This is a genomic window from Paraburkholderia sp. 35.1 (assembly GCF_050436525.1).
Taxonomy (GTDB): domain Bacteria; phylum Pseudomonadota; class Gammaproteobacteria; order Burkholderiales; family Burkholderiaceae; genus Paraburkholderia; species Paraburkholderia tuberum.
Window position 1 is genome coordinate 1,150,849 of sequence record NZ_JBNDMJ010000003.1, and the last position, 227,522, is coordinate 1,378,370.

Annotated in this window: 208 protein-coding genes, 1 tRNA gene, 1 other RNA gene, 5 pseudogenes and 2 riboswitches (2 of these 217 only partly in view); of the genes and pseudogenes, 114 read left to right on the plus strand and 101 right to left on the minus strand. The window is 64.8% G+C overall.

Annotated elements, in window-relative coordinates; genetic code table 11:
• Both OKW27_RS25350 and dut read left to right on the plus strand, forming a co-directional pair.
• On the plus strand, positions 1-159 hold the final stretch of the coding sequence (locus tag OKW27_RS25350) for an LLM class flavin-dependent oxidoreductase (RefSeq protein ID WP_429335216.1). The gene continues 858 nt to the left of window position 1, outside the view; only the last 159 of its 1,017 coding nucleotides appear in the window; the start codon falls outside the window, past its left edge; it ends in the stop codon at positions 157-159.
• A gap of 66 nt (positions 160-225) precedes the next feature.
• Positions 226-672, plus strand: coding sequence for a dUTP diphosphatase (dut, locus tag OKW27_RS25355; protein ID WP_429335217.1), 447 nt, complete (start codon positions 226-228; stop codon positions 670-672).
• 143 nt (positions 673-815) lie between these two features.
• On the opposite strand, the gene clpA is transcribed toward dut, so the two are convergent.
• Both clpA and clpS read right to left on the minus strand, forming a co-directional pair.
• On the minus strand, positions 816-3,113 hold the full coding sequence (gene clpA / locus OKW27_RS25360; protein ID WP_090801577.1) for an ATP-dependent Clp protease ATP-binding subunit ClpA: 2,298 nt from the start codon (positions 3,111-3,113) through the stop codon (positions 816-818).
• Positions 3,110-3,424 (minus strand): ATP-dependent Clp protease adapter ClpS, encoded by a 315-nt coding sequence (clpS, locus tag OKW27_RS25365; protein ID WP_008919570.1) that lies wholly within the window; start codon positions 3,422-3,424, stop codon positions 3,110-3,112. Before clpS ends, clpA begins: the two co-directional genes overlap by 4 nt.
• Before the next feature lie 555 nt (positions 3,425-3,979).
• Between clpS and OKW27_RS25370 the strand changes: the two genes are divergently transcribed.
• Positions 3,980-4,186, plus strand: a complete 207-nt coding sequence (locus OKW27_RS25370; protein WP_007180614.1) for a cold-shock protein — start codon at positions 3,980-3,982, stop codon at positions 4,184-4,186.
• Positions 4,187-4,368: 182 nt separating this feature from the next.
• Here the strand turns inward: OKW27_RS25370 and icd are convergent, their stop codons facing one another.
• Positions 4,369-5,625: an NADP-dependent isocitrate dehydrogenase gene (gene icd / locus OKW27_RS25375; protein ID WP_429335218.1), complete on the minus strand. Its 1,257-nt coding sequence runs from the start codon at positions 5,623-5,625 to the stop codon at positions 4,369-4,371.
• Positions 5,626-5,886: 261 nt separating this feature from the next.
• Between icd and OKW27_RS25380 the strand changes: the two genes are divergently transcribed.
• The 12 genes from OKW27_RS25380 (at position 5,887) to OKW27_RS25435 (ending at position 20,259) form a co-directional block, all read left to right on the plus strand.
• A complete protein-coding gene (locus OKW27_RS25380) occupies positions 5,887-6,456 on the plus strand; it encodes a pseudouridine synthase (protein WP_429335219.1) in 570 nt (189 codons plus the stop codon).
• Positions 6,457-6,951: 495 nt separating this feature from the next.
• A complete protein-coding gene (locus OKW27_RS25385; RefSeq protein ID WP_090801582.1) occupies positions 6,952-7,137 on the plus strand; it encodes a hypothetical protein in 186 nt (61 codons plus the stop codon).
• A 144-nt stretch (positions 7,138-7,281) separates the two neighbouring features.
• Positions 7,282-7,797, plus strand: coding sequence for a DUF192 domain-containing protein (locus OKW27_RS25390; protein ID WP_176078905.1), 516 nt, complete (start codon positions 7,282-7,284; stop codon positions 7,795-7,797).
• A gap of 317 nt (positions 7,798-8,114) precedes the next feature.
• On the plus strand, positions 8,115-10,220 hold the full coding sequence (fusA, locus tag OKW27_RS25395; RefSeq protein WP_090801583.1) for an elongation factor G: 2,106 nt from the start codon (positions 8,115-8,117) through the stop codon (positions 10,218-10,220).
• A gap of 202 nt (positions 10,221-10,422) precedes the next feature.
• The gene (locus OKW27_RS25400; protein WP_184006381.1) at positions 10,423-10,950 is read left to right on the plus strand and encodes a cupin domain-containing protein; all 528 of its coding nucleotides are present in this window, start codon (positions 10,423-10,425) and stop codon (positions 10,948-10,950) included.
• A gap of 38 nt (positions 10,951-10,988) precedes the next feature.
• Complete coding sequence (locus tag OKW27_RS25405; RefSeq protein WP_429335220.1) at positions 10,989-12,008, plus strand: HoxN/HupN/NixA family nickel/cobalt transporter; 1,020 nt, start codon at positions 10,989-10,991, stop codon at positions 12,006-12,008.
• A gap of 387 nt (positions 12,009-12,395) precedes the next feature.
• A complete protein-coding gene (locus OKW27_RS25410) occupies positions 12,396-14,069 on the plus strand; it encodes an ABC transporter substrate-binding protein (RefSeq protein WP_429335221.1) in 1,674 nt (557 codons plus the stop codon).
• Between the two features lie 41 nt (positions 14,070-14,110).
• Positions 14,111-15,139, plus strand: coding sequence for an ABC transporter permease (locus OKW27_RS25415; protein ID WP_184058192.1), 1,029 nt, complete (start codon positions 14,111-14,113; stop codon positions 15,137-15,139).
• Positions 15,136-16,032 carry an ABC transporter permease gene (locus tag OKW27_RS25420; RefSeq protein WP_184051565.1) on the plus strand — a complete coding sequence of 299 codons (897 nt, stop codon included), beginning with the start codon at positions 15,136-15,138 and terminating at the stop codon, positions 16,030-16,032. The genes OKW27_RS25415 and OKW27_RS25420 overlap by 4 nt, the downstream gene beginning before the upstream one ends.
• The gene (locus tag OKW27_RS25425) at positions 16,029-18,218 is read left to right on the plus strand and encodes an ABC transporter ATP-binding protein (RefSeq protein WP_429335222.1); all 2,190 of its coding nucleotides are present in this window, start codon (positions 16,029-16,031) and stop codon (positions 18,216-18,218) included. Before OKW27_RS25420 ends, OKW27_RS25425 begins: the two co-directional genes overlap by 4 nt.
• A gap of 420 nt (positions 18,219-18,638) precedes the next feature.
• On the plus strand, positions 18,639-19,469 hold the full coding sequence (locus OKW27_RS25430; protein WP_429335223.1) for a hypothetical protein: 831 nt from the start codon (positions 18,639-18,641) through the stop codon (positions 19,467-19,469).
• 328 nt (positions 19,470-19,797) lie between these two features.
• Entirely contained in the window at positions 19,798-20,259 is a 462-nt protein-coding gene (locus OKW27_RS25435; RefSeq protein WP_090801594.1) for a Rap1a/Tai family immunity protein, read from the plus strand.
• Between the two features lie 93 nt (positions 20,260-20,352).
• Here OKW27_RS25435 and OKW27_RS25440 read toward each other — a convergent pair whose 3' ends face one another.
• Positions 20,353-21,198, minus strand: coding sequence for an aldo/keto reductase (locus tag OKW27_RS25440; RefSeq protein ID WP_429335224.1), 846 nt, complete (start codon positions 21,196-21,198; stop codon positions 20,353-20,355).
• A 195-nt stretch (positions 21,199-21,393) separates the two neighbouring features.
• On the opposite strand from OKW27_RS25440, the gene OKW27_RS25445 reads away from it, so the two are divergent.
• Positions 21,394-22,140, plus strand: a complete 747-nt coding sequence (locus OKW27_RS25445; protein WP_013090333.1) for a GntR family transcriptional regulator — start codon at positions 21,394-21,396, stop codon at positions 22,138-22,140.
• 66 nt (positions 22,141-22,206) lie between these two features.
• Here the strand turns inward: OKW27_RS25445 and OKW27_RS25450 are convergent, their stop codons facing one another.
• On the minus strand, positions 22,207-23,616 hold the full coding sequence (locus OKW27_RS25450; protein WP_429335225.1) for a CoA transferase: 1,410 nt from the start codon (positions 23,614-23,616) through the stop codon (positions 22,207-22,209).
• A gap of 126 nt (positions 23,617-23,742) precedes the next feature.
• Between OKW27_RS25450 and OKW27_RS25455 the strand changes: the two genes are divergently transcribed.
• A complete protein-coding gene (locus tag OKW27_RS25455; protein ID WP_429335226.1) occupies positions 23,743-24,984 on the plus strand; it encodes a citrate/2-methylcitrate synthase in 1,242 nt (413 codons plus the stop codon).
• 35 nt (positions 24,985-25,019) lie between these two features.
• Here the strand turns inward: OKW27_RS25455 and OKW27_RS25460 are convergent, their stop codons facing one another.
• On the minus strand, positions 25,020-25,325 hold the full coding sequence (locus OKW27_RS25460) for a DUF2917 domain-containing protein (protein ID WP_090801599.1): 306 nt from the start codon (positions 25,323-25,325) through the stop codon (positions 25,020-25,022).
• A gap of 183 nt (positions 25,326-25,508) precedes the next feature.
• On the opposite strand from OKW27_RS25460, the gene OKW27_RS25465 reads away from it, so the two are divergent.
• The 3 genes from OKW27_RS25465 to OKW27_RS25475 all read left to right on the plus strand — a co-directional run bounded on the left by OKW27_RS25465 (position 25,509) and on the right by OKW27_RS25475 (position 30,126).
• A complete protein-coding gene (locus tag OKW27_RS25465) occupies positions 25,509-26,927 on the plus strand; it encodes a PLP-dependent aminotransferase family protein (protein ID WP_429335227.1) in 1,419 nt (472 codons plus the stop codon).
• A 129-nt stretch (positions 26,928-27,056) separates the two neighbouring features.
• Positions 27,057-28,517, plus strand: coding sequence for a multidrug transporter subunit MdtD (mdtD, locus tag OKW27_RS25470; RefSeq protein ID WP_429335228.1), 1,461 nt, complete (start codon positions 27,057-27,059; stop codon positions 28,515-28,517).
• Between the two features lie 334 nt (positions 28,518-28,851).
• The gene (locus OKW27_RS25475; protein WP_429335229.1) at positions 28,852-30,126 is read left to right on the plus strand and encodes an EAL domain-containing protein; all 1,275 of its coding nucleotides are present in this window, start codon (positions 28,852-28,854) and stop codon (positions 30,124-30,126) included.
• On the opposite strand, the gene OKW27_RS25480 is transcribed toward OKW27_RS25475, so the two are convergent.
• The gene (locus OKW27_RS25480) at positions 30,082-31,137 is read right to left on the minus strand and encodes a sigma-70 family RNA polymerase sigma factor (protein ID WP_429335230.1); all 1,056 of its coding nucleotides are present in this window, start codon (positions 31,135-31,137) and stop codon (positions 30,082-30,084) included. The genes OKW27_RS25475 and OKW27_RS25480 overlap by 45 nt on opposite strands.
• 24 nt (positions 31,138-31,161) lie before the next feature.
• On the opposite strand from OKW27_RS25480, the gene OKW27_RS25485 reads away from it, so the two are divergent.
• The 3 genes from OKW27_RS25485 (at position 31,162) to OKW27_RS25495 (ending at position 33,770) form a co-directional block, all read left to right on the plus strand.
• A complete protein-coding gene (locus tag OKW27_RS25485) occupies positions 31,162-31,350 on the plus strand; it encodes a hypothetical protein (RefSeq protein WP_184058213.1) in 189 nt (62 codons plus the stop codon).
• Positions 31,351-31,407: 57 nt separating this feature from the next.
• Positions 31,408-32,055, plus strand: coding sequence for an ATP-dependent Clp endopeptidase proteolytic subunit ClpP (clpP, locus tag OKW27_RS25490; RefSeq protein ID WP_429335231.1), 648 nt, complete (start codon positions 31,408-31,410; stop codon positions 32,053-32,055).
• 164 nt (positions 32,056-32,219) lie between these two features.
• Entirely contained in the window at positions 32,220-33,770 is a 1,551-nt protein-coding gene (locus OKW27_RS25495) for an NYN domain-containing protein (protein ID WP_429335232.1), read from the plus strand.
• 121 nt (positions 33,771-33,891) lie between these two features.
• Here the strand turns inward: OKW27_RS25495 and OKW27_RS25500 are convergent, their stop codons facing one another.
• The 3 genes from OKW27_RS25500 to xseA all read right to left on the minus strand — a co-directional run bounded on the left by OKW27_RS25500 (position 33,892) and on the right by xseA (position 37,236).
• Positions 33,892-34,443 (minus strand): glycine zipper family protein, encoded by a 552-nt coding sequence (locus tag OKW27_RS25500; RefSeq protein WP_090801611.1) that lies wholly within the window; start codon positions 34,441-34,443, stop codon positions 33,892-33,894.
• 618 nt (positions 34,444-35,061) lie between these two features.
• Positions 35,062-35,640 (minus strand): superoxide dismutase [Fe], encoded by a 579-nt coding sequence (gene sodB / locus OKW27_RS25505; RefSeq protein WP_013090345.1) that lies wholly within the window; start codon positions 35,638-35,640, stop codon positions 35,062-35,064.
• 216 nt (positions 35,641-35,856) lie between these two features.
• On the minus strand, positions 35,857-37,236 hold the full coding sequence (gene xseA / locus OKW27_RS25510; RefSeq protein ID WP_090801614.1) for an exodeoxyribonuclease VII large subunit: 1,380 nt from the start codon (positions 37,234-37,236) through the stop codon (positions 35,857-35,859).
• 549 nt (positions 37,237-37,785) lie between these two features.
• Here xseA and lpxK point away from each other — a divergent pair.
• The 6 genes and pseudogenes from lpxK to OKW27_RS25540 all read left to right on the plus strand — a co-directional run bounded on the left by lpxK (position 37,786) and on the right by OKW27_RS25540 (position 41,884).
• Positions 37,786-38,802 carry a tetraacyldisaccharide 4'-kinase gene (gene lpxK, locus OKW27_RS25515; protein ID WP_429335233.1) on the plus strand — a complete coding sequence of 339 codons (1,017 nt, stop codon included), beginning with the start codon at positions 37,786-37,788 and terminating at the stop codon, positions 38,800-38,802.
• The gene (locus OKW27_RS25520; protein ID WP_007180583.1) at positions 38,783-38,986 is read left to right on the plus strand and encodes a Trm112 family protein; all 204 of its coding nucleotides are present in this window, start codon (positions 38,783-38,785) and stop codon (positions 38,984-38,986) included. Before lpxK ends, OKW27_RS25520 begins: the two co-directional genes overlap by 20 nt.
• Before the next feature lie 208 nt (positions 38,987-39,194).
• Positions 39,195-39,650 (plus strand): annotated as a pseudogene (locus OKW27_RS25525) (cytidylyltransferase domain-containing protein); the annotation flags it as partial.
• Complete coding sequence (locus tag OKW27_RS25530) at positions 39,649-39,990, plus strand: cytidylyltransferase domain-containing protein (RefSeq protein ID WP_429335234.1); 342 nt, start codon at positions 39,649-39,651, stop codon at positions 39,988-39,990. The pseudogene OKW27_RS25525 and the gene OKW27_RS25530, both read left to right, overlap by 2 nt.
• A 211-nt stretch (positions 39,991-40,201) precedes the next feature.
• Positions 40,202-40,867: an adenylate kinase gene (adk, locus tag OKW27_RS25535; RefSeq protein ID WP_176121699.1), complete on the plus strand. Its 666-nt coding sequence runs from the start codon at positions 40,202-40,204 to the stop codon at positions 40,865-40,867.
• A gap of 258 nt (positions 40,868-41,125) precedes the next feature.
• Entirely contained in the window at positions 41,126-41,884 is a 759-nt protein-coding gene (locus OKW27_RS25540; protein ID WP_090805443.1) for a 3-hydroxyacyl-CoA dehydrogenase, read from the plus strand.
• A 127-nt stretch (positions 41,885-42,011) separates the two neighbouring features.
• Here OKW27_RS25540 and OKW27_RS25545 read toward each other — a convergent pair whose 3' ends face one another.
• Together OKW27_RS25545 and murJ are read right to left on the minus strand one after the other, a co-directional pair.
• On the minus strand, positions 42,012-42,854 hold the full coding sequence (locus OKW27_RS25545) for a SirB1 family protein (protein WP_429336598.1): 843 nt from the start codon (positions 42,852-42,854) through the stop codon (positions 42,012-42,014).
• Between the two features lie 5 nt (positions 42,855-42,859).
• Complete coding sequence (gene murJ, locus OKW27_RS25550; RefSeq protein WP_090801620.1) at positions 42,860-44,410, minus strand: murein biosynthesis integral membrane protein MurJ; 1,551 nt, start codon at positions 44,408-44,410, stop codon at positions 42,860-42,862.
• 508 nt (positions 44,411-44,918) lie between these two features.
• Between murJ and rpsT the strand changes: the two genes are divergently transcribed.
• The gene (gene rpsT, locus OKW27_RS25555; RefSeq protein ID WP_027198671.1) at positions 44,919-45,197 is read left to right on the plus strand and encodes a 30S ribosomal protein S20; all 279 of its coding nucleotides are present in this window, start codon (positions 44,919-44,921) and stop codon (positions 45,195-45,197) included.
• 158 nt (positions 45,198-45,355) lie between these two features.
• Here the strand turns inward: rpsT and OKW27_RS25560 are convergent, their stop codons facing one another.
• Positions 45,356-45,703, minus strand: a complete 348-nt coding sequence (locus tag OKW27_RS25560; protein ID WP_090801622.1) for a DUF3579 domain-containing protein — start codon at positions 45,701-45,703, stop codon at positions 45,356-45,358.
• Positions 45,704-46,208: 505 nt separating this feature from the next.
• Here OKW27_RS25560 and argF point away from each other — a divergent pair.
• The gene (argF, locus tag OKW27_RS25565; protein ID WP_090801624.1) at positions 46,209-47,138 is read left to right on the plus strand and encodes an ornithine carbamoyltransferase; all 930 of its coding nucleotides are present in this window, start codon (positions 46,209-46,211) and stop codon (positions 47,136-47,138) included.
• Positions 47,139-47,949: 811 nt separating this feature from the next.
• On the opposite strand, the gene murB is transcribed toward argF, so the two are convergent.
• On the minus strand, positions 47,950-48,990 hold the full coding sequence (gene murB / locus OKW27_RS25570) for a UDP-N-acetylmuramate dehydrogenase (protein WP_429335235.1): 1,041 nt from the start codon (positions 48,988-48,990) through the stop codon (positions 47,950-47,952).
• 284 nt (positions 48,991-49,274) lie between these two features.
• Between murB and OKW27_RS25575 the strand changes: the two genes are divergently transcribed.
• Positions 49,275-49,760: a YajQ family cyclic di-GMP-binding protein gene (locus OKW27_RS25575; RefSeq protein WP_429335236.1), complete on the plus strand. Its 486-nt coding sequence runs from the start codon at positions 49,275-49,277 to the stop codon at positions 49,758-49,760.
• 94 nt (positions 49,761-49,854) lie between these two features.
• Here OKW27_RS25575 and plsY read toward each other — a convergent pair whose 3' ends face one another.
• Both plsY and ybaK read right to left on the minus strand, forming a co-directional pair.
• Positions 49,855-50,490: a glycerol-3-phosphate 1-O-acyltransferase PlsY gene (plsY, locus tag OKW27_RS25580; protein ID WP_184023064.1), complete on the minus strand. Its 636-nt coding sequence runs from the start codon at positions 50,488-50,490 to the stop codon at positions 49,855-49,857.
• Positions 50,491-50,632: 142 nt separating this feature from the next.
• Entirely contained in the window at positions 50,633-51,124 is a 492-nt protein-coding gene (ybaK, locus tag OKW27_RS25585; protein ID WP_090801630.1) for a Cys-tRNA(Pro) deacylase, read from the minus strand.
• 151 nt (positions 51,125-51,275) lie between these two features.
• Between ybaK and OKW27_RS25590 the strand changes: the two genes are divergently transcribed.
• The gene (locus OKW27_RS25590) at positions 51,276-52,838 is read left to right on the plus strand and encodes a class I adenylate-forming enzyme family protein (protein ID WP_429335237.1); all 1,563 of its coding nucleotides are present in this window, start codon (positions 51,276-51,278) and stop codon (positions 52,836-52,838) included.
• Between the two features lie 33 nt (positions 52,839-52,871).
• Here OKW27_RS25590 and xerD read toward each other — a convergent pair whose 3' ends face one another.
• The 3 genes from xerD to queG form a co-directional block, all read right to left on the minus strand.
• The gene (xerD, locus tag OKW27_RS25595) at positions 52,872-53,828 is read right to left on the minus strand and encodes a site-specific tyrosine recombinase XerD (RefSeq protein WP_429335238.1); all 957 of its coding nucleotides are present in this window, start codon (positions 53,826-53,828) and stop codon (positions 52,872-52,874) included.
• Positions 53,825-54,295, minus strand: coding sequence for a methylated-DNA--[protein]-cysteine S-methyltransferase (locus OKW27_RS25600; RefSeq protein WP_090801634.1), 471 nt, complete (start codon positions 54,293-54,295; stop codon positions 53,825-53,827). The genes xerD and OKW27_RS25600 overlap by 4 nt, the downstream gene beginning before the upstream one ends.
• A gap of 337 nt (positions 54,296-54,632) precedes the next feature.
• Entirely contained in the window at positions 54,633-55,943 is a 1,311-nt protein-coding gene (gene queG / locus OKW27_RS25605) for a tRNA epoxyqueuosine(34) reductase QueG (RefSeq protein WP_429335239.1), read from the minus strand.
• 17 nt (positions 55,944-55,960) lie between these two features.
• Here queG and tsaE point away from each other — a divergent pair, with 17 nt between their 5' ends.
• Positions 55,961-56,557, plus strand: coding sequence for a tRNA (adenosine(37)-N6)-threonylcarbamoyltransferase complex ATPase subunit type 1 TsaE (tsaE, locus tag OKW27_RS25610; RefSeq protein ID WP_429335240.1), 597 nt, complete (start codon positions 55,961-55,963; stop codon positions 56,555-56,557).
• Positions 56,539-58,146, plus strand: coding sequence for an N-acetylmuramoyl-L-alanine amidase (locus OKW27_RS25615; protein ID WP_429335241.1), 1,608 nt, complete (start codon positions 56,539-56,541; stop codon positions 58,144-58,146). The genes tsaE and OKW27_RS25615 overlap by 19 nt, the downstream gene beginning before the upstream one ends.
• Positions 58,147-58,228: 82 nt before the next feature.
• On the opposite strand, the gene OKW27_RS25620 is transcribed toward OKW27_RS25615, so the two are convergent.
• Positions 58,229-59,137 carry an EamA family transporter gene (locus OKW27_RS25620; RefSeq protein ID WP_429336599.1) on the minus strand — a complete coding sequence of 303 codons (909 nt, stop codon included), beginning with the start codon at positions 59,135-59,137 and terminating at the stop codon, positions 58,229-58,231.
• 141 nt (positions 59,138-59,278) lie between these two features.
• Here OKW27_RS25620 and OKW27_RS25625 point away from each other — a divergent pair, with 141 nt between their 5' ends.
• Together OKW27_RS25625 and trxA are read left to right on the plus strand one after the other, a co-directional pair.
• Positions 59,279-60,154, plus strand: coding sequence for a pirin family protein (locus OKW27_RS25625; RefSeq protein ID WP_429335242.1), 876 nt, complete (start codon positions 59,279-59,281; stop codon positions 60,152-60,154).
• Between the two features lie 95 nt (positions 60,155-60,249).
• Positions 60,250-61,098 (plus strand): thioredoxin, encoded by an 849-nt coding sequence (gene trxA / locus OKW27_RS25630; protein WP_090801643.1) that lies wholly within the window; start codon positions 60,250-60,252, stop codon positions 61,096-61,098.
• Between the two features lie 68 nt (positions 61,099-61,166).
• Here trxA and tcdA read toward each other — a convergent pair whose 3' ends face one another.
• Positions 61,167-62,024 carry a tRNA cyclic N6-threonylcarbamoyladenosine(37) synthase TcdA gene (tcdA, locus tag OKW27_RS25635; RefSeq protein WP_429335243.1) on the minus strand — a complete coding sequence of 286 codons (858 nt, stop codon included), beginning with the start codon at positions 62,022-62,024 and terminating at the stop codon, positions 61,167-61,169.
• 266 nt (positions 62,025-62,290) lie between these two features.
• Between tcdA and pdxH the strand changes: the two genes are divergently transcribed.
• From pdxH to OKW27_RS25650, 3 genes are all read left to right on the plus strand, one after another.
• Positions 62,291-62,932, plus strand: coding sequence for a pyridoxamine 5'-phosphate oxidase (gene pdxH / locus OKW27_RS25640; RefSeq protein WP_090801646.1), 642 nt, complete (start codon positions 62,291-62,293; stop codon positions 62,930-62,932).
• A gap of 149 nt (positions 62,933-63,081) precedes the next feature.
• The gene (locus OKW27_RS25645; RefSeq protein ID WP_090801647.1) at positions 63,082-64,296 is read left to right on the plus strand and encodes an SAM-dependent methyltransferase; all 1,215 of its coding nucleotides are present in this window, start codon (positions 63,082-63,084) and stop codon (positions 64,294-64,296) included.
• Between the two features lie 96 nt (positions 64,297-64,392).
• Entirely contained in the window at positions 64,393-65,733 is a 1,341-nt protein-coding gene (locus OKW27_RS25650; protein WP_429335244.1) for a DUF72 domain-containing protein, read from the plus strand.
• Between the two features lie 63 nt (positions 65,734-65,796).
• Here OKW27_RS25650 and msrA read toward each other — a convergent pair whose 3' ends face one another.
• Entirely contained in the window at positions 65,797-66,336 is a 540-nt protein-coding gene (gene msrA, locus OKW27_RS25655) for a peptide-methionine (S)-S-oxide reductase MsrA (protein ID WP_429335245.1), read from the minus strand.
• Between the two features lie 199 nt (positions 66,337-66,535).
• Between msrA and OKW27_RS25660 the strand changes: the two genes are divergently transcribed.
• Both OKW27_RS25660 and OKW27_RS25665 read left to right on the plus strand, forming a co-directional pair.
• The gene (locus tag OKW27_RS25660) at positions 66,536-66,796 is read left to right on the plus strand and encodes a hypothetical protein (RefSeq protein ID WP_429335246.1); all 261 of its coding nucleotides are present in this window, start codon (positions 66,536-66,538) and stop codon (positions 66,794-66,796) included.
• Positions 66,797-66,847: 51 nt separating this feature from the next.
• Positions 66,848-67,357 carry a flavin reductase family protein gene (locus OKW27_RS25665; protein ID WP_090801653.1) on the plus strand — a complete coding sequence of 170 codons (510 nt, stop codon included), beginning with the start codon at positions 66,848-66,850 and terminating at the stop codon, positions 67,355-67,357.
• 73 nt (positions 67,358-67,430) lie between these two features.
• Here OKW27_RS25665 and OKW27_RS25670 read toward each other — a convergent pair whose 3' ends face one another.
• Positions 67,431-67,952, minus strand: coding sequence for an Lrp/AsnC family transcriptional regulator (locus OKW27_RS25670; RefSeq protein WP_090801655.1), 522 nt, complete (start codon positions 67,950-67,952; stop codon positions 67,431-67,433).
• 130 nt (positions 67,953-68,082) lie between these two features.
• Between OKW27_RS25670 and kynB the strand changes: the two genes are divergently transcribed.
• The 4 genes from kynB (at position 68,083) to OKW27_RS25690 (ending at position 71,492) form a co-directional block, all read left to right on the plus strand.
• A complete protein-coding gene (gene kynB, locus OKW27_RS25675) occupies positions 68,083-68,787 on the plus strand; it encodes an arylformamidase (protein WP_090801656.1) in 705 nt (234 codons plus the stop codon).
• Positions 68,774-70,024: a kynureninase gene (gene kynU / locus OKW27_RS25680; RefSeq protein ID WP_429335247.1), complete on the plus strand. Its 1,251-nt coding sequence runs from the start codon at positions 68,774-68,776 to the stop codon at positions 70,022-70,024. The genes kynB and kynU overlap by 14 nt, the downstream gene beginning before the upstream one ends.
• A 10-nt stretch (positions 70,025-70,034) precedes the next feature.
• Positions 70,035-70,961, plus strand: coding sequence for a tryptophan 2,3-dioxygenase (gene kynA / locus OKW27_RS25685; protein ID WP_429335248.1), 927 nt, complete (start codon positions 70,035-70,037; stop codon positions 70,959-70,961).
• A gap of 159 nt (positions 70,962-71,120) precedes the next feature.
• Positions 71,121-71,492 (plus strand): contact-dependent growth inhibition system immunity protein, encoded by a 372-nt coding sequence (locus OKW27_RS25690; protein WP_429335249.1) that lies wholly within the window; start codon positions 71,121-71,123, stop codon positions 71,490-71,492.
• A gap of 91 nt (positions 71,493-71,583) precedes the next feature.
• Here the strand turns inward: OKW27_RS25690 and OKW27_RS25695 are convergent, their stop codons facing one another.
• The 7 genes from OKW27_RS25695 to OKW27_RS25725 all read right to left on the minus strand — a co-directional run bounded on the left by OKW27_RS25695 (position 71,584) and on the right by OKW27_RS25725 (position 79,642).
• On the minus strand, positions 71,584-72,321 hold the full coding sequence (locus tag OKW27_RS25695; RefSeq protein WP_090801660.1) for an SDR family oxidoreductase: 738 nt from the start codon (positions 72,319-72,321) through the stop codon (positions 71,584-71,586).
• Positions 72,318-73,862 carry an FGGY-family carbohydrate kinase gene (locus tag OKW27_RS25700; RefSeq protein ID WP_429335250.1) on the minus strand — a complete coding sequence of 515 codons (1,545 nt, stop codon included), beginning with the start codon at positions 73,860-73,862 and terminating at the stop codon, positions 72,318-72,320. Before OKW27_RS25700 ends, OKW27_RS25695 begins: the two co-directional genes overlap by 4 nt.
• 31 nt (positions 73,863-73,893) lie before the next feature.
• On the minus strand, positions 73,894-74,982 hold the full coding sequence (locus OKW27_RS25705) for an alcohol dehydrogenase catalytic domain-containing protein (RefSeq protein ID WP_090801663.1): 1,089 nt from the start codon (positions 74,980-74,982) through the stop codon (positions 73,894-73,896).
• 40 nt (positions 74,983-75,022) lie between these two features.
• Positions 75,023-76,030, minus strand: coding sequence for an ABC transporter permease (locus OKW27_RS25710; protein WP_429335251.1), 1,008 nt, complete (start codon positions 76,028-76,030; stop codon positions 75,023-75,025).
• Complete coding sequence (locus tag OKW27_RS25715; protein ID WP_429335252.1) at positions 76,017-77,537, minus strand: sugar ABC transporter ATP-binding protein; 1,521 nt, start codon at positions 77,535-77,537, stop codon at positions 76,017-76,019. Before OKW27_RS25715 ends, OKW27_RS25710 begins: the two co-directional genes overlap by 14 nt.
• A gap of 62 nt (positions 77,538-77,599) precedes the next feature.
• Complete coding sequence (locus OKW27_RS25720) at positions 77,600-78,553, minus strand: substrate-binding domain-containing protein (RefSeq protein WP_429335253.1); 954 nt, start codon at positions 78,551-78,553, stop codon at positions 77,600-77,602.
• Between the two features lie 111 nt (positions 78,554-78,664).
• Positions 78,665-79,642 (minus strand): AraC family transcriptional regulator, encoded by a 978-nt coding sequence (locus OKW27_RS25725; protein ID WP_429335254.1) that lies wholly within the window; start codon positions 79,640-79,642, stop codon positions 78,665-78,667.
• A 378-nt stretch (positions 79,643-80,020) separates the two neighbouring features.
• Here OKW27_RS25725 and dalD point away from each other — a divergent pair, with 378 nt between their 5' ends.
• From dalD to OKW27_RS25740, 3 genes are all read left to right on the plus strand, one after another.
• Positions 80,021-81,442 carry a D-arabinitol 4-dehydrogenase gene (dalD, locus tag OKW27_RS25730; protein WP_429335255.1) on the plus strand — a complete coding sequence of 474 codons (1,422 nt, stop codon included), beginning with the start codon at positions 80,021-80,023 and terminating at the stop codon, positions 81,440-81,442.
• A 67-nt stretch (positions 81,443-81,509) separates the two neighbouring features.
• Positions 81,510-82,991, plus strand: coding sequence for a xylulokinase (gene xylB / locus OKW27_RS25735; protein WP_429335256.1), 1,482 nt, complete (start codon positions 81,510-81,512; stop codon positions 82,989-82,991).
• Between the two features lie 77 nt (positions 82,992-83,068).
• Positions 83,069-84,016, plus strand: a complete 948-nt coding sequence (locus OKW27_RS25740; RefSeq protein WP_429335257.1) for a sugar-binding transcriptional regulator — start codon at positions 83,069-83,071, stop codon at positions 84,014-84,016.
• A gap of 57 nt (positions 84,017-84,073) precedes the next feature.
• On the opposite strand, the gene OKW27_RS25745 is transcribed toward OKW27_RS25740, so the two are convergent.
• Positions 84,074-84,484 carry a hypothetical protein gene (locus tag OKW27_RS25745; protein WP_429335258.1) on the minus strand — a complete coding sequence of 137 codons (411 nt, stop codon included), beginning with the start codon at positions 84,482-84,484 and terminating at the stop codon, positions 84,074-84,076.
• A 14-nt stretch (positions 84,485-84,498) separates the two neighbouring features.
• Entirely contained in the window at positions 84,499-85,329 is an 831-nt protein-coding gene (locus OKW27_RS25750) for an RNase A-like domain-containing protein (protein ID WP_429335259.1), read from the minus strand.
• Between the two features lie 298 nt (positions 85,330-85,627).
• Between OKW27_RS25750 and OKW27_RS25755 the strand changes: the two genes are divergently transcribed.
• Together OKW27_RS25755 and OKW27_RS25760 are read left to right on the plus strand one after the other, a co-directional pair.
• Entirely contained in the window at positions 85,628-86,461 is an 834-nt protein-coding gene (locus OKW27_RS25755; protein ID WP_429335260.1) for an RNase A-like domain-containing protein, read from the plus strand.
• Positions 86,462-86,478: 17 nt separating this feature from the next.
• Positions 86,479-86,763 (plus strand): contact-dependent growth inhibition system immunity protein, encoded by a 285-nt coding sequence (locus OKW27_RS25760; protein ID WP_090801677.1) that lies wholly within the window; start codon positions 86,479-86,481, stop codon positions 86,761-86,763.
• Between the two features lie 239 nt (positions 86,764-87,002).
• Here OKW27_RS25760 and OKW27_RS25765 read toward each other — a convergent pair whose 3' ends face one another.
• The 6 genes from OKW27_RS25765 to OKW27_RS25790 all read right to left on the minus strand — a co-directional run bounded on the left by OKW27_RS25765 (position 87,003) and on the right by OKW27_RS25790 (position 93,073).
• A complete protein-coding gene (locus OKW27_RS25765; protein WP_090801678.1) occupies positions 87,003-88,112 on the minus strand; it encodes an ABC transporter ATP-binding protein in 1,110 nt (369 codons plus the stop codon).
• Between the two features lie 87 nt (positions 88,113-88,199).
• Positions 88,200-88,901, minus strand: a complete 702-nt coding sequence (locus OKW27_RS25770) for an HAD family hydrolase (RefSeq protein WP_187609898.1) — start codon at positions 88,899-88,901, stop codon at positions 88,200-88,202.
• Positions 88,898-89,773, minus strand: a complete 876-nt coding sequence (locus tag OKW27_RS25775) for a carbohydrate ABC transporter permease (protein WP_090801681.1) — start codon at positions 89,771-89,773, stop codon at positions 88,898-88,900. The genes OKW27_RS25770 and OKW27_RS25775 overlap by 4 nt, the downstream gene beginning before the upstream one ends.
• The gene (locus tag OKW27_RS25780) at positions 89,770-90,705 is read right to left on the minus strand and encodes a carbohydrate ABC transporter permease (RefSeq protein WP_090801682.1); all 936 of its coding nucleotides are present in this window, start codon (positions 90,703-90,705) and stop codon (positions 89,770-89,772) included. The genes OKW27_RS25775 and OKW27_RS25780 overlap by 4 nt, the downstream gene beginning before the upstream one ends.
• A gap of 168 nt (positions 90,706-90,873) precedes the next feature.
• Positions 90,874-92,196, minus strand: a complete 1,323-nt coding sequence (locus OKW27_RS25785; protein WP_090801684.1) for an ABC transporter substrate-binding protein — start codon at positions 92,194-92,196, stop codon at positions 90,874-90,876.
• A 97-nt stretch (positions 92,197-92,293) separates the two neighbouring features.
• A complete protein-coding gene (locus tag OKW27_RS25790; protein WP_429335261.1) occupies positions 92,294-93,073 on the minus strand; it encodes an L-iditol 2-dehydrogenase in 780 nt (259 codons plus the stop codon).
• Between the two features lie 298 nt (positions 93,074-93,371).
• Here OKW27_RS25790 and OKW27_RS25795 point away from each other — a divergent pair, with 298 nt between their 5' ends.
• From OKW27_RS25795 to OKW27_RS25810, 4 genes are all read left to right on the plus strand, one after another.
• The gene (locus OKW27_RS25795) at positions 93,372-93,869 is read left to right on the plus strand and encodes a Fur family transcriptional regulator (protein WP_090801688.1); all 498 of its coding nucleotides are present in this window, start codon (positions 93,372-93,374) and stop codon (positions 93,867-93,869) included.
• Positions 93,870-93,970: 101 nt separating this feature from the next.
• On the plus strand, positions 93,971-94,960 hold the full coding sequence (locus OKW27_RS25800; RefSeq protein WP_429335262.1) for a metal ABC transporter solute-binding protein: 990 nt from the start codon (positions 93,971-93,973) through the stop codon (positions 94,958-94,960).
• Entirely contained in the window at positions 94,957-95,907 is a 951-nt protein-coding gene (locus OKW27_RS25805; protein WP_429335263.1) for an ABC transporter ATP-binding protein, read from the plus strand. The genes OKW27_RS25800 and OKW27_RS25805 overlap by 4 nt, the downstream gene beginning before the upstream one ends.
• Positions 95,900-96,682, plus strand: a complete 783-nt coding sequence (locus tag OKW27_RS25810; protein WP_429335264.1) for a metal ABC transporter permease — start codon at positions 95,900-95,902, stop codon at positions 96,680-96,682. Before OKW27_RS25805 ends, OKW27_RS25810 begins: the two co-directional genes overlap by 8 nt.
• 82 nt (positions 96,683-96,764) lie before the next feature.
• Here the strand turns inward: OKW27_RS25810 and fghA are convergent, their stop codons facing one another.
• From fghA to OKW27_RS25825, 3 genes are all read right to left on the minus strand, one after another.
• Positions 96,765-97,616: an S-formylglutathione hydrolase gene (fghA, locus tag OKW27_RS25815; protein WP_429335265.1), complete on the minus strand. Its 852-nt coding sequence runs from the start codon at positions 97,614-97,616 to the stop codon at positions 96,765-96,767.
• 15 nt (positions 97,617-97,631) lie between these two features.
• Positions 97,632-98,738, minus strand: a complete 1,107-nt coding sequence (locus OKW27_RS25820; RefSeq protein ID WP_429335266.1) for an S-(hydroxymethyl)glutathione dehydrogenase/class III alcohol dehydrogenase — start codon at positions 98,736-98,738, stop codon at positions 97,632-97,634.
• Between the two features lie 155 nt (positions 98,739-98,893).
• Complete coding sequence (locus tag OKW27_RS25825) at positions 98,894-100,360, minus strand: xylulokinase (protein ID WP_429335267.1); 1,467 nt, start codon at positions 100,358-100,360, stop codon at positions 98,894-98,896.
• Positions 100,361-100,826: 466 nt separating this feature from the next.
• Between OKW27_RS25825 and OKW27_RS25830 the strand changes: the two genes are divergently transcribed.
• Positions 100,827-102,236, plus strand: a complete 1,410-nt coding sequence (locus tag OKW27_RS25830; protein ID WP_429335268.1) for a nucleobase:cation symporter-2 family protein — start codon at positions 100,827-100,829, stop codon at positions 102,234-102,236.
• 115 nt (positions 102,237-102,351) lie between these two features.
• Here OKW27_RS25830 and OKW27_RS25835 read toward each other — a convergent pair whose 3' ends face one another.
• The 3 genes from OKW27_RS25835 to OKW27_RS25845 are packed head-to-tail and all read right to left on the minus strand — an operon-like array spanning position 102,352 to position 108,346.
• The gene (locus OKW27_RS25835) at positions 102,352-103,872 is read right to left on the minus strand and encodes an efflux transporter outer membrane subunit (RefSeq protein WP_429335269.1); all 1,521 of its coding nucleotides are present in this window, start codon (positions 103,870-103,872) and stop codon (positions 102,352-102,354) included.
• Between the two features lies 1 nt (position 103,873).
• On the minus strand, positions 103,874-107,104 hold the full coding sequence (locus OKW27_RS25840; protein WP_090801699.1) for an efflux RND transporter permease subunit: 3,231 nt from the start codon (positions 107,102-107,104) through the stop codon (positions 103,874-103,876).
• An 18-nt stretch (positions 107,105-107,122) separates the two neighbouring features.
• Positions 107,123-108,346 (minus strand): efflux RND transporter periplasmic adaptor subunit, encoded by a 1,224-nt coding sequence (locus OKW27_RS25845; RefSeq protein ID WP_090801700.1) that lies wholly within the window; start codon positions 108,344-108,346, stop codon positions 107,123-107,125.
• A gap of 428 nt (positions 108,347-108,774) precedes the next feature.
• Between OKW27_RS25845 and OKW27_RS25850 the strand changes: the two genes are divergently transcribed.
• Entirely contained in the window at positions 108,775-109,416 is a 642-nt protein-coding gene (locus tag OKW27_RS25850; RefSeq protein WP_090801703.1) for a TetR family transcriptional regulator, read from the plus strand.
• A gap of 92 nt (positions 109,417-109,508) precedes the next feature.
• Here OKW27_RS25850 and OKW27_RS25855 read toward each other — a convergent pair whose 3' ends face one another.
• Complete coding sequence (locus OKW27_RS25855) at positions 109,509-110,147, minus strand: cysteine hydrolase family protein (protein WP_429335270.1); 639 nt, start codon at positions 110,145-110,147, stop codon at positions 109,509-109,511.
• A 170-nt stretch (positions 110,148-110,317) separates the two neighbouring features.
• Between OKW27_RS25855 and OKW27_RS25860 the strand changes: the two genes are divergently transcribed.
• Positions 110,318-111,313 carry a helix-turn-helix domain-containing protein gene (locus OKW27_RS25860; RefSeq protein WP_429335271.1) on the plus strand — a complete coding sequence of 332 codons (996 nt, stop codon included), beginning with the start codon at positions 110,318-110,320 and terminating at the stop codon, positions 111,311-111,313.
• Between the two features lie 107 nt (positions 111,314-111,420).
• Here OKW27_RS25860 and OKW27_RS25865 read toward each other — a convergent pair whose 3' ends face one another.
• The 6 genes from OKW27_RS25865 to OKW27_RS25890 all read right to left on the minus strand — a co-directional run bounded on the left by OKW27_RS25865 (position 111,421) and on the right by OKW27_RS25890 (position 117,130).
• A complete protein-coding gene (locus tag OKW27_RS25865) occupies positions 111,421-112,143 on the minus strand; it encodes a CoxG family protein (protein WP_429335272.1) in 723 nt (240 codons plus the stop codon).
• 34 nt (positions 112,144-112,177) lie between these two features.
• Positions 112,178-112,558 (minus strand): DUF427 domain-containing protein, encoded by a 381-nt coding sequence (locus tag OKW27_RS25870; RefSeq protein WP_090801710.1) that lies wholly within the window; start codon positions 112,556-112,558, stop codon positions 112,178-112,180.
• A gap of 147 nt (positions 112,559-112,705) precedes the next feature.
• The gene (locus OKW27_RS25875) at positions 112,706-113,200 is read right to left on the minus strand and encodes a carboxypeptidase regulatory-like domain-containing protein (protein WP_184058311.1); all 495 of its coding nucleotides are present in this window, start codon (positions 113,198-113,200) and stop codon (positions 112,706-112,708) included.
• Between the two features lie 278 nt (positions 113,201-113,478).
• Positions 113,479-114,996 carry a DegQ family serine endoprotease gene (locus OKW27_RS25880; protein ID WP_090805450.1) on the minus strand — a complete coding sequence of 506 codons (1,518 nt, stop codon included), beginning with the start codon at positions 114,994-114,996 and terminating at the stop codon, positions 113,479-113,481.
• Positions 114,997-115,164: 168 nt separating this feature from the next.
• On the minus strand, positions 115,165-116,463 hold the full coding sequence (locus OKW27_RS25885) for an ATP-binding protein (RefSeq protein ID WP_090801712.1): 1,299 nt from the start codon (positions 116,461-116,463) through the stop codon (positions 115,165-115,167).
• 4 nt (positions 116,464-116,467) lie between these two features.
• Positions 116,468-117,130, minus strand: a complete 663-nt coding sequence (locus tag OKW27_RS25890; protein WP_090801714.1) for a response regulator — start codon at positions 117,128-117,130, stop codon at positions 116,468-116,470.
• 264 nt (positions 117,131-117,394) lie between these two features.
• On the opposite strand from OKW27_RS25890, the gene dacB reads away from it, so the two are divergent.
• The 3 genes from dacB to OKW27_RS25905 all read left to right on the plus strand — a co-directional run bounded on the left by dacB (position 117,395) and on the right by OKW27_RS25905 (position 121,460).
• Positions 117,395-119,035 carry a D-alanyl-D-alanine carboxypeptidase/D-alanyl-D-alanine endopeptidase gene (gene dacB / locus OKW27_RS25895; RefSeq protein ID WP_429335273.1) on the plus strand — a complete coding sequence of 547 codons (1,641 nt, stop codon included), beginning with the start codon at positions 117,395-117,397 and terminating at the stop codon, positions 119,033-119,035.
• A 188-nt stretch (positions 119,036-119,223) separates the two neighbouring features.
• A complete protein-coding gene (locus tag OKW27_RS25900; RefSeq protein WP_429335274.1) occupies positions 119,224-120,141 on the plus strand; it encodes a sterol desaturase family protein in 918 nt (305 codons plus the stop codon).
• Positions 120,142-120,236: 95 nt separating this feature from the next.
• Entirely contained in the window at positions 120,237-121,460 is a 1,224-nt protein-coding gene (locus tag OKW27_RS25905) for an SGNH/GDSL hydrolase family protein (protein WP_090801718.1), read from the plus strand.
• Positions 121,461-121,611: 151 nt separating this feature from the next.
• Here the strand turns inward: OKW27_RS25905 and OKW27_RS25910 are convergent, their stop codons facing one another.
• From OKW27_RS25910 to OKW27_RS25950, 9 genes are all read right to left on the minus strand, one after another.
• Positions 121,612-122,661: an L-threonylcarbamoyladenylate synthase gene (locus tag OKW27_RS25910; protein WP_429335275.1), complete on the minus strand. Its 1,050-nt coding sequence runs from the start codon at positions 122,659-122,661 to the stop codon at positions 121,612-121,614.
• 10 nt (positions 122,662-122,671) lie between these two features.
• Positions 122,672-123,868: a 5-(carboxyamino)imidazole ribonucleotide synthase gene (locus tag OKW27_RS25915; RefSeq protein WP_090805452.1), complete on the minus strand. Its 1,197-nt coding sequence runs from the start codon at positions 123,866-123,868 to the stop codon at positions 122,672-122,674.
• Positions 123,869-123,972: 104 nt separating this feature from the next.
• A complete protein-coding gene (gene purE, locus OKW27_RS25920; protein WP_018421699.1) occupies positions 123,973-124,491 on the minus strand; it encodes a 5-(carboxyamino)imidazole ribonucleotide mutase in 519 nt (172 codons plus the stop codon).
• A 56-nt stretch (positions 124,492-124,547) separates the two neighbouring features.
• Positions 124,548-125,438, minus strand: a complete 891-nt coding sequence (locus OKW27_RS25925; protein ID WP_429335276.1) for a phosphoribosylaminoimidazolesuccinocarboxamide synthase — start codon at positions 125,436-125,438, stop codon at positions 124,548-124,550.
• A 133-nt stretch (positions 125,439-125,571) separates the two neighbouring features.
• The gene (gene fba, locus OKW27_RS25930; RefSeq protein ID WP_090801723.1) at positions 125,572-126,636 is read right to left on the minus strand and encodes a class II fructose-bisphosphate aldolase; all 1,065 of its coding nucleotides are present in this window, start codon (positions 126,634-126,636) and stop codon (positions 125,572-125,574) included.
• A gap of 187 nt (positions 126,637-126,823) precedes the next feature.
• Positions 126,824-128,260: a pyruvate kinase gene (gene pyk / locus OKW27_RS25935; RefSeq protein WP_429335277.1), complete on the minus strand. Its 1,437-nt coding sequence runs from the start codon at positions 128,258-128,260 to the stop codon at positions 126,824-126,826.
• 478 nt (positions 128,261-128,738) lie between these two features.
• Positions 128,739-129,932, minus strand: coding sequence for a phosphoglycerate kinase (locus OKW27_RS25940; RefSeq protein ID WP_429335278.1), 1,194 nt, complete (start codon positions 129,930-129,932; stop codon positions 128,739-128,741).
• A gap of 278 nt (positions 129,933-130,210) precedes the next feature.
• Positions 130,211-130,534: an AzlD domain-containing protein gene (locus OKW27_RS25945; protein ID WP_090801726.1), complete on the minus strand. Its 324-nt coding sequence runs from the start codon at positions 130,532-130,534 to the stop codon at positions 130,211-130,213.
• Complete coding sequence (locus OKW27_RS25950) at positions 130,531-131,286, minus strand: AzlC family ABC transporter permease (protein WP_184051416.1); 756 nt, start codon at positions 131,284-131,286, stop codon at positions 130,531-130,533. Before OKW27_RS25950 ends, OKW27_RS25945 begins: the two co-directional genes overlap by 4 nt.
• Positions 131,287-131,512: 226 nt before the next feature.
• On the opposite strand from OKW27_RS25950, the gene OKW27_RS25955 reads away from it, so the two are divergent.
• The 6 genes from OKW27_RS25955 (at position 131,513) to OKW27_RS25980 (ending at position 136,215) form a co-directional block, all read left to right on the plus strand.
• Positions 131,513-132,436, plus strand: a complete 924-nt coding sequence (locus OKW27_RS25955) for a branched-chain amino acid transaminase (RefSeq protein WP_429335279.1) — start codon at positions 131,513-131,515, stop codon at positions 132,434-132,436.
• A gap of 74 nt (positions 132,437-132,510) precedes the next feature.
• Complete coding sequence (locus tag OKW27_RS25960) at positions 132,511-132,705, plus strand: zinc-finger domain-containing protein (protein WP_008920434.1); 195 nt, start codon at positions 132,511-132,513, stop codon at positions 132,703-132,705.
• Between the two features lie 199 nt (positions 132,706-132,904).
• Positions 132,905-133,930, plus strand: a complete 1,026-nt coding sequence (gene waaF, locus OKW27_RS25965; RefSeq protein ID WP_018421708.1) for a lipopolysaccharide heptosyltransferase II — start codon at positions 132,905-132,907, stop codon at positions 133,928-133,930.
• A 165-nt stretch (positions 133,931-134,095) separates the two neighbouring features.
• Positions 134,096-134,542 carry a nuclear transport factor 2 family protein gene (locus OKW27_RS25970; RefSeq protein ID WP_018421709.1) on the plus strand — a complete coding sequence of 149 codons (447 nt, stop codon included), beginning with the start codon at positions 134,096-134,098 and terminating at the stop codon, positions 134,540-134,542.
• A gap of 52 nt (positions 134,543-134,594) precedes the next feature.
• Positions 134,595-135,647 carry a hydrolase gene (locus OKW27_RS25975; protein ID WP_429335280.1) on the plus strand — a complete coding sequence of 351 codons (1,053 nt, stop codon included), beginning with the start codon at positions 134,595-134,597 and terminating at the stop codon, positions 135,645-135,647.
• A complete protein-coding gene (locus OKW27_RS25980; protein WP_429335281.1) occupies positions 135,640-136,215 on the plus strand; it encodes a DUF2946 family protein in 576 nt (191 codons plus the stop codon). The genes OKW27_RS25975 and OKW27_RS25980 overlap by 8 nt, the downstream gene beginning before the upstream one ends.
• Before the next feature lie 30 nt (positions 136,216-136,245).
• Here OKW27_RS25980 and OKW27_RS25985 read toward each other — a convergent pair.
• Positions 136,246-136,632, minus strand: a pseudogene (locus OKW27_RS25985) (M48 family peptidase); the annotation flags it as partial.
• Positions 136,633-137,005: 373 nt separating this feature from the next.
• Here OKW27_RS25985 and moaC point away from each other — a divergent pair.
• Positions 137,006-137,485 carry a cyclic pyranopterin monophosphate synthase MoaC gene (gene moaC, locus OKW27_RS25990; RefSeq protein WP_018421713.1) on the plus strand — a complete coding sequence of 160 codons (480 nt, stop codon included), beginning with the start codon at positions 137,006-137,008 and terminating at the stop codon, positions 137,483-137,485.
• 31 nt (positions 137,486-137,516) lie between these two features.
• Entirely contained in the window at positions 137,517-137,867 is a 351-nt protein-coding gene (locus OKW27_RS25995) for a nucleotide pyrophosphohydrolase (protein ID WP_429335282.1), read from the plus strand.
• A 53-nt stretch (positions 137,868-137,920) separates the two neighbouring features.
• Here the strand turns inward: OKW27_RS25995 and OKW27_RS26000 are convergent, their stop codons facing one another.
• From OKW27_RS26000 to recA, 8 genes and pseudogenes are all read right to left on the minus strand, one after another.
• Complete coding sequence (locus OKW27_RS26000) at positions 137,921-139,705, minus strand: PglL family O-oligosaccharyltransferase (RefSeq protein ID WP_429335283.1); 1,785 nt, start codon at positions 139,703-139,705, stop codon at positions 137,921-137,923.
• Positions 139,706-139,866: 161 nt separating this feature from the next.
• Complete coding sequence (locus OKW27_RS26005) at positions 139,867-140,490, minus strand: pilin (protein WP_429335284.1); 624 nt, start codon at positions 140,488-140,490, stop codon at positions 139,867-139,869.
• A 157-nt stretch (positions 140,491-140,647) separates the two neighbouring features.
• Positions 140,648-141,353, minus strand: a pseudogene (locus tag OKW27_RS26010) (TerC family protein).
• 841 nt (positions 141,354-142,194) lie between these two features.
• Entirely contained in the window at positions 142,195-143,076 is an 882-nt protein-coding gene (sucD, locus tag OKW27_RS26015) for a succinate--CoA ligase subunit alpha (protein WP_013090441.1), read from the minus strand.
• Between the two features lie 130 nt (positions 143,077-143,206).
• Entirely contained in the window at positions 143,207-144,376 is a 1,170-nt protein-coding gene (sucC, locus tag OKW27_RS26020; RefSeq protein WP_013090442.1) for an ADP-forming succinate--CoA ligase subunit beta, read from the minus strand.
• Positions 144,377-144,431: 55 nt separating this feature from the next.
• A complete protein-coding gene (locus OKW27_RS26025) occupies positions 144,432-145,106 on the minus strand; it encodes a DUF2889 domain-containing protein (protein WP_429293887.1) in 675 nt (224 codons plus the stop codon).
• 130 nt (positions 145,107-145,236) lie between these two features.
• A complete protein-coding gene (recX, locus tag OKW27_RS26030) occupies positions 145,237-145,995 on the minus strand; it encodes a recombination regulator RecX (protein ID WP_429335285.1) in 759 nt (252 codons plus the stop codon).
• 7 nt (positions 145,996-146,002) lie between these two features.
• A complete protein-coding gene (gene recA, locus OKW27_RS26035; protein ID WP_018421721.1) occupies positions 146,003-147,079 on the minus strand; it encodes a recombinase RecA in 1,077 nt (358 codons plus the stop codon).
• A 251-nt stretch (positions 147,080-147,330) separates the two neighbouring features.
• Between recA and OKW27_RS26040 the strand changes: the two genes are divergently transcribed.
• The 4 genes from OKW27_RS26040 to OKW27_RS26055 all read left to right on the plus strand — a co-directional run bounded on the left by OKW27_RS26040 (position 147,331) and on the right by OKW27_RS26055 (position 151,735).
• Positions 147,331-148,137 carry a response regulator gene (locus OKW27_RS26040; RefSeq protein WP_429335286.1) on the plus strand — a complete coding sequence of 269 codons (807 nt, stop codon included), beginning with the start codon at positions 147,331-147,333 and terminating at the stop codon, positions 148,135-148,137.
• Positions 148,138-148,146: 9 nt separating this feature from the next.
• Positions 148,147-149,706 (plus strand): sensor histidine kinase, encoded by a 1,560-nt coding sequence (locus tag OKW27_RS26045; RefSeq protein ID WP_184066554.1) that lies wholly within the window; start codon positions 148,147-148,149, stop codon positions 149,704-149,706.
• Between the two features lie 207 nt (positions 149,707-149,913).
• On the plus strand, positions 149,914-151,572 hold the full coding sequence (locus tag OKW27_RS26050; RefSeq protein ID WP_429335287.1) for an MFS transporter: 1,659 nt from the start codon (positions 149,914-149,916) through the stop codon (positions 151,570-151,572).
• An 86-nt stretch (positions 151,573-151,658) separates the two neighbouring features.
• Positions 151,659-151,735, plus strand: a tRNA-Met gene (locus OKW27_RS26055).
• Between the two features lie 182 nt (positions 151,736-151,917).
• Here the strand turns inward: OKW27_RS26055 and OKW27_RS26060 are convergent.
• Positions 151,918-153,129, minus strand: a complete 1,212-nt coding sequence (locus tag OKW27_RS26060) for an MFS transporter (RefSeq protein ID WP_429335288.1) — start codon at positions 153,127-153,129, stop codon at positions 151,918-151,920.
• A 299-nt stretch (positions 153,130-153,428) separates the two neighbouring features.
• A riboswitch (guanidine-I (ykkC/yxkD leader) is annotated at positions 153,429-153,528 on the plus strand.
• A gap of 57 nt (positions 153,529-153,585) precedes the next feature.
• Here OKW27_RS26060 and OKW27_RS26065 point away from each other — a divergent pair.
• The 8 genes from OKW27_RS26065 to OKW27_RS26100 all read left to right on the plus strand — a co-directional run bounded on the left by OKW27_RS26065 (position 153,586) and on the right by OKW27_RS26100 (position 163,794).
• Positions 153,586-154,656, plus strand: coding sequence for a putative urea ABC transporter substrate-binding protein (locus OKW27_RS26065; RefSeq protein WP_090801749.1), 1,071 nt, complete (start codon positions 153,586-153,588; stop codon positions 154,654-154,656).
• Positions 154,657-154,731: 75 nt separating this feature from the next.
• A complete protein-coding gene (locus tag OKW27_RS26070; RefSeq protein ID WP_187609933.1) occupies positions 154,732-155,544 on the plus strand; it encodes an ABC transporter permease in 813 nt (270 codons plus the stop codon).
• The gene (locus OKW27_RS26075; RefSeq protein WP_429335289.1) at positions 155,541-156,332 is read left to right on the plus strand and encodes an ABC transporter ATP-binding protein; all 792 of its coding nucleotides are present in this window, start codon (positions 155,541-155,543) and stop codon (positions 156,330-156,332) included. Before OKW27_RS26070 ends, OKW27_RS26075 begins: the two co-directional genes overlap by 4 nt.
• A 13-nt stretch (positions 156,333-156,345) precedes the next feature.
• Positions 156,346-157,062: an urea amidolyase associated protein UAAP1 gene (locus tag OKW27_RS26080; RefSeq protein WP_429335290.1), complete on the plus strand. Its 717-nt coding sequence runs from the start codon at positions 156,346-156,348 to the stop codon at positions 157,060-157,062.
• Between the two features lie 15 nt (positions 157,063-157,077).
• The gene (locus OKW27_RS26085; RefSeq protein WP_429335291.1) at positions 157,078-157,719 is read left to right on the plus strand and encodes an urea amidolyase associated protein UAAP2; all 642 of its coding nucleotides are present in this window, start codon (positions 157,078-157,080) and stop codon (positions 157,717-157,719) included.
• A 172-nt stretch (positions 157,720-157,891) separates the two neighbouring features.
• Entirely contained in the window at positions 157,892-161,491 is a 3,600-nt protein-coding gene (uca, locus tag OKW27_RS26090) for an urea carboxylase (RefSeq protein ID WP_429335292.1), read from the plus strand.
• A gap of 17 nt (positions 161,492-161,508) precedes the next feature.
• Complete coding sequence (gene atzF / locus OKW27_RS26095) at positions 161,509-163,341, plus strand: allophanate hydrolase (RefSeq protein WP_429335293.1); 1,833 nt, start codon at positions 161,509-161,511, stop codon at positions 163,339-163,341.
• A 114-nt stretch (positions 163,342-163,455) separates the two neighbouring features.
• On the plus strand, positions 163,456-163,794 hold the full coding sequence (locus tag OKW27_RS26100) for a hypothetical protein (RefSeq protein ID WP_090801761.1): 339 nt from the start codon (positions 163,456-163,458) through the stop codon (positions 163,792-163,794).
• Positions 163,795-163,870: 76 nt separating this feature from the next.
• On the opposite strand, the gene OKW27_RS26105 is transcribed toward OKW27_RS26100, so the two are convergent.
• Entirely contained in the window at positions 163,871-164,314 is a 444-nt protein-coding gene (locus tag OKW27_RS26105) for a MarR family winged helix-turn-helix transcriptional regulator (RefSeq protein WP_090801762.1), read from the minus strand.
• Between the two features lie 187 nt (positions 164,315-164,501).
• Between OKW27_RS26105 and OKW27_RS26110 the strand changes: the two genes are divergently transcribed.
• Positions 164,502-165,989, plus strand: a complete 1,488-nt coding sequence (locus OKW27_RS26110; protein ID WP_090805458.1) for a DHA2 family efflux MFS transporter permease subunit — start codon at positions 164,502-164,504, stop codon at positions 165,987-165,989.
• Between the two features lie 23 nt (positions 165,990-166,012).
• Here OKW27_RS26110 and OKW27_RS26115 read toward each other — a convergent pair whose 3' ends face one another.
• Positions 166,013-166,726 carry a FadR/GntR family transcriptional regulator gene (locus tag OKW27_RS26115; protein ID WP_429335294.1) on the minus strand — a complete coding sequence of 238 codons (714 nt, stop codon included), beginning with the start codon at positions 166,724-166,726 and terminating at the stop codon, positions 166,013-166,015.
• A 172-nt stretch (positions 166,727-166,898) separates the two neighbouring features.
• Here OKW27_RS26115 and dgoD point away from each other — a divergent pair, with 172 nt between their 5' ends.
• Both dgoD and OKW27_RS26125 read left to right on the plus strand, forming a co-directional pair.
• Complete coding sequence (gene dgoD, locus OKW27_RS26120; protein WP_090801766.1) at positions 166,899-168,047, plus strand: galactonate dehydratase; 1,149 nt, start codon at positions 166,899-166,901, stop codon at positions 168,045-168,047.
• 246 nt (positions 168,048-168,293) lie between these two features.
• Positions 168,294-168,596 (plus strand): hypothetical protein, encoded by a 303-nt coding sequence (locus OKW27_RS26125; RefSeq protein ID WP_184006488.1) that lies wholly within the window; start codon positions 168,294-168,296, stop codon positions 168,594-168,596.
• 80 nt (positions 168,597-168,676) lie between these two features.
• Here OKW27_RS26125 and OKW27_RS26130 read toward each other — a convergent pair whose 3' ends face one another.
• Both OKW27_RS26130 and copC read right to left on the minus strand, forming a co-directional pair.
• Positions 168,677-169,606, minus strand: a complete 930-nt coding sequence (locus OKW27_RS26130; RefSeq protein WP_429335295.1) for a CopD family protein — start codon at positions 169,604-169,606, stop codon at positions 168,677-168,679.
• Positions 169,603-169,980, minus strand: coding sequence for a copper homeostasis periplasmic binding protein CopC (gene copC, locus OKW27_RS26135; protein ID WP_429336600.1), 378 nt, complete (start codon positions 169,978-169,980; stop codon positions 169,603-169,605). The genes OKW27_RS26130 and copC overlap by 4 nt, the downstream gene beginning before the upstream one ends.
• Positions 169,981-170,374: 394 nt before the next feature.
• On the opposite strand from copC, the gene OKW27_RS26140 reads away from it, so the two are divergent.
• From OKW27_RS26140 to OKW27_RS26155, 4 genes are all read left to right on the plus strand, one after another.
• Positions 170,375-171,106 carry a c-type cytochrome gene (locus OKW27_RS26140; protein WP_429335296.1) on the plus strand — a complete coding sequence of 244 codons (732 nt, stop codon included), beginning with the start codon at positions 170,375-170,377 and terminating at the stop codon, positions 171,104-171,106.
• 21 nt (positions 171,107-171,127) lie between these two features.
• Positions 171,128-172,429 carry a c-type cytochrome gene (locus OKW27_RS26145; protein WP_090801774.1) on the plus strand — a complete coding sequence of 434 codons (1,302 nt, stop codon included), beginning with the start codon at positions 171,128-171,130 and terminating at the stop codon, positions 172,427-172,429.
• 132 nt (positions 172,430-172,561) lie between these two features.
• Positions 172,562-173,182: a PAQR family membrane homeostasis protein TrhA gene (gene trhA / locus OKW27_RS26150; protein WP_035471054.1), complete on the plus strand. Its 621-nt coding sequence runs from the start codon at positions 172,562-172,564 to the stop codon at positions 173,180-173,182.
• Between the two features lie 225 nt (positions 173,183-173,407).
• Positions 173,408-174,964, plus strand: a complete 1,557-nt coding sequence (locus OKW27_RS26155) for a DEAD/DEAH box helicase (protein WP_429335297.1) — start codon at positions 173,408-173,410, stop codon at positions 174,962-174,964.
• A gap of 59 nt (positions 174,965-175,023) precedes the next feature.
• On the opposite strand, the gene OKW27_RS26160 is transcribed toward OKW27_RS26155, so the two are convergent.
• The 4 genes from OKW27_RS26160 to OKW27_RS26175 all read right to left on the minus strand — a co-directional run bounded on the left by OKW27_RS26160 (position 175,024) and on the right by OKW27_RS26175 (position 180,082).
• On the minus strand, positions 175,024-175,557 hold the full coding sequence (locus tag OKW27_RS26160; RefSeq protein ID WP_429335298.1) for a hypothetical protein: 534 nt from the start codon (positions 175,555-175,557) through the stop codon (positions 175,024-175,026).
• Between the two features lie 138 nt (positions 175,558-175,695).
• Positions 175,696-176,523 (minus strand): ferritin-like domain-containing protein, encoded by an 828-nt coding sequence (locus OKW27_RS26165; RefSeq protein WP_090801780.1) that lies wholly within the window; start codon positions 176,521-176,523, stop codon positions 175,696-175,698.
• Between the two features lie 362 nt (positions 176,524-176,885).
• Positions 176,886-178,256, minus strand: a complete 1,371-nt coding sequence (locus OKW27_RS26170; protein ID WP_184058388.1) for an MFS transporter — start codon at positions 178,254-178,256, stop codon at positions 176,886-176,888.
• 185 nt (positions 178,257-178,441) lie between these two features.
• Positions 178,442-180,082, minus strand: coding sequence for a gamma-glutamyltransferase family protein (locus OKW27_RS26175; RefSeq protein ID WP_090805460.1), 1,641 nt, complete (start codon positions 180,080-180,082; stop codon positions 178,442-178,444).
• Between the two features lie 319 nt (positions 180,083-180,401).
• Here OKW27_RS26175 and OKW27_RS26180 point away from each other — a divergent pair, with 319 nt between their 5' ends.
• The 3 genes from OKW27_RS26180 to OKW27_RS26190 all read left to right on the plus strand — a co-directional run bounded on the left by OKW27_RS26180 (position 180,402) and on the right by OKW27_RS26190 (position 182,533).
• Positions 180,402-181,181, plus strand: coding sequence for a DeoR/GlpR family DNA-binding transcription regulator (locus tag OKW27_RS26180; RefSeq protein WP_187609946.1), 780 nt, complete (start codon positions 180,402-180,404; stop codon positions 181,179-181,181).
• Positions 181,182-181,487: 306 nt separating this feature from the next.
• Positions 181,488-181,685, plus strand: a complete 198-nt coding sequence (locus tag OKW27_RS26185) for a hypothetical protein (RefSeq protein ID WP_167368606.1) — start codon at positions 181,488-181,490, stop codon at positions 181,683-181,685.
• A 194-nt stretch (positions 181,686-181,879) separates the two neighbouring features.
• On the plus strand, positions 181,880-182,533 hold the full coding sequence (locus tag OKW27_RS26190; protein ID WP_429335299.1) for a TetR/AcrR family transcriptional regulator: 654 nt from the start codon (positions 181,880-181,882) through the stop codon (positions 182,531-182,533).
• 28 nt (positions 182,534-182,561) lie between these two features.
• Here the strand turns inward: OKW27_RS26190 and OKW27_RS26195 are convergent, their stop codons facing one another.
• Complete coding sequence (locus tag OKW27_RS26195; RefSeq protein WP_184050855.1) at positions 182,562-182,936, minus strand: hypothetical protein; 375 nt, start codon at positions 182,934-182,936, stop codon at positions 182,562-182,564.
• Between the two features lie 198 nt (positions 182,937-183,134).
• On the opposite strand from OKW27_RS26195, the gene glpD reads away from it, so the two are divergent.
• From glpD to OKW27_RS26210, 3 genes are all read left to right on the plus strand, one after another.
• A complete protein-coding gene (gene glpD, locus OKW27_RS26200) occupies positions 183,135-184,664 on the plus strand; it encodes a glycerol-3-phosphate dehydrogenase (RefSeq protein WP_090801790.1) in 1,530 nt (509 codons plus the stop codon).
• A gap of 259 nt (positions 184,665-184,923) precedes the next feature.
• A complete protein-coding gene (gene glpK, locus OKW27_RS26205; RefSeq protein WP_090805462.1) occupies positions 184,924-186,423 on the plus strand; it encodes a glycerol kinase GlpK in 1,500 nt (499 codons plus the stop codon).
• A 123-nt stretch (positions 186,424-186,546) separates the two neighbouring features.
• On the plus strand, positions 186,547-187,233 hold the full coding sequence (locus tag OKW27_RS26210; RefSeq protein ID WP_184058398.1) for an HAD family hydrolase: 687 nt from the start codon (positions 186,547-186,549) through the stop codon (positions 187,231-187,233).
• Positions 187,234-187,327: 94 nt separating this feature from the next.
• Here OKW27_RS26210 and ribB read toward each other — a convergent pair whose 3' ends face one another.
• The 3 genes and pseudogenes from ribB to OKW27_RS26225 form a co-directional block, all read right to left on the minus strand.
• Complete coding sequence (ribB, locus tag OKW27_RS26215) at positions 187,328-188,047, minus strand: 3,4-dihydroxy-2-butanone-4-phosphate synthase (protein ID WP_429335300.1); 720 nt, start codon at positions 188,045-188,047, stop codon at positions 187,328-187,330.
• A gap of 148 nt (positions 188,048-188,195) precedes the next feature.
• A riboswitch (FMN riboswitch) is annotated at positions 188,196-188,379 on the minus strand.
• Between the two features lie 137 nt (positions 188,380-188,516).
• Positions 188,517-189,218: a helix-turn-helix domain-containing protein gene (locus OKW27_RS26220; protein WP_429335301.1), complete on the minus strand. Its 702-nt coding sequence runs from the start codon at positions 189,216-189,218 to the stop codon at positions 188,517-188,519.
• Between the two features lie 131 nt (positions 189,219-189,349).
• Positions 189,350-190,027, minus strand: a pseudogene (locus OKW27_RS26225) (MFS transporter); the annotation flags it as partial.
• Between OKW27_RS26225 and OKW27_RS26230 the strand changes: the two are divergent.
• The 7 genes and pseudogenes from OKW27_RS26230 to lnt form a co-directional block, all read left to right on the plus strand.
• Positions 190,018-190,674, plus strand: a pseudogene (locus tag OKW27_RS26230) (substrate binding domain-containing protein); the annotation flags it as partial. The pseudogenes OKW27_RS26225 and OKW27_RS26230 sit on opposite strands and share 10 nt — an antisense overlap.
• A 132-nt stretch (positions 190,675-190,806) precedes the next feature.
• Positions 190,807-192,192 carry a tRNA (N6-isopentenyl adenosine(37)-C2)-methylthiotransferase MiaB gene (gene miaB, locus OKW27_RS26235; RefSeq protein ID WP_429335302.1) on the plus strand — a complete coding sequence of 462 codons (1,386 nt, stop codon included), beginning with the start codon at positions 190,807-190,809 and terminating at the stop codon, positions 192,190-192,192.
• Between the two features lie 43 nt (positions 192,193-192,235).
• A complete protein-coding gene (locus OKW27_RS26240) occupies positions 192,236-193,318 on the plus strand; it encodes a PhoH family protein (RefSeq protein ID WP_090801798.1) in 1,083 nt (360 codons plus the stop codon).
• 83 nt (positions 193,319-193,401) lie between these two features.
• On the plus strand, positions 193,402-193,863 hold the full coding sequence (gene ybeY / locus OKW27_RS26245; RefSeq protein ID WP_429335303.1) for an rRNA maturation RNase YbeY: 462 nt from the start codon (positions 193,402-193,404) through the stop codon (positions 193,861-193,863).
• 41 nt (positions 193,864-193,904) lie between these two features.
• Positions 193,905-194,564, plus strand: coding sequence for a gamma-glutamylcyclotransferase (locus OKW27_RS26250; protein ID WP_090801802.1), 660 nt, complete (start codon positions 193,905-193,907; stop codon positions 194,562-194,564).
• Positions 194,565-194,783: 219 nt separating this feature from the next.
• A complete protein-coding gene (locus OKW27_RS26255) occupies positions 194,784-195,689 on the plus strand; it encodes an HlyC/CorC family transporter (protein WP_429335304.1) in 906 nt (301 codons plus the stop codon).
• Positions 195,690-195,807: 118 nt separating this feature from the next.
• A complete protein-coding gene (gene lnt, locus OKW27_RS26260; RefSeq protein ID WP_429335305.1) occupies positions 195,808-197,565 on the plus strand; it encodes an apolipoprotein N-acyltransferase in 1,758 nt (585 codons plus the stop codon).
• Positions 197,566-197,647: 82 nt separating this feature from the next.
• On the opposite strand, the gene OKW27_RS26265 is transcribed toward lnt, so the two are convergent.
• A complete protein-coding gene (locus OKW27_RS26265) occupies positions 197,648-198,262 on the minus strand; it encodes a glutathione S-transferase C-terminal domain-containing protein (protein WP_018421769.1) in 615 nt (204 codons plus the stop codon).
• Between the two features lie 211 nt (positions 198,263-198,473).
• On the opposite strand from OKW27_RS26265, the gene OKW27_RS26270 reads away from it, so the two are divergent.
• The 5 genes from OKW27_RS26270 (at position 198,474) to purH (ending at position 204,286) form a co-directional block, all read left to right on the plus strand.
• Positions 198,474-199,892 (plus strand): aminopeptidase P N-terminal domain-containing protein, encoded by a 1,419-nt coding sequence (locus tag OKW27_RS26270; RefSeq protein ID WP_429335306.1) that lies wholly within the window; start codon positions 198,474-198,476, stop codon positions 199,890-199,892.
• Between the two features lie 6 nt (positions 199,893-199,898).
• Complete coding sequence (locus OKW27_RS26275) at positions 199,899-201,170, plus strand: UbiH/UbiF/VisC/COQ6 family ubiquinone biosynthesis hydroxylase (RefSeq protein ID WP_429335307.1); 1,272 nt, start codon at positions 199,899-199,901, stop codon at positions 201,168-201,170.
• A gap of 188 nt (positions 201,171-201,358) precedes the next feature.
• Positions 201,359-202,435 (plus strand): tRNA dihydrouridine synthase DusB, encoded by a 1,077-nt coding sequence (gene dusB / locus OKW27_RS26280; RefSeq protein ID WP_090801809.1) that lies wholly within the window; start codon positions 201,359-201,361, stop codon positions 202,433-202,435.
• On the plus strand, positions 202,432-202,665 hold the full coding sequence (locus OKW27_RS26285; RefSeq protein ID WP_008919619.1) for a Fis family transcriptional regulator: 234 nt from the start codon (positions 202,432-202,434) through the stop codon (positions 202,663-202,665). The genes dusB and OKW27_RS26285 overlap by 4 nt, the downstream gene beginning before the upstream one ends.
• Positions 202,666-202,720: 55 nt before the next feature.
• Entirely contained in the window at positions 202,721-204,286 is a 1,566-nt protein-coding gene (gene purH / locus OKW27_RS26290; protein WP_429335308.1) for a bifunctional phosphoribosylaminoimidazolecarboxamide formyltransferase/IMP cyclohydrolase, read from the plus strand.
• 75 nt (positions 204,287-204,361) lie between these two features.
• Here the strand turns inward: purH and OKW27_RS26295 are convergent, their stop codons facing one another.
• Positions 204,362-204,601, minus strand: a complete 240-nt coding sequence (locus tag OKW27_RS26295) for a hypothetical protein (RefSeq protein WP_018421774.1) — start codon at positions 204,599-204,601, stop codon at positions 204,362-204,364.
• A gap of 131 nt (positions 204,602-204,732) precedes the next feature.
• On the opposite strand from OKW27_RS26295, the gene ruvC reads away from it, so the two are divergent.
• From ruvC to OKW27_RS26315, 4 genes are all read left to right on the plus strand, one after another.
• Positions 204,733-205,275: a crossover junction endodeoxyribonuclease RuvC gene (gene ruvC / locus OKW27_RS26300; protein WP_090801813.1), complete on the plus strand. Its 543-nt coding sequence runs from the start codon at positions 204,733-204,735 to the stop codon at positions 205,273-205,275.
• A gap of 76 nt (positions 205,276-205,351) precedes the next feature.
• Positions 205,352-205,933: a Holliday junction branch migration protein RuvA gene (gene ruvA, locus OKW27_RS26305; protein WP_184022945.1), complete on the plus strand. Its 582-nt coding sequence runs from the start codon at positions 205,352-205,354 to the stop codon at positions 205,931-205,933.
• Between the two features lie 30 nt (positions 205,934-205,963).
• On the plus strand, positions 205,964-207,025 hold the full coding sequence (ruvB, locus tag OKW27_RS26310; protein WP_090801816.1) for a Holliday junction branch migration DNA helicase RuvB: 1,062 nt from the start codon (positions 205,964-205,966) through the stop codon (positions 207,023-207,025).
• A 23-nt stretch (positions 207,026-207,048) separates the two neighbouring features.
• The gene (locus tag OKW27_RS26315) at positions 207,049-208,026 is read left to right on the plus strand and encodes an oxygenase MpaB family protein (RefSeq protein ID WP_429335309.1); all 978 of its coding nucleotides are present in this window, start codon (positions 207,049-207,051) and stop codon (positions 208,024-208,026) included.
• 36 nt (positions 208,027-208,062) lie between these two features.
• On the opposite strand, the gene OKW27_RS26320 is transcribed toward OKW27_RS26315, so the two are convergent.
• From OKW27_RS26320 to tyrS, 3 genes are all read right to left on the minus strand, one after another.
• The gene (locus OKW27_RS26320; RefSeq protein ID WP_090801818.1) at positions 208,063-208,731 is read right to left on the minus strand and encodes a histidine phosphatase family protein; all 669 of its coding nucleotides are present in this window, start codon (positions 208,729-208,731) and stop codon (positions 208,063-208,065) included.
• Between the two features lie 102 nt (positions 208,732-208,833).
• Positions 208,834-209,292 carry a D-aminoacyl-tRNA deacylase gene (gene dtd / locus OKW27_RS26325; RefSeq protein WP_090801819.1) on the minus strand — a complete coding sequence of 153 codons (459 nt, stop codon included), beginning with the start codon at positions 209,290-209,292 and terminating at the stop codon, positions 208,834-208,836.
• On the minus strand, positions 209,289-210,539 hold the full coding sequence (gene tyrS, locus OKW27_RS26330) for a tyrosine--tRNA ligase (protein WP_090801820.1): 1,251 nt from the start codon (positions 210,537-210,539) through the stop codon (positions 209,289-209,291). Before tyrS ends, dtd begins: the two co-directional genes overlap by 4 nt.
• 179 nt (positions 210,540-210,718) lie before the next feature.
• Between tyrS and OKW27_RS26335 the strand changes: the two genes are divergently transcribed.
• Positions 210,719-211,849 (plus strand): anhydro-N-acetylmuramic acid kinase, encoded by a 1,131-nt coding sequence (locus OKW27_RS26335; RefSeq protein ID WP_429335310.1) that lies wholly within the window; start codon positions 210,719-210,721, stop codon positions 211,847-211,849.
• 121 nt (positions 211,850-211,970) lie between these two features.
• Here the strand turns inward: OKW27_RS26335 and erpA are convergent, their stop codons facing one another.
• From erpA to rplM, 3 genes are all read right to left on the minus strand, one after another.
• Positions 211,971-212,336, minus strand: a complete 366-nt coding sequence (gene erpA / locus OKW27_RS26340) for an iron-sulfur cluster insertion protein ErpA (RefSeq protein ID WP_027198818.1) — start codon at positions 212,334-212,336, stop codon at positions 211,971-211,973.
• Between the two features lie 235 nt (positions 212,337-212,571).
• Complete coding sequence (gene rpsI, locus OKW27_RS26345; protein ID WP_011489810.1) at positions 212,572-212,964, minus strand: 30S ribosomal protein S9; 393 nt, start codon at positions 212,962-212,964, stop codon at positions 212,572-212,574.
• An 11-nt stretch (positions 212,965-212,975) separates the two neighbouring features.
• Positions 212,976-213,410: a 50S ribosomal protein L13 gene (rplM, locus tag OKW27_RS26350; protein WP_090801822.1), complete on the minus strand. Its 435-nt coding sequence runs from the start codon at positions 213,408-213,410 to the stop codon at positions 212,976-212,978.
• 1,313 nt (positions 213,411-214,723) lie between these two features.
• Between rplM and OKW27_RS26355 the strand changes: the two genes are divergently transcribed.
• Positions 214,724-215,146, plus strand: coding sequence for an OsmC family protein (locus tag OKW27_RS26355; protein ID WP_026226035.1), 423 nt, complete (start codon positions 214,724-214,726; stop codon positions 215,144-215,146).
• Positions 215,147-215,232: 86 nt separating this feature from the next.
• Here the strand turns inward: OKW27_RS26355 and rnpB are convergent.
• The 3 genes from rnpB to pyrC all read right to left on the minus strand — a co-directional run bounded on the left by rnpB (position 215,233) and on the right by pyrC (position 217,684).
• Positions 215,233-215,646, minus strand: an RNA gene (rnpB, locus tag OKW27_RS26360) — RNase P RNA component class A.
• A 35-nt stretch (positions 215,647-215,681) separates the two neighbouring features.
• Complete coding sequence (locus tag OKW27_RS26365; protein ID WP_429335311.1) at positions 215,682-216,611, minus strand: DUF3025 domain-containing protein; 930 nt, start codon at positions 216,609-216,611, stop codon at positions 215,682-215,684.
• A gap of 11 nt (positions 216,612-216,622) precedes the next feature.
• Positions 216,623-217,684: a dihydroorotase gene (pyrC, locus tag OKW27_RS26370; protein ID WP_090801824.1), complete on the minus strand. Its 1,062-nt coding sequence runs from the start codon at positions 217,682-217,684 to the stop codon at positions 216,623-216,625.
• A 163-nt stretch (positions 217,685-217,847) separates the two neighbouring features.
• On the opposite strand from pyrC, the gene OKW27_RS26375 reads away from it, so the two are divergent.
• A complete protein-coding gene (locus OKW27_RS26375) occupies positions 217,848-218,807 on the plus strand; it encodes a class II glutamine amidotransferase (protein ID WP_184050901.1) in 960 nt (319 codons plus the stop codon).
• Between the two features lie 100 nt (positions 218,808-218,907).
• On the opposite strand, the gene OKW27_RS26380 is transcribed toward OKW27_RS26375, so the two are convergent.
• The 6 genes from OKW27_RS26380 to OKW27_RS26405 form a co-directional block, all read right to left on the minus strand.
• Positions 218,908-219,633 (minus strand): amino acid ABC transporter ATP-binding protein, encoded by a 726-nt coding sequence (locus OKW27_RS26380; protein ID WP_090801826.1) that lies wholly within the window; start codon positions 219,631-219,633, stop codon positions 218,908-218,910.
• On the minus strand, positions 219,630-220,307 hold the full coding sequence (gene gltK, locus OKW27_RS26385; RefSeq protein WP_018421788.1) for a glutamate/aspartate ABC transporter permease GltK: 678 nt from the start codon (positions 220,305-220,307) through the stop codon (positions 219,630-219,632). The genes OKW27_RS26380 and gltK overlap by 4 nt, the downstream gene beginning before the upstream one ends.
• Complete coding sequence (locus OKW27_RS26390; protein ID WP_090801827.1) at positions 220,307-221,047, minus strand: amino acid ABC transporter permease; 741 nt, start codon at positions 221,045-221,047, stop codon at positions 220,307-220,309. The genes gltK and OKW27_RS26390 overlap by 1 nt, the downstream gene beginning before the upstream one ends.
• A gap of 89 nt (positions 221,048-221,136) precedes the next feature.
• The gene (locus OKW27_RS26395; RefSeq protein WP_429335312.1) at positions 221,137-222,030 is read right to left on the minus strand and encodes a glutamate/aspartate ABC transporter substrate-binding protein; all 894 of its coding nucleotides are present in this window, start codon (positions 222,028-222,030) and stop codon (positions 221,137-221,139) included.
• Positions 222,031-222,314: 284 nt separating this feature from the next.
• Complete coding sequence (locus OKW27_RS26400) at positions 222,315-223,637, minus strand: Glu/Leu/Phe/Val family dehydrogenase (protein WP_429335313.1); 1,323 nt, start codon at positions 223,635-223,637, stop codon at positions 222,315-222,317.
• Positions 223,638-223,799: 162 nt separating this feature from the next.
• A complete protein-coding gene (locus OKW27_RS26405; protein ID WP_184050911.1) occupies positions 223,800-224,756 on the minus strand; it encodes a LysR family transcriptional regulator in 957 nt (318 codons plus the stop codon).
• Positions 224,757-224,920: 164 nt separating this feature from the next.
• Between OKW27_RS26405 and purB the strand changes: the two genes are divergently transcribed.
• Positions 224,921-226,309 carry an adenylosuccinate lyase gene (gene purB / locus OKW27_RS26410; RefSeq protein WP_184058442.1) on the plus strand — a complete coding sequence of 463 codons (1,389 nt, stop codon included), beginning with the start codon at positions 224,921-224,923 and terminating at the stop codon, positions 226,307-226,309.
• 99 nt (positions 226,310-226,408) lie between these two features.
• Here the strand turns inward: purB and OKW27_RS26415 are convergent, their stop codons facing one another.
• Positions 226,409-226,903 (minus strand): gluconokinase, encoded by a 495-nt coding sequence (locus OKW27_RS26415; protein WP_429335314.1) that lies wholly within the window; start codon positions 226,901-226,903, stop codon positions 226,409-226,411.
• A gap of 10 nt (positions 226,904-226,913) precedes the next feature.
• Positions 226,914-227,522, minus strand: partial view of a gluconate:H+ symporter gene (locus tag OKW27_RS26420; RefSeq protein ID WP_090801835.1) — the final stretch only. Its footprint extends 795 nt past the window's final position; only the last 609 of its 1,404 coding nucleotides appear in the window; its start codon lies off the right edge, out of view — the gene reads right to left on this strand; its stop codon occupies positions 226,914-226,916.

The window sequence follows — 227,522 nt, forward strand, 5'->3', positions numbered from 1 at the left end:
CCGCCTGAGCGCGTGACCGAACGGCTCACGGATTTACAGCAGCAGTTCCAGGCCGACGAGCTGATGGTGCTGACCGTCGCCGGCAGCTATCGTGCGCGCTTGCGCTCCTACGAACTGCTCGCCGACGCGTTTCAGCTCGGCTCGAACCAGGCGGCTTGATCGCAAAGGCGTTGCCAGTCAGCCGCGTGCCCCTTCACCAATCTCACCCCCAACTATCGAACCTGAATGAAACTCGACCTGAAGATTCTCGATCAGCGCATGCGCGAACAGCTCCCCGCTTACGCGACGACCGGTAGCGCCGGCCTCGATCTGCGCGCCTGCCTCAACGAACCGCTGACGCTGAAACCCGGCGAAACCGCGCTGGTGCCGACCGGACTCGCGATCCACGTCGGCGACCCCGGTTATGCGGCGTTGATTCTGCCGCGCTCGGGTCTCGGCCATAAGCATGGGATCGTGCTCGGCAATCTGGTCGGCCTGATCGATTCCGATTACCAGGGCCAATTGATGATTTCGACGTGGAATCGCGGCGAGACGACATTCGTGCTGAATCCGATGGAACGGCTCGCTCAACTGGTGATCGTGCCCGTCGTGCAGGCCGGGTTCAATATCGTCGATGACTTCGAGGAAAGCGTGCGCGGCGCGGGCGGGTTTGGTAGCACCGGCAAGCATTGATCGATTGCTGCGACGCGGCGGCTGGCGCCTTCGGCGAGCGCCGTGAGAAAAAACCAGAGCATAAAAAAACGGCGCGGGATAAAACCCGCGCCGTTCTGCCTTTGATGTCCGGCCAGCTCAACGCAACGTCGGCCTAAGTGACATCACTCGACTTCCACCGCCTCCGGATTCGGATTGCGCGGCGCCGGATGCTCGTCGAAGGTCAACTGCACCTTGTCGTCGGCATCGACGTCGACCGTCACGCGGCCACCGTTCATCAGCTTGCCGAACAGCAACTCGTCGGCGAGCGCGCGACGGATCGTGTCCTGGATCAGGCGCTGCATTGGCCGCGCGCCCATCAGCGGATCGAAACCGTGCTTCGCCAGATGCTTGCGCAGCGCATCGGTGAACAGCGCATCGACCTTCTTCTCATGCAGCTGATCTTCCAGCTGCATCAGGAATTTGTCGACCACGCGCATGATGATTTCCTCATCGAGCGAACGGAAGCTGATCGTCGCGTCCAGACGGTTGCGGAACTCCGGCGTGAACATGCGCTTGATGTCGACCATCTCGTCGCCCGCCTCGCGGCGGTTCGTGAAGCCGATCACCGACTTGCCCATCGCCTCGGCGCCCGCGTTCGTCGTCATGATGATGATGACGTTGCGGAAGTCCGCCTTCCGCCCGTTGTTGTCCGTCAGCGTGCCGTGGTCCATCACCTGCAGCAGCACGTTGAAGATGTCCGGATGCGCCTTTTCGATTTCGTCGAGCAGCAGCACGCAGTGCGGCTTCTTCGTGATCGCCTCGGTCAGCAGGCCACCCTGGTCGAAACCGACGTAGCCCGGCGGCGCGCCGATCAGCCGGCTCACCGCGTGACGCTCCATGTACTCCGACATGTCGAAGCGGATCAGCTCGATGCCGAGCGTGAACGCGAGCTGCTTCGCGACCTCGGTCTTGCCGACGCCGGTCGGACCCGAGAACAGGAATGCGCCGATCGGCTTGTCGAGCTTGCCGAGGCCCGCGCGCGCCATCTTGATCGCGGCCGACAGCGCATCGATAGCCGGATCTTGACCGAACACGACGCTCTTCAGATCGCGGTCGAGCGTCTGCAGCTTGCTGCGATCGTCCTGCGACACGCTTTGCGCCGGCACGCGCGCGATCTTCGAGATGATTTCCTCGATCTCGTTCTTGCCGATCGTCTTCTTCTGCTTCGACTTCGGCAGAATGCGCTGCGCCGCGCCCGCTTCGTCGATCACGTCGATCGCCTTGTCCGGCAAATGACGATCGGTGATGAAGCGCGCCGACAGCTCAGCCGCCGCCGACAGCGCACCCGACGAATACTTGACGCCGTGGTGCTCTTCGAAGCGCGATTTCAGCCCGCGCAGGATCGCGACCGTCTGCTCGACGGTCGGCTCGGTCACGTCGATCTTCTGGAAACGACGCGACAGCGCCGCGTCCTTTTCGAAGATGCCGCGATATTCGGTGAAGGTGGTTGCCCCGATGCACTTCAGCGTGCCCGACGAGAGCGCCGGTTTCAGCAGGTTCGACGCGTCCAGCGTGCCGCCCGACGCGGCGCCCGCGCCGATCAGCGTATGGATTTCGTCGATGAAGAGAATGGCGTGCGGACGCTCCTTCAGTTCCTTCAGCACCGTCTTCAGACGCTGCTCGAAGTCGCCGCGATACTTGGTGCCCGCGAGCAGCGCGCCCATGTCGAGCGAATACACCTGGGCATCGGCCAGGATGTCCGGCACTTCGCCGCGCGTGATGCGCCATGCGAGCCCTTCGGCGATCGCGGTCTTGCCGACACCGGCCTCGCCGACCAGCAGCGGATTGTTCTTGCGGCGGCGACACAGCACCTGCACCACACGCTCGACTTCCGACTCACGTCCGATCAGTGGATCGATGCGGCCGTCCTTCGCCATCTGGTTCAGGTTCTGCGTGAACTGGGCGAGCGGCGTTTCCTTCTGCGCGGCTGCTTCGTCGGACTCGGCATTCGCATCGCTCGCCTTCGCGGCGTCCGAACTGCTCGTCTTGGCGATGCCGTGCGAGATGAAATTGACTACGTCCAGACGCGTGACGCCCTGCTGCTGCAGGTAGTACACCGCATGCGAGTCCTTCTCGCCGAAGATCGCGACCAGCACGTTCGCGCCGGTCACTTCCTTCTTGCCGTTCGAGGTGGACTGCACATGCATGATCGCGCGCTGGATCACACGCTGGAAACCGAGCGTGGGCTGCGTGTCGACGTCGTCCGTGCCCGGCACGGTCGGCGTGTTGTCATGAATGAAGTTGCGCAGGTTCTGGCGCAGATCCTCGATATTGGCCGCGCATGCGCGCAGTACCTCTGCCGCCGTCGGGTTATCCAACAGCGCGAGCAAAAGATGCTCGACCGTTATGAACTCGTGCCTTGCCTGGCGCGCTTCCATGAACGCCATATGCAGGCTGACTTCCAGTTCCTGGGCAATCATGCTTCCTCCATCACACACTGCAGCGGATGCCCGGCCTGCCGTGCGTGGGTAACGACTTGCTCGACTTTGGTCGACGCGATGTCCCGCGTATAGACCCCACAAACTCCCCTGCCCTCGCGATGCACCTTCAACATGACCTGCGTTGCGGTTTCACGATCCTTATTGAAATATTCCTGCACGATCATCACGACAAATTCCATCGGCGTGAAGTCGTCATTCAGCAGCACCACCTTGTACATGGATGGCGGCTTGAGTTTCTGCTCCTGCCGCTCCAGTACGGTGCCGTCCTGCTTGTCCGGGATAATCGCCATACACCCATTCTAAACAACTAGGACAGGCCCGCAATCCTGTCAGAACCCGGCCGCCCGGCCGATGAGCCCGTTCGCTGCCACCCGGCGGTCACGACGCTGTCATGTTCGGCCTGGCCTGCGCGTTTTCGACGGGCCGATTGCGGTGCCGGCCCCGATCCTGTCATGCGCGGCGCGTGCTGCACCGCGGTCGGATCGAGTATCGCACAACCTGCCGGTACTGGCTGCGAGCGCTCGCCGCGCTGGGCGTCGGCGCCGCGGGCACAGTCAGCATGTGAGTGGATTATGCGACTTTTCAAGCCACGCCGCTTGCGCCACCGCACATACGGAAGCGGTAAAAACCCTGGAAAGCGGCCTGTTTGCAACGCGACAACGACGTCTCAAAATTTTCTTGACACTCGAATAAAGAGCCCCAACAATCAAGCTGGCACTTTTTTCACCAAGCCATAATCTCGAAAAAATGCCGATGGTGAGCTTGTGAGGAGGGAACGACTGCCTCGCGTGGTCGTGGCTTTTCGAGGGCTCGTGGTAGTGACATGAGTTACAGGGGAAGTTGGAATGGCAACTGGTACGGTCAAATGGTTTAACGACGCAAAGGGTTTCGGATTCATCACGCCTGACGAGGGCGGCGAGGATCTGTTTGCACACTTCTCGGCCATCCAGATGAATGGCTTCAAGACGCTGAAGGAAGGCCAGAAGGTCACCTTCGAAGTCGTGCAAGGCCCGAAAGGCAAGCAGGCATCGAACATTCAGGCGCCAGCCTGAAACGTTTCGATACCCGTCCTTTTTGAAACCCGGCTCCGCGCCGGGTTTCTTTTTTGCGGCAGCTTTCTATTGCAACGGATTTTCCGGCCGGAAAGCCGCCCGAAAATTCCGGGTATAAAAATACCCCGGCCGTTTGCTGGCGCCGGAGGTTTTATGCGAAACGGATAATCCCGGCGCGTCAATTACATATTTTCGATCATCACTTGCCCAAATGCCGAGCACGACACCTGGGTCGCGCCTTCCATCAGGCGGGCAAAATCGTAAGTAACGCGCTTTTGCAGGATCGATTTTTCCATCGAGCTGATTATCAGATCCGCCGCCTCGAACCAGCCCAGGTGGCGCAGCATCATTTCCGCTGACAGGATTTCCGAGCCGGGATTCACGTAATCCTTGCCCGCGTATTTCGGCGCCGTGCCGTGCGTCGCTTCGAACATCGCAACCGAATCCGACAGGTTCGCGCCCGGCGCGATTCCGATGCCGCCGACCTGCGCGGCGAGCGCGTCCGAGATGTAGTCGCCGTTCAGGTTCAGCGTGGCGATCACGTCGAATTCGGCCGGGCGCAGCAGGATCTGCTGCAGGAACGCGTCGGCAATCACGTCCTTCACGACGACGTCGCCGCCGGTCTTCGGATTCCTGACTTTCATCCAGGGACCGCCGTCGATCAGCTCCGCGTTGAACTCCTTCTGCGCGAGCGCGTAGCCGTAGTCGCGAAACGCGCCTTCGGTGTACTTCATGATGTTGCCCTTGTGCACCAGTGTGACCGAGCGGCGTTCATTGTCGATCGCGTACTGGATCGCCTTGCGCACCAGACGCTCGGTACCTTCGCGCGACACCGGCTTGATGCCGATACCCGACGAATCCGGAAAGCGGATCTTCTTCACGCCCATTTCTTCGCGCAAGAACTTGATGATCTTCTTCGCCTGTTCGGATTCAGCTGGCCATTCGATGCCCGCGTAGATGTCTTCCGAGTTCTCGCGGAAGATCACCATGTTGGTCTTCTCGGGCTCGCGCACCGGCGACGGCACGCCCTTCAAATATCGCACCGGGCGCAGGCACACATAGAGGTCCAGTTCCTGGCGCAACGCGACGTTCAGCGAGCGGATGCCGCCCCCGACTGGCGTGGTGAGCGGCCCCTTGATCGACACGATGTATTCCTTGACCGCCTGCAGTGTTTCGTCCGGCAGCCATACATCCGGGCCGTACACCCGGGTCGCCTTCTCGCCCGCGTAGATTTCCATCCAGTGGATTTTCTTCTTGCCGCCGTACGCCTTTTCGACCGCCGCATCCACGACCTTGAGCATGACCGGCGTGATGTCCAGACCAGTGCCGTCGCCTTCGATGTACGGGATGATCGGCTCGTCGGAAACGTTGAGCGAGAAGTCGGCGTTGACGGTGATCTTATCGCCACCTGTCGGAATCTTGATGTGCTGATACGGCATGATCGGACTCCAGTGAAAGCTGTGCAAAAGCTGATGGGAGACTGCGAAAGAGACGCCCTCGCCGCGCAATGCCGAACCGCCGCGAGCGGCCTGGCCGCTATTCTAGCCCACGTCCCACGCGCGACGCGGCCGGCCCTCGCTCCGGGTTTTCCAACATAGACGGCCTCTCGAACGCGCCACGCTCCTCTATAAGATAGAAGAATCTGCGTCCCGGTTTATGCATTATCATCGCGCCGTATCGCTCTGCCGTATCGCTCTCCTATGCGCCTTCTCGCCCTCAACAAGCCGTTCGGCACCATCTGTCAATTTTCGCCACACGAGACGCGGACGTCGCTTGCCGACTGGGTCAGGCTACCCGGCGTCTATCCGGCCGGCCGGCTCGACTCCGATAGCGAAGGCCTGCTGCTGCTCACCGACGACGGCGCGCTGCAGGCGCGCATCGCCGAGCCGCGTCACAAGCTCGTCAAACGCTATTGGGCGCAAGTCGAAGGCGCGCTCGACGACGCCGCGTTGAAAAAGCTCGCACGCGGCGTCGATCTCGGCGACTACGTGACACGCCCATGTCAGGCGACCTATGTTGAACCGTCCAGCTCGCTGTGGGCGCGCACGCCGCCGATCCGCTATCGCGCCGCGATCCCGACCACATGGATCGAGCTGTCGATCACCGAAGGCAAGAACCGTCAGGTGCGTCGCATGACGGCGGCGGTGGGTTTTCCGACGCTGCGTCTCGTGCGCGTCGGCATCGGTACGCTTGACATTTTTTCACTCGGACTGCAACCCGGACAGAGCACCGAGTTGCGAGCGAACGCGCCATGGGATGGCGTCGCCTGAACATGATTTGACGATTGTTCGTTCATCGCCGCAACACCGCGTGCCGAACTCACGCACGCGCGAATCAGCCTGCACGTGCTCACTCCAAACCCGTTTCACGGCTGTGACAATCAAGCTAACCCGTTGTAGCAGCACGCAAAATAATGCGTGAAACGCAGGCCCGAAATGCGTGAAACAAGTGGGCTCGCCGCGAGCCTGCGCCACGCGGTTTGAGCGCGTGTCATCACGATCAAAATTTCCGCGCAATTCGCGTCAACCGCCGTACAACTCCACGCGTTATCCGACGCAGATGCCGCCGAAGCTATCCGGCATTCAGCCTTAAAGACATTTGCATACGCCGTTTTCGCGGCGAGTACGAAAGTCCGAACGCTAGCAGACGCGTCGAAAAATTTGTTCGATGCGGCTGTCAACCGAAAGGTGGATGGCACGTTTACCGACATGACTCTACATATGCCGGGTCATTTGGTTAATTAACTCAAGCTGAGGATTCACAAAATGAACAAACTGATCGCCGCTCTGGTCGCTGGCCTCTTCGCAACGGCAGCATTCGCACAAGCATCGGCACCGGAAGCAGCTCCGGCAGCTCCGGCAGCAGCTTCGTCGGCAAAGAAGACCACCAAGCACGCTCACAAGAAGTCGCACAAGAAGGCAGCAGCTGCAGCTTCGGCAGCTTCGGAGTAAGTTGCTTGTAAAAACGCAGTAAAGAACTAGCTTCATTGCCGTTCTTACGGCGTTGTAAGGCAGATCACCGCAAGGCGATCTGCCTTTTTGTTTTTGACGCGCTCGCGTAACATGCGCGAGTCAATTTCAGCAAGGAGTCTTGCCGTGCGATTTTCCATGCGCTCGTCGATGGCGCGTTTCGCCATTGCCGTAGCACTGCCGCTCGCGGCGCTGTCGTTCGTCGTCACCACGGCTCCCGCCCAGGCGCAGCAGATGCCGCCGGGCGCCAAGCAGCCGAGCGAGTTTCCGCGCGTCAAGCTGACCGCTGGCATGTTCGTGATCGACGCGGCCGTCGCCGCCAACGACGCGGACCGCGAACAGGGCTTGATGTATCGCACGAAGCTCGCGCCGAACGAAGGGATGCTGTTCGTGTTCAACGAGAACGCGGGCCACTGCTTCTGGATGAAGAACACGCTGATCCCGCTGTCGATCGCATTCATGCGCGCCGACGGCACGATCACCGACATCGACGAGATGCAGGCCGAGACCACCAACAACCACTGCCCAACGCACAACGGCGTGTTCGCGCTGGAAATGCCCAAGGGCTGGTTCTCGGCGAAGGGCATCAAGCCGGGCATGCAGGTCCAGGGCTTACCGCCGGTGCCGGGTATCACGCAGTAAGACCCTCACCGCCGGGCCGCGTGTCCGTGCAGCCCCGTAAATGGCCCCGGAGCGGCCTCTGAGCGGGGGCACCTTCCCGCCACGCTATCCCGCGAAAAGCCGGCGTCTCGACCCGAGGCGCCGGCTTTTTTTCGCCCGCTCAGCCCCGCGCCACCTGCCTTCGCGCCGGCTGGCAGGATTCATGCAAAAGACCAATCGACGCGCTATCCTTGTAATCTCGACAAGGTAACGCCAGATAAAGCACCACTCAGACTCCCCGGGCGGCCCACGCGGTCGCCCGGCATGCGTTTCAGGCGCGCCATTACAAGGAGATTCACGTGCCCCGCAAGACTCCCATCGAGCGCTACCGGAATATCGGCATCAGCGCTCACATCGATGCCGGCAAAACCACCACCACCGAACGGATCCTGTTCTACACCGGCGTGACCCACAAGATCGGCGAGGTTCACGACGGTGCGGCGACGATGGACTGGATGGAACAGGAGCAGGAGCGCGGCATCACGATCACGTCGGCGGCCACGACCGCGTTCTGGAAAGGCATGGCCGGCAACTATCCCGAGCATCGGATCAACATCATCGACACCCCCGGGCACGTCGACTTCACGATCGAAGTCGAGCGCTCGATGCGCGTGCTCGACGGCGCCTGCATGGTGTACGACTCGGTCGGCGGCGTGCAGCCGCAATCGGAAACCGTGTGGCGCCAGGCGAACAAGTACAAGGTGCCGCGCATCGCATTCGTCAACAAGATGGACCGCGTCGGCGCGGACTTCTTCCGCGTGCAGCGGCAGATCGGCGATCGTCTGAAGGGGGTCGCCGTGCCGATCCAGATTCCGATCGGCGCGGAAGAGCACTTCCAGGGCGTGGTCGACCTCGTCAAGATGAAGGCGATCTACTGGGACGACGACAGCCAGGGCATCAAGTTCGAGTACCGCGACATCCCGGCTGAACTCGCGGCCACCGCGAAGGAATGGCACGACAAGATGGTCGAGGCCGCGGCCGAGGCGAACGAGGAACTGCTCGAGAAGTACCTCGGCGGCGAACCGCTGAGCGAAGCCGAAATCAAGCACGGCATCCGCGCGCGCACGATCGCCAACCAGATCGTGCCGATGTTGTGCGGCAGCGCGTTCAAGAACAAGGGCGTGCAGGCGATGCTCGACGCGGTGATCGACTATCTGCCGTCGCCGGTCGACGTGCCCGCGATCACCGGTCACGACGAGCACGACAAGGAAATCGAGCGTCATCCCAACGACGACGATCCGTTCTCGGCACTCGCCTTCAAGATCATGACCGACCCGTTCGTCGGTCAGCTGATCTTCTTCCGCGTGTACTCGGGCGTCGTCAACTCGGGCGACACGGTCTACAACGCGGTCAAGGAAAAGAAGGAACGCCTCGGCCGGATCCTGCAGATGCACGCGAACGAGCGCAAGGAAATCAAGGAGGTCTACGCGGGCGACATCGCCGCGGCCGTCGGCCTGAAGGAAGCGACCACCGGCGACACGCTCTGCGATCCTAACCATGTAATCATCCTCGAAAAGATGATCTTCCCGGACCCGGTGATCTCGCAGGCCGTCGAACCGAAGACCAAGGCCGACCAGGAAAAGATGGGCATCGCGCTGAACCGTCTCGCGCAGGAAGACCCGTCGTTCCGTGTGCAGACCGATGAGGAATCCGGACAGACGATCATCTCCGGCATGGGCGAGCTGCACCTCGAAATCCTGGTCGACCGGATGAAGCGCGAGTTCGGCGTGGAAGCGACCGTCGGCAAGCCGCAGGTCGCGTATCGCGAAACCGTGCGCAACAAGGTCGAGGACGTCGAAGGCAAGTTCGTCAAGCAGTCGGGCGGCCGCGGTCAGTATGGCCACGCGGTGATTACGCTGGAGCCGTCCGAGCAGGGCAAGGGCTACGAATTCGTAGACGCGATCAAGGGCGGCGTGATTCCGCGCGAATTCATCCCCGCGGTCGACAAGGGCATCGTGGAAACGCTGAAAGCCGGCGTGCTCGCGGGCTATCCGGTCGTCGACGTGAAGGTCACGCTGACGTTCGGTTCGTACCACGACGTCGACTCGAACGAAAACGCGTTCCGCATGGCCGGCTCGATAGCGTTCAAGGAAGCGATGCGCAAGGCGAAGCCCATCCTGCTCGAACCGATGATGGCCGTGGAGGTGGAAACGCCCGAGGACTTCATGGGCAACGTGATGGGCGACCTGTCGAGCCGACGCGGCATGGTGCAGGGCATGGAAGACATCGCGGGCGGCGGCGGCAAGCTGGTGCGCGCGGAGGTGCCGCTCGCCGAGATGTTCGGCTATTCGACGTCGCTGCGCTCGGCCACCCAGGGCCGCGCGACCTACACGATGGAGTTCAAGCATTACGCCGAGACGCCGAGCAATGTCGCCGAGGCCGTGATCAACACGAAGAAACAATGACGCTGACGCGGCGGCGTTGAGCGCGACAAGCCGAAGCCCGCTCTCTGTGAGCGGGCTTTTTTTATGGCGCCGTTTGCATCGTCGAGCCACGCACCCGTTTTTTGAACGTGCCAGAATGTTGATCAGCCATGCGGCACGCGCCTGAATCGTAAGACCGAAGCGCACGACTCGAACGCGGCACGCCAGCCGAGGAGGAGACACGATGAGCCACGATCACGAACATCCGCATTACCGGGCCGAGCACGACGCCACCGAAGCCAGCCAGCAGATCGACTGGCGCGAACACGGCGTGAAGGTCATCCGCGGCGATCAGCTCGACACCAACACCGCGCAAACGCCGGGCATGAACCGCGCGGCCGCGATCAACGCGGCTCGCGTCGGCGCGCAGAAAATCTGGGCCGGCACCGTGACGATCCATCCGAATGCGAAGACCGGCGCGCATCATCATGGCGCGCTCGAAAGCGTGATCTACGTTGTGCGCGGCCAGGCGCGCATGCGCTGGGGCGAGCATCTGGAATTCACCGCCGAGGCCGGTCCCGGCGACTTCATCTTCGTGCCGCCCTATGTGCCGCATCAGGAGATCAACGCGAGCACCGACGAGCCGCTCGAATGCGTGCTCGTGCGCAGCGACAATGAAGCGGTCGTCGTCAATTTGAACATCGACGCGGTGGAGCAGCCGGAAACGGTCTACTGGGTCGATCCGATCCACAAGCATCCGCACGATCACTAAGCCGCTCATCAACCTATCCATTCATCCGCTCGTGCCACATGACGCCTAACGCCTCGCTGCGCCCTCGCCTAGTCGCGCTCTACGCGATGCTGCTCGCCGCCAACCTCGGCGCATGGCTGTGGGCGCTAATCGCGTTTCGCCACTACCCGCTGCTGCTCGGCACCGCGCTGCTCGCGTATGGCTTCGGTCTGCGTCATGCGGTCGACGCCGACCACATCGCGGCGATCGACGCCGTTACGCGCAAGCTGATGCAAACCGGCATGCGACCGGTCGGGATCGGGCTCGCGTTTTCGCTCGGCCATTCGACGATCGTGATCGCGGCGACGATCGGCATCGCCTGGACCACGCATTCGCTGAATGGGCGCTTCGAGAGCTTCAAGGAAGTAGGTGGCACGCTCGGGACACTGGTTTCCGCGTCGTTCCTGCTGGTGCTCGCGGCGGTCAATCTCGTGGTCCTGCGCGACGTGTGGCGCCGCTACCGGCACACGCAACGTGGCGACGCTGCGACCACGGCGTCAGCCGATGCGCTCGCCCCAGCCGGGCTGCTGTCGCGCGCATTGCGGCCGCTGTTTCGGCTGGTCACGAAAAGCTGGCACATGTATCCGGTCGGCGTGCTGTTCGGTCTCGGCTTCGACACCGCGACCGAGATCGGCCTGCTCGCGATCGCTGCGTCGCAGGCCAGCACTGGCCTGCCGCTCTATTCGATCCTCGTGTTCCCGGCGCTCTTCACGGCCGGCATGACGCTTGTCGATTCGACCGACAACGTGCTGATGGTGCACGCGTACGGCTGGGCGATGGACGACCCGAAGCGCAAGCTTTACTACAACGCGAGCATCACGTTCGTATCGGCGATGGTCGCGATCGTGATTGGCGGCGTCGAGGCGCTGGGGCTGCTGTCGGATCGCTTCGGCTGGAGCGGCGGGGTGTCGGATGCGATCGTCGGAATCAACGATCATTTCGGCGCGCTCGGCTATGCGATCGTCGCGGCCTTCATGGCGTGCTGGATCGGCTCGGTGCTGTTTCATCGCTGGAGACGGCCGGATACGGCGGCACGATAAGTGGCCTGGCCTACCGGGAAACCGATCTACACCGTAGGTTTCTTTGAGCGTTCCACCTTGTGGAGTTCGAAACCGCATTTCGCACCGTGTTGCTCCGCCAATCCGTCCGCAATCGCGGCCGCCCCTCGCGAGCACGCGTCCGGTAACCGTTGTGACGACGACACACCGCGCGTCATTTATCGGCCGATCGACTAGCGCGGCGCGCCCCCGGTGCGCCAGAGCCGCAAGCAATCGCTTACACTGAGATCGCTCTGCACAGCGTTGCCCTTTCGCGATAGCGGCCCCACCGCATCCCATCGCCCATCGGAAGGCGCGCTGCCCTCGCGCCGTCGCGCGGCTCGCGCGACGCCTCCGAACCAGCAATAGAACGGGTTGGACACGCCATCGATGAAAACGCCAGCGGACCGATTTCTCGCACCTGACGCATTGGACGCAGCCCGCCTCACAGCCGACGCCTACGGCAACCACGCCCTCGACGAGTTTGTCGCCGGCCGCATCACGCGCCGCGAGCTGCTACGACATGCGAGCGTGATCGGTCTGTCGCTCGCGGGTGGCGGCCTGCTCGGCGCGCCGCGAGCGCGGGCGCAAGGTGCACCGCCCACGTCGAACCAGACGATCCGCGTCGCGCATCTGACGCCGGCGGGCGCCGTCGATCCGCTGACGGTGACTGACGCCGCGAGTCTCGCGCTGCTGAACCAGACCGGCGAATTCCTGATCGACGACGACGGCGAGAAGCTGATGCTGAAGCCCGCGCTCGCGCTGTCGTGGAAGCCGAACGACAAGGGCGACGTGTGGACCTTCAAACTGCGCCAGAACGTGAAATTCCACGACGGCCAGAGCTTCGGCGCGAAAGATGTGGTCGCGACCTTCGACCGTCTCGCCGATCCCGCGAGCGGCTCGGCCGCGCTATCGGTACTAAAGGGCGTGCTGTCGAAAGGCGGAGCGAAGGTCGTCGACGAACACACGGTGGAGTTTCATCTCGACGCGCCGACCGGCAATTTCCCGTACTACGTTTCCTCGGATAATTACAACGCGGTGATCCTGCCCGCGAACTTCGCGGGCAACTACGAAAAGAGTTTCATCGGCACGGGTCCGTTCAAATTCGAAAAGTATCAGCCGAAGGTTGGCGCGTCGTTCGTGCGCAATCCCGACTACTGGGGCGAAAAAGCGTTACCGCAACGCGTACAGTTTTCGTTCTACGCCGACGAGCAGGCTCAACTGCTCGCGTTGCAAGGCCATCAGGCCGACGTGATGGGCACGTTCACCGTGCAGGGCGGCGCGGCCATCCTGAACAATCCGGACTACAAGGCGGTCGGCGTCAAGTCGAGCGCGCACCGCCAGATTCACATGCGCAACGACAGCCCGCTCTTCAAGGACAAGCGCGTGCGTCAGGCACTCGCGTTGTCGCTCGATCGCGACGTGATCGTGCGCGGTCTCTTCAAGGGTCGCGCACAACTCGGCAACGACAGCCCGTTCGCGCCGGTGTTTCCATCGTCGGATGCGGGCGTGCCGCAACGCAAGATCGACGTCGCGAAGGCGAAGCAGCTGCTCGCGCAGGCCGGCGTGCCGAATGGTTTCGACGTCACGCTGACCACCGAAAAATACATGGAGATCCCCGACCTCGCGGTCGTCGTGCAGAACGCCGCGAAGGCGATCGGCGTGCGCATCAATCTGAAGGTCGAGAGCCAATCGCTCTACTACGGCGCGGGCACGCCGGGCAAATCCGACTGGCTCGACTCGCCGCTCGGCATCACCGATTACGGCCATCGCGGCGTGCCGAACGTGTTCCTCACCGCGACGCTGACGAGCAACGGCACATGGAACGCCGCGCACTTCAAGAATCCGCAATACGATCAACTGGTCGCGCAGTTCGTCGCGGCGATCGATCTCGCCACGCAAAAGAAAATCTCCGGGCAGATCCAGACGCTATTGCTCGACGAAACGCCGCTGATCATCCCGTTCTTCTACGATCAGCTGATCGCGATGCGCAAGGGTGTGAACGGCGTGCGCTTCACTGCGCTCGCGCAACTGTATTTCGATCGCGCGACGCTCAGCGCGTAAGCAGCGCGCTGTCCGTCTCGCTTTTCGCAGGAGAACTCACGATGTCGGCTCCGGCGCCCTCTCCCGCCTCGAATACATCGCGTCCGCCGCGCGCGACGAATGGCAACGCGGGCCGCGTCGCGCGTTTTCTCGCGACGCGCGCGGGTCTTTCGCTAATCACGCTGTGGCTGCTGTCGGTGATCGTGTTCGCGGGCGGCCAGCTGCTGCCCGGCGATATCGGCCGCGCGGTGCTCGGGCCGCTCGCCGATGCGCGCGCGGTCGCCGCGCTCGATCATCAGCTCGGCGCCGACCGGCCGCTGCTCACGCAATACATCGACTGGATCACGCATTTCGTGCGCGGCAACATGGGGCTGTCGTACGCGTATCGCGAACCGGTCAGGCCGTTCATCGCCGATGCGCTCGGGCATTCGGCGAAGCTCGGTCTGCTAGCGTTCATCGTCGTCGTGCCGCTCGGCATCGCGGGCGGCGTGTGGTCGGCGATGCATGCGGGGCGCTGGCTCGATCGCACGATCAGCATCGCCGGTTTGTCGGCGACCGTGGTGCCGGAGTTCGTGTCGTCGATCGTGCTGATTCTCGTGTTCGGCGTGTGGCTGCGCTGGCTGCCGATCGAGGCCTCGTCTCCGCCCGATGCGAGCGTGCTCGAACAGCTGCGCCATCTGGTGCTGCCGGTGCTGCCGCTCGTCCTCGTGTTCTTCGGCTACATCGCGCGAATGGCACGCGCGGGCACCGTCGAAGCGCTCGACGCCGACTACACGCGCACCGCCATCCTCAAGGGCCTGCCGCGCCACGTCGTGATCTGGCGGCACGTGCTGCGCAATGCACTGCTGCCGACGATCACCGTCGCCGCCACCCAACTCGGCTACATGATCGGCGGACTCGTGGTGGTCGAGACGCTGTTCCGCTACCAGGGCATCGGCTCGCTGATCTACAACGCCGCCAAGGCGAAGGATTTTCCAATGCTCGAAGCGGGCGTACTGACGATCGGCGTCGTCTATACGCTCGCGAATCTGGTCGCCGATGCGCTGCACGTGCTGCTCAATCCGCGACTGCGGGTGAGGACCGCCGAATGAATACGACCGTGCCGCCGGCTTCATCGACGCCACCAGGCTCGCCCGCGCCCGGCGCACCGGGCTCCGAGCCGCGTTTCCCGCGCCTCCTCCTGCTGCTCGGTTCGCCGACCTTCATCGTGGGCGCACTGATCGTCGCGTGGTGGATCGTCTGCGCGATCGCCGGGCCGTGGTTCGTGCATCTCGATCCGTACGCGTCCGATCCGCTCAATTCGCTGACGCCGCCCGATCGCACGCACTGGTTCGGCACCGATCAGCTCGGCCGCGACGTATTCTCGCGCGTGATCGTCGGCGCGCGCGACATCCTGACGATCGCGCCGCTCGCGACACTGCTCGGCACCGCGGCGGGCACCGCGCTCGGCCTGGTGGTCGGCTACTTCGACGGCTGGGTCGACGACGTCATCGGCCGCATGATCGACGCGGTGCTCGCGCTGCCGCTCGTGATCGTCGCGCTGCTCGCGCTCGCCGCGGTCGGTGCGTCGAACTTCACGGTGATTCTCGTGATCGGCACCACCTTCACGCCGATAACAGCCCGCACCGTGCGCGCCGCCGTGTTCGCAGAGCGGCATCTCGACTATGTGGCCGCCGCGCAGCTGCGCGGCGAACGCGCGCCGTACATCATGTTCGCGGAGATCCTGCCGAACGTGCTGCCGCCGATCGTCGTCGAAGCAACGGTGCGGCTCGGCTATGCGATCTTCGCGGTCGCGACGCTGTCGTTTCTCGGCTTCGGCATCCAGCCGCCGTCGGCCGACTGGGGGCTCGCGCTGTCCGAGTCGTACACGTTGATGGCGGGCGGCGCGTGGTGGACCGTCGTGTTTGCGGCGGGCGCGATCGCGTCACTGGTGGTCGGCGTCAATCTGATCGCCGACGGCGTGCAGGGAGTGCTCGACCAATGAACGGCCCACCGCCCTCCTCGTTCGCGGCGTTCGACGTGTCGAAAAGCGATCGCACCGATGCGCTGACCGTGGTCGGCCTGACGGTCACCTACCGGATCCGCGGACGCGATCGCGAAGTGCTGCAGGACGTATCGTTTCGCGTGCGACGCGGCGAGGCGTATGGGCTCGTCGGCGAATCCGGTTGCGGCAAGTCGACCGTGGCAATGGCGACGCTGCGCTATCTGCCGCGCAACGGCAAGGTGAAGGCCGGCAAGATCGTAATCGCCGGTGAGGACGTGCAGAAGCTGGGTGCCGACGCGCTGCGCAGCATGCGTGCGACGACCGTCTCGATGGTCTACCAGGACCCGGGGCGCGCACTGAATCCATCGCTGACGATCGCCCGTCAGGTTTCCGAAGCATTCGAGGCGGCCGGCGTCACGCGCGACGAGGCGCTGCAACGCACGCTCGAGATACTCAACCGCGTCCGCATCGCGGCACCCGAGCGCGTGATGAACAGCTATCCGCATCAATTGTCGGGCGGCATGCAGCAGCGCGTCGTGATCGCGATGGCGCTCGCGTCGAACCCCGCGCTGCTGATTCTCGACGAACCGACTACCGGCCTCGATGCGACCGTCGAAGCGGAAGTGCTCGACCTCGTCGCACGGTTGCGCGAGGAACTCGGCACCGCGGTGCTGTTCATCAGCCACAACCTCGCGGTGATCGGCCGCATGTGCGAACGCGTCGGCGTGCTGTACGCGGGCAAGCTGGTCGAGGAAGGCGCGACCCAGGACGTGTTCGCACGGCCGCGTCATCCGTACACGGTCGGGTTGCTGCGCTGCCTGCCGACGGCCGGACGCAGCAAGGACAGCGAGCGGCTCGATACGATCGCGGGCGGCCTGCCTCTGCCGGGCTCGGTCACGCAGGGCTGCATCTATGCGGAGCGCTGCCGTCTCGCCGACGAGCGCTGCCGCCGCGACGCGCCGCCGCCCTATCGCCTCGGCGCCCGGCATGGCGATCAGATGGCGCGCTGCCACTATCACGAGCGTGCGATCGAACTGCCGCGTGCGACATCGAGCGCGGCGCCGGTGGCGGCCGCATCATCCAACGCGGCGCCGCGCGCGCCCTCTGGGCCGGTCTTGCGCGCCCGGAACCTGTCGAAAACATTCCACGTATCGGGCGTCCCGCTGCGCGCGGTCGACGACGTGTCGCTCGAACTCGCGAGCGGCGAGACGCTCGGCCTCGTCGGCGAATCGGGCAGCGGCAAGACAACGCTCGCGCGACTACTGCTCGGCCTGCTCGCACCCGATGCCGGCAGCGTGCTCGAACTCGACGGCGCCCCGCTCGCCGCGCGCGTCACGCGACGCAGCGACGAGCAGCTGAAATCGCTGCAGATCGTGTTCCAGAATCCGGACTCGGCGCTCAATCGCGCGCATTCCGTCAAGCGGCTGATCGGCCGTGCGCTCGCGCGCTTCACCGCGCTGCGCGGGCCCGAGATCGACGCACGGCTCGCCACGCTGACGGACGCCGTGCGGCTGCCCGAGCGCTATCTGGATGCACGTTCGCGCCAGCTTTCGGGCGGACTCAAACAGCGCGTCGCGATTGCGCGCGCGTTCGCCGGCGAACCACGCGTCGTCGTGTGCGATGAGCCGACTTCGTCGCTCGACGTGTCGGTGCAGGCCGCGATTCTGAACCTGCTCGCCGATCTGCAGCGCGAGCGCCGCGTCAGCTACGTATTCATCTCGCACGATCTGCACGTGGTCCGCTATGTGTCGGATCGCATCGCGGTGCTCTACCTCGGCAGGCTGCTCGAAATCGGCCCGGCGGAGGCCGTGTTCGATGGACCGCAGCATCCCTATACCGAAGCGCTGCTGTCCGCCGTGCCGACGCTGCCGGGCGACGGCGCGTCCGGCGAGGTGCATCAACGTACGCGTATCCGTCTCACCGGCGAGTTGCCCGGGCCCGGCGCGATGCCGTCGGGCTGCGTGTTTCACACGCGCTGTCCACGCAAGCTCGGCGCGATCTGCGAGCAGCAGGACCCGCCGTTTCTCGACGCGGACGACGCCGCCGATCCGTCTTGCGCGCACCGGATTCGCTGCCATATTCCGGTCGCCACACTTCGCGAGCTGCAAAGCGAGCCGCGCGACGACAACGCGGGCGACCCGACGAATGGTGGCACCTCCGACGATGCGTCGGAAAACGCCAGCTAGCGTCGACTCGAACCTCATCGACGCACACCGCCCCTCTTAACGAATCCCGCGTCGGAACACGCTTTTGCGTCCGCGCGTTTCATCGTCGCAACGTTTTGAGGCGTTTTTCCGGCGTGCGCATCGCACATCTCGATATCGCCCGTGTCGCGTCAAGGCTTTGCGGCGCGTGGCATGGATATCGCTAAATTAGCAGCCAGAGACTCGAAGCTAAACCGGGCGCGCAACGCCGCGCATATCCGCACGACGAGCGTCACCACGCGATGGCGCGACCTCGCGCGATCAGCACGGCAGCGACGCACGGACAACTTCGACACAACGGACCGGGGGTTCGACAAGACCCGCGTGCAGACAGGTCGGCCGCCGCTGGGGCAGCTCGCGAAGGCGGCAGCGAGGTACCGTCCTTCGCTCTGGAGACGCGCGATGAAGACCGGAAAATCAGATCAGTACTACTGTGCAATGATGCGCGGCGCGGTGGTCCTCGCGGGGGTCGCGGTGTTGGCGGGCGGGACCGCGTACGGAGCGTCGACGGACGTGATCCCTCGCTGGATTGTGCTGGCCGATGCGTTGCGGGCGCAACCCGGCGATTCAACGCCGCTGCTGCTCGCGCAGAACGACGTCGCGGCGACCGGCGCCGAGGCTGGCACGGCCACAGCCGCCGACGATGCCGCCTCGGTGTTCGCGCCGGCCGGCTGCGGCGGGCTCGGCGGTCCGGGCTGCGGGCGGCTCGGCGGCGGCATTGGCAACGGCGGCGGTAATGGCGGCGCGGCGGGTTCGAGCAATAGCGGTGCTGGCGCAAGCGGCAACAGCGGCGCCGGGGCGGCGGGTTCAGGGAGCGGAAGTGGGAGTGGCGGTGCGGGCACGGGCGGTAAGGGAAATAGCGGTGGTGGTGGCGGTGGTGGTGGCGGTGGTGGCGGTGGAAGCGGAGGCGGCGGAGGCGGCGGAGGCGGCGGTGGAGGCGGTGGAGGCGGTGGAGGCGGTGGAGGCGGTGGAGGCGGTGGAGGCGGTGGAGGCGGTGGAGGCGGTGGAGGCAGCGGCAGCGGCGGAGGCGGAAGCAGCGGCGGCAGCGGGAGCGGCGGCTGCGGTTGCGGAGGCTCCAGCGGTGGCCCTAGCGGTGGTTTCGGCGGTGCGAATGGTGGTGGCTTCGGTGGTGGCTTCGGTGGCGGGTTCGGCGGAGGCTTTGGCGGAGGCTTCGGCGGCGGTCACGGAGGCAAGGGTGGCGGCAGTGGCAACGGTGGCGGGAACGGGCACTAGGCGTCGCCCGTTGCCCCGGGTAGGGAGCCCCCGCGCCCTACCCGCCGGCGACATGTCCCGGCATACTGTCCGCTATCCGCTGGCAACGGCGGTGATGTCCCGATCCCCCGGTCGGGCGTCACCGCCGGAGGCCGGTCGGAGCGGCCCGCCCGCCTTCGGCGCGCGCTGACGGAATGGCTCGGAGCGCGCGCGAGCTGCGCCTCGCGCCATCGCGCGAACCGCACCGCGAGCGGCGGGAACACAACCTCCATTGCGTGCGAGTGTTATGGAACCAATCCGAGACGACCGCCTCATATCAAATTCATCGTTCGATATGAGGGCCCACAACATGCATAGAAGCGTCCCCCCCGCCGCGACCCGTACGGCAGCCGCCGTGCTGACCGCTGCCGCCCTGGGCCTCGCATCGCTCGCCAATGCGCAAACACCCGCGCAGCCAATGGCGCAAACCTTGTCGCAAGCAGCGCCACCGGTCGATCCGAGCTTCTCCGCCTACTCGCTCGTCCAGAGCTGCAAACAGCGCCACGACAACGTCGCGCAAGGGCAATGCGTCGGCGCGATCCGCGGCATCATCCACGGCTATCAATACGGCGTGCTGTTCCTCTCGCAACGAGCAACCCTCCCCGCCAACGAAACGCAGCGCGTGTCGCTATGCCTGCGCGACGTGGCGGTGTCGTCGATCGTCGACGACTTCCTCGCCGATGCCGCCCAGGTGCCGGACGACGCGCTGCAGCACACCCCCGCCGAAGTCGCCGTGCTCGGCTCCGTGCATCAGCACCATCCTTGCACCTGAGCGCCGCGTCAGCGCGAGCGGCATCATCGACGCCCACAGCGCTTCGAGCCTCGCGCGCCGCCGTTGCGCAACGGACGGCGGCCGCGCCGGCGCTTACAACATCTCCAGCGCACGCTTGCCGCGCGGCGGCTTGAAGTACGCGTCGAGCGCGGCGAGTTCGCCGGCTTCCAGCACCAGTTGCGACGCGCGATGGTTGTCGCGCACATGCTCGACGCGCGCCGCCTTCGGAATCGCGCACACATTGGGCTTGCCCAGCACCCACGCGAGCGCCACCTGAAACACCGAGACGCCGCGCGCGTCGGCGATATCGTCGAGCGGCGAGCGTTTCGGCAGCCGCGCATGATCGACCGGGCTGTACGCCATCGCCGGCATGCCGCGCGCGGCGAGCCACGGCAACAGATCGAACTCCGGCCCGCGCCGCGCCACGTTGTACAGAATCTGGTTGGTCGCGCACGCGTCGCCGCCTGGTGTCGCGACGAGTTCTTCCATGTCGTCGGTATCGAAGTTGCTGACGCCCCAGTGACGGATCTTGCCCGCGCGCCGCAGCGCCTCGAAGCCGTCGACGGTGTCCGCGAGCGGCACCGAACCACGCCAGTGCAGCAGATACAGATCGAGCCGGTCCGTTTTCAGACGCTTCAGGCTCTGCTCGCACGCGGCGATCACGCCGCGCCGGCTGGCGTTGTGCGGATACACCTTGCTGACCAGAAACACCTTGTCGCGCAAACCCGCGAGCGCTTCGCCGAGCAGCGACTCGGTCGCGCCGTCGCCGTACATTTCGGCGGTATCGATCAGCGTCATGCCGAGTTCGATGCCGCAGCGCAGCGCAGCGATTTCCGCCGTGCGTCGTGCCCGCTGCTCGCCCATTTCCCACGTGCCCTGCCCCAGTGCTGGCATGCGCTCGCCGCCCGGCAGGCTCACGCTTGCGATCTCGCTCGTCATGCTGACTCCTCGAAAGTGGCTCGATCCAGATGCGATGCGCTGGCCCGCCGCCTCATCGCGCAACGCATGCTACTCAAATCCTGGCGACGAGTTTAGCGGCTCCGCGGCCTCACAACGGCGCGCCTGGCAAAAGCCAGCTATAACAGGACGCGCCGATGTTTTAAAATTGCCGCTTGCCCATCTTGCGTGAGCCCCATGACCTCTGCCTCGGAAGACCGCTGGCGCGACCTGCGCCCGGACCCGGAAAACGACACGCCGCTCTATCTGCAACTTGCCCGCAAGCTCGGCAGCGCGATCCACGAAAACCGCTGGAACGCCGGCGAGGCGCTGCCTTCGGAGCGCGTGCTGTCGGAGGCGCTCGGCGTGTCGCGCATCACGTCGCGCAAGGCGATCGCGCTGCTCGTGGAGCAGGGTTTGATCCGCCGCACTCAAGGCGCGGGCAGCTTCATCACGCCGCGCTACGAAGATCCGTTGTCGCGTCTGTCGAGCTTCAGCGAAATGCTGCGGCGGCGCGGCTTCACGCCGAGTTCGAAGTGGCTGTCGCGCGAAATCTCGCCGGCCAATCGCGACGAGGTGATCCAACTGGGTCTGTCGCCGGCCGCAGCGGTCACGCGGCTGCGGCGGCTGCGGCTCGCCGACGGCATCGTGATGGCGGTCGAGAATTCGACGTTCCCGGCCGCGGTGATTCCCGATCCACAGGCAATCGGCGACTCGCTGTACACGTATCTGGAGAATCGCGGACTGACGATCGTGCGCGCGTTGCAGCACTTCCGCGCGGTGAACGCGAGCGACGAGATCGCGCAGCAGATGAGCATCGCGCCGAACGAGGCGTTGCTGTTGATCACGCGCGTGGGTTATACGGCGGATCAACGCGCGATCGAACTGACGGACACGTACTGCCGCAACGATTACTACGACTTCGTGGCGGAGTTGCGAAAGTAAGTTGCGACACGGTGGGCGGTTAGGTACGTCGCGTTCCCAACCTGAACGCGCCGCCCGCTCCAACCGTCACGTCCACCGGGCTTCGTGCGCGCCGATGCGCGCCGGCGGCAGCGCATAAAACGCAGGCGTCTGCTGCAGTTCCTCCGCCGGCAGCACGCCAAGCACACGCCCGAACTCCGATTGCACGCTCGCGACGCAATCGCGCACATCGTCGAGCGACACCTCGGGCGCCTGCTGCCCATCGGCCAGCAGCCCGAACGACCGCAGCCAACGCCCCGTCTGCGCAAGAGACACCTTCACATGCCAGCTGCCGCCCTCGCGAGCGCGCCGCGCGAGCGCGACCATCGCGCCGAACGCGGCCAGATAGCCGGTCGCGTGATCGAGCGCCTGACACGGCAGATGCCGCGGCTCGGCTGAACCCGCCGCCGCGCGCTCGGTCCACGCGATGCCGCTCGCCGACTGCACCAGACTATCGAAGCCGCGTCGCTGCGCCCACGGCCCTGTGTGCCCGTACGCGCACACCGAGACATAGACGATGCCGGGCCGCAGCCGTGCCAGCTCGTCCGGCCCGAAGCCGCGCGCCTCGAGCGCGCCCGGACGATAGGCCTGCAGGAACACGTCGGCATCGCGCGCGAGTCCGCGCAACGTGTCGCAGCCTGCCGCCTCGCGCAGATCGACGATTGCCGAACGCTTGCCGCGGCCGTTGTCGATCACGAGCGGTGCGATGTTCGGCAGATGCGGCCCGTTGATCGTCAACACGTCCGCGCCATGATGCGCAAGCGCGCGGCCGGCCACCGGTCCCGCGATGATCCGCGACAGATCCAGCACCCGCACACCCGCGAGCGGGCGGTCGATACCAGGCTCGGCGTCAGCGGCGGCGTGGCGCGGCGGCTCGGCCGGGGCGTCACCGATGCGCTCGATCTCGAACAGCGGCAAGCGCGCGATCGCTTTGGCCTGCTCGAGCGCAGCCCATTCGTCGGGCGTGCGAATCAAGGCGGCGCACAGGCCCGCGTCGGCGAGCGTTTGATCGAGCGTCGCGCCCTCCCAGCCGCGAATCGCGGCCGCCACCGAGTGCCGCCCATTGTCACAGCCGAGCACCTCGAGCACGCCCTTCAAGTGACGCGCAAAATTCGTATGCAGCTGGATCCAGCGGCCGTCGCCCGTTTCATAGAAGCCGGTGACCGGATCGCGCAGCGCGGGCGGCGGCCCATCGTCGATCCGCAAATAGCGTTCGCTGCGAAACGCCGCCAGCGCGCGACGCATCTGCACCGACACCTGTTGCAGGCGAGCGCTGCGCAAGCGCCAGTATTCGGCGGCGGCGAGGCCCGTCGCGGCGATGGTCGACGCCGCGAGGCTGCCGACACGGTAGACCGACGGCAAGCCGGGATCCGCGCCGGCGAGCGACACGGCGTGCAGCGCGACCGGATCGCAGCCGGCGAGGGTCCAGATGTGCTTGAGGGCGAGTTCGGGCGTCATGGGATCGGGCGCGCTGGCCGCGCGGACAGGAAGCAGGTACACCGAGTCTAAATTTGCACCTTCCCGCAATCAATGTTGATTATGATAATCAACATATATTGATTTCTTCGGTTTATACCCACTTTTATGCCAGCCCCGATTTACCTGAGCGCCGCCGAAGCGGCCGCAACGCTCGGCGTCAGCTTGCCGACGCTGTACGCGTATGTAAGCCGAGGCATGCTCGGCTCGTCGCCGGATGCGCAAGGCAGGCATCGGCTCTACGATGCCGCCGAGGTGCGCCGCCTCGCGCGTCGCAAGGCGGACGGCAAACGCGCCGGCAAGGTCGCGCAGAAGGTGCTCGACTGGGGCGTACCGGTGCTCGAATCGTCGATCACGCTGGTCGCGGACGGTCGGCTGCTGTATCGCGGGCACGATGCGATCGAGCTCGCGCGCAGTGCGTCACTCGAAGACGTCGCGGCGCTGTTGTGGGAATGCAGCGCGCGGCGCATCGCCGATGCGCCGGTCGTGCCGCTCGCCCCCGCGCAATGGGCCGCGTGGCTCAAGCTGTGGAGTGACAGCACGCCGCTCGATCGCGCGCTGGTGCTGCTGCCGGCCGCCGCCGCGCAGATGCCGCGCGTGTGGGCGCTCGGCCGCGATGCGCAGCTCGACACCGCGTGCGCCGTGACGCGGCTGCTGGCCGCCGCGATGCTGCCGGCGGCGCCGTCGAACGAACCGCTGCATCGGCAGATCGCGACGGCCTGGCGGGTGCGCAGCCGTCAGCAAAGCGGATTGCTGCGCGCGGCCTTGGTCGCCTGCGCGGATCACGAGCTGAACGCGTCGACGTTCACGGTCCGTTGTATCACGTCGACGGGCACGCACCTGTTCGGTGCGGTCGCGGGCGGGCTCGCGGCGCTTTCCGGGCCGCGTCACGGCGGCGAAACCGTGCGCATCGCCGCGCTGCTCGATGAGGCGTCGCGCTCGCCCGAGCTGGACCGCTACCTGGCGAACCGTCTCGCGCGCTACGAGCACGGCGCGCAAGGGCCGCTGCCGTCGGGCTTCGGTCATCCGCTCTATCCGGACGGTGATCCGCGCGCGCGGCTATTGCTGACGATGCTCGCCGACTGCGCGCCAGCCCGCTCGCCGCTCAACGAGGTGCAGCAGGTCGCGCGAGCGGTGCGCGACACGACCGGCGCGGAGCCGACGGTGGATTTCGCGCTTGCCGCGATCGAGCGCGTGCTCGGCTTGCCGAGCGGGGCCGCGTTCACGCTGTTCGCGCTCGGGCGGGTGGTCGGCTGGATCGCGCACGCGATGGAGCAGGCGCGCGATGGCCGGTTGATCCGGCCGCGGGCGCGGTATATCGGGGAGTATGAGGCGGGAGGTGCTGCTTAGGGACCGGGAAGAGGCGGCTCGCCGTTCGCCCTGCATCAGACCACGCCCGGCCGACGCGCCAGCCAAGCCGGCATCGGCCAGCCGAATAGCAGCCTCGGCAACCTGCGTTCCGAGCCGCTCGCCAGCGCAAAACGCGCCCCGGCCCGCCCGGCGCTGATCCATGCCACCGATCCACGCGCTAACTCGATCGACTGCCCCGCCGCCAGCCAGTGATCCTCATGCTCGCCCTCGACGGTCAGCCAGACGTTGCCGCTGATCACCTTGAAAATCGTCGGACGCGCAACCCGCCAGGCCGTGACGGGCTCGCCATGTTCCAGCTCGAAAACTCGCACTTCTCGCATCGCCGTTCTCCTCGATGAACTTTCTGTTGTACCGATTATTGACGTGCGATGATCGGAGACCCATGCACAGTTCCGAACACTTCCATCGGAACTGTTCAGTCAAAAAACCGAACAGTTGGCATCGCTCGCGCGGCGCAGGTTTAAAACTTTCGCGCTCGCAGGCCGGCGACAGAAGGCAAGCGTATGAAACTCGAAATCCAGCTCGATCGGGACAACGGCGTGCCGCTGACCGAGCAGATCGTCGCGGGCGTCTCGGCGTGGATCCGCTCGCGCAATGCGCATCCTGGCTCAAAGCTGCCGTCGATCCGCCAGTTCGCCGCCGACTTCGGCGTAAGCCGCTTTCCGGTGATCGAGGCATACGACCGGTTGGTGTCGCTCGGCTATGTCGACTCGCGCCACGGCTCCGGCTTTTACGTCGCCGATCGCCAACCGACCGACATGCGCTGCCAGGGCACTTCGGACCCGCGCCGCGCCGATGTCGAGTCGGACCATCTGCTCGAGCAATTCAACTTTCCGGGCGAGACGCTGAAGCTCAGCACCGGTTTCATCCCCGAAAGCTGGCGCGACATCGATGGCATTGCGCAGGCGATCCGCCACGTGTCGCGAACCGATCCGGCTAGCATGGTCGAGTACGCGACGCCGCTCGGCAACCCGGTCTTGCGCGAACAGTTGCGCGGCCGCATTGGCCAGTTGGGCATCCAGGCAGACGCATCGCAGATTCTAATCACCAATGGCGCGAGCCAGGCGTTCGATCTGCTGGTGCGCTACATGCTCAAGCCAGGCGACACGATCTTTGTCGAGGACCCCGGTTACTACAACCTGTACGGCCTGTTGCGCCTGCACGGCATGAAGCTGATCGGCATTCCACGCACCGGCAATGGTCCCGACCTCGACACGATGCAGGCGCAACTGAAGCTGCACCGGCCCAGATTGCTGCTCATCAACACCGTGTTCCACAATCCGACCGGCACCACGGTCGCACCGCAGGTCGCATTCCGTTTGCTGCAAATGGCGCGAGAGCATGGCTTCCAGATCATCGAGGACGATATCTACGCGGATTTTCAGACCGAGCTCACCGACCGCCTGGCCACCCTCGACCAACTCGAACAGGTGATCTACATCGGCGGATTGTCGAAAACGCTGTCGTCTTCGCTGCGGGTCGGCTACGTGGTTGCGAGTCACGCGATCATCAAGGACCTGGTCGACATCAAGATGCTGACGAGCATCGGCTGTTCGCGCTTTGCCGAAGCGGTGGCGGTGTCGATGCTGGAGCGCGGCGCATATCGCAAATATCTGGAGCGACTGCGCCGCCAGATGCGCGGCGCGCTCGGCTCGACCGTCCAGACACTCGAAGATACCGGCTGGGAGATCTTCGAAGAACCAGCGGGCGGCAAGTTCGTGTGGGCACGCGTGCCGCATGTCGCGGACGCCGAGCGGCTCGTTGAATGCGGCGTGCCCCTCGGAGTGACGGTGCTGCCTGGACAACACTTCAGGCCGAACCGGGAGGTGAGCCCGTGGATCAGAATTCATGTGGCGTTTGGCAACGAGCCACGTGCGCAGGCGTTTTTTCATGCGGCGGCGCAGTTGCCGCCTGATGCGTGAACACGGCGCGGAGCGCGGCCGTGACGCAGCACCGACACCCGCGCAACGCTGCGCCGCCCGCTGCGCCGGGACCCGCTTTTCCCTAGAATAGCGAGTCCCAACCCGACCGAGCGCGCCTAGCCACCTCATATGTCCACGACGACGCCTCCGCCCGCCCTCGCTCCCGATATCCCCTCGGGTCCTTCGCCCCGCTCGCTGACCGTGATGCTGTGGCTGGTCGCCACCGGCTTCTTCATGCAGACGCTCGATTCGACGATCGTCAACACCGCGCTGCCCGCGATGGCGACAAGCCTCGGCGAACTGCCGCTGCGCATGCAATCGGTGGTGATCGGCTACTCGCTGACGATGGCGGTGATGATCCCCGTGTCCGGCTGGCTCGCCGACAGACTCGGCACGCGGCGCGTGTTCTTCAGTGCGATCCTCGTGTTCGCGGTGGGCTCGTTGCTGTGCGCGAACGCGCATACGCTGAACCAACTGGTGCTGTTTCGCGTTCTGCAAGGCGTGGGCGGCGCGATGCTTCTGCCCGTTGGGCGGCTCGCGGTGCTGCGAACCTTTCCGGCTGAGCGCTATCTGCCGGCGTTGTCGTTCGTGGCGATTCCGGGGCTGATCGGACCGTTGATCGGACCGACGCTCGGTGGCTGGCTCGTCAAGATCGCGTCGTGGCACTGGATCTTTCTGATCAACGTGCCGGTGGGCATCGTGGGCTGCATCGCGACGTTTATCTTCATGCCGGATAGCCGCAACGAACACACGAGCAAATTCGACCTTGGCGGCTACCTGTTGCTGGTGGTGGGCATGGTGGCGATTTCGTTCGCGCTCGACGGCCGCACCGAGTTCGGCATTCAACATGCGACGGTGCTGGTGCTGCTGATTCTGAGCATGGCGTGCTTCGTTGCGTATGGGCTGCACGCGGTGCGCGTGCCCGCGCCGATCTTCCCGCTCGATCTGTTCAAGATCCACACGTTTAGCGTTGGGCTGCTCGGTAATCTGTTCGCGCGGATCGGCAGCGGCTCGATGCCCTACCTGATTCCTCTGCTGTTGCAGGTGAGCCTCGGCTATAGCGCATTCGAAGCCGGGCTGATGATGCTGCCCGTGGCGGCCGCGGGCATGGCGACGAAGCGCCTCGTGACGAAGCTGATTCTGAAGTACAGCTACCGGCGCGTGCTGATGGCGAACACGATTCTGGTCGGCCTGATGATGGCGAGTTTCGCGCTCACGAGCACGCATCAGCCGCTGTGGCTGCGGCTCGTGCAACTGGCGATCTTCGGCGGCGTGAACTCGATGCAGTTCACCGCGATGAACACGTTGACGTTGAAGGACCTCGGCACCGGCGGCGCCAGCAGCGGCAATAGCCTGTTTTCGCTCGTGCAGATGCTTTCGATGAGTCTCGGCGTGACGGTGGCCGGTGCGTTGCTGACAACCTTTACCGGCATCATGCAACGCGCGACTGGCGCCAATTCGCTGCCCGCGTTTCATGCGACGTTCCTGTGTGTCGGCATCATCACCGCATGCTCGTCATGGATCTTTGCGCAGTTGTCGCCGGAGATTCGCACGCCCGCGAAAAAGACCGATCCTTCGGAGCGTACTTGAAAGCCGCAGTAGCCAGGACGACGCATCCTCGTGCACTCGCGAACGGATTTCCGGGCATCGCTCCGCGCACGCAGCACGCAGCACGCAGCACGCAGCACGCTTGCACAGCGTCGCCGACCCGCAACAGGGCGCGTCCCGCACCAGCGAAGTGCGCGTTATCGCCTTCGTACCGCGGCGGGCGCACAACGATTTCCTCGGAGCATTGCTGGTGGACGCTCGAGCTTTGTTCGAACACGCGCATAGTTCTTGCTCGTCTATCCTGTAAACTCTTGGTCTGCGCGCGCGAACTCCTGCCTGGCCCAGCAAGCGCCGCCATTTCCACACGACTGACACGATGAGCATGATCGAACTCGATCCTCCCGGCTTCCAGCCACCACGCCCGATGGCCGGCGACGAAGGCTCCCGGCGTACCGTTCTCTATGGCGGCTACACCGTTTTCAGCGTGTTTCAGCCGGTCTTTTCGGTATCGCACCGGCGCGCGATCGGGTATCACGCGTCGCTGCGCGTGCACGACGAGCATGAGCGGCAAGTGCCCTCGCACGAAGTCTTTACGCAGGCCGCGCGACGCGGCGATCTGCTGGAACTCGGACGGCTGGCCGAATCGCTGCACCTCGGCAACTTCAACGCATTCGACAGCCACGACGAATGGCTCTTCCTCAGCCTGCATCCGGCCGCACTGATGGACACCAGCTACGGCGACGCGCTGCTTGCCAGCCTGAAGGCGCTCGGCCTGCCGCCGCAGCGCGTGGTGCTCGAAGTATCCGAACAGGCTGGCGGCGAAACCACGCGCTTCGCCGAAATCGTCGATTCGCTGCGCAAGGCCGGTTTCCTGATCGCGCTCGACGGCTTTGGCGCCAAGCATTCGAACATCGACCGGGTGTGGAATCTGCGGCCGGACATCGTCACGCTCGACCGCTGCATCCTCGCGCAAGCGAGTGAACACTCGCATATCGAGCGCGTGCTGCCGGGCCTCGTCTCTCTGTTGCACGAGTCTGGGCAACTGGTGCTGATGGGCGGTCTGAGCACCGAACGTGATGCGCTGATCGCGCTCGAATGCAATGTCGACTTCGTCCAGGGCGCATTTTTCGCGGGTCCGAGCGTCGAACCCGTCAAGCCGCAAGTTGCCGCTGGCCTGATGGATTCGCTCTCCGCTTCGCTGCGCGAACGCGTTGCCGCTCGAGAGAAAGCGCAATCCGCGCGGCTCGCGCCGTATGTCACGGCGCTCGAGGCAGCCGCCGCGCAGCTGGTTGCCGGGGAATCGATCATGCAGGCGACCGCACCTCTGCTCGCGCTCGGAGAAACGGCGCGCTGCTTTGTTTTGGACGGTTCGGGGCGGCAGATCGGCGACAACGTGCTGCCGCCGGGGCGCACATCGCAACGCGCAAAGCGCTTCAGCCCGCTGCTGCATTCCGAAGGCGCGAGTTGGGAGCGCCGCCCGTACTTCATTCAGGCGATGCGTCAACCGGGGCGGGTTAATCTGACGCCGCCGTATCTGTCGATCAACGAAGCGCATCTGTGCGTGACCGCCTCGATTGCCGCGCACACGTCGCATGGTACGCAGGTGCTATGCGTCGACATCAACTGGGAAGTCGCGGCTCACCGTAACTGACGCCCCCGGATGGTCCTTGATGCGGGCAAGCAGTTCCATGACCGCATCACGGCCCAGCATCCGGTTGGCCGCCCGCAGATGCGCGGCGCTGGTCAGGATGCGCAGCGAGACGATTTTCGCCGAAAGGTCCGTTTTGCCATCCGTCACCACGTCGATTAACCCGACGATCTCGCCGTCGCAGAACAGTGCGATGCACACCGCACCCGCCATCGACACCACCTCCGCATGGCTCGCCTGTTGCGCGAGCGATGTGACTACAGCCATCCACTTCGGACCTGAACCCGGTTCGCGGTCGCGTTGCGCTTCGGTTTCAGGCCTTGGCCCTTGTGCTCGAAGGGCCGGGTTGGCTGTGGGGAACGGAGGCGGCGGAGCGTACAAAGGCACGTCGCTGATCAGTTGCGGCGCATCGCTGAAAAGCTCTAGCAGGCCCGCCCGGTCTTGCGCTTCGAGCGCCGCGCGCAAACGCTCGACGATTCGCCCATGCACCGCCGGATCGGGCCGCTCCAACGGCGCCCCCGCACGTCTCAGACGCTCCTTGGCGCGATGAACCATTTGCCGGCAAGCGGCCGGTGTGCGCTCGAGAATCGAGGCGATTTCCGCATAACCGCACTCGAACGCTTCATGCAGGACGAGCGCCGCACGTTCGTCTGGTTTCAGATGTTCGAGAAGCAGCATCACGCCGTACGACATATCTGCCGCTCGCAACGCCAACTCCTCCGCCGATGGTGCGACCTCGTCGAGCCACGGCTCCGGCAACCAGCCACTAGCCTGTGACGCACGCTCGCGCTGTGCATGCCGCAGACGGTCGATCGCCGTGCGCGTGGTGAGCGTGGTGAGCCACGCGACCGGCGTTTGCACCGCCTGCGTATCGGCCAGGTGCCATTTGAGCCAGACATCCTGCACCACGTCTTCGGCCTCCGCGCGACTGCCGAGCATCCGATATGCGAGTGCCAGCAGACGGGCGCGCGCGGCCTCGAAACTGGATGCCTTGGCGATTCCCTGTTCCGTCATGCGTAGACCTCCCGATGGTGCGTGGTGAAGAAGCGGCTGCATACCGGCGGCATGGCTCAGGCGCGCGTCATGCTCGGTATTCCTGAGCTTGACGCATGGGCAACCGGTGATGTGACAGCGCGGCGCAAAAAAATTCGCTGTCACAACCTGTCACAACGCCAGCGGCTGCTTCGTCAAATGAGCAACAACCGGCGCATGTCACGCGGCTTCTGATCCGCGGCGGCCTGCGCATCCCGGAATGCCCGCGCCATCCATCTGAACGAGGAATCCATGCCTTCCAGTTACCCGTCTGTCTCCGGCCTCGGCCTTGTGCCCACGGTGATCGAACAATCCGGCCGGGGCGAACGTGCCTATGACATCTACTCCCGCCTGCTGCGCGAGCGCATCGTCTTTCTTGTCGGGCCCGTGAACGAGCAGTCAGCCAGTCTGATCGTCGCGCAATTGCTGTTTCTCGAATCGGAGAACCCCGACAAGGATATTTCTTTTTACATCAACTCGCCCGGCGGCTCCGTGTACGACGGCCTCGCGATTTACGACACCCTGCAGTTCATCAAGCCGGAGGTCTCGACCTTGTGCACGGGTTTTGCCGCGAGCATGGGCACCTTTCTGCTCACCGCGGGTCAATGCGGCAAACGGTATGCGCTACCCAATGCGCGCATCATGATTCACCAGCCGTCGGGCGGCGGTCAGGGCACCGCGGCGGACATCGAAATCCAGGCCAAGGAGGTGCTGTATGTACGAGCGCGTCTCAATGCGATGATGGCCGAGCGCACCGGACGCAGCATCGAAGAAATCGCGCGCGACACCGACCGCGACAACTTCATGTCGGCGCTCGAAGCGAGGGAATACGGATTGATCGATGACGTGCTGGAAGCTCGCGCGACATGGAACAACGCAGGCCGTCGCGACACCCTGTAACGGAACTGACATCGAGCCGCCCGCTGGACCACCGGTTGGACCGCAGGCTGCAAATTCGCACCTACCGATCGGTGCGAGCGCACCACAAAAGCTGCTCACCTTCGCTGGAATCGCTATCATGTCGCGATTCGTCGACTTCGACGACCGCTTCAATGGAGATACACATGGCGTCATCCAACGAAAACGTCAGCATGGCGCTGTTCTGCGACTTCGAGAATGTCGCGCTTGGCGTGCGCGACGCGAAGTACGACAAGTTCGACATCAAGCTGGTGCTCGAGCGCCTGCTGCTGAAGGGCAGCATCGTCGTCAAGAAAGCGTATTGCGACTGGGACCGTTACAAGAGCTTCAAAGGCGCGATGCACGAGGCCAATTTCGAGTTGATCGAAATTCCGCACGTGCGCCAATCGGGCAAGAATTCCGCCGACATCCGGCTCGTCGTCGATGCGCTCGATCTTTGTTACACGAAATCGCACGTCAATACGTTCGTCATCATCAGTGGTGATTCGGATTTCTCGCCGCTCGTGTCGAAGCTGCGCGAGAACGCCAAACAGGTGATCGGCGTCGGTGTGCAACAGTCCACCTCGGATCTGCTGATTGCGAATTGCGACGAGTTCTTCTTTTACGACGATCTTGTACGCGAAAGTCAGCGCGCAGTCGCAAGGCCCGAATCGTCGCGTCAGCAGCAGAACACCCAGCAGGCAGCCAAACGTGCGCCTGATGAAGAGAAGGCTCCGCCCAAGGAAGATCTGGAGAAGCGCCGCAGCAAGGCCGTTGAAATTGCGGTGCAGACATTCGACGCGCTCGCTTCCGAACGTGGCGACAGCGGCAAGATCTGGGCGTCCGTGCTGAAGAACGCGATCAAACGGCGCAAACCGGATTTCAACGAGACGTATTACGGGTTTCGCGCTTTCGGCAATCTGCTGGAAGAAGCGCAGGCGCGCGGGCTGCTCGAATTCGGCCGCGATGAAAAGTCAGGCGCGTACGTCTATCGAAGTACAGCCGTGAACGTTGCGAGTGAAGCGGCAAGTGAAACCATCGGCGAAACCGCGGCGGAGTCTGCCGAAACGGGGTCGGCTGAAGCGGTATCGGCCGAACAGGCGGCCGAACATTCGTATGAAGCGCAGGCGGCGCAAGCGGCCGCGTCCGAGTCGGGCGGCAAGCACAAGTCGCGGCGCAAGGAGCGCAACAACCGCAAGCTGGGGCGGGGTCAGCAGGAGGCCGCGCACGGCAAGCGCGGTCACCACGAAACGGCTGATGAAGAGCATGCGGCTACCGCTGCGGCTCTCACCGAACACGCGGAACCCGCCGAAGAGGTCGAGCGGCAGGAACCGCGTGAACACGCGCCGCTCCCACATGAGTTCGTCACTGAACCGATAGCTGAAGAGTCCAAAGCTCGCGCTGTAACAGCGCAAGCGGATACAGCCGCTGAACAAGTCGTATTCGGCCAAGGAACCGACCATTCCACCGACAGCGACCAACCCGCGCAGCGTCAAAGCGCCAAAAAGCGCGCATCGCGCAAAACGGCCGCGAAGAAAGTGAAGAAAAGCACGCCAGGCACGATCGAGGAAGTACCTGAGATCGCAGCGCCGGCCGCGCCCCCTGCTCCAGCAATCAACTCGGAAGAAGGGTCTGAGGCCGCGAGGAAGGCAGCCCGTAAAACGGCGTCCCGGAGCCGTCGCCCGCGCAAAGCGGCATCGACCGACAGCGCGGAATAAGGAGCGGCACGGATTCGACGATCGTCGCTAAAAGCTACCGCCCAACCGTCCTTCGGACTTGAAATGCAGTACCGGCCGACAATGCAAGACAAGCAAGCCGGCCGGCCTCAGCTATCGCCGCTCAGTAAGCCGGATAAGGCGCATACATGACGGGCGGAGGCGGCGCGTAATAAGGACGGGGCGCGACGTACACCGGCTGCGTCGAATAGTAAGGCTGCGGCTGAACGATCGTCTCACCCTTCGAGGTCATGCACTGGGCGTAGGCGGTGTCGTAGCGCGCCTGCATGCCGGCCGCCGAATACTGGGCGCCATTCGCGCCGTTCGCGCCCCCGATCAGCAGACCGCTGCCGGCGCCGATCGCCGCGCCCGCGCCGGCGTTGCCCGCCGCGGCGCCGAACAGCGCGCCGATCGCCGCGCCGCCGAGCGTGCCGAGCGCCGCGCTGTTCACGCTGTTCGTGGTGGCCGCCTGCGCAGCGCCGGACGGATTCGTTGATTGATTCGCGTAGTCGCGGCACGCGTAGTCGTTCTGCTGGAACTGGCTGAGCGGCTCGCCGCTGCGCGGCATCGCGGCTATGCTCGGGCCGCTCGGTGGCGCCACTGCGCAACCGCCTAACGCGAGCGCGATGACGGCGGCGGGAATCGCCAGGCTGATCGTTTTATTGCTGGGAATCATGGCGGTGCACTTCGGAGGATTGGAATTCAAACGTTAGGCTAGTCGCGAAATTCCGTGGTTACGGCTCAGTTACAGAAAGTTTTTTGCCCGGCTGGCTGGCCTCGACCTTGCTGCGAGTCGCTGCGGCGATTGGTACGTTATATCAAGTCATGCTTGTAGATGAGCTGGCAATCGATTGACACGACGCCGGCCGCGCCGAACGTCGTACTCCAGCAACCGGGCGCGACGACCTTCCCGAGCGCCGCGACCGCGCAGAACTTCCGGTATATGAACCATCCGCCGCCAGCGCCCGCCCTCGCCAGTTCGGCGAAGTCGACGGGCGGGGACCGGGCTCATCGGCATCGACAGATGTCCACGAATTCTGGCCCCGACGATTAGCCGCAGGGCAATTTCACTTAGCGCCGCGCCCCGCCAAACCGCAGTTACCAACTGTGACAAACTTCTTTCAGAAGCGCGTAAGAAGGGCATCCCTCGGTGGTAAGCAATACCAATTCCTCCCCTTCCAATCGCCTCCAGAAAGAAAAAGCCCTCGCGATGGAGGGCTTTCGCCTCTGGCTACCATCTTCAAACGCGACCGCAAGGATCACGACATCAGACGGCGAGCCGCAACCGGCAATCTCAAGCGAAGTTTTTCGCTGCGAAGTCCCAGTTGACGATGTTCCAGTACGCCTCGACGAACTTCGGACGCGCATTGCGATAGTCGATGTAGTAAGCGTGCTCCCACACGTCGATCGTCAGCAGAGCCTTCGCGTCGGTGGTGAGCGGCGTGGCGGCGTTGCTCGTCGACACGAGGTCGAGCGAACCATCAGCCTTCTTCACGAGCCATGCCCAGCCCGAGCCGAACGTGCCGACCGCGGTCTTCGCAAACTCTTCCTTGAACTTGTCGAACGAACCCCACTTCGCGTTGATGGCGTCAGCCAGCGCGCCGGTCGGTGCGCCGCCACCTTGCGGCGACAGGCTGTTCCAGAAGAACGTGTGATTCCACACCTGAGCCGAATTGTTGAAGATACCGCCCGACGACTTCTTGACGATCTCTTCCAGCGACAGGTTCTCGAACTCGGTGCCCTTGATCAGATTGTTCAGGTTGGTCACATAGGTCTGGTGATGCTTGCCATAGTGAAACTCGAGCGTCTCTTCCGACATGTGCGGAGCGAGCGCGTTTTTCGCAAACGGCAGCGGCGGGAGCGTATGTTCCATGGTGCTTTCCTTCTCTGTATCTGTTGTGGGGAGTCTGCGGATGACGCTATCGAGCACTCGATTGTAGGCGAGTTGGAATAACCCCGCAAACCAACGGCCTTTGTGTCCGGCATGTCGAACACGCCGTGCGCAAGGCCCATGAGAAGGGCGCGCATGGCGCGTGCCCGGCTCGTCGGAAGACAGTAAACAGGGCATCACGCGCCCACCGGTGAAACGTCAGAAACCGTCGGTCAGACGCGCCTGCACGTCGGCGAGCGCGACATCGGCCGAGCCTTCGGCGAGATGCATCGTCAGACGACGTCCAGGTTTCAGCGACGACGGCGTGCGAATCGCCCGACCGCTTTGCGCATCGAGCACGGCCGCATAACCGCGTTCGAGCGTGCGCTGTGGACTCAGCACTTCGAGTCGCGCGCTGAGCATGTCGATGCGCGCGACCTGTCGTTCATGCCGGCGCGATAGCGCCGCATTCAGACGCTGCGCCAACACGTTGACGCGCGTGCGCTCGGCCGCGAGATCCGGACGCCAGCGTTGCCAGCGCATCTGCAGCAGCGAAAATCGCGCACGAGCGTCGCGCACCGGCCGGGCGCCCGCCGACGCGAGCCGAACGCGCAACTGCTGCAGATGCGTGCGCTGCCGCGCGAGCCGCTCGGCGGGCGACACGAGCCGGCGCGCCAGCCAGTCGAGCTGCTGCGCGCGCCGCTCCATCATGCGGCCGAACGCGCGCGCGAGCGTCGCGTGCCGATGATCAAGTTCGCGCAGCAGCATGACGCGCTGTGGACTGACGAGTTCGGCGGCACCGGTCGGCGTCGGTGCACGTACGTCGGCGGCGAAATCGGCAATCGTGAAATCGGTCTCGTGACCGACGCCGCTCACCACGGGTATGACGCTTTCCGCAATCGCGCGCGCGAGCACTTCTTCGTTGAACGCCCACAGATCTTCGATCGAGCCGCCGCCGCGACACACGATCAGCACGTCGACCTCGCGGCGCGCGCCAGCCGCCTCGACCATCGCCGCGAGCTTCGCGCTGACGCCCGCGCCCTGCACCGGCGCCGGATAAACGATCACCGGAATATGCGGCGCGCGACGCGACAGCGTCGTCAGCACATCGCGCAATGCGGCCGCCTGCAACGACGTGACGATACCGATCGCGCGCGGATGCGTCGGCAGTGCGCGCTTGCGCTCCGCGGCGAACAGCCCCTCGGCCTCGAGTTGCGCCTTCAACCGCAGAAACGCTTCGTACAAACGCCCCTGGCCGGTGCGGCGCACCGCTTCGACATTAAGCTGCAGTTCGCCGCGCGGCTCGTACATTGTGACGAGGGCGCGCACTTCGATGCGATCGCCTTCGCGCGGCATGAATTCGGCGTACTGAGCTCGACCGCGGAACATCACGCAGCGCATCTGCGCCTGCGCGTCCTTGATCGAGAAGTACCAATGGCCGCTCGCGGCGCGCGTGAAGTTCGACACTTCACCCGCGACCCAAACAAGTGGAAACGAGCGTTCGAGCATCGTGCCGATCGCGCGATTGAGCGCGGAGACGGGAACGACGACCTCACCGCCAGGTGTGGCCGCAGAAGCAAAAGGATTTTCGGGGTTCATGCAAGGAATAAATAGCGCTGGCCGGACAGACGATAGACCGAGCGAAGAGCGGCGTCCAGCCGGAATCGCAGGATTGTTAAAAGTGTCCACATGGCGGGAACCGCCTGACGAATTCCGCCAGAACGCCCGCCAACGTCAATAAATTCCTGGCAGAGCCTTGATTTATATGGCGTTTGCATCTCGATAGCGAGCGAGTACTACGATCCAAAGCGCACGGAATGGCCCTTCGGGACGATCGGACGGCAGGTTCTCCACAAAGTTATCCACAGACTGTGAGCAACCGCACATAGCGTGGAGCGGCGCGCGTTGGACCTTACGCGACTTGCCGGGCGGGACGCCCGCGCGCTACAGTGCCGGGTTCGACGGTATGTCGCTCGCGCAGCGCGGCGGAGAGCTTGCCCGGCCCGAGGCCACTGGGCGCGGGCTCTTTCGACGCGCCGCTCGCACCTCATTTTTCGACCCGTATTCGCATTCGATTGCCCGGAGAACCGCGTTGATGTTGACCCCGCGCAGTGCGCACGGCGCGCAGTCCGTGCTCGCAACCCGCCCATGAGCGAACTCAGCGACCGTCTCGGAGCGCGCCTCGCGCGCGAATGGCAGCAACGTGGACCGCTCGCCTGGGCGCTGACGCCGCTCGCCTGCGTGTTCGGCGCAGTCGCGGCCGCGCGCCGCGCCGTGTTTTCGCTCGGCTGGCTGAAATCGGTGCGCGTCGGCGTGCCGGTGGTGGTGGTCGGCAACGTGACGGTCGGGGGCACCGGCAAGACGCCGACCGTCATCGCGCTCGTCGAAGCGTTGCGCGCCGCGGGCTTAACGCCCGGCATCGTGTCGCGCGGCTACGGCGCGCGCGTGAGCACGCCGACCCGGGTCACGCCCGGTTCGTCGGCACGGGTCGGCGGAGACGAGCCGTTACTGATCGCGCGCCGCACCGGCGCACCCGTGTGGGTCTGTCCGGACCGCGTCGCCGCCGCGCAGGCGCTGTGCGCCGCGCATCGCGACGTCGACGTGATCGTCAGCGACGACGGCTTGCAGCACTATCGCCTCGCGCGCGATGTCGAACTCGTCGTGTTCGATCACCGGCTCGGCGGCAACGGTTTCCTGCTACCGGCCGGGCCGCTGCGCGAGCCGCTGTCGCGCCGCCGCGACGCGACGCTGATCAACGATCCGTATGCGCGCACGCTGCCCGCGTGGCCGAACACGTTCGCACTGCAGCTCGCCCCTGCCGACGCGTGGCATCTCGACAATCCCGCACTGCGCCGCCCGCTTGCGCAATTCGCCGGTCAACGCGTGCTGGCCGCGGCCGGCATCGGCGCGCCGGAACGCTTTTTCGCGACAGTGCGCGCGGCCGGCCTCGCGCCCACGACGCGCGCGCTGCCCGACCACTACACGTTCGAGCGCAATCCGTTCACCGACGTCGACGCCGACGCGATCCTGATTACGGAAAAGGATGCGGTAAAATTGGGGGCTTGGCACGACGCGCGCATCTGGGTAGTCCCGGTCGAAGCCGCGCTTGATCACCGCCTCACTGCATTAGTTGTGGAGAAAGTCCGTGGACGCTCGCCTGCTTGAAATCCTCGTCTGCCCGATCTGCAAGGGCCCGCTCAGCTACGACCGCGCCGCGCAGGAACTGATCTGCAACGCGGACAAGCTCGCCTATCCGATCCGCGACGGCATTCCCGTGATGCTCGTCGACGAAGCGAGGCAGACCGTCGAAGGCACGCCGGTCGATCTGAATCCCGGCTCGGTCGCCTGACCCGCAGCGCCACTGCAGCGCGAGGCGTCGCGTCGTCTCGCTCGCGCGCGGGTCAAGGCAGGCTTCATCGATGCCACCGCCCCCTCCCCGCATGCGCTCCAAAATCGATCCGCAGCCGTTTTCGCCGCTCCGGCTCATGTCCGACTCTGCGTGAGCGTCGCGCGCGCAGCCTCTTCCTCCGGCCTGATCGCCGACCGTTCCTGATCCGATGATCCACACCACCCCTCATCCGTTTATCGCCGTCGTGCCGGCCCGCCTCGCGTCGACGCGTCTGCCCAACAAGCCGCTCGCGGACATCGGCGGCAAACCGATGGTCGTGCGCGTCGCGCAGCGCGCGCGCGAATCGGGCGCGCAACAGGTGCTGGTCGCGTCGGACGCGCAGGAAGTGCTCGACGCGGCGCGAGACCACGGCTTCGACGCGGTACTCACGCGCGCCGACCATCCGTCGGGCACCGACCGTCTCGCGGAAGTGGCGACGCGTTTCGGCTGGAGCGACGACACGATCGTCGTCAACGTGCAGGGCGACGAGCCGCTGATCGACCCGGCGCTCGTGCGCGGCGTCGCCGCGCATCTGGCAACGACGAGCGACTGCGCGATCGCGACGGCCGCGCATTCCGATCACCGATCCCGCCGAAATTTTCAATCCGAACGTCGTCAAGGTCGTGCCCGATGCGCGCGGCGTCGCGCTGTATTTCTCGCGCGCGCCGATCCCGTGGGCGCGCGACGCATGGCAACCGCACTGGCCCGACGTCGCGTCGATGCCGACGCCGGCCGCGCCCGCCGTCGTATACCGGCACATCGGCCTGTACGCGTATCGCGCGAAATTTCTGCGCACGTACCCGAGCCTCGCGATCTCGCCGATCGAGCAGGTCGAAGCGCTCGAACAACTGCGCGCGATGTGGCATGGCGAGCGCATCGCGGTCCTCGTCACGCAAGACGTACCGTTGGCGGGGGTCGATACCCCCGCCGATCTCGCGCGCGTACGGGCCTTATTCGGGTCTTGAGCGCGGGAAGCCGTGGCATAATCGAACGGTTATGCGCGCCTCCCAGCGCAGGCGACACTCGGGTTATCCCGGTCGCGCCGTGCGGATCTTGCAGCGCCGTCGTATTCGACGTGCAGCGCGAGGTAGCCAACGGTAGCCGATGCGCAACCTGCGAGAATCGCCGGGAAGCATGCCGCGTCAACAAAGAATTCACATAGATCTGGAGATATCCATGCGTTTGATCCTGTTGGGTGCACCGGGTGCCGGCAAAGGCACTCAGGCCAACTTCATCAAGGAAAAGTTCGGCATCCCGCAAATTTCGACCGGCGACATGCTGCGCGCGGCCGTCAAGGCTGGCACGCCGCTCGGCCTCGAAGCAAAGCGCTTCATGGACGCCGGCGAGCTCGTCACGGATGAGCTGATCATCAACCTCGTGAAGGAACGTCTGCAGCAGCCGGACTGCGCGAACGGCTATCTGTTCGACGGCTTCCCGCGCACGATTCCGCAAGCCGAAGCAATGAAGCAGGCCGGTGTCGCGATCGACTACGTGCTCGAAATCGACGTGCCGTTCGACGAGATCATCGTGCGCATGAGCGGCCGTCGCTCGCACCCCGCGTCGGGCCGCACCTATCACGTGACGTTCAATCCGCCGAAGGTCGAGGGCATCGACGACGTGACCGGCGAGCCGCTGATCCAGCGCGACGACGACAAGGAAGAAACGGTCAAGAAGCGTCTGGAAGTGTACGAATCGCAAACCAAGCCGCTGATCGAGTACTACAACAGCTGGGCGAAGAACGGCGATGCGTCGAGCTCGGTGAAGGCGCCCCAATATCGCCGCATTTCGGGCCTCGGCAGCGTCGATGAAATTCGCGCCCGCGCGTTCGACGCGCTGAAGTAAGCCGGCTTGGTCCAAGCATTACCGCTGTTTTCGTTTGACCAAAACCCGCCCACGTTGGGCGGGTTTTTTATTTGGCTCGGTGCAAACCAAAAGCGGCAAGCGGTGGGGAACGCCCAGCGGAACCAGTCAGGTTTCCATAGCGCTTGCATGCCGCCGCCCGCTTCGCTTTCCGCAGCGCAGCACAGCCGCTACAATCGATCGTCGTCGAAAAATGCTTCGCTCGAGACCGCACTGAACAACCGTAGCAAAGGAGAAGACATGGAAATTCGTGACAACGTGTTCCTGATCACCGGCGGCGCATCAGGGCTCGGCGCTGCCACCGCGCGCCTGCTCGTCGAGAACGGCGGCAAAGTCGTCCTCGCCGACCTGAATCTGGACGCGGGCGAGGCGCTCGCAAAGGAACTCGGCGGCGCTTTCGTCAAATGCGACGTGAGCCGGGAAGAGGACGCGCAACAGGCCGTCGAAGCCGCGACGAAGCTCGGTACGCTGCGCGGTCTCGTCAACTGCGCGGGCGTCGCGCCGGCCGCGAAGACCGTCGGCAAGGATGGCCCCCATTCGCTCGATCTGTTCACGCGCACGATCTCGATCAATCTGATCGGCACGTTCAACATGATCCGGCTCGCCGCGGTGCAAATGTCGAAGAACGAGCCGAACGCCAACGGCGAGCGCGGCGTGATCATCAACACCGCATCGGTCGCCGCGTTCGACGGCCAGATCGGCCAGGCGGCCTACTCCGCCTCGAAGGCTGGCGTGGTCGGTATGACGCTGCCGATCGCGCGAGACCTGTCGCGCAACGCGATCCGCGTGATGACGATCGCCCCCGGCCTCTTCGAAACGCCGATGCTGCTCGGCATGCCGCAGGAAGTGCAGGACGCGCTCGGTGCGATGGTGCCGTTCCCGCCGCGCCTCGGCAAACCGGCCGAATACGCGATGCTCGCCAAGCAGATCTTCGACAATCCGATGCTGAACGGCGAGGTGATCCGGCTGGACGGCGCGATCCGCATGCAGCCGAAGTGAGGATCGCTTAGCGATCGATCTGGTCGCCGATGCTAGGCCAAGGCCTGCATACGGCGATAAAAAAACGCCTGTGCATGTGCGACATGTGCAGGCGTTTGTGTTTTATGCAGCGTGAAAACGCGCGTCGCTATTCGCCGTCATCATGCCGCGTGCGCTGCCGCAATTCATGCAACTGCGACTCGACCACGGTGGCATCTTCCGCATCGGGGCGATCGCCGAGATAGCTTTCGAGGTCCTCGAGCGCGGGCCGCAGATAATCGAGCCGCGCATACGCGAAACCGCGATCCCGCACTTCCTCGATATTGTCCGGCAGCAGAATGACGAGCCGTTGCTGCACCGCGAGCAGACGTTGCCAACGCTCGGTCTGCAGATAGATCGCCTTCAGGTTGCGCAACATCCGCGCGACGATCTCGCGATGCGTGGCCGGTTGCAGCAGCATGCGTAGCGCGCGCCCGACCGAATCGCCAGCCGACGCGACGTACGGCTCGAGCATCTCGACCATCTGCGCTTCGGACAGCGAATGACCGGTGGTCGGATCGAGCATCACGTCGCCGTCGGGCATCGTCACGCGCAGCAGGAAGTGGCCTGGAAACGACACCCCACGCACCGGAACGCCGAATTGCCCGGCCATCTCCAGATAGAGCACCGCGAGCGAAATCGGAATGCCGCGGCGACGTTTGAGTACGACGTTCAGATGGCTGTTGTCGGGGTCGTAGTAATCGTTCAGGTTGCTCGCGAAACCGAGTTCGCGGAAAAAGAAACGGTTGAGGATGCCAACCTTCTGACGGATGTCGGCATCGTCGGGCATGCGGCGCCGGAGCCGCAGCACCAGCTCGTCGATCTCGGCGAGCACCGACTGCAGATCGAGGTCGGGATAGGCATCCTGCGCGATCGAGAGCGCCGTCTCGGTCAGCGGCAGGCTCTCGTCTTCGGCGACGAGCGTACTGAAATAATCGAGAACCCGCGACATGGTGATCACTTCACTCGCCTTCTGAAATACGCGTACTTGAAGCCCATCAGCCAAAGCATACCGAAATACAGCGCGGCGAACAGCACGAGACACGCACCGAGCAACACCATGCGGCTGACCGGCTGGGTATGCATGCCGATCCAGTCGAAGCTGATCGCGAGCCAGCGCATCACGCCGGCGAGCACGAGGCACGCCCCGAGCAACTGCACGAAAAACTTGAGCCAGCCGCTCGACGGCATATAAATGCCACGTTTGCGCAGACCAATGAATAGCAGCAACGCATTGACGCAAGCGCCGAGCCCGACGCTCAGCGTGAGACCCGCATGCGCGAGCACCGGCACGAACACGTAGTTGCTCAACTGCGTGACGACCAGCACGCCGATGCCGATCTTCACTGGCGTCTTGATGTCCTGCTTCGCGTAAAAGCCCGGCGCGAGGATCTTGATCAGGATCAGGCCGATCAGGCCGACTCCGTAGGCGGCGAGCGCGCGGCTCACCATCACGACCGCATTGCCGTCGAACTTGCCGTAGTTGAACAGCACCGCTGTCAGCGGCTGGGCGAAAAAGAACAGCGCGATCGCGCTCGGCGCGGCGAGCAGGAACGTGACGCGCAGTCCCCAGTCGAGCAGCGACGAATACTCATGCGAGTCGGCATCGACGTGCGCCTTCGACAGGCTCGGCAGCAGGATCGTGCCCAGCGCGACGCCGAGCAGCGCGGTCGGAAACTCCATCAGCCGGTCGGCGTAGTTGATCCACGACACCGCGCCGGGGCCGATGTGCGACGCGATGTTGGTGTTGATGATCAGGCTGATCTGCGCGACCGACACCGCGAACATCGCCGGCACCATCTTCGCGAGCACCCGCTTTACGCCGCGATGCGCGAGCGCGCGCAGCGGGTTCAGGCCGATGAGCGGCACCATGTCGATCTTCTTGAGGCCCGGCAGCTGCACGACGAATTGCAGCACGCCGCCGACGATCACTGCCCAGGCGAGCGCATAGACCGGCGTTTGCAGGCGCGGCGCGAGGAATACGGCGGAGGCGATGAACGCGACGTTCAACAGCACGGGCGCAAACGCGGGCAACGAAAAGTTCTTGTACGTATTCAGCACGCCCGACGCCAGCGACGTCAGCGAGATGAAAATGATGTATGGGAACATGATGCGCGTCATCGCGACCGCGAGCTGGTACGCGTGGCCCTCGTGCGCGAGGCCCGACGCGACGACGAACACGACGCCCGACGCGCCGACCACGCCGATCACTGACAGCACGGCGAGCGCCCACGCGAGCACGGTCGAGGTCGCGTCGACGAGCGCCTTGGTGGCGTCGTGGCCTTGCTGGTTCTTGAACTCCGCGAGGATCGGCACGAAGGCCTGCGAGAACGCGCCTTCGGCGGAAATGCGACGCAGCAGGTTCGGAATGCGAAAGGCGACGTAGAAAGCGTCGGTGTATTGACTGGCGCCGAACGCACGGGCGATCAACGTTTCACGGGCCAGTCCGGTCACGCGCGACAGCAGCGTGAAGCCGCTGACCGTCAGCAGGGCTCGTAATAGATTCATGGGGCGCTTATTATACGGGTCCCGCCAATGCGGGCGACGAGCCAGAACGCGATTCGGACCGATTTGCCACGCGGACGTTCGCCGCGATCGGCTGGAAAGCGCGATTTCTTGTGTTTTCTGCGGTCTTCCCGGCAGCGCCCCGCCTTCCATCGGCGCCCTCGCAGGAGAGGCCAGCACATACGCGCCGACATGACGCCGCTCCGGTCATTGTGGCGCCAGCGCGTGTTTTCCGTTGTCACGTGCCTGATTTTGTTGCTATAATTGTCGGTTTCGAAGCTTGCTCAGTTTTCGAATGGTCTTCGGACGCGGTTCTCAGGTTGGCGCAGCGCCGCCTGTCAATACATCCGGATGCCTTGAAACACGGGCCCGCCTTCGCGTAGTTCGATCGATTTTTTCGACACTTTTGCGCCCTTGGGCAATCGCTTCCAAGGGTTCGGATCGAGAAGCAGCACCTCGCCTCATCATTGAAGGCCGGGTACTGGAAACAGGAACAGGATAAGGAACCGTCATGGCTAACTCCGCACAAGCACGCAAGCGCGCCCGCCAGGCCGCGAAGGCAAACTCGCACAACTCGGCACTGCGCTCGAAGTTCCGCACGGCTATCAAGGCTGTCCGCAAGGCAATCGACGCAGGCGATCACGCTAAGGCCGCCGAAATCTTCAAGGCATCGTCGAAGACCATCGACATCATCGCCGACAAGAACATCGTTCACAAGAACAAGGCAGCTCGCAACAAGAGCCGCCTCGCTGCAGCCGTCAAGGGTCTGCAAGCGCCCGCAGCGCAGTAATTCCGGTCGGCCCGCTTCGGCGGGCTACCTCCTGTTTCCGCTGCACAAGAAGCCCGCTTTGGCGGGCTTTTTTGTTTCGGTTGAATTGCCAGCCACAAAAAAACCCGCTGCTTGCGGGTTTTTGTTTTTTTTGCTTTTGCCGATCCGGTCGACTTACATCAGATGACCTGCCGTTTGGCTTGCGGCGCAGGCGCATGGTCGAGTTCCAGCTCACACGCCTCGGTGACCAGCAGGTCGTTGTCTTTCGCGAAGTTCATAACGAAATCGAAGGCCATTGGTTCGATGTCGCGCAGCCGCGAATCGAGAATCACGCATTTGAGGTCGCCGATCATGGTCGGCCGCACGTACAGCGAGTACTGCATATAGGCGTTCGGCCCCTTCCTCACGCCGGGCCCGAACGACGACATGACGCCCGCGAGCCGCTCCGACCAGTCGCTCGGCCGAAATTTTTTTCCGGTCGACGTAATGCCCTGAATGAAATATTCGATTGGAGCTGCTTCGGCCATGTAGAAATACCTGTGTGACTGCCCAGCGGAATGACGACCAACCGGCGACGCCAGTTGTACGCGCGAACTCACCGCAAGCGGCATGTACGGCAAGCGCTTGCAGCCACCTGCGACGTGCGTGGGATCTGGCGCTAACGCAACAATGATGAACCGCACCACGAGAACCGCTGCGGCGAACCGGCTGAACCGCTCTGGCGTCTGTCATGACGGCCACGCCTTGACAGGCTTTCCGCGCCGCACGAGCCGCGTTTCTTCATGCGAAACGCCGGCCTGCTGGGCTTTGGGATAACCCGCAGATTATAGCGCAGCGGGCCCTTTTCCGCAGCGCACACAAGCGCCTTCCGATGACCCCGCGAAGCGCGATACGACGCTTTCGAATCGCTTTCGGCGCCCTCCCGCCGACTCGTCAAACGAGGCGAAATCCTTTATGCTGCATGGAGTTACCACCATACCGACGGCGGCGCAGTCCGGCAACCCTGCCGGGTGAGACCGCCGTATTTGTTTCATGACCGCCAAGAAAATTCGCCACTACCTGCAGTTCAAGGACTTCTCGCTGGAAGACTACGAGTACGTGCTGGAGCGCGCGCGCATCCTGAAACGCAAATTCAAGAACTACGAGACCTATCACCCGCTGCATGACCGCACGCTGGCGATGATCTTCGAAAAGAATTCGACACGCACGCGCCTGTCGTTCGAAGCCGGCATCTTCCAGCTGGGCGGCCACGCCGTGTTCATGAGCACGCGCGACACGCAGCTCGGCCGCGGCGAGCCGATCGAAGACGCCGCGCAGGTCATCTCGCGCATGGTCGACATCATCATGATCCGCACGTTCGGCCAGGACATCATCCAGCGCTTCGCCGAGAATTCGCGCGTGCCGGTGATCAACGGGCTCACGAACGAATACCACCCGTGTCAGGTGCTCGCAGACATCTTCACGTACTTCGAGCATCGCGGTCCAATTCGCGACAAGACGGTCGCGTGGGTCGGCGACGCGAATAACATGCTGTACACGTGGATCGAAGCCGCGCAGATTCTCGGGTTCAGGCTGCGCCTGTCCACGCCGCCCGGCTACAAGCTCGACCGCGCGCTCGTCGCGGCGCAAAGCGCGTCGTTCTACGAGGAATTCGACGACCCGAACGAAGCCTGCACGGGCGCCGATCTCGTCACCACCGACGTGTGGACCAGCATGGGCTTCGAGGCCGAGAACGAAGCGCGCAAGAAGGCCTTCGCAGACTGGTGCGTCGACGCCGACATGATGGCGCGCGCGAATCCCGACGCGCTCTTCATGCACTGCCTGCCCGCGCATCGCGGCGAAGAAGTCAGCGCGGAAGTGATCGACGGACCGCAGAGCGTCGTGTGGGATGAGGCGGAAAACCGTCTGCACGTGCAGAAGGCGTTGATGGAATACCTGCTGCTCGGCAAGCTCAATCACTGAGCGAGCCGCTGGTCCATACACGCGCCGGAACCGCGGGCAATCGGGTAGGAGGCGGGGTTGCCCCCGCCGTCCTCCCACAACACCGGACGTACGGATCACGTATCCGGCGTTTCCTGACGACTGGATTGCTCCAGCGAGCTTCGTTTCGTTCGTCGTGTCGCCTGTCGTTCAATGGACACCCCAACCTCTCTCAGGCTTCCGGCCGTCAAGTTTGATCGCAGGCTCCCGGCTGTGCCGAGACTTGTGCCCAAACGCTCAGAGAGCACGCGTGACTATCCACTCTCGTCAGGTTCGGCCCTTCACTGCTCCGGTTCCGAGCCGCTACTATGGCCTCTGCTGACTCCCGCCAGCCCATCCCGGCACCTTGCGATGCCAGTAGCACAAGGCAGACTGACGGGGCTCCCAGGGTAATGCGCGCGACCTTCCTGCTTATGCCTGTCGGATCTACGTCGTGGCGTTCCGTGCAAGTATTGGGCTTTACAGATCTTGGACTGCTCACCCCGCCACACCGCCTGATATCCGCTTCCTGTTCGTCAGGCCAGCATTTTGCCTGCGGCTTCCTTCAGATTCCGCCTTACGACGGACACCCTTGCCGTTCAGCTAGCACTTCCCCTTGCCGGGTGTGCAGAGGACTTTCACCCCCAAGTCATCCGGCTCGCCACCACAGCGGGTCGGACAGCGCCAGTCACGGCGCTACGCGCCATGCCTGGCGCACCAAAAAAGGCGCCGGGAGGAAACTCCCGGCGCCTTTTGCATTCGTCGGCGGCGACGCTCCGCGGGGCAACTCAGCGCGAAAAGAGAGAACTGTCGCTCACAGGCAAACTGGCTCCGCCTCCAGTTCCACGCCGAATCGCTCGAACACGTCGTGCTGGATCGCCCGTGCCAGCGCCAACACTTCCGTGCCGCTCGCGCCACCGCGATTCACCAGCACCAGCGCCTGTCGCTCATGCACGGCCGCCGCGCCCATCGCGCGGCCCTTCCAGCCGCATCGGTCGATCAGCCAGCCGGCCGCCAGCTTCACCCGCCCATCCGCTTGCACATACGACACGACTTCCGGCTCGCGACGCTTCAGCGCCTCGAACTGGGCGGCATCGATTACCGGATTCTTGAAGAAGCTCCCCGCGTTGCCCAGTTCGAGCGGATCGGGCAGCTTCGCACGCCGCACGGCGACGACCGCATCGAAAATGGCTTGCGCGGTCGGCTGCGTGGCCGCACCCTCGGCTTGGCCAGCGCTCGCCGCAGGACCGCGCGCCGCCAGCTCGCGCGCGAGATCCGCGTAGCCCGCGCGCGGCTGCCACGCCTTCGGCAAACGGAACGTCACCGACGCAATCACGAAGCGCTCGCGCCCTTCCCGCTTGAAAAGGCTGTCGCGATAGCCGAACCGGCACGCATCGCCGTCGAGTTCGACGGCCTCGCCGGTCACGAGCTCGATCGCCCGCAGCGACGCGAAGCGTTCGCACATTTCGAGCCCGTACGCGCCGATGTTCTGGATTGGCGCCGCGCCGACCGTGCCAGGTATCAGCGCGAGATTCTCGAGGCCGGGCATGCCCTGCGCCAACGTCCACGCGACGAACTCGTGCCACGGCTCGCCGCCAGCCGCCTCGACATACCACGCATCCTGATCCTCGCGCACCACGCGGCGCCCGCGCAGCGCCACCAGCAGCACGAGCCCGGCGAAGTCGCCGGTCAGCATGACGTTGCTACCACCGCCCAGCACGAGGCGCGGCAGGCCCTCGACGCGCGGATCGCGCACCGCGGCGAGCAACTGTTCCTCACGCTCGATCAGGCACGCGAACTGCGCGCGCACGTCGAAGCCGAAGGTGTTGTGGACCTTCAGCGGATAGCCGGCCATGAGGGACGCGACGGCGGGAGCGGCAAGAGCGGATTGGGACATCGGAATGGCAACAGGGCAACGACGGGAAGCAACAGGAATCGACGAAAAACAACCAACGACGCGCCTAACGACACGAGCGGCGCCGCCCGACGCGGGATCGCCCGCCGTCGCGACGCCGCGCGGCGGCCTTGGGCAAAAGAGAGCGGCGTCGGTAAAATGACGTCCGGTCCGTGATTATAGCGAGTGCCTCGCGCTCAGCCGACCGGCTGTGTCGCGCACTGCCGCACTATTGGGAGAAAGCAATGCCATCGTTTGACGTCGTCTGCGAAGCGAACATGATCGAAGTCAAGAACGCGATCGAGCAGTCCAACAAGGAAATTTCGACGCGTTTCGACTTCAAGGGGTCCGACGCGCGCGTCGAACACAAGGAAAACGAAATCACCGCGTACGCCGACGACGACTTCAAGCTCGGCCAGGTGAAGGACGTGCTGCTGTCGAAAATGGCCAAGCGCAACGTCGACGTGCGCTTCCTCGACTACGGCAAGATCGAGAAGATCGGCGGCGACAAGGTCAAGCAGGTCATCAAGATCAGGAAGGGCGTCTCGGGCGATCTGTCGAAGAAAATCGTGCGTCTGGTGAAGGACAGCAAGATCAAGGTGCAGGCGAGCATTCAGGGCGATGCGGTGCGCATCACCGGTGCGAAGCGCGATGATCTGCAAAGCGTGATGGCGATGCTGCGCAAGGACGTGACCGACACGCCGCTCGACTTCAACAACTTCCGCGACTAAGCGGCACGGCGCGCCTGGCTTGCAACGAGCCTGCCGCCGGACCCGGAAGCGCTTCGCATCGGGCCATCGGGCCGGGCGAAGCGCTCAGCCCACTTCAAAGATCGTTGCCCGCCGCCGGACCGGCTGCCTTCTTTTTGTCGCCGATACGGCTCTCCTGCCCCCGCATCAGCTTCGCAATATTGCCGCGATGCCGCCACACGAGCAGCAGGCTCATCACCAGAACCGCGAGCGCGACGATGCGCGGCCCGAACAGAAACACGTAGAACAGCGGCGCGAACAGCGCCGAGCACAGCGCCGCGAGCGACGAGTAGCGCGTAAAGAACGCGACGATCAGCCAGGTTAGCAAGGTCGCGACGCCGAGCGTCGGGTTGATCGCGAGCAGCACGCCCGCCGCGGTCGCGACGCCTTTGCCGCCCTTGAAGCGGAAGAAAATCGGATACAGGTGACCGAGAAACACCGCAAGCGACGCGATCGCGATCGCGCGCTCGTCGAGCCCGTAACGCGCGCCGAAATGCACGACCAGCCATACCGGCAGCCAGCCCTTGAAGGCATCGCCGATCAGCGTCAGAATCGCGGCCTTCTTGCTGCCGCTGCGCAGCACGTTGGTGGCGCCCGGGTTGCCCGAGCCGTACGAGCGCGGGTCGTCGAGACCCATCGCGGCGCTCACGATCACGGCAAACGACAACGAACCGATCAGATAGGCAACGACAGCGACGATCAGGTTTTGCATCTGGGACTCTTATAAGGATCGCGGTCTGACATTCGATACCCCAACCGCAACAGGGCATGCCCGTCGAATCAGGGCGGCGCACATTTTACCGAACGCGTCCGCGCGAAAAACATTCAGGCAAATGTCAACCCGCTCATCGGCGTCAGTCCACGCTCGCGCATTGCACCGGCTTTGCCGCGAGCAGATCGGTGAGCACCTTCGGCTCGATGCTGACGAGAAAGCCGCGCCGCCCGCCGTTCAACCAGATTTTGTCCATCTCGAGAATGGTCGACTCGACATACACCGGCATCTGCTTGCGCGTGCCGAACGGCGACGTGCCGCCGATCAGATAACCCGAATGCCGGTTCGCGACCTCGGGCTTGCACGGCTCGACGCGCTTCGCGCCGATCTGCCGCGCGAGGTTCTTGGTGCTGACGGTGCGATCGCCGTGCATCAGCACGATCAACGGCTTCGCGTGCTCGTCTTCCATCACCAGCGTCTTCACGACGTGATGCTCGTCGACGCCGAGCTGGCACGACGATTCCGCGGTGCCGCCATGCTCGACGTAGTCGTAAGGATGCTCGCCGAACGTGACGCCGTGACGGCGCAGCAGCTGCGTGGCGGGTGTTTCCGACACATGTCTGGATTTGCTCATCGGCGCATTGTAATGGCGAGTTTGCACAACGGCTATTTGCCGGATGGCCAATTGTGCGGGTTCGACACTTGTGGCACGATCGTTCGAAAATATGCCGGCGCGGTGCGAGATACTGCGCGCAGGGCCACGAATTGGTAAAGAGGAGACAGTGTTGAAGCAGGCTTCATCCATCCGTTCCACGATCGATATCCCCGCGCTGCTCGCCGCCCTGCCCGCGCGCATCGGCGACATTCCGGCGCTCGCCGCCGCGCGCGATCCGCGGCATGTCGCGCTGATCGAAGATGCGCGCCGCCTGACCAACGCGCAACTGCGCGAGGCCGTCGAAGCGGCCGCCGCGCTGCTGCGCGACCGGGGCGTGCGCGGCGGCGATCGCGTGATGATCGTCGCGGAGAACAGCATCGCGCAAATCGTGCTGCTGTTCGCGACCGCGAAGCTCGATGCGTGGGCGCTCGTGTCGAACGCCCGACTGTCGGCCGCCGAACTCGATTCGATCCGCGCGCATGCGCAACCGCGCGTCGTCGCGTATGCGCTCGAAAGCTCGCCCGACGCACGCCAGCATGCTGAGCGGCATCGAGCGACACCCGCACCCACGCTGTCGCCGGACATCGGCGCATGGTCGTATGCGGTGGACAGCAGCGCGCAAGCCGAAGCCGTCGAAGCCGCCAGCGACCGCCAATGCGCGGCGCTGATCTACACGACCGGCACCACCGGCACGCCGAAAGGCGTGATGCTGTCGCATCGCAATCTGCTGTACATCGCGGCCGTGTCGAGCCGGCTGCGCCAGGTCGGGCCCGACGACGTCGTCTATGCGGTGCTGCCGATCTCGCATGTGTACGGCTTCGCGTCGGTGTGTCTCGGCAGCCTGCATGCGGGCGCGACGTTGCGGCTCGCGCCGCGCTTCGTGCCGGAAGCGGTGCGCCTCGCCCTCGCCGCCGAGCACGTCTCGATCTTCCAGGGCGTGCCGGCGATGCACGCGAAGCTGCTCGAACATCTGCACACGCACGGCCACGCATGGTCCGCGCCGCGACTGCGCTTCGCGTACTCGGGCGGCTCGCCGCTCGACGCCGCGCTGAAGGCGCAGGTCGAAGCCGTGTACGGTCTGCCGCTGCACAACGGCTACGGCATGACCGAAAGCAGCCCGACCGTGTCGCAGACGATGGTCGACGCACCGCGCGCCGATTGCTCGGTCGGCGAAGTCATTCCAGGCGTCGAAGTGAAGTTCGTCGGGCTCGACGGCGCCGAAGCCGCGCCGGGCGAGATCGGCGAGCTATGGGTGCGCGGGCCGAACGTGATGCTCGGCTATTACCGCAACCCCGAGCAGACCCGCGCGACCGTCACCGAGGATGGTTGGCTGAAGACCGGCGACCTCGCGCGGCAGGCCGCGGACGGCGCGTTGCATATCGTCGGGCGCAGCAAGGAGCTGATCATCCGCTCGGGCTTCAACGTGTATCCGGCCGAGGTCGAGCACGTGCTGAACGCGCATCCGCAGGTCGTGCAGTCGGCGGTGATCGGACGCGCGGTCGAGGGCAACGAGGAGGTGATCGCATTCGTCGAACTGGTTTCCGGCGCGACGGTCACGCCCGCGGCGTTGATCGCGTGGTGCGGCGAGCGGCTCGCGCCGTATAAGCGGCCAGCCGAGCTGAAGGTGCTCGCGGCGCTGCCGGCCGCATCGACCGGCAAGATTCTCAAGCACCGGTTACGCGAGTTCGTGTGAAGCGCGCGGGCACCCGCGCGCTTCACGTCGTGCTCACCCGCGCGGATGATGCTGCGCATGCAGCGATTTCAGCCGCTCTCGCGCGACGTGCGTGTAGATCTGCGTCGTCGAAATATCGGTGTGACCGAGCAGCAATTGCACGACGCGCAGATCCGCGCCGTGATTGAGCAGATGGGTCGCGAACGCGTGCCGCAGCGTGTGCGGCGACAACGGCGCATGGACGCCCGCGGCCTGCGCGTGTCGCTTGATGATGTTCCAGAACTGCTGGCGCGTCATGCCTTCCGCGCGTGTCGTCACGAATAGCGCATCGGCCGCGCGCGGGCCGAGGAGCGCCGGGCGCGCCTCGCGCAGATAGCGCTCGATCCACGCGTGCGCCTCTTCGCCGAACGGAACCAGCCGCTCCTTCGAGCCCTTGCCAGTGACGCGCACGACGCCTTCGTTGAGTCCCACCTCGACGGTTTTCAGTGTGACCAGTTCGGTCACGCGCAAGCCGCTCGCGTACATCAACTCGAGCATCGTGCGATCGCGCAAGCCGAGCGGCGTGTCGATGTCGGGTGCGCCGAGCAACGCTTCGACCTGGACCTCGCTCAACGTCGAAGGAAATCGCGGGGGCTGCTTCGCCGAGCGGATGCGCAAGGTCGGATCGGCGGCCGCGCGATGCTCGCGCACCGCCCATGCGTAATAGCGGCGAAACACCGACAGCCGGCGGTTCGCCGAGGTCGCCTTGTCCTTTTGCCGCGCCGCGCTGTAGGCGCTCAGGTCGGCTTCGCTCGCGGTGTCGAGGGAAGCATTGCGCGCGTGCGCGAGCCATTCGCAGAAGAGCCGCAAGTCGCGGCCATACGCGTCGAGCGTGTTGCGCGACAGGCCATGCTCGAGCCACAGCGCGTCGCAGAAGGCGTCGATCGATGCGGAGCTGGTCAGCAGCAGCGGTGATGCGGCGGCCGTGTCTTCGACGTGTACAGCGGTATTGGTGGTGGTGCTGGTGCTCATACGTACGGCACACCTTCATGCGCGAGCAACCAGCGCTTCACGTTGCGGAAGAAGCCGTCGCCGCCATCATGCGCGAAGCCGCCGATGCCGCTCGAACTCACCACGCGGTGGCACGGAATCACGATCGGAAAGAAATTGGCGCCGCACGCCTGGCCGACCGCGCGCGGCACGCTGCCGAGCTGCTTGGCGAGTTGTCCGTAAGTCAGCACGACGCCGGGCGGGATGTCGCTGATCGCCTGCCACACGCGCCGCTGGAACGCGGTGCCGCACTCGGCGAGCGGCAGCTCGAATTTCGCTGACGCGTGCTCGAAATAACGCTCGATCTGTTCGGCCACCTCGCGTGCGAGCGGCGTGTCGGGCGCAACGTTGGGCGTCGAGTCGGGCAGATAGACGATCTCGCGCACGGCTTCGCCTTCGAGCCGGATGCCGATCTTGCCGAACGGCGCATCGATCACTGCGTTGAACATGATTGCCTGCTCCTCTAGGGTCTGTTTACATATGGAACGCACGTGCGAATGCCCGCTATCGGCCGCAGGGCAAGGAGTAAGGAGCGCTGCGTGGCCGCGCCACGTGAGCGACGCACGACGCCGCCATGCGGCCGATAGCGGGCATTCCCCTGGAATGAAATTCAGAACTGGGGTTGCCGCGAGAAGGGCCGCTCGCTGCGTCATGCTCCTTGCGAATACGTCGAGTATTCGCGGCGTCGCAATCCTTGCGAGCGGCCCTTCTCGCGGCAACGCACGTGCGTTCCATATGTAAACAGACCCTAGCGTGCCAGATCGCCGGCACCGAATTGCCACGACTTTACGCCGCTTCGAGCGCCCACTCCACATGCTCGCGCACGACCGCCGACGGATCGTCGGCTCGCTGCCTCAAAGCCAGCACGATCGCGCCACGGGCATCGAGGTCCAGACTTCCGGGCGCGGCGCGCAACGCGTTACCCATGCCGACCGCGAGATTGCGCAGCCAGCTCTCGTAGCCGATGCGGCGAATCGCGCTGCCCTGCATGCGCGTATCGAACTCCTCGGCGCTCCACGCGAACAGTTCGACCAGCGACGCGCGATCGAGCCCGTGCCGCACGTCGAAATCGGCGACCGGTGCGGCCTGCGCGAACTTGTTCCAGGGACACACGAGCTGGCAATCGTCACAGCCGTACACCCGATTGCCGATCAGCGGCCGCAGGTCGAGCGGAATACTACCCTTCAGCTCGATCGTCAGATACGAGATGCAACGCCGCGCGTCGACCTTGTACGGCGCGACGATCGCACCGGTCGGACAGGCGCCGATGCAGCGCGCGCAGCTGCCGCAATGCGAGCCCGGCGTTTCGGGCGCGGCCTCGGGCGAGGTTTCGGCGTCGGTAGGCAGCGGCACGTCGACATAGATCTCGCCGAGGAAAAACAGCGAGCCGGCGTCGCGCTGCAGCAGCAATGTGTGCTTGCCGCGCCAGCCGATGCCGGCCTTCTGCGCAAGCTCGACTTCGAGCACCGGCGCCGAATCGGTGAACACGCGATAGCCGAACGGCCCGATCGCCGCTTCGATCCGGTCGGCCAGTTGTTGCAGGCGCTGGCGCATCACCTTGTGATAGTCGCGGCCGCGCGCGTAGATCGATACGACCGCCGTCGACGGGTCCGCGAGCCGCGCGTGCTCGGCCGCGCGCCAGTCGCGCGCGCGGGGTGTGGCGCGTGAGGCGGGTTGCGTTACGTCTTGCGACACCCTTTCAGGCGCGCTTTCATGTCCCCCTTCATGCGCCCCTTCAGCCGCCTCCGCTTCCAGCGTCTGCGCAGGCAAATAGGCGATGCGCGCGGTGATCACGCGTCGCGTGCCGGCCACAAGCTCGGCCGGCCGCGCGCGTTTCATGCCGTGTTTGGCCATATAATCCATCTCGCCGTGGCAACCCGCTTCGAGCCACGCTGCAAGCGGCGCTTCGGCGGCCGACAGATCGGTGTCGCTAATGCCGATCGCCCCGAAACCGAGTTCACGGCCCCACGTCTTGATGTCGAGCGCGAGCGCACGAAGCGCCGCCTCGTCGAAACGGGACGTTGCGCCAGAAGCTCGCGCGGCATCATCGGCCGATGCGGGCGTGCAGAAAACAGGGGACTTCGGACTTCGGTTCATCACGCCATTTTACGAGAATGCCTGTCAATCCCGATCACGCGCCCCTACCGTCCGCTCCCGTGCTGCTCGAACGCTCTGTCGCGCTCGCGGACGAAGCCGCCACGCAGGCGTTCGGCGCGCGCTTCGCACAGGCGATCGAAAGCGTGCGCGCGGCCTCGCATCAGGCACAGCCAGCCCAGCCTGGCGCCGCAAGCGGCCCCGCGTTCCACGGCCTGCAAGTCCAACTGGTCGGCGACCTCGGCGCCGGCAAAACCACGCTCGTGCGCGCGACCTTGCGCGGCCTCGGCCACACCGGCCGCGTGCGCAGTCCGACCTACACGCTCGTCGAACCGTATGTGCTCGAGCGGCCCGCCGGGGAACTCGCGCTCTATCACTTCGATCTGTACAGATTCACCGATCCGGCCGAATGGGCCGACGCGGGCTTTCGCGAATATTTCGACAGCGGCGCGGTCTGCCTCGTCGAATGGCCGCAACGCGCGGGAGCGCTGCTCGGCGTGCCGGATCTCGTCTTCTCGCTCGGGCTCGTCGGCAACACAGACGCAAACGCGGACGCACGCGTACTCGTCGCACGCGCTTATAGCGAATCAGGAAAGGCATGTCTCGAAAGATGTTAATCAAACCATTCCATTCGATCGAATCGGCGGCGGGCGCAACGCATAACTGGCGGCGCCGGCAGATCCTGCGCGCCGGTGCGTCGACGCTGGTGCTCGGCCTCGTCGCTCCGCGTCTCGCGTTTGCGAGCTCGGTGCTCGGCGTGCGCGTGTGGCCCGCGCGCGACTACACGCGCGTGACGATCGAATCCGATCAGCCGCTGCAGAACACGCAGCAACTGCTGCAGGGACCGGACCGGCTCGTCGTCGATCTGAACGGCCTCGACCTCGATCAGGCGCTGAAGGAGCTGGTCTCGAAGATCACGCCGAACGATCCGCAGATTTCGTCGGTGCGGGTCGGGCAGTATCAGCCGCACGTGGTGCGCATGGTGTTCGACCTGAAGGGCTCGGTGAAGCCGCAGGTGTTCGCGCTGCCGCCGGTCGGCGCGTACAAGTACCGGCTCGTGTTCGACCTGTATCCGGCTGTCGCGCCCGATCCGTTGATGGACCTGCTCGCGCAGACCGAGCGCAAGCAGCAGGCGCTCAACGAAGAAAACAGCGCGCCGCCCGCGACGCTTGCGGGGCCCGGCACGGCGCCGCCGGTCGACAACAGCGAAGCGTTCTTCGAGCACTACGCGCAGAATGGTGGCGCCGGCAATGGCGCCGCGGGCGTACCGCATCCGCCCACGCATGGCACGACGGCGCCGTCCGCGCCGGTCATTGCCGGCAGGCAGGCGGCGCCGTCCGCGCCCTCCGCGCCGCCTGCCGCACTGGCGCGCAACAAGGGTGGCAACGCCAACAGCAACAGCACCGCACGCGGTCTCGACAGCAACGACGACAACCTCGGCGACAGCGGCGACACCTACGCATTTACCACTCCGAAGTCGAGCCGCAGCAACACCGTGCGACTGCTCACCGTCGCAATCGATCCGGGTCATGGCGGCGAGGACCCGGGCGCGATCGGCGGCGCAGGCACCTACGAGAAGCACGTCGCGCTCGACATCGCGAAGAAGCTGCGCGCGAAGATCGACGCGCAGCCGAACATGCGCGCGATGATGACGCGCGACGCCGACTTCTTCGTGCCGCTGAACGTGCGCGTGCAGAAAGCGCGCCGCGTCGGCGCGGACCTGTTCGTGTCGATCCACGCGGACGCGTTCACGACGCCCGAGGCGAAGGGCTCCTCGGTGTTCGCGCTGTCGGAGCACGGCGCGTCGAGCGCGGCCGCGCGCTGGATGGCGAACAAGGAGAACTCGTCGGATCTGATCGGCGGCATCAACATCAAGTCCGACGACGCCACCGTGAACCGCGCACTGTTCGACATGTCGACCACCGCGCAGATTCGCGACTCGATGCGCTACGGCAACTTCGTGCTCAAAGAGATCGGCGACATCAACAAGCTGCACAAGGGCTCGGTCGAGCAGGCCGGCTTCGCGGTGCTGAAGGCGCCGGACATTCCGTCGATCCTCGTCGAGACCGCGTTCATCAGCAATCCGGACGAAGAGCGCCGCCTGAACGACGACGCGTATCGCGACAAGATGGCCAGCGCGATCCTGACCGGCATCAAGCGCTATTTCGCGGCGAATCCGCCGCTCGCAAAGAGCCGCATGACGTGATGTCGGCACACGCGAAGCAATCACAAAACGGCCCTCCGGCCGTTTTGTTATTCACGCTCGCAACCCGTGGCGCAACGGTTGCTCAGCGTGCCGGTATCAAGCGCTGCACGACCCAGCCGCCGAACACGTTGACCGCGAGCCCCGCCATCACGAGCAACGCGCCCGCCACCTGCATCGCAGACAGTTGCTCGCCGAGCAGCAGCGACGCCGACGCGAGTCCGACGATTGGCACCAGCAGCGAGAACGGCGCGACCTGGCTCGCCGGATAGCGCGACAGCAGACGGCTCCACAAGCCATAGCCGAGCAGCGTCGCGATAAACGCCAGATAGACGATCGCGAAGATCGACAGCGCGCTGATACCGGTCAGCGCGGCGGCGATCTCGCGCGGCCCTTCGAACACGAACGACGCCGCGAAAAACGGCAGCGGCGGAATCAGGCTCCCCCACACGACGAGTCCGACCAGATCGACCTTGCCGACCTTCTTCGTAACGATGTTGCCGAGTGCCCACATGCACGCGGCGCACAGCGTCAGCAGGAAACCAGCGACGGACATCGTGTGGCCGCCTTGCAGGCCGATCACCGCGAGCCCCGCCGCGGCGACCAGCAGACCCGCGACGTTCGGCAAACGGAAGCGCTCGTGCAGAAACAGCGCCGCGAAGATCAGCGTGAAAAACGCCTGCGCCTGAAGCACCAGCGATGCAAGCCCCGCCGGCATGCCGACGTACATCGCCGAGAACAGGAACGCGAATTGCCCCAACGAGATCGTCGCGCCGTAGGCGAACAGCCACCGCCACGGCATCTGCGGCCGCTTGACGAAAAACACCGCCGGCACCGCAGCGAGCGTAAAGCGCAGCGCGCCGAGCAGCATCGGCGGCACGCCGTGCAGGCCGACCTTGATCACGACGAAATTGACGCCCCACGCGAGCACGACGATCAGCGCGAGCAGCAAGTCCCCTGGGCGACATCCGGGTCTCCAAAGAAATGGTTCGATCTGGCAGTGTAACGGAGGCCGCAAATTCGCTTCGGTGCGCCCGCTCATGGCGAGCGTGCGCCGATGCCGTCGGCAGCGCGCGACGCGCAGTAGAATCGACCATTCGAGTCTTCTCCTTCCACTTTCCCGTCGAGCCTGCCCATGACTTCCTCGATCAAAGCCGTCCTCAAACCGCACTTACGCGACATCGGCAATCTGACCGTGCGGCGTGTCCTGCCCGCGATGGCGGCGCGCCTCGTCGGCCCGTTCATTTTCTTCGACCACATGGGCCCCGCGACCCTCGAACCCGGCAGCGGCCTCGACGTGCGCCCGCATCCGCATATCGGCCTCGCGACCGTCACCTATCTGTTCGACGGCGCGATCATGCATCGCGACAGCCTCGGCTCCGAGCAGAAAATCGTCCCCGGCGACGTCAACTGGATGACGGCCGGGCGCGGCATCGTCCATTCGGAGCGAACGCCGCCGGAAGACCGCGCGCGCGGCCAGACGATTCACGGCATCCAGACCTGGGTCGCGCTGCCGCTCGCCGATGAAGACGCCGAGCCGTCGTTCGCGCATCACGCGGCGGCGACCTTGCCGGTCGTCGAGCGCAACGGCGTGACGCTGCGCGTGATCGCGGGCACCGCGTTCGGCGCGGTGTCGCCGGTCGCGACGTTTTCGGGCACGCTGTACGTCGCCGCCGACTTCACGCCGGGCAGCGCGTTCGCGCTCGAACCGGAGCACGAGGAGCGCGGTGCATATCTGGTGGAGGGCGATCTGGAGATCGACGGCACGCCGCTCGAAGCGGGCCAGATGGCCGTGCTCGCGCTCGACGAAACCGTCACGCTCGCGAGCACGCACGGCGCGCGCGTGATGCTGCTCGGCGGCGAGAAGCTCGACGGCGAGCGCTTCATCGAATGGAATTTCGTCGCGAGCTCGCGCGAGAAAATCGAAGCCGCGAAGCTCGCGTGGACCAATCAGGAAATGGGCCACGTGCCCGGCGAAACCGAATGGATTCCGCTGCCGCAGCGCAAGTGACGGCGCTGGGCCGCGCGCGAATCACCGCATTGAATTCGCGCGATTCGGCCCCACCTAGCGCCTGTTCACAAACCGTTTCTATCGACGAGGACGCAATGGACACCACTCTGGCCACTTTCGAACAGGACGTCATCAAGGCGTCGATGCTGGCCCCCGTGCTGGTCGATTTCTGGGCGCCGTGGTGCGGCCCCTGCAAGAGTCTCGGCCCGATGCTCGAAAAGCTCGAAGCCGAAGCCGCCGGCAAATGGAAGCTCGTGAAGGTCAACGTGGACGAGAACCACGAGCTGGCCGCGCACTTCCAGGTGCGCAGCATTCCGCACGTGATCGCGTTCGCCGACGGCCAGGCCGTCGATCAGTTCGTCGGCGTGCTGACGGAAGGACAGCTGCGCGAGTTCCTCGACCGGCTGGTGCCGCAAGGGGCGCCGGCCGCGCGCATCGAAGCGCAGACCGCGCTCGCCGAAGGCCGCCGCGACGACGCCTACGACCTGCTGCAAGCGGCGCTCGCTTACGACCCGGGCTTCGACGACGCGCGCATGGACCGCATCGAGTTACTGCTCGAAGACAACCGCATCGATGAGGCCCGCAACGAAGTCGATCTGCTGTCGCCGAAAACCACGCAAGGCATCGACGCGCGTTTCAACGCGATCAAGACGCGGCTCGACGCGGTGGACGCCGCCGCGGACCTGCCGCCCACCGATGCGCTCGAAGCGCGCGTCGCCGGCCACCCCGACGATCTCGAAGCACGCTTCGATCTCGCGAATGCGTTTATCGCGCGACGCAAATACGCGCAGGCGCTCGAACATCTGCTCGCGATCGTGCAACGCGACCGCGCGTTCCGCGACGATATCGGCCGCAAGACGATGTTGTCGGTGTTCGATCTGGCCGCGCATCAGCCGGAGCTGGTGTCGCAGTGGCGGCGCAGGCTGAGCGCGTCGTTGTATTGATCGATTGTGATGTTTTGCCCGATGGCAGCCTGGGTCAGCGCGGTTGAAACCGCCGCCCGGGCTGCCACCTAAACCGTCGCCTTCTTCGCCAACTCCCGCAACACGTACGCCGCGGCCGCAAAACCAAAGCTCGCGGTCACGCACACGCTGGAGCCAAACCCCGCGCAGTTCAAGCCGACCGGCCCCGTATGCCCCGGCGACGTGCTCACGTGCTCGGCTTCTTCATCGATATCGCAGACGGCCGCTTCTGGATAGATCAGCGGCTCGTCGGAATACACGGCGTTCACCTTGAACTTCGCCTTAGGCCCGCGCGGAAAGCCATGCTGCTTGCGCAACTGCCCGCGCACCTTCGACAGCAGCGGGTCCTGGATCGTCAGCGCGAGATCGTCGATGCGGATCCGCGTCGGGTCAAGCTGACCGCCCGCGCCGCCGACCGTGATCAGCGGCTGCTTGCGCTCGACGCACCATGCGATCAGCGCGGTCTTCGTGCGCACGCTGTCGATCGCGTCGATCACATAGTCGAAGCCGCCGCCGAGCGTGGCCGCGAAATTGTCCGGCTCGACGAAGTCCTCGATCAGCCGCACCTCGCAGCACGGATTGATTGCCGCGATGCGTTCGGCCATCGCTTCGACCTTCGGTTTTCCGTAGTTGCCGTCGAGCGCGTGAATCTGCCGGTTCGTGTTGCTTTCCGCGACGTTGTCGAGATCGATCAGCGTCAGCGTGCCGAGCGCGCTACGCGCAAGCGCCTCCGCGACCCACGACCCCACCCCGCCGATGCCGATCACCGCGACGTGCGCACCCTCGAATGCGGCGAGCGCGGGCGCGCCATACAGACGGGCGATGCCGCCGAAACGGCGCGCGCGGTCGGCGGTTTCGTTCGCGTCGAGGCTGGTAGTAAGATCGGATTGCGCGGCGGTGCTGGACATGATGGCAGGGCTCGAAAACACAGGCGGAACAAAGCAGGCGGCGGCGCTTTGGCAAATCGCCTGGGCAAATTGCTTTGGCAAATGGGGCGCGCAGCCCGTATTTTGCCTGAACACGTGAAAACAGCCGCGCAGGACCACGAGCAGCGACGCAATATTGCAGGCTTGCGCCGGCGCAACATGCGCCGCGCCATACGTTGCTCCGCTCGCGCGCAAAAACCTGACGCCTTAGCTATACTTGGCCCACACTGTAGCGTTCGCATAAGAAAATGATCTCACTCGCCGAGCTTCGAAAAAACTACTCGCTGGGCTCACTGGACGTTGCCGACGTCAACCACGATCCGTTCCGTCAATTCGACACGTGGTTCCAGCAGGCCATCGACGCCAAGCTGCCCGAGCCGAATGCAATGACGCTGGCCACGGTCGACGCGCGCGGCCGGCCTTCGGCACGCATCGTGCTCATCAAGGGCGTCGACGAGCGCGGTTTCGTATTCTTCACCAACTATGAAAGCCGCAAGGGCCGCGAACTGAACGTGAACCCCTACGCGAGCCTGCTGTTTCACTGGATCGAACTCGAACGGCAGGTGCGCATCGAGGGCCGCGTCGTCAAAACGAGCGAGGCAGACAGTGACGCGTATTTCGCGTCTCGTCCGCTCGGCTCGCGGATCGGCGCATGGGCATCGAATCAGAGTCAGGTGATTGAAAGCCGTTCGCAGCTCGAAGTACGCGAACGCGAAATCAGCCTGCAATACGGCGAAAATCCTCCGCGTCCGCCGCACTGGGGTGGCTACCGTCTGGTGCCCGACGCGATCGAATTCTGGCAGGGGCGGCCGTCTCGGCTGCACGATCGTCTGCTTTACACGCGCGCGGAAGAAAGCGCCAACTGGCTGATCGCACGCCTGTCGCCCTGACCGGTCGATGACCGGACGAATGAGGCCGGCGGCGGCGCCAACGTAGCGGCGCGCGTCGGCGGGATTGCGTTGCGCGGCCCGCGGAATGCGCCGCGCCATGTCGCGATCCACATAGCTTTGCTTTAAATCAACGAACACGGAGAGATCACATGTTCTGGGAGAAAAAGCTGGCGCAGTGGGTTGAAGATGTCAAAACCACAGCTAACCTGCCCGCACGCCTCGTGCTGTGGGACGGTCAGCAACACGACTTCGGGCAGTTCGCCGCGCCCCGGGTCACGCTACACGTGAAGAGCGCAACCGCGCTGCCCTATCTGCTCGAACCGAGCCTCGACAATCTTGGCGAAGCCTATGTCAAAGGCAAGATCGACATCGAGGGCAAGCTGTCGGACATCATCAATATCGGCTATCAGCTCGCGCGCAGCACCGTGACGAGCGCCGGCAAGCTCGCGCGCGTGCGGCGCTACTTCAATCACTCGAAGACGTCGGATAAGAAAGCGATCCAGTATCACTACGACGTGTCGAACGAGTTCTACAGGTTGTGGCTCGACGAGAACATGGTCTACTCGTGCGCGTACTTCGAGACCGGCACCGAAGACCTCGCGACCGCGCAACTGAAGAAAATCGATCACATTCTGACCAAAATCCAGCTGCAGCCCGGGCAGCGTCTGCTCGACATCGGCTGCGGCTGGGGCGCGCTCGTGCTGCGCGCCGCGCAGAAGTTCGGCGCGAAGTGCGTCGGCGTCACGCTGTCGCAGAACCAGTTCGATCTCGCCACCGCGCGCGTGAAAGCGGCGGGCCTCGAAAACCAGATCGATATCCGCCTGCAGGACTATCGCGACGTCAAGGGGCAGTTCGACCGCATCACGAGCGTCGGCATGTTCGAGCACGTCGGCCGCAAAAACCTGCCCGGCTATTTCCAGAAGATGCACGACCTGCTCGCCGACGACGGCATCGCGATGAACCACGGCATCACGTCGAGCGACGCCGATAGCGGCGAAACCGCGCTCGGCGGCGGTGAGTTCATCGACCGCTTCGTGTTCCCGGACGGCGAGCTGCCGCACATCAGCCTCGCGCTCGAATCGATGCAGCGCGGCGGGCTCGAACCGGTTGACGTCGAAAGCCTGCGCCGTCACTATGCGCACACGCTCGACATCTGGGCGGAAAATTTCGAAGCCCACGCAGACCAGGCGCGCAAGCTCGTCGACGACGAAAAATTCCGCATCTGGCGCGTGTATCTGGCCGGCTGCGCGTATGCGTTCGAAAACGACGACGTGTCGATTTTCCAGGTGGTGTGCCGCAAAGCCGGCCGCAGCGCGAAAACCCTGCCGTGGTCGCGCCGCTACATGTACGAAAAACCGCTGTGACCCGGCTGTGACCCGGTTTGTGACCGGTCGCGCCGCGGCGGCGTGCATGAAGCGCGCGCCGCGGCGCAATTCTGATGAACAGCAGGCCGGACATTGATGGACCAGAGCAGGACGAGTGACGTTGAAGAGCCGTTGAACGGCAAGGACGGCAGCGCGGACGATGCGGCGCATCAGGCCGCGCAGCAGTTCGATCTGTTCGGGATGCCGGTGGAGGCCGCGGCAGAAGCGCCGGCCATGTCCGCACGTGAAGCCGATTCGGCCGCAAGCGCTGCCGCGCAGCCAGAGCACAAGCGCACCACGCCGAAGACCGCAATTTCCAACACCCCCGCGTCGCTGTTCGAAGACGACACCCCGCCCGACAGCCCCGCTCCTGAACCAGACTGCGCCCCGGCCTCCGCCGACGCCCCGAAAAAGCGCCGCAGCCGCGAGGTGCTCGCTGCACCGCCGTCGCCGGAGCTGCTCGCGCTCGCGGCGCAATTGCCGCCGCAGATCCACCTCGGCACGTCGACATGGTCGTTCCCGGGTTGGACAGGCATCGTCTACGGCGACGACTACAGCAACAGCAAACTGTCGCGCGAGGGCTTGAGTGCGTACGGCGCACATCCGCTGCTGAAGACGGTCAGCATCGACCGCTCGTTCTACCAGGCGTTGACGGTCACCGAATACCTGCGCTACGCGCAGCAGGTGCCCGAGCACTTCCGCTTCATCGTCAAGGCGCCGATGACGATCACCGACGCCACCGTGCGCGCCGAGCGCGGCGAGCCGGTGTCGCTGAACCCGTGCTTCCTGAACGCGCGGATGGCGATCGACGATTTCGTCACGCCCTGCCTCGAAGGCCTCGGCGCAAAGGCCGGCGCGCTGGTGTTCCAGTTCTCGCCGCTGCCGGACCAGATGCTCGCACAGCCGGCGGTATTCATCGAACGACTGGGAGAGTTTTTCGACGCGCTGCCCGGGCTGCCCGACGGCAGTTGCTACGCGGTCGAGATTCGCGACGCGAGCCTGCTCACGCCGCGCTTCATCCGCATGCTGAAGACGGCTGGCATGCGCTACTGCGTCGGCATTCATGCGCGGATGCCCGATCCGCTGCGCCAGGCCGCGGCGCTCGCGCTGCTCGATGGCGAGCCGGCCGGTCCGCTGATCGTGCGCTGGAGCCTGCACGGCGGTTTCAAGTACGAACAGGCGAAGGCGAAGTACGAGCCGTTCAACCGGCTCGTCGACGAAGATCCGGCGACGCGCGCGTCGCTCGCCGAACTGGCCGCGCGCTACGCGCTCGCTGGTCAGCCGGTCGTGATCGCGGTCAACAACAAGGCGGAGGGATCGGCGCCGCTCAGCTGCGTGAAACTGGCCGAAGAAATCGTCGAAGCCTGCGTGCGTGTCACGCAGGGACGCGGCGATAACGGCGACGAGGTGCCATCGCGAACACAGGAACCGCAGTGACGAACAGCAGCGGGCGGTCTTACGCATCCGCCCGTTGCCGACTCCAATCCCCGCGCTGCGCCGCTACCCCCCCTTGATCCGATGCGCGAACTTCTGGCGGAATTTCGCGACTTTCGGCGCTACCACGAACGAGCAGTAACCCTGATTCGGATGCTGCGCGAAATAGTTCTGGTGATAAGCCTCGGCGGGCCAGTAGTTGTCGCCGAGCGGCAGCACCTCGGTCACGAGCTTGCCGTCGTAGATGCGCTGTTCGCCGATCTCGCGAATCGCCTGCAGCGCGGTTTCGTGCTGCGCGTCGGAATGCGTGAAGATCACCGAGCGGTATTGCGTGCCGACGTCGTTGCCCTGCCGGTTCAGCTGGGTCGGATCGTGGATCGCGAAAAAGATGTCGAGAATCTCGCGATAGCTGATCTTGGCCGGATCGAAGTCGACCTTGACCACTTCCGCGTGACCGGTGTCGCCGTCGCAGACCTGCTCGTAGCTCGGATGGCGCGCGTGACCGCCCGCATAACCCGACTCCACCGCATTGACGCCCTCGACGCCCAGATACACCGCTTCGAGGCACCAGAAACATCCACCGCCGAGCGTTGCTATCTCGTTCATAAGCTTCACCCCAGGATCAGATTCACACAATGATCGGCAGCCGGCCTGCGTAGCGCCGCCGTATCTGCCACCGCATCCGAATATATGGCCGAACACGCGTTCTGAAAGGCGCAGTCAGGCACGAGTCAGGCACCCGTCGCGCAATGACCGCAAATCCGGCCGTGCAGATATCGAGTATAGAAACGCCGGCACGCGACGTGTGAATAACCGTGCCTCACACACGCAAGCGCCGCACCCGCGCCTCGATCCAGCACGATCGGCAAATTTTCGGGTGCAGCCTTTCGAGGCGATCGTCGCTGCAACCGCCCGGCTGCCACGCGCCGCACGCATCGTGGTGCGGCGCGCGCGGCGATTGCAGTTAAAATTGGCGGAAATCAACGATTTTCACCATGACTTTCGAAACATCCGCTTCCCGCCGCGCGGGTATACGCTTCAATTCGCGCTTCAATTCGCGCCTTGATTCGCGCTGCAGTCGGTCTTTCACACGGCGCGCGACGGGGGCCTCGCCCCGATGAAGCGCGCGAGCCCACCCAACTTCGACCCGTCCGCGTTCAAACAGGCGCTCAGCCAGTTCGCGACCGGCGTCACCGTGATCACGACGCGCGCCGCGTCCGGCCAACTGATCGGCATCACGGCCAGTTCGTTCAACTCGGTGTCGCTTTCTCCGCCGCTCGTGCTGTGGAGTCTCGCGACGCGCTCCGCGTCGATGCCGGTGTTCCGCGCCAACAGTCACTACGTGATCAATGTGTTGGCCTCGACCCAGCTCGATCTGTGCAAGCGCTTCGCGACCGTGAAGGGCGACCGCTTCGAGGGCGTGTCGCACGCGGCGGGCGACAGCGGCATGCCGGTGCTCGACGGCGCACTCGCGTGGTTCGAATGCCATAACCGCAGCCGCTACGAGGAAGGCGACCACGTGATTTTCGTCGGCGAAGTGGAGCGCTGCGGTGTGCATGAAAATGCCGCGGACATGCTGCCGCTCGTGTTCCAGAGCGCGCAGTTCCACGGCCTGAAGCCGCTTTGAGCGGCGCGGCGCTTCCCTGGCGTCTGTAGCGCCTGTCGCTCGGACGCGTCGAAAACGGCGCGCCCCGCCCTCATCATCCTGAACGGTCGCTATGCGTGGCTCCGTGCCCGCTGTTCTTCTTCACGAGCGACACCGGCACGCCCGAATCTTCCTTCAGCGTTTCGAGCACGATGTTCGAGCGGATGTCCATCACCCCCGGCGCCTTGTACAGGCGATTGAGCACGAAGTCCGAATAGTGCTTGAGGTTGTGCGCGAGCACGCGCAGCAGATAGTGGGTTTCGCCGGTCACGACGAAAGCGCCGACCACTTCGGGCCAGTCGCGCAGCGCTTCGGCAAAACTCTCGTGCCAGTTCTGCTGATCGTTGCGCATCGATACCTGCACGAACGCTTCCAGCTCGAACCCCAAAACTTCGCGGTTCAGGCACGCTCGGTAGTGTTCGATGACGCCCTGCTCTTCCAGCAGACGCAGGCGTCGCAGACAGGCCGATGGCGAGAGCGAGATGCGCTCCGCCAGGTCGAGATTGCTGATCCGTCCTTCCTGCTGAAGCACCGTCAAGATACGGCAATCGGTGGCGTCGAGCGAGATCGCGTTCATATTCGGTCTCCCTTTCCTGTTTGACTCAAATTATGTTCCAAGACACGGCTGGTAAGGAGATTTTTTCGCAATCACATTTCACAGCTTGACCTCTATCATTTAGAGATCGCTACCAACCGCCGACACCGCCATGCGAGCACTCTGGGACATCACCCCCGCCGTCGATACCGCCACGCCCGTCTGGCCGGGCGACACGCCGGTCGGCATCGAGCGCGTCTGGCGCATGGAGGCTGGCTCGCCGGTCAATGTCGCGCGTCTGACGATCTCGCCGCACACCGGCGCGCATACCGATGCGCCGCTGCACTACGACGTCGACGGCGCCGCGATCGGCAACGTGCCGCTCGACGCATATCTCGGTTTATGCAGAGTGATTGACTGTATCGGCGCGTCGCCTGTTGTGACGCCACAACATCTGGCCGGCTCGCTCGACGACTTGCCGCCGCGAGTCTTACTGCGCACTTACAGAAAAGCGCCGACGCGCGAGTGGGATAGTGCGTTCTGCGCGGTCGCGCCCGAGACCGTCGACCTGCTGGCCGCGCGCGGCGTGACGCTGCTCGGCATCGATACGCCGTCGCTCGATCCGCAGGAATCGAAGACGATGGATGCGCATCACCGCATTCGCGCGCACCGGATGGCGATTCTCGAGGGCATCGTGCTCGACGCGGTCGAACCCGGCGACTACGAGCTGATCGCGCTGCCGCTGAAGCTGACCACGCTCGACGCGAGCCCGGTGCGCGCGGTGCTGCGTGCACTGCCCGGCTCGCGCTCAGCCACGCTCCCCGGCGAGCGATCAACCCGACAACCCAACCCATCGAACCACCATGAACCATCGTGATGAAGCCGTGGCGCTCGACAGCGCCGACCCGCTCGCAGCGCTGCGCGAACAGTTCGCGCTGTCGCCGACGACCATCTATCTCGACGGCAACTCGCTCGGCGTGCCGCCGGCCGCCGCCGCGCAGCGCGCGCAGACCGTGATCGCCGCCGAATGGGGCGAAGGACTGATCCGCAGCTGGAACAATGCCGGCTGGTTTGCGCTGCCGCGCCGACTCGGCAACAAGCTCGCGCCGCTGATCGGCGCGGCCGAAGACGAAGTCGTGATTACCGACACGATCTCGATCAACCTGTTCAAGCTGCTGTCGGCCGCCGTGCGGCTCGCCAATGCGCGCGATCCGAAGCGTCGCGTGATCGTGTCCGAGCGCTCGAACTTCCCGAGCGATCTGTATATCGCGCAGGGCCTGATCGAGCAGCTCGATCGCGGCTACGAGCTGCGCCTCGTCGACGATCCATCCGAACTGCCCGGCGCGATCGGCGAGGACACCGCGATCGCGATGATCACGCACGTGAACTACCGCACCGGCTACATGCACGACATGGCCGCGCTGACGAAGCTGATACACGACAGGGGCGCGCTCGCGCTGTGGGATCTCGCGCATTCGGCGGGCGCGGTGCAGGTCGATCTGAACGGCGTCGGTGCCGACTACGCGGTCGGCTGCACGTACAAGTACCTGAACGGCGGTCCCGGTTCGCCCGCGTTCGTGTGGGTGCCCAGGCGTCACCAGAACGGGTTTGCGCAACCGCTGTCGGGCTGGTGGGGGCATCGCGCGCCGTTCGAGATGAACCCGACGTATCAGCCCGACAACGGCGTGGGCCGCTACCTGTGCGGCACGCAGCCGATGGTGTCGATGGCGCTCGTCGAATGCGGGCTCGACGTGTTCCTGCAAACGTCGATGCAGGCGGTCCGCCAGAAGTCGCTCGCGCTGACCGATCTGTTCATCGAACTCGTCGAGACACGTTGCAGCGAATTTCCACTGAAGCTCGTGACGCCGCGTGAGCATGCGCAGCGCGGCTCGCACGCGAGCTTCGAACATCCGCACGGCTACGAGGTGATGCAGGCGCTGATCTCGCACGGCGTGATCGGCGACTATCGCGAGCCGCACGTGCTGCGCTTCGGCTTCACGCCGCTGTACACGCGCTTCGTCGACGTATGGGACGCCGTCGAAATCTTGCGCGACGTGCTCACTCGCGAGGCCTGGCGGGCTCCTGAATTCGCCCAGCGCGGCGCCGTTACCTGAGGACGACAGAATGACCGATCACATGCACACGCCGGGCTTGCCAGAAGAACCGGCGGCACAAGGCTGCCCGTTCGGGCGCGGACGGACGGCTTCGGCGCCGTCCGCGAGCGTGGCCGACAGCGGCTGGCACGACGCGCAGCTCGACTTCTCGGAGTCGATGAGCTACGGCGATTATCTGTCGCTCGGCACGGTGCTGGACGCGCAGCATCCGTTGTCGCCGGATCACAACGAGATGCTGTTTATCATCCAGCATCAGACGAGCGAGCTATGGATGAAGCTCGCGCTGTACGAACTGCGCGCGGCGCTCGCGGCCGTGCATCGCGACGACCTGCCGCCCGCGTTCAAGATGCTTGCGCGCGTGTCGCGAATCATGGAGCAGCTGGTGCAGGCGTGGAGCGTGCTCGCGACGATGACGCCGTCCGAATACACGGCGATGCGGCCGTACCTCGGCAGTTCGTCGGGCTTTCAGTCGTATCAGTACCGGCAGATCGAATTCCTGCTCGGCAACAAGAACGAGCAGATGCTGAAGCCGCACGCGCATCGCGCCGACGTGTACGCGCAAGTGAAGGCATCACTCGAAGCGCCGTCGTTCTACGACGAAGTGGTGAGGCTGCTCGCGCGCCGCGGCTTCAGGATTTCGCCCGCGCGGCTCGAACGCGACTGGACGAAGCCGACCGAACATGATGCATCGGTCGAAGCGGCGTGGCTCGAGGTGTATCGCAATCCGTCCGAGCATTGGGAGCTGTACGAGATGGCCGAGGAACTCGTCGATCTGGAGGATGCTTTCCGCCAGTGGCGCTTCCGCCACGTGACGACGGTCGAGCGCATCATCGGCTTCAAGCAGGGCACCGGCGGCACGAGCGGCGCGCAGTATCTGCGCAAGATGCTCGACGTCGTGCTTTTTCCCGAGCTGTGGCACGTGCGGACGATGCTGTAGCGGTTAGCGCGTGTAAGGCACTTCCCGGGCAAACCTGGCATCCTGGCGGGGAACAAAGAGCAAGCCAACACTATTACGCAAGTTCGGAGTTATCCGAATCTTGAGAGATGGTCAGCGTGGCAGCATCGGAACCCCATAAAAACATCAGAGGGTTTCGATATGCCCGGTGCCGATGACGACGAAGGACTGAAGGTTGTACTGAGTGCTCAGCAACTCGCGGCTGTGCTATCCGGCCAGTCGATCAATCTGAGATACGAAAATTTGTATCAATTGATTGGTGGCCGCTTCCATGAAGATTTCGACTTGTTCGGAGACACAATTGAAGAATTGGTTTTCTCTTTTACATGCGAATGCACACCGGAAGAGATCAACGCGACGGTGGCCGACATAGACCGGTTCAAGAGCGATCATGCTGGAAATCTTGACGCGGCCTTCGAGGAGGAATTTGGCTACCAGTGCGATCCGACGGCGTGGGAGCAGACCACCGAGGCTTTTCTCGACAAACTTAAGCGTCTTCTTCTGAGTGAGTAGCCCACACTTCCTCCCACCGGACGGCCCCACCGTCTGGGAGGGCCTCCGCCTACTTCCATTTCACCCGGCAACCGACAATGCCTGACACCCGCTAGCGCGCCGTGTAACCACCATCGATCGGCAAACACACCCCGCTAATCATCGACGCCGCGTCGCTCAACAGAAACAGAATCGGCGCGGCGACTTCCGCCGATTCGGCAAAGCGCCTGAGCGGAATCGCCTGCAAAGCGGGATCGCGTTTGACAGGATCGCTCCACGCCAGCACCGCCATCGGCGTCAGCGTGACCGTCGGGTTCACGCTGTTCACGCGAATTCCGTACGGCCCCAGCTCGATGCACAACGCGCGCGTGACTGCATCGAGCGCGGCCTTCGACGCCGAATAGCTCAGATGATCGTCGAGCGCTACGAGCGCGGCCTGGCTCGACACGTTGACGATGCTGCCCGCGCGCCCCGCGTCGAGCATGCCACGCGCGACGTGCTTCGCGACCAGCACCGCCCCGCGCGCATTCACCGCCATCACGCGATCGAAGCTTGCGGCCGTCGTTTCCACCGCGCGTTCGAGCAACGCGATGCCCGCACAATTCACCAGACCGTCGAACGGTGCGAGCGAGGCCATTGCTTCGTCGATCACGGCTTCGTCGCTGATGTCGAGCCTCAACGGCTCGCAGCCGGTTTCCTCGGCGAGCCGCGCGAGCTCGTTCACGTTGCGCGCGGCCGCGACGACCGACGCGCCGCTCGCGCACAGCGCCTCGACCGTCGCGCGGCCGATGCCGCTGGAGGCGCCCGTCACCAGAATCGAGCGGCCGGAAAAATCGAAAGTAGCGTTCATGATGATTGCAAGCGATGCATGACCGGCTTCAACGCCGGATAGAGGTCCGTGTACACGCCGAAGCGCTCTTTGTATAGCGCCATGCGCCGTGCCTCGGGCTGCGCGCGCTCGATCAGCGTGACCCAGCCGCCTTGCGCCGCTTCGCGCGACACGAGGCCGACGCCGAGCGCGGCGAGCAGCGCGGCGCCCATCGCGGCTTCGACGTCCTGCTCGATCGTGTAGACCGGATAGCCGGTGACGTCGGCGATGATCTGCATCCACAGGTCCGAATGCGCGGCGCCGCCGACCACGATCAGCTTGTCGTCGAGCGATTGCGCGCCTTTGCGCCCCGCCTCGATGTTGTGCTTCAGCGCGAACGACACGCCTTCGAGCACGGCGCGATACAGATGCGCGCGCGTATGAAACAGCGACAGCCCGACGAACGCGCCGCTCGCCTTCGCATCCCACACCGGGCTGCGCTCGCCCATCAGATACGGCAGGAACAGCACGCCGTCGGCGCCGGCCGGCACTTGCGCGGCGCTCTCTTCGAGCAGCCGATGCGGATCGCCATGCGGTGTCGCGCGCGCGGCCTCGATCTCCGCATGACAGAACTGCTCGCGATACCAGGTGACCGACGCGCCCGCGGTAATCGCACCGCCGAATACGTAGATGTCGTGCTGCCCGTTGAAAACGTGCGGCATGCTGATCAAACCGTGCCGTGCGTCGACACGCTGATTGAGGTAACCCCAGCACATGCTGGTGCCGATCATCGCGACGTGCTGCCCCGCGCGCGTGACGCCGGCCGCGAACGTCGCCGTCGCCGCATCGACGCCACCCGCGACGATCGCCGTGCCCGCGTCGAGCCCGAGCTGCGCGGTCCATTGCGACAACAGCCCGCCCACCACCTCCGACGATTCGACCAGCCGCTCCGGCATCATCGTCGCGGGAATGCCGAGCATGTCGAGCGCTTCGTCCGACCAGTCGCGCCGCGCGATATCGTAGACGCCGCCGATATTGCCGGCCGAGCTGTGATCGACGGCGACCTCGCCGGTCAGCATGTAGATCACGTATGCGTTCGGCGGCAAAAAATAGCGCGTATGCGCCCACACGTCCGGCTCGTTTTCGCGCAGCCACAACATCTTCGTGTAACCGTAGTAGCTATCGACGCCGTTGCCGGTGATCGTGTAGAGCCGTTCGAGATCGACGTTCTCGCGCACCCAGTCGACCTGAGCGGTCGCGCGCCGGTCCATCCAGATCAGGCACGGCGCGAGCGGCCGCATGTCGTTGTCGACCGCAATGCCCGAGCCGCCGTACAGGCTACTCACGCACAGTGCCTTGATCGCGCCCGGCGCGATGCCGGCCGCCTTCGCCTCGCTGACGCACTCGGCCACGCATTCGACCGCGGCCTTCAGCCACACCGCGGGCCACTGCTCGGCCCACAATGGCTTCGGCGTATCGGGCTGATAGCTCGACGCATGCTGCGCGACGATCGCGCCGTGCTCGTCGACCAGCAGCGCCTTCGTGCTCTGCGTGCCGATATCGACGCCGATGACGTAGTTCATAGAGTCTCCGTTGAAACGCCGCGCCCCAGATTCACGCGCGCGGCTTCATCAGCACTTTGATCGAATCGAGCGAGTTCGCGATCCTGATCGCTTCGTCCCATTCTTCCAACGAAAAGCCGTGCGTGACGATGCCCTTCGACGTAACGAGTCCGCGCGCGAGCAGATCGATTGCGATCGGATAGCAATAGGGCCCAAGATGCGCGCCGCGCACGTCGAGTTCCTTGCGATCGCCGATCACCGACCAGTCGAGCGTCGTATCCGCGCCGAACACCGAGAATTCGACGAAGCGCCCGAGCTTGCGGATCAGGTCCATCCCCTGATTCACCCCAATCGGCGCACCCGTCGTTTCGATATAGACGTCGCAGCCGTAGCCGTCCGTCAGTGAATGGATGATCGCGAGCGCGTCGTCCTTCCGAGGATTGATCGTCACGTCCGCGCCATATTCGCGCGCGAGTGCGAGCCGTTCTTCGACGAGATCGATCACGACGAGCCGCTTCGGCGTCTTCAGATGCGCGACCTGCGTCATCATCAGACCGAGCGGCCCCGCGCCCGCGATCACGACCACGTCGTCGAGTTGCAGATCGCCGCGATTGACCGTGTGAATCGCACACGCGAGCGGCTCGATGATCGCGGCGTCTTCGAGCGAGATGCCGTCGGGAATCTTGTGCACGATCGCGGTCGGCGGAATGCGCATGTATTCGGCCATGCCGCCGTCCGCCACCTCGCGCTGAAAGCCGAAGATGTTGTGCACTTCGCACATCCAGTACTGGCCGGATTTGCAGTAGCGGCACTTGCCGCACGGCACGATCTGCTCGGCGATCACGCGCTCGCCCTTCTGCACGCCGAAATGCTCGGCCGCGCCCTCGCCCAGTTCCTCGACATAGCCGAAGAACTCATGACCCGGAATCACCGGTGCCTTGACCCATGGGCTCGGGCCGCCCCAGAACATCTTCGCGCCCGAATGGCATTTGCAGTCGCTCGCGCAGATGCCGCACGCGGCGATGCGGATCACGAGTTCGTGCGCGCGCGCGCGTGGTTTCTGTACCTGCTCGACTCGATAGTCTTTTGGTGCATGACAGACGATGGCGGTCATGTTCTGCTGGTCGGATTGAGTCGTCATTGCATGGTCCTGCGAAAAGAGGGATGTGGGGAAGCGAGCGTTACTTTCTGCGCTCGCGGCTGATATAGATTGCGAGCAGAATGATTCCGCCCTTGATCACGTTCTGCACGTACGGATTCACGCCGACCATGTTCAGGCCGTTATTCAGGACGCCGAGTAACAGCGCGCCGATCAGCGTGCCGATGATCGAGCCGCGCCCACCGGAGATCGACGTGCCGCCCATCACGACGGCGGCGATCGCGTCGAGTTCGAAACCGACGCCCGCGTTCGGCTGGCCGCTCATCAGGCGCGCGGTCAGCACGATCGCGGCGAACGCGGACGTCAAACCCGCGATCGTGTAGACGATCAGCTTCACGCGCGCCACACGCACGCCGGACAATCGCGTCGCCTGCTCGTTACCGCCGATCGCATACACATAGCGGCCAAACGGCATCCGTTCGAGCAGCACCCACGCGATCAGATAGATCACCGCCATGATCACGACCGGCGCCTGGACGCCGAGAATCTTGCCGCTGCCGAAGAAGCTGACCCAGTCGGGCAGACCGTCGATCGGGTAGCCGCCCGTGTAGATCAGTGCGAGGCCGCGCGCGATACCCATCGTTGCGAGTGTGACGATGATCGGCGGCATGCCGGCGAACGCGACGAAAAAGCCGTTGGCCGCGCCGAAGCCGAGACCGACCGCGAGGCCGACCGCAAGCGCGGCCACCCCATTCATGCCGGCGACCATCAGCCCGGCCGACAGCGTGCCCGAAAGCGCCATCACCGAGCCGACCGACAGATCGATGCCGCCCGTCAGGATCACGCAGGTCATGCCGACCGCGATGATCGCGTTGATCGACACCTGGCGCAGGACGTTCTCGATGTTCGCGGCCGAGAGAAAGCTGTCGCTCGCGAACACCATTACGATGCAGACGACCAGCAGGCCGATGAACGGATAGAACAGCGTCGAGCGCTTCAGCGCGGCCCACGTGAAGCGCACCGGCGCGCCCGGCGTGTCGCTGTTGACACTCGATGTTTTCGGCGAAGAGGAAGGATTAGGCATGTTCATGAGAGGCTCCGAGCGAACCGGCGGTCGCATAGGTCATCACGGCGTTCGATTCGATCGCGTCGCCTTCGAGCAGCGCTTCGATGCGGCCCTGCCGGAATACGGCGACGCGGTCGCACATGCCGACGATCTCCGGCAACTCGGACGAGATCATGATGATCGAGTAGCCGCGCGCGGTCAGTTCGCGCATCAGCAGATAGATTTCGGCCTTCGCGCCGACGTCGATGCCGCGCGTCGGTTCGTCGAAGATCAGGATGTTGGTGTGGTGATTGAGCCAGCGCGCGATCACGACCTTCTGCTGATTGCCGCCCGACAGCGTCGCGACTTCGGTGTGCATGGTTGGGGCCTTCACGCCGACGCGCTTCATGATGTCGGCGGTCGCGCGCGCTTCGCTACGTTGGTCGATGAAGAAACGTAGCGACCGGTACTTGCCAAGGTTGTTGATCGAGATGTTCTGCTTGATCGAGAACTCGGTAATGAGCCCTTCGGTCTTGCGGCTCTCGGGCAGAATGCCGACGCCCGCGCGCAGCGCATCGGCCGGATCGGCGAGCTTCGCGGCCGCGCCGTTGACGCGAATTTCCTTCGCGTATGCACGGTCCGCGCCGATCACCGCGAGCGCGGTCTCGGTGCGCCCCGAACCGACGAGTCCCGCGAAACCGAGAATCTCGCCCTCGCGCAGCGTGAAGCTCAGCTCGGGGCTGTCTTTGAACAGCTGCAAGCGCCCGACGTCGAGCACGACCTTCGCGTCGGCGCGCGGCGTCGGCTTCGGCGGAAAGCTGCTTTCGATGCGGCGTCCCACCATCATCTGCACGAGCCGGCTCACGTCGGATTGCGCGACCTCGGTCATGCCGACGTACTGGCCGTCGCGCAGCACCGTGATGCGGTCGCACACCTCGAAAATCTCTTCGAGGTGGTGCGAGATGAAGATCATCGCGACGCCCTGCTGCTTCAGCTCGCGCATGATCGTGAACAGATGCGCGGCCTCGGCGGGCGTCAGCGTCGCGGTCGGTTCGTCGAGAATCAGCACGCGCGCATCGAGCGACAACGCCTTGCCGATTTCGACGAACTGCTGCTGCGCTACCGACAGTTCCCGGATCTGCACCGACAGATCGATCGCTACGCCAAGCCGCTCAAAAATTCGCGCCGCCGCGCGCCGCATGCTGCCGCGTTCGAGCAGACCGAAGCGGTTGCGCAATTCACGGCCGAGAAACATGTTCTCCACCGCGTTCAGATACGGAATCAGGCTGAACTCCTGAAACACGATACCGACGCCCGCGGCCACCGCGTCGTGATAGTTCGCGAAGTGGCGTTGCTCGCCGTCGAGCGTGATCGTGCCTTCGTCGGGCTGGTAGATACCGCACAGAATCTTCATCAGCGTCGACTTGCCCGCGCCGTTCTCGCCGAGCAGCGCGTGAATCTCGCCGCGCGCGATCTCGAGGTGAATGCCTTGCAGCGCCTTCACGCCGGGAAAGCTCTTGCTGATGTTGTCGAGCTTCAGAATCGTGTCCATCGCATGTTCCTGTGCCGCGCGCCGCCGCGCATGATCCGCACGCGCGGCAGCCTGCGCTTGCGTTACCAGCTGAAGCCCTTAGCGTTGCTCTTGTCGATCATCTTCACGTCGACCGGAATCGCTTTCGGCACATTGGCGCCCCACTTCTTCGCGAGCGCGATGCCGAGCGCGATGCGCACCTGGTCGGCCGGGAATTGCGCGGACGTCTCGACGAATTTCGAATTCGGCTTCTGGATCGCGGCGATCGCTTCCGGTGCGCCGTCGACGCTCGTCAGCTTGATGTCCTTGCCCGACGATTCGATCGCCGACAGCGCGCCCATCGAGCCGCCGTCGTTCACGCTGAACACGCCCTTCAGGTTCGGGTGCGCCTGGATCATGTTCTCGGTGACGGACAACGCGGTCGCGCGTTCCTGCTTACCGTTCTGCGTATCGACGAGCTTCACGCCCGGCGACTTCGCGAGCGCCGCCTTGCAGCCGCGCACGCGTTCGAGAATCGGCACGACCGGAATGCCGTCGAGAATCGCCACTTCGCCGCTGCCGCCGATCGACTTCGCGAGGTAGTCGCACGCCATCACGCCCGCGTCGTAGTTCTTCGAGCCGACGAACGAATCGACCGGACCGTTCGCGTTCGCATCGACCGCGACCACGACGACGCCCGCCTTCTTCGCCGACGTGACCGCCGACTGGATGCCGGTGGAGTCGGTCGGATTGACGAGCAGGATGTCGATCTTCTTTTGCAGCATGTCTTCGACGTCGCTGACCTGCTTGCTGACGTCGTGATGCGCGTCGGTGACGACGACCGTCGCGCCGGTCGACGCGGCCGCGTCGTTCAGCGCTTTCTGCATCGTCACGAAGTACGGGTTGTTCAGTTCCTGGAACGTCATGCCGATTTTGAGCGGCGCGGCCTGCGCGGTCTGCGCGGCCGACATGGCGACGAGTGACAAACCGAACGCGAGCGCGGCGACGCGGCGCGCGAACATCATCGAAGAGTTGAGCGAAAGAGTAGACGGCTTCATGGTTGTCTCCATTTTTTGAAGTGAGCACGCCCCCTCGCGCTGTGGGCGCACAGCGCGATCGATGCGTGTTGAAACGCGGGTGGAATAAAGCTGTGAACTACCGGATGGGCACTATGTGACCGGGTACGCAACACCGCTACGCGAGAAGCCCGGCGCGAGCACGATCGCCGGCGCGTTGTCGATGCCCCTGCCATGCGCGGCCGCTTGCTCGGAAGCATCGCGGCTCGCATCGTTCAGTTGCTGATAACGGCGAAACGTCGACGGCGCCATGCCCTTCATCGCAAGAAACTGCCGGTTGAAATTCGACAGGTTGTTGAAGCCCGCCTTGAAGCAGATGTCGGTCACGCTCAGTTCGCCATCGGTCAGCAACTGGCACGCGAGATTGATGCGCATGCGGTTCACGTACTGCACGAACGGCAGCCCGGTATGGCGACGGAAATAACGCGAAAACGCGCTGACGCTCTGGCCGGCGAGTTGCGCAAGCTCCGACTCGCGCAACTCGTTCGCGAGGTTCTTGCCGATATACGCGAGCACGTGATTGATGCGGGTCGCCGCGAAGCTGGTCGGATCGGCCTGATAAGCGGGACTCGCGAGCGTGTCGCGATCCGGCGCGTTGATCAGGATCTCGAGCATCGACATGAACAGCACGAGCCGGCGCAGCCCGCGCGCCGCGAGCAGTTCGAGAAAGAGCGGCTTGATCTGCGCGGACGTCTCCAGCCCGAACGACAGGCCGCGACGCGCATCGGCGAGCAACGCCTCGACCTGACGCCACTCCGGAAAACTCTCGAGACAGTTCGATACGAACTCCTGGCCGAATTGCACGACCAGATTGCGCTGCGCGACGCTCTCGCCTTCGGGCACGTCGCTGACCCAGTTGTGCGGCAGGTTCGGCCCCATCAGCACGAGGTTGCCGGGCGCGAAGCTGCCGATGTGATCGCCGACGAACATCTTGCCGGTCGTCGCGACGATCAGATGGATTTCGTACTCCGGATGAAAGTGCCAGCGCACCGTGCGATACGGATAGCCATGCGACCACACTTTGAACGATTCGTCGTGGCGTACGGCCACGATTTCGAGATCAGGTTGCACTGTCTGCCTCCATGAAGCGGCGCGCGGGAGACGCCGCCGATCTTGATCTTGTAAAGCGAAAAGTAACCGCCAAACGCGTTGGCAACCACTTTAAAAGAAACCGCGGACCGATACTTTTTTGTATTCGGGTTAGCCCCGACGCGTGCGCGGTCAAATTTGATGCAATGCAATATGAGCGGCGCGACCCGTTTTCTCGCCTCGGGTGCTCGTCGCTGCCGCCGGCGCATCGCCCATGCCGCGCTGCGCCATCAAAAGCCCGCTCCCTTGCCTTGACTTTCGTTTCTCCGGGTACGATCATTCGCTCACATACAGAGCAAATGCTCTACACGCACAGAACGCGCGCCGCGAGCGCCGCGGACAAGTTTTTGGAGACACAACATGAACAGCGGGCAAGGCAGCGGCGCGGCCGCACACGTGATCCTGCACATCGGCGCGGGATCGTTTCATCGCGCGCATCAGGCGTGGTATCTGCACCGGCTGAACGAAGCGAGCACGGCCGGCGAGCCGCGCTGGTCGCTGAGCGTGGGCAATATCCGCGGCGACATGAACCCGGTGCTCGAAGCGCTCGCCGCGCAGAACGGCGTCTACACGCTCGAAACCGTCACGCCGCAAGGCGAGCGCGCCTACGAGACGATCCGCTCGATCGAGCGCGTGCTGCCATGGAGCGAAAGCCTCGACGGACTGATCGAAGCGGGCGCCGATCCGGCTTGCAAGATCATCGCGTTCACCGTGACCGAAGGCGGCTATTACCTCGACGAACACGACCGGCTCGACACCGCGAATGCCGATCTCGCCGCCGACCTCGCCGGCGGCCACACGACGATCTACGGCGCGCTCGCGGCGATTCTCGACGCGCGCGTGAAGCGCGGCGCGGGACCCGTCACGCTGCAGACCTGCGACAACCTGCGCAGCAACGGCGAGCGCTTTCATGCGGGCATGAGCGAGTTTCTCGAACGACGCGGCGCGAACGAACTCGCGCAATGGTTCGACGACAACACGTCATGCCCCTGTTCGATGGTCGATCGCATCACGCCGCGTCCGACGCCCGACGTGCGCGAGCGCGTGAAGGCCGCGACCGGCGTCGACGATGCGAGTCCGGTGATGGGCGAGGCGTTCATCCAGTGGGTGATCGAAGACCGCTTCATCGCGGGACGGCCCGCCTGGGAGAAGGTCGGCGCGGAACTCGTCGATTCGGTGCTGCCGTACGAGGAAGCGAAGATCCGCATTCTCAACGCGACGCATAGCTGCATCGCGTGGGCGGGCACGCTGGTCGGCCTGAACTACATCCACGAAGGCACGCTCGACGCCGACATCCGCCAGTTCGCGTACGACTACGTGACCGAGGACGTGATCCCGTGTCTGACACCGAGTCCGCTCGATCTCGAACGCTATCGCGACGTCGTGCTCGAGCGCTTCAGCAACCCGCATATCCTCGACACGAACCAGCGCGTCGCCGCCGATGGCTTCTCGAAGTTGCCCGGCTTCATCGCGCCGACACTCGCCGAATGCTTCGAGCGCGGCGTCACGCCGGCGGCGAGCGCGATGCTGCCCGCGTTGTTCTTCCGCTTTCTGGAACGCTGGCACACGGGCAAGCTGCCCTACGCGTATCAGGACGGCGTGATGGAAGAGCGCGTCGCGCACGCCTTTTTCACGGCACCCGATCCGCTGCGCGCGTTCGCGGCCGACCGGCTGCTGTGGGGCGGCATGGCGCAGACGCCCGAGCTCGAAGCGGCGCTCGCGGGCGCGCTCGCGCGGGTCGACGCATGGCTCGTCGAACGCGGCGCGACTAGCCAGGCTTAATGCGCATGACAGCGCGCGCGATGAACCGCTAAAGTAGCGCATCCCCAACGACGAAGGTTTCGCTCCCATGTACCTAGGCATCGACCTCGGCACGTCCGAAGTGAAAGTTCTGCTGCTCGCCTCCGACGGCCGCGTGATCGGCACCGCAGGCTCGCCGTTCACCGTTTCGCGTCCGCACCAGCGCTGGGCCGAGCAGAATCCCGAAGACTGGTGGGCCGGCACGCGCACGGCGCTCGCCGCGTTGCGCGCGCGTCATCCCGACGAATTCGCGCAGATTCGCGGCATCGGCCTGTCGGGGCAGATGCACGGCGCGGTGCTGCTCGACGCGGAAAACCGCGTGCTGCGGCCCGCGATCCTGTGGAACGACATGCGCAGCGACAAGGAGTGCGCGGAGCTGACCAAGCGCGCGCCGGAACTGCACAGCGTCGCCGGCAATCTGGCGATGCCCGGTTTCACGGCGCCGAAGCTGCTGTGGGTCGCGCGTCACGAGCCGGAGATTTTCGCGAGGACTGCCTGCGTGCTGCTGCCGAAAGACTATCTGCGCCTGCAACTGACGGGCGGCAAGGTGTCCGATCCATCGGACGCGGCCGGCACATTGTGGCTCGACGTCGCGAAACGCGATTGGTCCGATTCGCTGCTCGCTGCCTGCAACATGACGCGCGCGCAGATGCCGGCGCTGCGCGAAGGCAGCGCGCCGGCCGGCACGCTGCTGCCGGAACTCGCGCGCGAATTCGGCCTGCGCGACGACGTGATCGTCGCGGCCGGCGGCGGCGACAACGCGACCAGCGCGATCGGCATCGGCGCGACGCAACCGGGCGACGGCTTCGTGTCGTTGGGCACCTCGGGCGTGCTGTGCGTGGTCGGCGACAGCTTCCGCCCGAACCCGGCCTCCGCCGTGCACGCGTTCTGTCATGCGATCCCGGACCGCTGGCATCAGATGAGCGTGGTGCTGTCGGCGGCGAGCTGTTTGCGCTGGGTCTGCAAGCTGACGTCGACCGACGAGCCGACGCTGCTCGCCGAAATCGAGGCGCTGCCCGCCGAGGCCTTGACCACCGCGCCGCTCTTTTTGCCCTATCTGTCGGGCGAGCGCACGCCGCACAACGACCCCTATGCGCAAGGCGTATTCTTCGGCATGACTCACGCAACCGACCGCGCGCTGCTCGGCTACGCGGTGCTCGAAGGCGTGACGCTCGCGCTGACCGACGGCCTCGACGCGCTGCGCGCGGCCGGCACCGAGGCGAAGGTGTTGTCGCTGCTCGGCGGCGGCGCACGCAGCGACTACTGGGCCCAGTTGCTCGCCGATGCGCTCGACACCGTCACCGTCAAGCACGGCGGCGGCGAAACCGGCGCGGCGCTCGGCGCGGCGCGTCTCGGCTGGCTCGCCGCCGGTGGCGAGCCGGCCACCGTGCTGACCAAGCCGCCTGTCGAAAAGGAGTTCACACCGAATCCGCGCCGCCACGCGCAATTGCGCACGCGGCTCGAAGCGTATCGCGCGCTGTATCGCCACGTACGGCCGCTGTTCGATCCCGCGCGCGCACCGCTCGCCTGAGCGTCAACCGCGGCCGGCCCGCGCGACAGACGCGCCGCCGGCCGCTATCATCGGCGCACTTCAACCGAAACCTCATCGTGCCCAGGTCCACAGAAAAACTCGATCTCGCCACACGCGCCGCGTGGCTCTATTACGTCGCGGGCAATACCCAGAACGAAATCGCCGAGAAGCTGCAGGTATCGCGGCCGGTCGCGCAGCGGCTCGTCGCGCTCGCGGTCGAAAAGAACCTGATCCGCGTGCGGGTCGATCACAAGCTCGCTGATTGCCTGTCGCTCGCCGATCAGTTGTCGAAGCGCTATGGCCTCAGCCTATGCGAGATCGTGCCGATCGACGGCGATACGCCCGAGGAAGTCGACCGCAAGCTTGCGGTGGCCGGCGCGCAGGTAATGGAACGCTATCTGAGCGAGGAAAAGCCGATGGTCGTCGCGGTCAGCAGCGGCCGCACCCTGAAGGCCGCGGTCGATCAGATCGCGCAGCTAGACCGTCCGCAGCATCGGCTGGTATCGATGGTCGGCGCGATCGCGCAGGACGGCTCCTCGAACCGTTACGACGTCGCGCTGCACATTTCGGAAAAGACCGGGGGCAAGTATTTTCTGCTGCCCGCGCCGCTGCTCGCCGACAGCGAGGCCGAGCGCGCGCAGTGGTGCAATCACCGTCTCTATCGGATCGTCGAATCGCTGTCGGCGCAGGCCGATGTCGCGTTCGTCGGCATCGGCAACATTGGGATGACCTGTCCGTTGCACGAGGACGGCTTCATCACGGAAGGCGAGGTGAAGGAGTTGATGCAGAACGGCGCGGTCGCCGAAATGCTCGGCCTGCCGATCGATGCGGCCGGCGCGCACGTCGAATCGCCGACCGGCCGACGCGTGACGAGCATCGCGCTCGACACGCCGCCACGCCGGCCGACCATCGGCTTCGCGGGCGGGCTGCGCAAGCGCGAGGCGCTGATCGCGGTGCTCAAGGGGGGGTGGTTGTCGGGGCTCGTGACCGACGAGGTGTGTGCGCGGGCGGCGTTGGAGGCGTGAAACGGTGCCCGCAGTGGATAAGTTGACTGGTTTCATGACTTAACTGAAGACGTCAAATTAATCTTCATCTTCAAGCCAGATACAGAAATATCGCCCATCCCCACTACTTATCACAATACCTGAGTCAAAGGTCGAGCCCGTAAGACCATTCCACGAATCCGATGACGGTGATTCCTTGTTCGAAAAATACCTACTTTCTTTTGATTCATTTTCAGAAATTATTTTTTCAGCAAGCTCTTCCGCTTTACTCCTGCCCATGCATTCACAATCATAAGCCTGCCCTTTCCATAGCAGGTTCGCGAGAATAGCAATGGCCCCGGCTCTATCATGGCGCACAAGCATCGCCTCATCTTGAGTCAGGCCGAATTTGGACAGTACCAGGGACAGGTCATTTGAATAGTCCAGTACATTGGAAATTCTAACCATCGTTGGGCCTCTCGCCGCGAGGATATCCGCGATTAAACTCATTTTCACCTCCCAAATTAGGTATCCAGATAAGCGGTGAGAATATAGTATGGCATTCCATTGTATGCCTGATGCCGAAGAATAACAGTGACCTTGCTCGAACTTATCAAGTTTTCTGATTTTTTGAACAAGGTGTAGCCGACATTTTTCCCGACATCTTTCTTTAAAGCCAAATCTCGTGATGGTGAAGCAACCCACGACTTTATCGCAATGGGGTTCGCCTGCATCGTCTCCGAGATGGCCCATTCCGCCGCAGCAATATTCGCAAATGACGAGACCCGATCTCGCCACGGTTCCTTCAACAATCTCTCTGACAATTGTGCCTCAGTGCGCCCCACATGTTTCAGCAGCGTGTGCCCGCCAATCCCGCTGCCCGCCTTCGCTTCGTGCATCATCAAGTTGATCCGGCCCAATGTGATCTCGGACGCCCGCACTGCCTTGATCGATCCCGCCACGCCTGCCGACACTGCGATATCGAGCGACAGGCCGATATTGTTGGCCATGTCGGGGCTGGCCTTCATAGTTTCGGCCAACTTCGCCGTACCGCGTTGGATCAGCGTGGAGGAATCTCGCCCGGTCCAAACCTGTCGCAGACCTGCTGCTGCGGTATCCGAGCCATGCACGCCAAACACAATGCACCCGGCCTTGCTTGCCATCGTCGGCTCTGGCAGCACGCATAACGCACCCGCGCCGACCATTTCCAATACTCCGCCGACAACCTGCAAACCGCCCCATAAACGGTTCGAAAGCATCTCAGTCTGGCTAATCGACTGACGAACCAGAACGGCCGCCATTTGCGGGGCGCTCAGTACGACGCGGACGCCGTCTGACTCATTCACCTGTGACATGCAAAAAGTCCCCTTCTCTTTTTTCTCGGACTTTCACATTAACCGGTGGATTCACTGTCCGGCTATGGGCGAAGGATGATTCGGAGAGAAGGGGAAAGTCTGGTGTAGCGGCCCGCTGGAGTGATGCAGGACAGGATATGACCGGAAAATCGCGGCGTGCGTGATGTTGCGCCTGGTCCGGCCCGATGCAGAACAGGCACCGTGCATCGGGCTACGGAAAATTCGGAGTCGTCCGAATCTTGAGAGACGGTCAGCACGGCAGCATCGGAACCCCATAAAGACATAAGAGGGTTTCGATATGCCCGGTGCTGATAACGCCGAGGGAGTGAAGGTCGTACTGAGTGCTCCGCAACTCGCGGCCGTGCTATCCCGCCAGTCGATCAGCCAGACGGAGATGCTTTCCAACCGGCTTTGGGGCGGGTTGCAGGTCGTCGGCGGCGTGCTGGAAATGGTTGGTGCGGGTGCGCTGTGCGTCTTGCCCGACCCGACGATGGCGAGCAAAGCCGGGTGTGTCGTGTTCGGAGTACATGGTTCGGACTCGGCGGCGGCGGGCCTGCGGCAGGTCTGGACTGGTCAGGACACGGTCACGCTGACCCAGCAGGGCACGACGAAACTCGCTGAAGCGATGAAGGCGAGCCCCGACATGGCGAACAATATCGGCCTGTCCCTCGATATCGCCGTGCCATTCGGCTTTGCTGGCTCGATCAGGGCGGCACGCGCTGCGCGCGTCACGATGGGCCGGGTTAACCTGCAAATGCACGAGGCAAAAGCGGGCAGCCGGATCGGTGGACATACGCTTTTGAAACATGTCGGGAGGACTGAAGCGCAGTTGCGGGAGAGGCTCAGGCTGGAGCCGGAAAAGAAAGTAGTTTCGTCTTTCGTAAATCTTGAGGAGGCGGAGTGGGCTATACCGGAAACAATGCGCGCAAATGCCTTGCAGATTCACGCATGGACAAAAGCAGCACCAAATCGGGTTTTGACGCTGAGAAAGGACGTTGCAAGAAAAGTTGGATACGCATTGGTCAGGAAGACCGACAGGTTGGTAGATAGCAGTAAAGTGGAGGTTGTTTTGAAGTACGGGGCGTATAACGGGATGCCATACTACATCCTCACAGCTATGCTCGATAAGTGATTGGTGGGTATTGATGCATGAAATATTACGATCTGGGGCAATTGATCCTTGGCTACTTCAATGAAGATTTCGACTACTGGGGAAACACAATTGAAGAGTTGGTCCGGGCTTGTGCAAGCGGATGCACGCCAGACATGATCAACGCGACGGTGGCCGACATAGACCGGTTCAAGAGCGATCATGCGGGAAATCTTGACGCGGCCTTCGAGGAGGAATTTGGCTACCAGTGCGATCCGACGGCGTGGGAGCGGACCACTGAGGCTTTCCTTGACAAGCTTAAGCGTCTTCTTCTGAGTGAGTAGCCTGCGCTTCCTCGCACCGGAGGGCTCCCCGCCGTCCGGTAGGTTTTCCGCGCTTTCATTTCACCTGGCAACCCAAAGCGCCTAACGCCCTCTAGCGACAGCGCTTTGCGTGCGCCTCACGCACCGCCAAGGCGCGCCAACGCGCGTGCGGGCTCGCCGCCCGCCATCCTGAAAGCGCAAACCTTGCCCGCAACAGACGGCGCGTGCGCCGCCTGCTCCTGCAATCCGTCATCGCGCGATCACGCCGCCAGCACCTCAACAATCTTGCGCTGGAACGCCTTGCCTTCGCTATCAAACAGATGGCAATGCTCGGGCGTCGCGCCCAGCTTCTGCGTATTGCCCTTCGCATGCCGTTCGAGCGGCGGAATCCGCGCGATCAAACCCTCGGGCGCGACGCTCGACTCCGCGTACAGATACGCGGCATCGCCGAGCGATTCGACCGTCATCGTGCGTGCCTCGATACCATCCTCGGTCGTGCTGACGTGCAGATGCTCGGGGCGGATGCCGACCGTCACCTTGTCGCCCTGCTTGGCCGCGCCCGGCTCGACCAACACGCGCTGCGTCTCGCCGGTCTCGTAACGCACCGAGACGCCGTCATGCGACACCGACTGCACGACGCCTTCCATGAAGTTCATCTTCGGCGAGCCGATGAAGCCGGCGACGAAGCGATTCGCCGGCGCGTGATACAGCATCGTCGGACTGCCGACCTGCTCCAGATTGCCCGCCGACAACACGACGATCTTGTCGGCCAAAGTCATCGCCTCGACCTGGTCGTGCGTCACGTAGATCATCGTCGTCTTCAGCTCGTCGTGCAGGCGCGCGAACTCGAGGCGCATCTTCACGCGCAGCGCGGCGTCGAGATTCGACAGCGGCTCGTCGAACAGAAACACCTTCGGCTTGCGCGTGATCGCGCGGCCGATCGCGACGCGCTGACGCTGGCCACCCGACAGCTGCTTCGGCTTGCGATCGAGCAGATGGTCGATGTGCAGGATCTTCGCCGCGTTGCGCACGGCTGAGTCGATCTCCGGCTTCTTCGCGCCGGCGAGCTTCAGGCCGAACGCCATGTTGTCGTACAGCGTCATGTGCGGATACAGCGCGTACGACTGGAACACCATCGCGATGCCGCGCTTGGCCGGCGGCACGTCGTTCATGCGCACGGCGTCGATGTTCAGATCGCCGCCCGTGATGTCCTCGAGGCCCGCGATCATCCGCATCAGGGTCGATTTGCCGCAACCGCTCGGCCCGACGAACACGACGAACTCGCCATCGGCGATGTCGAGATTGATGTCGCGCATCACTTCGTTTTCGTCGTAGGCCTTTCTGATGTTGCGCAAGGTTACGCTTGCCATGATGTGTCTCCGTGTAATGCTGTTCGATGCTGCTCGTTACTTCATGCTGCTACCTGATGCCGTGTCGTGTCGCGTGCATTCGTGCGCTCATGGCGCCGCGGCCGTCGCGGAGAGCGTCCATTGCGCGACGAGGTCGGGCAACTGCCGCATGTCCTCGAACACATGACGCGCGCCCGCCGCGTGCAATCGATCGATCTGCGCATCGCTCGCATGACCGCCGCCGATAAACCCCAGCACCGCCATGCCCGCCGTGGCCGCCGCCGTGACGCCGGTCACGCTGTCCTCGACGACGAGGCACGCACCCGGCGCGAGCCCGAAGCCTTGCGCCGCCGCCAGGTACACGTCCGGCGCGGGCTTCGGATTCGGCACCGCATCGGCGCAGAACAGCCGCTCGCCGAAGAAACGCTTCAGGCCCGTGCGCGCCAGCACCGTCTCGACGTAGGGCCGGAAGCTATTGCTCGCGCAGCCTTTGACGAGCGGCACCTGGGTCAGCGCCATCTCGATGCCGTCGACGGCGGGCGCCTCGATCGCCGCCGCTTCGACCGCGCGGCGGATCGCATCGATATCGTCGGCGCCGAGCTGTTTGCCGAGCTGAGTCGCGGTGTCCTGCAACACGCGCTCGATGCGCAGCCCGAGCAGCGGCAGCACGACCGGCGCGGCGTCGATGCCGGGCCAGCGCGCCTCGAGTTCGCGCACCAGCATGCGCGCGGCCACCGCTTCGCTGTCGATCAGCACGCCGTCGCAATCGCAGATCAACGCATAGCGCACGATGCCCGGGCCAGCCGTCATTTGACGGCCCCGAACGTGAGCCCGCGCACCAACTGCTTCTGCGACAGCCAGCCGACGATCAGGATCGGCGCGACCGCCAGCAACGAAGCGGCCGACAACTTGGCCCAGAACAAACCTTCAGGACTCGAATACGACGCGATGAACACGGTCAGCGGCGCCGCGTTCGAGCTCGACAGGTTGATGCTCCAGAACGCCTCGTTCCACGACAGGATCACGAGCAACAGCGCGGTCGACGCGAGCCCGGGCAGCGCCATCGGCATCAGCAGATAGACGATCTCCTGCCACGTCGCCGCGCCGTCGATGCGCCCGGCTTCGAGAATGTCGCGCGGAATCTCGGCGAAGTAGGTGAACGCCATCCAGACCGCGATCGGCAGATTGATCAGCGTGTAGACAATGATCAGGCCCGACACGGTATCCAGAAGGCCGGTGTTTTTCCACAGCAGATAGATCGGCACCAGCACGCCGACCGACGGCATCATCTTCGTCGACAGCATCCACAGCAGCACTTTCTGCGTGCGGCGCGTCGGGAAGAACGCCATCGCGTACGCGCACGGCACCGCGAGGATCAGGCACAGGAGTGTGACGCCGACCGAGATCAGTATCGAGTTCCACGCGAACGCGAAGTAGTTGCTGCGCGCGAACACCTCGCGGAAGCTGTCGAGCGTCGGCACGAAAAACAGCGACGACGCATAGGCCTGCTGCTCGGTCTTGAACGCGGTGATCGTCATCCAGAAGATCGGGAAGAACAGCAGCAGCGCGACGAGCCACGCGATCACGCCGGGAATGCCGCGACGAATCGTGTCGAACGGCGATTTGGTCGGCACCGCGACCGGCTGCGTCGTCGATGCCGTAGTGGAGGCAACGTGGCTCATTTTTCGTACTCCCCTTTCAGGTTCTTCGCGAGCATCCGCACGAGGAAGATCGACACGATGTTGGCCAGCACGACCGCGAGAATACCGCCCGCCGAGGCGAGACCGACGTCGAACTGTTGCAGGCCCAGCGCGAAGATCAGGTACGACAGGGTGGTGGTCGCGTTGCCCGGACCGCCGCCCGTGGTCGTATAGATCTCGGCGAAGATCGACAGCAGGAAAATCGTCTCCATCATCACGACGACCGCGATCGCACGTCGCAGGTGCGGCAGCGTGATGTAGAAGAACATCGAGAACGGACCGGCGCCGTCGATCTTCGCGGCTTCCTTCTGCTCCTGATCGAGCGACTGGATCGACGTGAACAGGATCAGGAACGCGAACGGCAGCCACTGCCACGCGACGATCATGATCACCGCGGTGAGCGGATAGTCGGCGAACCAGTCGATCGGCTGCATGCCGAGCGCGCGCATGCCCTGCGCGACGAGGCCGTACACCGGGTGCAGGATCATGTTCTTCCAGATCAGCGCGCTGACAGTCGGCATCACGAAGAACGGGCCGATCGCGAGCAGGCGGGCCACACCCTGCCCGTAGAACTTGCGGTCGAACAGGATCGCCATCAGCACGCCGCCGCCCACGGTGATCACGAGCACCCATACGATCAGCTCGATCGTATGCGCGATCGACGGACCGAACGACGGATCGGTCGCGAGATAGCGGTAGTTGTCGAGACCTGCGAAGCCGCGCAGATCGGGATTGAGCAGGTTGTAGTGCGAGAACGAGAACCAGATCGTCATCGCGAGCGGAATGACCATCCACAGCACGAGCACGCCGACCGACGGCGCCACGAGCCAGCGGGCCGAATTGGCCTTACGCTCCTCGCGTTCTTTTTCTGTCTGGGGATGGGTTTGCATCAGAGGTAGGCGCAAAGGACGCATGATGGACCACCTGTTCGGTAACGCGCGGAGCGTTCGCCGGAGCCGCGTATGTGCGACGCGGCGTGCCGTGCCTGACTGGCGCACGACACGCGCTGCATCGCATCGGGCGCAGACGAACGGCCGCCCTGCTGCATGAGCCGCATCGGTCGATGCGGCGGGCCTGCCGGGTTACTTCTGATAACCCGCCTGCTTGACCGCGCGATTCGCGGCCGCGTTGCCGGCCTCGAGTGCCTGGTCGACCGTCATCTGACCGGCGATCGCGCCGGAGATGCTCTGCCCGACCACCGTGCCGAACGACTGGAATTCGGGAATTCCGACGAACTGCACACCCGTGTACGGGACCGGCTTCAAGGTCGGATGATCCGGGTCGGCGGTCTGGATCGCCTTTAGCACGAAGTCGCCGAACGGCGCGGCCTGCTTGTACTCGGGGCGCGCGTAGGTGGACTCGCGCGTGCCCGGCGGCACCGAGGCCCAGCCCTCATCCTTCGCGACCATTTCAATGTACTCCTTCGAGGTCGACCACTCGATGAACTTCTTCGCCGCATCTTGCTGCTTCGACGACTTCGGAATCGCGAGCGCCCACGCCCACAGCCAGTGCGAGCCCTTCGGCGTGACCTCGATCGGCGCGGCCGCGAAGCCGACCTTGTCGGCGATCTGCGACTGCTGCTTGTTGTACAGCATGCCGGCCGCGACCGTCGCGTCGATCCACATCGCGCACTTGCCCGACGACATCAGCGTCAGGTTTTCGTTGAAGCCGTTCGAGCTCGCTCCCGGAGGACCGTCCTTCCTCAGCAGATCGACGTAGAACGTTATCGCCTTCTTCCATTCCGGCGACGTCAACTGCGCGTGCCACTTCTCGTCGAACCAACGGCCGCCGAAGGTGTTCACGACCGTCGTGGCGTACGCCATGTTCTCGCCCCAGCCCGCCTTGCCGCGCAGGCAGATGCCGTATTGCTCCTTGGACTTGTCGGTGAGCTTGTCGGCGAATTGGGCGATCTGGTCGTAGGTCGGCTGGTCGGGCATCTTCAGACCGGCCTTGTCGAACAGATCCTTGCGGTAATAGGTCATCGAGCTTTCGACGTAGAACGGCAGCGCGTACAGCTGGCCGTTCGCGGACAGGCCGTCGCGGGCCGTCTTCACGACGTCGTTGAGGTCATAGCTCGCCGGCAGGTTGGTGATCGGCGCGAGCCAGCCGCGCTTGCCCCATTGCGGGGTTTCATACGCGCCGATCGTCATTACGTCGAACTGGCCGCTGCCGGTCGTGATGTCGGTCGTCGCGCGCTGACGCAGCACGTTTTCCTCGAGGATCACCCAGTTCAGCTTGATGTCCGGATTCGCTTTTTCGAATGCGGGCGACAGCTTCTTCAACTCGATCATGTCCGGATTGTTCAGCGTCGCGATCGTCACCGTCGCCGCCGATGCGCTCAGCGCGAAGCAGGTGGCCGCGCCGGCACCGGCCGCCTTCAGCGCGAATTTGAAAGCTGGTTTCATCGTTGTCTCCTTTCTCGTACGTTATGTGATGCTGCGTTCGTTTGACGGAATGACGCGCCGCGCAGAGCAGTCAACGTGCCCGCTCCCTGCTCTTTATTCAGCTCATCCAGTTGCCGCCGTCGACGTTCAGCGTCTGCGCGGTGATGTAGTCGGCATCGGCCGACGCGAGGAACAGCGCGGCGCCGGTCAGGTCGTCGGGCACGCCCATGCGGCCGAGCGGCACGGCCTCGCCGACGAGGCGCTTCTTCTCGCCGAGCGGCCGGTTCTCGTAGCGCGCGAACAGCGCGTCGACCTCGTTCCACATCGGCGTGTCGACGACGCCCGGCGCGATGCCGTTCACATTGATCTTATGCGGCGCGAGCGCGAGCGCCGCGGACTGCGTATAGCTCAACACCGCCGCCTTGGTCGCGCAGTAGTGCGACACGAGCGCCTCGCCGCGCCGCCCGGCCTGCGACGACATGTTGATGATCTTGCCGCCGCGGCCCTGCTCGACCATCTGCCGCGCGACCGCCTGCATCAGGAAGAACATGCCCTTCACGTTGACCGCGAACAGGCGGTCGAACACGTCCCAGGATTCGTCGAGGAGCGGGCGCATGTCGAACAGCGCCGCATTATTGAACAGGATGTCGATCTGGCCGAAGCAGCCGAGCGTGCTCGTGACGATGCGCTCGATGTCCTCGCGGCGCCGGACGTCGGCGCTGACGCTTAACACGCGCTCGCCGTAGATGCCGCGCAGCGCGCCGCCGATGCTGTCGCTCGGCTTCACGTCGACCAGCACGCAGCGCGCGCCCTCGTCGAGATAGCGCAGGGCTACCGCTTCACCGATACCGCTGGCCGCGCCCGTCAGAATGGCGACTTTGTCCTGCAATCGTGCCACTGCCTGTCTCCGCTTCGTTTTTACATTTTGGCGCGCAGTGAGCGAACGCTCATCACGCGAACAATTGCTCGGCTAGTGATCGAATGATCGGATACGGACCGGATCATGTCAAGGCACGCGGACGAATTTCGATGGTGCAGCGCGGCAGGAGCAAGCCCATTGCGCCATGGGTCGCCACGACGCGTTCGCTGCGTGCCGCCGTGCGAAGATTCGCACCGCTGACAAAAAATCGCGCTACGTTATATCATTTCGACCTTGCAGCCCGCTCGGGGGCCGCCATGTCAGGAGATTCACGCCGATGACTACCTCGCTCGCCGAACAGCACGCCATGCGGCTCGCGCATGCGGACGCGCACGCCGCGGCGCAGGGGCTCGCGCTGACGCCGCTGCGCCGCCAGGTGTACGCGGCGATCGTCGCGAGCGAGCGGCCGGTCGGCGCGTACGAGTTGCTCGACGCGCTCGCCCCCGAGCGCGGTCGCATGCCGCCGACCACCGTCTATCGCGCGCTCGACTTCCTCGTCGCGCACGGCTTCGTGCACCGGATCGAATCGAAGAACGCGTTCGTCGCCTGCTGCGAAATCGGCGTGCCGCATCGCAGCCAGTTCCTGATGTGCGACGGTTGCGGCGCGACCGTCGAGATTCCCGGCGACGAGCTCGCCGACCGCCTGTCGCACAGCGCACCCGCGCATGGCTTCGAGGTGCATCGTCAGGTGATCGAGCTAAGTGGACTGTGCGGGCCATGTGCGCGAGCGGCGAAGCCTGACGGCGCCGGCGGCGCAGCAGGCAATTCGTCGTGATCAGAGGCGCGGCGCCGCGCTAAGCGCCACCCCGTGCCACCCCGTATTTGGCCTTGCCACCGCGAGTGGCTGATTCAACTCTCACCCAGCAGGAAACAACGATGAAAACAATCGGTTCGATGTTGTCCAGAGCGCACCGCGCGCTGAAGCGTTCGACGTCTGTGCGCACCCATCTGTGCACCTGCCTGCTCGCGATCGCGGCGCTCGGCTTCGGCCACAACGCGTTCGCCGCCGACGCGAAAATTCCGGTCGTCGCCGCGGAGAACTTTTATGGCGACGTGGTCCGGCAACTCGGCGGCGATCGCGTCGACGTGACCAGCATCCTCAGCAACCCGGACCAGGACCCGCATCTGTTCGAAGCGAGCCCGGCCACCGCGCGCGCGTTGCAGCATGCGAGCCTCGTCGTCTACAACGGCGCCGACTACGATCCGTGGATGGTGAAGCTGCTGGCCGCGTCGAAAGGCGCGCATCGCACGGTGATCATCGCGGCCGACCTCGTCGGCAAAAAAGGCGGCGACAATCCGCACCTGTGGTACGACCCGGCGACGATGCCGAAAGTCGCGCGCGCGGTCTGCGACGCACTCGGCGCTGCTGACCCGGCGCACAAGCCGGCGTACGATGCGAACCTCGCGAAGTTTCTCGATTCGCTGAAGCCGATCGACGCGAAGGTCGCCGAGCTGCACGGCCGCTATGCGGGCTTGCCGGTCACGGCGACGGAGCCGGTGTTCGGCTATATGTCTGACGCGATTGGCCTCGCCATGCGCAACCAGCGCTTCCAGCTCGCCACGATGAACGACACCGAAGCGAGCGCGGCCGATATCGCCGCGTTTGAACGCGATCTGCGCGAGCGGCGCGTGCGCGTGCTGATCTATAACAGCCAGGCCACCGAGGCGCTGACCAAACGCATGCTGAAGCTCGCGCAACAATCGAAGGTACCGACGATGAGCGTCACCGAAACCCTGCCGGCCGGCAAGACCTATCAGACGTGGATGCTGACGCAGCTCGATGCGTTGCAGAAAGCGCTCGCGGCGGGTGACACGAACGGCGCGATCGGCGCGACCAGCGCGAGCGCGAAAGGCAAGGCTCCATGATTCCGACTGGCCATCAAACGCCAGCAGGTGCGCAATCAGGCGCACCCACCGCGCGCGGCGACCGGCCCGTGCTCGAACTCGACAACGTGACGCTCGATCTGGGCGGCCGCACGATCCTGCGCGACACCAGCTTCGTCGTGAACCAGGGCGAGTTCATCGGCGTACTCGGGCCCAACGGCGCGGGCAAGACGACGCTGATGCGCGCGGTGCTCGGCCTCGTGCCGGCCGTGGGCGGCGCGATCCGCGTGCTCGGGCAGACGGTCGAGCGCGGCAACGCGTCGATCGGCTATATGCCGCAGACGCGCAGCGCGCTCGCCGGCCGTCGCGTGCGCGGCCGCGATCTGGTCGCGATGGCAGCCGATGGTCATCGCTGGGGCTTGCCGCATGCGGATGCAAAAACGCGCGCGGACGTCGATCGGGTGCTCGAGCTCGTCGGCGGGACGACTCTGTCGAAGCGGCCACTGTCGGAGTTGTCGGGCGGCGAACGGCAGCGGCTCCTGCTCGCGCAATGCCTGCTCGGCAATCCGAAACTGCTGCTGCTCGATGAACCGTTGATCAGTCTCGATCCGCATCACCAGAAGAGCGTCGTCGAACTGGTGCGGCGCGTGCAGCAGGAGCTCGGCATCGCGGTGCTGTTCTCCGCGCACGAACTCAATCCGCTGCTGAACTCGATCGATCGCGTGCTGTATCTCGGCAGCGGCGTCGCGGCGCTCGGCACCGTCGACGAAGTGATCACGCGGCCGGTGCTGTCGCGTCTGTACGGCTCGCCGATCGACGTGATGCGCGTGAACGGCCGCATCTTCGTGATGTCGGGGGGCGTCGAAGTCGAGAAGCACGATCACGATCACGAACACGACGAGGACGGCGGACATACGCATTCGCACAGCCACTCACACAGTTACCCAGACCCGCACGACTCACGCGACGGACACACGCACGATGTTTGAATACGATTTCATGGTGAACGCATTCGCGGCCTCGGGGATCGTCGCGGTGCTGGCCGGCGTGGTCGGCTATTTTCTCGTGATGCGCGGACAGACGTTCGCGGGCCACGCGCTGTCGCACGTCGGCTTCACCGGCGCGACCGGCGCGGTGCTGATCGGCATCCCGCCTATCTGGGGGATGATCGGCTTCACGCTCGCGGCCGGTGTGGGCATGGGCGCGCTCGGCGAGCGGCTCGCCGGCCGCGACGTCGCGATCGGCGTAATCCTTTCCTTGTCGCTCGGCTTTGGGCTGCTGTTTCTGCATTTCTTCACCGCCTACGCGACGCAGGTGACGGCGCTGCTGTTCGGCAACGTGCTCGGCGTCAATGCAGCGACGCTCGGTGTGCTCGCGGCGTTGGGCGTCGTCAGTCTGGCCGCGCTCGCGGCCATCATGCGGCCGCTGCTGTTCGCGTCGCTGCAACCGGAGCTGGCCGAAGCGAAGGGCGTGTCGCTGCGCCGCGTGTCGGTGCTGTTTCTCGCGATCGCCGCGCTGGCCGTCGCCGCTTGCACGCAGATCGTCGGCGTGCTGCTCGTGTTCACGCTGATGGTGGGGCCGGCCGCCGCCGCGCAGAACCTGAGCACGCGGCTGTCGACGGGTCTCGTGCTCGCGGCCGTGTTCGCGCTCGCGCAGGCGTGGCTCGGGCTGACGCTCGCGTTCTATACCGATTGCCCGACGAGCTTCTGGATCACCGCGCTGTCGGCGCTGGTGTATGGCGGGAGTCTGTTGAAGCGGCATTGAGCGGCGCTTACGCCGATCAAATGAAAAAACGGCGGCACATGAAGTGCCGCCGTTTTTTTTGCCCCGCGTTTTACAACGTTGTTCAGCCGAGCAACGCCTTCGCGTGATGCGCGAGATGATCCTCGACGAACGTCGAGATGAAGTAGTAGCCGTGGTCGTAACCCGCATGCCGGCGCAACGTCAGTGGCTGACCCGCGGCCTTGCACGCCGCTTCGAACACGTCGGGATTGAGCTGTCTGGGCAGGAACTGATCCGCGAGCCCCTGATCGACGAGAATCCCTTCCGCGAACTTGTGCGTCGCGTGCGAAACCAGCTCGCTCGCGTCGTACTGCTTCCACGCTTCACGGTTCTCGCCGAGATAACCGCTAAACGCCTTCTCGCCCCACGGACAAAGCATCGGCGCCGCGATCGGCGCGAACGCCGACACCGACCGATAAATGTCCGGATTGCGCAGCGCGAGCATCAGCGCGCCGTGCCCGCCCATCGAATGACCGAAGATGCCGAGACGCGCGCCATCGATCGGCAGGTTCGCAAGCGCCGTTTCGCGCAGCTCGTCGCGCACGTACGAGTACATGCGGTAGTTCCGCGCCCACGGCTCCGCGGTCGCGTCGACATAAAAGCCCGCGCCGACGCCGAAGTCCCACGCATCGCTCTCGCCTGGCACGCCCGCGCCGCGAGGGCTCGTATCCGGCGCGATCAGCGCGATGCCGTGCCGGGCCGCGAAGCGCTGCGCGCCGGCCTTGATCGCGAACGTCTCTTCGGTGCAGGTCAGCCCCGCGAGGTAGAACAGCGCGGGCACCTTCGCATTGCCCCGCAACGCCTGCGGCGGCAGATAGACCGAGAAGCGCATCGGCAGACCGATGGTGCGCGACTCGTGCCGGTAAAAGCGCTGCTCGCCGCCGTGGCAGCCGTGCGACGATAGTAGTTCGAGCATCGCGACGCTCCTCGCTTAGTAGAGCACGACCGAGCGGATCGACTCGCCCTTCTTCATCAGCTCGAAGCCCTCGTTGATGCGCTCGAGCGGCAGACGGTGCGTAATCAGATCGTCGATATTGATCTTGCCTTCCATGTACCAGTCGACGATCTTCGGCACGTCGGTGCGGCCTCGCGCGCCGCCGAACGCCGAGCCCTTCCACTCGCGGCCCGTCACCAGCTGGAACGGCCGCGTGCTGATCTCCTCGCCCGCCGCCGCGACGCCGATGATGAACGACTGCCCCCAACCCTTGTGCGTGCATTCGAGCGCCTGGCGCATCACCTTCACGTTGCCGATGCATTCGAACGAGTAGTCGGCGCCGCCGTCCGTCAGCTGCACGATGTGATCGACGACGTTCTCGACTTCGTTCGGGTTGATGAAGTGCGTCATGCCGAACTTCTTCGCGAGCTCGACGCGGCCCGGGTTGAGATCGACACCGATGATCTTGTCCGCGCCGACCATCTTCGCGCCTTGAATCACGTTCAGCCCGATACCGCCGAGCCCGAACACCACCACGTTCGCACCCGCCTCGACCTTCGCCGAATACACGACCGCGCCAACGCCGGTCGTCACGCCGCAGCCGATGTAGCAGATCTTGTCGAACGGTGCGTCTTCACGCACCTTCGCGACCGCGATCTCCGGCACGACGATGTAGTTCGAGAACGTCGACGTCCCCATGTAGTGAAACAGCGGCTTGCCATCGAGCGAGAAGCGCGAGGTCGCGTCGGGCATCAGACCTTTGCCCTGCGTCGCGCGGATCGCCTGGCAGAGATTCGTTTTGCGCGACAGGCAGAACTTGCACTGACGGCATTCGGGCGTGTAGAGCGGAATCACGTGATCGCCCTTCTTCAGCGCGCCGACGCCCGGCCCGACATCGACGATCACGCCCGCGCCTTCGTGGCCGAGAATCGCCGGGAAGATGCCTTCGGGATCGGCGCCCGACAGCGTGTAGTAGTCGGTGTGGCAGATGCCCGTCGCCTTCACTTCGATCAGGACTTCACCGGCGCGCGGACCTTCGAGATCGACTTCCTCGATCGTCAACGGGGCGCCGGCTTTCCATGCGATTGCTGCTTTGGTCTTCATCGTCAATGCTCCTGTGAGTCCGTGAGTGCGTGAATGCGAAATGGCACCGCGTGCCGGCGACTGCGTGGCGCGCGAAAAGCGTCATGGTATTGCATAGTGCGTGAAGGCTGCCTCGCCGATGGCTGCGCTCGGCACCGTGTTCAACGCCGTCGCTGTCACTTCGCTTCGCCCGGCGCGCGACCACCGAACCACGGCTCGACCCGGCCATACAGATCGACGAAGCGCGCATAGCGTTCAGCAAGCGCCGCATCGCCTCGTGGACCCGCGACGCGCGTCGCGCCCGGCGCGAGCGCGGCGAGATCGCGCGTCTGCCAGTGGCCGCACGCGAGACCGCCGAGGATCGCCGCGCCGCGCGGCGCCGCGTTCGGGCAATCGACCGCATGCAGGTCGACGTCGAGCGCATCGGCGAGCAGTTGTCGCCAGCGCGCATCGACGGAGCCGCCGCCCGCGAGCTTGAGCGCCGTCACCGGCGCGCCGCTCGCGCGAATCGCGTCGAGCCCCGCGCGCAACGAGAACGCGACGCCCTCGAACGCGGCACGCATCATCGCGCCGCGCGTATGCTCGAGCGACAAACCGAGCCAGCCGCCGCGCGCCTGCGGGTTCAGCCACGGTGTGCGCTCGCCCGTCAGGTACGGCAGGAAGCTCAGCGTCGACGCCGCATCGGCGGCGGCATGAGCGCTTGCATCAGCCGCATCGTCAAATGCCTCTCGGTAAGCCTCCGCCCACCGAAACGACAGCCACCCGCGCACCCGCTCCAGCGCGATGCCGACGTTCTGCATCGCCGCCATCCGATACCAGTGATCGCTCGCCGCGCGATAGCGATGCAAGCCCTTCAGCGGCGCAGGCTCGTCGTTCGCGAGCACGACGATCTGTCCGCCGGTGCCGGTCGTCAGCAGCGCGTCGCCGTCACGCACGAGTCCGCTGCCGAGCGCCGCGCACGGCGTATCCGCGGCGCCGGTTGCGAGCACGATACCGGCCCGTAAGCCAAGTGCCTGCGCGGCCTGCGGCGACAGCGCGCCCGCCGCCGCATACGACGGCGCCAGAGGCGCGAACCACTCAGACGGAATCTCGAGGCGTTGCAGCAGCGCCGTGTCCCACGCGCCGGCGGGATCGGCGAGCGCGGTCGCGCATGCGTCGGACGCATCGGTCACGCACGCGCCGCCGAGCGCGACGCGCAGCCAGTCCTTCGGCTGCAGCGCCCAGCGCGTGCGGCGCGCGGCATCCGGTTCTTGCAGCACGAGCCAGCGCAGCAGCGGTCCGGCCATGCCGGGCGCGACCGGATTCGGTTGCGGCTCGGGCCACGCGTCGAGCATGGCGAGCGCGCGCGAGTCCGGCCACAGCATGGCGCGCCGCACCGCTGCGCCGTTTGCATCGAGCAGCACGACGCCGTGCATCTGGCCAGAGAAGCCAATCGCGCGCACGCCCTCACGCAGCTCGCGCGGCAGGCCCGCCATCGCATGGACGAGCGCGTTCCACCAGGTCTCGACGTCGATTTCGGCCCAACCCGCGTGCGGCGTAACGAGCGCATAAGCGACGCTCGATACCGCCTGCTCGCGTCCATGTTCGTCGACGATTGCCGCTTTCAGGGAGCCGGTGCCGAGGTCGATGCCGAGAAAACTCATGAGCGCAGGGACGTTGAAACGAGGTGAAGAAGGAGCCAGCGAGACTGGCGACGAAGTGGGAAAGCGAAGCTCAAAGGCGAAGCTGCACAGACGCCGCGAACGTTGAACAAACGGCTCGGAAAACACGCGAAAAAAAACCATTCGCGGGTTAACCCCGTCGTGCTGCGAGCGTCATCAAAACAGGACTATGCGTGAAGCGTGATACACGTCATTGATTCTCACACATATCCCCTCGCGCGACGAACCCGCGCCGCGCACGCCATGCACCGCCCGCGGCCCCCACTGCACAGGGTTCTCTGGCGTCCGACGGCCGATCCGTCCCACGCGTGGCTTTAATTTGCCTTTCAAAACAGGTCTCTGCATATCGCCGCCGGGAATGCCGGAATAGCCACGTATGGTCTTGTTGCGACTTTTCGTCCCCGATACCTTGGAGTCATCCCAAAACGAGATGGTGGAGACAGACGATATGCAAGCGAACACGGTTCACCCGTGCGACGAGCGCCTACCGGCGGGCCAGTTGCTCACTCTCGGCATCCAGCACGTGCTGGTCATGTACGCTGGCGCGGTCGCGGTGCCGCTGATCATCGGCGCGGCGCTGAAGCTGCCTAAAGACCAGGTCGCCTTCCTGATCAGCGCCGATCTGTTTTCCTGCGGCATCGCCACGCTGATCCAGACGCTCGGACTGTGGATCTTCGGCATCCGCCTGCCCGTCATCATGGGCTGCACGTTCGCGGCCGTCGGCCCGATGGTCGCGATCGGCACCAATCCTTCGCTCGGCATCCTCGACATCTTCGGCTCGACGATCGCGGCCGGCGTGATCGGCATTCTGCTCGCGCCCGCGGTCGGCAAGCTGTTGCGCTTCTTCCCGCCGGTCGTGATCGGCGTCGTGATTTCGGTGATCGGCCTGTCGCTGATGGAGGTCGGCATCAACTGGGCGGCCGGCGGTGTCGGCAATCCCGACTACGGCAATCCGATATATCTCGGCCTGGCGCTGCTCGTGCTGACGCTGATCCTGCTGATCAACAAGTTTGCCAAGGGGTTCGTCGCCAATATCTCGGTGCTGCTCGGCATCGTCGCGGGCTTCGCGATCGCGCTGATGCTCGGCCGCGTCAACCTGGACGGCGTCATGCACGCGCCGTGGGTCGGCTTCGTGATGCCGTTCCACTTCGGTCTGCCACACTTCGATGCGCTGTCGATCGCGACGATGGTCACCGTGATGTTCGTCACGTTCATCGAATCGACCGGCATGTTTCTCGCGGTCGGCGACATGGTCGATCGTCCGGTCGATCAGAAAACGCTGGTGCGCGGCTTGCGCGTCGACGGTCTCGGCACGCTGATCGGTGGCATCTTCAACTCGTTCCCGCATACGTCGTTCTCGCAGAACGTCGGGTTGATCGGCGTGACCGGCGTGAAGAGCCGCTTCGTCTGCGCGATGGGCGGCGTGATCCTCGTGCTGCTCGGCCTCTTCCCGAAGATGGCGCAGGTGGTCGCGTCGGTGCCGGCGTTCGTGCTCGGCGGCGCGGGCATCGTGATGTTCGGCATGGTCGCGGCGAATGGCATCAAGGTGCTGTCGCGCGTCGACTTCGTGAGGAATCAGCACAACCTCTTCATCGTCGCGGTCAGCATCGGGCTCGGCCTCGTGCCGGTCGTCTCGCCGCACTTCTTCTCGCAACTGCCGCCGGCGTTGTCGCCGCTGCTACATAGCGGGATTCTGCTCGCGTCGGTGTCGGCGGTCGCGCTGAACCTGATCTTCAACGGCGTGAAGGGCGAGAAGATGGCGAAGAGCGAGCTTCGCCGCGCCGGGCACGATCTCGACGCCAGCGCGGGCGGCGCACCGCAGAGCAACGAGATGCTGCGGGCGGCGGATCTGCATTGAGCTTTTGATGCAGCGATGATGCGGCGAGCGGCACCGAACGCCGCGAATCAACAAAAACGCCACGGCATGCCGTGGCGTTTTTGCTTTACTTCAGCGGTTCATCGAGCCGCAGCGCTTAGCCTGCCGTCGCCGCCGAAGCCGCGACCGGTGCGCTCGCCGCACCGTAGTCGACCGGCGCGTCGGCGGGACGCGGCTGCTCGCCGTTGTGCTCGATCCAGCCGCCGCCGAGCGCCTGGTACAGCGTGACCAGGTTCTGCAGACGTTCCATGCGCGCGGTGACCAGCGCCTGCTGAGCCAAGTACAACGAGGTCTGCGCGGTCAGCACCGAAAGATAGCTGTCGACACCGCTCGTATAACGGAGGGTCGACAGATCCAGCCGGCGCTGCTCGGCCGCGACATCCCGCTCGAGCGCCGCGATCTGCTGGTCGTACGTGCCGCGCGCGGCCAGTCCGTCCGCCACTTCGCGGAAGGCCGTCTGGATCGCCTTTTCATACGTGGCGATCTGCACGTTCTTCTCGATGTTGGCGAGATCGAGGTTGGCCATGTTCTGACCGCCCTCGAAGATCGGCAGCGTGATCGACGGCGCGAAGCTCCACGCCGCCGAACCCGGCTTGAACAGCCCGCCGAGCGTCGGGCTCAGCGTGCCGGCGCTGCCGGTCAGCGTGACCTTCGGGAAGAACGCGGCGCGCGCCGCGCCGATGTTCGCGTTGGCCGCGAGCAGATTTTCCTCGGCCTCCATGATGTCGGGACGGCGCGTCAGCAGATCGGACGGCAGGCCCGCCGGAATATCCGTGAGCAGGCTCTGGTCGCTCAGCGGCAGGCCTGGCGCAAGATCAGCCGGCAACGGCTCGCCGATCAGCAGCACCAGCGCATTGTCAGCCTGAGCCCGCAAACGCATCTGCGCCTGCAGGTCCGCGCTCGCGGTTTCGACAACCGTTTGCGACTGGCGCAGATCGAGTTCCGAACCGGTGCCGTTGTCGAACTGCAGCTTGGTGATCCGAAACGACTCCTGCGCCGTCTTCAGCGTGTTCTGCGTGACCTTCAGCAGATCGTCCAGTTCGAGCACCGTCATGTACTGGTTCGCCACCTGCGACACCAGCGCGATTTCCGCGGACTTGCGCGCCTGCGCGGTGCCGAGGTACGTGGCCAACGCCTGATCCTTCAGGCTCTGCACGCGCCCGAAGAAGTCGATTTCCCACGACGCGTTCAAGCCCACCGAATACGTGTTGCTAATCGTCGGGCCGTTGGGCAACGCCAGCAGATCGCGCGGCGTGCGCTGCCGGCTTTGCGAAGCCGCGGCGTCGAGCGTCGGGAACAGGCCCGCGCGCACGATACGGTACTGCGCCGCCGACGCCTGCATGTTCAGCACCGACACACGCAGATCACGGTTGTTCTTCAGCGCGATTTCGATCAGCTGCTGCAGACGCGGATCGACGAAGAAGTCGCGCCAGCCGATGTCGCCGGCAGCCAGGCCGTTCGCGCCGCGCGCGCCTTGCGCGCCCGGCTGCTGGTCGTACACGCCGCCCGTCGGGAAAGTCGCCGTCACGGGCGCGGCGGGCCGCTGGTAGTGCGGCGCCAGCGTGCAACCCGTGGCGAGCAGCGCGACCGCCACTGCAATCAAAGAGTGTTTTTGCATCTCAATGCCCATCCTTGCCCGAGCCATTGCCATCCGACCCGTCGGTCGTGCCACCCGCCGCGCCGCCTTGCGGATCGTGCGGATGGTGCTGTTCATAGTGGCGCAGCGCCTCATCCGGGTCTTCCTTCTCACCGCCGAACTTCGCGCGAATCACGACGAAGAACATCGGGATCATGAAGATCGCGAGGAAGGTCGCCGTCAACATGCCGCCGATCACGCCGGTACCGATCGCGTGCTGGCTGGCCGACCCCGCGCCGTTACTGATCGCGAGCGGCAGCACGCCGAGAATGAACGCGAGCGAGGTCATCAGGATCGGACGCAACCGCAGACGCGCCGCTTCGAGCGCGGCTTCGATCGGTCCCATGCCTCCACCCTGCTGCAGTTCTCGCGCGAATTCCACGATCAGAATCGCGTTCTTCGCCGACAGACCCACGGTGGTCAGCAGACCCACCTGGAAGAACACGTCGTTCTCGAGCCCGCGCAGCGTCGCGGCCAGCAGTGCGCCGATCACGCCGAGCGGCACCACCATGATCACCGAGAACGGGATCGACCAGCTTTCATACAGCGCCGCGAGACACAGGAACACGACGAGAATCGAGATGCCGTACAGGATTGGCGCCTGCGAACCCGACTGACGCTCTTGCAGCGACAGACCCGTCCACTCGTAGCCGACTCCCGCCGGCAGCTTGGTGACGATCTGTTCCATCGCCGCCATCGCCTGACCGGTCGACTTGCCCGGCGCGGCCGCCCCCTGGATTTCCACCGACGAAATACCGTTGTAGCGCTCGAGCTTCGGCGAACCGTAGGTCCACTCGGTGCTCGCGAAGGCCGAGAACGGCACCATCGCGCCCGCGCCGTTGCGCACGAACCAGGCATTCACGTCTTCCGGTTTCATCCGGAACGGCGCGTCGCCCTGCAGGTAGACCTTCTTGATCCGGCCGTCGGTGTCGAGGAAGTTGTTCACGTACGCCGAGGCCCATGCGATCGAGAACGTCTGGTCGATCGAGGCGAGCGACACGCCGAGCGCCGAAGCCTTCTCGTGGTCGATGCTCACCTTGAACTGCGGCGTATCGTTCAGGCCGTTCGGACGCACCTGCGCGAGCGTCGGATCTTTCGCCGCCAGGCCAAGCAGCATGTTGCGCGCTTCCATCAGCTTCGCGTGACCGATACCCGCGCGGTCCTGCAGCTGGAAGTCGAAGCCCGCCGCGGTGCCGAGTTCAGGAATCGACGGCGGATTGACCGGATACACGAGCGCGTTCTTGTAGCTGCTGAAGTGCATGAACAGACGCCCAACCAGTGCCTGCACCTTCTGGTCCGGGTGCTGGCGCTGCGCGTAGTCCTTCATCCGCACGAACACGAGACCCGCGTTCTGGCCACGACCCGCGAAGCTGAAGCCGTTCACCGTGAAGGTCGATTCGACGATCGCCTTTTCGTCGTTCAGCAGGTAGTCCGACACGTCCTTGAGGGCGCGCGCGGTGGTTTCCTGCGTGGAACCCGACGGCGTTTGCACCAGCACGAACATCGTGCCCTGGTCTTCGTCAGGCAGGAACGACTTCGGCAGACGCACGAACAGCAGCCCCACCGCGAAGATCACCACCATGTAGATGATGAGCCAGCGGCCCGAGCGCTTGATCACGTGGTGCACGCCCGAGTGGTACTTGTCGCGGCTCGTGTTGAAGGTACGGTTGAACCAGCCGAAGAAGCCGGTCGCTTTTTCGTGATGACCCTTCGGAATCGGCTTCAGGATCGTCGCGCACAGCGCCGGCGTCAGAACCAACGCGACGAGCACGGACAGCACCATCGCCGCGACGATCGTCAGCGAGAACTGCCGGTAGATCGCGCCGACCGAGCCGCCCGAGAATGCCACCGGCACGAACACCGCCGACAGCACGAGCGCCACGCCGACGAGAGCGCCGGTGATCTGGTCCATCGCCTTGCGGGTTGCCTCGCGAGGCGATAAGCCCTCCTCCTGCATCACCCGCTCGACGTTTTCCACCACCACGATCGCGTCGTCCACCAGCAGGCCGATTGCGAGCACGAGACCGAACATCGACAGCACGTTGATCGAGAAACCGACCGCGCTCATGATCGCGAACGTACCGAGCAGCACCACCGGCACCGCGATCGTCGGAATCAGCGTGGCGCGCAGGTTCTGCAGGAACAGGTACATGACGAGGAACACCAGCACGATACCTTCGAGCAGCGTCTTGACCACTTCCTCGATCGACAGGCGCACGAACGGCGTCGTGTCGTACGGGTACTGCACCACCAGGCCGTGCGGGAAGTACTTCGACAGTTCGGCGATCTTCGTGCGCACCGCCTTCGCGGTGGCGAGCGCGTTCGCGCCCGTGGCGAGCTGGATACCGAAGCCTGCCGTCGGCTGACCGTTGTACTTGGTGTCGAAGTTGTAATTTTCGCCGCCGAGCTCGACGCGCGACACGTCGCGCAGACGCACCTGCGAGCCGTCCTGATTCACCTTCAGCAGGATGTTGCCGAACTGCTCGGGAGTATTGAGCAGCGTGGCCTGCGTGATCGTGGCCTGCAGCACCTGGCCCGGCACCGACGGCGTGCCGCCGAGCGAGCCGCCCGCGACCTGCACGTTCTGCGCCTGCAGCGCGGTTTCGACATCGAGCGGCGTCAGACCGAAGTTATTCAGCTTGTTCGCGTCGAGCCAGATGCGCATCGCGTACTGCGAGCCGAACAGCGTCACCGTGCCCACGCCGTCGATACGGCTGATCGGATCCTGAATGTTCGACGCGACGTAGTTCGCGAGGTCGTACTTGTTCATGCTGCCGTCGGTCGACACGAACGCCATCACCAGCAGGAAGCTGCTGCTCGACTTCGTGACCTTGGTGCCGAGCTGCTGCACCGCTTGCGGCAGCAGCGGCGTGGCGAGCTGCAGCTTGTTTTGCACCTGCACCTGCGCGATGTCAGGGTTGGTGCCGGCTGCGAACGTCAGCGTGATGGTGGCCGTGCCCGAGTCGTCCGAGGTCGACGCGAGGTACAGCAGGTGGTCCAGACCACTCATCTGCTGCTCGATCACCTGCGTAACGGTGTTTTCCACCGTCTTCGCCGAAGCACCCGGATAGGTTGCGCTGATCTGGATGGACGGCGGCGCGATGGTCGGGTATTGCGCGATCGGCAGCGTGAACACCGACGCGATACCCGCGAGCATCAGGATGATGGCGATCACCCATGCAAAAATCGGGCGATCAATAAAGAACTTTGCCATGAGGCGGGCTCCCTGTTATTACGCGCCCGAAGCGGCGGAGGCAGGCTGAGCCGCGGGTTGACCTGTCTGGGCGCCGTTTGCGGCGGCCTCGGAAGCCGGGTTGCCGGGCAGCTGCGCCGGCACGGGCTTGACCTGCTGGCCGGGATGCGCCTTGTCGGTGCCCTGGACGATCACGCGGTCACCCGCCTTCAGGCCGTCCGAGACCACCCAGTACGAGCCGAAGGTGCCCGAGGTGACGAGCTGACGCAGCTCGACCTTGTTGTCGTTGCCGACGACGAGCGCGGTGGGCTGACCCTTCTGGTCGTGCGTGACGCCGACTTGCGGCACGATCAGCGCGTTCTGGTTGACGCCCTCGTCGATCTTCGCGCGCACGAACATGCCCGGCAGCAGCACGTGGTTCGGGTTCTTGAAGATCGCGCGCACCGTGACCGAGCCGGTGCCCTGGTCGACGGTCACGTCGGTGAACTGCAGCTTGCCCTTCTCGGAGTAGACGCGGCCGTCTTCCAGCACCAGCGTGACCTGCGCGGCGCCCGGACCGGTCGTCTTGAGACGCCCTTCCTGGACCTCGCGGCGCAGCTTCAGACCATCGAGGCTCGATTGCGTGAGGTCGGCGTAGACCGGATCGAGTTGCTGGACCGTGGCCATCAGCGTGGCCGCACTCTGCTGCACGAATGCGCCCGCCGTGACCTGCGACACGCCGATCCGGCCGGTCACGGGCGAGGTCACGTCGGTATAGCCGAGGTTGATCTGCGCGGTATCGACCGCGGCCTTGCCCGCGGCGACGTCGGCGGCGGCCTGGCCTTCGGCGGCGACCGCGTTGTCGTAATCCTGCTTGCTGACCGCGTTCGCCGCGACCAGCACCTTGTAGCGATTGGCCTGCGCGGTGGTCGTCACCAGGTTCGCCTGCGCCTTCGCGAGCGATGCCTTCGCGTTGTTCAACGACGCGATGTACGGCGCCGGATCGATCTTGTACAGACGCTGGCCGGCCTTGACCTCACTACCCTCGGTGAACTCACGGCGCAGCACGATGCCGTCGACCCGCGCGCGCACCTGCGCGACGAGGAAGGCACTGGTACGGCCGGGAAGTTCGGTGACGACGGGCACGGTCGTCGGCTGGAGGGTGACGACGCCGACTTCGGGCGTCTGTGGCGGCGGGGCAGATTGTTTTGGTCCGCACGCCGCCAGCAAGATGGCAGCCGTCGCGGCACTGATTAAGCGGAATGGAACCCGTTCGACGCGCATGGAGCGACCTCTGTCAAAGACTGAGTAATGAAAAAGTGCGCGCATCCCTACCCCGGGGACGACAGCGCACACAAGCGTCTCGCGACGCTCGACCGGAAGCCCATGGATGCAAACCTGCGCCTGCAGGGCACCCTGCTACGAATGCGCCATACCGGGGAATGCCGCGCAGCGCCGCCGTTTGGCGGCCGCGAAAGCGCTTTCGAAAGGCAACAGTGACGGATATTAACTGCTCGTCACGGCTTGGGCTATGCGATCGTGGGGTGCTATTATATATACATTCATGAATGCATGTAAAAGTGCATTTATATCTTCCGAGGCTGGGGTACCGCAGATTCGCGTCGCAATTCGCTTCAGAAGTAGTCAAAGCGTCATCAGACTGACTTAAAACTGTCCGCATAAACCCCAGGATCAGCGCAGGCTACACCAATATGGTCAGAAGAACCAAAGAAGAGGCGCTGGAGACGCGCAACCGGATTCTCGACGCGGCCGAACAGGTCTTCTTCGAGAAGGGTGTATCGCGCACGTCGCTGGCCGATATCGCCCAGGCCGCGGGCGTCACGCGCGGCGCCATTTATTGGCATTTCGCGCATAAGAGCGAGCTGTTCACCGAAATGTTCGACCGCGTGCTGCTGCCGCTCGACGAACTGAAGGCGGCGTCGCTCGATCCCAACGAAGCTGATCCGCTCGGGCGCCTGATTGAAATCTGCGTGGTCTGCCTGCGCGACACTGCCAACGATCCCCGCCGCCGCCGCGTGTTCGACATTCTGTTTCTGAAGTGCGAGCTGGTCGAAGATATGGGGCCGGTGATGGAACGGTATCAGACCAATATGCGCGAGGGGCTCGCGAAGATCGAGGGCGGTCTGCGCAATGCGATCTCCAAAGGCCAGATGCCCGCCGACCTCGACACGAAGCTTGCCGCGGCGATGGTCCACGCGTTCGTCGGCGGTTCTTTGCGCGACATGCTGTTTTTGCCCGACGCGACCGACTTCGGCGCGCAAGCGCAGCAGATGGTGGAAGCGATGTTCGACGGCTTGCGCCTGAGTCCGGCGTTGCGCAGGAAGGCGGCGTAGAAGGCGCGCCAGGGTGACGGATTGGAACAGCGGGCGGTTCGGTGGACCGCCCGTTTCTGTTTTGGGACCGGACCACCGCCCCTGCGCCGGGTTCAGGCAACCGCCCGGCGCGCTCGCGCCGCCTGATTCGACGCATAGATGTTGCCGCGCTCGAGCGGCGCGCCGCTCTTTAGCGCCGCGATCCATTGATCGGTGCTCGCGACCGCCGCGAAGCGCGACTGCAGCACCACGCTGAACACGCGATGAATCTCCTCCGCGCTCGCGAAGCCCGCGCTGTTTTCATACGGCACCGAGCCGGTTGCGTCGTGCAGGAACTCGACGGCGAGGCCAGCATGCACCGCGTGGTTGATCGTCGAGGCATCGCAATTGTGGGTCATGTAGCCGGTGACGCTCAGCGTATCGATCTGCCGGGCGGCGAGCCAGTCGGCCAGATCGGTCCCAGCGAATGCGCTCGGCAGAGACTTCTCGACGAAATGATCATGAGCGCGCGAGCTCACGACCGTGTGCAGTTCCGCGCCCGCGCTGCCGCGCGCGAACAGCGGCGAGGTGGCGGGCGCGACGTTCTTCACGATCACGACCGGCACGCTGGCGGCGCGCGCTGCATCGATCGCGCGACCGATGTTGGCGAGCGACGTGCGCACGTCCGGAAATTCGATCGGCAGGTCGCCGCTCACGTATTCGTTCTGCACGTCGATGACGATCAGCGCACGGCGCGGCGCGGGTGTGCTCATGGCAAGGCTCCTGGTCAGAAAAAGCGGTCGATGGCGCGCGCCCAGCGCGGTGGCCGCGGCGCAACGGCAATGACGGCATTGTTGCTCCGCTGCCCGCCCGTCGACAGCGGCCCGAATGACAACCTTCGCTAGAATCGGGCCATACTTATGGCTTTCATGAGGCGCCCGGCATGACCACCCTCGCATCTTCCGACGACGTCTCCGATCAGGCGCCGCGCCACATCGTCGCCGTCGTCGCGTTCGACCGCATTAGCCCGTTCCATCTGTCGGTGCCGTGCGTCGTGTTCGGCGAGGACCGTCGCGCCGGCGGTGTTCCCGACTTCGACTTCCGCGTCTGCGCCGCGGAGACAGGCGCGCTGGCGACGACCGCGGGCTTCTCGATCGCGGTCATACACGGACTCGAAGCGCTTGCCGACGCGCAGACGATCATCGTGCCGAGCTGGCGCGATCCCGCCGAAACCCCGCCCGCCGCGCTGCTCGACGCGCTGAGGGCCGCGCATGCGCGCGGCGCGCTGCTCGTCGGCCTGTGCCTCGGCGCTTTCGTGCTGGCCGCCGCGGGCATCCTCGATGGACGGCCCGCCTCGACGCACTGGGCCTGGGCCGACGAGTTCGCGCGCCGCTACCCGCGCGTGCGGCTCGACGCCGACGTGCTGTACGTCGACGACGGCAACGTGCTGACCTCGGCCGGCACCGCCGCCGGCCTCGACTGCTGCCTGCACGTGCTGCGCAAGATCTGCGGCGCGCGGGTGGCGAACCACGTCGCGCGCCGGCTCGTCGTGTCGCCGCATCGCCAGGGCGGCCAGGCGCAATACGTGCAGCAGCCGATGCCGCCGAACCCGCGCGGCGATCGCCTGTCCGGCCTGCTCGACTGGGTGAGCGGCAACCTGGCCACGCCGCATACGCTCGACACGCTCGCCGCGCGCGCGTTGATGAGCCGCCGCACCTTCACGCGGCGCTTCCGGCTCGCGACCGGCACCACCCTCGGCGCGTGGCTCCTCGCGCAGCGGCTCGCGCGTGCGCAACAGCTGCTGGAAAGCACCGACGGGTCGGTCGAAGCGATCGCGGCGAGCGCCGGATTCGGCTCGGCCGCATCGCTGCGGCAGCATTTCGCGGACGCGTTTCGCACGTCGCCGAGCGCGTGGCGGCGGGAGTTTCGCGGGGATTAGATGAAGGCGGCGGGAGCACCGCTATTTCGTAGTGCGTCACCGGGATTTCGTAGTCGCGCGGGATGTTTGTCGCGCGTTCCATCAGGGGCTGCGCGCGGCTCGCGGCCTCAATGCTCGCTGAACCAGCGCGCGACATACAACAATAGTGCGACCAGAAAGATCATCCCGGCCCACGCCCAGTACGGCACGACATGCTGACCGGGCTCGTGATGCGACCAGCTATGCGACGCGCTCGCCGCGCGCCCCGACAGCGCATGGCTGTGCTCGATGCGCGCTCGCCGCGCGATGCCGCCGAGCGTGATCGGCCGCAAAAACACGTACTGGCGACGCGGCGCCGTGCCACGCGCGCGGTTCGGCCCTTTGCCGTGCTTGGCGCGCACGACGGCGTTGAACTCGGCGAAAAAATCGTCGGCGATCTGACGCAAGGCGTTCTCGAGCTGGCGCGTCGGCAGCTCGGCGAGCGGTCCCGACGACGTCGCCCACAGTGTGTAGTCGATGCGCGTGCCCGGCTCCCGCCCCTCGTCCGCGCGCAAACGCACTTCGATCTGACCGCGCAATGCGCCGATGCCCTCGGCCCGGGCCTTGAAGTTGATGGTGCGGCGCTGCGCGTCCGCCGGGCCGGAATCCTGGCCGGCGACGTGCGCGCGCGCCTGATAATGCGCGCGCAACGGGCCGAGCGGCACGGTCATCGTCAGCGCGTATTCGCCGTGGTCGAGACGCACGAACGACTCGCAGTTGTCGAGGCTGGCACGCAACAGCGCGAGGTCCTGCAACGCGTCCCAGACCTCGGACGGCGCCAGCGGAATCCGTAACGCGTCGTTCAGTTCCATGACAACCTCCCCGATGAACGCGCCGACTGCGGGATCAGGACGTCTGATCGATGCGGTCGACGCGCGATGCGTAAAAAGCGAGATAGCCCTTGATGCGACTGACCTGCTCGAACGGCGCCTCGTAGCACCACACCGCGTTCTCGATCACGCCATCTTCGGTGCGCAGATGGAAGTACGACGCGTCGCCCTTGAACGGACAATGCGACGTGTGCGTCGAGCGTTCGAGCCGGGCCATGTTCACGTGCTCGCGCGGGAAATAGAACACGTCGGCGAGGCCGGTCTCCGATAGCGTCAGCGCGGCCTTGGTGTCGGCCATCGTCACGCCGCCGTGAATCACGCGCACGCGGTGACCGTTGTCGCGGATCACGATGGTATGGCCGTCCAGCCGTCCCGCAGATGTCGACGCATCGCTCATGTCCAGGCTCCGTGATGGGGTGGGTGCTGCACTGCCGGCTGTTGCCGCCGGAACGGCAAAGCCACGGGAGCTGCCCGTGGCTTCATTATCGGCCAAACTTCGGCCGATTGCGCAAGCTTGCTGCGCGGCGGCGGACCGATCGACCCGTTACTTCGCGTTCCAGATGAACGCGGATTTGACGTTGCCGTGCGCCGGCACGCTAACCGAGCGGGTTTGCTCGCTGTCGTTGTATTTCGCGTGCACCGTATAGCGGCCGGGGCTCAAGCGCACCAGCATGAACGGTCCGCGCGACGTCGTGTTCAGCACTTCGCCGTTATGGGCATCGACGATACGCACGTGCACATCCGCGAGAAACTCGGCGTTGGGTCCGGTGAAGCGCAACGTCAGTGGCCACTGGCTTTGCGCTTGTCGCAACGCCCGCGATTCGTCGAGGCCGACGCCGCCCGATACGTACGACACGTCGCCCTGCTGCTGGACTTGCGGCAGACCGCCGCCGTTGGTGTTGCCCGCGCTGGTGTTGTCGGTCGTCGAGCCACCGGTCACGCCCGCCTGCTGCGCGTACGCACCGCCCGCCAGTCCGAGCGCGAGCGCCGCGCACAGCGCGACGGCTACGATCCTTTGCTGATTGCGTTGGGTTTTCATTGGTTCGCTCTCCTTGTTGCAGTCCTTGCCCAGTCCCCGAACAGGCCCAAATGAAGGCCGAAGCAACCTGCGTGCCAACCATCCGGTTACGTCGACTGGACATGCGCGACCGTGGCACCAAGCCGCGTGGCGCGTTTCGCCCTGCCCGCGCTGCTCGCCGTAGCACGGTGCGGACAGGCGAAAAAAAACCGGTCCTTGCAGTAAATGCAAAGGACCGGCAATCGCTACTACAGCTCAAACTGGGATGGGCGATCCGTTCGAACCGCCCGGATACTGGATCAGCCGAGATCTACGGGCACGAAAATCTGCGCGTTGTCCCGCTGGATCAGCAGCGCAATGCTGTTGCCTGCACCCGAAATCATCTGCTTCAGCTGATCGATGTTCGTGACGGGACGGCCATTGACCGCGAGAATCACGTCGCCCGCCTGGATGCCGGCACTCGCCGCCGCGCCGCCTGCCTGCTGCACGAGCAGACCGTGCGACACCGACGCGCTGCTCTTCTCTTCCGGCGTCAGCGGCCGCACCGCGACGCCGAGACGGCCTTGCAACTGGGTCTGCTGATCGGTCTTGTTCGCCGACGCAACCTTTGCGTCCGAGAACGAGCCGATCGTCACCTTCACGTCCTTGCTGGCCTTATCACGCCACACTTTCAGCGTCGCCGAGCTGCCCGGCGCGAGACCTGCGATCTTCGCCGGCAGATCCGTCGAATCGCTCACTTCGTCGCCATTCACCGACAGGATCACGTCGCCCGGCTGCAAGCCAGCCTTGGCCGCCGGCCCGTTGGCGTCGACCGAGCTGACCAGCGCGCCTTGCGGCTTCTGCATGCCGAACGACTCGGCGAGCGTCTGGTTCAAGCCCTGTACCGCGACGCCGAGGCGGCCGCGGCTCACGTGACCGGTCTTGACGAGATCGTCTTTGACCTTGATCGCCTCGTTGATCGGGATCGCGAACGACAGGCCCTGGAAGCCGCCCGTCTGCGAGTAGATCATCGAGTTGATGCCGATCACTTCGCCTTGCAGATTAAAGAGCGGACCGCCCGAGTTGCCAGGGTTCACCGGCACATCGGTCTGGATGAACGGCGTGTAGTTCTCATTGGGCAGCGAACGCGACTTCGCGCTGATGATGCCCGAGGTCACGGTGTTGTCGAAGCCGTACGGTGAACCGATCGCGACGACCCACTGACCAACCTTGCTTTGGCGCGGATCGCCAATCTTCACCGTCGGCAGATCGCTCGCGTTGATCTTCAGCACGGCGACGTCGGACTGCTTGTCGGCACCGACCACCTTCGCCTTGAATTCGCGCTTGTCGGTGAGCTTCACGGTGACGACGTTCGCGCCATCGACCACGTGCGCGTTCGTCAGAATGTAGCCGTCGTTGCTGATGATGAAGCCCGAGCCGAGGCTCACGCTCGGCTGGTCGGGCGCGTCTCCGCCATCGCCGCCCTGCATGCCGGGCACGCCGCCGAAGAACCGCTTGTAGAACTGATAGAACGGATCGTTCGGATCGATCGGCAGCTGGTTGCCGTTGAGGTTGCCGCCATTACCACGCATCGCGGTTTGCTTGACCACGTGCTTCGCGCTGATGTTGACGACGGCCGGACCGTAGGTCTCGACGAGACCGGAGAAATCGGGGATACCGGTTTTGGCGGCTGCTTCGGCTGGCATCATCGCGGCGGCTTGCGCCGGCGAGATGATCTGCGGTGCTGGCACATCGCGATGGCCCGCCACATAGCCGGCTGAAAGCGCAGCGGCCACAGCTACCGCAACGGCGCCGCGGGACAAGGTTTTCGCGTTCATCATGAGCTCCTGACTGGAGAAAGTGACTTTGGATGTCGACGAGCGTAAAGGGCATCACTTAAAAGAGTCTTAAGCAGCGCCAGATCATGGGAACCTTATTGGACGGGCCGCTACGGACCGCCGCGCCAGCACGAACGCCGGCGTTGGCCGAACAGTAAATCACCATGATCAGAAGCGTACGATGACCTGCAAACCACCGGCCGGCGAGTCGTCGAGCGACACTTGCGCATGATGTTGGGTGGCGATCCGACGCACGATCGCGAGACCGAGGCCGCTGCCCGCCACGTCGGTGCGCGCGCGATTCGCGCCCGCTCCCGCGCGATAGAACCGGTCGAACACGCGCTCGCGATCGGCGGGATCGATACCGGGGCCGCTATCGGCGATCTGCACGACCGGACGGCCGTCCTCGACACGCAGGCTGACGTCGACGCGGCCGCCACGCGGCGTGTACTTGGTCGCGTTGTCGACGAGGTTGTTGAACATCACGCGCAGCGCTTCGGCGTCGCCGGTCACGCTGGCGGCGTCGCTCGCCTCGATGCCGAGGTCGACGCCGCGATTCATCGCGAGCGGCGCGTAGGTCGCGACGCACTCCTGCAGCAGCTCGCGCAGATCGAGCATCACTGCGCCGGCGGCGCCGTCCGGCTCGGCGCGCGCGAGCGCGAGCAGTTGCTCGGCGAGGCGCGTCGCGCGCGTGACACCCGCCTGCAGATCGGCGAGCGCCTCGCTGCGGGCTGTGTCGTCCTTCGCGCGCGCGACCAGTTGCGCCTGAATCTGTACCGCGGCAAGCGGCGTGCGCAATTCGTGCGCGGCATCGGCGACGAACGCCTTCTGGATATCGAGCGCGGTCGCGAGCCGCTGCAGCAGCCCGTTCAGCGCACGCACGAGCGGCCGCACTTCGAGCGGCAGGCGCTTATCAGGCAATGGATCCAGCGCTTCGGGATGACGGGTGTCGAGCGCGCTCGTCACGCGCCGCAGCGGCCGCAGCCCGCGACCGACGATCACCCATACCGCGAGTCCGAGCAGCGGCAGCAGCACGATCAGCGGCCACAGCGTGCGCAGCGCGACATCGGCGGCGAGCCGGTTGCGCACCGACAGCGGCTGCGCGAGCTGCACGACGTTGTCGCCGACGATCGCGCCATATACGCGCCATTCGCCGCGGTCGGTGCGCTCGGTCGAAAAACCGAGTTCGGCGCGCGGCGCGAGCGGCGCACGCGGCCGCGAGTAATACATCAGCATGCCGTTGCGGTTCCAGATCTGCAGCACGATGCCCTCGTCGCCGGTATCGCGGCCGAGCACCTGCGAGAACGGTTCCGCAGGCAGCGCCGCGGCGATCTGCTCGAGCTGGTAGTCGAACAGCTCGTTCGCTTCGGCGAGTGCCTGCCGGTAGATCAGCCAGCCCGCGATGCCGACGCCGAGCAGCACGAGCGCGAGCAGCCAGAACAACAGTTGTCGGCGAATCGAGCGCATCGGCTCAGGCGTCCTTCGCGATCATGTAGCCAAGCCCGCGAACGTTGCGGATCAGATCGGCGCCGAGCTTCTTGCGCAGCGCGTGGATATAGACCTCGACGGTATTGCTGCCGATCTCCTCGCCCCAGCCATACATCTTTTCCTCTAGCTGGCTCTTGGACAGCACCGCGCCGGGTCGCGCGAGCAGCGCCTCGAGCAGCGCGAATTCGCGCGCGGATAGCGCGACCAGGGCGCCATCGAGCGTCACCTGGTGCGACGCGGGATCGAGGGTCAAATTGCCGTGGCGAATCGTCGAATCGCTGCGGCCGGACTGGCGCCGGATCAGCGCGCGCATCCGCGCAGCGAGTTCGTCGAGATCGAAAGGTTTGACAAGGTAATCGTCGGCGCCGGCGTCGAGGCCCTTGACACGATCGGCGACCGCGTCGCGCGCGGTGACGATCAGCACCGGCAGCGCATGGCCGCGCGCACGCAGTGCGCGCAGCACCTCGAGACCGTCGCGCTTGGGCAGACCGAGGTCGAGCAACGCGAGGTCGTAAGGCTGGGCCGCAGCCGCTCGCAGCGCCGCTTCGCCGTCCTCGACCCAATCGACGGCGAAGCCTTCGCCGCGCAGCGCCTTGCGCACGCCTTCGGCGATCATCCGGTCATCTTCGACTAGCAGGATGCGCATGGTTGTCCGTTCCAAAACATTCGATGATGCCGCATTCTAGCGCCCGCTTCCGACCCGTGCGGCGTGTGGCGCTTTTTTCACCGCAGCCTCGCGGGATGTCACTACAATGGGCGCTTTGCGTCGCGCGACGGCCGTCGGGTAGACCGCGGCGCGCTACCGCGCCGTCAAGGCGCCCAGCTTTCCGTTCCATCGTCCCGCGCACGGCGCACGCCGCTCGCCGCACACCTTGAAATCCTGCTCGTCCGTTTGCCCGTTTACCCGTTCATGACGCACCCTTTTCTGTCTTCCGTCGCACGCCGTATGGCGGTGCACTCGCGCCGTATGTTCGATCGCGCAGCCTTCATGCCTAACCGTGTCGGGCCGCGCGCGGCCGTCTGGCTCTGCGCCGCCGCGCTCGGCGCAGGCACCCTGCTGCCGCTGACCGGGGAGGCCCGCGTCAAGGCCACGCATCCGAGCGTCAACGTCACGACGGTACTGCCGCAGCCGGTGATGGTCGATCTGCAGCGCGCGCACGTGCCGTTGTCGTCGATCAGCGTGGTCGTCGAAAAGGTCGGCGATCGCACGCCGATCCTCGCGCTGAACGCCGGCAAGCCGATGATGCCCGCCTCGACGATGAAGCTCGTCACCACCTACTCGGGCCTGTCGATCCTCGGTCCCGGTTACCGCTGGCGCACCAGCGCGTACGCGGACGGCCCGCTCGACGCGAGCGGCGTGCTGCACGGCAATCTGTACATCCAGGGCACCGGCGACCCGAAGCTCGTGCCCGAAGAACTGATCGACCTCGTGCAAAAGATTCACAAGGCGGGCATCAACGGTATCGACGGCGCGCTGGTGCTCGACAAGCGCTACTTCGATCCGTCGACTCGCGACCTGCCCGCGTTCGACGACGACGTGAACGCGCCGTACAACGTCGGCCCCGATCCGCTGCTGTACGCGTTCAAATCGCTGTCTTTCACGCTGACGCCGTCGCCCGATGGCACGGTGGCGATCGACGTGCTGCCCGCGCTCGCGCAACTGCGCATCGACAACCAGCTGCGTGCGACGAGCGGCCCATGCCGGGGCGAGCTGCCGACGCCGACCGTCACGCCGGAGCCTGACGGCACTCTCGTCGCGTCGTTCATCGGCGACTTTCCGGTGCGCTGCGACGCGCGCACGATCAACGTCGCCGTGCTCGATCACTCGACGTTCTTCGCGCGCGGCTTCCTCGCGCTGTGGCAGCAAACCGGCGGCACATTCACGGGCGCGACCCGCGAAGGCGCGGTGCCCGCCGGCGCGAAGCTCGTCGCCAGGCACGAGGGGCCGATGCTGTCGGACATCGTTCGCGACATCAACAAGTTCAGCAACAACACGATGGCGCGCAACCTGTTCCTGACAATCGGCGCCGCCGAGGAAGGGCCGCCCGCCACGCCCGCGAAAGCCGCGCACGCGGTCGAAGCTTTCCTGACGCGCGACAGCCTGAACACCGAATACCTGTCGCTCGATAACGGCTCGGGCCTGTCGCGCGACGAACACATCACCGCGCTCGCGCTCGCCGATGTCCTGCAACGCGCGAACGCGAGCCCAGTCGCGCAGGTGTTCGTCGACTCGCTGCCGATCGCCGGTGTCGACGGCACGATGCGCAATCGCCTGACCAGCCAGGGCGCGGGCGGCAACGCGCACATCAAGACCGGCACGCTGCGCGACGTACGCGCGATCGCCGGCTACGTCGCGTCGGCCGACGGCAACAGCTATGTCGTCGTCAGCCTGATCAACGATCCGCATTCGGAAGCGGCGCGCGCCGCGCACGACGCGCTGCTCGAATGGGTGTACGAAGGCCCGTCGCAGGGCTTTACGAAGGTTTCCGCGCCCATCGAGGAAGCGCGCGAGAAGCCCAGGAAAAACCCGCGCAAGCGCGGCGGCCACTGAGTATTCCTTCTAGCGATGCCGCGCGCGGCAAGCTCCTAACCGTGTACGCTGTCGGGCAGCATGCGGCGCGCGACATCACGGGCTTGCCGCGTCGGGCGCCGGTCGTGCAGACCGCGCGGCCTCACGAACGATAACGACACCACCCGCCGCGTACCGCGAGGCGGTCAGGGACCAGGAAGGGAGACAAGATGCAATTCGATGCCGAATTGCTGCTGCTCGCCATGGCGCCCGTCTTTCTTGCCTGCATCGGCTCGGAGGCGTGGCACGTGAGCCGCACGCGCCCGGCCGAGCGGCTCTACAGCTGGCGCGACACGCTGTGCAACGCCGCGCTCGCGCTGCTGCAGCAGGCCGCCGACAAGCTCGCGTGGCTCGCGATCATCCCTGTCTACGCGTTTTTCTACGAGCATCACCGCATTCATACATGGCCGGCGACGTGGCTGTCGTTCGTCGTGCTGTTCGTCGCGCAGGACCTGCTCTATTACGTCTTTCATCGCTGCAGTCATCGCGTGCGCTGGCTGTGGGCCGCCCACGTCGTGCATCACTCGTCGGAGCGGATGAATTTTTCGACCGCGTTCCGCCAGAGCCTGCTGTACCCGATCGCCGGCATGTGGGTGTTCTGGATTCCGCTCGTCATTCCTGGCTTTGCTCCGAAGCAGATCGTCGCGATCGTGCTGATCAATCTCGGCTTCCAGTTCTTCGTGCACACGCAGGCGATCGGCAAGCTCGGCTGGCTCGAATACGTGTTCAATACGCCGTCGATCCATCGCGTGCATCATGCGCGCAACGATCGCTACATCGATCGCAATTACGCAGGTGTACTGGTGATCTGGAATCGCCTGCTCGGCAGCTACGTCGAAGAAGATCCGCACGAGGCGCCGCGGTACGGCATCGTCGAGCCGCTGCACACGTACAACCCGCTGAAGGCGACGTTTCACGAATGGGCATCGATGGCCGCAGACTTCACGAGAGTGCGCGGCTGGCGCAACAAATGGCGTGCGCTGTTCGCGCCGCCTGCCTGGGCCGCCGCTCATCATGCGCAGCGCGCGCAGGGAGCCGGCTTGAACTCAAACCATACGGTCGCGCTTCGGACATCGCGCAGGCCGTAGAAGATTCTGTAAGCTGTCGTCACGCCGCCAACGCGGTGGACGCCGCCTGCAACACATGGCATCAAGGGCCACATATACGAGGAGATGCAGTCAACATGAATCAAACCGCTTCGAAGAAACAGCAATGGTTGCGCGTCACGCAGATCGCAGTGGCGAGCGCAGCGTTCGCCGCGCTCGCGGCATGCGGCGGTGGCAGCGACAACAATAGTTCGAGCAGCAGCAACACGCCGCCGGGGGGCGTCACGCTGCAGGTCGTGTCATTCGGCGACAGCCTGTCGGATGTCGGCACATACATGCCGACGGTCCAGGCGAACGTCGGCACGGGCGGCGGCCGCTTCACGACGAATCCGGGTGAGGTCTGGACGCAGAAGGTCGCCGAGTACTACGGCGGCACGCTCACCGCCGCGTACGTCGGCGGCTTCGGCATGCCGCTCACCGCGACGGGCGGCCTCGGTTACGCGCAGGGCGGCTCGCGTGTCGATCTGCAGCCGGGCGAAGGCTACGCGCCGAACAACATGGCCGCGACGACGGTGCCGGTCACGACGCAGGTCGCCGAGTATCTGGCCGGGCACAATAACAGCTTCAATTCGAACCAGCTCGTGCTGATGAACGGCGGCGCGAACGACATCTTCGTCGCGGTCCAAGCGGTCTCGGCTGCCGGTACGGCAGCGGCGACGCAGGCGCTCCTGAACGGCGGTACCCCGGCCGACGCGCAGACGGCGGCAGCCGCCGCGTCGCAGACGGCCACGCTGGCCGCGCTGCAGGACATCACCACCGCGGCGACCACGTTCGTCGGCACGGTGCAGAAGGTCGTCGCGTCGGGCGCGACGCACGTGGTGGTGTCGGACGTGCCGGACATCGCGCAGACGCCGCAAGGTCTCGCCGCGGGCGCGCAAGGCCAGGCGCTCATCAACGCGCTCGTCAAGACCTACAACGGCGTGCTGCAGCAAGGCCTCGCGTCGACCAAGCAGGTCATCTACGTGAGCGCATTCGCGTGGATCGACCAGACGTTGCAGAACTATCAGTCGCTCGGTTTCACCGTGTCGAATACGGGCACCGCGTGTAACCTGACGTCGATGGCCCAAAGCGCGACCACGTACGCGACGAACAATCCGAGCGTGCTCGCCTCCGGCCAGACGGCGGCGGACTTCGGCAGCGCGCTTGCGTCGTCGCTGTTCTGCTCGCCGCAAACCTACACGGTGGCCGGCGCGGACCAGACCTACATGTTCGCCGACCTCGTGCATCCGACCACACATCTGCAAGCGCTGTTCGCACAGCAGGTGGAGACGCAGGTCGCTGCTAGCGGGCTTGGCAAGTAACGCGGCGTTGGCCGTGGGGTTAGCGGTATTGACATGACAGCTAACCGGCGTCGCTAAGGCTGGCTAGATGGCAAAAGGCCCGGCTCGTTGAACGAGCCGGGCCTTTGCCTTTTCCGGTGGCCGTGCCATGCAGCGCAGCGAGCCGATTGCATCAGTGCTGCGCTTCGAATGCCGCCGCCGCGCGCCCGAGCCGATCGTTGACCGCGATCCATTCGATCGTGTCCGGCAGCTTCTCGATCAGAATCCGCGTGACGTTCGCGCGATCGAGCGCGCGCAGCAAGCCGTAGAGCTCGCGTGCATAGACGTGCGGATCTTCCGGCGCGGCGACGAAATGCACGCCGTCGACATCGGCCCACTGTCCCGCACGCGACGCACGCGCGACCAGCGCGACGCGCTCGCCCGGCTCGCGCACCGCGAGCAGCGGCTCGAGCTCGCCGAACGGCAGCAGCACGAGCGGCGTGCGCGGCGCGTAATGCGCTTTCAACGTGCCCGACGCGCGCGGCGCGCTCGCGTCCGACCCGTCGGGCAGACGCGGCGCCTCGCCGAGCACGTCGGCGATATCCTGCGGCGTCACGCGACCGGGCCTCAGCAGCGCCGGAAAGCCGCGCGACAGATCGAGAATCGTCGACTCGATACCGACATCCGACGCGCCGCCATCGAGCACATGAATCGCGCTGCCGAACTCGTCGCGCACATGCTGCGCGGTGGTCGGGCTCACATGCCCGAAGCGGTTCGCCGACGGCGCGGCGACGCCGCCATGCCCGCCGCGCAACGCGCTGAATGCATCGAGCAACGCCTGCGCAACCGGATGCGACGGGCAGCGCAGTCCCACCGAGTCCTGCCCGCCGCTGACCGCCGCCGGAATGCGCGCAGCGCGCTTGAGGATCAGCGTGAGCGGTCCCGGCCAGAACGCGTCGATCAGGCGCTGCGCATCCGCCGGCAAATACTCGACCCAGTAGTTCGGATCGCCATGCGGCGCGAGATGCACGATCACCGGATGATTGGCCGGCCGCCCCTTCGCCGCGTAAATGCGCGCGACCGCGTCCGGGTTCTCGGCATCGCCGCCGAGGCCGTACACGGTTTCCGTCGGAAACGCGACCAGTCCCCCCGCGTCGAGCAAGGCCGCCGCGTGCTCGATCTGCGCGGCGCTGACCGGCAACGCGTTGGTAGCGTCCTCGGCGGGTTTCTGTTGATCCGGCATGGCGCGCGCGTCAGCTGGTAGCGATGTGCAGCAGCCGCGCGCAATCGCGCGCCGCGGTGCGGGCTTCTTCGAGGGTCGGCGCGGTGAAGTTCACGTGGCCCATCTTGCGGCCGCAACGCGCCTCTTCCTTGCCGTACAGATGCAGGCGCGCTGACGGCATCGCGGCGACTTCCTGCCAGGGCGGCGTGACCGCCGCGCGCTTCGGACCGTCCGGAAACCACACGTCGCCGAGGATGTTCAGCATCACCGCCGGCGAATGCTGGCGCGTGTCGCCGAGCGGCATGCTGGTCATCGCGCGCACCTGCTGCTCGAACTGGCTCGTCGCGCACGCGTCGACCGTGTAGTGGCCGGAGTTATGCGGGCGCGGCGCCATTTCGTTGGCGACCAGCGAGCCGTCTTCGAGAATGAAGAATTCGACGCACAGCACGCCGACGTAGCCGAGCTTCTCGGCGATCTGCAGCGCGGCCTGTTGAGCCTGCTGCACGAGCGCCGGCGACGCGTCCGGCGCGGGGACGATGGTGTGCGACAGCACGCCGTCGCGATGGGTGTTCTGCGCGAGCGGATAGACCACCGACGCCCCGCTCGCCGCGCGCGCGATCAGCGCCGACACCTCGAACTTCAGCGGCAGGCGCTTCTCGAGCACACACGGCACGCCGCCGAGCGACGCATGCGCCTCGCGCACTTCCTCGGCGTTGCGCACGCGAATCTGGCCTTTGCCGTCGTAACCCATGCGCGCCGTTTTCAGGATGCCGGGCAGCACCGCTTCGAGCGCGCCATCGCCCAGCGCCGCAAGCGCATCCGACGACTCGATCACGACGTGCGGCGCAACCGTCACACCCGACGACGCGATAAAGCGCTTCTCGGCGATCCGGTCCTGCGCGACGGCGACGCAACGCCCCGCCGGGCTCACGAAGGTGGACTTGCCGAGAAAGTCGAGGCTCGCGGACGGCACGTTCTCGAATTCGGTCGACACCGCCGCGCACAACCGCGCGAGTTCGGTCAGCGCCGCTTCGTCGCCGTAGGCCGCGCGCAGGTGGCGGTCGGCGACCGCGCCGGCCGGGCTGGTTTCGTCCGGGTCGAGCACGGCGACGCGATAGCCCATCGCCTGGGCGGCAAAACAGAACATGCGGCCGAGCTGGCCGCCACCGACCATGCCAAGCCATGCGCCGGGCAGAATCGGTGAAACCGGTGTGTTGTCAGGGTTCATCTTGGTGGTCGGTCGCAGCCGGATACGCGTCGCGCTCATGCATCGAGCGGCGGGCATCCGGCCGGGGGTCGGACAGGAGACGTCTTATAAAACAACCAGCGCGCTTACAGCGCCGGCAATACCATCGCGTGAGCCGCTTCGTTCTGGCGCACACGGAATGCAGCGAGCTTGTCCGCGTATTCGGCGCTGGTGCCGGAGAGCAGGGACACCGCAAACAGCGCCGCGTTCGCGGCACCCGCCTCGCCGATCGCAAACGTCGCGACCGGCACACCCTTGGGCATCTGCACGATCGAATGCAGCGAATCGACGCCCTTCAGATACTTGCTCGCGACCGGCACGCCAAGCACCGGCACCGTGGTCTTCGCGGCCAGCATGCCCGGCAGATGCGCGGCGCCGCCCGCACCCGCGATGATCGCGCGAATGCCGCGCTCGCGCGCGCTTTCAGCATAGGCGAACATTTCGTCGGGCATGCGGTGCGCGGACACGACCTTCGCTTCGTACGGCACGCCGAATTCCTGCAGAATCGCGACGGCGTTTTTCATCACTTCCCAGTCGGAACTGGAGCCCATCAATACGCCGACGACCGGCGCATCATGCGTATGGGCGGTTTGTGCTTCACTCATCTTACGGCTTCCTTGTTTCCCGGCGATGCGCGCCTGACACGGCGCGCGCGATCAGATCAGTCGAGCTTGTGGCCGGTCAGGCGCTCAAGCGCTTCCTGGTACTTCTCGCCCGTTTTCGTGACCACGTCGTCCGGCAGCTTCGGCGCCGGCGGCTCTTTCTTCCACGGCTGGGTTTCGAGCCAGTCGCGCACGAACTGCTTGTCGAACGACGGCGGGTTCGTGCCGACCTGGTACTGGTCCGCCGGCCAGAAGCGCGACGAATCGGCGGTCAGCGCCTCGTCCATCAGATACAGCTTGCCGTGGTTGTCCAGACCGAATTCGAACTTCGTGTCCGCAATGATGATGCCGCGCGTGGCCGCGTAATCAGCGGCTTCCTTATACAGACGGATCGAAATGTCGCGGATCGTGGCCGACAGTTCGGTGCCGATGCGGCGCTCCATCTCGTCGTAGGTGATGTTTTCGTCGTGGTGGCCCATCTCGGCCTTGGCGGCCGGCGTGAAGATCGGCTCGGGCAGCTTCTGCGCGTTCAGCAGACCCGGCGGCAGTTGCACGCCGCAGACCGAACCGGTGGCCTGGTAATCTTTCCAGCCGCTGCCGGCCAGATAGCCGCGCACCACCGCTTCGACGAGGATCGGCTCGAGACGCTTGACGACCACCGCGCGCCCCTTGACCTGCTCGACTTCGTCCGGCGCGACCACCGACTCCGGCGCGACGCCCGTCAGGTGGTTCGGCACCACGTGCTTCAGTTTCTCGAACCAGAAGTTCGCCATCGCGTTGAGCACGCGACCCTTGTTCGGAATCGGCTCGCCCATGATCACGTCGAACGCCGACAGACGGTCGGTCGTGACGATCAGCAACTGATCGTTGCCCACGGCATAGTTGTCGCGGACTTTGCCGCGGCCGAGCAGCGGCAGCGAGCGGAGCGTGGATTCGTAGAGGGTAGACATCGTCGTGGTTCGCTAAAAGTGGTGCAAAAAATGTGACCGGAACAAAAGGGAAACGCCGTTCCCCCGATGATGCGGGAACGGCGATCGGACGACAACCTGGCCAAACGGCCAGGCGCGGAGCCAAAACTACAGCTTAACGGACGACTTGCGCGAGCTCGCCCGACTTGTACTTCTCCGCAATTTTATCAAGCGAAACCGGCTTGATCTTGCCAGCCTGGCCTTCGCAGCCGAATTGCATGTAACGGTCGATACAGATCTTCATCGCCGCTTCGCGCGCCGGCTTCAGGTAATCGCGCGGATCGAACTTGCCCGGGTTGGTCGCCATGTAGCGACGGATCGCGCCCGTGATCGCCAGACGCAGGTCGGTATCGATGTTGACCTTGCGCACGCCGTGACGGATGCCTTCCTGGATTTCTTCGACCGGCACGCCGTAGGTTTCCTTCATGTCGCCGCCGAATTCGCGGATTTCCGCGAGCAGCTCCTGCGGCACCGACGACGAGCCGTGCATCACGAGGTGCGTGTTCGGAATGCGCTGATGGATTTCCTTGATGCGCTGGATCGAGAGAATATCTCCCGTCGGCTTCTTGCTGAACTTGTAGGCGCCGTGCGAGGTGCCGATCGCGATGGCCAGCGCGTCGCACTGGGTCAGCTTGACGAAGTCGGCGGCCTGCTCCGGATCGGTCAGCAGTTGTTCACGCGTCATCGTGCCTTCGGCGCCGTGGCCGTCTTCCTTGTCGCCCTTCATCGTTTCGAGCGAACCGAGCACGCCCAGCTCCGCTTCCACGGTGACGCCGATCGAGTGCGCCGCCTCGACGACCTTGCGCGACACTTCGACGTTGTACTCGTACGATGCGACCGTCTTGCCGTCGGCTTCGAGCGAACCGTCCATCATCACGCTGGTGAAGCCGCTGCGAATCGCCGCCATGCACACCGCCGGCGACTGACCGTGGTCCTGGTGCATCACCACCGGAATGTGCGGATACGACTCGACCGCCGCTTCGATCAGATGACGCAGGAACGGCTCGCCCGCGTACTTACGCGCGCCGGCCGACGCCTGCATGATGACCGGGGCGTTGACCTTGTCGGCCGCGGCCATGATCGCCTGCACCTGCTCCAGGTTGTTCACGTTGAATGCCGGAAGGCCATAGCCGTTTTCCGCAGCATGGTCCAGCAGTTGACGCATTGATACGAGAGGCATGCTGAAACTCCTTAGATTGAAACGAATTCTTTTGCCGTCGGCATCTTTTGCGGCGATTTTATCGCGAAGCAGGCGGCGTTCCCGCGATGACACCGGCGCTTTGGTGCGCCGTCGCACATGGACCGTGCGGGTTTCGCCGCGCTGCTTCGCTCAATCGAGCCTGTGCCGATCGAGCAGTCCTGCCTGATCAGTACGGTTCACCGACCCGCACGATCTTCAACGTGTTGGTGCCGCCCGCCTGACCCATCGGCTCGCCGACCGTCAGCACGACCATGTCGCCGTGCGACGCGTAGCCCTTGCCGACCACCGTTTCGAGCGCCTGCTGCAGCGCCGTGTCGCGGTCGGTGTTGGTGTCCAGATGCAGCGAAGTCACGTTGCGGTACAGCGCCATCGCCCGTTCGCTGCCGACGCGCGGCGTCAGCGCGAAGATCGGCACGTGGGTCCAGTGACGCGACATCCACAGCGCGGTCGAGCCCGATTCGGTCAGCGCGACGATGGCCTTGGCGCCCAGGTGATAGGCGGTGAACAGCGCGCCCATCGCGATCGACTGGTCGATCCGCGTGAACGTGCGGTCGAGGAAGTCCTTGTCGAGCTCCGACTGCTCGGACTTTTCCGCTTCGACGCAAATCGCGGCCATCGTCTCGATGGTCTGCACCGGGTACTTGCCCGCCGCCGATTCCGCCGACAGCATCACCGCGTCCGTGCCGTCGAGCACCGCGTTGGCGACGTCCGACACTTCCGCGCGGGTCGGCACCGGCGCGTGGATCATCGACTCCATCATCTGGGTCGCGGTGATCACGAACTTGTTCGATTCGCGCGCCATCCGGATCATGCGCTTTTGCAGCGCCGGCACCGCGGCATTGCCCACTTCCACGGCCAGATCGCCACGCGCGACCATGATGCCGTCCGACGCGTCGAGGATGCCTTGCAGCGCCGGAATCGCTTCCGCGCGCTCGATCTTCGCGATCATCTTCGGCTTGATGCCGTACGGCGCGCCGGCGATGTTCGCGAGCTGGCGGGCCATTTCCATGTCGGTCGCGTTTTTCGGGAACGACACCGCGACGAAATCGACGCCGAGCGACATCGCCGTGCGGATGTCCTCCATGTCTTTCGCGGTCAGCGCGGGCGCCGACAGACCGCCGCCCTGGCGGTTGATGCCCTTGTTGTTCGACAGCTCGCCGCCGATCTTCACGACCGTGTGGATCTCGTTGCCGATCAGGCGCTGCACGTTCAGCACGATCAGGCCGTCGTTGAGCAGCAGTACGTCGCCCGGCTTCAGGTCGCGCGGCAGATCCTTGTAGTCGAGGCCGACGCGCTCGTCGTTGCCGAGCTCGCAGTCGGCATCGAGGACGAACGGATTGCCGGTGACGAGCGTCGTGCGGCCGTTCTCGAATTTGCCGACGCGGATTTTCGGGCCTTGCAGGTCAGCCATGATGGCGACTTCGCGGCCGGCCTGGCGGGCCGCCTCGCGCACGAATTCGGCGCGCTGGCGATGGTCGTCCGCGGTGCCATGTGAGAAATTGAGCCGCACCACGTCCAATCCCGCCTGAATCATTTGCAGCAGGATTTCCAGCGTGCTGGAAGCCGGACCGATAGTAGCGACAATCTTGGTGGCGCGATGCATGAGTCTCCTCGTCTGGATAGGATCGCTGGTAAGAGCGCTGCGGGGCTGCTGCGGAGTTCGCGCATCGAAAGATGCTGCCTGGGGTCGCGCGCCGGTTGTGGCCGGTGTCGCTTTGTGGAGTGATGCGGGTGATGCGGTATTCGAGAGCGGCGCCTCGCGCGCCTGAGATTTGCTGCCCTGCTTGCCGGAAGGCTGTTCCGGCTGGGCCGAATCGTGTTGAGCAGCTTCGACCTGTGCCGTTGGGGGCTGCTCCGCGTCGCCGGTCGGAGCTTGCGCTGCAACCGGTTCCGCGGGCGCTCCGGCGGCTAGCGCCGGTTCGGTGGCCGCGGGCGCTATCGGCGCTTCGGCAGCCTCGTCCTGTCCGGCCGCTGCCGACGCAGCGGCCGCGCGCTCCCCTGCCGGCGTTGCCGCGTTACCGCGCGGCGCTTTTACGCCACGCGCCTTGGTCGACTTCGCCGCTGGGGAGCGCGTCGCCACGTTAAGCCCGCGCTTCCAGAACTTCTACCGCCGGCAGCTTCTTGCCCTCGAGGAACTCGAGGAATGCGCCGCCGCCCGTAGAAATGTAGCTGACCTGGTCGTGGATGCCGTACTTGGCGATTGCCGCGAGCGTATCGCCGCCGCCTGCGATCGAGAACGCCGCCGAGCGCGCGATCGCGTCCGCGAGCGTCTTCGTGCCGTTGCCGAACTGGTCGAACTCGAACACGCCGACCGGGCCGTTCCACACGATCGTGCCGGCCTTCTCGAGTTGCGCGGCGAGCACCTTGGCCGTTTCCGGGCCGATGTCGAGGATCATGTCGTCGTCCTGCACATCGGCGACGGCCTTTACTTCTGCCTTCGCGGTCGGCGAGAACTCCTTGGCCGTGACGACGTCGGTCGGGATCGGCACCGAGGCGCCGCGGCCCTTGGCCGCGTCGATGATCGCCTTCGCTTCGTCGACCAGATCGGCTTCGGCGAGCGACTTGCCGATCTTCAGGCCGGCCGCGAGCATGAACGTATTGGCGATGCCGCCGCCGACGATCAGCTGGTCGACCTTCTCCGCGAGCGACTTCAGGATGGTCAGCTTGGTCGACACCTTGGAGCCCGCGACGATCGCCACGAGCGGACGCTTCGGTGCGCCGAGCGCCTTGCCGAGCGCTTCGAGCTCAGCGGCGAGCAGCGGACCCGCGCAGGCAACCGGCGCGTACTTCGCGATGCCGTGCGTAGTCGCTTCGGCGCGGTGGGCGGTGCCGAACGCGTCGTTCACGTAGATATCGCAGAGCTTGGCCATTTTCTGCGCGAGCTCGTCGGAATCTTTCTTTTCGCCCTTGTTGACGCGGCAGTTTTCGAGCAGCACGACCGAGCCCGGCGCGACGTTCACGCCGTTTTCGACCCAATTCGCGACGAGCGGCACGTCGCGGCCGAGCAGCTCCGCGAGACGCTTCGCCACCGGTGCGAGCGAATCTTCCGGCTTGAAGTCGCCTTCGGTCGGACGGCCAAGGTGCGAGGTGACCATTACCGCGGCGCCGGCGTCGAGCGCGGCCTTGATGGCCGGCACGGAAGCGCGGATGCGGGTGTCTTCGGTGATGTTGCCTTGATCGTCCTGCGGCACGTTCAGATCGGCGCGGATGAACACGCGTTTGCCGGACAGCTTGCCTTCGGCGATCAGGTCGGAGAGACGCAATACCTTGTTCATGGGCTTGAGTATGCGAGTTGATGAGAAGGCGGTGACGGACAGCGCGCGGGGACGAGGCGCAGCGAACTCCAGCGCTTCGGCACAACGGCTCCGCGGGATCGGGCGCCGGCGGCCGGTCGCGGCACCAGGCGCCTTGCCGCGGCGCGCTCAACCCGGAAAAGGCATTTTAACTGATCCCAACGGCCTTCTGATCCGCGACACGGCGAATGTCGCGCATTTGATCGCAAGGCCGCAGATGCCGCGGCGGAGCATTCATCGCCGCACCCCGGGCCCGGCCCTCACAGGAAGACGCGCATCAGCGTGAATACGACCATTCCGGTCACGATCGTGCCGAGCATGGTGCGCCGCCACAAAAACCAGCCGAGGCCGGCGAGCGTCGCGTAAAGCTCATGGTTGGAAGGCGCGAACGACAGCCCATCGGACGTCGTCAGCACGTCGGGCACCACCACCGCGGCGAGCGCGGCGGCCGGCGCGTAGCGCAGCATCTTCTGCACGCGCGCCGGCAGTACCGTGCGCTCGCCGCCGATCAGGAACATCGCGCGCGTGAGCGCGGTGACGAAGGTCATGCCGAAAATGGCGAGCCAGATTTGCGTGGAGGTCATCGGGAGTCTCCGGCGCGATCGTTCACGCCACGAATGCGGCGCAGGTCGGCGCGCTCGATCATCAGGTCGGCCGCGCTGCCGGCCGCGATCGCCGCGATCACCGCGAGCAGCAACGCCAGCCGGTACGGCAGATCGAGCGCGAGCAGCGACACGATGCCGGCCACGCTGACCGCGACCAGCGTCGAGCGGGTGGCGATCGCCGACACCATCACCGGCAGCAGCGCGAGCGTGCCGGCCAGCGCGAGCCCCCAGTTGTCCGGAATCAGGCTCGCGAGCAGGATGCCGATGATCGACGACACCTGCCACGACAGCCAGCTCGATACCGCCATGCCCCAGAAGTACGCCTCCTTGCCCGGCACGTAGCCGGTCGGAAAGCTCTTCTTGACGAATAGCAGATAGATCACGTCGCCGTTGAAATAGCCCAGCACGATGCGCCGCCACATCGACAGATACGAGAAGTGCGGCGCGAGGCCGGCGCTGAAGATCACGAAGCGGGTGTTGACCATCGCCGCGGTCAGCAGCACCGTCCACACCGGCAGCTTCGCGGCGAGGAGCGGCAACACTGCCAGCTGCGACGATCCGGCGTAGCACAGCAGCGACATCGTGAGCGCCTGCGGCAGCGTGAGCACGGACTTGCTCATCGCGATGCCGGTCACGAGGCCCCAGGAAAAAATCGCCATCAGCGTGGGGGCGTAGGCGCGCGCGCCTTCACGAAAAGCGCGGCGATCGGTGTCGGACAGTCGAGCGAGCATCGGGCGAAGGGTGCGGGCGCAGGAAACGCCGTCAAGAAGGCCAGGTCGGCGCCAGCTTGCGAGACCACCCGCTGGCGCATCCGGATTTGATTTATGCGTGCGCTGGATTATAGCGTCCGGGGTGCGCCCAAATGCCCGTGGTGTGTGCAAAAGACGCTAAAATAGCGCTCCCGGCTATGTCCTGCGCTCATGGCCGCACCTCATAACGCACCTGCTGGAGAACCGTATGTCAATGGCCGACCGCGACGGCAAGATCTGGATGGATGGCAAGCTCATCGAGTGGCGTGATGCCAAAATCCACGTGCTCACCCATACGCTGCACTACGGCATGGGCGTGTTCGAGGGCGTGCGCGCTTACAAGACCGCCGACGGCGCCACCGCGATTTTCCGCCTGCAGGAGCACACCAAGCGCCTGCTGAACTCGGCGAAGATCTTCCAGATGGCCGTGCCGTTCGACCATGAAACGCTCGCCGCCGCGCAGCGCGAAGTGGTCCGCCAGAACAAGCTCGATTCATGCTATCTGCGCCCGATCATCTGGGTCGGCTCGGAAAAGCTCGGCGTGTCGGCCAAGGGCAACACGATTCACGTCGCGATCGCCGCGTGGCCGTGGGGCGCATACCTTGGCGAAGACGGCATCACCAAGGGCATCCGCGTAAAGACGTCGTCGTTCACGCGCCATCACGTGAACGTGTCGATGGTGCGCGCGAAGGCGTCGGGCTGGTACGTGAACTCGATCCTCGCGAACCAGGAAGCGATCACCGACGGCTACGACGAAGCGCTATTGCTCGACGTCGACGGCTACGTGTCAGAAGGCTCGGGCGAGAACTTCTTCCTCGTCAACAACGGCAAGCTGTACACGCCTGATCTGTCGTCGTGCCTCGACGGCATCACGCGCGACACCGTCATCACGCTCGCGCGCGACATGGGTCTGCAGGTAATCGAAAAGCGCATCACGCGCGACGAAGTCTATACCTGCGACGAAGCGTTCTTCACCGGCACGGCGGCTGAAGTCACGCCGATCCGCGAGCTCGATAACCGCACGATCGGCGCTGGCGCGCGCGGCCCGATCACCGAAAAGCTGCAGTCGGCTTTCTTCGACGTCGTGAACGGCAGGAGCGCGAAATACGCGCACTGGCTCACGAAGATCTGAGCGACGTTTCGAGACGCCCCGCGCAGCCCAACGGCGGCGCACTGCAAGCACCCCGTATACAACGAGAAAGTCTCATGAGCGAAATCAAGGAAATGCCGCTGGTCGAACTGTCGGCAAAAGATCTGCCGGCGTATTGTCCGAACCCGGCCATGCCGCGCTGGAGCGCGCATCCGCGCGTCTTCATCGACGTGTCGCACGGCGAAGCGCGTTGCCCGTATTGCAGCACGCGTTACAAGCTGCGCGACGGCGAAGTGATCAAGGGCCATTGATCCAACGCATCGAGCGGTTCTGAGCCAGCTTGCACGGCACGAGGCGCGCGTTTTGAATCACGCGCTCGCCGCGCCGCCATCGCGGCGCGTGTGGCCAAACGGCATCGCGCCGTGCGGCTCTCCGCTTTCCCCATTTACCTATCCGAGTGCCGCGCGCATCGCGCGCGGCCCTTGTTATCGACACCGGACACTCACTCTGATGCGTCGCGCGTTGGTTATCGCACCGAACTGGATCGGTGACGCATTGATGGCGCAGCCGCTGTTTGCGCGCCTCGTGAAATTGCATCCGCGCATCGTCATCGACGCGGTCGCGCCCAGCTGGGTCGCCCCCGTGCTTGAACGCATGCCGGAAATCCGCGACGTCTACGCGACCGATCTCGCCCACGGCAAGCTGCAGATGCTGCGCCGCTGGCAGCTGTCGAGCGATCTGCGCGACGTCGGCTACGACGCGGCCTACGTGCTGCCGAATTCGTTCAAGTCGGCGCTGATTCCGTGGCTGGCGGGCATTCCGCTGCGCATCGGCTACACCGGTGAGAGTCGCTACGGCGTGCTGAACGTGCGTCACGCGAATCCGCGCAAGGACGCCCGCCCGCCGATGGTCGGCCACTACGCCGCCCTCGCCTATGCGCCAGGCGCCAAGGTCCCCGAAGATCTGCCGATGCCGCGCCTCGACACGGACCTGAACGAGGCCTCGCGCGTGTCGGCGCGCTTCAATCTCGATACGCGCGTGCCGCTGCTGGTGTTCTGCCCCGGCGCCGAATACGGTCCTGCGAAGCGCTGGCCGCCCGAGCACTTCGCGTCGCTCGCGCAGATGGTCGGCCAGTCGTTCCCGTACACGCAAATCGTCGCGCTCGGCTCGCCGAAAGACGCGCCGCTCGCGCAGGCGATCGCCGAGAAAGCGCCGAACGTGCGCAACCTGTGCGGCCAGACCGCACTGGGCGAGGCTTGCGCGCTGATCTCGCGGGCCAACGCGGTCGTCACCAACGACTCCGGACTGATGCACGTCGCCGCCGCGCTGCGCCGCCCGCTCGTGGCCGTCTACGGTTCGACCGATCCGCGCCACACCCCGCCCTTGTCCGAGCTCGCGAAGGTACAATGGCTTCATCTCGAATGCAGCCCCTGTTTTGAGCGCGAGTGCCCGCTCGGTCATCTGAACTGTCTGAAGCAGCTGAGCGCCGAGCAGGTTTTCGGCGATTTGCGCGGCATGCTGCTCGCGCAGCGCTGAGCCGACTGGTACTTGCACGCAACACCGCACGCCCCGAGCGCGTCGCGTCATGTTCGCGCCTTGCGGCACGGGCAAGCTGACGCCGGGGGCGATGGTCCGGCGCTCTGGACCGTCCCGCTACCGCAGACCCGCAACCGCGCGCCGCGCACAAGAGACTGACAAGCCATGCCACGTTTTGCCCATATCTTCGAAGCCGCCGCCGATACCCTGAACGCCTACTATCAGGCCGTCGCCGAGGTCAATATCGACAGCTTGATGGGCTTGTGGATCGACGAGGAGTTCGTCAGCTGCATCTGCGCGGACGGCTCGCATCTGCACGGCCTCGAGAGCATCCGCAATGGCTTGCAGGTCCAGCTCGAAGCGCTGCCGGTGTCGATCGAGCCGCTCGACATCCGCGTCTACGACAGCCTCGGCACCGTCGTCTATGCGATTGCCGAAGCACATCGTCCGGCCGACCCGACCGCCACGCCCGCGATGGTTTTCACCACCTATGTGATGGTCCATGAACGCGGCGAATGGCGCATTGCGCATATTCACGCAAGCCCGATGCCGAACGAGACCGCCAGCCAGTTCGCAACGAAGATGCGGCATGGCCAGGGCCCGCTGCACTGACGCGCGGCACCACGACAGATTCAGAATCACGTTTTCTCGCTCTTCCGCCGGTATGAGTTCGACGCCACATAAACCCGCTTCCTCCGGTACGGCCCCCGCCAAGGTGGCGGCCGCCGTCGAGGCGACCGTCGAGCTGCTGTACCGCGCGCCGCTCTGGCTGCCGAACCGGCATGTGCAGACGATCGTCCCGTCGCTGTTCGCGCGCCGCCCCGCAGTATCGTTTCGCCGTGAGCGCTGGGACACCCCGGACGGCGATTTCATCGATCTCGACTGGGTCGCGCACGATACTCCGCCCACCGACGCCGCGCCGCTCTTCGTGCTGTTTCACGGCCTGGAAGGCAGCTCGTCGTCGCACTACGCGGTCGCGCTGATGGCCGCCGCGCGCGAATACGGCTGGCACGGCGTGGTGCCGCACTTTCGCAGTTGCAGCGGCCCGCTGAACCGGCTGCCGCGCTTCTACCATCTCGCCGACAGCAACGAGGTCGACTGGATCCTGCGCCGCCTGCGCGCCGCGCATCGCGGGCCGGTGGTCGCGGCGGGCGTGTCGCTCGGCGGCAACGTGCTGCTGCGCTGGCTCGGTGAGCGGCAGGCCGATGCGGCGCGGGTGGTAGCCGCCGCTGCCGCGATTTCGACACCGATCGACGTCCATGCGGGCGGCCGTGCGCTGTCGCAGGGCTTCGGCCTCGTCTACACGCGCAGCTTCCTGAAGACGCTGAAGCACAAGGCCAACCAGAAGCTCGAGCAGTTCCCGGGCCTGTTCGATCGCGACGCGATGCTCGCGAGCCGCACGATGTACGAGTTCGACAACGTCGTGACCGCGCCGCTGCACGGCTTTCGCGATACCGACGACTACTGGAGCACCGCAACCACCCGCCCGCTGCTGCCGCACATTCAGGTGCCGACGCTCGTGCTCAACGCGCGCAACGACCCGTTCCTGCCGGCCGAAGCGCTGCCGTCGCGGCACGAGGTGTCGGCGGCGGTCGAGCTTTATCAGCCTGAGCACGGCGGCCACGCGGGCTTCATGACCGGGCCGTTCCCGGGCCGCATCGACTGGCTGTCGCGGCGCGTGTTCGGCTATCTGGAGCGACACGTCGATCATGGATGACATCGTCAAACAGGCGCTCGCCAAATGGCCGAACGTGCCGAGCTGCACCGGCTGGCTGATGCTCGACCGGCGCGGCAACTGGCGCATGCGCGACGAAGCGGCCCAGGCGAGCGGCACGCCCGGCGTGCCGATCCGGCATGAGGCGCTGCTTGGCTTCATCAACCGGAACTATGAGGCCGATGAGCGCGGACAGTGGTTTTTTCAGAACGGACCACAGCGCGTGTATGTCGAGCTGGCTTATACGCCGTGGGTGGTCAGATTGTCCGCGCACGCGGATGGAACGCTCGCGCTGCACGACCAGGGCGGCGGCGCGTTCGAGCCGGCGGCGGTGTTCGCGGATGAAGACGGCGGCATTCTGTTTGCCGATCGCTCGCAGCCAGCACGTATCGCGGTGCTGCACGACCACGACCTCGAGATCTTCTCCGATCACGCGACGCTCGCCGACGATGGCTCATTGAGCGGTGCGTTCCACTGGAATGTTCAGCGCACCTTGCCGCTGCAAAGCGTGCGACGCGATCAGGTGGCCGCCCGCTTTGGCTTCGTTGCGAGCCCGGCGGCGCAGGTCTGACGCGCGCAGTGGCGCGCGTTCACGTCCACCCTACCCTTTCTCGTCGAGCCGCTCCTCCTTGTAGCGGCTCTCCATCTCGTGCAGGCGCGCGTCGACGGTCGCGAGGTCGTAATAGCCGATCGTCTTCAGGTCGCGCGCGTCCTTCAGCTGCCGGATCGCCGATGGCCACGCGCCCTCCAGCGCGAACTTCTCCGCCATCGCGCGATGCTGCGTCAATGCATCGCCACTGCCCGCGCTCGCCTGCGCGAGATAGAGCCACCACGCGGGTTGATCGGGATGCGCCCGGGTCTCCTGCTTCGCGAGCGCCTGCGCGTCGGTGAAGCGATGCAGCGTCAACAGCGTGCGGATATGCATGTCGATCGCCGCGTTCGATTGCGGCCAGCGCTTCTGCGCGAGCTCGGCGAGACGCGCGGCTTCCAGTGCGACCGCTACCGCCGCCATTGGAAAAGCGGCTCTGCGCGCCGCCGTAGGTGCCGAACACGCCGCGCGCGATGTCGGGCGGCAGGATCGGATCGGCATGCGCGTCGCTCGGGCCGCTCACGAGCGGCGCCTCGGACGATGCGCGACGGATAGCGACGCAGCGAGGAATCGTTTTCGATGCAATGCGAAGCCGGTCTGACGAAGTCGAAAAACGCCGCCCGTGGCCCGGACTAAGATAATGGGCAGGGGCGTCGCAGGACGCGTACGAGGCAAAACTCAGAGCACGACACAGCGCAAATGTAATCAGTCGCCGCGACGATTCGAGGCCGCGCCGCACTGCTATGATAGGCGCCCTCTGAAGGAGTCAACCATGCCTGAACTCACTCATTTCGATGCGGCCGGTGACGCGCATATGGTGGACGTCGGCGGCAAGCAGGAGACCAGGCGCATCGCGATCGCGCGTGGCTCGATCCGCATGCTGCCCGACACGTTCGCGCTGATCCGCGACGGCAACGCCAAAAAGGGGGACGTGATCGGCATCGCGCGGATCGCGGCGATCCAGGCCTCGAAGCGCACCGCCGATCTGATTCCGCTCTGTCATCCGCTCGCGCTGACACGCGTGAAGGCCGATTTCGAACTCGACGAGCAGATGCCCGGCGTGCATTGCACGGTCCAGGTCGAGACGTTTGGACGCACGGGCGTCGAAATGGAGGCGCTTACCGCCGTGCAGATCGGGCTGCTGACCGTGTACGACATGTGCAAGGCGGTGGATCGCGGGATGACCATCACCGATGTGAAGGTGATGGAAAAGCATGGCGGGAAATCGGGGGATTGGGTGGCGCAAGCTTGACGTGCGGTTCGACAACTATCCGGATAGCAACATGACCATCGACGAACTGCTCGAGCAGCTACTGGCGTTTCGCGACGCGCGCGACTGGCGGCAGTTTCACACGCTGCGCAACCTGATCGTCTCCACCGGCATCGAAGCCGGTGAGCTGTTGGAGACGATTCAGTGGAAGACCGATGCGCAGATCGACGCGCTGCTCGGCGATCCCGCGCAATCGACGAACCTCAGGCACGAGTGCGCCGACGTGTTCATGTATCTGCTGCTGGTCGCCCATACCGCCGGCTTCGATCTCGTCGACGCGGCAGCGGAAAAACTGAAGCTGAACGAAGCGCGCTACCCCGTCGACAAGGCGAAAGGCAAGGCCGCGAAGTATTCCGAGCTTTGAACTTTGAAGGGAGGAAGCCGCGGCGTCAGCACGCCTAAGCTTCCGCGGTCCGATCAATCGTCGTCGCTGTCGTCATCCCGCGTCGCATCGGCCGCCGGTGTGCCGTAGCGCTTCACCAACTGCCGCTTGAAGCCCGCGAGCGACTTCTGCTCGTCGACGAGCTGGTAGAGATAGCCGAGCTGCGCCGGCCAGTCTTTCAATTCCTCGGCGAAGATCCGCAAGCGCTCGACCGTATCGAGCGCCGCCGCGGTATCGCCGCTCAGCGCCTGCAGCACCGCGTAGCGACGCAGCACCGTCTCGCCCGGCAACAGCGCGATCGCCTGCTTGTGCATCGCGAGCTTGCGCTGCAGGTTCAGCGGATTCATCGGCTGCAGCGTCGCAAGACCGTATTCGCCCCACGCGCCGAACAGGAACGACGGATCGGCGCTGTACTGCTCGGCCGGACGCGCGCCGTAGTAGAGCACCTCGGCGCGCGCATAGTCGCGATACACCGGATACAGCGCGGCGAGTCCGCCGAACACCACCACCGCGAACGCACCGAGCGACAGATTCGCCGGCACCGCGCGCAACGGCCGCGTTTCGAGCAGGCCGAACACGAACATCGCGGGCAACAGGAAGAACATGTACTGCTGCGGATACTCGACGAGCGCATGCATCGTCAGCACGCCGATCAGCGCGATGCCGAACACGCGCGCGGCGCTTTGCGGCGCACGCACGACGCGCACGAGCCACGCGACGAGACCCACGAGCACGATCGCGAGACCGATCAGACCGGTTTTCGCGAGCAGGTCGACGAAAATGTCGTGCGAGTTGTTGGCGATTTCGACGCCGCCCAGCTGCTTGACGAGCTCGAACTGATGGCTCGGAAATTCGCCCCAGCCGACGCCGAGCAGCGGATGCTGCTTGAACATCGTCCAGCCGTATTTCAACAGCGCGAGGCGCGGCGCGATCTGGCCGGCATCCTGGAAGCGCTCGGCCGCCGACTGCCCGAGTTCGAGGTGAAAGCGCACGTTGGCCCAGCGGATCAGCGCATTGACCACGAAAAACAGCACCGCGAGCGCGATCGGCACCAGCCATTCACGGTTGCTGCGGCGCAGTTTCGGTTCGGTGCGCGTCTGCGCGAAGGCCATCCAGAAGCCGGCCACGACGATCACGCCCATCTGCAGCCATGGACCCCGCGACACGGTCAGCGCGAGGCCGACCGAGAAAATCGTCGACACGAGCAGCCAGATGGGCACCGCGATGCGGCGCGTCTGCACGAGGTACAGCGCGCCCGCCATCGCGAACGCGATATACGTCGCGAGGTGGTTCGCCTGCGCCATGTTGCCGAACGGCCGGCGCTCGACGGTCACGTTATACGCGACGACGAGCGGAGCCACGCGCGCCTCGAGGTGAAACAGCTGGATCACCTGACTGAACACCGCGAACAGACCGCCGACGATCAACGCCCCCGCCGCCCAGCGCAACGCGGTCTCGTCGAGCTTCACGCGCGTGAAGCCGTAGCCCACATGCACGGCCATCCACGCAGCGAGCAGGAAGCCCGCGCCGAGCCAGTTCATCGATGGCTCCGCGACCGGCAGCACCAGCGTCTGCACGACCAGCACGAGGCCGAACAGCAAGGGTACGAGCGCGACCGTGGGCGACGCGAAGCTCACGCGCGGCCGGGTGGTCGCGACCAGCAGCACGACGGCCGCCCCGGTCAGCAGAAACAGCGCGAGCGAGGTGAATTCGGCGTAGAAGGTTGGGATCGGATACGTATGGTTGGCAACCGCGTAGGGCAGGATCAACGCAAGAGCCAGCAGTACGAGAGACAGGTAGCGCGCGAAAGGGGTGGGCATCGAATCAACGTGGGCGTCAGCAACCGGCGCACTATACAAAAATTTCGTTGCACTGTGCGCCGGTCCGGCCGAAATAGGCTGAAAATCAGCCTTTTACGTTGTGGCTTCGACTCATCCAGTCAGCGCTCGGCTGCTGTCTCGTTCACTCACTCATTTGCCCCTTATGAACGGCATTCGGGCGGCGCCAGATTCGCGGCGAGCGTCGGCGCCTCGCCTGGCATCGGCCCCGAACCCGGCGCCGGCAACGACGACGCGCTCTTGCCGCTCGCAAAGCATTCCCACGTCAGCGCGCCGGTCTGCACCGCGTCCTTGCTCAACGCGACGCGCGCGCTCGGCGCATCGACGTTGTCCGGGACCGACGGCACCAGCGTCATGGTGTTTGCGCCGGCCTGCGCGACACGCGTCGAGTACGTGATCGTGATCTGACCAGTGTCGTCGTCGATCTGGATGGACTCGACGTTGCGCGTGGCGGGCGGCGACGCATAACCGCCGCTGAACGCGTTGCCGCTCGCGGCGTTTTCGGCCACCGCGAGCCGCGCCGACGCCGCGAGCGACAAGCCCTCGCCGACCCGGCTGCGCGCCAGATAGTCCTGATACGCGGGAATCGCGTAGGCCGCAATCACGCCGACGATCGCGAGCACGATCATCAACTCGATCAGCGTGAAGCCGACGCCGCAGCGGCGGCAGATGCGCGCGAACCAGTTCGCGCGCCAGCGTGCGCGGCGCGACCTACGCGGGGATTGCGTCGATTGAGAGTAAGGGGAATATGGCAGGGTAACGATCATCGGCAGACTCCTGATACGAGAAACGCCTGGCCCGTGGATCGGGAACAGGCGTTTCAATCGTAGCGAGCGAAGCTCGCGCGTCACAGTCAGCCGGATGGCCAGGCTTGCATTCGGACGGCATCACGAATCAGGCAGCGATGCACCGTCAGCACCATGCTCACACCGCCGCACGTTTCGCGTTACGGCGCTTCAACAGATAACCGACGATCACGACGAACAGCGCGCCCGCGATGCTCATCCCGTATTCGGCGACTGGCGTATCGAGGATCGGCCAGCGGTCGCCGGCCGGGTCGTTGACCATCAGACCACCCGCGATCCAGCCGAGCAGGCCCGCGCCGAACAGTACGATGCCCGGAAAGCGATCGAGCAGCTTCAGAATCAGCTGGCTGCCCCACACGATCAGCGGAATGCTCACGACGAGGCCAAAGATCACCAAAGCCAACCGGTGCTCGTGCTCCGCGGCTTCGGCCGCGCCCGCGATCGCGATCACGTTGTCGACGCTCATGACCGCATCCGCGATGATGATCGTCTTCACCGCCGAGATCAGCTTGTCGGCCGGCTTCACGTTGTCGTGAGCGTCGTGCGCAGGCGCGAGCAGGCGCACGCCGATCCCACAGCAGCAGCAAGCCGCCCGCGAACTTCAGGAACGGCACGTCGAGCAGCACGACCGCGAACGCGATCAGCACGACGCGCAGCGCGATCGCGCCGGCGGTCCCCCACACGATCCCACGCACGCGCTGCGACTGCGGCAGGTTGCGGCAGGCGAGCGCAATGACGACCGCGTTGTCGCCGCCGAGCAGAACGTCGATGACGATGATCTGAAAGACCGAGCCCCAATGGAGGGTCGTGAAGAATTCGAGCATGGAAAAAAGCATAAGGAAAAATCGACCGCGCGGACAGAACCGCGGCGCAAGCGCGGAATCGGGTAGGAGGCGGGGTTGCCCCCGCCGTCCTCCCACAACACCGGACGTACGGATCACGTATCCGGCGTTTCCTGACGACTGGATTGCTCCAGCGAGCTTCGTTTCGTTCGTCGTGTCGCCTGTCGTTCAATGGACACCCCAACCTCTCTCAGGCTTCCGGCCGTCAAGTTTGATCGCAGGCTCCCGGCTGTGCCGAGACTTGTGCCCAAACGCTCAGAGAGCACGCGTGACTATCCACTCTCGTCAGGTTCGGCCCTTCACTGCTCCGGTTCCGAGCCGCTACTATGGCCTCTGCTGACTCCCGCCAGCCCATCCCGGCACCTTGCGATGCCAGTAGCACAAGGCAGACTGACGGGGCTCCCAGGGTAATGCGCGCGACCTTCCTGCTTATGCCTGTCGGATCTACGTCGTGGCGTTCCGTGCAAGTATTGGGCTTTACAGATCTTGGACTGCTCACCCCGCCACACCGCCTGATATCCGCTTCCTGTTCGTCAGGCCAGCATTTTGCCTGCGGCTTCCTTCAGATTCCGCCTTACGACGGACACCCTTGCCGTTCAGCTAGCACTTCCCCTTGCCGGGTGTGCAGAGGACTTTCACCCCCAAGTCATCCGGCTCGCCACCACAGCGGGTCGGACAGCGCCAGTCACGGCGCTACGCGCCATGCCTGGCGCACCAAAAAAAAGCGGGGGAGTCTGCACTCCCCCGCTTTTCGGGACCGCCCACTCACGAAAGGAGTTCGTAAGCGTATCAAAATCGCGCGCCAACGGCACGCGAATTCGATTTACAGCATCGCCTTCAGAAGACGCGCCATTTCCGACGGGTTCTTCGTGACCTTGATACCGCACGCGTCCATGATTTCCAGCTTCGCTTCGGCGGTGTCCGCACCGCCCGAGATCAGCGCGCCGGCGTGGCCCATGCGCTTGCCCGGAGGCGCCGTGACGCCAGCGATGAAGCCAACCACCGGCTTCTTCATGTTGTCCTTGATCCAGTGCGCGGCGTTCGCCTCGTCCGGACCGCCGATTTCGCCGATCATGATGACGGCGTCCGTATCCGGATCGTCGTTGAACATCTTCATCACGTCGATGTGCTTCAGACCGTTGATGGGGTCGCCGCCGATGCCGACTGCCGACGACTGGCCGAGGCCGATCGCGGTCAGCTGGCCGACTGCTTCATACGTCAGCGTGCCCGAACGCGACACGACGCCGATGCGGCCCTTGCGATGGATGTGACCCGGCATGATGCCGATCTTCAGCTCGTCCGGCGTGATCGTGCCCGGGCAGTTCGGTCCGAGCAGCAGCGTCTTGCGGTTTTCGCGACGCATACGGTCCTTGATCTCGATCATGTCGCGGACGGGAATGCCTTCCGTGATACAGATTGCGAGATCCAGGTCGGCTTCGACTGCTTCCCAGATTGCGGCGGCAGCGCCTGCCGGCGGAACGTAAATCACCGACACGGTCGCGCCCGTCTCAGCCTTGGCTTCAGCGACGCTCGCGTAGATGGGGATGCCTTCGAAATCTTCGCCGGCGCGCTTCGGGTTCACGCCCGCGACGTACGCTTCGCGGCCGTTTGCGTATTCACGGCAAGCACGCGTGTGGAACTGACCGGTCTTGCCGGTGATGCCCTGCGTGATGACCTTGGTGTCTTTGTTGATCAGAATCGACATGTATTGACCTCTGTTCGTTTGGCGTCGCGCGGTAGCGCCACTCGGCGCGATGCTTCACGCCTGTGTCGCTTGCGCGCCGCCACTCGTAAACCTGGCAAATGAGCTGGTAAATGCGCCGTGGACAGCTGGCTTACGCCTTGCCCGAAGCAGCCGCGACGACCTTCTGAGCCGCCTCTTCCATGCTGTCCGCCGAGATGATCGGCAGGCCGGATTCGGCGAGCATCTTCTTGCCCAGGTCTTCGTTCGTGCCCTTCATGCGGACCACGAGCGGCACCTTCAGCGACACGGCCTTCGAGGCCGCGATCACGCCTTCCGCGATCACGTCGCAGCGCATGATGCCACCGAAGATGTTGACCAGAATCGCGGTCAGGTTCGGGTTCTTCAGCATGATCTTGAACGCTTCGGTGACCTTCTCGGTCGTAGCTCCTCCGCCGACGTCGAGGAAGTTCGCCGGTTCGCCGCCGAACAGCTTGATGGTGTCCATCGTTGCCATTGCGAGGCCGGCGCCGTTCACCAGACAGCCGATGTTGCCGTCGAGCGAGATGTACGCGAGGTCGAACTTCGACGCTTCGATTTCAGCCGGATCTTCCTCGTCCAGATCGCGGTACGCGACGATTTCCGGGTGACGGAACAGCGCATTCGAGTCGAAGTTGAACTTCGCGTCGAGTGCGATGACCTTGCCGTCGCCGGTCAGGATCAGCGGGTTGATTTCGGCGAGCGATGCGTCGGTTTCCCAGAATGCCTTGTACAGGCCTTGCAGGATCGCGCGAGCTTGCGGGATCGAAGCGTCGGGCACGCCGATCTTCTTCGCGAGGTCGTCTGCTTCCGAGTCCTTCAGGCCGGTCGACGGATCGACGGCAACCTTGTGGATCAGCTCAGGCGTCTTTTCCGCGACTTCTTCGACGTCCATGCCGCCTTCGCTCGACGCCATCACGACGATCTTCTGCGAAACGCGATCGATCACGAGACCGACATACAGTTCCTTCTTGATGTCGGCGCCTTCTTCGATCAGCAGGCGGTTCACCTTCTGGCCTTCCGGACCGGTCTGGTGCGTGACGAGCTGCATGCCGAGGATCTGGTTCGAGTACTCGCGAACCTGTTCCAGCGACTTGGCGACCTTGACGCCGCCGCCCTTGCCACGGCCACCCGCGTGGATCTGAGCCTTCACGACCCACACCGGGCCGCCCAGCTCTTCCGCGGCCTTGACCGCATCATCCACCGAGAAGACCGGCTTGCCGCGCGGTACCGCGACGCCGAATTTCCGCAGGATTTCCTTACCCTGGTACTCGTGAATCTTCATGCGTGATTCCCTTCAGTCTGAGAGTTGGATAGAACTTCGATTCCGTTGCCGCCGTTCAGGCCGACGCGTCGCCGCTTCGTTCGCGGGCCGCCGCGCCGTCCGACGAGGCCGCGCGTTCCGCCGGACGCGGTGCATGACCATACCAGCGCGGATAAAACTGTTTCACCGCCTCGCCGTCGAAACGCAGCGCGTGGCAGCGTCCCAGCTGGAATGGCGGTTTGTCGTTGGAATGCTCGCCTGTGCCGTTGGACGATTCGTCTCCCGAACCCGCGTTCGCGCCCGGCGTGCCGTCATCGGTGTTCCATACGTCGCCGGCGAACGCCTGGATCGCGGCGGTCGGCAGGATCGCGCACAGCTCAGTGAGATGCGTGCAACCGGCCGTGCCGGCCAGCAAACGGGCAGCATCGCGACGGAAGTTGTGGAACAGATTGAGCCCGATGAGGGCACGGTAGGCGGGATTGCTGGCCTGGCACAACCCTGGATAGGGCACCCAGTCGGACGACGCCTCGGCGTTGACGACATTGAGCTTGCGATCGATGGTGATGCGAAGCCAGAGTTCATGGATCGGCTGACCATTGGGCCGGACACCCGACGCAAGCGCCACATCGCGTGGCTTTTCGTCGGTCAGGCACGCTTCCACATCCCACAGGCCATCGGCTCGCTCGTAAGCTTCCGCTCTGATTGCGCGACGATGGCGCAACTGACGGGACACTGGCGGGGAGAGCGACATGCGGGAAGGAAAGGCCGGATTGGAAAACTTCTGGAGTTTAGCATAACGGGTATTTGGGACAGCCCCGATTGCGCACGGCCTGGCGCCAGGTTACGGCGCGGTAATTGCCCTACCCGTCGAGACTGGCGTGTTAGTCGCCGTCCCCGATGTCGTCGATACCCTTCAGGATCTTGCCGATCGTCGCGCCGGAGAAGCCGCGCGACGCGAGAAAGCGCGCCTGCTTCGCGCGCTCGGCCGGCGTTTGCGGCAACTGGCCGAACTTCTTGCGCCAGACCGCCTGGGCGCGCGCGAGTTCGGTTTCGCGCAATTGCGCGCTCGCCTCTTCGACGAGCGCCGGGTTGAGCGCGTGTTGCTTCAGTTCGCCGAGAATGCGGCTCGTGCCGAGCCGCGATGCGCGCCGATGGATCAGGCTTTCCGCGAAGCGCGAGTCGGATAGCCAGTTTTCGGCCTGCAGCGCGTCGAGCACCGTGTCGAGCGAATCGGTTTCCTCGACGTAAGGCTTCAGCTTGCGGGCGAGGTCGGCGCGGCTATATTCGCGGCGCGACAGATAGCCGAGCGCGCGCGCTTTCAGCGAACGGGCGGGGCGTTGGGATTTTCTGCTGTCGTCTTTGTCGGACTGGCCCGGCTTCTCTTCGCCGGGTTGGCGACGCGAGCGGGTGTAGGTGACTTCGGAGGGGATTGGGGAATCGAGTCCGGAGGAATCCCGGCTGGACGACGCTGCAGCGGGTGCAGACCGCGTACGCTGCGGGCCGCGGCCCGCGGCGCGGTCATGTGCGTCGAACGATTCGAACGGATCGCCGGACTCAGGCGATCCGTCCGCCGCGTCGCGCGGGCCGTCCGGATAGCGTCCGGAGTCGAAACCGGACAGCGGCCGGCCTTTGCGTATCACTTGATGCTTACTCTTCTTCGCCCGCGACTTCAGCGTCCGCGCCGGTCACGGCGTTCGCCATCGCAGTAACGCCCAGCGATTCGCGGATACGGTTCTCGATTTCGCGAGCGATGTCCGGGTTTTCGCGCAGGAATTCACGCGCGTTGTCCTTGCCCTGACCGATCCGCTCGCCGCTGTAGCTGTACCATGCGCCGGCCTTGTCGACGATCTTCGCCTGCACGCCGAGGTCGATGATTTCGCCCTGACGCGAGATGCCCTCGCCGTACAGGATGTCGAAAATCGCTTCACGGAACGGCGGCGCCACCTTGTTCTTGACGACCTTCACGCGGGTTTCGTTGCCGATCACTTCGTCGTTCTTCTTGATCGAGCCGATGCGGCGAATGTCCAGACGCACCGACGCGTAGAACTTCAGCGCATTACCGCCCGTGGTGGTTTCCGGGTTGCCGAACATCACGCCGATCTTCATGCGGATCTGGTTGATGAAGATCACGAGGCAGTTCGTGCGCTTGATCGTGCCGGTCAGCTTGCGCAGCGCCTGCGACATCAGACGCGCCTGCAGACCCGGCAGCGAGTCGCCCATTTCGCCTTCGATTTCCGCCTTCGGCACCAGCGCCGCGACCGAGTCGATCACGATCATGTCGATCGAGCCCGAGCGCACCAGCGCGTCGGCGATTTCGAGCGCCTGTTCTCCAGTGTCCGGCTGCGAGACCAGCAGGTCGGCGACGTTCACGCCGAGCTTGCCCGCGTATTGAATGTCCAGCGCGTGTTCCGCGTCGATGAACGCCGCGGTGCCGCCGAGTTTCTGCATTTCGGCGACGACCTGCAGCGTCAGCGTGGTTTTACCGGACGATTCCGGTCCGTAGATTTCGACCACGCGGCCGCGCGGCAAACCGCCGACGCCCAGTGCGATGTCGAGGCCGAGCGATCCGGTGGAGACCACCTGGATGTCTTCGACTGCCTCACCTGCGCCGAGCCGCATGACCGACCCTTTGCCGAACTGCTTTTCGATCTGCGCGAGCGCGGCGGCGAGAGCCTTGCTCTTTTCAGCAGTCAGTCCAGCCGAGCCTTTCTTGCTTTCTTCCATGAATCGTCCTTTGCTATGATGAACGGCGTCTGAGGCAGGTGTGCACCCGTGGTTCCACTCGAATTGAGCGGAGTCTCCAGGAGATCACACGAAACGCAGACACTGTATAAAAAAACAGTAGTTTTGGCAAGCGCGATTGTGATGCGAACGCGCATCTTTTACTGTCGCATCGCCCCAACTACCCACAATAATGTTCGGAGACCGCTGCGCGCCGGGGCAACCCCCACGGTGCCGGCAAAGCCAGGCGCATCATGCGAATTCTGATTGCCGAAGACGACAGCATACTCGCGGATGGTCTGGTTCGATCACTCCGCCAATCGGCCTATGCGGTCGATCACGTGAAAAGCGGCGTAGAAGCCGATACCGCGTTGTCAATGCAGACGTTCGACCTATTGATCCTCGATCTGGGCCTGCCGCGCATGTCCGGGCTCGAGGTGCTGCGCCGCCTGCGCGCGCGCAATTCGAACCTGCCCGTGCTGATCCTGACCGCCGCCGATAGCGTCGACGAACGCGTCAAAGGCCTCGACCTCGGCGCCGACGATTACATGGCCAAGCCCTTCGCGCTGAACGAACTCGAAGCGCGCGTGCGCGCGCTGACACGGCGCGGCGCGGGCGGCGGCCCGACCGTCGTGCGGCATGGCTCGCTGTCGTTCGATCAGGTGGGCCGCATCGCCTACGTCAACGACCAGGCGATCGATCTGTCCGCGCGCGAACTCGGGCTGCTCGAAGTGCTGCTGCAACGGATCGGCCGGCTGGTCTCGAAAGAGCAGCTCGTCGACCATCTATGCGAATGGGGCGAGGAAGTCAGCAACAACGCGATCGAAGTCTACGTGCACCGGCTGCGCAAGAAGATCGAACCGAGCGGCGTGCGCATCATCACCGTGCGCGGGCTCGGCTACTGTCTCGAAAAAGCGGCGCCGCCGGCGAATGCGAGCGCGCCCGCCACCCCGGCCGGCTCCGAGCCGCAGATGGCACAAGCGGCACAAGCGGCACAAGCGGCACAATCGTCCACCGCGCCGTCGTCCACCGCGATGCCGGCGAGCCACCACTACAAATAGAGGCCAGCGATGTCCGCACGCGCTGATCGCGCCACGGCGCACGCTGCGGACCTCGACGAGGCGCGCGACGCGCGCTACGCCAATCCGTTCGCCGCGCCCGACGAAACCGAAGCCGCCGCCGAAGCGCGTCCGCGCTCGCTGTTCGGCGAAATTCTCGACTGGATGCTCGCGCCGCTGCTGCTGCTGTGGCCGATGAGCCTCGCGGTCACCTATCTGGTCGCGAAGTCGATCGCGAACGGGCCGTTCGACCGCGCGCTCGAAACCGATGCCTACGTCCTCGCGCGCCAGATCCATCCGGTCAACGGCGTCGCGGAGCTGTCGCTGCCCGAGTCGACGCGCGATTTCCTGCGTGCCGACAACGTCGACAGCGTGTTCTTTCAGGTGCTCGGCACGCGCGGCGAGCTCGTGGCCGGCGAGCGTGACATGCCACTGCCGCACGAGGAAGACCGCCCGCCACCGGGCCTCGTCGAATTCCGCGACGACGTGCTGCGCGGCAACGACATCCGCGTCGCCTACACGACCGTCGAGTTTCCGCAGACGCCGGGCGCGCAGGCCGTGCTCGTGCAGGTCGCCGAAACGCTCGACAAGCGCAGCCAGCTCGCCAACGACATCATCAAGGGCGTGATCCTGCCGCAGTTCGTGATCCTGCCGCTCGCGATCCTGCTCGTGTGGTTCGGGCTGTCGCGCGGGCTCGAGCCGCTGCATGCGCTGCAGGCGCATATCCGCGCGCGCCGGCCGGACGATCTGTCGCCGCTCGAAGCGCGCCGCGCGCCGCCGGAAATCGAGCCGCTCGTCACGTCGTTCAACGATCTGCTCACGCGCCTCGAACAGAACATGGAGCTGCAGAAGCGCTTCATCGCCGACGCCGCGCATCAGATGAAAACGCCGCTGGCCGGCCTGCGCACCCAGGCCGAGCTCGCGCTGCGCCAGAACGCGTCGGCCGAGGTTCGTCGCTCGCTCGAACAGATCGCGACGAGCTCCGAGCAGGCCGCGCGGCTCGTCACGCAATTGCTCGCGCTGGCGCGCGCGGAGAACCGTCGATCGGGGCAGATCTTCACGCCGCTCGAACTCGGCGAACTCGCGCGCAGCGCGGTGCGCGAATGGGTGCAGGCCGCGCTCGCGAAGCAGATGGACATCGGCTACGAAGCGCCCGACGAGCCGGTCGAAGTCGCCGGCAATCCGGTGATGCTGCGTGAAATGCTGTCAAACCTGATCGACAACGCGATCCGCTATACGCCGGCGGGCGGCCGCATCACCGTGCGCGTGCGGCACGACGCCCCCGCGCGGCTCGTGCACCTGGAAGTCGAGGACACCGGGCTCGGCATTCCGGCCAGCGAGCGCTCTCGTGTGGTCGAGCGCTTTTACCGGATTCTGGGCCGCGAGGGCGACGGCAGCGGCCTCGGCCTCGCGATCGTGCGCGAGATTGCGGCAATGCACGGCGGCGAGCTCGCCATCGACGACAACGTCTACCAGGAGTCACCGCGGCTCGCCGGCACACTGGTGCGCGTCAGCTTGCACGTGCTCGAACGGGGCGGGACTTACCCTAACGCGCCTCTATCGTCAGCGTGACGGTCAGCGTTTTTTGAGATATTTCAGCGTGGATTGCGGGAACATCCCAGCACATTGACGGAAATTGAACGCCTATTCGTCGGCTTACCGGACTACCCCCAGGTTCAGCGCCGAGTCAGAACGCCGTAAGTTTCCACTCCAATAATCGGTTGCACGGGAACGCCTGTGCCGGCGATCCGCGTGTATATCAATATTGGAGACGACAATATGGCTACCGTTGGCGGGCAAATCTCGCACGTGCCGATGACGCGCGATGAGAAGCGGGTGATCTTCGCATCGTCGCTGGGTACGGTTTTCGAGTGGTACGACTTTTATCTGGCCGGCTCGCTTGCGGCCTTCATCAGCAAGAGCTTCTTTTCCGGCGTCAATCCGACCGCGGCGTTCATCTTCACGCTGCTCAGCTTCGCGGCGGGCTTCGCGGTGCGGCCGTTCGGCGCGATCGTATTCGGGCGGCTCGGCGACATGGTCGGGCGCAAGTACACTTTCCTGATCACGATCATCATCATGGGCCTGTCGACGTTCCTCGTCGGCTTCCTGCCGGGCTACGCGGCGATCGGCATCGCTTCGCCGGTGCTCTTCATCGCGATGCGCCTGCTGCAGGGTCTCGCGCTCGGCGGCGAGTATGGCGGCGCCGCAACCTACGTGGCCGAACACGCGCCAGCGAACCGCCGCGGCTTCTACACCGCATGGATCCAGACCACCGCCACGCTCGGTCTGTTTCTGTCGCTGCTCGTGATTCTCGGCATTCGCACGTTCATGGGCGAAGACGCCTTCGGCGCCTGGGGCTGGCGCATTCCGTTCGTCGTGTCGATCCTGCTGCTCGCGGTGTCGGTGTGGATTCGCCTGCAACTGCATGAGTCGCCGGTGTTCGCGCGCATCAAGGCCGAGGGCAAGACCTCGAAGGCGCCGCTTTCCGAAGCGTTCGGCCAATGGAAGAACCTGAAGGTCGTGATTATCGCGCTGCTCGGCCTGACGGCCGGCCAGGCTGTCGTCTGGTACACGGGCCAGTTCTACACGCTGTTCTTCCTCACGCAGACGCTGAGGGTCGACGGTTCGAGCGCCAACATCATGATCGCGCTCGCGCTGCTGATCGGCACGCCGTTCTTCCTGTTCTTCGGCTCGCTGTCGGATCGCATCGGCCGCAAGCCGATCATCATGGCCGGCCTGCTGATCGCCGCACTCACCTACTTCCCGCTGTTCAAGGCGCTCACACACTACACGAACCCGGCGCTCGAAGCGGCAACCGCGAAGTCGCCGATCGTCGTGATCGCCGATCCGGCCGAGTGCTCGTTCCAGTTCAACCCGGTGGGCACGGCGAAGTTCACGAGCTCATGCGACATCGCGAAGGGCGCGCTGTCGCGAGCCGGCCTGAACTACGACAACGTCGCGGCGCCTGCCGGCACGATCGCGCAGATCCGCGTGGGCGATACGGTCGTCAACACGTTCGACGGCCGCGCCGGCGACGCGAAGGAGCAAGCCAAGACGTTCGAGAAGACGCTCGCCGCGACGCTGAAGGCCGCCGGCTACCCGCCGAAGGCCGATCCGGCTCAGATCAACTGGCCGATGAGCATCGTGATCCTGACGATCCTCGTGATCTACGTGACGATGGTCTACGGGCCGATCGCGGCGATGCTGGTCGAGATGTTCCCGACGCGCATCCGTTATACGTCGATGTCGCTGCCGTATCACATCGGCAATGGCTGGTTCGGCGGCTTCCTGCCGGCCACCGCGTTCGCGATCGTCGCGGCGAAGGGCAACATCTACTCGGGGCTCTGGTATCCGATCATCGTCGCATTGGTCACCTTCGTGATCGGCATGCTGTTCGTGCGCGAAACCAAGGACTCGGATATCTACGCGAAGGATTGAGTGGACCGACAGCCGGAGCTATCTGAAAAAGTTGTGAGCCGGGGGTTGACAGCCTCCGGTGGCCCCAGCATAATCTCGCTTCTTTCGGCGAATTAGCTCAGTCGGTTAGAGCGACGGAATCATAATCCGCAGGTCCGGGGTTCGAGTCCCTGATTCGCCACCAGCTTCAAGAAAAAGCCGCTGTCCCACAAGGACAGCGGCTTTTTTGTTTTGAAACGCTGCCACGAAGCCTGACGACCGATGGGCATCCGAGTTCAGGCAGACGCAGCGACACACCACTCGACGTTGGGGAAATAGCGGCAACAATGCGCGCATTTTCCAGACGGATACCCCGGCTATGCCACGTTAGCTCAGGTCGTGAAGAGATTGAGCCGGTGTCGGGTGAAAGAGCAGCAGCACCACGGTCATCAGACCGAAGGCTGCGCCCGCATAAAAGGTCGTGGCTGCGCCCAGACGTTCCCACAACTGGCCTGCGATAACGCTCGAAACCAGCGTCACGATGCCGCTCAGCAGATTGAAGAAACCGAACGCAGTCCCGCGCAGATGCGCAGGTGCCGTGTGCGCGACCATCGTAGCGAGCAGGCCTTGCGTCATCCCCATGTGCAGCCCCCACAGCGCTACGCCTACGACGACTATGCTCCAGTGGGTGCCGTGTGCAAGCACGAGGTCGGCGCCAATCAACACGATCAGACCACCTATCAGCAGCCGCGTATGCCGCATCGTGTCCGCGAGCTTCCCGAACGGATAAGCGGACAGCGCGTAGACGATATTCATTGCCACCATGACGAGCGGAACGAGCGCAATCGGTACGCCGCTGCCCATCGCACGAAGCACCAGAAAAGCCTCGCTGAATCGCGCCAACGCAAAAACGGCGCCTATCCCTACGACCCACCAGTAGTCCAAACCAAGCTCCCTGAGACTCTGCCACCGCACAGGATTGCTTCTTTTGGCGCGAGGCTCGTGCTCAGGCTCCGTGATACCAAACGTCAACAGCGCGACCGCGAGCACACCGGGAATGACGGCAAGCCAGAAGGCAAGCCGAAAATTATCTGCCCATATCAGCATGATGAGAACGGCCAGCAGCGGTCCGAGGAACGCACCGACCGTATCGAGCGACTGGCGCAGGCCGAAGGCCGCGCCACGCAGGTGCTGCGGCGTGACATCCGCGATGAGTGCATCGCGAGGCGCACCGCGAATGCCCTTGCCGACACGGTCAATGACGCGCGCCGTCACCACGACTCCAACCGAGGACGCAATGGCAAAAAGCGGCTTGCTCATTGCGCCGAGCGAATACCCTGCTACGGCGAGCCACTTTCGGTTGCCGAGGTAGTCACTCAGCGTTCCCGAAAACACCTTGACCATCTGGGCCGTGGCCTCCGCGATGCCCTCGATGAGCCCGATCGTGCCGGCGCCGGCGCCAAGGCTTGCCAGCAGAAACATCGGCAGCAGGCTGTGGATGATTTCGGATGAGATGTCCATGAAAAGACTCACACATCCTAGAACCCACACGCTGCGTGGAATCTGCCGGACGACATTGACTTGCGGTTCGTTTCGCATTCGATAGGGATGGCATCAGATAACACGTTCGAACGGCGCAGACGCATGCGAGCACCAAGGCAGCCCGCTACGACCGTTGCATCTTGTCTGGCATCGCTGAGTCGCATACCCGTCCTCTCACGCCCGAATCGAGTGCACTCCCTGACACACATCAGTGCACACCTTCCCCGCCCCAGGGCAAAAACTTGCCCTTCGCCGCACAAAGCTAGCGACCAACCCGCGGTATGGCCCCTGGCACACTTCCCGCTTTAAACAGCGCGCAAGGAGCCGGCGCAACCTCCGGTTCGACAGACAATCTGGAAATGGACGGCTAGGGTTCCGGCCTGCTTCACGCAGGTGCTGGTCCGAGAGCTGTCGACCTCAGGCGAGGTTACACGGCGGGACAAAAGCCCGGGAGAGAACGCGATGTTTGCGCTGCTCCCTGCCGTCGCTAACCGTCCCCTCCGAGGTCAACCCATGTTCAAGCTCGTTCGCTGTCTTGGTATTGCCGCCGTCTCCCTCGCCACCTTCGCCTCGAGCCCCACGTTCGCCGCGGGCCGCAACGACTTCAAGGTCTGCTGGACCATCTACGCCGGCTGGATGCCGTGGGGTGAGGCGAAAACCCAAGGCATCGTGTCCAAATGGGCCAGGAAATACGGCATCAATGTCGACGTCGTGCAGCTGAACGACTACGTCGAGTCCATCAATCAGTACACGGCCGGCAAGTTCGACGGCTGCGCGATGACCAACATGGACGCGCTCACGATTCCCGCCTCCGGCGGCGTGGATTCGACGGCACTGATCGTCAGCGACTATTCGAACGGCAACGACGGCGTGCTGATGAAGGGCAAGGGCAAGCAGATCGCCGACCTGAAGGGGCAGCAGGTCAACCTCGTGCAGTTTTCCGTCTCCCACTACCTGCTCGCACGCGCGCTCGAAAGCGCTCACATGAGCGAGCGCGACCTCAAGGTCGTGAACACCTCGGATGCCGACATCTCGGGCGCATTCGCGACCCCCACGGTTCACAACGCGGTCACCTGGAATCCGATGCTCGCCGATCTGAAGTCGCAGCCGAACGTCAGCGAAGTCTTCGACTCCAGCAAGATCCCCGGCGAAATCATGGACATGATGGTCGTCAACACGAAGACGTTGCAGCAGAACCCCGCCCTCGGCAAAGCGCTGACCGGTGCATGGTTCGAAATGGTCGCGCTGATGCACACCGACTCCGCGGCCAGCACGTCCGCGCTGAGCGCGATGGCGAAGGCCTCGGGCACCGATCTCGCCAACTTCAAGGGCCAACTGGCGACGACCGCCCTCTTCTATTCGCCGCAAGCCGCGCTCGACTTCGTCACCAGCGCCGACATGCCGAAGATCATGACGCGCGTCGCGAAGTTCTCTTTCGATCACGGCCTGCTCGGACAGGACGCGAAGAGCGCGGACGCGGTCGGCATGGCGTTCGACAAGGGCGTCGTGGTCGGCAACAAGAACAACGTCAAGCTGCGTTTCGATCCGACCTACGTCGCGATGGCGGCCGCGGGCAAGCTCTGACACGGACCGTCCAGGCACTCGCCGGGGGCTCGCCATGGCGGGCTCGCATCCCAGCTTTCCAACCAGGCGCTCACCATGCGACTCATCAATCGACATCCGAGCCGGATCGGCGGCTTGATGCTGCTTCTGCTGCCGTTCGTCGTGCTGTTCGCGGTCTACTTCACCGGGTCCTCGATGCGACTCTCGCTCAATCCCGATGACAAGCTGCTGCCGAGCGCGGCGCAAATGAGCGACGCGGTGAAGTCGGCCGCCTTCACCGAGGACAAGCGCACCGGCGAGTACCTGTTGTGGACCGACACGCTGTCGAGCTTGCGGCGGCTCGGCATCGGCCTTGTCGTCAGTGCCGTGATCGCACTGGTGGCCGCGATCGCGACCGGTTCGTTTCCGCTCGTCAGCGCGACGCTGTCGCCTTTCATCACCGTGATCTCAATGGTGCCGCCGCTGGCGGTGCTGCCGGTCCTGTTCATCGTGTTCGGGCTCGACGAGTTGTCGAAGGTCGTGCTGATCGTCGTCGGCATCACGCCGGTGATCATTCGCGATCTGCATGCTCGCGCCCGCGAGATTCCGGTCGAGCTGTGGGTCAAGGCGCAGACGCTCGGCGCCACCAGCTGGACGCTGATTCTGCGTCTGGTGCTGCCGCAACTGCTGCCGCGTCTGCTGGCGGCGACGCGTCTTTCTCTCGGCGCGGCGTGGCTCTTTCTGATCGCAGCCGAAGCGATCGCGTCGACCGATGGCCTCGGCTACCGCATCTTTCTCGTGCGCCGCTATCTGTCGATGGATCTGATCCTGCCGTACGTCGCGTGGATCACGCTGCTCGCATGGCTCACCGACGAGCTGCTGCGCCGGATCACGCAATGGTGCTTCCCGTGGTACGGAGGCGCGCGATGATCGAGGTCCGCAACGTCTGGAAAGAGTACGGCGACCAGGTCGTGCTCGAGCGTTTGAATCTGACCGTCAAGGAAGGCGAGTTCTGTTCGATGGTCGGCGCGTCCGGCTGCGGCAAGTCGACGTTTCTGCGCCTGCTGCTGGGTCAGGAGCGCGCGACGCGCGGCGAGATCCTGCTGGACGGCAAGCCGCTGCCCGGCGAACCGGACCGGCATCGCGGCGTCGTGTTTCAACGCTACTCGGTGTTCGACCATCTGAGTGTGTTGCGCAACGTGATGCTGGGGCTGGAGCTTCCACAGGCGAAGTTCACCGGCCGGCTATTCGGTGTCCGTCGGCGCGTGGCGCAAGACGAGGCAGCGGCCATGCTCGAGCGCGTCGGGCTGGGCGCGGCCTTGAACAAGTTTCCGCAGCAGCTGTCGGGCGGCATGCAGCAACGCCTCGCGATCGCGCAGGCGCTGATGATGAAGCCTCGCGTGCTGCTGCTCGACGAACCATTCGGCGCGCTCGACCCCGGCATCCGCAAGGACATGCATGAGCTGCTCTCCGACCTGTGGCGCGAAGCGAAGCTCACGATCTTCATGGTCACGCATGACCTGAAAGAAGGCTTCACGTTGGGAAGCCGCGTGCTGGTTTTCGACAAGGTGCGCGTCGACCCGCAGGCGCCGGGCGCCTATGGCGCGCGCATCACCTACAACATTGCGCTCGACCGTAGCCGCGATTCCATGTCCGCCGTGCAGATCGCCGAGGCTGCCGTGCGAGGCGCATCGCATATCGAACTGGTCTCCGACTGAAGGGAACTCAGGTATGAACTCAGATACGACCTTATTGCTTGAAGAAACCGTCCCAGGCGGCGGCCATACGTCGCTGATCGTCAAGCGTGGTCGATCACTGCGCATTACCGACCTGCGTGGCGGTGCGAACGTCAGCGTGATGATGGTCAACGCGACGGAAAAGAGCGAACGGCTCAATCTGCCGGATTCGTTGAAGTGCCAGCACACGGCCAGGCTCACGGTCGGGCACTGCCTGTACTCCGACATGGGCCGCGTGCTTGCCGCGATCGTCGCGGATACCTGTGGCTGGCACGACAGCATCGGCGGTGTGTCGAATGCCGACGAGGTTCGCGAACGATACGGCGCGGGCCGCTACCAGGAGCTGCGCAACGCGTTCTATCGCAACGGCACGGACAACCTGCTCGTCGAAATGGGCAAGTGGGGACTCGGCATCACTGACCTGCTGATGACGCTCAATCTGTTCAGCCGTGTCGATGTCAGTGACGACGGCGTTCTCAGTTTCGTGCCAGGAAACTCAAAAGCCGGCAACTACATCGAGCTCTACGCACCGATGAACACGCTCGTCGTGCTCACCGCGATCCAGCACCCGCTCGACCCGAACCCCGAGTACGCGCCGAGGCCCGTCAAGCTCGAGTTGAGCGACGCGCGGCCCGAGGTCGCCGAAGTTTGCCGCACCGCATGCGAAGAGAACGCACGCGGTTTCATCAACACAGAACGCTTCTTTCTTTGAGCGAAGGCCACGCTTATGACCAGCACGCTTATCGTCAGCGACAAACGTCCGGAAACCGCGGTCCATCGCGAGACACTCGCCGCCGGCGACCCGTGGCTTCACGAGGTGAAGGCCGGGCAAACGCTGCGCATCGTCGATCTCGAAGGCAACCAGGCGGTCGACACGCTGTTCTACAGCCTCGCCGATCCGCGCGAGCGCTTCGACCCGCAACGCACGTTGCGCCGGCAAAAGAGCCTCTACCTGACGACGGGCTCGGTGCTGTACTCGAACCTCGGCAAGCCGATGCTGACGATCGTCGCCGACACGTGCGGCCGCCACGATACGCTCGGCGGCGCCTGCGCGCAGGAAAGCAACACGGTGCGCTACGCACTGGAGAAGCGCTACATGCACAGCTGCCGCGACAACTTCCTGCGTGCCTGCGCACATGACGGCCGCCTGTCGAAGCAGGACATCGGCGCGAACGTCAACTTCTTCATGAACGTGCCGGTCACGGCCACGGGCGGGCTCAGCTTCGAAGACGGCATTTCCGCGCCGGGCAAATACGTCGAATTGCGCGCGGAGATGGACGTGATCGTACTGATCTCCAACTGCCCGCAGCTGAACAATCCGTGCAACGCCTACAACCCGACGCCCGCGGAGCTGCTGATATGGAATTGAAGCGCATCCGCCACTGGCTTTTTCTCCTCATGCTGGTTCGCTCGGGCCGGTACTTCAGCCGTACGCGCGAAGAACTGACCCAGACGCATCGCTGACGCGACTTCGGCCGTGGACGACCACGGCCGGCCATTCCCACGGCGGGACGGCCCGCCTTCGAATCAACACACCTTCCATGTTCGAGAAGATTCTGATCGCCAATCGCGGCGCTATCGCGTGCCGCATTCTCAGGACGTTGCGCGAACTCGACGTCACCGGCGTCGCCATCTATGCGGAAGCCGACCGAGCGAGCCGCCACGTCAGCGAAGCGCCTGTCGCGCATGCGCTCGGCGAGGGTCCGGCCGCGCTGACTTATCTCGACGTGGCCAAGATCCTCGCGATTGCGCGTCGCGAAGGCGTGCAGGCGATCCATCCCGGCTACGGCTTCTTATCGGAGAACGCGGCGTTCGGCGAAGCCTGCGAAGCGGCCGGCATCGCGTTCATCGGACCGACACCCGCGCAGCTTCGCGCGTTCGGCCTCAAGCACACGGCCCGCGAAATCGCGGCCAACGAAGGGGTGCCGATGCTCGAAGGCACCGGGCTGCTCGCGGACTTGCCGGCGGCGCTCGCGGCGGCACAGGCCATCGGCTATCCGGTGATGCTGAAGAGCACCGCGGGCGGCGGCGGCATCGGCATGCGGGTGTGCTGGAACGCCGACGAACTCGGCGCCCATTTCGATGCCGTGAAGCGCCTCGGCGAAAACAATTTCAGCGATGCCGGCGTGTTTCTGGAGAAGTACATCGAACGGGCGCGGCATCTGGAAGTGCAGGTATTCGGCGACGGCAAAGGCGACGCGCTCGCGCTTGGCGTGCGTGACTGCTCGGTGCAGCGGCGCAATCAGAAGGTGCTCGAGGAAACGCCCGCCCCCTGCCTGCCGAACGGCATTCAGGCCGCGCTCTGCGAGGCAGCGGTCAAGCTCGCGAAAGCCGTCGACTATCGCTCCGCCGGCACCGTCGAATTCGTGTACGACAGCGCCGCCGAACAGTTCTACTTCCTCGAAGTCAATACGCGTCTGCAGGTCGAGCACGGCGTCACCGAACAGGTGTGGGGCGTCGACCTCGTGCGTTGGATGATCGAACTGGCGGCCGGCACGCTCGCGCCGCTGAAGCACCTGGCGGCGAGTCTAACGCCGCGAGGGCACGCGATCCAGGCGCGACTCTACGCGGAAGATCCGGGGCGTGATTTCAAACCGAGTCCGGGCCTCTTGACCGAGGTCGAGTTCCCGCACGCTGACGGGCGCGCATTGCGCATCGATACATGGATCGAGGCCGGTTGCGAAGTGCCGCCTTACTTCGACCCGATGCTCGCGAAAGTGATCGCGTGGTCGCCGACTCGCGATGAAGCGCGCGATGCGCTCGACGATGCGCTGCGCAACACCCGACTCTACGGCGTCGAGACGAATCGCGACTATCTGCGCCAGATTCTGCGCGACCGGCCGTTCGCGTCGGGCGAACCGTGGACTCGATGTCTCGAAGGGCTCAGGTATCAGGCCAGCACGGTCGAAGTCGTCAGCGGCGGCACGCAGACGACGGTGCAGGACTATCCCGGCCGCCTGGGCTACTGGGCAGTCGGCATCCCGCCGTCGGGGCCGATGGATGACCGGGCGATGCGGCTCGGCAATCGCCTGCTCGGCAATGCGGCCGACGCCGCCGCTCTCGAAGTCACGATGAGCGGGCCGACGCTGCGCTTCAACACGGATGCCGTGGTCGCCATCACCGGCGCGCAGATTCCGGTGCTGCTCGACGATGTCGCTCAGCCGCTGAACACGAGCCTCCATGTGCCGGCGGGTTCGACGCTTGCGCTCGGCACGATACGCGGCGCGGGCGCGCGCGCTTATCTGTGCGTGCGCGGCGGCTTCGACGTCGCACTGTATCTCGGCAGCCGCAGCACCTTTACGCTCGGCCAGTTCGGCGGACATGGCGGCCGCGCGATCCGCGCGGGCGACGTGCTGCATCTTTATCCGCTCGGCGATGCGCAAGCCGGCGCGGCGCTCGTCGACGCGCCGACGCTCGACGGCGTGCGCACCGTTCGCGTGATCTATGGTCCGCACGGCGCACCCGAATACTTCAGCGCCCGCTATATCGCGCAGCTGCTCGACACCGAGTGGGAGGTTCACTTCAACTCCAGCCGTACCGGCGTGCGCCTGATCGGACCGAAACCCGAGTGGGCGCGCGAGGACGGCGGCGAGGCTGGACTGCATCCGTCGAACATTCACGATAATCCGTACGCGGTCGGCGCCGTCGACTTCACCGGCGACATGCCCGTGATTCTCGGACCCGACGGCCCGAGTCTCGGCGGCTTCGTCTGTCCGGTGACGATCATCGAGGCGGACCTCTGGCAGATCGGCCAGCTGAAAGCAGGCGACAAGATCCGCTTCGCGCCCGTCGAAGTCGACGAAGCGCGTGAGGCTGCGCGTGAGCGTCGTCGGGAACTGGAGAGCCTCGAGATTGCACCGGGTGCGCCGAGCGAAACAAGAGCATCGCTGACGTCGCCGATCGTGCTCGATACCGGGGCGGACCGCGACAGACTCGTCGCGCGTGTATCCGGCGACACACATCTGCTGCTCGAAATCGGTCCAGCGGAGCTCGACCTCGTGGCACGGTTTCGCGGACATGCGCTGATGCAGTCCCTCGAAGCGCAGCATCTGACTGGCGTCATCGATCTCACGCCGGGCATCCGTTCGCTGCAGATCCACTACCGGCCCGAGGATCTGCCGCTCGCCAGGTTGCTCGACATCGTCGCGCGGGCGTGGGACGAGGTCCTGTTGCAGAAGGATCTGCGCGTGCCGTCGCGCGTCGTTCATCTGCCGCTGTCATGGGACGACCCCGCGTGCCAGCTCGCGATCGAAAAATATATGACCACCGTGCGCAAGAACGCGCCGTGGTGCCCGAGCAACCTCGAATTCATTCGCCGCATCAACGACCTCGACTCCATCGACGCGGTCAGGCAAATCGTCTTCGATGCGAGCTATCTGGTGATGGGCCTCGGCGACGTGTACCTCGGCGCACCCGTCGCGACACCGCTCGACCCTCGTCACCGGCTGGTCACGACGAAATACAACCCGGCCCGTACGTGGACCGCGGAGAACTCGGTCGGCATCGGCGGCGCGTATCTGTGCGTGTATGGCATGGAAGGGCCTGGCGGCTATCAATTCGTCGGCCGCACGTTGCAGATGTGGAATCGCTACCGCGAAGTCGCGGATTTCGCCGGCCAGCATTATTTGCTGCGCTTCTTCGACCAGATTCGTTTCTACGAAGTATCGGCCGACGAACTGTTGCGCATCCGCGCGGACTTTCCGCTTGGGCGTTTTCCGTTGCGGATTGAAGAGTCCGAGCTTTCGTTGCCGGACTATCAGGCGTTTCTCGCTAGCGAATCCGCCAGCATCGAGCAGTTCCGTTCAAGGCAGCAGGCGGCCTTCCAGGCCGAGCGCGAGCGGTGGCGTGAAGCGGGCACCTCGGAAATCACGTTCGAGACGCCGGTCACCGAAGACACTCAGTTAGCTCCGCTTCACGACGGCGAAGTCGCCGTGGACAGCGAGATCGCCGGCAGCCTCTGGCAAGTCAAGGTGAAAACCGGCGACGCGGTCGACGCGGGCGACGTGCTGCTCATCATCGAGTCGATGAAGATGGAAATCCCGGTGTGTGCGCCGTGCGCCGGAACGGTCGGCGAGATCTACGTGGCGCCGGGTTCGCCCGTGCACGCGGGGCAACGCGTCGCCGTCGTCGAACGTCACTAATTATCTGGACGCAAACCATGTCTTCATTCTCGTCATTCGATCTTCGCCTCCCGACACTTCGCTCCGCATACCGTGATGGAACGCTCACGCCGCGCAGGCTCGTCGCTGAACTGCTCGAAAAAGCTGCGGCGCTCAATCCATCGTTCAATCTGTTCATCCATCTTCTGACCGAAGATGAAGTCGCGCCCTACCTCGACTGGCTCGACACCCAGGACGTCGAAAGCCTGCCGCTCTATGGCGTTCCGTTCGTGATCAAGGACAACATCGATCTCGCCGGCATTCAGACGACCGCCGCGTGCCCCGCGTTCGCGTACACGCCGTCGCGATCGGCGAGTGTCGTTGCGCAATTGATCGCGCTCGGCGCTGTGCCGCTCGGCAAAGCCAATCTCGACCAGTTTGCGACCGGTCTGAACGGCACCCGGTCGCCGTATGGCAAGTGTCGCAATAGCGTGCATCCCGACTATCCGTCGGGCGGCTCGAGCGCGGGGTCGTCACTCGCGGTCGCGCTCGGCGTCGCCAGTTTCGCGCTCGGGACCGACACGGCCGGTTCCGGTCGCGTGCCTGCCGCGCTGAACAATCTCGTCGGTCTCAAGCCGACTAAAGGCCTGCTGTCCACCGCGGGTGTGGTGCCCGCGTGCCGCACGCTCGATTGCGTCACGTTCTTCACGGCGACGGCGCAAGAAGCGAGCGAGTTGCTTGCGTTGAGCGCGCGCCCCGATCCTCGCGATGCATACAGCCGCGCGAATCCGCAATGGAATACGGCACGCGCGTTTGGCGAGCCCACGGCGTTCAAGTTCGGCGTGCCGGCGCAACTGGAATTCGCCGGCTGTTCCGAGAGCCCCGGGCTGTTCGCGAAGGTGCGCGCGTTGCTCGAAGAAGCAGGTGGTGAAGCTGTCGAAATCGACTTCACGCCGTTTGTCGAAACCGCCAATCTGCTCTATCAGGGGCCGTGGGTGGCCGAGCGTTACAGCGTGGCGGGCGAGTTGATGACGGAGAAACCCGCCGCGGTTTTGCCCGTCATTCGCGATGTGTTGGCGAAGGCACCCGGCGCGAGCGCGGTCGAACTGTTTCGCGCGCAGTACCGCTTGCAGGAATTGAAGGCCCTCTGCGATGCGTCGATCGATTCACTCGATTTCGTTCTGACGCCGTCGTATCCGCGTGCCGTGACGCTCGACGAGTTGGAGCGCGACCCCATTGGTCCGAACTCCCTGCTCGGCTATTACACGAACTTCATGAATCTGCTGGACTATGCCGCCGTCGCTACGCCGACCGGTTTCATGAAGAATGGTCTGCCCTGGGGCGTGACCGTCTTTGGCCGCGCGTTCACCGACCAGTATCTGTTGGGTGTGGCCGACCTGCTGCAACGAAAGAGCGGCGTGCACTGCGTCGGAGGTCTAACCGTCGAGCCGGAACCGCGCGGCGAACGATGCGCGGCGAGCCACGATCGCATGCGGATCGCGGTCTGCGGCGCACACATGCAAGGTTTGCCCCTCAACCGCGATCTGCTTGCCCGACGCGGGCGGCTCTTGCAGGCCACTCAGACTACCGCGCAATACCGGTTGTCGGCGCTGCCTGCGTCGGCGGACGGCACGAGGCGTCCAGGCCTGTGGCGCGTCACCGATGGCGGCGCAAAAATTGCTGTCGAAGTGTGGGAAATGCCCAGCGCGGAGTTCGGCTCGTTTATTTCGACCGTTCCGTCTCCGCTGGTTCTGGGCAAGGTCGAACTCGTCGACGGTTCGTGGGTTACCGGTTTCCTCTGCGAGCCGTATGGCGTGCAGTCGGGAACCGATATCTCGGAGTTTGGCGGATGGCGAGCATGGCTTGCCAGCGAGCATTGCGCGAGTTTCTGATGGAACGAACGATGAGCAGCGGCGTCGCAGGGTATGGGCAGTGAAGCGCCGCGGGTTTGGTTGGCACCTCCGGCTTCCTTCCGCAATTCCGTCGCAACTTCAAGAGGTTCCTTAATGACGCTCCGCACCGTCGCGCTCGCCGCAACCACCGCTGCGCTCACGCTCGCCGGCACGACCGCCGCCCTCATCGCACAAGCTCAAACGCCGAGCACCGCCGACAGTCAATGGCGCGCCAGTTCCACCATGCTCGCGACGCTGCTGCAGGACGGCTACAAGATCGTCGCCGTGGTCAACAACGGTCCCGCCGACACGATCTTCGTGCAGCGCGATCAGAGCGCGTTCAAATGCATCGATACGCAGCATCCGGATGCAAAAGCAAAAACGTCGGTGGCGCCGGGCTGTTACGAGCTGGTACCGCCGAGCGGCGCCACGCCGGCGTCGGAATCCAGATAACGTGATTTGAAGCGCGAGCTCAACGTAACCCCGGCTCGCGCGAAAGACTTCGGCGTCGCGCCAACACCGCGACGCTTCAGCGATCCACGAGCCGGCTCAGATTGCCGCGCACCCGCTGCAGCAGCGCGATCAACCGCGCCGCTTCTTCATCGCTGAAACCATTGAGCGCTTCGAGCGCGACCTCGTCGCCGACCTTGCGCGCCTTGCCGAGCGTGCGCTCAGCCTTCGGCGTCATGCGCACCTGGCGCTCGCGGCGATCCTGCGGATTCGCGGTCCGCTCGATCCAGCCGCCCTCCTCCATCCGGTCGAGCAGCCGGCCCGCCGAGATCGGCGCGACCTCGAGCAGATCCGCCAGCCGGGCCTGATTGATGTCGCCGTAGTGGCCGAGATAGGCCAGCACGCGACACTGCGCGCGCGTCAGATCGACCGACGACCTCGCGAGATCGTCGAACCGCTTGCCCGCCAGCCGGCCGACGTCGTAGATCAGAAAGCCGAAGCGCTCTTCGAATTGGGTTTTCATGCGCGGATTATACGGAAGCACTTCGGCGTACAGCGCGACTGCGTGTGCGTTCTATTCTCAGCACAACTCCCGATAGCGCCAACCCGTATCGTCGATATACTAAGCATGCTTACTATATCGAGCCTCCCCACCGTCCATGTCTTCCGCCTCCACGTCGGCGAGCGCCACCGAGCTGCTCAACCGGCCGATGATCACGATCTCGATCATGCTTGCGACGCTGATCCAGACGCTCGACAGCACGATCGCCAACGTGGCGCTGCCGCATATGCAAGGCACGCTGTCCGCGTCGCAGGACGAGATCACGTGGGTGCTGACCTCCTATATCGTCGCCGCCGCGATCGCCACGCCGCTCACCGGCTGGCTGGCGGATCGCCTCAGCGTCAAGCGGCTGCTGCTGATCGCGATCGGCGGCTTCACCGTGTCGTCCGCGTTGTGCGGACTCTCCGAGACGCTGTCGCAGATCGTCGTGTCGCGTCTGTTGCAAGGGATCTTCGGCGCGTCGCTGGTGCCGCTGTCGCAGTCGATCCTGCTCGACATCAACCCGCGCGAAAAGCAGGGCCAGGCGATGGCCGTGTGGGGCATGGGCGTGATGGTCGGGCCGATCCTCGGTCCGACGCTCGGCGGCTGGCTCACCGATAGCTACAACTGGCGCTGGGTGTTCTTCATCAACGTGCCGATCGGCGCGATCGCGCTGTTCGGCGTCGCGAGCTTCCTGCCGACGCGCGCGCCGAAACACGACGTGAAGTTCGACGCGTTCGGCTTCATCACGCTCGGCCTCGCGATCGGCGCATTGCAGGCGATGCTCGATCGCGGCGAGCAGCTCGACTGGTTTTCGTCGACCGAGATCGTGATCGAGGCGCTCGTCGCGGCAATCAGCTTCGCGTTTTTTCTCGTGCACACGGCGACGATCGGCGAGCGCTCGTTTTTCAAGTACAAGTTATTGAAGGACCCGAACTTCGCGACCGGCACGTTGTTCATCTTCGTGATCGGCGCGGTGATGTACGCGACCCGCGCGCTGCTGCCGCCGATGCTGCAAAACCTGATGGGCTATCCGGTCGCGACCACGGGCCTCGTCACCGCACCGAGCGGCGCCGGCACGATGGTCGCGATGCTGATCGCCGGCCGGCTGCTCAAGCGCGTCGATGCGCGGCTGTTGCTGCTCTGCGGTTTCCTGATATCGGCGTTCGCGCTGTGGCAGATGATGCAGTACACGATCGTGCTATCGGCATCGGACATCGTGTGGCCCGGCGTGATCCAGGGCTTCGGACTCGGCCTCGTGTTCGTGCCGCTGTCCACGCTGACGTTCTCGACGCTGTCGCCGGAGCTGCGCGCGGACGGCACCGCGACTTATAGCCTGATGCGCAACATCGGCAGCAGTATCGGCATTTCGATCGTGCAGACGCTGATGACGCGCAACACGCAGATCTCGCACGCGGACCTCGCTGCGAACGTCACCGCGTTCAATCCGGCGTTCCAGTCGATGCTCAACAGCGGCTCGAACTATGACATCGCGGCGCTGAACGCGTCGATCACGCAGCAGGCGGCGATGGTCGCGTATCTGAACGACTTCAAGCTGATGTTCGTGGCGACGCTGCTGGTCATCCCGCTGTTGCTGCTGATCCGGCCGTCGCACAAGGCACCAGATGCGTCGATCGCGCATGCGGCGATGGATTGAGACCGAATGCGCCGACGTCCGCCTCAGCCTTCGATTCGCCCGCGCGTCACGCCGAGCAATGACGCCATCGCCGCATACGCCGCGGCGGCATCGCGGGCGCGGATCGCCTCGAACACCGCCGTGTGCTCGGCGAGCGACGCGTTGAACACATCGGCGCGTTTCGCATTGAGCCGCAATTGTGCCTCGAGCGTGCGCTCGATCAGCGCGCCAAGCGGGATCAGCAGTTCGTTGCTGCACGCGGTGAGCACGCGCAGGTGGAACTGCAGATCCGCGCGCACCCATTCGTCGACGTTGCGCGCCGCCACCATCGCGGTATGCGCGGCCGCAAGCGCACCCAACGTATCGTCGGTGTGCGCGGCGGCCGCGAGGCCGGCGGCATAAGGCTCGATCATCTCGCGCATTTCCTGCAGCTTGAGCGCGAACGCCATCGGCTCGGCGACGCGTGAATACCAGTCGAGCAGATCGGCATCGAGCAGATTCCACGCGGACTTGACCCGCACGCGCGTACCCACGCGCGGCCGCGATTCGATCAGCCCTTTCGACGTCAACGTGCGCAGCGCCTCGCGCAGCACCGTGCGGCTCACGCCGAACATCTCCATTAACTCGGCTTCACGAGGCAGGATCGACTCCGGCGCATAGTCGCCGCGCAGAATCGCGGTCGCCAGCAGTTGGACGACTCGCCCGTGCAGATCGTGCGTAATGGTTTTCTCCTCGCGGTTGATGATCCCGTCGCGCAACGCGGCGGTAAGTCGGCAGATCTCACCACTATGTGGCAAATAGTACTATTAATAGTATTTTAATGCAGTTTTGTTGTAGCATGGAATTCCCCGAAATTTTGCATGCCCGCAGACCTGCTTTGCATGGGTTCGGAGTAAGCGCCAACTTCGATCGACACCGGAGACACACACCATGAAAATCACCAAGCTCGAAACCTTTATCGTCCCGCCGCGCTGGTGCTTCCTCAAGATCGAGACCGACGAGGGCATCGTCGGTTGGGGCGAGCCGGTGGTGGAAGGCCGCGCGCATACGGTCGCCGCGGCCGTCGAGGAACTGTCCGATTATCTGATCGGCAAGGACCCGCTGTTGATCGAGGATCACTGGCAGGTGATGTACCGCGCGGGCTTCTATCGCGGCGGCCCGATCACGATGAGCGCGATCGCCGGCGTCGATCAGGCGCTGTGGGACATCAAGGGCAAGCATCACGGCGTACCGGTGCATGCGCTGCTCGGCGGCCAGGTGCGCGACAAAATCAAGGTGTACTCGTGGATCGGCGGCGACCGTCCGAGCGATGTCGCGAACAACGCACGCGCGGTGGTCGAGCGCGGCTTCAAGGCCGTCAAGATGAACGGCTCGGAAGAGCTGCAGATCATCGACACCTTCGACAAGGTGCAAGGCGTGATCAACAACGTCGCGGCGGTGCGCGAGGCGGTCGGGCCGAACATCGGCATCGGCGTGGACTTCCACGGCCGCGTGCATAAGCCGATGGCGAAGGTGCTCGCCAAGGAACTCGACCCGTACAAGCTGCTGTTCATCGAAGAGCCGGTGCTGTCGGAAAACGCCGAGGCGCTGCGCGACATCGTCAATCAGACCAACACGCCGATCGCGCTCGGCGAGCGTCTCTATTCGCGCTGGGACTTCAAGCACATCCTGTCGGGCGGCTACGTCGACATCATCCAGCCGGACGCGTCGCACGCGGGCGGCATCACCGAGTGCCGCAAGATCGCCGCGATGGCGGAAGCCTACGACGTCGCGCTCGCGCTGCATTGCCCGCTCGGCCCGATCGCGCTCGCAACCTGTCTGCAGATCGACGCGGTCAGCTACAACGCGTTCATCCAGGAACAGAGCCTCGGCATCCACTACAACCAGGGCAATGACCTGCTCGACTACATCAAGAATCCGCAAGTCTTCAAGTACGAAGACGGCTTCGTGTCGATTCCGCAGGGCCCCGGACTCGGCATCGAGGTCAACGAAGAGAAAGTGCGCGAGATGGCGAAGGTCGGTCACCGCTGGCGCAATCCGGTGTGGCGTCACGCGGACGGCAGCGTCGCCGAATGGTGATCTGAACACCTGAGCGAAGCAGGCGGAACGCCGCCGGCGGGCCACGTGACGCGCGGGCCGTCGCAGTAACGTAACTTCCCGGACCAGCCGGCTCGAACCGGCGTTCGAGCGGTGCCCCCCGACCTGCATCACTCCGCGCCGAGCCTTATCCCGCCCCGCTTTCGCGACGTTTGTTCGGTATCGGACATACGTATGTCCTGCTCCTTGCTGAAATGCATGCCAACAACGCATGCAGCGAGGAGCACCATGGGCGAATTCCTTCCTGACTATCTGATCCGCGAACAGGCGGCGGTCGGCGCGCTGGTTGCGTTCGGCGTGCTGCGCATCATCGGCGCGATGCTCGCGTACGAGCGCGGATGGAACATCTCGGTAGTCGGGAAATGCTTTATCGCCGCGGCGGTGCTGTACTGCCTGCCGCAGGTCTTCGATCTGCTCACGCAGATGGTCGGCTCGCACGCGGCCGGCGCCGAACTCGAAGGCAAGGCCGCGGGCTGCGCGATCGCGTTGTTCTGCGCGCCGATTCTCGGTCATCGCCTCGGCTTCGAGTAAGCGGGCTTCGCAGTGCGGCGCTTTTTTACGCGGCGCGCATCCATCGCCGATTGGTCAATCGCCTATGCCGCGCCGCGCGTTCAACCGAGCGCAGCGAACGCCGGCACGGTGTGTGACAACGCGGCCGCGACGACGAACACGCCGATCATCACGAGCGCTTCCAAATACATCACGTTGACGAAGGTGTGCGCATCCATCGTCGATGCGGTGCGACGCAGGCGTGGCAGCGCCGATGTGCGGTTCAGCGCGCCGAGCACCAGCGCGAGCGCGACCAGCACGAGCTTCAACGTCAGCACATGACCCCACGTGCTCGCCTGAATCGCTTCGAACGAACTGCCCGAGTCGCGCACCGCATTGAAGACGCCCGACAGCAACACCAACGCGACCGCGACGATCGACACGTTCGACACCTGGGTCGCCGTGCGGATCAGCATGCCCCGCGCGGTGGATGCCCCGAGCGCCGGCAGCACCGCCAGGCCGGAGGCCATCGCGAGTCCGCCCCATACGCTCGTTGCGAGCACGTGCAGCGTCTGCATGCCGATCGCGGCCGACACCTCGCCGGCATCGGCCGCATGACCGAGCGACGCCTTACCCGCCGCGATCGCGAGCACCGCGAGCCACAGCAGCGTATTGCGCAGCATGCCCGTGCCATGGCTCAGCGCGGTGCCGAGCAGCACCAGCGCGCCGCCGAACGCGACGCTCCAGCCATAGCCGACATGCGTTTGCGTCAGCACCGTCGGCACCACGCCGAACGCCGCGGACAACCCGACACCGCTCATCGACGCCGCCTGATACAGGAGCCAGCCGAGATCCGCGAGCACCAGCACGATGGTGGCCGCGAGCATCGAGCGTTGCGCGCGCATCCAGCCGGGACGCGCCGGTGAAGTGCGCTGGAGCCCGTCCCTCGCGAGCCATGCGCCGAGTAGCGCCGAGCCGACGGCGAAGCCGAACGAGACGTTCATGAGCGTGGCCATTGCGACCTGCCCGATCCACAGTCCGTCGAAGTTCATTTGACGTTGAACGCGAAGTCGCCATGGGTACGATGACCGTCGGTGGCCACCGCGATCCAGTGCACCGCATAGCGGCCGCTCGTCAACTGGGGCAGCGCGAGGTGCATCACGCGGGCGTCCACGCTATCGACCGTCGACGCGCCCGGCGTCGCGGGCTTGCCGCTTGCATCGGCGAGTGTGATCTTGCTGAATGCGGGCTCGAGCGGCTCGGTGAAATGGATCGTCAGGTCGGTAGGCGCGACGACGTCGGCGTTCGCGGCCGGCACGCTCGAGATCAGATGCGCATGCGCGAACGCGGTGGACGACATGGCCAGCGCCACCGCGCCGGCCATCAACGCTCGCAGCGTCGAGGAGGAGAAATCGAATAGCTTCATGTAAGGCCGATAGCGGATGAGAACGAACGGAACATAGGCGGGCCGGCGAGGCGCATCGTCTGCACGACGGCCGGCGAGCCCGGAAGTGTACGCTTCGATGGCGCGCGCGGGGATCGGTTCACCTGGCTTGATCGAATGCGTCACGCGGCATCACGCTTGCGGCGACGACGCCGTGATTATTTTTGAGGCAAAGACGTCGACCACGATCCGTGATCGCAACCAAAGTCCGAAACCGGCATAACGCGACATACTGTCGCATGGCGGTCACACCTGGAACCGTCTCTAATGCGGCAAATAGTCACGATTACCCTTCGATGATAGAATGCTGCGTCGCCGCAGCGACGGCTGTCCTTCACACCGAGCCGCCCGAAGTTCGGTCAGGTCCCCGATTCCGATGGAGTTACGCGTGTCTTCAAGACGCCTCTTCCGCCCGTTGCTCGCCCTTCTGTTGATCGGCGCCGCGGGCGTCTATAGCGCAGCGAAAGCGCAGACTCAACCGAAGGCCCCCGACACGATGGAAGCGCGCGTGCAAGCCTGCACGGCCTGCCACGGCTCGCATGGGCAAGGTACCGACAACGACTACTTCCCGCGCCTCGCCGGCAAGCCGGCGGAATATCTGTTCAATCAGTTGCAGAACTTCCGTGAGGGGCGCCGCAGGTACCCGCCGATGAACTACCTCGTCACGTATCTCTCCGACGACTACCTGCATCAGATCGCCACCTTCTTCTCGCAGCAGCGCCCGCCGTATCCGACGCCGGCCAAGCCGACCGTCTCGGCCGCCACGCTCGCGCGCGGTGAGCAGATCGTGCTGCACGGTGATGCATCGAAGCAGGTGCCCGCTTGCGCGGCCTGCCACGGCAAGGCACTGACCGGTATGGAACCGGCAATTCCGGGTCTCGTCGGTCTGCACGCCGACTACATCAGCGCGCAGCTCGGTTCATGGCGCTCGGGCACGCGTCACGCGATCGCGCCGGACTGCATGCACACCATCGCCACGCGCCTCAGCGACGAAGACGTGAACGCCGTCGCGGCCTGGCTTTCCACGCAGCAGGCTCCGCCAAACCCCGTGCCGGCTCCGGCCCGCTCCTTGAAGACTCCGCTTGCCTGCGGCAGCGAACCGCAATAAGGCGCCGGGAGAGACATTCAAATGAAACACAAGTCTTTGTTCGCCCTCTCGGCAGTCGTCGTGGTCGCGGCCGCCGCACTCGTTCCCGTCCTCTGGTCGGGCGGCGACAATCTGCATAGCAGCGGCGCAGCCGTGGCGGCAACGCCCGCGGACCAGGCCGACCTGATCAAGAAGGGCGAGTACCTCGCCCGCGCCGGCGACTGTATCGCCTGCCACACGGTGCGCGGCGGCAAGCAGTTCGCCGGCGGCCTGCCGATGGCCACGCCGTTCGGCACGATGTTCACGCCGAACATCACGCCGGACGACCAGTACGGCATCGGCAAGTGGACCCAGGACGACTTCTATCGCGCGATGCACACCGGCCGCTCGAAAGATGGCAGCCTGCTTTATCCGGGCTTCCCGTTCACGAGCTACACGAAGGTCACGCGCGCCGACTCGGACGCGATCTACGCGTACCTGCGCTCGGTCGCGCCGGTCAACGTGCCGAGCCGTCCGCACGAACTGAAATTCCCGTTCAACCAGCGCAACATGCTGATCGGCTGGCGCACGCTGTTCTTCCGTGAAGGCGAGTTCAAGCCGGATCCGACCAAGTCGGTCGAATGGAACCGCGGTGCGTATCTGGTCGAAGGCCTTGGTCACTGCGGCATGTGCCACACGTCGATCAATGCGATGGGCGCCCCGGTCAGCTCGGCCGCGTTCGCGGGCGGCCTGATTCCGCTGCAGAACTGGTATGCGCCGTCGCTGACGTCGAACCGCGAAGCCGGCCTCGGCGACTGGGACCTCAAGGACATCGCCGACCTGCTCAAGACCGGCGTGTCGAGCCGCGGTGCGGTGTTCGGTCCGATGGCCGAAGTGGTTCACAACAGCCTGCAGTATCTGTCGACCGAAGACATCAACGCGATGGCGACGTACCTGAAGACGATTCCGCAGAAGAGCGAAGCACCGGAACCGCTGCAGCTCGAAACCTCGGAAAAATTCGGCGGCGAACTGCTGAAGCAAGGACAGAAGATCTACGCTGACAACTGCGCGAAGTGCCACGAGGATAACGGTCTCGGCCGGCCGCCGGCATTCCCGCCGCTCGCGAACAACCAGTCGATCCAGATGCCGTCCGCGGTCAACCCGATCCGCATGGTGCTGAACGGTGGTTATCCGCCGAGCACGGAAGGGAACCCGCGTCCGTATGGCATGCCGCCGTTCGCGCAGGCTCTGTCGAATCAGGAAGTCGCAGCGGTCGTGACGTACATCCGTATGTCCTGGGGCAACCACGGCACGGCCGTGTCGCCGCAGCAGGTGGCCGAACTGCGTTCGGCGCCGCTCGACTAAGCAGGGTTCGACGCACCCCGGGCGCGGCCTGCGAAATTCGCGGCCGCGCCCTTCGTTTTTTCAGGACCGGTATCATGTGGGCCTGTTTGTGTTGGTGGTCGCCCTCGCGGGACCGTGCAGGAGGAAAGAGTTGTGCCCTTCGGTGAGCGTTTGAACAGCATCACCCATCTCGTCGGCGCCGTGCTGTCGGTGGTGGGGCTGGCGGCGCTCGTCACGATGGGCGCGCTCGCCGGCGACGCGTACAAGGTCGTCAGCTTCGCCGTATATGGTGCGATGCTGTTCGTGCTGTACGCGATCTCTACGCTGTATCACAGCGTCAGCCATCCGCGTCTGAAGGCGATTCTGCAGAAATGCGATCATTCGGCGATCTACCTGCTGATTGCCGGCAGCTACACGCCGTTCACGCTCGTCACGTTGCGTGGACCGTGGGGCTGGTCGTTATTCGGCGTGAGCTGGGGGCTCGCTGCCCTCGGCATCGTGCAGGAACTCACGCTCGGGCGACGCACCCGCAGCGTGTCGATGGTGCTGTATGTGTTGATGGGATGGCTCGCGCTCGTAGCCGTCCACCCGCTGGTGCAGGCGTTGCCGGCCGCGGGGACCGCGTGGCTCGTGGCCGGCGGCGTCATCTATAGCGTCGGCATCTATTTCTTCATCAACGACGAGCGCATCCGCCACGGACATGGTATCTGGCACCTGTTCGTACTGGCGGGCAGTCTGTGTCAATTCGTCAGTGTCGCGCGCTATGTCGCGTGACATTCCACGGCGACGAATTGCAACTTAAGGCCAGTCGACGTGTCTGCATAGCGCGTTGAAACATTCGGCACATCTGTGAGCGTGCCGCCGATTTCTCCGTGAACGGAACCGGGCCTCGGCCTCGAACACGCCATGCGGGCGTGTCGATGCCGCGCTGGTTTTTCCGCGTTGGGGTCCTTTGGGCCCAGCGGGGCCGTTCGCGACACTGCATTGCAAAGAGCTTTTATGTCTTTTGATTCCCTCGGCTTGTCCGAACCGCTGGTCCGCGCTGTCAATGAACTCGGCTACACCAGCCCGACTCCGATCCAGACTCAGGCGATCCCGGCCGTGCTCAACGGCGGCGATCTGCTCGCCGGCGCGCAAACCGGCACCGGCAAGACCGCCGGCTTTACGCTGCCGATCCTGCAGCGCCTGAATTCGATGCCGCCGGCCGCCGGCGGCAAGCGCGTGGTGCGCGCGCTGATCCTCACGCCGACGCGCGAACTTGCCGCGCAGGTCGAAGAAAGCGTGCGCGCCTACGGCAAGTATCTGAAGCTGAAGTCGACCGTGATGTTCGGCGGCGTCGGCATCAATCCGCAGATCGATGCGCTCAGGCGCGGCATCGATATCGTCGTCGCGACGCCGGGCCGTCTGCTCGATCACATGCAGCAGAAGACCATCGACCTGTCGCATCTCGAGATCCTCGTACTCGACGAAGCGGACCGCATGCTCGACATGGGCTTCATCCACGACATCAAGCGCGTGCTCGCGAAGCTGCCGCCGAAGCGCCAGAACCTGCTGTTCTCGGCGACCTTCTCCGACGAGATCAAGACACTCGCCGATGGCCTGCTCGACTCGCCGGCGCTGATCGAAGTCGCGCGCCGCAACACGACGGCAGAAACGGTCGCGCAGAAGATTCACCCCGTCGATCGCGACCGCAAGCGCGAGTTGCTCACGCATCTGATCCGTCAGCACAGCTGGTTCCAGGTGCTCGTGTTCACGCGCACCAAGCACGGCGCGAATCGCCTCGCCGAGCAGCTGGCGAAGGACGGCATCAGTGCACTCGCGATTCACGGCAACAAGAGCCAGTCGGCACGCACGCGCGCGCTCGCCGAGTTCAAGGACGGTACGCTGCAGGTGCTGGTGGCGACCGACATCGCCGCACGCGGCATCGATATCGATCAGTTGCCGCACGTGGTCAACTTCGATCTGCCGAACGTGCCGGAAGACTACGTGCATCGCATCGGCCGCACGGGTCGCGCGGGTGCGACCGGCGAGGCGGTGTCGCTCGTGTGCGTCGATGAACTGCAGTTGCTGAAGGACATCGAGAAGCTGATCAAGCGTCCGGTCCCGCAGGAAGTGATCGCCGGTTTCGAGCCGGACCCGACCGCGAAGCCGGAGCCGATCCTGCGACGCGGGCAGGGCGGCGGCGGACGCTCGCCGCGCCAGGGACAAGGTGCGGTGCGTCGTGACGGCGGTGCCGGTGGTGGCGCACCGGCCAAGCCGGCTCAAGGCTCCGGTCAGCGTTCGGCCCAGCGTGCGTCGAACGCTCAGCCCACGCCGCGGCCACAAGGTGCGAAGCCGGCCGGCAATGGCAATCAGCCGCGTCGCGATACGCAGCGTCACGACGATCGGCCGCGTACCGCCGCGCATGATGGCGCTCCCGCGCCCCATGCGCCGCGCAAGCCGCAGGGCAATCGTTCGCGCAACGGCAATCCGGGCGCGTTGCTCGGCGGCGGCGCGAAGCGCAACGATGCGCCGCGTGGTGCGCAACCGTCGCGCAACGGCGACCGTGGCCGTTAAGCGTCGCGCGGCCTAAAGGCTGCCCGCGCATCAGCCGTTAGCGCTTCCCTGCTCGAAGACTAACGGCTGCTCGCGGCGGCAGCCTGCTTCAAATGCTCGACCTGCCGTTCCCATCGCTCGAGCACCACACTCCCCTCTCCTTGCAATTCGAACGTGATGCCGCCCGTGAGGCGCGCATAACGGACGCTTTGCGCTTCTGCTGTGTCGATCGAGCCGAGCAGATAGACGAGGCCGCTGTCGTCGCCAGCAACACCGGGCAGCGGCGCGACACGCAACTGCACCTGATAGAACGCCGCATCGCAGACGAAGCTCAGCGCCGCGCGCCCGCTTTGCGCGATCGCGCGCGTCGCGCGCGCCTGCGGCCATAGCGCGATGCACAGCGTGCGCGAGTCGGGCGCATAGAGTTCGCCGACGCTCAGCAGAGATGTGCGCACGTGGCCGTTCGCATCGACGCTCAGTAGCGACGCGGTGAAGCCCTGCTTGTCCGCAAGCGACGAACCGTCGAACAACGCGCGCACGTTGGCCGGCCATTCGTCGAACACGATCTGTTCGAGCGGACGCGCGGACGTAGATGCGGAGGAGGAAGCGCTCATGCCATCGATCCAGTCGAAGTAGTCGGTAAAGCTCCATCATGCCTCGGAAAAACCAAAGCCCGCATGAGCGGGCTCCGGTTCGCTTCGTCAGGTCGTTGCAGCTGCATTCAGCCGATGCCTCGCGCAACGTTCGATAGCTCAGCGAAAGAATACGTGCTGCGTGATCTTCGCGAGCGGATAATGCACGCCCGGCTGAATGCGCGCCGGCAGATCGAGCGGCTTGAGCAGCATCTTCACGCACATGTCGGCGGACAGATTACGGCGCACCAGCTTGTTGATGCGCGCCGCGCGCTCGCGGTTATACGCGGAGTCGTGCACGCGCTCCGGATAGCGAATCGCGAACACGTGCCGCAACGCGATCTCCGAATCTTCGTTCTTGATTTCCATCACGCGACGCATCAACGCGCCCAGCACCGCGAGCCGACCGTTGCCCTCGATCCGGTTGTACTTCTTGAAGTACCTGAAAAAGTGCTTGTAGTGACGGACCTCGTCGGTGCGGATGTTGTCGGTGATCTGCTTGAGGACCGCTTCGTCCGAGCACTCGTTGATCGCGCGGTACAGCGTCGCGGTACCCGTTTCGACTACGCAACGCGCGACCATCTCCAGCGCGCGGGTCTTTTCGAAATCCTCGACCGAGCACGTGAGCGAATACTCGTCCATGAAATTGCGGAACGCGGTGTCCCAGTCGAACTCGGGCCATACATACGCGATATAGGTCTTCAGCGCCCGGCCGTGCTGCATTTCCTCGGGCTCCCACTCGTGGTTGAGCCAGGCCGAGACCTCGGGATCGTCGTTGAAAAACGTACTCAGATTGCTGGTGTAGAGATCGGTGCCGCTTTCGATAAACGAAGCCGCGCACAACAACAGCAGCAGGTCCTCGTTGGCCGCGGCCTTCTGACGGTCAATGCGCGTCAGATCGATGTCTTCGATCCGCCAGGGCATGACATGGTTCAGCTCTGTATGCATCGTGTCTTGCTCCCATGCTGTACCGACCCGAGGAGTTCTTCGCAACTGCCACCGCGCTCGCCGTGATGTTTCTGCGTGTCGGATACAACACCGTGAATTAGAGTTGGGCCCTTGTACTCTGCATCTTAGCCGGAGATATCCGACCTTGCAGATCACACAGCACAGACCATGCCGCATCGACGCAGTTCCGATTTCAAGATAGTCGAAATCTTCCAACGTGTTAAAACATGTGCGCAAGGCAAAAAAGGCCAGCCCAAAAGGCTGGCTTTTCGGACAGACATCAGACTCGGCGGGGTTGGGGCACGGGCGGGGCGCCCTAGGCGAGCCCCCTTGGGCGGCCCCCTGGGCGGGCTCCCTCTTCCTCAGGCAGGTTGGACGTCGCCCGGGATGGGACGCACGCGACGCATGCGCAGCGCGACGATGATCAGCGATACGCCCGATAGTACCGCCGCAAGCAGGACGTAATAACTTGGCGCGAGTTTGTCGCCGGTCAAATGAATGAAGGTTTCGACGATGGTCGGCGCGAAGCCGCCGAAGATCGTCACGCCGATGCTGTAACCGATTGAAAGGCCAGTCGAGCGCACCTGGGTCGGGAAGATCTCCGACATCAGCGCGGGCATCGGCCCCGAGTACGAGGCCTTGAAAATACCGGCGACGCCTTGCAGCACGAGCAGCCAGCCAATCGTCGGATGTGTCTGCAGCCATGCGAACATCGGATAGATCAGCAGGCCCATCAGGATCGACGTGCTCAGCATGATGCGAATTCGGCCGATGCGATCGGACAGCGCGCCCATGATCGGCGAGAAGATGAACTGCATGCCGCCGTTCAGCACGACCACGCCGAACGACGCGGCCGCCGCCATATGCAGCTGCTTGACCGCGTAAAGCGGCATGTAGAGCTGCAGCACGTACACGCCGACCGTCGACTGCGCAACCATGCCGATCGCGAGCAGCAGGTTGACCCACTGATTCGAGAACGACGCGTCCTTCGTTCCGCTGACGACCTTGTGCTCGCCAGCCGCCTCGCGAGCCGCGCGTTCTTCACGCAATGCCAGGAATTCGGGCGTCTCGTCGAGATGCGAGCGGATGTAGTAGCCGACCGGCCCGACCAGCAGACCGAACACGAACGGCACACGCCAGCCCCAGCTGTTCAGATGCTCGGCCGGCAGCCACGCGGTCAGCAGCGAACCGAAGGCCGCCGCGGTGATCGCCGCGAGACCCTGGCTCGCGAACTGCCAGCTCGCGTAGTAGCCGCGCCGAGTCGCGCTGTGCTCGACCATGAACGCCGTCGCGCTGCCGAACTCGCCGCCGACCGCGAAGCCCTGCACGAGCCGCGCCAGCAGCACCAGCAGCGGCGCCGCGAGACCGATCGTCGAAAACGGCGGCATCACGGCCATCGTGAAAGTACCGACCATCATCAGCGCGATCGCGAGCGTGAGCGCCGCCTTGCGGCCCTTGCGGTCGCCGTACACGCCGAGCACGACCGCGCCGAGCGGGCGCATCAGGAACGAGAGGCCGAAAGTGGCGATCGCGAGCAGCGTCGACAGCCACTCGTCCTGCATCGGGAAGAACTGTTTCGCGATGATCGTCGCGAAGTAGCCGTAGACCAGGAAGTCGAACCACTCGAGCGCGTTACCGATCGACGACGAGAAAACGATCCGCCGCACCATCGCTTTCGAAAGCGGCGCGGCGTGGGGGAAAGCGGTCGTCGAGTGCGACGCGGGGGTATTCATGATGGTCTTCTGCCTGTCTGCTGCGTGATAGCTGTGGTAGGTCCGGCACCGTCTGGGTCAGCGAGGCGGCTGGCGGGCGCGCAATAGCGCGGCATATGCCATGCCGCGCGTTCGTTACGTGTTACCCGGGTATCGGACCTGAGTCCCGGTGCGGACCTCGGCCCCGGGCGTCGCCTCGTTATGGCCTAGAAGCCGGCGGCGAGACCGTCGCGGCGGCTGTCGCTGGCCGCCACGTAGCCGCGCTCCGGCTCGTTGCGATCGAGTTTCCAGATGAACTGGCCGGAGCCGAAGTCCATGTACGGATCGTCGACCGACTTGATCGTGTGGCCGAGCTTCTGCAGGCCCTCGGTGGTCTTCGGATCGAGCGTCGACTCGATATCGACCGTGAAGTCGCGGTTGACCTTCCAGCGCGGCGCGTCGCACGCGGCCTGCGGCTGCTGAGCGTAGTCGAGCATGCGCACCACCGTTTGCAGATGGCCTTGCGGCTGCATGTCGCCGCCCATCACGCCGAAGCTCATCACCGCTTCCTGCTGGCCGTTCACCTGCTGCGTGAGGAACGCCGGGATGATCGTGTGGAACGGCCGCTTGCCGCCCTCGACGACGTTCGGCGACTTCGGATCCATCGAGAAACCGCAGCCGCGGTTCTGCAGCGCGATGCCGCTGTCCGGCACCACCACACCCGAGCCGAAGCCCATGTAGTTCGACTGGATGAAGCTGACCATCATGCCGCTCTCGTCCGCGGCCGACATGTAGATGGTGCCGCCCGCCTTCGGCATGCCGAAGTCGAAGTGCGTCGCCCGCTTCGGATCGATCAGCTTCGCGCGCGAGCTCAGGTACGCGTCGTCGAGCATCTGCTCGGGCGTGACTTCCATCGACCGCGGGTCGGCCACATAGCGATACAGGTCGGCAAACGCGAGCTTCATCGCTTCGATCTGCAGATGCTGCGACTCGACGCTGTCGACCTTCAGCGACTTCACGTCGAACTTCTCGAGGATGCCGAGCGCAACCAGCGCCGCGATGCCCTGGCCGTTCGGCGGAATCTCATGCACGGTGTAGCCGCGATAGTCCTTGCCGATCGGCTCGACCCAGTCCGCGCGGTAGTTGCGGAGATCGTCGGCGCTCAGCGCGGCGCCGCCTTCGCGTGCGAACGCGGCGATCCGCTCGGCGATCTCGCCTTCGTAGTACGCGCGCGGGCCCTGCGCGGCGATCAGGCGCAGCGTCTTCGCGTGGCCGGGCAAGCGCACCAGCTCGCTGACCTCAGGCGCGCGGCCGCGCGGCATGAAGGTCTGCGCGAAGCCCGGCTGATCCTTCAGTTCCGGCACCGCGGCCGCCCATTTGTACGCGACGATGCTCGCCACCGCGTGACCGCGCTCGGCGATCTCGATGGCCGGCTCCATCAGGTCGGCGAACGGCAGTTTGCCGAACTTCTGGTGCAGCGCTTCCCAACCGGCGATCACGCCCGGCACCGTGACGGCGTCCCAGCCACGCTTCGGCTGTTTCGCGAAGCCGTTTTCCTCGCCGTATTTGCGCTTGAAGTAATCGACGTTCCACGCAGCCGGCGACACGCCCGACGCGTTCAGACCATGCAGCTTCTTGCCGTCCCACACGAGCGCGAACGCGTCGCCGCCCAGGCCGCACGACACCGGCTCGACCACTGTCATCGCTGCGGCCGCCGCGATGGCCGCGTCGACGGCATTGCCGCCCTTCCACAACATGCGCAGCCCGGCCTGCGCCGCGAGCGGATGCGAGGTCGAAACGATATTGCGTGCGAATACGGGCAGACGTTGCGTCGGATAAGGGTTTTGCCAGTTGCTGAAGCCAGTCATGTCGAACACTCTCGAAAGCGCGGGCCGGCACGAAAAAATCGCCGGACATCATGGGAAAGGTTGTAAGGCAGGTAAATCGCGGAACGGAGGATTGCATCGCGAAGCGCACCAAAAAACAAATTCATTTATCAAATGAATAAATGCGTATTGCACCTGAATGAAGGTTCGAGCAGGTTCGGAGCATTCGCGGCCAGTTGGCGGACAAGGGGCACGATGGTTTTACAATAGCCGCAATCGCGTTCGTCGACGGCGGGCTTTCTGCCAGCCGCTCGATGATCGCGACGGACCACGCCGAAACGACAGCCACCACCCGAGACACATGACACGAGACCCCCGCCTGACTCTCAACGCCCGGCAACAGGAATTGCTGGAGTGGGTGCAACGCGACGGCTTCGTGACCGTGGACGACCTGGCGAGCCACTTCGACGTCACCCCGCAGACGATCCGCCGCGACGTCAACTGGCTCGCCGATATGAATCTGCTGCGCCGCTATCACGGCGGCGCCAGTCTGCCGACCAGTTCCGAGAACGTCTCCTACACCGCGCGCCAGCGCATGTTTCATGAAGAGAAAAGACGCATCGCGGCGCTAGTCGCCACTCACATTCCCGATCAGGCATCGCTTTTCATCAACCTCGGCACGACCACCGAGGAAGTGGCACGCGCGCTGAACCGCCACCGTGGACTGCGCGTGATCACGAACAATCTGAACGTCGCGAGCATGATGAGCGGCTACCCGGATTGCGAAGTGCTGGTGACGGGGGGCATCGTGCGGCCGTGGGATAAGGGCATCGTCGGTGAACTGGCGATCGACTTCATCCGGCAGTTCAAAGTCGATTTCGCGATCATCGGCACGTCGAGCATCGAAACGGACGGTACGCTGCGCGATTTCGACACGCGCGAAGTGCGTGTCGCCGAGGCGATCATCGAGCACGCACGCACCGTGTTCCTCGCCGCAGATCACTCCAAGTTTGGCCGCCCGGCGCTAGTTCGCCAGGGACATCTGGAACAGATCGACGCATTGTTCACCGACGCCGCGCCGCCCGCCGACATGACCGAGGCGCTGAACGCCGCGAATTGTCAAATCTATATTGCCGGATAATTCCAGGCGATCTCCGCCATGCTGCGGTGCACGCAAAACCTCGCGTGAAATCAAGAATCTGGCTGCGGGGCCGGACCGCCTATCGCGCGACCAATTGTCAAATGGAAAATTTACGGGGACCAGGTTGGCGTTTGATCGGTGCTCGCCTACACTCCAGTTCCCCAACGTGCGTTGCGAGTTTCGCACGGCGTCGGTTTGTGAATCTGTCGTGTAAGCCGTACCTCCCGCCCTGATCCTTAGCGGACCCGGCCCCGGCCTGCCGGTCGACTGCAAGGCTGTCCGCAATTTGCTGACATGGAGAGAACGATGCTGAGTCCGCATGAATTCGCCACGTTGTTACTCGTCAAGGACGCCCCCAACCAGGTCGAAATGGACCGAGAAGAACTCGATGCGTTGCTCGAACGCCAACTGGTGCAACTCGAGCGCCTCGCATCGGGCAACGAAGAATGGCGCGTGACCGAAACCGGCGACACCGCATTGCGGGCCATCAAACGTTTTTCCTGAGATTCCCTGTCGTTCGATCCGAGAGCCGTTGGCGGCGTATCCGCGCCGCCCTGGCGGATGCGCCGCGCGCTTCGCTCGCGACTGCCGGGCTCGTATCGTTCAATTCCCTGACAGCGGGCCGCCTTCGCGGCCCTTTGTTGTGCGCATCTCATTTACACAGTAAATTCACGCGACGGACTTCCCCGCCCTCGCGCATGCCCAAGACGCTCTCCGCCGACGACATCCAGCAGTTTCGCGAAGCCATGCGACGCGTCGCCGAAAACGCATTTGCGACCCGCGGCGCGCAAGGCGTGACGATGCGCGAGCTGGCGAAGGAGCTCGGCTGCAGTGCGATGACACCGTATCGCTATTTCCGCGACAAGGAAGAAATTCTGGCGATGGTCCGCGCCGCCGCGTTCAACCGCTTCGCCGCGCGCCTCGAAGCGGCCGCGCGCGGCATCCCCGCGAACGCCCCCGCCATCGATCACAGCGCCGTCGGCCGGGCCTACGTCGACTTCGCGCTCGATGAACCGCACGCCTACCGTTTGATGTTCGATCAGACGCCGCAACAGCGAGGCGCTTACCCTGAACTGGCCGCGGCGTCGCAGCGCGCGTGGCGTCTGCTGGAAGCGCACTTCGAGCGGCTCGTCGAGGCGGGTATTCTCGAAGGCGATCCGCGCCTGATCGGCTATGCGTACTGGACGAGCCTGCACGGCTTCACGATGCTTGCGCTCGCGAACCAGCTACCGCCGTCGGCCGCGCAACAGGCGGATTCCGCCGGCGACGGAGCGCGGCAGCCATCACGTGAAGCCGTGTTCGCGCAGCTTTTGCGCATGCTGTGGCGCGGAGCGTTGGCGCCGCACAAGTGAACCGGCTCGCCGGTCAACCCGTTGCTGCTTACCCGTTACGCAAGGTCGGATCGGCACTCGCACGCCAGCTGATCGCCCTTGCGCGCTGCTCGTTGAAGAACTCGACCCACTGGTTGCGCACCTTCGGATCGCTGCTCGTCGCCTCGCTCGCATGGCGCTGCGCGATCGATGCCTGGAACGCGCAGAAGTCGTCGTTCGACAGCCGGCCGCGCCGGTTCGCCACATAGGCATCGAAGAACGTCTCATAGACGTTCTGCGCGTCGCTGCCGTAGTCGACGGTTTGCGGCGAGCACATCTTCTGTAACGCCTCGAACGACGTTGCGCCCCTCGTCCCTTCCAGACTCGGCGTACTCACGCATCCCGCCAGCAGCGCCGCCGCGCCGATCATCAAAAGTCCACGCATACATCACCTCGAAATGGCTGCTACCGAGAGTATCGTCCGCGGTCGCGCGTTGCGCCACTCCGTGCCATTCGACCTAGGCTCGCTCGGGTCGAAGCGAACTTTACTTTTTCGAATATGTTCATTAAAGTTCGAAAACGAACATGCTTCATTCAATTTGCTTTCCAACTTACTCCCAGATTCGATGCAGAGGCTCACCAGGTGACGCAAGGCACGAAATACGATTTGCTCGTCGTCGGTGGCGGGATCAACGGCGCCGGCATCGCCCGCGACGCGGCCGGCCGCGGCCTGGCGGTGCTGCTGTGCGAGCAGGACGATCTGGCCGCGCACACCTCGTCGGCGAGTACCAAGCTGATCCACGGCGGCCTGCGCTACCTCGAGTACCGCGAGTTCGGGCTCGTGCGCAAGGCGCTGCAGGAGCGCGAGACGCTGCTGCGCGCGGCGCCGCACATCATCTGGCCGCTGCGCTTCGTGATGCCGCATATGCCGGATCTGCGCCCCGCCTGGCTGATCCGCGCGGGTCTGTTCCTGTACGACCATCTGGCCAAACGTGAGCTGCTGCCGGGCTCGCGCGGCATCGTGATGAGCCGGCATCCGGCCGGCGCGCCGCTCGTCGAAACGATCAAGCGCGGCTTCGTTTATTCGGACGGCTGGGTCAACGACGCGCGCCTCGTCGTCCTGAACGCGCTCGACGCGCACGAGCGCGGCGCGACGATCCTCACGCGCACGAAGCTGGTCAACGCAGAGCGCGCCGGCGGCGAGTGGCGCGCGCAACTGCAACGCGCGGACGGCACGACGCTCGACGTGCGCGCCGCCGCGATCGCGAACGCGGCGGGCCCGTGGGTCGGCGAGCTGCTGAAGGGCGCGCTCGGCCGGCCATCGGCGCATAGCGTGCGGCTCGTCAAGGGCAGCCACATCGTCACGCGGCGCCTGTTCGAACACGACCACGCGTACATCTTCCAGAACGCCGATAAGCGGATCATCTTCGCGATTCCCTACGAGCACGACTACACGCTGATCGGCACCACCGACCTCGAATATCGCGGCGACCCGTCGCAAGTCGCGATCGACGCCAACGAAACGCAGTATCTGTGCGATTCGATCAACCGCTACTTCAGGCAGAAGATCTCGCCGGCCGACGTGCGCTGGAGCTATTCGGGCGTACGCCCGCTGCTGGAGGACGAGAACGCGGACAATCCGTCGGCGGTCACGCGCGACTACTCGCTCGAACTCGACGCGCCCGCGGAACAGGCGCCGCTGCTGTCGGTATTCGGCGGCAAGATCACGACGTTTCGCAAGCTCGCCGAGCAGGCCGTCGATACGCTCACCGACGCGCTGCGCCACGGCGGGTCCGCGTGGACCGTCGACGCGCCGCTGCCGGGCGGCGACATCGCACAGGCGAACTTCAATCGCTTCCTCGGTGAGTTCTCGCGCGAGCATGCGTGGCTGCCGGCGTCGCTCGCGCATCGGCTCGCGCGCGCGTATGGCACCCGCGCGAATCGCGTGATCGGCCTCGCGCGCTCGCGCGCCGAGCTCGGTCGCGAGTTCGCGCCGGGACTCCACGAAGCCGAGCTGGTTTATCTGCGCGATACCGAATGGGCGCGCACCGCGCAGGACGTGCTGTGGCGGCGCTCGAAGCTCGGCCTGCACGTCGAGCCGGGCACGCTCGATGAGGTTACGCGCGATATCGACGCGTGGTTCGCGCGCGAACCGGCCCGGCAGAGCGCGTAGGCGGCCCGGCCGGGCAAACTGGCATGCCCCGACAAAAGCGGCGGCAAACACGACGCGGCGCCAATGCGGGGTGAAGCAAACGGCGCGGGCCCGTAGAAACGGCGCACACCATCCGCGCGCCCCGGGCCGGCGCCACCGCAGCTTCGGCTGGACGACACCGGCACGCGCCCTCACACTATGGCGGCCCGCTCACGACAACACGCCGCTCGCATCGCCGGCCAGCAATCCGGCGATCCGTAACATGCATGGAGAAGAGACAATGCTGGATCAGTACGTTCTCGCGCTTGACCAAGGCACCACCAGCTCGCGCGCGATGCTGTTCGACCGGCGCGGCAACGTCGTGTCGACCGCACAAAAGGAATTCCAGCAGATCTACCCGCACCCGGGCTGGGTCGAGCACGATCCGCAGGAAATCTGGTCGACGCAGGCCGGCGTCGCCGCCGAGGCGGTCACGCGAGCCGGCATGAACGGCACGTCGATCGCGGCGATCGGCATCACGAACCAGCGCGAAACCACGATCGTGTGGGATCGCGAAACCGGCCACCCGATCTACAACGCGATCGTCTGGCAGGACCGCCGCACCGCCGACTTCTGCGACGACCTGAAAGCGCAGGGTCTCGAAGCGAGCGTGCGCGCGAAGACCGGCTTGCCGATCGACTCGTATTTCTCGGCGACCAAAATCCGCTGGATTCTCGACAACGTCGAAGGCGCGCGCGAAAAAGCGCGTCAGGGCCGGCTCGCGTTCGGCACCGTCGACAGCTGGCTGATGTGGAATTTCACGAAGGGCGCGCTGCACGTCACCGACGTCACCAACGCGTCGCGCACGATGCTGTTCAACATCCACACCCTGAAGTGGGACGACGAACTGCTCGCCGCGCTCGACATTCCGCGCAGCATGCTGCCGGAAGTACGGCCGTCGTCGGAGGTGTACGGGCCGACGGTGACCACCGTGTTCGCGTCGAAGATTCCACTCGCGGGCATCGCCGGCGATCAGCACGCCGCGCTGTTCGGCCAGATGTGCACCGAGTCCGGCATGGTCAAGAACACCTACGGCACCGGCTGCTTCCTCGTGATGAACACGGGCGCCAAACCGATCGAATCGAACAACAATCTCGTCACGACGATCGCCTGGCAGATCGGCGAGCGTATCGACTACGCGCTCGAAGGCAGCATCTTCATCGGCGGCGCCGTGGTGCAGTGGCTGCGCGACGGCCTCGGCATCATCAGGAACGCGGCGGAAATCGAAACGCTCGCGCGCGGCGTGCCGCATTGCGACGGCGTGTATCTCGTGCCCGCGTTCGCCGGCCTCGGCGCGCCGCACTGGAACGCGCATGCGCGCGGCACGCTGTTCGGCGTCACGCGCGGCACGACCTCCGCGCATCTCGCGCGCGCGGCGCTCGATTCGATCGCCTATCAATCGCTCGATGTGCTGAAGGCGATGGAAGCCGACTCGGGCATTCGCATCGGCGAGTTGCGCGTGGATGGCGGCGCCTGCGCGAACAATCTGCTGATGCAGTTCCAGGCCGACATCCTCGGCGTCGACACGGTGCGCCCCCAGGTGTCCGAGACCACCGCACTCGGCGCCGCCTATCTGGCCGGTCTTGCGGTGGGCTACTGGAAGGACATCGACGAGTTGAAAAGCCAGTGGAAGCTCGAGCACCGCTTCACGCCGGCGCTACCGCATGCGGAGGTCAGGACCTGCCTCGATGGCTGGCAGCGCGCGATCCGCGCGGCGAAGGCCTGGGCCGATACGCCGTAAGGCCGCGGGCGCGCAGAACGCCAAAAGGACGCGGTCCGAAAGTACGTATGATGACGCTTTTCATCCCGGCGCGCGGGCTCGCAACCCGCCGCCCGCGCGCTTTGCGCTTACCGTTTTTCAGGCATGATCGACCACCTCATCTGTGACTGCGACGGCGTGCTCGTCGACAGTGAAGTCATCGCCGATCGCGTGATGTTCGACACGCTGACGGCCACCTTCCCCGGCATCGATTTCGCCCCCGTCGTCAAAACCGCGTTCGGCCAGCAAACCTCGCGCTTTCTCGCCGGCCTCGAAACGCGGTTCGACATCACGCTGCCGGTGAACTTCCTCGACACGATCGAGCATCATGTCGAGCTCGCGCTCGCCGCGTCGCTCGGTCCGATCCACGGCGTGCGCGACGCGCTGCAACGCGTGACGCTGCCGGCTGCGGTCGTGTCGAACAGCCGTATGTCGCGCGTCGCCGCATCGGTACGGCGCGCGGGTCTGCAGCAGATTTTCGGCGAGCGCGTGTTCAGCGCCGAGCAGGTCGCGCGGCCGAAGCCGTATCCGGACGTCTATCTGTTCGCGGCCACGACGCTTGGCGTCGTGCCGGCGCGTTGCCTCGTCGTCGAGGACAGCGTCGCGGGTTTGAACGCGGCGCGCGCGGCCGGCATGAAGACGATCGCGTTCGTCGGCGCGAGCCATATTCCGGACGGCTACGCGGATGCGCTGCGCGCGATGGGTATCACGCGAATCATCAAGCATATGGATGAACTGCCGGCGCTCATCGAGGCGGGCGTGCGCGGCGAATTCGGCGACGTGCAGTCGTAGCGGTTTGGCGCAACGCCGATAAAAAAGCCGGTTCTTCGGAAGAAGAACCGGCTTTTTGCGTCATGGCGTCGCGTGCCGCTCGATGGATGGCCCGTCAAGCCTCGGCCATCGCGCCCTCGCGCACCTGCGCGAGCGACTCGCGAAACTCGACCAGCTCGGCGATCGTCAGCATCGGCAGATCATGTTGCGCGGCGAAGCGCTCGACGTCCGCGCCACGCGTCATCGTGCCGTCGGCGTTCATCAGTTCGCACAGCACGCCGGCCGGCTTCAGGCCCGCGAGAATCGCCAGATCGACGGTGCCTTCGGTGTGGCCGCGCCGCGCCAGCACGCCGCCCGGCATCGCGCGCAGCGGGAACACGTGGCCGGGGCGCACGATGTCGGCGGGTTTGGCGGTATCGGCGATCGCGGCGCGGATCGTGGTCACGCGATCCTGCGCGGACACGCCGGTGCTGACGCCTTCGCGCGCTTCGATCGACACCGTGAACGCGGTGCGGTGACGGCTTTCGTTGTTGACGGCCATCGGCGGCAGTTCGAGCGCGCGGATCTTGTCGTCGGGCAGGCACAGGCAGACGATGCCGCTGCATTCCCGGATCAGCAGCGCCATCGTTTCGACCGACAGGCGCTCGGCCGCGACGATCAGATCGGCTTCGTTCTCGCGGTCGTGGTCGTCCTGCAGCACCACGGCGCGGCCCTCGCGCAGCGCCTGCAAGGCGGCGGCGATACGCGGCGGAACGGCTTCGGTGGCAAGCAGCGGGAGATCGGCGAAGGCATCGTCTGCAATCGTCGACGGAGCAGGAAAAGTAGCAAAGGACATAGTTGAAACGCTCATCGCAAAAGTTGGGCGAGAAACGTTTCAGGGCATTGCAAACAGACTGACACGCGCCGCCCAGGCGCCGCGCGAAAGCGGACGCTGATACGCCACCCAGGCTACAGGCGGCGTCGCGGAACGCACATGACTGTCTGCACATCTTCTTCCATCCGGACTATGACCGTCGGCTCTGGCTTCTGACCAGATCTGCTGACCCCGCCGCTGTCTCCGCTATTCCGAAGGCTAAGCGATGCGGGCGCTCGCGGGCTTGCCGGCTCACGCTGTCGCGCTGCCGGCCTACCGCCGGTGGGGAATTTCACCCCGCCCTGAAGACGCACTGATTGCCGGTTCGACCGGCGGCCGAAGCATACAACAGTCGCGCGAGCGCTGCAGCGCGACGAACAAAGACCCTACTCACTGCATTGGACCTGCATCGACGCCCTGAGCCGCGCTTGAACCTCGAACGCGTCGATTCTCAACCCGGCACGTCTTCGCGCGCGGCTTCGTCGCGTGCGGCGCCCGCGGCCGGCACTTCCCAGCGCGGCGGCGTCTCAGCCCGCAGCGTCACGCGAAACGCGCGCGCCTCGGTGTCGCCGGGATTGCGCAGGCTGTGCGGCTGGTCGGCGTCGAACACGATCGCGTCGCCGGTCGCGAGCAGTTGACGCTGGTCGTGCACGCTGACTTCGAGCGTACCGTCGCTGACCACCAGATTCACCGTCGTGCCAGGCGCGCGGCGCACGCCCGCTTCGGTATGCAGCGGGGCGATCCGCAGTTCGTGAAACTCGGCGGCGATCGACTCGTCGTCGGGATAGAGCGGCCGCACCGAGTAGCGACCGTTCGCGCTGACCACGCGGGCCGAGCGCTCGGCCGGCAGATGCTCGAAGCCGTTGGTCGCGTGACGCCGCAGGAACGCCGCCACCGACACCTTCAGCGCCGCCGCCACCTTGCACAGCACCTTGATCGACGGCACGCTGCGCGCCGACTCGATCTGCGCGAGCATCGCGCGCGACACGCCTGACGCGCGCGCCAGCGCATCGAGCGAAAGCTGCCGTTCGGCGCGCAGCCGCGCCAGATTCACGCCGACCAGCTGTTCGAGCGCATCGAAGGGTTCGGCCGAGCGCGGCGCCGCGTCGGCATCGGCAGAGGGATCGCGGACCAGCGCGAGCGGGGAATGCATATTGGCCTCCAGAGCGCCGCCAGGCGGCGCAAGAGCAGTAAGGTGGAAGCAAGATAGCATCGGCTTTGGCCGCACCCAACGAAGTTATCTTCACACTGTTATCAGCATGGCGGAGGCAAGCAACAGACGACTCACGCGCTTTGCGCGAGCGCGCGCGCCGGCGCATCCATGCGCGCCGCGAACCACGTCAGCAGCAGCGCGGCGACGCTGACCGCGGCCGCGACCCACGGCAAGGTATCGAGCGCGTGACCGTGATTGATCACGAGACCGCCGAGCCACGCACCCGCCGCATTGCCGACGTTGAACGCGCCGATGTTCAGCGTCGACGCGAGATTCGGCGCGGCGGCCGCCTTCTCGACCACGCGCATCTGCAACGGGGGCACCGTCGCGAACGCCGCGATGCCCCACACGAACACCGTGATCGCGGCAGCCGCTTGCGAATGGCTGGTGCGCGCGAAGATCGCCATCACGACCGCGAGCGCGGCGAGAATGCCCATCAGCGACGGCATCAGCGCGCGGTCCGCAAGCTTGCCGCCGACCATGTTGCCGATCGTCAGGCCCACGCCGAACAGCACGAGGATCAGCGTCACGCCGCGCGGCGAAAAACCGCTCACCTGCTCGAGGATCGGCGCGATATAGGTGAACACGACGAACACGCCCCCGAAGCCGAGCACCGTCATCGCGAGGGCGCTCCACACTTGCGGGTCTTGCAGCACGCGCACTTCGTGGGCGAGGCCGGCGGGGCCGGTGTCGTGGCGGTTCGGCACCAGCGCGCTGATGCCCGCGAGCGACAGCACGCCGCAACCTGCTGATGCACTGGCTCGACGAATTCAACGCGCTGTACCCGGACGTGACGTTCGCGTTGACGCTGTCGGATGCGCTGGCCAATCTCGTGCAGGAGGACATCGATCTGGCGATCCGCTTCGGCGTGCCGCAGGACAGCTCGCTGGTCGCGCGCCGGCTCGCGCCGAACCGGCGGGTGCTGTGCGCATCACCGGCATACGTCGGGCGTCGCGGCGAGCCGAAGGACCCGCTCGACCTCGCCAATTTCGACTGCATCGTGCTCGGCACCGCATCGGGGCCGGCCAGCGAATGGCGCTTCACGCGCGGTGACGAGGTGCAGCACTACAGCGTGCCGTTCGAAGCGGCGCGCGAAACCAACGACGGCGCGGTCGCGCGCGAATGGGCGCTGCGCGGCTACGGCATCGCGATCAAATCGATGTGGGACGTGGAAGCGGACCTGCGCGCCGGCCGCCTGAAGATCCTGCTGCCGGAATGGCGCTACCCCGATGCGCCGCTGCACGCGCTGTATCACCGCAATCGCTTCATGGCGCCGCGCGTGCGCGTGCTGCTCGATTTCCTCGCCGAGCGCTTCGCGCAGGTGTCGGACGAACTGGAAAGCCTGCTGGGACTGCCGCCGGACCGGCCAATGAGCGCCGAAACCCCCGTTGCGTGAAGGGCTATAATATGCAATTACGCTGCAAAGACACGCGCAACCCGGCCATCACGCGCCGCGCTGTCCCGCGCCGCGGCCTCCTTCACCTTTTTACGACGCCCCCAGGTTAACCACTGCGACCGGCGAAATTCGATGACCAAGAAAGTTTATGTAAAGACCTTTGGCTGCCAGATGAACGAGTACGACTCCGACAAGATGGTCGACGTGCTCGGTGCCGCTGAAGGACTCGTCAAGACCGACACGCCGGAAGACGCCGACGTGATCCTGTTCAATACCTGCTCGGTGCGCGAAAAAGCGCAGGAAAAAGTCTTCTCCGACCTCGGCCGCGTACGCGAGCTGAAGGACGCGAATCCGAATCTGATCATTGGCGTGGGTGGCTGCGTCGCGAGTCAGGAAGGCGCATCGATCGTCGCGCGCGCACCGTACGTCGATATCGTGTTCGGTCCGCAAACGCTGCACCGCCTGCCGCAGATGATCGACGAGCGCCGCGCAAGCGGCCGCGCGCAGGTCGATATTTCGTTTCCCGAAATCGAGAAGTTCGATCACCTGCCGCCGGCGCGCGTCGAAGGTCCGAGCGCGTTCGTGTCGATCATGGAAGGCTGCAGCAAGTACTGCAGCTACTGCGTCGTGCCGTACACGCGCGGCGAGGAAGTGTCGCGTCCGCTCGACGACGTGCTGACCGAAATCGCCGGCCTCGCCGACCAGGGCGTGCGCGAAGTCACGCTGCTCGGTCAGAACGTGAACGCTTATCGTGGAAAATTCGGCGGCGCGCCGACCGTGGGTTCGACCGAGATCGCCGACTTCGCGACGCTGATCGAATACGTCGCGGACCTCCCCGGCATCGAACGGATCCGCTACACGACGTCGCATCCGAAGGAGTTCACGCAGCGCCTGATCGACACCTACGCGAAGGTGCCGAAGCTCGTCAGCCACCTGCATCTGCCGGTGCAGCACGGCTCCGACCGCATCCTGATGGCGATGAAGCGCGGCTACACCGTGCTCGAGTACAAGTCGGTGATCCGCAAGCTGCGCGCGATCCGCCCCGACCTGTCGCTGTCGACGGACATGATCGTCGGCTTCCCCGGCGAGACCGAGGAAGACTTCGCGAAGATGATGGCGCTCGTCGAAGAGATGAAGTACGACACGAGCTTCTCGTTCATCTATAGCCCGCGTCCCGGTACGCCGGCCGCGAACCTGCACGACGACACGCCGCGCGAGGTGAAGCTCAAGCGCCTGCAACATCTGCAGGCCACGATCGAAGAGAACGTGCAGCGCATCAGCGACGCGATGGTCGGCAAGGTCGAACGCATTCTGGTCGAGCGCCCGGCGCGCAAGGACCCGAACGAGCTCGCGGGCCGCACCGGGAACAACCGCGTCGTCAATTTCCCGGCGCCGGTCGCGTCGCATGCACGGCTGATCGGTCAGATGGTCGACGTGAAGATCGTGCAGGCGTATCCACACTCGCTGCGTGGTGAACTCGTGATGGTTCACGACGACAGCGCCGCGACGACGCATTGAACGACATTCTGAGTATCGCAACCGACAGGATCGACTCACCGCCTTGAAGACCACTCAGCAGCCTCTGGAATTCACCGCACCGCGCGAAGATAATGCGCGGCTCGCCAACCTCTGCGGACCGCTCGACGAAAATCTGCGGCAGATCGAGCAGGCGCTCGACGTGACCCTGCAGCGCCGCGGCCACCGCATCGCGATCCGCGGGCGCGGCGCGAAACTCGCGCTCACCGCGCTCGAAAACTTCTACAACAACGCGCGCGAGCCTTTGTCGGTCGACGACATCCAGCTCGCGCTCATCGAAGTGCGTCATCCGGTGCGTCATCGTTCGAATGGCAACGGCAATGGCAATGGCGACACCGTCGACGCGCACTTCGCCGGCAATCCCGATCACCCGTTCGACCAGCCCGCCGACGCCACTGCGAGCGAGGACGACTTCGAGGAATACGGCCCGAAGCTGTACACGCGACGCGCGGATCTGCGCGGCCGCACGCCGGCGCAGCGCGAGTACCTGAAGCAGATCGTGTCGCACGACGTCACGTTCGGCGTCGGCCCGGCCGGCACCGGCAAGACCTATCTCGCGGTGGCCTGCGCGGTCGACGCGCTCGAGCGCGACCAGGTCAAACGCATCGTGCTGACGCGCCCGGCCGTCGAGGCGGGCGAGCGGCTCGGCTTTTTGCCGGGCGATCTCGCGCAGAAAGTCGATCCGTATCTGCGCCCGCTCTACGACGCGCTGTACGACCTGCTCGGCTTCGACAAAACCGCGAAGATGTTCGAGCGGCAGATGATTGAAATCGCGCCGCTCGCATACATGCGCGGCCGCACGCTGAATCACGCGTTCATCATCCTCGACGAGGCGCAGAACACCACGCCCGAGCAGATGAAGATGTTCCTCACGCGAATCGGCTTCGGCTCGAAGGCGGTCGTCACCGGCGACACGACCCAGGTCGATCTGCCGCGCGGCCAGAAGAGCGGGCTGATCGAAGCGCAGCAGGTGCTCGCGAACGTGCGCGGCATCGCGCTCACGCGTTTCACGAGCGCGGACGTGGTGCGGCATCCGCTGGTCGCGCGAATTGTGGAGGCGTACGATGCGCATGCGCAGAAGTCGCCGGCCGCGGTCGATCCGCGCTAAAGCGATGCGCTTCGCAGCGCGAGGCCCGCGTCGCCTCGCCGCAAAAAAAAGACTGAGCCAGGAATGCCACGCATAGAAACCGCATGAGCCGCACCCCGAAGCTGACGTTGAGCCTGCAATTCCCCGCCGCCAAAGCCTGGCCGGAACACAAGGCGCTGCTGCCGCGCGCGACGGTGGCCGGCTGGATCAAGGCGGCGCTGTTCGCGGACGGCGAACTCGCGGTTCGGTTCGTCGACGCCGCAGAAGGCCGCACGCTGAATCGCACCTATCGCGGCAAGGATTACGCGACCAACGTGCTGACCTTCGCCTATGCCGAATCGGAAGATGATCCGGTCACGGGCGATCTGATTCTGTGCTGCCCGGTGGTCGAGAAGGAAGCCGCCGAGCAGGGCAAGCCGCTCGCCGCGCATTACGCGCACCTGCTCGTGCACGGCACGCTGCATGCACAGGGCTACGACCACGAGGTCGAAGAAGAAGCCGAGGAAATGGAAGCGATCGAAACCGAAATCCTCGGCAAGCTCGGCTTTCCGGACCCTTACCAATAGGCGTTCCGCCCCTCCTCGACGCCAGCCCGCCCGAACCCACCGTGAGCACTCCGTCCCCCGAAGCCGATATCCCCGTGCGCTGTCCGGACTACCCGCCGGTGCTCGGCGACTCGCGGCTCCTGACGGACGACGAACTGCGCGCGTCGCTCGAATCCACGTTGCGCGGCTGGGACCGCCAAAGCGATCTGTGGCTGTTCGGCTATGGCTCGCTGATCTGGAACCCGGGCCTGCCGACCGTCGAGGCGATGCGCTCGAAGGTGCACGGCTATCACCGCGGCCTCTATCTGTGGTCGCGAGTCAATCGCGGCACGCCAGAGCAGCCCGGCCTCGTGCTCGCGCTCGATCGCGGCGGCTCGTGCACCGGCATGGCTTTCCGGCTCGCGGCCGATGGCTCGAGGCCGCATCTCGAAGCACTGTGGCGCCGCGAAATGCCGATGGGCTCGTACCGTCCCGCGTGGCTGCCGTGCGTGCTCGCGGACGGCCGGCGCGTCGACGCGCTCGCATTCGTGATGCGCCGCGACGTGCCGAGCTACACCGGCAAGCTGCGCGACGACATCATCCAGACCGTGCTGGGCTGCGCGAGCGGCCGCTACGGCACGACCTTCGATTACGTGAGCCGCACCGTGCACGCGCTGCGCGAAAGCGGCATGCCGGACCGCGCGCTCGAAGCGCTGCTCGCGCGCTGCAAGCCGGCCGTGTGAGCGCGGCATCTCGGCGAAAACCCCACCCGCGACTTTTTTGCCAGCGAGCGCTTTTGCCCGCGTAATCGGTTAGGATGATTCCACGCTCCGCCGTCGCGGCGGGGCCGTTTCACCCTGGCTTCGCTCATCGCCGGGCCCGGCGGGACACGGTTCCGCCATGCGCCTGGTGTATCCTTAACGCACTGCAACAGCGCGCCCAGTCTCGCCGGGCGCACTACCATGAACGACACGTATCCCAGTCGACGCCATACCGGACGTCAACTCGACAAACCGCAGGAAAAGCGCACGCTGCTCGAGCGCCTGACCGACTTCATCTCGCCCGAGCCCGACTCGCGCGCCGAACTTCTGGAAATTCTGCAGGACGCGCACGAACGCAACCTGATCGACGCCGACTCGCTGTCGATGATCGAAGGCGTGTTCCAGGTGTCGGAACTGAGCGCACGCGACATCATGGTGCCGCGCGCGCAAATGGACGCGATCAACATCGCGGACAATCCCGCTGAATTCATCCCCTACGTGCTGGACAAGGCGCATTCGCGCTATCCGGTCTACGAGGGCAATCGCGACAACATCATCGGCATGCTGCTCGCGAAAGATCTGCTGCGCTACTACGCCGAAGAAGAGTTCGACGTGCGCGGCATGCTGCGCCCTGCCGTGTTCATCCCCGAGTCGAAGCGGCTGAACGTGCTGCTGCACGACTTCCGCGTGAACCGCAACCACCTCGCGGTGGTCGTCGACGAGTACGGCGGCGTCGCGGGCCTGATCACGATCGAAGACGTACTGGAGCAGATCGTCGGCGACATCGAGGACGAATACGATTTCGACGAGGAGAGCGGCAACATCATCGCTTCGCCGGACGGACGCTTCCGCGTGCGCGCGCTGACCGAGATCGAGCAGTTCAACGACACCTTCGGCACGCATTATTCGGACAACGAAGTCGACACGATCGGCGGGCTGGTCACGCATCACTTCGGCCGGGTGCCGCATCGGGGCGAGAAAGTCCGCCTCGACGACCTGATCTTCGAGATCCTGCGCGGCGACGCCCGCCAGATCCACATGCTGCTGGTGCGCCGCGACCCGCTCGCGGGCGAGCGCGAGCGCGAGTCGCAGCACGCGCAGACCTGAGCCGGCGGCTCGGGCCGATGCACGGCCTGAGCGCCCGCGCGCTTTCATTGCCGACGCATTTGCCAACTCGTTTGCCTACTGAGTTGCCCTTTCAACTACCGACGCCGACCGCGCAACAATGGCCGACCCGATCACTTCCCGTTCGCACCGCGGCGTGAGCGCCCCCGCTCCCGCTCCCACCGAAGACGGCACACGCAGCCGCGCGCTGCCGCGCTGGCACTACCTCGTCGCACTGGCCGCTGGCGCGGCCAATACGCTGTCGTTCGCGCCGACGCCGCATGGCGGCTGGCTGCAACTCGCGATCTTCGTGTTGTTCTTCGCGTGGCTCACGCGCAGCACCGGCTGGAAAAGCGCCGCGCTGACGGGCGGCGCGTTCGGCTTCGGCAACTTCGTGAGCGGGGTCTGGTGGCTGTATGTGAGCATGCACTACTACGGCGGCATGCCGGCACCGCTCGCCGGCACGGCGCTCGTGCTGTTCTGCCTGTATCTCGCGGTCTATCCGGCGCTCGCCGCGGGGGTGTGGTCGTTCTGCGCGGGCCATGCGCGCAACGGCGCGGCCGACGAGCGCGCGCCATTCTCGCCGACCTGGCACGGCGCGCTCGCCTTTGCGAGCGCGTGGGCGATCGGCGAATGGCTGCGCGGCACGGTGTTCACCGGCTTTCCGTGGCTCGCCAGCGGTTATGCGCAGGTCGACGGCCCGTTGGCGGGGTTTGCGCCGGTGGTCGGCGTATATGGCGTCGGTTGGATGGTTGCGCTGACGGCCGCGTTGATCGTGCAGGCGTTGCTGGCGCTGCCGCCGTCGTGGCGCTCCGGGCGGGCGAATGAATCGCTCGAGCCGAACGCCAGCGCCGCTGATGACGCCGGCGGCCGCGCCGCGCGGGGCCGCGGCACGCGCATCGCCCCCATCGTCGTGCCTGCTGGCGTCGCGCTCGCGCTGCTCGTGATCGGCCTGCTGCTGCCGCTCGTGCAGTGGACCACGCCCGCCAACGCGGCGCTGTCGGTGCGGCTGTTGCAAGGCAACGTGAAGCAGGAGATGAAGTTCGAGGAAGCCGGCTTGCGCGCGGCGGTCGATGAGTATCAGCAGATGATCACGTCGAAGCCGGCCGATCTGATCGTCACGCCGGAAACCGCGATCCCCGTGCTCGCGCAGCAGCTTCCGCCGAACTTCGCGGCCGCGATCCGCCAGTTCACGGATTCGACCGGCAGCGCGCTGCTGTTCGGCGCGATCGGCGGCACGATCACGCCGGACGGCCGGGTGGTCGACTACACCAATAGCCTGTTCGGCGTCACGCCCGGCTCGCACGAGATTTATCGCTACGACAAGCACCATCTGGTACCGTTCGGCGAATTCGTGCCGTGGGGCTTCCGCTGGTTCGTGAACCTGATGAACATTCCGCTCGGCGATTTCTTCCGCGGCCCGCCGGTACAAAAGCCGTTCATGGTGCATAACCAGCCGGTCGCGGTGAACATCTGCTACGAGGACATCTTCGGCGAGGAGATCGCGCGCACGCTGCGCGAGAATGCGACGCCCGCCGGCGTGCTGATCAACTCGACCAATCTCGCGTGGTTCGGCGACACGATCGCGCTCGACCAGCATCTGCAGATCGCGCGCATGCGCTCGCTCGAAACCGGCCGGCCGATGCTGCGCGCAACCAACACCGGCATCACCGCCGCGATCGACGCGAACGGCCGCGTGATCGGGCGCCTGACGCCCTACACGGTCGGTTCGCTCGACGTGCGCGTGCAGGGCACCTCAGGCTACACGCCTTACGTGACGAGCGGCAACAACACGGTGCTCGCGGTGTCGGCGCTGCTGCTCGCGTTCGGTTTCGCGTTCGGACCGGGGCTCGCGCGGCGACGCAACGGCAAGCGGTAACGCCGACGCCAAAGGCACGACACCCGCAAAAAAAATGCGCCTGACATGCAGGCGCATTTTTTTCATGCTCGTTCGAGCTTCGTCAATCCTTCGGCACCGTATCGATGAACGACTGCCGCAGCGACAGCTTCTGGAAGTGCTTGTCCAGATTCGGATGCGATTCGCGCCAGTTCAGTTCCGGCATACGGAAGTCCAGATAGCCGAGCGCGCAGCCCACCGCGATGTCGGCCAGCGTGTAGTGATTGCTCGCGCACCACGGCTTGCTGCCGAGCCCTTGCGACATCGCGATCAGCGCTTCGTCGATCTTGCGCTGCTGCCGCGCGAGCCACGCGTCCACGCGCTGCTCGGGCGCGCGCTGCGTGCCTTCGAGACGGATCAGCACGGCCGCGTCGAGCATGCCGTCGGCGAGCGCTTCCCAGCAGCGCACTGCGACGCGCTCGCGCCCCGACGGCGGAATCAGCTTGCCGACCGGCGACAGCGTATCGACGTACTCGCAGATGACGCGCGAATCGAACACGGCCTCGCCGTCTTCCATCACGAGGCACGGCACCTTGCCGAGCGGATTGAAGGTGTGAATCCGGGTATCCGGCGCCCAGACGTTCTCGGGCACCAGTTCGTAGTCGATCTTCTTATCGGCGAGCACGATGCGTGCTTTGCGCACGAACGGGCTGCCGAACGAACCGATGAGTTTCATCATGACCTTCTGCCTTTTTCTGAATCCGGCGAAAGTATAAGTGGTCTAAGGCTTCCGCGAGCGTGCTGGCGCCATCTTCGCGAACCGCCCGCCGAGCCGCTGTGGACGGATTGCAACATGACGGCGTCCGCCGCGCCGTCCGGAGCCGCACAAAGCGAGTCAATGTCGTGCGCGGAGAATGGGGCCAGGAGAATCGCGGCGCTACAATCGCACGATGAACCAGCCGACCGAACCCACCATCGCCATCGACGTCTACCGCACGCGCCGCGAGCGCGTTCTCGCCGCGCTGCGCGCCGCGGGCGGCGGCGTCGCCATCGTCCCGACCGCGCCGGAAGCGCTGCGCAACCGCGACACTGACTACCCGTACCGCCACGACAGCTACTTCTATTATCTGACCGGCTTCACCGAGCCCGAAGCGCTGCTGGTGCTCGATGCCAGCGCCGCGCCCGGCGCGCCCGCGTCGATGCTGTTCTGCCGCGAGAAAAGCGCCGAGCGCGAGACATGGGAAGGCTTCCGCTTCGGCCCCGAGGGCGCGCGCGAAGCATTCGGGCTCGACGCCGCGTTCCCGATCGGCGAACTCGACACGCAGCTGCCGCGCATCATCGCCGACAAGCCGGCGCTGCACTACGCGTTCGGCACCTCGGCGCATTTCGACGAGCAGGTGCGCGGCTGGCTCGACGCGGTGCGCGCGCAAAGCCGCGGCGGCACCGTCGCGCCCACGGCCGCGCGCGACCTGCTGCCGTTGCTCGACGAGATGCGGCTCGTCAAGGACGACCACGAACTCGCGATCATGCGCCGCGCCGGACAGATTTCGGCGGCCGCGCATCGTCGCGCGATGGCGCTGTGCCGGCCCGGTATCCGCGAGTACGAACTCGAGGCCGAACTGCTCTACACGTTCCGCAAGTTTGGCGCGCAGGCGCCGGCCTATACGTCGATCGTCGCGGCTGGCGCGAACGCGTGCGTGCTGCACTACCCGGCCGGCAACGCGATCGCGCGCGACGGCGACCTGATCCTGATCGACGCGGCCTGCGAACTCGACGGCTACGCGTCCGACATCACGCGCACGTTTCCGGCGAGCGGGCGTTTCACGCCGGCGCAGCGCGAGCTGTACGACATCGTGCTGGCAGCGCAGCAGGCCGCCGCCGACGCGACGCGCGCCGGTGCGAGCTTCGACGATCCGCATCAGGCCGCGCTGCGCGTGCTGTCGCAGGGGCTGCTCGACACCGGCATCGTGCCGCGCGCGAAGTTCGCCTCGGTCGACGACGTGATCGCCGAGCGCGCCTACGTGCCGTTCTACATGCACCGCACCGGCCACTGGCTCGGCATGGACGTGCACGACTGCGGCGACTACCGCGAGCGCGGCGCGCCGCGCGACGAAACGGGCGTGCTGCCGTGGCGCACGCTGCGCGCGTCGATGACGCTGACGATCGAGCCGGGCTTGTACGTCCGCCCGGCCGAGGGTGTGCCCGAACGCTACTGGAACATCGGCATCCGCATCGAGGACGACGCGATCGTGACGCCGACCGGCTGTGAGCTGATCACGCGCAACGTGCCGGTCGCCGCCGACGAGATCGAGGCGCTGATGCAGGAAGCACGAGCCCTCCATCAAGCGTCGCATCAACAGAGGACCTGATCCGCGATGAACGAAGCATCTCCCTCGGCGGTGATCCTGAGGCCCGCCTCCCACCAGCAGGGGTTCGATTTCGACGTGACGATCGTCGGCGCTGGGCCGGTCGGCCTCGCGCTCGCCGGCTGGCTCGCGCGCCGCAGCATGACGCGCGAGCTGAAGATCGCGCTCGTCGACGCGCGCGAGCCGGAGGACTCGATCGCCGATCCGCGCGCGATCGCGGTCTCGCACGGCAGCCGGATGATCCTCGAGCCGCTGCGCTGGCCCGCCGACGCCACCGCGATCGAGCGCATCCACGTGTCGCAACGCGGTCATTTCGGCCGCACGCTGATCGATCATCGCGAGCACGGCCTGCCCGCGCTCGGCTACGTGCTGCGCTATGGCTCGATCGTGCATGGCCTCGCCGACGCCGTGCATGCGACGCCGGTCCACTGGTTCCGCTCGACCTCGGCCGGCGCGCCGGTTCAGGAGCTCGACGGCGTCACGCTGCCGATCGAAACCGCGGGCGTCGCGCGCCGGTTGCGCACGCGGATTCTGGTCAACGCCGAGGGCGGCCTGTTCGGTGACCAGAAGCACGCGAAAAATCCGAGCCGCGCCACGGACGAATACGCCGGCGCACGCGACATCGGTAAAAACAGCGCCGGCTCGCGCGACTACGGCCAGACCGCGCTGGTCGGCACGGTCACCGTGTCCGCGCCGCAGCCGCACGTCGCATGGGAGCGCTTCACGTCGCAAGGTCCGATCGCGCTACTGCCGATGGGTGGCGTGCGTGGTGCCGACTACGCGCTCGTCTGGTGCTGCGCGCCCGACGAAGCCGCGCGCCGCGCGCAGCTTTCCGACGAAGCGTTCCTGCGCGAGCTCGACGCCGCGTTCGGCAACCGCATGGGCCGCTTTACGGACATCAAGGGTCGCGCGTCGTTCCCGCTTGGTCTCAACACGGTCGATACGCTGGTGAACGGCCACATCGTCGCGATCGGCAATGCGGCGCAGACGTTGCATCCAGTAGCCGGCCAGGGCCTCAATCTGGGCTTGCGCGATGCGCACGCGCTCGTCGACGCGCTGTCGGCCGAAGGCCCGACCCCGCTCGCGCTCGCCACCTTCGCGCAACGCCGCGCGCTCGACCGGCGCCTGACGATCGGCTCGACCGACACGCTCGCGCGCCTCTTTACCGTCGACTTCGCGCCGCTCGCGGTACTGCGCGGCCTCGCCCTGACCGCACTCGAATTCGTGCCGCCGGTCAAAACCGCGCTCGCCCGGCAGATGATGTTCGGCCAGCGCCGTTAAGCGCGAGAAATCGCTGCGCGGTTCTATGAGCCGGGCGACTTTCATAGAAGATTTAACGGGTTACGAGACTCGGTTCGCGAGTCCCGGCAACCCGTTAACGCTAAAATAGCGGTTTTCCCTCGCATTTCGCGCTGCGCCGGCTGTCACGATTGTCAAATCCTGGCCCGTCGTCGGCGCGCGCTCACGCCATGCCCCCTCTCGGCCCCCACAATCTGCGTAACAACCTGTTCGTCGCCCCGATGGCCGGCGTGACCGACCGACCGTTCCGCCAGCTGTGCAAACGGCTCGGCGCGGGCTATGCGGTGTCGGAAATGGTCGCGTCGAACGCGCAGCTGTGGAAGAGCGAAAAGACCATGCGCCGCGCGAACCACGAAGGCGAGGTCGAGCCGATCGCGGTGCAGATCGCCGGCGCGGACCCGGAGATGATGGCCGAAGCCGCCCGCTACAACGTCGCGAACGGCGCGCAGATCATCGACATCAACATGGGCTGCCCAGCCAAGAAGGTCTGCAACGTCGCGGCCGGCTCGGCGCTGCTGCAAAACGAACCGCTCGTGCAGCGCATCGTCGAGGCCGTCGTGAACGCGGTCGGCGTCGGGCCCGACGCGGTGCCCGTCACGCTGAAAATCCGCACCGGCTGGAATCGCGAGAACAAAAACGCGCTGAACGTCGCGCGTCTCGCGCAAGCAGCGGGCATTTCGATGCTGACCGTGCACGGCCGCACGCGCGCGGACCTGTACCACGGCGACGCCGAGTACGAAACCATCGCCGCGGTAAAGGCGGCGGTGCGCATTCCGGTCGTCGCGAACGGCGACATCACGTCGCCGCAAAAGGCGCGCGAGGTGCTCGCCGCGACCGGCGCGGACGCGATCATGATCGGGCGCGCCGCGCAGGGACGTCCGTGGCTCTTTCGCGAGATCGAGCATTTCCTGCAAACGGGCGAGTTGCTGCCGCCGCCGCGCATCGACGAAATCCAGCAGGTGATGAACGAACATCTCGAAGATCACTACGCTTTTTACGGGGAATTTACCGGTGTCCGCACTGCGCGCAAGCACATCGGCTGGTACACTCGCGGCCTTTCCGGCGCCAACCTGTTCCGGCATCGCATGAATACGCTGGACACCACGCGCGAACAACTCCTCGCCGTCAACGAGTTCTTTGACGCGCAAAAGGCGATCTCAGACCGCCTCGTCTACGTCGACGAAGCGCCCGGCAACCCCGGGCTCGACAGCGAGAGCGAGGACAACTCCGACCGACTGGCAGCATGAGCAAGAACAACATCGAACAATCTGTCCGCGACAGCCTGGACGTGTATTTCCAGGATCTCGACGGCTCCAATCCGCACGACGTCTACGACATGGTCATTTCATGCGTGGAAAAACCCTTGCTCGAAGTGGTGCTCGAGCAGGCCGGCGGCAACCAGTCGCTGGCCGCCGAGTATCTCGGCATCAACCGCAATACGCTGCGCAAGAAGCTGCAACAACACGGTTTGCTGTAGCGCGTCGTAGTTTCTCGCGCCCTGCCACGTTTCCCTTCGGCTTTTCGTCTTCATCATGATCAAGCAAGCGCTCATCTCCGTTTCCGACAAGTCCGGCATCGTCGACTTCGCCAAATCGCTGTCGGACCTCGGCATCAAGATCCTGTCGACCGGCGGCACCGCGAAACTGCTCGCGGACGCGGGCCTGTCCGTCACCGAAGTCGCCGACTACACGGGTTTCCCGGAAATGCTCGACGGGCGCGTGAAAACGCTGCATCCGAAGGTGCACGGCGGCATCCTCGCGCGCCGCGACCTGCCCGAGCACATGGCCGCGCTCGAGAAGCACGACATTCCGACCATCGACCTGCTGGTCGTGAACCTGTACCCGTTCGTGCAGACCGTGTCGAAGGAAGAATGCTCGCTCGAGGACGCGATCGAGAACATCGACATCGGCGGCCCGACGATGCTGCGCTCGGCCGCGAAGAATCACCGCGACGTGACGGTGGTGGTCGATCCGGCCGACTACGCGGTCGTGCTCGACGAAATGCGCTCGAACGGCAACACGGTGTCGTACAAGACGAACTTCCGCCTCGCGACCAAGGTGTACGCGCACACCGCGCAATACGACGGCGCGATCACGAACTACCTGACGAGCCTGACCGACGAGTTGCAGCATTCGTCGCGCAACGAGTACCCGGCTACCTTCAACATGGCGTTCGACAAGGTGCAGGACCTGCGCTACGGCGAAAACCCGCATCAGAGCGCGGCGTTCTACCGCGACCTGGCGGTGCCGGCCGGCGCGCTCGCGAATTACAACCAGTTGCAGGGCAAGGAACTGTCGTACAACAACATCGCCGACTCCGACGCTGCGTGGGAATGCGTGAAGACCTTCGACGTGCCGGCCTGCGTGATCGTCAAACACGCGAATCCGTGCGGCGTCGCGCTCGGCGCGGACGCTCACGAAGCGTATTCGAAAGCATTCCAGACCGATCCGACCTCGGCGTTCGGCGGCATCATCGCGTTCAACCGTGAAGTCGACGAAGCGACCGCGCAAGCGGTGGCGAAGCAGTTCGTCGAAGTGCTGATCGCGCCGTCGTTCAGCGCCGAAGCGCGTCAGGTGTTCGCGGCGAAGCAGAACGTGCGTCTGCTCGAAATCACGCTGGGCGAAGGCCATAACACGTTCGATCTGAAGCGCGTCGGCGGCGGTCTGCTCGTGCAGTCGCTCGACTCGAAGAACGTGCAGCCGCGCGAACTGCGCGTCGTCACGAAGCGTCATCCGACGCCGAAGGAAATGGACGACCTGCTGTTCGCATGGCGAGTCGCGAAGTACGTGAAGTCGAACGCGATCGTGTTCTGCGCGAACGGTATGACGCTCGGCGTCGGCGCGGGTCAGATGAGCCGCGTGGACTCGGCGCGCATCGCGAGCATCAAGGCGCAGAACGCCGGTCTGAGGCTGGCCGGTTCGGCGGTCGCATCGGACGCGTTCTTCCCGTTCCGCGACGGTCTCGACGTGGTCGTCGCGGCAGGCGCGACCTGCGTGATCCAGCCGGGCGGCTCGGTGCGCGACGACGAAGTGGTCAGCGCCGCCGACGAGCACAACATCGCGATGGTGCTGACTGGCGTGCGTCACTTCCGTCATTGATCGGCTGAAGTTCGGTAGCCGCAAGACAGGCCCGGCGGGTTGTCCCGCCGGGCCTTTTGTTTCGCGGCGACGCGTTCAATCGTCCGGCTCTTTGCGCGCATAACCGTCCCGCACCTGCGCATGCTGGCTGATGTACGTGCCCAAACCCCGGCCCCGCCGCGCGAGACGCTTCAGCACCGCGACATGTTCGGCGCCGACACTTGCCTCTGTGTACCAATACACGACGCCCGGCCGAAAGCGCACCTTGATGAAATCGTCGCCGATTTCGTAAGCGTCGACACCCGAGTCGCCGCTGAGATTGCGGTAGCGCTCCATTCTCGATCGCCCTCCTTGCGCAAAGCCTTTAGCAGCTTTTATTCCGCTAAGCATGCTGCCAGCGGGTCGCCGCGCGCCGCGTTCGTTGTAGTATCGCAGGCACCTGGTTTTTATCGCTTGTGCGGCACCTCATGAGAATTCTCGGCATCGACCCCGGCCTGCGCGTGACCGGCTTCGGCGTGATCGAACAACACGGCCACACACTGAGCTACGTCGCGAGCGGCGTGATCCGCACCGCCGACGCCGATCTGCCGTCGCGGCTCGGCACCATCTTCGCGGGCATCTCGACGCTGATCCGCGAGCACGCGCCGGATCAGGCGGCCATCGAAAAAGTCTTCGTCAACGTCAATCCGCAGTCGACGCTGCTGCTCGGCCAGGCGCGCGGCGCCGCGATCTGCGGGCTCGTCGCGGGCGGCGTGCCGGTCGCCGAATACACCGCGCTGCAGCTGAAGCAGTCGGTGGTCGGCTATGGCCGCGCGACCAAGGAGCAAATGCAGCAGATGGTCGTGCGGCTGCTGAGCCTGGCGGGCGTGCCCGGCACCGACGCCGCCGACGCGCTCGGCATGGCCATCTGCCACGCGCACGGCGGCTCGACGCTGAGCACGCTTGGCGGCATCGCACCGGCGCTCGCGAAGAAGGGGTTGCGCGTGCGGCGCGGGCGTCTGGTCGGCTAGCGCAACTATGCCCCGCGCCGCCGATCCGCTGCGCTACACTCGCGCTTTCCCATCCGACTCTGAAAACTAATCCGCCATGATCGGTCGCATTGCCGGCGTTCTGCTGGAAAAAAATCCGCCGCATCTGCTCGTCGACTGCAACGGCGTCGGCTATGAAGTGGACGTGCCGATGAGCACCTTCTACAACCTGCCGTCGACCGGCGAGCGCATCGTGCTGCTCACGCAGATGATCGTTCGCGAGGACGCGCATCTGCTGTACGGCTTCGGCACCGCGCAGGAACGCTCGACGTTCCGCGAGCTGCTGAAGATTTCCGGCATCGGCGCGCGTATGGCGCTCGCGGTGCTGTCGGGCATGAGCGTCGCGGAGCTCGCGCAGACTGTCACGATGCAGGACGCCGCGCGCCTCACGCGTGTACCGGGCATCGGCAAGAAGACCGCCGAGCGGCTGCTGCTCGAACTGAAGGGCAAGCTCGGCGCCGACCTCGGCGCGATGGCGGGCGCCGCGTCGCCATCCGACCACGCCTCCGACATCCTCAATGCGCTGCTCGCGCTCGGCTACTCGGAAAAAGAAGCGCTCGCGGCAATCAAGAACGTGCCGGCCGGTACGGGCGTGTCCGAGGGCATCAAGCTCGCGTTGAAGGCGCTGTCGAAGGGCTAAGCGCCAAGCCGCGCGCGGTACAATGACCGCATGATCGAAACCGACAAACTCGCCGCCGAGCGCATCATTGCGGCCACGCCCGTCTCGCCGAACGAAGAAGCGTTCGAGCGCGCGCTGCGCCCGCGTCAGCTCGACGAATATGTCGGGCAGGAGAAAGTGCGCGGCCAGCTCGAAATCTTCATCGAGGCCGCGAAGCGCCGTTCCGAATCGCTGGACCACGTGCTGCTGTTCGGGCCGCCGGGCCTCGGCAAGACCACGCTCGCGCACATCATCGCGCGCGAGATGGGCGTCAATCTGCGGCAAACGTCGGGGCCGGTGCTCGAACGCGCCGGCGACCTCGCCGCGCTGCTGACCAATCTCGAAGCCAACGACGTTCTTTTCATCGACGAAATCCACCGGCTCTCGCCGGTCGTCGAGGAAATCCTGTATCCAGCGCTCGAGGATTATCAGATCGACATCATGATCGGCGAAGGGCCGGCCGCGCGCAGCGTGAAGCTCGATCTGCAGCCGTTCACGCTGGTCGGCGCGACCACGCGCGCGGGTATGCTGACCAATCCGCTGCGCGACCGCTTCGGCATCGTCGCGCGACTCGAGTTCTATAACGCCGAGGAGCTCGCGCGCATCGTCACGCGTTCGGCCGCGCTGCTCGGCGCGCAGATCCATCCGGACGGCGCGGTCGAAATCGCCCGTCGCGCGCGCGGCACGCCGCGTATCGCGAACCGCCTGCTGCGGCGCGTACGCGACTTCGCCGAAGTGAAGGCTGACGGCAACATCACCGCGCAGGTGGCCGACGCCGCGCTCAGGATGCTCGACGTCGACGCGGTCGGCTTCGACCTGATGGACCGCAAGCTGCTCGAAGCGATCCTGCACAAGTTCGACGGTGGCCCGGTCGGTGTCGACAACCTCGCCGCGGCGATCGGCGAGGAGCGCGACACGATCGAAGACGTGCTCGAGCCGTATCTGATCCAGCAGGGCTTCCTGCAGCGCACGCCACGCGGCCGCATCGCCACGCTGCTCACGTACCGGCATTTCGGGCTGGCCGCGCCGGATTCGGCGAGCGCGCGGCCGGGTCTGTGGGATTCCACGAACTGAATCACGCGACGAGGCCGACCAGGATGTCAGACCAGACCCAGCAACCCGGCCCTTCAAACCGTTCACCTGTCAATCCCGCCGGCGACCCGTCCGGCAATGTCACGCGGCGCCTCACCCACCGCCTGCGCTCGAAGCTCGCCGCCGGCGTCACGCATCTGACGACCGGCAGCGGACCGGTGCTCGACTACTCGTCGCCGCCGGGCGACCCCGGTCTGTTCGGGCCGGACTCCGTCTGCTGGAAGGTCCACGCCGACTTCACGTCGATGATGACGGGCGGCGTCAGCGCGCTGCTGCTTCAGGCGCTGCATCCGCTCGCGCTCGCGGGCGTCTGGGATCACTCGAGCTTTCGCACCGACATCCTGGGCCGGCTGCGTCGCACGGCGACGTTCATCGCCGGCACAACGTACGGCAGCAAGAACGATGCGCTCGCGCTGATCGAGCGCGTGAAGCGCATTCATCTCGACGTGACCGGCGTCGCACCGGACGGCCAGTCGTATCGCGCGAGCGAGCCCGCGCTGCTGACGTGGGTGCACGTCGCGGAAGTGTCGAGCTTCATGACCGCGCATCTGCGCTATGTGAATCCGGTGCTGTCCGTCGCGGCGCAGGATCAATACTTCGCGGAAACCGCGCGCATCGCGGAAATGCTCGGCGCCGTCGATATTCCGCGCTCGCGCGCCGAGATCGAGGCGTACCTGCTCGCGATGCGGCCCGCGCTCGTCGCGAGCGAGCGCACGCGCGAAGTCGTGAGGATTCTGATGAACGCGCCGGCACCGAGCTTCGCGATGCGGCCCGCTGGCACGCTAATGCTCAACGCGGGGGTCGATCTGTTGCCCGACTGGGCGCAGACGATGCTCGGCTTGAATCGCCACGCGGCGCTGCGTCGAACCTTCGCGCGGCCTGGCGTGCGGTTCGTCGCGCCGGTGATCCGCTGGGCGCTGGTCAATGGGGTATCGAAGCGGGCTCGGCGCCGCGCGGCGGCGGCGGTGCGGGAGCAGGATTGATTGCGGCACGCGTCTCGGGCCATTGCCCGCCTTTGCTTACCGCCCCGGTCCCTTCCTGAAACCATCATCGTCGGCGCTGCCCGCGTCGAGATGCGTTACGTCCGCCCACGACACGATCGTCGCGCGACCGTCCCCGTAATCCACGACGTTCAGGCTGGTGTTCAGCAGCGGGTAATCGCGCGGTGCGTCGAGCCGCATGCCGGTTGCAAAGCGGCGCACGCAGTCGAGCACGCCGCCATGCGTGACACAGGCGATGCGCCCGCCCGGATGCGCGGCGACGAGCGGCTCGATCGCATGCACGATGCGGTGGTAGAACACGCGGTGCGACTCGCCCTCGGGCGGCGCGAAGCCAGGATCGCGGGTTTGCCACTGCGCGTATTCGTCGGGGAAACGCAGCGCGATCTCGTCGCTGTCATGGCCCTGGAACGCGCCGTACGAGCGCTCGCGCAAGTTCTCGCGCGGCTGCAGCGGCAGGCCGAGCGCCTCGCCGATCGGCTGCGCGGTCTGCTGCGCGCGCTGCAAGTCGCTCGAATAGATCGCGTCGAGCCGCGCGCCCTGCTTCGCCTCGTCGGCGAGGCGCCGCGCGAGACGTCGCGCCTGCGCGACGCCGGTCGTCGCGAGCGGAATGTCGATGTGGCCTTGAATGCGCTTGATGCGGTTCCAGTCGGTCTCGCCGTGCCGGATAAACAGGATCTGCGTCGTCATGAGAGAGAGGTGCCGTTCGCGGTTGTGTCGAGCGACTATTGTCGCAAAAAGCAGCGGCACGGCCCGCCTGCGGCGACGGCGGGCTCGAACGTTCGCGTTCTTTTACGCGGTGGTCTGCAACCAGAACGTGACCGGCCCGTCGTTGACGAGCGACACCTGCATATCCGCGCCGAACTCGCCAGTCTCGACGATCGGATGCTTCGCGCGCGCGGCCGCGACGAAGTAGTCGAACAGGCGCTTGCCCTCGTCGGGCGGCGCGGCCGGCGTGAAGCTCGGGCGCAGGCCGCTGTTGGTATCGGCCGCGAGCGTGAACTGCGACACGAGCAGCAGGCCGCCCGCGCGTCCGGCGCCGTCGAGATTCTGCACCGACAGGTTCATCTTGCCGGCCGCGTCGCTGAACACGCGGTAACCGAGCACCTTGGCGAGCAGCTTGTCGGCCGTGGCCTCGGTGTCGCCGCGCTCCGCGCAGACGAGCGCGAGCAGGCCCGCGTCGATCGCGCCGGTCACGCGATCGGCGACGCGCACTTCGGCGCGCCGCACGCGTTGGATCAGCGCGATCACGCCGTCAGCGTCACGCGCGCGAAACGGCGCTTGCCGACCTGCACGACGTACTCGCCCGCTTCGACCTTCAGGCCCTTGTCGGACACCGCGGCGCCGTCGATCTTCACGCCGCCTTGCTCGATGTTGCGCAGCGCCTCGCTCGTCGACGGTACGAGGTTCGCCTGCTTCAGCAACTGGCCGATCGCGAGCGGTGCGCCCGCGAGCGTCACGGCCGGGATGTCGTCGGGCACGCCGCCCTTCGCGCGATGGTTGAAGTCCTCGAGCGCGCGTTCGGCGTCCGCCTGCGAGTGGAAACGCGCGACGATTTCCTGGCCGAGCATCACCTTGAAATCGCGCGGATTACGGCCCGCGTCGGCCTCGCGCTTGAAGCCGGCGATTTCGTCCATCGGACGGAACGACAGCAGTTCGAAATACCGCCACATCAGCGTGTCGGAGATGCTCATCAGCTTGCCGAACATGTCGGTCGGCTTTTCGCTGATGCCGATGTAGTTGTTCTTCGACTTCGACATCTTCTCGACGCCGTCGAGCCCTTCGAGCAGCGGCATCGTCAGGATGCACTGCTGCTCCTGGCCGTACTGCTTCTGCAACTCGCGACCCACCAGCAGGTTGAACTTCTGATCCGTGCCGCCGAGCTCCAGGTCCGCGTTCAGCGCGACCGAGTCGTAGCCCTGCATCAGCGGGTACAGGAATTCGTGGATCGAGATCGGCACGCCGCCCTGGAAGCGCTTCGTGAAGTCCTCGCGCTCGAGAATGCGTGCGACCGTGTAGCGCGACGCAAGCTTGATCATGCCGTCGGCGCCTAGCGGCATCGACCATTCGCTGTTGTAGCGAATCTCGGTCTTGTCGCGATCGAGCACGAGCGCGGCTTGCTCGAAATAGGTCTTCGCGTTCGATTCGATCTGCTCGCGCGTGAGCGGCGGGCGGGTCGCGTTGCGCCCGGACGGGTCGCCGATCAGCGACGTGAAGTCGCCGATCAGGAAAATCACCGTGTGGCCGAGGTCCTGCAACTGGCGCATCTTGTTCAGCACGACCGTGTGGCCGATGTGGATGTCGGGTGCAGTCGGATCGAGCCCGAGCTTGATGCGCAGCGGCTTGGCCGTCGCCGCGCTGCGCGCGAGCTTTTGCGCGAATTCGTCTTCGATCAGCAGTTCGTCGACGCCGCGCCTGGTCACGGCGAGCGCGTGACGGACTTCGTCGGTGATCGGGAAGGCGGAAGCGGGATTGGGCTGGGTGGACTCGGTGCTCATGCTGGAAACGTGAAGTCGCGAAAAAACAGGATTGTCCCATAGATGCGCGCCGCCGCGCCCTCTCACGCGCCCCGCACGGCCCCGCGACGGGCCAATTCGTTGCGGCTCGCGTCACCTTCGCCGTTTGCGCCGATAATCTGCTACAACAAATCGGAATGAACATCGACAGGAGCAGCGACGTGACGCAAGATCCCGCAGACGGCATCTATTTCGGACTGATGTCGGGAACCAGCATGGACGGTGTGGACGGCGTGGCCGTCCGGTTTGCCAATGGGAAGCCGCCCGAGGTGCTGGCCGAAGCGTTCGTCGGCTTTTCGGCCGGCATCCGCGAAGCGCTGTTCGCGCTGCAACAGCCGGGGGACAACGAGATCGAGCGCGAGGCGCTCGCCGCCAACGCGCTCGCGACGCGCTACACGGTGTGCTGCCACGATCTGCTGCGCGACAGCCGCGTATCGGCCAATGACGTCCGTGCGATCGGCGTGCATGGGCAGACCGTGCGGCATCGGCCGGAAAAGGGGTACACGCGACAGATCAACAACCCGGCGCTGCTCGCGGAGATGCTGCATATCGACGTGGTCGCCGATTTCCGCAGCCGCGACGTCGCGGCAGGCGGCCAGGGCGCGCCGCTCGTGCCCGCTTTTCACGCGACGATCTTCGGTGCGAAGGACGAAACGCGCGTCGTCTGCAATCTTGGCGGAATCAGCAACATCACGATCCTGAACGCGACCGGCGGCGTGCGCGGCTTCGACTGCGGGCCGGCGAACGCGCTGCTCGACGCGTGGGCCGAGCGCCAGCTCGGCAAGCCATTCGACGAAAACGGTCATTTCGCGGCGAGTGGCCAGGTCGATCGCAAGCTGCTGAACGCGTTGCTCGACGAACCATTCTTCGCAGAGCAGCCGCCCAAGAGCACCGGCCGCGATCTGTTCAACACCGCATGGCTCGATGCGAAGCTCGAGCCGTTCTCCGCGCTCGCAGCAGCCGACGTACAGGCGACGCTCGTCGCGCTGACCGCGGTGACGGTCGCGCGCGAGATTGAGCGGCATGCATCCGATGCGCGGGCCGTGTACGTGTGCGGCGGCGGCGCGCGCAATCCGGAGATCATGAAGGCGTTGCAGCAGGCGCTCGAAGACAGCGGCGTAAGCGGCGTGCCCGTGATGACGACCGACGCGCTCGGCGTGCCGCCGAGCCAGGTCGAGCCGCTCGCGTTCGCGTGGCTCGCGATGCGCTGCATCGCGCGTCTGCCGGGCAGTCTGCCAAGCGTGACCGGGGCATCCGCGGAGCGGGTGTTGGGGGCTATTTATCCGCGCTGAGAAAAGGCAGATGCGAACAAACCCACGCCTCTTGACGTCGCGGGTTGCCTCTGCGGCGCGAAAACAATAAAAAAACGGCGCCGAGGCACCGTTTTCACTGTGGCACGAAGAGCCTGTCCGCTCAGACCGAGAACGACGAACCGCAACCGCAGGTCGTGCTCGCGTTCGGGTTTTTGATGACGAACTGCGCGCCGTTGATGTCGTCCTTGTAGTCGATCTCTGCGCCGACCAGGTACTGGTAGCTCATCGAGTCGATCAGCAGCTGGACGCCGCTCTTGTTCATCACGGTGTCGTCTTCGTTGATCGCTTCGTCAAACGTGAAGCCGTACTGGAAGCCCGAGCAGCCGCCGCCCTGCACGAACACGCGCAGCTTGAGCTCCGGGTTGCCTTCCTCATCGATCAGTTGCTTGACCTTGTCAGCCGCTGCGTCGGTGAAGACGAAGGGGGCCGGCATCTCGGTCACGGGGGTGTCGGTGACTGCGTTCATTCGAACTCTCCAAATAGCTTTAGCCGATATTGTAGGGCTGTTCCGGATATCGTGCTGAAGCCCACAAAATCAATGGGTTCTTGCTGCAAGGTCGATGCAAGGCGAGCCGATGCCGCTTGAGCGAACGAGACCGGCCCGCGAACCCCGGCAAACCATAAAAAAAAGCCGCCTTCGCGCGTGGCGTTGGCGGCTTTTGCTGCAAACCGGCGTGAAGGCCGGTTCGCGCCCGAAACGATTAACGCTTCGAGAATTGCTTGCGGCGACGTGCCTTGTGGAAGCCGACCTTCTTACGTTCGACTTCACGAGCGTCACGCGTGACGAAGCCAGCCTTCGACAGTTCCGGCTTCAGCGTTGCGTCATAGTCCATCAGCGCGCGGGTGATGCCGTGGCGAACCGCACCGGCTTGACCCGTTTCACCGCCGCCGGTCACGTTGACCTTGATGTCGAACGTGACACCGTGGTTCGTCAGCTCCAGCGGTTGACGCACGATCATCAGCGACGTTTCGCGCGAGAAGTAGTCGGCGATGGGCTTGCCGTTCACAACGATGTCGCCCTTGCCTGCCTTGATGAACACGCGAGCGACGGCACTCTTGCGGCGGCCCGTGCCGTAATTCCAGTTACCGATCATGTGGGCTCCCCTTAGATCTCGATCTCGAGCGCCTTCGGCTGTTGTGCCGAATGCGGATGCGTTGCGTCAGCGTAGACCTTCAGCTTCTTGATCATCGCGTAGCCGAGCGGACCCTTCGGCAGCATGCCCTTGACCGCTTTCTCGAGCGCACGGCCCGGGAAGCGTTCCTGCATCTTGCCGAACGTCGTTTCATAGATACCGCCCGGGTAGCCCGAGTGACGGTAGTACTTCTTGTCGGTAACCTTGTTGCCCGTGACCTTCAGCTTGCCGGCGTTGATGACGATGATGAAATCACCGGTGTCGACGTGGGGAGTGAATTCAGGCTTGTGCTTGCCGCGAAGACGGTGTGCCACTTCGCTGGCGACACGCCCGAGAACCTTATCCGTCGCGTCAATCACGTACCATTCGCGCGTCACCTCATGGGCTTTTGCGGAAAACGTCTTCATGATCGATCCAAAAAAATTGCTGCGCCCAATGTGTTCTTTCCTGCTTGTAGTGTGCGCATCGAGGCGCGTGCAGGCTCTCCCTGGTTCTTCTTCCGCGGGCGCGGATGCGGAAAAGCCCTGAATTATAAAGGAATTCGTGCTGGCAAGTCAAAACGTGCGATGCGCTCGCCGCGAGCGGCCAGGAAACGGGGCGAAACGCCTGACAAACGGGGGATCGGGTAGGAGGCGGGGTTGCCCCCGCCGTCCTCCCACAACACCGGACGTACGGATCACGTATCCGGCGTTTCCTGACGACTGGATTGCTCCAGCGAGCTTCGTTTCGTTCGTCGTGTCGCCTGTCGTTCAATGGACACCCCAACCTCTCTCAGGCTTCCGGCCGTCAAGTTTGATCGCAGGCTCCCGGCTGTGCCGAGACTTGTGCCCAAACGCTCAGAGAGCACGCGTGACTATCCACTCTCGTCAGGTTCGGCCCTTCACTGCTCCGGTTCCGAGCCGCTACTATGGCCTCTGCTGACTCCCGCCAGCCCATCCCGGCACCTTGCGATGCCAGTAGCACAAGGCAGACTGACGGGGCTCCCAGGGTAATGCGCGCGACCTTCCTGCTTATGCCTGTCGGATCTACGTCGTGGCGTTCCGTGCAAGTATTGGGCTTTACAGATCTTGGACTGCTCACCCCGCCACACCGCCTGATATCCGCTTCCTGTTCGTCAGGCCAGCATTTTGCCTGCGGCTTCCTTCAGATTCCGCCTTACGACGGACACCCTTGCCGTTCAGCTAGCACTTCCCCTTGCCGGGTGTGCAGAGGACTTTCACCCCCAAGTCATCCGGCTCGCCACCACAGCGGGTCGGACAGCGCCAGTCACGGCGCTACGCGCCATGCCTGGCGCACCGAAAAAAAACCCGAACGAGCGGCTCGGGTTTAATCCACCAAAGGAGGAGGTGGAGGAGACAGCGGAGGTTGCAGAACTGCTGCAACGATGGAGTAAATTATAAGAGTCACCCTTGTGCAACGCAAGAAGATTTGCATTGTGAAATTAGTTTTCACAATGTGACAGATTCGATGCAGGGAGGACATTTGACGAAACTCCTTTTGGCTCAAGCACTAAAGGCCAAAAAATTCGAATCGCATCAGACATGCCTAAGAGTAAGTACCCTAAACTGTCCGAGGAATTCTGGAACCATCCGCCCATTCCGCACCGCAACAAGAAAGCAATCACCGTGCATGGACGCGGGATGCGCTCAGCGTGCGCCAATCGTCAGACACCGGGCTACAATGCCGTCTCGACAAAGCGATGCGCGGTGGGAGTGACAGCATGGAATGCAAAGTAAGCTGGATGGGACAAGACGGGATGGCGTTCGCGGCCGAGACGGGCAGCGGTCATCTGGTCGCGATGGACGGCGCACCCGAGGGTGGCGGACGCAACCTCGCACCGCGCCCGATGGAAATGGTGCTGCTCGGCACCGGCGGCTGCACCGCCTACGACGTCGTGATGATCCTGAAGAAGAGCCGCCAGGAGATCGCCGGCTGCTCGGTGACACTGAAGGCCGAGCGCGCGAGCGAAGATCCGAAGGTGTTCACGAAGATCCACTTCCACTTCACGGTGACGGGCAAGAATCTGAACCCGGCGACCGTCGAGCGCGCGATCAACCTCTCGCACGACAAATACTGCTCGGCGTCGATCATGATCGCGAAGACCGCCGAGCTCACGCATTCGTTCGACATCGTCGCGCTCTGAGCGCGAAAGCGATGGCGGCCACGGCCGCCACCCCGCCCCAAATGAAAAAGCCGGCGTCCCAACGGACGCCGGCTTTCCTTATACAGCGGCAAAGCAGGCCGATAAGCCGGATTCTGTGCACGCGCCGCGCCCGAAGACTCGACCCGCGTGGCAGCCATTCCTCTAGGCGCGCCATTACTGACGCGCTCAAGCTTCCTACCCGCAGACGAGACGGGGGCCCCGTCCTGCATCGCGAAGATGCGCGCCTGCCTACTTGGAATTGCTCCGGGTGGAGGTTACCGTGCCGGTCTGCCTTGCGACAGCCGCGGTGCGCTCTTACCGCACCGTTTCACCCTTACCTGATCCCGGCTTGCGCCGGGCCATCGGCGGTTTGCTTTCTGTTGCCCTGTTCCGCGTGTCGCCACGGATGGCCGTTAGCCATCACCCTGCCCTGTGGAGTCCGGACTTTCCTCGCCCTCGTTGGCCGAAGCCGTCGAGGCCGCGACTGCCTGGCCTGCTTTGCTGGCGCGAATTTTAACACCGAACTTGGAAGCGCCTAGCGCTTGCGCCGCCCCGTGCGGAACACGGACGTGTCGTCGTAGAACGCCGGCGATTCGTTCTCGGGCCACCAGCCCGGAATGCCGAGCACCGGCAGCGGCGCGAACATGCGGCTCGTCAAAGCGTCGGGGCCGAGCAGCGCCGCGCTGACGGCTTCATCGAGCCATGCGTCGCGCGGCGGGGTGTCCCATTCGAAATACTCTGCCGGAACGTCGACGATCCATGCATGGCCGGTGCAGCCCTTGAACGGCGCGATCAGCTTTTCGAGCAGCGCATGGCCGAAGCACCGCACTTCGCAGCGCCGCCCCCACGCATCGCGCCACGCGACAAACAGCGTCTGCCACTCGAAGCCGCGTAGCGCGGCGTTCAGCGAAGAATCGGCGCAAGCGAACAGCAGCGCGTTTTCGTCGAAGAGGGTCAGCATATCGCGCACACCGCCACGCGTCGGGCCGACGCCGAGCACGTCGAGTTCCGCCGACTGGCGCGCGTTCAGCGCCGCCTTGATGCGCGGAAACGCGAACCACATCGAACCGTTGAAGAAGTCGTGCAGATTGTGGCGCGTCGGCACGCAACCGGTCGACGCTATATGCCCCTCGTACGCGGCACCCGGTGGCAGGTCGTCCTGCGCGATGAACGCAAGAGGCTGGCCGCGGCCGGTGGTCTGTTGCATCTGGGCGGCGTCGGCGTTCATCGCGGCGAGAAGGTCCGCGTAGCCGGTCAGCGCGGCTTGCTGCCAACGCTGACCGCGTGTGGCGAATTGCGCGAACCACGGCTTCGACCAGTCGATTGCGGCGAAGCACGGTGGCAGAGGCTCGGGTGCCATGCCGCGCGCAGCTTTGGTCGCCGCGGCTTCATGCGCTACCGCGGAGCCCGCTTTCGCCGCCTTATCAATCTTGGCAGCGCGCTGCCCCGCCTCACGCTCCCGCATCTACCGCAGCCTCAAACGAGACGCCAGCCAATCGACTCCCCGCCTCGCAGCGGCACGACCGGCGTATCGCCGGCCGGCAGCTCGGCCGGCAGCGTCCATTCCTCGCGACGCAGCGTGACCTTCTCCGTATTGCGCGGCAGACGGTAGAAGTCCGGACCATGGAAGCTCGCGAAGCCTTCGAGCTTGTCGAGCGCGCCGGCCTTGTCGAATGCTTCGGTATAGAGCTCGAGCGCGTGCAGCGCGGTGTAGCAGCCTGCGCAACCGCACGCGTGTTCCTTCAGCCCCTTCGGATGCGGCGCGCTGTCGGTGCCGAGGAAGAAGCGCGGATCGCCCGAGGTCGCCGCCTCGACCAGCGCGACGCGATGCGTCTCGCGTTTGAGCACCGGCAGGCAGTAGTAATGCGGACGGATGCCCCCCTGGAAAATCGCGTTGCGGTTGTACAGCAGATGGTGCGCGGTGATCGTAGCGCCAAGCAGTTGCGGCGCGACGCCCGCTTCGCGGACGTAGTCGGCCGCGTCCTTCGTCGTGATGTGCTCGAACACGACTTTCAGCGCCGGAAATGCGCGGCGCAGCGGCATCATCACGCGATCGATGAAGACCTTTTCGCGATCGAACAGATCGATGTCCGAATCGGTCACCTCGCCATGCACGAGCAGCGGCATGCCGACTTCCTGCATCACTTCCAGCGTCTTCGCGCACTTCATCAGATCGGTGACGCCCGCGTCGGAGTTCGTCGTCGCGCCCGCCGGGTACAGCTTCACGCCGTGCACGAAGCCGCTCTCGCGCGCGCGGCGGATCTCGTCGGGCGGCGTGTTGTCGGTCAGGTACAGCGTCATCAGCGGCTCGAATTGCGCGCCCTCGGGAATCGCGGCGATGATGCGCTCGCGATATGCCTTCGCCATCGCGGTCGTCGCGACCGGCGGCTTCAGGTTCGGCATGATGATCGCGCGACCGAACTGGCGCGCGGTGTCAGGCAGCACGGCCGCGAGCATCGCGCCGTCGCGCACGTGCAGATGCCAGTCGTCCGGGCGGACCAGTGTGACGGAATCGGGGGAAACGTTGGAAGCAGTCATGGCAGGAATACGAGACTTCGCGCGCCTCGCTGATCGACCGGTCAAACCGCGTTGTAGCGGCCCAAACACATGTCAATTTTGCTATTTGGCGTCTCCGGCTCGGTGATATGCTTGGGAAATCATCATTGTAACGGCTCACTCCGTTCACAGGCTCACCTGCAACATGTGCCAACTTCTCGGAATGAACTGCGCCGCGCCGACGGACGTCACGTTTTCCTTTACCGGCTTTGCGGCGCGTGGCGGCGTCACCGATCACCACGCCGACGGCTGGGGCATCGCTTTCTTTGAAGACAAGGCGTGCCGCTTGTTCATCGATCATCAATCGTCGGCCACGTCGCCGATCGCCGAGATGGTCAAGCGCTATCCGATCAAATCGAAAAACACGATCGCGCACATCCGCAAGGCGACGCAAGGGCACATCCTGCTCGAAAACTGCCACCCGTTCATGCGCGAACTGTGGGGGCGTCACTGGATCTTCGCGCATAACGGCGACCTGCAGGCTTACGCGCCGGAACTGAACGGCGTGTATCAGCCGGTCGGCACGACCGACAGCGAACTCTCGTTCTGCGCGCTGCTGGAAGGTTTGCGTAAGGCTTTTCCGGGCGCGCAGCAGCCGCCGCTTCACGAGCTGTTCGCCGCGCTCGAGACGCTCACGCGTGAAATCACGCAGTACGGCGTGTTCAATTTCCTGATGTCTAACGGCCAGGCCCTGTTCGCGCATTGCTCGACGCATCTGCATTACGTCGTGCGTCGCTGGCCGTTTTCGACCGCGCATCTGGTCGACGCGGACGTGTCGATCGATTTCGCCAAATACACGACACCCGAAGACCGCGTCGCGGTGATCGCGACCAAGCCGCTGACCGACAACGAAGTGTGGACCGCGTTCAAGCCCGGCGATCTGCTGATGTTCCAGCATGGCGACGTGATCGGCCGCGCCAATATCCCGGTGCCGCAGTCGGTGCTCGAAAAGTTGCGCAATCCGGCACTCGACGCATCGGCGTCGGCCACGACGATCGCGGCGTCGAACGGCGCGCACGCGGTGGGCACGAGCGCAACCACGCTTTCACCCGACAGCGAAACCGATCTCGAAGCCGCCGATGACACGGCAGCGTTCGAGTCGTAAGCCGCCGCGTCACCTTACGCCTGCGAAACAAAAAGCCGCTCCACGGAGCGGCTTTTTTTCGTCCCGCGCGAGCCCCGAAACGAGGCCTGCGCACCCACCCTCAGTGCAGAATCTTCGCGAGAAAATCCTTCGCGCGATCCGACTTCGGATTCGCGAAGAAGTCTTCCTTGCGGTCGTCTTCGACGATCAAACCCTTGTCCATGAAAATCACGCGATGCGCGACCTTCTTCGCGAAGCCCATTTCGTGCGTCACGCACATCATGGTCATGCCTTCCTGCGCGAGTTCGACCATCACGTCGAGCACTTCGTTGATCATCTCCGGATCGAGCGCCGAGGTCGGCTCGTCGAACAGCATCGCGATCGGGTCCATGGAGAGCGCACGCGCAATCGCCACGCGCTGCTGCTGACCACCGGACAGCTGCCCCGGATACTTGTCCGCATGTGCGCGCAGGCCGACGCGATCGAGCAGCTTCAGGGCCTTCGCGGTCGCCTCGTCGTTCGAGCGGCCGAGCACCTTGACCTGCGCGAGCGTCAGGTTCTGCACGATCGACAGATGCGGAAACAGTTCGAAGTGCTGGAACACCATGCCGACCTTCGAGCGCAGCTTCGACAGATTGGTTTTCTTGTCGGTCAGCGACTGGCCGTTGATGACGATCTCGCCCTTCTGGAACGGCTCGAGTCCGTTGACGGTCTTGATCAGCGTGGACTTGCCCGAACCGGACGGCCCGCACACCACGACCACTTCGCCCTTTTTGACTTCCGTCGTGCAGTCGGTCAGCACCTGGAAATGGCCGTACCACTTCGAAACATTCTTGATAGAGATCATCTTGCGACCTTTTTCTGAAGACCTTTGACGAGGCTCGACGCGATCACGCAGATCACGAAATAACACGCGCCCGCGAACAGTACCATCTCGACGTTCGTGCCGTCACGATCGCCAATATTCGTAGCCGTGCGGAAGAAGTCGGCGAGGCTGATCACGTAGACGAGCGACGTATCCTGAAACAGCACGATACCCTGCGTGAGCAGCAGCGGCACCATCGCGCGGAACGCCTGCGGCAGCACGATCAGGCGCATCGCCTGCCCATAGGTCATGCCGAGCGCGAACGACGCGTTGACCTGACCACGCGGCACCGCCTGAATGCCGGCGCGGATGATCTCCGAATAATACGCGGCCTCGAACAGCGAGAACGCGACCATCGCCGAGGCGAGCCGGATGTCGATGTCGGCCGACAGACCGAGCACGCTTTGCAGCACCTGCGGCACGATCAGGAAGAACCACAGCAGCACCATCACGAGCGGGATCGAACGGAAGAGCGTCACGTAAGCCTGCGCGAACCATCCGAGCGGCTTGATCGGCGACAGTCGAAACATCGCGAGAATGGTGCCCCAGATGATGCCGAATACGATCGCGATCAGCGTGATCTTGAACGTGATGATCGCGCCGGTCCATAGCGTAGGCAGCGCGCCCGGAATACCGCTCCAGTCGAAATGATGCATCACTTTCCTCCGATATAGCCAGGCAGCCGGGCCTTCACTTCGACCCAGCGCATCAGTTGCATCACGATCAGATTGATCAGCATGTATGCGACCGTGACCGCGATGAACGACTCGTAAGTTTGCGACGTGTAGTCGACGAGCTGGCGCGCCTGCGCGGACAGATCGAGCAGACCGATCGTCGAGGCAACCGCGGAGTTCTTGAAGATGTTCAGAAACTCGGAGGTGAGCGGCGGCACGATGATGCGGTACGCGACCGGCAGCAGCACATAGCGATACGTCTGCCACTGCGTGAAGCCTACCGCCAGACCGGCCGCGCGCTGGCCGCGCGGCAACGCGTTGATGCCCGAGCGCACCTGCTCGCACACGCGCGCGGCGGTGAAGAGGCCCAGACACACGATCGACGATGAGAAGAACTGCGCGCCCGGCGGCAATTGCTTGAACCAGTTGCCGATCGACACGGGCAGCAGCTCCGGTATCACCAGATACCAGATGAAGAACTGCACGATCAGCGGAATGTTACGGAAAATCGCAACGTAGACGGTGCCGACGCCCGACGCCCATTTGTTGGGCACCGTGCGCAGCACACCGAAGAGCGAGCCGACGATCAGCGCGATCACCCATGCCGACAGCGACACGGTGACCGTCACCCACAGCCCCGAGAGCAGCCAGCCCAGGTAGGTGGTCGGCTCGCCCGTGGAGACGGGACTCAGCAGAATGCCCCAGTTCCAGTGATATGACATGACCAAGACTCCGGCAAAAAGAAACGGAAGAAGCGCGCGGCCCCTTCCGTTCCTTTCAGCGTTTTGAAAGTGTCGAAAAAGCAGCTAGTTTAGTCGATTGCCTTGTCGTTCGGGTTCTTGAACAGCGCACGCATATCGTCGCTCATCGGGAAGTTCAGGTTCAGGCCCTTCGGCGGGATCGGCGATTCGAACCAGCGCTTGTAGATCTGTTCGCCTTCGCCCGACGTTTGCACCTTCGCGATGGCGTCGTCGGCGACCTTCTTGAAGTCGGGGTCGTTCTTGCGCAGCATGCAGCCGTACGCCTCCCTCGATTGCGGCGTGCCGACGATCACGAAATCGCCCGGGTTGCTCGACTTCGCGCGCTCGCCCGCGAGCAGCGCGTCGTCCATCATGAACGCGGCGGCACGGCCCGTCGACAGCGTCAGGAACGATTCGCCGTGATCCTTCGCGCTGATGATGTTCATGCCCATGTTCTTGTCCTGGTTCATCTTGCGAAGCAGGCGCTCGGACGTGGTGCCGGCGGTCGTGACGACCGTCTTGCCCTTCAGGTCCGGGAAGTCCTTGATGCCGGAATCTTTCTTGGTCATCAGGCGCGTGCCGATCACGAAGATCGTGTTCGTGAAGGCAGCCTGCTGCTGACGCTCGAGGTTATTCGTGGTTGAACCGCACTCGATGTCGACCGTGCCGTTCTGCACGAGCGGAATGCGGTTCTGCGACGTAACCGGCACGAGCTTCACCTTCAGGTTCGGCATGTTCAGCTTCTGCTTGACGGCCTCGACGATCTTCATCGCGTAATCCTGCGAGTAGCCGATCACGTTCTGCTTTTCGTCGTAATAGGAGAACGGGATCGACGATTCGCGATGGCCCAGCGAAATGACGCCCGTATCCTTGATCTTTTTCAGCGTGCCCGAGTCTTGCGCATGCGCGCCAACCGTAAACAGTCCGAGAGTCGCGAGCAGCAGCGCAGCTTCTTTAATCTTCATCTAGATCTCCTTGGCAAGAACCGGCGCCAGTGTAACAAAGTAATTTTTCTGAAAGTATCGCTATTAACCATTCTGTTGCGCGCACGCCGCGATAGGCTCGCGGCGCCGTGGCACGGCCGTTTCGTGCATATGAGAAGGCGGGCGGCATCGATAGGATGCCGCCCGCCGGTCAAACACGCCGTCTTGTGGACCGCGTTGATGCACGAAGTTTCGGCGGTGTGCGCCTCCCGGCCCGGATACCGGGCCGCGTCACCGCCGTTTCAAACAAGATAGGACACGGTCCATCAGGGATACAAGCCGCGCATCTCGCGCGCCTGCAAAATCCGCTTACACGCGACGATGAACGCAGCCGTGCGCACCGACACGTTCTGCTCGCTCGACACCTGCCACACCGCCGCGAACGCTTCGCGCATCACGCGCTCGAGGCGCTCGTTGATCTCGTCCTCGGTCCAGAAGAAGCTCGAGAAGTCCTGGACCCATTCGAAATATGACACTGTCACACCGCCGGCATTCGCGACCACGTCCGGAATCACGAGGATGCCGCGATCGTGCAGGATGTCGTCTGCCGCCGTGGTGGTCGGGCCGTTCGCGCCCTCGACGATGATCCTGGTGTTGATCTTGCCGGCGTTTTTTTCGGTGATCTGATTTTCCAGCGCCGCCGGAATCAGGATGTCCGACTCGACGGTCCAGAACTCCTCACCGGTGATCGCGTCGGCTTCGGGGAAACCGCCGACGCCGCCCGTCTTCGCGACGTAGTCGAGCAGCGCGACCGCGTCGATGCCGGTGGACTTGTACACCGAGCCGGTGTGGTCCTGCACCGCGACGACCTTCGCGCCCGCCTCCTGGAACAGACGCGCGGCGATGCCGCCGACGTTGCCGAAGCCCTGCACCGCGATACGCGCGCCTTCGATGTCGAAGCCGATGCGGCGAGCCGCTTCGCAGCCCACCACGAACACGCCGCGGCCGGTCGCCTCGCGACGGCCGAGCGAGCCGCCGAGCGTGATTGGCTTGCCAGTCACGACGCCGGTGGCCGTCTGGCCCTGATTCATCGAGTACGTGTCCATCATCCACGCCATGATCTGCTCGTTCGTGTTCACGTCCGGCGCGGGGATGTCGGTATTCGGTCCGATGATGATGCCGATCTCGCTCGTATAGCGGCGCGTCACGCGCTCGAGCTCGCCACGCGACAGCGTGCGCGGATCGACGCGGATGCCGCCCTTCGCGCCGCCGTACGGCACGTTCACCGCCGCATTCTTCACCGACATCCACGCGGACAGCGCCATCACTTCGGATAGCGTCACGTCCTGGTGATAACGCACGCCGCCCTTGCCCGGACCGCGCGACACGTTGTGTTGCACGCGATAACCCTCGAAGTGCGCGACCGTGCCGTTGTCGAGTTCGATGGGCACGTCGACGACGAGAATGCGCTTCGGGCGTTTCAGGGTTTCGAGCCAGCGGGACAGCGAACCGAGATACGGCGCGACGCGGTCGACCTGGCGCAGATAGTTGCCCCAAGGGCCGAGGTCTTCCTTATTGAGGTAGGAGGGAACGGCTTGCAACGTTGAGGCGGCTTGGACCGATTCTGCGGCTTGTTGCTGGGATGACATGAACGCTCCGGCGTTTGATCGAGTACGGGCATTGTGGAAAAACGCCGTATCGAAATCCAATGCCGTTTCCTTATCCCGTTATGTTTTTCTTGCATAACGTTCGCAAAGCCGCAAATTCGCGTCGTCGCGACGCAGGTTCGAGTTTGAGTTTTATGCCGCGGCTCAGGCGGCGCTCTGCCGGAGTTCCTCCGACACCACGTCCCACAACCGGCGCACGAGAATCTGGCGCGCGTCGTCGCTTTTCGCGGCGAGCTTGTCGCGATACAGGCGAATCTCCATGCTGAGCGTCAGCTGCCCTTCCGGCGTGCCGCGCGTCGCGCGATCGAGGCGGATCAGCCGGCCTTCGGCCACCGCATCTTCGACCGCGCTATGCGGCAGAAACGCGATGCCGTGACCAGCGAGCGCCATCGCCTTGAGCCCCTCGGCCATGTCGGTTTCGTAGAGCCGGTCGAGGTACAGGCGCTCCGGCGCGTTCGCGAGAATCACCTCGGTCATGCGCCCGAGGTACGCGTTCGGCGTGTACGACAGATACGGCGCGGGCGCATCGGCCGAGCCTGGCAGCGTGTGACGCGGCCGGCCCGCCCGGGCCGGCGCCGAGAACGGGCTGATCGGCTCGTGGCCGAGCGTCAGCATGTCGTAGCGCGCCGGATCGAGCGCGACCGGATGGCTCGGATGGTGGTAGCCCATCATCAGATCGCAGCCGCCTTCCACCAGCGAGAGCGCCGCGTCGTGCACGTTCAGCGCGCGCAGCCGCGTGTGGATCGGGCCCATCTGCGCCTCGATGCGCTGCAGCCAGCGCGGGAAGTAAGTGAGCGACAGCGTGTGGGGGACCGCGAATTCGATCGTCGCCTGGGGCGTCGCCGTGTGGCCGCGCAGCAGCGCGCGCGCCTCGTGAAATTGCGACAGCATCGCGAGCGCCTGCTCGTTGAACACCTGACCGGCCGCCGTGAGCCGCGTCGGATAAACAGAACGGTCGATCAGTTCCGTGCCGAGCCACGCTTCGAGCGCCTGGATGCGGCGCGAGAAAGCCGGCTGCGTGACGTGGCGCAACTCGGCCGAGCGGCTGAAGCTACGCGTTTCCGCGAGCGAAATAAAGTCTTCGAGCCATTTCAGTTCCATGCGATTGCGCTTGCCGTCGAGAGGGAAGAAGTCTGCATTCTAGCGGCGCCGATTGCGACCGACGCATCCGGGCGGGCCGATCGCGTCACAGTGGTAAAATTCAGGGTTCCCTCCGTTCCCGACCCGCTCGCTGAGCGCTCAACCGCTTCAACCCGGTCCTCATCATGTCCGACACCCGCCCCGACACCCTGTTCGCGCTGAACGCGCTTTCTCCGCTCGACGGCCGCTACGCCGCCAAAACCGAAGCCCTGCGCGACTGGCTCTCGGAAGCCGCCTTCATGCGCAATCGCGTGACGGTCGAAATCCACTGGCTGATCGCGCTGTCGCGCGCCGGCTTCGCTGAAGTGCCGCGCTTCTCCGAGGCGTCCGAGCAATTCCTGCTGCAACTGGCCGAGCGCTTCACCGCGCACGACGCCGCGCGCATCAAGGAAATCGAGCGCGTGACGAACCACGACGTGAAGGCCGTCGAATACTGGCTGAAGGAATCGGTGAAGGGCCATGAAGAACTGGAGCGTGCCAGCGAGTTCATCCACTTCGCGTGCACGTCGGAAGACATCAACAACACGTCGCACGGCCTGATGCTCGCCGGCGCGCGCGAACACGTGATCCTGCCGGCGCTGCGCTCGGTGCATCAACGCCTCGTTGCGCTCGCGCACGCGCACGCCGCCCAGCCGATGCTGTCGCGCACGCACGGCCAGCCGGCCAGCCCGACCACGCTCGGCAAGGAAATCGCCAACGTCGCCGCGCGGCTCGCGCGTGCGATCGAACGTATCGCGAAGGTCGAACTGCTCGGCAAGATGAACGGCGCGGTCGGCAACTTCAACGCGCACCTGTCCGCGTATCCGGAGTTCGACTGGGAAGCATTCTCGAAGGACGTCGTCGAGAACCGTCTGAAGCTCGCGTTCAATCCATACACGACCCAGATCGAGCCGCACGACTACATGGCCGAGCTGTTCGACGCGATCTCGCGCGCGAACACGATCCTGCTGGATCTGGACCGCGACGTGTGGGGCTACATCTCGCTCGGCTACTTCAAGCAGCGCACGAAGGCCGGCGAAATCGGTTCGTCGACGATGCCGCACAAGGTCAATCCGATCGACTTCGAAAACTCGGAAGGCAACCTCGGCCTCGCGAACGCGACGTTGCGTCACCTCGCCGACAAGCTGCCGGTGTCGCGCTGGCAGCGCGACCTGACCGACTCGACGGTGCTGCGCAACATCGGCGTCGCGTTCGGCTACTCGCTGCTCGCGTACGACTCGCTGATCCGCGGCCTCGACAAGCTCGAAGTGAATGCGCAGCGTCTGAACGAAGACCTCGACAACTGCTGGGAAGTGCTGGCCGAGCCGGTTCAGACCGTGATGCGCCGTTACGGCATCGAGAATCCGTACGAGCAGTTGAAGGAGCTCACGCGCGGCAAGGGCATCACGCGCGAGGCGCTGCAGAGCTTCATTGGCGGCCTGGCGATTGCGCAGGACGCGAAGGACCGCCTGCTCGCGATGACGCCCGGCTCGTACATCGGCCGGGCCGTCGAACTGGCGAAGCGGATCGGCTGATCGGCTGGCCCAGCTTCTTCAATGCATAAAAAAGCCGCTCCGAGGAGCGGCTTTTTTTTCGTCCCGCGTTCGAAGCTGGAACGCGAAGCAATCAACGACTCAGCGCGCTTCGACCTGCCTGAGCACCTCGTCGACGATCTGTTCCGGCGTCAGATCGATGCTGACCGTGATCGCTTCGTCGTCACCGGGCTCCTCGAGCGTATCGAGCTGGCTTTGCAGCAGCGACGGATCGAAGAAATGCCCAGTGCGATCCCCGAGACGCTCCGCGAGCACCTCGCGCGAACCCCTCAGGTAGACGAAGCACACGTCCTTGTCGCCGGCACGCAGAATGTCGCGATACGAGCGCTTCAGCGACGAACACGTGAACACCGCCGTCTCGCCCGCTTTCTGCTTTTCCTCGATCGCCGCGCGGATCGTCTTCAGCCACGGCCAGCGGTCTTCGTCGGTGAGCGGAATGCCGTGGTGCATCTTCTCCTTGTTCGCCGCGCTATGGAACGCGTCGCCGTCGGTGAACGCGCAATGCAGGCGCTCGGCCAGCATTTCGCCAATCCTCGTCTTGCCGGCGCCCGACACGCCCATTGCGATCAGAATCATTTGAAACTCCTTACAGGACCGCCGCGAGTGCGAAGGTCAGGCCCAGCCCCATCACCGAAATGATGGTTTCGAGGAGCGACCACGTCTTGAAGGTCTGCACCACCGTCATGCCGAAATATTCCTTGATCAGCCAGAAGCCGCCGTCGTTCACGTGCGAGAAGATCAGCGAGCCCGAGCCGGTCGCGAGCACCATCAGTTCCGGCTTCACCTGCACCGCGCCTGCAGCCGCGATCGGCGCGACGATGCCGCAGGCGGTCGTCATCGCGACGGTGGCCGAGCCGGTCGCGAGACGCATCATCGCCGCGACGAGCCAGCCGAACAGCAGCGGCGACAGATGCACCGCGGTCGCCACGCTGGTGATTTCCTTCGAAATGCCGCTATCCATCAGTACGCGGCCAAAACCACCGCCCGCACCGACGATCAGTGTAATACCCGCGATCGGCGCGAGACATTCTCCGCAGAACTTCTGAATCTGCTCGCGGTTAAAGCCGCGGCTCGCGCCGAAGGTCCAGAAGCTGACCAGCACGGCCGTCAGCAGCGCGACGTCGGTGTTGCCGAAGAAGCGCAGCAGATCGTTCGGCAGCGTCTTCGGCTCGAAAACCAGGTCGGCCCAGCTGCC

Excerpts from the sequence above, each read along its gene's own strand:
- fghA (WP_429335265.1), bottom strand. The coding sequence starts at position 97,616 with ATGCTCGAACTACTATCGTCGCACGGCTGCCACGGCGGCGAGCAGCGC.
- fba (WP_090801723.1), bottom strand. The coding sequence starts at position 126,636 with ATGCCTCTCGTATCAATGCGTCAACTGCTGGACCATGCTGCGGAAAAC.
- OKW27_RS25370 (WP_007180614.1), top strand. The coding sequence starts at position 3,980 with ATGGCAACTGGTACGGTCAAATGGTTTAACGACGCAAAGGGTTTCGGA.
- OKW27_RS25670 (WP_090801655.1), bottom strand. The coding sequence starts at position 67,952 with ATGAACGCGATCTCGCTCGACGCCACCGATTGCCGTATCTTGACGGTG.
- OKW27_RS26395 (WP_429335312.1), bottom strand. The coding sequence starts at position 222,030 with ATGAAGATTAAAGAAGCTGCGCTGCTGCTCGCGACTCTCGGACTGTTT.
- OKW27_RS25980 (WP_429335281.1), top strand. The coding sequence starts at position 135,640 with ATGGATGACATCGTCAAACAGGCGCTCGCCAAATGGCCGAACGTGCCG.
- OKW27_RS25975 (WP_429335280.1), top strand. The coding sequence starts at position 134,595 with ATGAGTTCGACGCCACATAAACCCGCTTCCTCCGGTACGGCCCCCGCC.
- OKW27_RS25795 (WP_090801688.1), top strand. The coding sequence starts at position 93,372 with ATGACTACCTCGCTCGCCGAACAGCACGCCATGCGGCTCGCGCATGCG.
- OKW27_RS25650 (WP_429335244.1), top strand. The coding sequence starts at position 64,393 with ATGGACCAGAGCAGGACGAGTGACGTTGAAGAGCCGTTGAACGGCAAG.
- OKW27_RS26405 (WP_184050911.1), bottom strand. The coding sequence starts at position 224,756 with ATGGAACTGAAATGGCTCGAAGACTTTATTTCGCTCGCGGAAACGCGT.
- OKW27_RS26100 (WP_090801761.1), top strand. The coding sequence starts at position 163,456 with ATGACGCTCCGCACCGTCGCGCTCGCCGCAACCACCGCTGCGCTCACG.
- moaC (WP_018421713.1), top strand. The coding sequence starts at position 137,006 with ATGCCTGAACTCACTCATTTCGATGCGGCCGGTGACGCGCATATGGTG.
- OKW27_RS26390 (WP_090801827.1), bottom strand. The coding sequence starts at position 221,047 with ATGTCATATCACTGGAACTGGGGCATTCTGCTGAGTCCCGTCTCCACG.
- gltK (WP_018421788.1), bottom strand. The coding sequence starts at position 220,307 with ATGCATCATTTCGACTGGAGCGGTATTCCGGGCGCGCTGCCTACGCTA.
- OKW27_RS25720 (WP_429335253.1), bottom strand. The coding sequence starts at position 78,553 with ATGAAGCCGTCTACTCTTTCGCTCAACTCTTCGATGATGTTCGCGCGC.
- OKW27_RS25995 (WP_429335282.1), top strand. The coding sequence starts at position 137,517 with ATGACCATCGACGAACTGCTCGAGCAGCTACTGGCGTTTCGCGACGCG.
- OKW27_RS25900 (WP_429335274.1), top strand. The coding sequence starts at position 119,224 with ATGCAATTCGATGCCGAATTGCTGCTGCTCGCCATGGCGCCCGTCTTT.
- OKW27_RS26175 (WP_090805460.1), bottom strand. The coding sequence starts at position 180,082 with ATGACTGGCTTCAGCAACTGGCAAAACCCTTATCCGACGCAACGTCTG.
- OKW27_RS25600 (WP_090801634.1), bottom strand. The coding sequence starts at position 54,295 with ATGTTCAACGCAGTGATCGATGCGCCGTTCGGCAAGATCGGCATCCGG.
- OKW27_RS26060 (WP_429335288.1), bottom strand. The coding sequence starts at position 153,129 with ATGCGAAACGAACCGCAAGTCAATGTCGTCCGGCAGATTCCACGCAGC.
- copC (WP_429336600.1), bottom strand. The coding sequence starts at position 169,980 with ATGAAGCTATTCGATTTCTCCTCCTCGACGCTGCGAGCGTTGATGGCC.
- OKW27_RS26220 (WP_429335301.1), bottom strand. The coding sequence starts at position 189,218 with ATGCATTCCCCGCTCGCGCTGGTCCGCGATCCCTCTGCCGATGCCGAC.
- OKW27_RS25785 (WP_090801684.1), bottom strand. The coding sequence starts at position 92,196 with ATGAAACCAGCTTTCAAATTCGCGCTGAAGGCGGCCGGTGCCGGCGCG.
- OKW27_RS25910 (WP_429335275.1), bottom strand. The coding sequence starts at position 122,661 with ATGCCGGATCAACAGAAACCCGCCGAGGACGCTACCAACGCGTTGCCG.
- OKW27_RS26210 (WP_184058398.1), top strand. The coding sequence starts at position 186,547 with ATGATCGACCACCTCATCTGTGACTGCGACGGCGTGCTCGTCGACAGT.
- msrA (WP_429335245.1), bottom strand. The coding sequence starts at position 66,336 with ATGAACGAGATAGCAACGCTCGGCGGTGGATGTTTCTGGTGCCTCGAA.
- OKW27_RS26355 (WP_026226035.1), top strand. The coding sequence starts at position 214,724 with ATGGAATGCAAAGTAAGCTGGATGGGACAAGACGGGATGGCGTTCGCG.
- tcdA (WP_429335243.1), bottom strand. The coding sequence starts at position 62,024 with ATGTCCAGCACCGCCGCGCAATCCGATCTTACTACCAGCCTCGACGCG.
- OKW27_RS25645 (WP_090801647.1), top strand. The coding sequence starts at position 63,082 with ATGTTCTGGGAGAAAAAGCTGGCGCAGTGGGTTGAAGATGTCAAAACC.
- OKW27_RS25615 (WP_429335241.1), top strand. The coding sequence starts at position 56,539 with ATGTCTCGAAAGATGTTAATCAAACCATTCCATTCGATCGAATCGGCG.
- OKW27_RS25915 (WP_090805452.1), bottom strand. The coding sequence starts at position 123,868 with ATGAACCCTGACAACACACCGGTTTCACCGATTCTGCCCGGCGCATGG.
- OKW27_RS26320 (WP_090801818.1), bottom strand. The coding sequence starts at position 208,731 with ATGACGACGCAGATCCTGTTTATCCGGCACGGCGAGACCGACTGGAAC.
- OKW27_RS25845 (WP_090801700.1), bottom strand. The coding sequence starts at position 108,346 with ATGCGCGTCGAACGGGTTCCATTCCGCTTAATCAGTGCCGCGACGGCT.
- erpA (WP_027198818.1), bottom strand. The coding sequence starts at position 212,336 with ATGAACGCAGTCACCGACACCCCCGTGACCGAGATGCCGGCCCCCTTC.
- OKW27_RS26085 (WP_429335291.1), top strand. The coding sequence starts at position 157,078 with ATGACCAGCACGCTTATCGTCAGCGACAAACGTCCGGAAACCGCGGTC.
- OKW27_RS25865 (WP_429335272.1), bottom strand. The coding sequence starts at position 112,143 with ATGGAACTGAACGACGCGTTACGGATTCCGCTGGCGCCGTCCGAGGTC.
- tyrS (WP_090801820.1), bottom strand. The coding sequence starts at position 210,539 with ATGAGCACCGAGTCCACCCAGCCCAATCCCGCTTCCGCCTTCCCGATC.
- ybaK (WP_090801630.1), bottom strand. The coding sequence starts at position 51,124 with ATGAGCAAATCCAGACATGTGTCGGAAACACCCGCCACGCAGCTGCTG.
- OKW27_RS25870 (WP_090801710.1), bottom strand. The coding sequence starts at position 112,558 with ATGAGCGATGCGTCGACATCTGCGGGACGGCTGGACGGCCATACCATC.
- OKW27_RS25500 (WP_090801611.1), bottom strand. The coding sequence starts at position 34,443 with ATGATTCCCAGCAATAAAACGATCAGCCTGGCGATTCCCGCCGCCGTC.
- OKW27_RS25825 (WP_429335267.1), bottom strand. The coding sequence starts at position 100,360 with ATGAGTTTTCTCGGCATCGACCTCGGCACCGGCTCCCTGAAAGCGGCA.
- rplM (WP_090801822.1), bottom strand. The coding sequence starts at position 213,410 with ATGAAGACGTTTTCCGCAAAAGCCCATGAGGTGACGCGCGAATGGTAC.
- recA (WP_018421721.1), bottom strand. The coding sequence starts at position 147,079 with ATGGAAGAAAGCAAGAAAGGCTCGGCTGGACTGACTGCTGAAAAGAGC.
- adk (WP_176121699.1), top strand. The coding sequence starts at position 40,202 with ATGCGTTTGATCCTGTTGGGTGCACCGGGTGCCGGCAAAGGCACTCAG.
- OKW27_RS25880 (WP_090805450.1), bottom strand. The coding sequence starts at position 114,996 with ATGAACGCGAAAACCTTGTCCCGCGGCGCCGTTGCGGTAGCTGTGGCC.
- OKW27_RS25800 (WP_429335262.1), top strand. The coding sequence starts at position 93,971 with ATGAAAACAATCGGTTCGATGTTGTCCAGAGCGCACCGCGCGCTGAAG.
- OKW27_RS26270 (WP_429335306.1), top strand. The coding sequence starts at position 198,474 with ATGAACCAGCCGACCGAACCCACCATCGCCATCGACGTCTACCGCACG.
- pyk (WP_429335277.1), bottom strand. The coding sequence starts at position 128,260 with ATGCATCGCGCCACCAAGATTGTCGCTACTATCGGTCCGGCTTCCAGC.
- OKW27_RS25455 (WP_429335226.1), top strand. The coding sequence starts at position 23,743 with ATGCCAGCCCCGATTTACCTGAGCGCCGCCGAAGCGGCCGCAACGCTC.
- OKW27_RS25905 (WP_090801718.1), top strand. The coding sequence starts at position 120,237 with ATGAATCAAACCGCTTCGAAGAAACAGCAATGGTTGCGCGTCACGCAG.
- murB (WP_429335235.1), bottom strand. The coding sequence starts at position 48,990 with ATGGCCGGCTATCCGCTGAAGGTCCACAACACCTTCGGCTTCGACGTG.
- OKW27_RS26025 (WP_429293887.1), bottom strand. The coding sequence starts at position 145,106 with ATGTCGCTCTCCCCGCCAGTGTCCCGTCAGTTGCGCCATCGTCGCGCA.
- OKW27_RS25855 (WP_429335270.1), bottom strand. The coding sequence starts at position 110,147 with ATGAGCACACCCGCGCCGCGCCGTGCGCTGATCGTCATCGACGTGCAG.
- trxA (WP_090801643.1), top strand. The coding sequence starts at position 60,250 with ATGGACACCACTCTGGCCACTTTCGAACAGGACGTCATCAAGGCGTCG.
- OKW27_RS25430 (WP_429335223.1), top strand. The coding sequence starts at position 18,639 with ATGAAGACCGGAAAATCAGATCAGTACTACTGTGCAATGATGCGCGGC.
- OKW27_RS26125 (WP_184006488.1), top strand. The coding sequence starts at position 168,294 with ATGGGCGAATTCCTTCCTGACTATCTGATCCGCGAACAGGCGGCGGTC.
- OKW27_RS25755 (WP_429335260.1), top strand. The coding sequence starts at position 85,628 with ATGCCCGGTGCTGATAACGCCGAGGGAGTGAAGGTCGTACTGAGTGCT.
- OKW27_RS26140 (WP_429335296.1), top strand. The coding sequence starts at position 170,375 with ATGGAGTTACGCGTGTCTTCAAGACGCCTCTTCCGCCCGTTGCTCGCC.
- xerD (WP_429335238.1), bottom strand. The coding sequence starts at position 53,828 with ATGAGCACCAGCACCACCACCAATACCGCTGTACACGTCGAAGACACG.
- OKW27_RS25665 (WP_090801653.1), top strand. The coding sequence starts at position 66,848 with ATGAAGCGCGCGAGCCCACCCAACTTCGACCCGTCCGCGTTCAAACAG.
- clpA (WP_090801577.1), bottom strand. The coding sequence starts at position 3,113 with ATGATTGCCCAGGAACTGGAAGTCAGCCTGCATATGGCGTTCATGGAA.
- waaF (WP_018421708.1), top strand. The coding sequence starts at position 132,905 with ATGCGTCGCGCGTTGGTTATCGCACCGAACTGGATCGGTGACGCATTG.
- purH (WP_429335308.1), top strand. The coding sequence starts at position 202,721 with ATGATCAAGCAAGCGCTCATCTCCGTTTCCGACAAGTCCGGCATCGTC.
- OKW27_RS25465 (WP_429335227.1), top strand. The coding sequence starts at position 25,509 with ATGAAACTCGAAATCCAGCTCGATCGGGACAACGGCGTGCCGCTGACC.
- OKW27_RS25770 (WP_187609898.1), bottom strand. The coding sequence starts at position 88,901 with ATGACGGCTGGCCCGGGCATCGTGCGCTATGCGTTGATCTGCGATTGC.
- purB (WP_184058442.1), top strand. The coding sequence starts at position 224,921 with ATGTCCGACACCCGCCCCGACACCCTGTTCGCGCTGAACGCGCTTTCT.
- xseA (WP_090801614.1), bottom strand. The coding sequence starts at position 37,236 with ATGAACCCCGAAAATCCTTTTGCTTCTGCGGCCACACCTGGCGGTGAG.
- OKW27_RS25405 (WP_429335220.1), top strand. The coding sequence starts at position 10,989 with ATGACGCCTAACGCCTCGCTGCGCCCTCGCCTAGTCGCGCTCTACGCG.
- OKW27_RS25415 (WP_184058192.1), top strand. The coding sequence starts at position 14,111 with ATGTCGGCTCCGGCGCCCTCTCCCGCCTCGAATACATCGCGTCCGCCG.
- tsaE (WP_429335240.1), top strand. The coding sequence starts at position 55,961 with ATGCCTGTCAATCCCGATCACGCGCCCCTACCGTCCGCTCCCGTGCTG.
- OKW27_RS25840 (WP_090801699.1), bottom strand. The coding sequence starts at position 107,104 with ATGGCAAAGTTCTTTATTGATCGCCCGATTTTTGCATGGGTGATCGCC.
- rpsT (WP_027198671.1), top strand. The coding sequence starts at position 44,919 with ATGGCTAACTCCGCACAAGCACGCAAGCGCGCCCGCCAGGCCGCGAAG.
- xylB (WP_429335256.1), top strand. The coding sequence starts at position 81,510 with ATGTACCTAGGCATCGACCTCGGCACGTCCGAAGTGAAAGTTCTGCTG.
- lnt (WP_429335305.1), top strand. The coding sequence starts at position 195,808 with ATGGCCGACCCGATCACTTCCCGTTCGCACCGCGGCGTGAGCGCCCCC.
- OKW27_RS25425 (WP_429335222.1), top strand. The coding sequence starts at position 16,029 with ATGAACGGCCCACCGCCCTCCTCGTTCGCGGCGTTCGACGTGTCGAAA.
- OKW27_RS26050 (WP_429335287.1), top strand. The coding sequence starts at position 149,914 with ATGGCTACCGTTGGCGGGCAAATCTCGCACGTGCCGATGACGCGCGAT.
- OKW27_RS25715 (WP_429335252.1), bottom strand. The coding sequence starts at position 77,537 with ATGGACACGATTCTGAAGCTCGACAACATCAGCAAGAGCTTTCCCGGC.
- OKW27_RS25695 (WP_090801660.1), bottom strand. The coding sequence starts at position 72,321 with ATGAACGCTACTTTCGATTTTTCCGGCCGCTCGATTCTGGTGACGGGC.
- pdxH (WP_090801646.1), top strand. The coding sequence starts at position 62,291 with ATGATCTCACTCGCCGAGCTTCGAAAAAACTACTCGCTGGGCTCACTG.
- atzF (WP_429335293.1), top strand. The coding sequence starts at position 161,509 with ATGTCTTCATTCTCGTCATTCGATCTTCGCCTCCCGACACTTCGCTCC.
- OKW27_RS25775 (WP_090801681.1), bottom strand. The coding sequence starts at position 89,773 with ATGAGCCACGTTGCCTCCACTACGGCATCGACGACGCAGCCGGTCGCG.
- rpsI (WP_011489810.1), bottom strand. The coding sequence starts at position 212,964 with ATGATCGGTAACTGGAATTACGGCACGGGCCGCCGCAAGAGTGCCGTC.
- OKW27_RS26285 (WP_008919619.1), top strand. The coding sequence starts at position 202,432 with ATGAGCAAGAACAACATCGAACAATCTGTCCGCGACAGCCTGGACGTG.
- OKW27_RS25700 (WP_429335250.1), bottom strand. The coding sequence starts at position 73,862 with ATGAACTACGTCATCGGCGTCGATATCGGCACGCAGAGCACGAAGGCG.
- queG (WP_429335239.1), bottom strand. The coding sequence starts at position 55,943 with ATGAACCGAAGTCCGAAGTCCCCTGTTTTCTGCACGCCCGCATCGGCC.
- dusB (WP_090801809.1), top strand. The coding sequence starts at position 201,359 with ATGCCCCCTCTCGGCCCCCACAATCTGCGTAACAACCTGTTCGTCGCC.
- OKW27_RS25545 (WP_429336598.1), bottom strand. The coding sequence starts at position 42,854 with ATGTCGCGGGTTCTCGATTATTTCAGTACGCTCGTCGCCGAAGACGAG.
- OKW27_RS25860 (WP_429335271.1), top strand. The coding sequence starts at position 110,318 with ATGACCACCCTCGCATCTTCCGACGACGTCTCCGATCAGGCGCCGCGC.
- OKW27_RS25435 (WP_090801594.1), top strand. The coding sequence starts at position 19,798 with ATGCATAGAAGCGTCCCCCCCGCCGCGACCCGTACGGCAGCCGCCGTG.
- kynB (WP_090801656.1), top strand. The coding sequence starts at position 68,083 with ATGCGAGCACTCTGGGACATCACCCCCGCCGTCGATACCGCCACGCCC.
- OKW27_RS26000 (WP_429335283.1), bottom strand. The coding sequence starts at position 139,705 with ATGCCCACCCCTTTCGCGCGCTACCTGTCTCTCGTACTGCTGGCTCTT.
- OKW27_RS25410 (WP_429335221.1), top strand. The coding sequence starts at position 12,396 with ATGAAAACGCCAGCGGACCGATTTCTCGCACCTGACGCATTGGACGCA.
- OKW27_RS25440 (WP_429335224.1), bottom strand. The coding sequence starts at position 21,198 with ATGACGAGCGAGATCGCAAGCGTGAGCCTGCCGGGCGGCGAGCGCATG.
- sodB (WP_013090345.1), bottom strand. The coding sequence starts at position 35,640 with ATGGAACATACGCTCCCGCCGCTGCCGTTTGCGAAAAACGCGCTCGCT.
- OKW27_RS25950 (WP_184051416.1), bottom strand. The coding sequence starts at position 131,286 with ATGCTCGCTCGACTGTCCGACACCGATCGCCGCGCTTTTCGTGAAGGC.
- ruvC (WP_090801813.1), top strand. The coding sequence starts at position 204,733 with ATGAGAATTCTCGGCATCGACCCCGGCCTGCGCGTGACCGGCTTCGGC.
- ruvA (WP_184022945.1), top strand. The coding sequence starts at position 205,352 with ATGATCGGTCGCATTGCCGGCGTTCTGCTGGAAAAAAATCCGCCGCAT.
- dut (WP_429335217.1), top strand. The coding sequence starts at position 226 with ATGAAACTCGACCTGAAGATTCTCGATCAGCGCATGCGCGAACAGCTC.
- mdtD (WP_429335228.1), top strand. The coding sequence starts at position 27,057 with ATGTCCACGACGACGCCTCCGCCCGCCCTCGCTCCCGATATCCCCTCG.
- OKW27_RS25400 (WP_184006381.1), top strand. The coding sequence starts at position 10,423 with ATGAGCCACGATCACGAACATCCGCATTACCGGGCCGAGCACGACGCC.
- OKW27_RS25955 (WP_429335279.1), top strand. The coding sequence starts at position 131,513 with ATGTCAATGGCCGACCGCGACGGCAAGATCTGGATGGATGGCAAGCTC.
- glpK (WP_090805462.1), top strand. The coding sequence starts at position 184,924 with ATGCTGGATCAGTACGTTCTCGCGCTTGACCAAGGCACCACCAGCTCG.
- OKW27_RS26195 (WP_184050855.1), bottom strand. The coding sequence starts at position 182,936 with ATGCGTGGACTTTTGATGATCGGCGCGGCGGCGCTGCTGGCGGGATGC.
- OKW27_RS25940 (WP_429335278.1), bottom strand. The coding sequence starts at position 129,932 with ATGAACAAGGTATTGCGTCTCTCCGACCTGATCGCCGAAGGCAAGCTG.
- OKW27_RS25925 (WP_429335276.1), bottom strand. The coding sequence starts at position 125,438 with ATGTCTACCCTCTACGAATCCACGCTCCGCTCGCTGCCGCTGCTCGGC.
- OKW27_RS25850 (WP_090801703.1), top strand. The coding sequence starts at position 108,775 with ATGGTCAGAAGAACCAAAGAAGAGGCGCTGGAGACGCGCAACCGGATT.
- OKW27_RS25830 (WP_429335268.1), top strand. The coding sequence starts at position 100,827 with ATGCAAGCGAACACGGTTCACCCGTGCGACGAGCGCCTACCGGCGGGC.
- uca (WP_429335292.1), top strand. The coding sequence starts at position 157,892 with ATGTTCGAGAAGATTCTGATCGCCAATCGCGGCGCTATCGCGTGCCGC.
- OKW27_RS26380 (WP_090801826.1), bottom strand. The coding sequence starts at position 219,633 with ATGATCTCTATCAAGAATGTTTCGAAGTGGTACGGCCATTTCCAGGTG.
- OKW27_RS25495 (WP_429335232.1), top strand. The coding sequence starts at position 32,220 with ATGGCGTCATCCAACGAAAACGTCAGCATGGCGCTGTTCTGCGACTTC.
- OKW27_RS26145 (WP_090801774.1), top strand. The coding sequence starts at position 171,128 with ATGAAACACAAGTCTTTGTTCGCCCTCTCGGCAGTCGTCGTGGTCGCG.
- dgoD (WP_090801766.1), top strand. The coding sequence starts at position 166,899 with ATGAAAATCACCAAGCTCGAAACCTTTATCGTCCCGCCGCGCTGGTGC.
- OKW27_RS25420 (WP_184051565.1), top strand. The coding sequence starts at position 15,136 with ATGAATACGACCGTGCCGCCGGCTTCATCGACGCCACCAGGCTCGCCC.
- plsY (WP_184023064.1), bottom strand. The coding sequence starts at position 50,490 with ATGCAAAACCTGATCGTCGCTGTCGTTGCCTATCTGATCGGTTCGTTG.
- OKW27_RS25385 (WP_090801582.1), top strand. The coding sequence starts at position 6,952 with ATGAACAAACTGATCGCCGCTCTGGTCGCTGGCCTCTTCGCAACGGCA.
- OKW27_RS25945 (WP_090801726.1), bottom strand. The coding sequence starts at position 130,534 with ATGACCTCCACGCAAATCTGGCTCGCCATTTTCGGCATGACCTTCGTC.
- OKW27_RS25805 (WP_429335263.1), top strand. The coding sequence starts at position 94,957 with ATGATTCCGACTGGCCATCAAACGCCAGCAGGTGCGCAATCAGGCGCA.
- OKW27_RS26190 (WP_429335299.1), top strand. The coding sequence starts at position 181,880 with ATGCCCAAGACGCTCTCCGCCGACGACATCCAGCAGTTTCGCGAAGCC.
- sucD (WP_013090441.1), bottom strand. The coding sequence starts at position 143,076 with ATGTCGATTCTGATCAACAAAGACACCAAGGTCATCACGCAGGGCATC.
- OKW27_RS25690 (WP_429335249.1), top strand. The coding sequence starts at position 71,121 with ATGCCCGGTGCCGATGACGACGAAGGACTGAAGGTTGTACTGAGTGCT.
- OKW27_RS26170 (WP_184058388.1), bottom strand. The coding sequence starts at position 178,256 with ATGAATACCCCCGCGTCGCACTCGACGACCGCTTTCCCCCACGCCGCG.
- dalD (WP_429335255.1), top strand. The coding sequence starts at position 80,021 with ATGAACAGCGGGCAAGGCAGCGGCGCGGCCGCACACGTGATCCTGCAC.
- OKW27_RS26155 (WP_429335297.1), top strand. The coding sequence starts at position 173,408 with ATGTCTTTTGATTCCCTCGGCTTGTCCGAACCGCTGGTCCGCGCTGTC.
- icd (WP_429335218.1), bottom strand. The coding sequence starts at position 5,625 with ATGCCGTATCAGCACATCAAGATTCCGACAGGTGGCGATAAGATCACC.
- OKW27_RS25745 (WP_429335258.1), bottom strand. The coding sequence starts at position 84,484 with ATGAGTTTAATCGCGGATATCCTCGCGGCGAGAGGCCCAACGATGGTT.
- purE (WP_018421699.1), bottom strand. The coding sequence starts at position 124,491 with ATGAGTGAAGCACAAACCGCCCATACGCATGATGCGCCGGTCGTCGGC.
- OKW27_RS25875 (WP_184058311.1), bottom strand. The coding sequence starts at position 113,200 with ATGAAAACCCAACGCAATCAGCAAAGGATCGTAGCCGTCGCGCTGTGC.
- OKW27_RS25460 (WP_090801599.1), bottom strand. The coding sequence starts at position 25,325 with ATGCGAGAAGTGCGAGTTTTCGAGCTGGAACATGGCGAGCCCGTCACG.
- OKW27_RS25450 (WP_429335225.1), bottom strand. The coding sequence starts at position 23,616 with ATGACGCCCGAACTCGCCCTCAAGCACATCTGGACCCTCGCCGGCTGC.
- OKW27_RS26375 (WP_184050901.1), top strand. The coding sequence starts at position 217,848 with ATGTGCCAACTTCTCGGAATGAACTGCGCCGCGCCGACGGACGTCACG.
- OKW27_RS26415 (WP_429335314.1), bottom strand. The coding sequence starts at position 226,903 with ATGATTCTGATCGCAATGGGCGTGTCGGGCGCCGGCAAGACGAGGATT.
- OKW27_RS26065 (WP_090801749.1), top strand. The coding sequence starts at position 153,586 with ATGTTCAAGCTCGTTCGCTGTCTTGGTATTGCCGCCGTCTCCCTCGCC.
- OKW27_RS25475 (WP_429335229.1), top strand. The coding sequence starts at position 28,852 with ATGAGCATGATCGAACTCGATCCTCCCGGCTTCCAGCCACCACGCCCG.
- OKW27_RS26265 (WP_018421769.1), bottom strand. The coding sequence starts at position 198,262 with ATGATGAAACTCATCGGTTCGTTCGGCAGCCCGTTCGTGCGCAAAGCA.
- OKW27_RS25765 (WP_090801678.1), bottom strand. The coding sequence starts at position 88,112 with ATGGCAAGCGTAACCTTGCGCAACATCAGAAAGGCCTACGACGAAAAC.
- clpP (WP_429335231.1), top strand. The coding sequence starts at position 31,408 with ATGCCTTCCAGTTACCCGTCTGTCTCCGGCCTCGGCCTTGTGCCCACG.
- OKW27_RS26110 (WP_090805458.1), top strand. The coding sequence starts at position 164,502 with ATGATCACGATCTCGATCATGCTTGCGACGCTGATCCAGACGCTCGAC.
- OKW27_RS26130 (WP_429335295.1), bottom strand. The coding sequence starts at position 169,606 with ATGAACTTCGACGGACTGTGGATCGGGCAGGTCGCAATGGCCACGCTC.
- OKW27_RS25835 (WP_429335269.1), bottom strand. The coding sequence starts at position 103,872 with ATGCAAAAACACTCTTTGATTGCAGTGGCGGTCGCGCTGCTCGCCACG.
- OKW27_RS25445 (WP_013090333.1), top strand. The coding sequence starts at position 21,394 with ATGACCTCTGCCTCGGAAGACCGCTGGCGCGACCTGCGCCCGGACCCG.
- clpS (WP_008919570.1), bottom strand. The coding sequence starts at position 3,424 with ATGGCGATTATCCCGGACAAGCAGGACGGCACCGTACTGGAGCGGCAG.
- OKW27_RS25970 (WP_018421709.1), top strand. The coding sequence starts at position 134,096 with ATGCCACGTTTTGCCCATATCTTCGAAGCCGCCGCCGATACCCTGAAC.
- OKW27_RS26275 (WP_429335307.1), top strand. The coding sequence starts at position 199,899 with ATGAACGAAGCATCTCCCTCGGCGGTGATCCTGAGGCCCGCCTCCCAC.
- miaB (WP_429335302.1), top strand. The coding sequence starts at position 190,807 with ATGACCAAGAAAGTTTATGTAAAGACCTTTGGCTGCCAGATGAACGAG.
- OKW27_RS26160 (WP_429335298.1), bottom strand. The coding sequence starts at position 175,557 with ATGAGCGCTTCCTCCTCCGCATCTACGTCCGCGCGTCCGCTCGAACAG.
- OKW27_RS26075 (WP_429335289.1), top strand. The coding sequence starts at position 155,541 with ATGATCGAGGTCCGCAACGTCTGGAAAGAGTACGGCGACCAGGTCGTG.
- kynU (WP_429335247.1), top strand. The coding sequence starts at position 68,774 with ATGAACCATCGTGATGAAGCCGTGGCGCTCGACAGCGCCGACCCGCTC.
- OKW27_RS26185 (WP_167368606.1), top strand. The coding sequence starts at position 181,488 with ATGCTGAGTCCGCATGAATTCGCCACGTTGTTACTCGTCAAGGACGCC.
- OKW27_RS25480 (WP_429335230.1), bottom strand. The coding sequence starts at position 31,137 with ATGACGGAACAGGGAATCGCCAAGGCATCCAGTTTCGAGGCCGCGCGC.
- OKW27_RS25710 (WP_429335251.1), bottom strand. The coding sequence starts at position 76,030 with ATGAACATGCCTAATCCTTCCTCTTCGCCGAAAACATCGAGTGTCAAC.
- OKW27_RS26005 (WP_429335284.1), bottom strand. The coding sequence starts at position 140,490 with ATGATCGTTACCCTGCCATATTCCCCTTACTCTCAATCGACGCAATCC.
- OKW27_RS26295 (WP_018421774.1), bottom strand. The coding sequence starts at position 204,601 with ATGGAGCGCTACCGCAATCTCAGCGGCGACTCGGGTGTCGACGCTTAC.
- OKW27_RS26165 (WP_090801780.1), bottom strand. The coding sequence starts at position 176,523 with ATGCATACAGAGCTGAACCATGTCATGCCCTGGCGGATCGAAGACATC.
- OKW27_RS25890 (WP_090801714.1), bottom strand. The coding sequence starts at position 117,130 with ATGCGCATCCTGCTAGTCGAAGATGACCGGATGATCGCCGAAGGCGTG.
- pyrC (WP_090801824.1), bottom strand. The coding sequence starts at position 217,684 with ATGACTGCTTCCAACGTTTCCCCCGATTCCGTCACACTGGTCCGCCCG.
- OKW27_RS26080 (WP_429335290.1), top strand. The coding sequence starts at position 156,346 with ATGAACTCAGATACGACCTTATTGCTTGAAGAAACCGTCCCAGGCGGC.
- OKW27_RS25575 (WP_429335236.1), top strand. The coding sequence starts at position 49,275 with ATGCCATCGTTTGACGTCGTCTGCGAAGCGAACATGATCGAAGTCAAG.
- OKW27_RS26400 (WP_429335313.1), bottom strand. The coding sequence starts at position 223,637 with ATGTCATCCCAGCAACAAGCCGCAGAATCGGTCCAAGCCGCCTCAACG.
- OKW27_RS25780 (WP_090801682.1), bottom strand. The coding sequence starts at position 90,705 with ATGCGTCCTTTGCGCCTACCTCTGATGCAAACCCATCCCCAGACAGAA.
- OKW27_RS25560 (WP_090801622.1), bottom strand. The coding sequence starts at position 45,703 with ATGGCCGAAGCAGCTCCAATCGAATATTTCATTCAGGGCATTACGTCG.
- OKW27_RS26105 (WP_090801762.1), bottom strand. The coding sequence starts at position 164,314 with ATGAAAACCCAATTCGAAGAGCGCTTCGGCTTTCTGATCTACGACGTC.
- OKW27_RS25540 (WP_090805443.1), top strand. The coding sequence starts at position 41,126 with ATGGAAATTCGTGACAACGTGTTCCTGATCACCGGCGGCGCATCAGGG.
- OKW27_RS26315 (WP_429335309.1), top strand. The coding sequence starts at position 207,049 with ATGTCAGACCAGACCCAGCAACCCGGCCCTTCAAACCGTTCACCTGTC.
- OKW27_RS25810 (WP_429335264.1), top strand. The coding sequence starts at position 95,900 with ATGTTTGAATACGATTTCATGGTGAACGCATTCGCGGCCTCGGGGATC.
- dacB (WP_429335273.1), top strand. The coding sequence starts at position 117,395 with ATGACGCACCCTTTTCTGTCTTCCGTCGCACGCCGTATGGCGGTGCAC.
- kynA (WP_429335248.1), top strand. The coding sequence starts at position 70,035 with ATGACCGATCACATGCACACGCCGGGCTTGCCAGAAGAACCGGCGGCA.
- ruvB (WP_090801816.1), top strand. The coding sequence starts at position 205,964 with ATGATCGAAACCGACAAACTCGCCGCCGAGCGCATCATTGCGGCCACG.
- OKW27_RS26040 (WP_429335286.1), top strand. The coding sequence starts at position 147,331 with ATGCGAATTCTGATTGCCGAAGACGACAGCATACTCGCGGATGGTCTG.
- sucC (WP_013090442.1), bottom strand. The coding sequence starts at position 144,376 with ATGAAGATTCACGAGTACCAGGGTAAGGAAATCCTGCGGAAATTCGGC.
- OKW27_RS25705 (WP_090801663.1), bottom strand. The coding sequence starts at position 74,982 with ATGACGACTCAATCCGACCAGCAGAACATGACCGCCATCGTCTGTCAT.
- OKW27_RS26255 (WP_429335304.1), top strand. The coding sequence starts at position 194,784 with ATGAACGACACGTATCCCAGTCGACGCCATACCGGACGTCAACTCGAC.
- lpxK (WP_429335233.1), top strand. The coding sequence starts at position 37,786 with ATGAGCGAACTCAGCGACCGTCTCGGAGCGCGCCTCGCGCGCGAATGG.
- OKW27_RS26180 (WP_187609946.1), top strand. The coding sequence starts at position 180,402 with ATGACACGAGACCCCCGCCTGACTCTCAACGCCCGGCAACAGGAATTG.
- murJ (WP_090801620.1), bottom strand. The coding sequence starts at position 44,410 with ATGAATCTATTACGAGCCCTGCTGACGGTCAGCGGCTTCACGCTGCTG.
- ribB (WP_429335300.1), bottom strand. The coding sequence starts at position 188,047 with ATGTCCTTTGCTACTTTTCCTGCTCCGTCGACGATTGCAGACGATGCC.
- OKW27_RS25380 (WP_429335219.1), top strand. The coding sequence starts at position 5,887 with ATGCGCCTTCTCGCCCTCAACAAGCCGTTCGGCACCATCTGTCAATTT.
- OKW27_RS25760 (WP_090801677.1), top strand. The coding sequence starts at position 86,479 with ATGAAATATTACGATCTGGGGCAATTGATCCTTGGCTACTTCAATGAA.
- OKW27_RS26365 (WP_429335311.1), bottom strand. The coding sequence starts at position 216,611 with ATGCGGGAGCGTGAGGCGGGGCAGCGCGCTGCCAAGATTGATAAGGCG.
- OKW27_RS26045 (WP_184066554.1), top strand. The coding sequence starts at position 148,147 with ATGTCCGCACGCGCTGATCGCGCCACGGCGCACGCTGCGGACCTCGAC.
- OKW27_RS25820 (WP_429335266.1), bottom strand. The coding sequence starts at position 98,738 with ATGAAGACCAAAGCAGCAATCGCATGGAAAGCCGGCGCCCCGTTGACG.
- OKW27_RS25960 (WP_008920434.1), top strand. The coding sequence starts at position 132,511 with ATGAGCGAAATCAAGGAAATGCCGCTGGTCGAACTGTCGGCAAAAGAT.
- OKW27_RS25885 (WP_090801712.1), bottom strand. The coding sequence starts at position 116,463 with ATGCGCTCGATTCGCCGACAACTGTTGTTCTGGCTGCTCGCGCTCGTG.
- OKW27_RS25750 (WP_429335259.1), bottom strand. The coding sequence starts at position 85,329 with ATGTCACAGGTGAATGAGTCAGACGGCGTCCGCGTCGTACTGAGCGCC.
- ybeY (WP_429335303.1), top strand. The coding sequence starts at position 193,402 with ATGAGCCGCACCCCGAAGCTGACGTTGAGCCTGCAATTCCCCGCCGCC.
- OKW27_RS26070 (WP_187609933.1), top strand. The coding sequence starts at position 154,732 with ATGCGACTCATCAATCGACATCCGAGCCGGATCGGCGGCTTGATGCTG.
- OKW27_RS25625 (WP_429335242.1), top strand. The coding sequence starts at position 59,279 with ATGACTTCCTCGATCAAAGCCGTCCTCAAACCGCACTTACGCGACATC.
- argF (WP_090801624.1), top strand. The coding sequence starts at position 46,209 with ATGACCGCCAAGAAAATTCGCCACTACCTGCAGTTCAAGGACTTCTCG.